This is a genomic window from Paenibacillus lupini, assembly GCF_011761355.1.
GTDB lineage: Bacteria > Bacillota > Bacilli > Paenibacillales > Paenibacillaceae > Pristimantibacillus > Pristimantibacillus lupini.
This window is the reverse complement of record NZ_JAASRW010000007.1, coordinates 173,015-369,311: the sequence shown is the minus strand read 5'-3', so window position 1 is coordinate 369,311 and position 196,297 is coordinate 173,015. Positions and strand designations below refer to the sequence as shown.

The window sequence follows — 196,297 nt, the reverse complement described above, 5'->3', positions numbered from 1 at the left end:
ACCCCTTGAAGACGACGAGGTTGATAGGTTCGGGGTGGAAGCACAGCAATGTGTGGAGCTGACGAATACTAATCGGTCGAGGGCTTATCCTAAAACAACCCCAAAAAGTGAAGTTAAGCGTTGTAGCTTATGCCGATTACTTTTCGGGGACCCCGGTGTGAAGACCGGAAAATCGCTTAAAGATGAAACAAAAACTTTCGCATTCAGTTTTCAAGGCGCAAAACCTTGAATAATACATACGGAGCTGTGGTGTAGAGGCCTAACATGCCTGCCTGTCACGCAGGAGACCGCGGGTTCGAATCCCGTCAGCTCCGCCATTTTTACCAAGTTTTATGCCGGTGTAGCTCAGTTGGTAGAGCAACTGACTTGTAATCAGTAGGTCGTGGGTTCGACTCCTATCGCCGGCACCATTTCTTTTTAAATCACTAACTCGATCATTTATGATCGGGTTATTTTTTTTTTATTAAATGTGGGTCCATTGTGAGTTTAGTATAATTTCTTATGTGATCTATTGTAAAATAAGCCTAATTGGATTTCTCTGAGGGGGATGAGATATGGAGCTTTTAAGCGTTCCTTATGAACAGAAATTCATCATGAGGAACCTTATGGAACTCTATCAATACGATACGAGTATTTATGAGGAAGAGCATGATAACGATGTTAATGAATATGGCCTTTACGATTATAAGTATATAGATCATTATTGGACGGAAGAGGGGCGTTATCCCATCTTTGTTGTTCATTCAGGAAAACTTGCTGGGTTTGTTTTAGTAAGAGAAATAAAAGGTGAAGATGCCTTTTCAATGGCAGAGTTTTTCATTTTAAGAAAATATCGAGGTCAAGGATTAGGTAAACAAGCGGCAACTACCGTTTTCAAGAGGTTTAAAGGGAAATGGGTAGTAGCTTGGCTGGAAAATAATTTACCTGCACAAGCATTTTGGATAAAGACAATTGCAGAATACTCAGGAGATAACTTTACGGAAACTACTAGTCAGGGCAAGCCTGCGCTGCAGTTTTATTCTTAAAGAACTAGGGGAATATAGGAGGCATGATGAAAGGTTTAAAACTTAGCATATTGGATTTGGTTCCTGTGTTTGAGAACACGAATGACACTTACGCACTTGAACAAGCTGTCTTACTTGCCCGAACTGCCGAACAGCTGGGCTACACTCGTTACTGGGTCGCTGAACATCATGGCATGCCATATTTAGCTTGCCCTTCTCCGGAAGTCTTTTTAGCTCATATCGGAGCTCGGACGGAACGGATTCGTATCGGCTCAGGTGCGCTGCTATTGCCTCATTATAGCCCGCTGAAAGTCGCAGAGTCATTTCGTCTGCTCGCAAGCTTATACCCGGGACGGATTGACCTGGGTCTAGGGCGTGCACCTGGGGGGAATGCACATGCCAGTATGGCTCTTAGCGGTAACTTCTTGGATAATGTAAGGAAAATGCCGGATAAGCATAAGGATGTAGCGGAGTTGCTTCAGGGCAGTTATACCTATGAAGGCGAGCCTGTTGACGCACGACCAAGCCCTCTTGTTCAGCCAGAAGTGTGGCTCTTAGGAACGAACAAGAAAAGCGCTGAATACGCGGCGGAAATGGGTATGGGATATGTTTTTGGCCAATTCATGAGTGATGTGGAAGGCGAAGAAGTGCTGCGGACCTATCGGGAATCGTTTGTCCCTTCTCCGCTATGCTCTGAGCCGAAAGCTATCGTGACGATTGGCGTCATATGTGCCGATACAGAGGACGAGGCTATGCAGCTTGCTAACAGCAGCACTACATTGTTTCAAAAGGATTTGCCAGATGGGAAAGCGGAAGCATACTCGGAACGGAAGCTGCTTGTGGGAACCCCAAGCTCAATCAAAACCCGTCTAGAGCAGATGACAAAAATGTACGAAGTAGATGAATTCATGCTTGTCACCATGGTGCCGCACTATAACAAACGACTTCGTTCTTATGAATTGCTTGCTCAGGAATTATGGAATGCTTAAATCAGATAATACCGCCGCAATAGACCCGATCGTTTATGATCGGGTTATTTTTTTGCGGAAAATACCAAAAGAAGAAAAAAATAATGAGAATTCACGAACAGGCAATAATAGGTAATGCACATATTTAGGATTCGTTATCGATGTTTAGTATTCGTTATATCGTACAAACCCGCTATCCAGTAATGTTAATGGTGCTCAGAAAATTTTTCGACGAGAATCGACGATAGTTAAAACGATTTCGTTTGAAGGAGAGTAAAGTGAGGCATGAAGCTCAAGCTTTTACAGTCCGGAACGACAGGATTACTTATCGTTGCAGCTTTGACCGGATGTGGCTACAGCCAAAAGGCGGAACAGGACAGCTTCGGAAGTTCCGGAGGGGGTTTAGAAGGACGCACGATTACGTTCGTAACCGGCTCCCATCCATGGGTCGATGTGATTAAGCCGTTACTGCCTGAGTTTGAGAAGGAAACGGGCATTAATGTGCGGATTCAAGGTTATTTCGAAGACCAGTTGACTCAGAAGCTGACCGTTCAATTTACAGCCCGCTCAGAGACACCGGATGTATTTATGTACCGGCCATTGCAGGAAGGAAAGCTGTTCTTTCGTAACGGATGGCTTGAACCGCTTGATGCTTACGCCACACATGATGTGGATTACGATCTTGGCGACTTCTTGCCGCAGGCGATCCGTTCTTCAACAGTTGACGGCAAGCTGGCCGGCATTCCGATCGTAACGGAACAACAAATATTGTATTACAGAAAAGATTTATTAAATGAAGCAGGATTAGAGGTTCCCAGCACAATTGAAGAGCTCAAGGAAGCGGCGGCAAAGCTGCATCATCCTGATCAAGGGGTGTACGGCTTTGTAGCAAGAGGACAGAGAAGTCCACTTGTAACGCAAGTCTCGTCGTTCCTTTACTCGGAAGGAGGCGACTTTATCCAGAACGGAAAAGCGGCGATTAATACGCCCGAGGCCATTAAGGCATTCGAGACATATGGTGGTCTGCTAAGAGATTACGGACCTCCAAATGTAATCAACATGTCATGGCCTCAGGCGAGTGCGTTTTTTGCGAACGGGAAGGCTGCGCTCTACACGGATGCGAATTCGATCTACCGAGCGGCGCTTGATCAGGAACAAACTAAGGTGGCTGGTAATGTCGGATTTGCACCGTTCCCAGCAGGGGCTGAAGGGCCGATGCCCTATAACATCACCTCTTGGGGGCTTGCCATTAACCCGAAGTCGGCAGATAAAGAAGCAGCATGGGCATTTATCGAGTGGGCAACAGGTAAGCAAATGATGCTGCTCACGCAGCAAGCGGGTAATCCAGGACCAAGAACATCAGTGTGGAATGATCCGCAAGGAACGATTGGTTTTCCGAAGGAGCTTGCTGCTGTATTCAAGCAAACGATCAACGGCGGTGTTGATCATGATCGTCCACAGACGGTTGATGTAGCTGCAGCACGGGAGCAAGTCGGCAAAATCGTTCAAATGGTTATCACAGGTGAGTCTGATATTCAAGAAACCGCTAATCAGGCAAATGCCGCTTTACAGGACATTCTTGATAAGGAAGCGGAGTAAAATGATGCCACGCCGACTGTCGATTTTCAACAAGATAGCCTTAACCATTGTTCTGCTGCTTGTGCCAGTCTTGTTGCTTTACGGTTACTCCAATCGGATTGCAACTGGAGTAGTAGAGAGTCAAATGCGTTCATCCAATTTGAGCAAACTTATTTTTTTCATGGATCAATTAGATGGAACGATGGAAAATTTATCAATGTTTCCGGTTATTCTAAGCGATGATCCGCATATTCGTGATTTTATGTCCTCTGGCACAAGCGAAACGGAAAGCGGTTTAAAAGCACAGGCGAGAGTGACGGAAAAGCTAAGCCTTCAAAGTGTATCCAGCCCCTGGTCGAATGATCTGACGTTTTCTTTTCCCGGGAAACATCTCGTATTATCGTCGAACATTTATTTGAATGGTAGTAGAGCCTGGTCACCGGATAGAAAGATTCAAATCAATTGGGCCTATGAACAGGACAGTTCTCGTGGCTATCCGATTCGTACGTTTGTCCGTGAGACTGGAGTTCCAGCTGCTGCGGCAAAGGTTGGAGAAGCTGATGCGGTGTTTCAGGTCCGTTTTCCAGTCCAAAATATTAGCGATATGCTCGATGTCTACAAAAAGGAAAATCGAGGGGATCCGTTTCTTTTTCACCCGGATACAGAGCTTGTCCACAACAGCACGTATGTAGAAGTGGCTTCAGCTGATGTGATCCAAGAACTAGGAAACGGAGCTTTAGGCCAAAATGGCCAGCAAAACTTGAAGATGGACGGACAAACGTATCTGGTCAGTTATGTAAAGTCGCGTCAATTAGGCTGGTATCTGGTTGATTACGTACCCGTTGAGCGAATTGTTTCTCCAATTATAAAGGCGCGTAACTGGTTTTATGGCTCGATCGGTTTTCTTATTCTGCTTGGACTGCTTGCATCTGTATTGCTCTATCGTAACGTGCAAATCCCTTTATCTAGTATGATAGCAGGCGTAAAACGGATGAAGAGCGGCGATTTGTCGTGGCGAATTGGATACAAAGCGAATAACGAATTTGACGAGCTGATCCGGCACCACAACGAAATGGCTGGTCAGATTCAGAACTTGATAGAAGATGTATACACGGAAAAACTCAGATCCAGGGAAGCAACTCTGAAGCAATTGCAGTCGCAGATTAATCCTCACTTCCTATATAACTCGCTGTTCTTTATTATTAATTCCGCTGCTATGGACGACCGCGAAGGAGTTATTTCGATGTCTGAGAATTTGGCGGAGTTTTACCGCTACACGACCAAGGTGGATAACCAGCAGTCCACTGTAGGTGAGGAACTCGAATTCGTTCGCCATTATTTGAACATCCATACCCTGCGGATGGGAAGACTAACCTTCGATATGGAAGTACCAGATGCCATGCTGAATGAGCCTCTGCCTCGTCTCACCTTGCAGCCGATTGTCGAAAATGCAATTGTGCATGGTGTTGAGGGACGAGTAGGTGGCGGCCGCATCGTTATTACCGGGCGACAGGAGGGGCCTTATAACTATCTCGAGGTCGCTGATAATGGAGCAGGTATGACAAGTGAAGCACTGCTTCGACTGAAGTCACAGCTGGATGAGAAGATGACCGATGAGATCGGCTGCGGTACTTGGAATGTTCATCAGCGTCTTCGTGGCCGGTTCGGGGAAGGCTCAGGCCTTCATTTCCGGCATGGGGACGGGGAAGGTCTTGTCGTTACCGTAACCTGGTTGAAGCTAGAATATCGGCTGGAGGGTGGTGAAGCGTAGATGGCTCAGCTCTTAATTGTGGATGATGAGGCGCATGTCGTTGACCGTCTGGCAGCGACAGTCGATTGGAAATCAGTTGGCATCGATCAAGTATATAAAGCTTATTCTGGTCAGGAAGCGATTGAGCAGCTTCATCAGTTCTCAGTTGATATCGTCATTACTGATATCCGTATGCCGGGAATGTCCGGGCTTCAGCTCATCGCCGAAATCGACCAGAAGTGGCCGAAGACAAAAAGTATCCTGTTGTCGGGTTACTCGGAGTTTGAATATGCCAAGCAGGCTATGCAGTTCCAGACCGAGGATTATTTGCTTAAGCCGGTAAAAACGGATGATTTGCTGGCAACTGTGGCTCGTGTACTACGCAAGCTGGAGCAGGAGTGGGAGGAAGTCATCTCCGCTCAGCGGATCAATTATACCCTGAAGGAGCATCTGCCGCTGCTGCGAGCTAATTTGCTGCATGAACTGCTTCAGGGACGGGACGGGACGAAATGGCATGAAAAAATGATGCGGCTGGAGCTTGGCGAATTTGCTTGGCAGCGGTTTTCATTAATGGCTGTTCGGCTGGATGACCGGTTCGACGATCCTTCTGGAGAGGACCTCTCCTGGAAGGAGTATGCGATTTCCAACATGGCAGAGGAGCTGTTCGGCGGCAGATATGCCTTATGGCATGCGAAGGACACTCATGATTATCTCATCTTCCTGCTAACCGCGAAGCAAGAAGCGGAAGGGGATGATCCAGGCTGGATTGAGCGTACAGCATCGGTATTGCAGTCTGCTGTAGGTGTTTACCTAAGGGGACAAGTTTCCATTATGGTAAGCGGAACAGGTGTTTTTCCCGATGATGTACCTGCTTGCTACAATCGAGCGATCACTGCTTTCCGCAACCGGATCGGGGATGAACCGGAACAGTTCATGCGGCTGGACGACGAGAAAGATGTTGTGGCGGGGGTACGATCGCTGGAATACTTGTACGAGCCTCCGGCATTAGTTCATTTGTTAGAGGCTGCCCGCTGGGAAGCTGTGGAGGAGAAATATAAACGGATTTTCACAGGGCTGGAGAGCGGAGAAGCGATTTCTGAAGAGCATTTGCTCGAAATTTATTTTACGATTGCTTCTGCTTATACTTTTATCGCCCATAAGAACGGCCGTCTTCTAGCTGACACACTTGGTGCCGATTACGGCAGAATGACGACGGGTATGCCATTCCGAACGATTAATCATCTTCGGGAATGGGCCTTCCGTACGCTTAAGCTGCTGCAAGAGGATATGGCGAAGGAAACGAAGGATTCCCGACATTCACTGATTGAGAGAATAAGGAGCTTTATCGATGACAATGTTACTGGTGACTTGTCACTGCAATCGGTGGCTGATCAAGTGAAGCTCCATCCGGTCTATGTGTCCAAGGTGTACAAGCTGGAAACAGGTGAAAACATAAGTGATTACATTCAGCGTGTGAAGATGGAAGAGGCGGAGTCGCTGCTTAAACATAGTGACGAGAAGGTTTATGTCATTGCTGCTAGGCTCGGTTATCAGAGACCACATTCTTTCATCAGCGCGTTTAAAAAAACGTTCGGTATGACACCTCAGGAGTACCGCGACGGACATACATCATAGGTTTGAACCAAATAAGGAGGAATACATCATGTTGCTATTTATCGTACTTGCAGCGATCGTTGTGCTGCTTCTACTCATTACGGTTGCTAAATTAAATCCATTTGTCGCTCTTATTATTACGGCAATTGGGACGGGGCTGGCGGCGGGGATGCCGATTATGGCCACGGAGGATCAGACAGGTATTATCGATTCCATTAAGACGGGGATGGGTAATACACTTGGATTCTTAGCGATTGTACTTGCTCTGGGCACAATGCTCGGTAAAATGATGGCCGAATCTGGCGGAGCTGAGCGTATCGCCCGTACACTTATTGGCCTGTTCGGGGAGAAGAGAGTCCATTGGGCAATGATGTTCGTGGCGTTCATCGTCGGCATACCGGTCTTTTTCCAAGTTGGCTTCGTATTGCTTGTACCACTCTTGTTTACGATCTCCAAACAAACGGGACTTTCGCTGGTTAAAATCGGTGTACCTCTGGTCGCGGGCTTGTCCGTTGTTCATGGTCTTGTGCCGCCACATCCGGCTGCTATGGCTGCAGTTGGTATTTTTAACGCTGATATTGGTAAGACCATTTTGTATTCGGTTATCGTTGGTCTTCCTACGGCTATCATTGCAGGACCGCTGTATGGCAGCTGGATTGGTAAACGGATTCATAAAGAAGTGCCGAAGGAAATGGGCGATCAGCTTTCTGAGACGGTAGAGAATAAAAAACTGCCTGGTTTTGCTAACACACTTATTACGATTTTGATTCCAGTGTTCCTCATGCTTATCGCAACGTTCGCAGATGTCTTTGTTGAGAGCGGTTCGCTCGCGAAGGATAGCAATCTGTTCCTGGCTGCTAAGTTCGTCGGCGATCCGGTTGTAGCCCTCTTGATCGCAACGGTATATTCGTTCTTTAGCTTAGGGTATGCGCGGGGAATCAGCCGCGAGAAAGTGTTGAAATTTACGAATGACTGCCTTGCGCCAACAGCGACTATTCTGCTTGTTATTGGTGCAGGTGGAGCTTTTAACCGCGTACTGCTTGATTCCGGTATTGGCGACTATATCGCTGACCTGGCTACTTCGTCTAATGTGTCTCCGATCCTGCTTGGTTGGGGTATCGCGGCAATGATCCGTGTCGCTACCGGTTCTGCTACTGTGTCGATGATGACAGCGGCAGGGATTGTTGCACCAATCGCAGCGGCTATGCCGGGAACAAATGTGGAGCTGCTCGTATTGGCAACAGGTGCTGGCTCGCTCATATTGTCCCATGTGAATGACTCTGGCTTCTGGCTGATTAAAGAATATTTCGGCATGACGGTTAAAGAAACACTTCTGACATGGACAGCGCTTGAGACAATTATTTCGGTCGTTGCGCTTGTGCTTATTATGGCTTTGAATACGGTGGTTTGATAGAAAGGAGAGAAACCAATCATGGCTTCCTCTTATGTAATTGGAACGGATATCGGAACAACGAGTACGAAATCCGTGTTATTTGATAAAGGTGGGCGTGTCATTGCGACCCATACGATAGAATACCCGCTATACTCACCGAAGTCGGATGTTGCGGAGCAGGATCCGGATGAGATTTTCCGTGCGGTAGTTGGTACGATCAAGGAGGTCGTAGCGAAGGGCGGTGCTAAGCGGGAAGGCGTGCTGTGTGTGTCGTTCAGCTCAGCAATGCATAGCGTCATCGCTGTTGATGGCGAAGGCCGGCCGCTTACACGGTGCATCACTTGGGCGGACAATCGCAGTGCGATGTGGACGGAACGGATCAAGAACGAGATGAACGGTCATCAAATTTATTTGCGTACGGGTACACCGCTGCATCCTATGTCTCCACTGTCCAAGCTCGTGTGGCTGCGGAATACGGATCCAGAGCTGTTTGGACGCACGCATAAGTTTATTTCCATCAAGGAATACGTGTTCCATCAGCTGTTCAAACGGTATGTTATCGATTATTCGATTGCATCAGCGACAGGTATGTTTAATCTAACCCAGCTTAACTGGGATGCGGAAGCGCTGCAGGTAGCAGGTGTTACACCGGATAGATTGTCCGAGCCTGTGCCAACGACTTACGCTATGGAAGGAATAGAGGAGAATTGGGCAGCCGAAATGGGATTGCCAGCCTCTACGCCATTCATTGTAGGAGCAAGCGATGGTGTATTATCCAATCTTGGCGTTAATGCGATTGAGCCAGGAACGGTTGCTGTGACGATCGGGACAAGCGGAGCGATCCGCGCTGTTACCGATAAGCCGGTGACGGATCCGAAGGGACGGATCTTTTGTTATGCACTTGCCGACGATATGTGGGTAATTGGCGGGCCGGTTAACAATGGCGGAATGATCTTCCGTTGGCTCCGCGACCAATTGTGTTCCGCAGAGACGGAGACAGCAAAGCGGCTTGGCAAAGACCCTTACGATATTTTGACGGAGATTGCCGCACGGGTGCCAGCTGGTGCGGATGGTCTGTTGTTCCATCCTTATTTGGCAGGAGAGAGAGCGCCGCTCTGGGATGCGAATGCAAGAGGCTCGTTCTTCGGACTTGGTCTGCAGCATAAAAAGGAACATATGATTCGGGCAGTCCTGGAAGGTGTTATTTTCAACCTGTTCACAGTATATATGGCGCTTGAAGAGCTGATTGGCCACCCGACAAAAATTCAGGCAACTGGCGGCTTCGCGCGTTCAGAGCTGTGGCGTCAAATGATGGCTGATATTTTTGAGCAGGAAGTCCATGTTCCTGAAAGCTTCGAGAGCTCTTGTCTCGGCGCAGCAATCTTAGGACTGTACAGCATCGGAGAAGTCGATTCTCTGCATGTGGTCTCAAGCATGATGGGGACATCTCATAAGCATCTGCCTGAACAAGGCAATGTGGAGAAGTATAAAGAACTGAGCCGGATTTATGTCCGGATTTCACGGCTACTAACTTCGGAATATAAGGAAATTGCGGCTTATCAGAAAAAGTGGATGTAATGAAGAAGGAGCTTGCCTATGGCAGGCTTCTTTTATTTACCCAGAGAAAAGGGACATCCGCCGATGTCCCTTTTGATTTATTTGATAGCTGTTTCAGACTGATTGGCAAAGAGAATGCGATAAACCTGCTCCATATCCAGATGATTGCGAACATGATCGGCCAATCGATCAAAGGTCTCAATCTGCCTGCTTCGGAATGGCAATATGTCTTCGATTGGAGCTAATTCTTTGTACGCGCGGACCATATTCAGGTACTGTCTTCGGAAGGTGTCGTTATGAAAGAGACCGTGTAAATACGTCCCGAAAATCCGGCCATTCTCTGAGATGACTCCTTCAGATTGACCGTTTATGGAGAGAAGAGGATTCACCTGCGAGAGTGGAGTTGTCTGCCCCATATGAATCTCGTAGCCTACAATGGCTTGTCCTTGCATAGATGGCCAATTGGGATGGGGAGCGGCTATAGTTCCGCTTACTCGTTCCGTTCGTTTGTCCATATAGAAGGTCGTGGCAAGCGGCAAATAACCTAGTCCATCAACTTCATCGTGTACCGATTCGACCTGCAGCGGATCATACAGCTTGCGACCGAGCATTTGATAGCCTCCGCAAATTCCGACGAGGAAGCTGCCTTCCGAGACCCGTTTGGCGATAGCTTTTGCTATGCCGGTCTGCTCGAGGAAGAGCAAATCATCAAGCGTATTTTTTGAGCCTGGAATAATGATGATATCCGGTTTTCCGAGTTGCTCTGCACTCTCTACATAACGAAGCGAGATGTCCGGTTCTGCTGACAGAGGATCAAAGTCGGTGAAATTGGAGATACGAGGCAGTCGGATAACCACAATATCTATCTCTTTATCTTCGTTCCTTTCCTGTTCCTGCAGCTTCTCTAGCACGACAGAATCTTCAGCCTCAATATCAAGCCTTGGCAGATGAGGGATAACACCAAGCACCGGAATACCTGTACGCTCCTCCAGCCAATCCAGACCAGACTGCAGAAGGCTGATGTCGCCGCGGAATTTATTAATAATGAATCCTTTTACCCGGTTGCGTTCGTCTTCTTCCAGAAGCTCTAACGTTCCAACAATAGAAGCAAAGACGCCGCCTTTATCAATATCTGCGACCAGCAGGACAGGGGCATCTGCCCACTCGGCCATGCGCATGTTCACAATATCGCGGTCTTTGAGATTAATCTCGGCCGGACTTCCGGCTCCTTCCAGAACGACGATATCATATTCTGCACGAAGGCGGTCTAGTGCATCTGTCACAATTTCTTCGGCAAGCGGTATATACTCCTCTCTGTAACGCCATGCGCTCATTTCTTCCAGCGGCTTGCCGTGTACAACAATTTGCGCCTTCATTTCTCCAGTTGGTTTGATCAGAATCGGATTCATATCCGTCGTAGCAGCAATTCCGCAGGCTTCTGCCTGGACGCCTTGTGCTCTGCCAATCTCCTTGCCGTCAAGTGTAACGTAGGAGTTCAGCGCCATATTCTGCGATTTGAAAGGTGCGGTCTTCCATTTGTCCTGAACGAAAATACGGCATAGAGCCGTAGTCAAAACGCTTTTTCCTACATCAGAAGCTGTTCCTTGCACCATGATGGTTGCTGCCCGTTTCAAGCTTTTACCTCCTTAAAAATCTTGTATCTTCATATAAACCATGTCTATCGATGGATGTCAAAGTTTAATTGATAGTTGGATGAGATGATGCTGGAAAACTCATACATTAGATATATTGAACATATACAATATGAGTGATATATTATTTTACAAATAAAGCGCTTACATTAATATGGAGTCATTCATTGCGCTTATTGGGCATCAAGACGTCGGCACACTTCAGTTAAGGGTGAAGGCAGGTGGTAGGAGAGAAATGTGAAGAATGTTCTCGGCAACAGGTGAGACTCATCAGTTCTGGCCAGAGATCGACCACTCATGTGGCAATTCTTTATTAGGAGGAAATGGCAATGAAATGGAATAAAAAGCTAGGAGCAGCCTTACTAGCAACGGTTATATTGGCTGCATCTTCTCCATTTACAGGGGGGCTGCCGAAGGCGGAAGCTTCCGGATTGGCATGGCCAACAGGGCAAATTCTTCCGTCTTTTTCAACTCCTGCTTCCACACTCGATGTTATGAATCTTGTAACCGATTATAAATATGAGGCGGAGGGCACACAGGTTGGACACGGTACCGGACATTTGGACGGCAACGGCTGGCTAGCTCAAACGTCAATTGATGCTCCTAATAAGCACATGGTATACGGGCCTTATGCTACCGATATTCCAGTAGGAGCGAATCAGGCATTCTTTGATATGATCATTGATAATAATACGGCCAATAATGATCTCATTGTCACGGTTGATGTCAGAGACAATACAAACGGACAAATATTGGCCACACGAGATATTACTCGTCAGCAATGGACGAAGGTGGGCTCTTATGAGCGATTCACATTAAACTTCAATAATCCGACAGCCGGACACGCAATCGAATTTAGGGTCTATTGGTATGGGCGAGCATATACCAAAGTAGATGCCGTTGGAACAAGTCTGCAGGGCAAATCAGACGAAGCCGTCGTATTCACGACTCTCAAAGGGCTTGTCAACAAAACGCAGCCAAGAATCTACACCTACGATGATAACGTTAAGAATGAGGATGGGAAAGACAAATGGCTGAATGATTTGGGTATCGGTCATACAGATGTGGCAGATAATTGGTCGCTGATCACCAAATACGCCAGCGAAATTAACGGGATTGTCGTCTATGATAATGCCGTTCCTGATACGGTGAACTTGGCTACAACGATTGCATCACAATCCGGCGGCATTGTAGCACCACCAAGTCTGGTAAGTAAGTTGACCTCTGCACCTTACAATCTGCCAATTTTGGATGACTTGCGTGGAGACTTCAGCACAAAGCTTCAGGTTTATCAATATTTGCATGACCATTATTGGTCCTCGCTGTCACATAGACTCCTTATCGGCTTAAATCCGGGAATTAAAGGGGCTTTACGCGATTATGCATTGGCAACCGGGGCGGCTGTCGTATGGCTGGATCCTTCTGTGCCCGCCGAAAAAACGCTGCTGCAAAGTTTCTTCTCCGATATGCCGTATGGCAGCGGAGTTTACATGGGATGGTGGCCGGATGAGGCAATAGGTGTTCAAGCCGCTTCCGAATATGGCATTTCTACAATTGCCAGCGACTGGTCCTCCAATCTGACCGTATTCGGCGGCACTTCTAGAACGGTTAATGTAAAGCCGGTGCCGACTAAACCAACGCTGCAGAACAAGATTTATGTCTCGCTTATATTGAGTGACGGTGATAATTTGCAGTATATGGAGCATCGATTTAAGAAAATATGGGATTCTCCTAACCGTGGAGCTGTGCCGCTGGGCTGGACAGTATCTCCTGCCATGCTTGATGCAATGCCAGGCGTGCTGAATTATTTGTACAATAGCGCTACACCTAACGATGCACTTATAGCAGGGCCATCCGGTATCGGCTATACGTATCCCAATTCTTGGGGGAATCAAACGTATCTGAATAGTTTCGTAGCTTTATCTAATGATTACATGAGTCGTGCGGGGTTAAGGGTCGCAACCATCTGGAATACGATTACCGGCGGCATTAATGCAAACGTTGGGAACAGCTTTGCCCAATACGCTCCGTCGTTATTAGGCTTAACTGGTCAAAACGCTGGCGGCCCGATCACCATCTACGGCAACTCACTGCCAACTCAAGGACTAAGTGCGACATACTGTTACTCTCAAGCAACGATCATCTCCGAGATTAATAATGCGATTGCTGGATGGAACGGAACAGCACCACGTTTTGTAAGTATTCAGTCTAATCCTTGGGATGTTTCATACCAGATGATCGTCAACGCGGTGAATAACTTCAGCAGCAACAGCAATATTGTGTTTGTCAGACCAGATACGTATTTCCAATTAATGCGGGAACAAAACAATCTGCCGATTAATCCTTAACTGATTGGTGAGAAAAAGGGGTGCATGGAGACATGCATCTCTTTTTAATGTGAATTGACGGGTCTCTGTAACATTTTGTGAGTCATTTCCGTCCAATTATTGGAAGTTTATCCGATAGGGGTGGAACATTTGAAATTCAGGAAACGAGTTAGAAAAGGACTGTTAATACTTGCTTTGTCCACAACCATCATGGGATCAACAGCAGGTTGTGGTGAGGAGAGAATTTCCACTTCGGAAACGGTATCAGCAGTGGGGAATGAGAGCGAAGTTCTATCTCCATCGCCAATGCCTGAGGAAGTTATAGAGACGAATAAGTCAGCGGTTGAACCTTTTATTGTCAAGCTGACGGAAGAGGAAATAAAATCATTGGAGCAGATCTCTGCTAGAGACGGAGAAGAATATTTGGAGGCTCTGAAGCAGAGGGATGCAAGGACATTGTCAGGTCTGATGCTGCATGCAGAAAATGAGTATACCCTGGCTGATATGATGAAGGTACTGGAGGGATTTACGCTGTACTTTGACAACTTGAAAAAACTGCAATTACAGTTTGAATCAAATGAGCAAAATGATGAGTACTTTATCGAAAATTACATCATAGTTGGTACAAAAGAAGGCAAGGCGCGATCCATACCTTTTGTAGTGAGGTATACCAAGACGCAAGGGATGGAGCAAATTCAGAATGATGACAGGCGTGAGCCGCTGTATGACTCACCTCTTATTGGAGAGTATCCTTATACAGATTTGGAAGTTAAACGATATGTGCAGGCGCTAAAAGATAATGACAAGGAAAGCTTGGTGTTACATTTAGGTATGTACGATGGCAAAGCTGAGACGAGTACGAACCTTGACAAGACACTGCAAAAGTACAAGAATTCAATTGATCTGAATTCCGTTAAGATCGTCCCTAAGAGTTACGATGAACAGGCAGATCAATTCTTGTTTAACTTAGTTGATAGTCAACAACGGTCCCACGTAATTCGGATAAATGGTGGGCAGATGCGCGTTGTGGACGATTGGTCAATGTTAGCTGTGATTGATGAGTCCGAGTATTCCGGATTGGAACTTGAGCTTGTTAAACTGATTAATCTCTCAACACAGTATCTAAATGCAAGAGATGAGAAAGCATATTTATCTTTGTTTATAGTAGACAGCCCTATTACGCAGTTAAACGCAAAAACAATCTCTAAAATTGAAGTGGAATCGATTAATCAGGAATCTAAAGATTCAGCTACAGCTGCGACAACCCGCTGGATGGATTCTGATTTTGAAGGTAGCCATAAAATGTACTCCTTTGTGAAGCTAAAAGGGACATGGAAAATAGCGGATATTGATTAGTACTGCATCCAGCTAATGGTGTAAGTTCCTCGCAGGATTAAATCGTATTTTAAATACCTGGGCGTTGATCCATCTCAATAGGGACAGAAGTCGTTCATTTAAAGACTGTCGAGCACAAAGTGTCGGCAGTCTTCTTTGTGTTCAATCAGCTCTATGATAGTGTAACTCATCTACATGATCTTGGAATCACATACATTTTCCGTAGGATTACATCTTATTGTCGGATTCGTATTGTTCCTATAATTAGAAGTATTCCATTGGAAGGAGGCTTATAAAGCAGACATCTTGTAACCGCTCTCATAGTTAATGATTATTAGACAAATTATTGAGGAGGAATATAATGCGCAACAAGTATGTCGCATGGTTGCTTATTGCAACGATGCTGATCACTAGCTTGTTTTCGACCAGTGGAGCACTAGTCTCTGCCGCAGGGGGACAGAACTTAACACTTGGGAAGACGATTACGGCAAGCGGCCAATCCCAAACCTATGCACCAAGTAATGTGAAGGACAGTAACCAAGCCACTTATTGGGAAAGTACAAATAATGCTTTTCCACAATGGATACAAGTTGACCTTGGTGCCAATACGAGCATTGATCAGATCGTTCTGAAATTGCCAGCTGGCTGGGGTACACGGACACAGACCTTGGCTGTGCAAGGAAGTACGGATGGATCAACGTTTACGAACATTGTTGGTTCGACTGGTTATGTATTTAATCCATCGGTTGCAAACAATGCGGTTACCATTAATTTTACAGCAACAAGCACGCGTTATGTGCGCTTGAATGTAACGGCAAATACAGAATGGCCGGCAGCACAATTATCCGAGTTCGAGATTTATGGTGCCAGCATCCCAGCAACTCCTGGTACATACCAAGCAGAATCGGCAGTGTTGTCAGGTGGAGCGAAAGTGAATACCGATCACATCGGCTTTTCCGGTACGGGATTTGTAGATGGTTACTGGACACAAGGGGCAGCAACAGCATTCACAGCAAACGTATCCAGTGCAGGAAGCTATGATGTTACATTGAAATATGGTAACGCAAACGGCTTAACACAGACGATTAGTATCTATGTGAATGGAACGAAGATCCGTCAAACTACTTTACCAAATCTGACGAATTGGGATACATGGGGTACCAAAGCAGAGACGCTCACTTTGAGTGCCGGTAACAATACGATTACTTACAAATACGATGCTGGCGATTCCGCGAACATCAACATCGATGAGATCAAAGTAACGGCGTCCAGCACACCAACACCGACACCGACACCGACACCGACACCAACCGATAACATCGCGATTGGCAAGACAATGACTGCGTCCTCCAGCACACAAACCTATGTGGCTTCGAATGCGAATGATAACAATACAAGCACATATTGGGAAGGCGGCAGCAATCCAAGCACACTAACGCTTGATCTGGGTAAAAACTATAATGTTTCTTCCATCGTATTAAAGCTGAATCTTGCAACAGAGTGGGCTACACGTACGCAAACCATTCAAGTACTAGGTCATAATCAAGCAACTACTACCTTCAGCAATCTGGTCTCATCGCAAACGTATACTTTTAACCCAACGTCTGGCAATACCGTGACTATTCCAGTGACAGCAACGGTTAAACGCCTGCAATTAAACATTACTTCAAATTCTGGTGCTCCAGCGGCACAAATCGCAGAGTTCCAAGTATTTGGTACGACTGCAGCCAATCCGGATTTGACGATTACAGGTATGTCATGGTCACCTGTTTCCCCAGATGAGTCTAGCAATATAACCCTTAACGCCACCGTGAAAAATGACGGCAATGCGAGCTCTGCAGCATCTACTGTGAATTTCTACATGAACAATGAACTTGCTGGATCTGCTCCAGTAGGAGCGCTCACAGCGGGTGCAACAGCAGCAGTAACTTTAAATGTTGGAACTAAGACAGCAGCAACGTATTCACTTAGTGCCAAAGTGGATGAGAATAACTCGATCATCGAGCTTAACGATTCCAATAACAGCTATACGAACGCAGCTTCATTAGTTGTTGCACAAGTAGCAAGCGCAGACCTCATCGGCACAACTTCATGGACACCAAACAATCCTGTAGCCGGCAATACGATTGCTTTTACGGTCAATCTGAAAAACCAAGGAACCGTAGCCTCGGCAAGCGGTGCTCATGGAATTACTGTCGTACTTAAAAATTCAGCCGGTGCTACACTCCAAACGTTTAGTGGCTCTTATAGCGGAGCCTTAGCACCTGGAGCCTCTGCTAATGTGAGCATTCCTGGGTCATGGTCAGCGATTAATGGAAACTACTCGGTTACGACAACCATTGCAGCAGACACGAATGAAGTTGCAGCCAAACAAGCTAATAACGTAAGTACAGCTAATCTGGTTGTTTATTCCGTTCGAGGAGCAAGTGTACCATACAGCCGATATGATACCGATGATGCAACTCGCGGCGGCGGAGCAACGCTTCAGTCTGCACCAACCTTTGATCAATCTCTTATCGCCTCAGAAGCATCTGGGCAAAAATATATTGCTCTTCCTTCCAATGGTTCCTATCTGCAATGGACCGTACGACAAGGTGAGGGCGGCGCAGGGGTTACGATGAGATTTACGATGCCTGATTCGACAGATGGTATGGGTCTGAACGGCTCGCTTGACGTCTATGTGAATAATGTCAAAGCAAAGACCATTTCGTTATCTTCGTACTACAACTGGCAATATTTCTCAGGCGATATGCCGACTGATGCTCCTGGTGGAGGACGTCCGTTATTCCGCTTTGATGAAGTGCATTGGAAGCTGGATACACCACTCCAGCCAGGAGATACCATTCGTATTCAAAAAGCAAATGGAGATAGCTTAGAGTATGGCGTAGACTTTATCGAGGTTGAACCTGTCCCAACAGCCATTGCACAGCCGGCTAATTCGGTGTCTGTTACCGATTATGGCGCAATCGCAAATGACGGCCAAGATGATCTGGCAGCCTTCAAATCGGCTGTGACAGCAGCAGTAGCAGCTGGCAAGACCTTATATATTCCAGTAGGTACGTTCCATCTGAGCAGCATGTGGGAGATTGGTTCGGCTAGCAATATGATCAATAACCTAACGATTACTGGCGCTGGTCTCTGGTATACTAATATCCAGTTCACGAATCCAAATGCGGCCGGCGGAGGGATCTCGCTCCGGATAAGCGGCAAGCTCGACTTCAGCAACGTGTATCTCAATTCGAAGCTCAGATCCCGTTATGGACAAAATGCGATTTATAAAGGATTCATGGATAACTTCGGTACCAATTCGAAAATCCATGATGTATGGGTGGAGCATTTTGAATGTGGATTCTGGGTGGGGGATTATGCTCATACACCAGCGATCTATGCGAATGGGCTGACAATTGAGAACAGCCGGATCCGCAATAACCTGGCTGATGGAGTCAACTTTGCACAAGGAACAAGCAATTCCATTGTCCGCAATAGCAGTCTGCGAAATAACGGAGATGATGCTCTGGCAGTCTGGACGAGTAACACAAATGGTGCACCGGCAGGAGTGAATAATACCTTCTCTTACAACACGATCGAAAATAACTGGCGTGCAGCAGGTATTGCCTTCTTTGGCGGCAGTGGACACAAGGCTGATCACAACGTAATTATTGATACAGTAGGCGGGTCAGGCGTTCGACTCAATACCGTTTTCCCAGGCTATCATTTCCAGAACAATACGGGGATTACTGTCTCGGATACTACGATTATTAATAGCGGTACGAGTCAGGATTTATACAATGGGGAACGGGGAGCGATTGATCTTGAGGCTTCCAATGACTCCATCAAGAACGTTACCTTCACGAACATCGATATAATCAATGCGCAGCGTGATGCCATTCAATTTGGTTATGGCGGAGGATTTGAGAATATCGTCTTTAACAATGTGACCATTGATGGAACGGGTAAAGATGGGGTAACTACATCGAGGTTCTCCACCGCTCATCTGGGTGCTGCAATCTACACCTATACCGGTAATGGATCAGCAACCTTTAACAATCTAGTAACCAGAAATATCGCGTATCCTAATGTGAATTTTGTGCAAAGCGGATTTACTTTAACGTTTAATTAATTGAAAAAATAGCGGTGCAGGGTATTTTCCCTGCACCGCTATTTTTTCTTATGGCAAACAAATGAGATCCAAGCTAACGAATCCTGAGATGCTTATTTGGTGAAAATCAGTGTGTTTACCAATCTAACGAACCGTGATATCGCTATATGGCTAGTTTGCGGTTAAATGATCGAGTTGTGCAGAGAATAGCGTTAGGAGGATTCGTTACAAATCCATACCTATCTAAATTTAGCGAATAGCGTGATGTAGATTCGTTAGCAACCGTGCAAAAATAGGGCAATCGTCAAAGTCATCATGACTTTGACGATTGCCCTTATTAATTGAGGGGAGTCCGTTATCCCTTTTTTGTCTGAAGACGAATGACATTCCAGGATGCCTTAGGAAGGAACGCCTGAACGTTGCCTTTATCTACAAAAGTCTGACCTCCGGCATGGGGAACAACATTGCGCGGATTGGATTTGGTGTTGGTGGCTTTCAAATCTTCGCTCTCCAGCACAAGATGTTCAATGATGCTCACGTCATCGAAGCTGCGGAGATCAAGATTGAGCTCCATTTGTTCCTCAAGATGCCGGTTAACTGCGAAGATAGTAACCAATCCTTGTTCCTCGTCGTATACGGTGATCGCTTCGAGATAAGGAACATCGGTGAAGTCCTTGGAATCGTATTTTGGAGAAGAGATGACTGCTTGAAGCACCGTTCCTCTGCCGAAATTCGAGGCGTGCAGGAATGGATAGTAGGTGGTTTGCAGCCAAATATCGCCGTTTGTTTCAGTCATGATTGGTGCAATCACATTAATTAATTGCGCGATACATGCCATTTTTACACGGTCCGCATGCTTGAGAAGTGTGATGAGGAAGCAGCCTACTGCCAAAGCATCCTCATGAGTATACACATCTTCAAACTCTGGCGGAGCAATCTGCCAACGCTCATCCGCGCGGCTCGTACCAATCGTATTCCATACATTCCACTCATCGAGTGAGAGCATCAGTTTTTTCTTACTGCGTTTTTTCGCTTTCACATAGTCGCAGATCGCAGCCACACTATCGATGAATTGATCCATATCAAGTGATTTGGCCAGGAAATTCGCCGTATCGTTATTGTTGTTATTGTAGTAAGTGTGAAGGGACAAGTAATCGACTTGATCATAGGTCAAATCAAGAACAGTTGCTTCCCAATCTGCAAAGGTGCTCATGCCGCTGCTGGAGCTGCCACAAGCAACGAGCTCGATTGATGGATCAACCCATTTCATCACTTTAGCTGTTTCATTAGCAAGACGACCATACTCAACCGCCGTCTTCGCGCCAATCTGCCAAGGACCATCCATTTCATTGCCAAGACACCAGGTTTTGAAGCGGTGAGGCTCCTTGTAACCATGGGAGATTCGTAGGTCGCTCCAGTAAGTACCTGAAGGATGATTACAATATTCGACAAGATTCCTTGCTGCGTCCATACCACGCGTTCCCAGATTTACAGCCATCATGACTTCAGTGCCAACTAGCTTGGCCCAATCTGCAAATTCATTGGTACCTACTTCGTTTGTTTCTGTCGTCCACCATGCGAGCTCTAATAGACGTTTACGTTCGCTCTTAGGACCAACGCCATCCTCCCAATTGTAGCCGGATACGAAGTTTCCTCCAGGGTAGCGGATAATAGGAACTTGAAGAGCTTTTATAGCCTCAATGGCATCTTGCCGGAACCCATTCTCGTCAGCGGTGGGATGTCCTGGATCATAGATACCGCCATAAACAGCGCGTCCCAAATGTTCGATAAAGGATCCATACAGACGTGGATCAACTGGGGAAATCGTAAAGTTTTTGTCAACAAGCATACTGGAGCGAATAGTCATGAAGTGACCTCCTAATTGAATTAGCTAAAAACAAAATTCAAAATACGATTGAAATGATATATTATTAGTAACATAATGGTTAGTAGCAGGCAATGAATAGTTTTAGGATTAGATAAAAACAAAATCCTACGAGGTGATAAGATGCTTTCTACCAATAAAGACTCGTTAATGGTCTATGAAGCGCTGGCTAGTGAAGTGCGGTTGAAAATAATAGATAAATTATTTGAGAGAGAAATGCATGTGAAAGAGCTGGCATCCGAGCTGTTCCTCAGTAATCCGGTCATTAGCGGACATATTCGGAAACTGGAAGAGGCGGGAATTGTCGGCAGCAAAATGAAAAGAATAGATGGAGCTACTTATAAGTTTTGTTTTATAAAAGCAGAATTTATGCAAATTAAGCTGTCTCCTAATGATGCTACTTCTCTTAGCTTTCATGAATTGTCTCTCCCAATCGGACATTATACCGGTTACGAGGCTTGGCCAACTTGCGGGATTGCGACTACTGAGAAAGTTATTGGTCAATATGACAATCCTGTCTGCTTCATGGATCCAAAGAGAGTGAATGCGGGCATTCTATGGTTCGCAAGAGGATGGGTGGAGTATAAGATTCCTAATTATTCGTACAAGGATCAGCAGCTCCACGAGATTGAAATTTCATTTGAGATTGGATCCGAAGCTCCCCGAGTTAATGAGAATTGGCCATCGGATATTCAATTTTTTCTCAATGATAAGTCACTGGGGGTATGGACCAGTCCGGGGGACTTTGGGAAGACAAGAGGGCGGTTTACGCCGGATTGGTGGTCTCATGATGTGAATCAATACGGATTACTGAAGGTGCTTCGGGTTAAAGAACATGGGAGTTACATTGATGGACAGAAAATTTCAGATGTTGGTCTCCGGGATATCGGGACCGATGCGATTAACTGGACATTCCGTATTGAAGCAGAGGATACAGGACGTGGACGAGGTGGTCTTACCCTTTACGGAAAGGGATTTGGCAACTACAATCAAGACATTCTGTTTAGAAGTATTTACGTGTGAGCATTATAAAAATGATGAAAAAATTGTCGGTTCCAATCTAAGATTGGAGCCGTTTTTTTCTTATTCTGCAGCTCCCTGACACTCCGAAATGACGACATAAAACATCCAAATTCCATCCATGTAACGTCCGAAATTTATAATTGACCTTTCAATTGTAAAGCTTTTATAATGACCCTGTGAGCTACATTAACGATAATGTTAACGAAAATGGAGGTGAAATCTTCCTCAAATCATGAAAGGCATCGTTCATCTTGACTTGCATCATTGGTTGAATCATGAATAGGGATCTTTAACCAATTTTGAAGGAGGTAAGTCTATGAGGAAAACAGCAGGCTTAGCATGGACAGGAATGATAGCGCTTTCTGTGATCGTATCGGGATGCAGCAGCAACAGCGGCAATTCCAATACCAATGAAGTTTCCGGCAATACCGTTAATAACACAAGTACCAACACAGCAAATAACACGGTACAGAATGAACCTGAAAAGCATGATCCGGTAACTTTGAAGTATACGTTCTGGGGCAGTCCTAATGAGAAGAAGGTACAGGAAGCCGCTATTAAATCTTTTACAGAAAAGTATCCTTGGATAAAAGTGAATACCTTGCATATCCCGGATGCTTATACAACCAAGTTGACAACGATGGCTTCCTCTAATCAAATGCCCGATATTGGCCTCTTGAATGGTGATGTTGCGCTGGAATGGGCTTCGCAGGGAAGAATCTATAACATCTTGGATTTCCTGAATAATGATCCAGATGTCAGTGTGAATGATATCCTTCCGAACACTATGTATTACTGGGATGAAGGGAAGCTGGCCGGGGTAAACGGCGCGCTTGAAGCTTTCGCCTTATTTTATAATAAGGACGCTTTCACGGATGCCGGTCTGCCGCTGCCTCCAACGAAAGCGGATGAGGCTTACACATGGGACCAATTTGTAGAGACTGCTCAGAAGCTGACGCTGGACCAAAAAGGCCATAATGCATTGGATCCTGATTTTGATCCAAAGGCGATCAAGCAATTCGGAGTTACGATGCCGTTATGGGCTTATATGAATGGTGTTGTGTCAAACGGCGGTCAATTCATTAACGAGGACGGAACCGAGTTCAAGCTGTCTGATCCGGAGGCTGCAGAAGCAATTCAGCAATGGGCCGATCTAATCAACAAATATCATGTGGCGCCATCACCAACCCAATCGAAAAACTTACCTTCAGGTGCAACGGCGCTTCAATCCCGTAAAGTGGCGATGACGATGGACGGCCAGTGGAGTCTGGTTGATCTAGGTGCAGCGTCGAAGAAGCTCAACTTCGGCGTAGGTGTTGCTCCAGTCATGAAGAACAAAGCGACTATGACACTTGGCGAACCAATTGTAATCTTCAAAGATACGAAACATCCAGAGGAGGCTTGGATGCTCTACAAGTGGATGATGAATCCGGAGAACACGCTTGAGCTTCAAACTAGTGGACTTTGGATGCCGGTGCTTAAGAAATGGTACGAGAATGAGGATCTAGTCTCGAAATGGGCTGCAGGTAACCCGGCACATCCGGACGGCTACCAGGATGCTGTAATGCGTAATGCCTTCGATAATGGCTTCCCGAACACATCGTATTACGTGAAAAACTTGTCCAAAATCAACAGCATCATTGACCCGGCACTTGAGCAGGTCTGGCTCGGCAAGGCGACAGCAGAGGAAGCTTTAGCCAAGATTAAGCCTCAAGTGGAAAAAGAGCTGAAAGGGGTTTATACGGAGAGATGATCAGCGGGAGGAAGTTATGGAATAAGGAGGCCAGGGCAGGCGTTCTGTTTGCTTCACCGGTTATTGCCGGATATCTCATCTTCGTCCTTGGACCGATGATTGCCAGCTTCATCTTCAGCTTGTCGGAATACAACGTGATAAGTCCTTTGAAATTTATTGGCTTCAGTAACTATACGAACTTGATTGACGGAACGGACCCGTTATTTTATAAGTCGCTAGGGGTTACGGCCTATTACGTTATTCTAAGTGTACCCTTACAGATTTTGCTGGCATTTATGGTGGCGCTGCTGCTTAATCATCCAATCAAGGGGAAAACGTTTTTCCGCACCATTTTTTATATGCCGACCATCGTACCTGCTGTTGCATCGTCAATGATCTGGTTATGGCTGTTTGATCCGGATCTTGGTCTGTTAAACCAGCTGCTCAAGGTATTTGGGATTTCGGGACTGCAATGGATTTATTCGGAAAATCTGGCGGTGCCATCCTTGGTCTTAATGAGCCTATGGACGATTGGCGGCACGATGGTGATCTTCCTTGCTGGGCTTCAAGGTATACCAAGGCATCTGTATGAATCGGTAGAGGTCGATGGCGGCAATTGGCTGCATAAGCTGTTTTTTATTACCATACCACTGATGACACCAACGATCTTCTTCAATTTGGTGATGGGCTTCATCGGAAGCTTCCAGGTATTCGGGCAAGCCTACATTATGACGCAGGGCGGACCAAATAACGCAACGCTGTTCTATTCCTACTATCTGTACCGGGAAGCGTTCGAGTTCTCTAGTATGGGCAGTGCATCGGCTATCGCTTGGGTGTTGTTCATCGTCATTCTTGGTCTTACCATGATGGTATTCAAAACGTCTGCCTTATGGGTGTACAGCGAAAGTGAGGGGAAAAGATGATCAGCAGCAGGTTTGTTTCCAAGTCGCTCATCTATCTTTTGCTGGCTGCCGGAGCTTGCTTGTGTCTGTTTCCTTTCTACTGGCTGCTGCGCAGCTCGGTGATGGATCAGTCGGATATATTCGTTATCCCACCGATCTGGATGCCACATGATTGGCTGTTCAGTAACTACCGTGAGGCGCTGACCATTCTGCCGTTTAACCGGTATTTCCTGAATACGTTTATTATCGTCGTGCTGGAGGTTTCCGGGGTGGTGTTATCAAGCTCGATCTGTGCGTATTCCTTTGCTAGACTGAGATGGCCGGGACGGAATCTCGTGTTCATGATTATCTTGACCAGCATGATGCTTCCAGGAGCGGTAACCCTTATTCCGCAATATGTCGGATGGGCAAAGCTGGGTGCAACAAACACCTTTATTCCACTGACGCTTCCGGCATGGTTTGGAGGAGGGGCATTTAATGTCTTCCTGCTCAGGCAGTTTTTTATGACGATTCCAAAAGAATTGGACGAAGCTGCACTTGTTGATGGAGCGGGTTATTTCCGGATTTACAGCCGTATTATGCTACCGCTGCTTGTGCCTGCATTGGTGGTTGTCGGCCTGTTCTCCTTCTTGAACGGGTGGAATGATTTCATGGGGCCGCTCATTTATCTAAGTGATGAGAAATTATACACCCTTGCACTAGGTCTTCAGACCTTCAAGGGGATGTATAACGCACAGTGGCATTTGATGATGGCAGCAACAACGGTGGTCTTAATGCCAGCTATGCTCGTCTTTTTCCTTGGGCAGAAATATTTCGTAGAAGGTATTGTGATGACTGGTTTGAAAGGGTGACCAGCTGATCTCCTCTGGACATTTGACTCCTAAATTTTCTAGTGCTAATCTATTAATCAAAATGAGAGAGTCTACTTAAGACACTCCGGTGCTGGGGGAGAAAGCATGGAAGGCAGGAAAGTCACTTTAAAGGATTTGGCAACAAGAGCTGGACTCTCAGCGAACACCATCTCGCGGGCATTAAAGGATAAAGAGGATATCGCCGTAGCAACTCGTCAGATGATTAAGGAACTGGCTAAGGAAATGGGCTATGTGGGTAATGCGCTTGCCGGCTCGCTCCGCTCAGGACTAACCAAGACGATTGCGGTTATTGTCAGTGATGTGGCCAATCCCCATTTCGGCATCATGGTCAAAGAGATTGAGAAGTCAGCTCGCAAGCATAATTACACGATATTTATCATTAATACCGAAGATGATTATGAGATGGAAGAACTCGCGATCTACACGGCAATTGGCAAAAATGTCGATGCCATCATTATCTGTCCTTCCCAGCGGGGCACGGACAATATCCGGTTTCTGCAGAAGAACGGGGTTCCATTCGTACTGATCGGGCGCAGATTCAAGGAAGAGCCGGAATTCGATTATGTCATTTGTGATGATGAAAAAGGCGGCTATCTGGCAACGAAGCATCTGATCGACAGTGGCCACAAGAGAGTTCTGTTCCTCAATGGTCCAATCCGGATATCTAGTGCGCAAGAACGGCTTGAAGGCTATAGAAGGGCACATGAAGAAGCAGGGCTGCCCGTACACGAGGATCTGATTGTTGAAGTTGGAGCATCTGCCGGGGATACAAGGCTAATCGTTAAGCAACTTATCGAGCAAGAAGCACAATTTACCGGCATATTTGCCTTTAATGATGTTATTGCATGGGAAACGGCGTACGTACTGAACAAGTATGGCTATCGAATTCCGGAAGACTATGCGGTGATTGGCTTTGACAACATTCAATCACGGATTTTTATCCCGTTCCAGCTGTCTTCGGTCAGCAATTCCAAAGGTAAAATGTCCAAACGTGCTGTTGATATCGTGCTGCACAAAATTAATCATCCCGAGTCTGAGCAGAAATTCAATGAGATTATTGATACGAAGCTTGTTTTGAGGGAAAGCACCAAGTAAGGGCTAAGGAATGAACTTCTTTTTTTAATAAATTACATGAACGATAATGTTAACGCAAAAGGAGATGGAGAAGATGAGTCAAGTAATCCATGTACCACAAACGATGAACATTCCGCTTTTTGTAGGTCAAGGGAAGGTAGAATACGGAGAAAAGCAGGTGCCAGTGCCGGGGAAAGGCCAGCTGCTTATGCAGGTAAAGGCGAATGCTCTCTGTGGTTCGGACCGCAGCCAATATTATGATGGAAGTACGGTTACCCCTGGTCATGAAGCTGCAGGTATTATTGTTGGTGCAGGAGAAGGCACAACAACAACGGTCGGAACGCCAGGGGTTGTCTTCTTGATGGATTTCTGCGGAGAATGCCGCAGCTGTAAGCTTGGGTTCACCAACCAATGTCTTGCCAAAAGAGCGGACTACGGCTTCACTCATGACGGCGGATTCAGTCCTTATATCGTCTTTAATGAAAATGTCTTTTTCCCGGTGGATCCTTCCATTCCGCTCAGCGATGCGACAATGCTGCTCGATATTATGGGAACTGGCGGCCATGCGATCAAACGTGCAAAGCTGGTGCATCCGGATATTCAATCCGTTCTGATAGCAGGAGCAGGGCCAATTGGTCTTGGCGTGCTCGCGATGGCGAAGCTGCTGCTTGGTGAAGAGACTCCGGTCTTTATTATGGATTTTGTTGATTATCGTCTGGAGCTGGCTGAGCAAATGGGCGCGATTCCCGTTCAATTGGCTAACCGTTCGGTTGTAGATGTGATCCGAGAGGCTGGTCTTGAAGGCGTCGACATTGCGATCGATACTAGCGGTAAAACCTCCGGACGCCGCACTTCCTTGGATGCGCTTAACCAACGTGGTGTTCTGGTCTGCGTTGGCCATGGCCAAGAGCTGAACCTTGATGTATCCAATGATGTTATTGCCCCTGAACGTGCGGTACTCGGAAGTGAGTACTTCCAATATAACGAGCTGGCTGAGAATCATGCTCTTATCCTTAATCATCTTCCTTATTTGCAGCAGATTATTACACACAGGTTTGGTCTGGACCGTATTCAGGAAGCCTATGAGCTCTTCTTCGAGGGCAATACCGGAAAGGTGTTAATCGAACAATGAGTGCAGATAACAAGATAAAAGTCGCCTTGATTGGAGCCGGCGGGACAGTAAGTGCTCGAGGAAGATCCGAGGGCTTCCAATCGGCCGGCAGCTGGGGATTGCAGCATGCGCGTATATGGGAAGCTAGACCCGACGTGGATTTCTGCGCCATAGTTGGCCGTGATGCAACGCGGACGAATGAGAAAGCAGAGCTGTATGGAACTAAAGCATATACACGGATTGCCGATATGCTGGAGCGGGAGACACCTGATCTTGTCAGCATGTGTCTTCCGAATCAGGGACATTTCGAAGCGACGCTCGAGGTCATTCAGGCTGGTTTTCCTTTGCTGGTAGAAAAGCCACTGGTATTTAGTCTAAAGGAAGCCGACATTCTCCTTAATGAAGCGGCCAAGCGGAATGTGTTCTTCGCGATAAACTTTAATCACCGTTTCGCTAAGCCTGTAGAGCTAGCGCATGCAGCCATCCAAGGAGGAAAGCTTGGCGAGCTTTCCTTCGCAACCTGGAGATTTGGTGGAGAAGGCAGCAGTGATCATCCACATGCTAATCTGATCGAGACGCAATGTCATGGCTTCGATATGCTGGAGTATCTCTGTGGTCCAGTAGAATCAGTTATGGCTGAGATGTCTGATAAGACAGGCGGAGGTTATCGTACATTATCACTTGCTCTTCGTTTCGAGAATGGTGCGGTGGGCAGTCTGGTCGGCAGCTATGAATCGTCCTACGCTTATCCGGACACTCATCGGGTCGAGATTAACGGTTCTGCTGGCCGCTGTGTCATTCAAGATACAGTGAAGAAATATACGTTCCATGCTGCTGGCAATGAAATTGGCGAGAGCTGGGAAGCTGGATATTTCAACGATGTAGATCGGGAATTCCACCGAACATTTGATAAACATATGGATGCTGTCATTCATGCGCTCCGTCATGGTCAAGCGCCTCCAGTGGATGCATTAGCCGGTTATCGGGCTCTGCTGATTGCCGAAGCTGCGATCCACTCTTATGAGCAGGGCCGGAGAGTAAAGGTTAATAACCAAGACTAGATTGTAATGAGGTGGATGAACGTTGATGAAGCTTTTTGTTTCAGATATTGATGGTACTTTAATGGACAAAAGCAAGCAGATCCGCAAGGAAGATATCGATGCCATCCGCTTGGCTCATCAGCAAGGAGTACAGATCTGCCTGGCTTCAGGCAGAATGTACGAGGAAATTAAGGTTGTCATCGATATGCTCGCGGTTCCTTGTTATGCGATTTGCCAGAATGGCGCTACCGTTGTTGGATTAGATGGGACAGTTATTGGTGCGAACAAGTTTCAGACTGATCTAGCCCTATCCGTGCAGCAGATTACTGCACCTGCTGATCTGGTTACCGTCATTTGCAGCGCAGAGGGTAATTATGTTGCCGTGCGGACAACCGAAACGGAGCGTGTCGGACAGCGGTTCTTGACACCATTAATAGTGAATAACCAAGTGGTGCTTGATATCTCAAAGGGGATGCCGATCACGAAGTTTTCGATTTATGGTGAAGTTCCTTTGCTAGAGCAGATGCTAGTCACGCTGGATCAACATTTCGGCGGCCGGGTTACAGCATCGTTCTCTGATCCGGACGGCATTGATGTGATGCCTGGTGGAGTAGATAAAGGAGCGGCGGTTGAATCTTTAATGCAATTATTAGGGATCCGCAAGGAAGAGACAGCATGTATCGGAGATTCTTTTAACGATTTGGCCATGTTCCGCAGCTGCTCACGTAGTTTTGCTATGTCCCATGCACATGGCGCAGTTCTTAGGACGGCAACACATCAAGCGGATACCGTTGATCAGGCTCTCAATCATTTGCTGGCTGTATGAATGAACATAATCCAACAATTCAAAGGGGTGTCCTCGTTTGACTACCAAAGCAACCCAAATGAATAAGAAACCAACGACTTACAAGTATCAGTCGGTTTACAATATTCCTGTTCAATCCGTACGTATTCAAGATACGTTCTGGGAGCCAAAGCTTAAGGTGCTTCGCGAAGTTACTGCCTATGATGTACTCAATAAATTTGAAAATGACGGTGCTATGCGGAATTTCGAATTCGTTGCTGAGGAAGAGGGAGGCTTCCATTCCGGCGAGCCCTGGTTCGACGGCCTGATCTATGAAACGATCCGAGGCATTTCAGATATTCTTGCCGCCAATTATGATGAACAACTGGATCAGAGAGTTGATGATATTATTGCATTAATTGCTCGCGCTCAGGCAGCAGGTGGCGACGGATACCTTAATACGTACACACAGCTCGACCGGCCAGGACAACGTTGGGGTGAAAATGGCGGTTTCTTAAGATGGCAGCATGATGTATACAATGCAGGTTGTTTGGTGGAAGCAGCTGTTCATCATTATAAAGCGACAGGCAAAACGTCCCTCTTGCAAGTGGCTGCTCAATTCTCCAATCATATGAGTGGGATTATGGGGCCGCCGCCGAAGCGGAATATTGTCCCGGCACACTCGCTGCCAGAGGAAGCTATGCTTAAGCTGTATCAGCTGGCTCTTGATGAGCCTGAGCTTGCAACGGTGATGAATATTCCATTCGAAGCATCGGATTATCTGGAGCTGGCTACCTTCTGGATTCATAACCGAGGTAATCATGAAGGCAGATACTCGCATGCCGGAGAATATGCACAGGATCATAAGCCGGTGCTTGAGCAAGAGGAAGCGGTTGGTCACGCTGTGCGTGCAACGCTTTTATACACGGGGCTGACTGCATTATATTTAACTACTGGTGAAGAGCGGTATTTAGAGACAGCGAGGAAGCTGTGGGATAATATTTCTTATCAGAAATCCCATATTACTGGCGGTGTCGGTGCGGTACACCATGATGAGAAATTTGGCGCCAACTATGAATTGCCGGATAACGGATATTTGGAGACTTGTGCTGGCGCTGGTATGGGCTTCTTCAGCTGGAATCTGTTCCTCGCAACAGGAGAGAGCCGTTATATCGATAAGCTGGAGACGATTCTCTACAATATCGTACTTGCTGGCCGCTCGCTGGATGGCCATAAATACTTTTATGAGAATCCGCTTGTCAGTCGCGGCAGTCATAACCGCTGGGAATGGCATGGCTGCCCTTGCTGTCCGCCGATGATTATTAAGATATTGCCTGAGCTTGCCTCCTATATTTATGCTTACGATAAGCAAGGAGCTTACGTCAATCTGTACATCGGAAGCGAAAGCGAGTTCATGATTGGGGATGTACAGGTAACCTTAAAGCAGGAAACGAACTATCCGTGGGCGGGATCGGTTGGTATTACGGTTTCGCCTGAGCGGGAGTCGGCATTCCCAATCCGGCTGCGTATACCGGAATGGTGTGAGTCATACACGATTCTAGTGAATGATCAAGCTGTCAGCTTCGAGCTGGAGAACGGTTACGCCGTTCTGAACCAAGTCTGGTCCGCAGGAGACCAAATCCAGCTTGATCTTGATCTGTCCGTTCACTTGGTAGAGGTACATCCGAATGTAACCACACATGCTGATAAAGCAGCAATCCGGCGTGGACCTGTGCTTTATTGTCTGGAGTCTATGGACAATGAGAGATTCGTGAATGGTACCCTTCAATATACTCGCGAAGCCTTAAATGAGAATCACATGGATCGTAAGCTGCCGCAAGAGCCTGAATTTGAAACGGAGTATGACGCTGGATTTTTTGACGGGGCAGTCATTATTCGGACCACAGATGAAGCAGGACAACCGATAACAGCTGTTCCATATCCGTATTGGAATAACCGTTCCCGTGGAACAATGGTTCTATGGCTGCAGCATGATCATCCCGTTCGACAAGAAGTCTGGGAGAATCAACTGTACAGGAGAATTAAGTGAATTCTGCTGGTTGCAAGAAGAGAAGAGCCTTGGATGCTTATCCATCCAAGGCTCTTAATTATGTCGGCTACCTATGATTAGGGTAATGCTTGAACATGTATTCAATATAGGATTCTGCGAAAATCAAATCCTCCAGCGCTTCCTTTGCTTCACATGGAGCAGTGCGATCTCCCCGCACGGCCGCGAGGAAATTCCGAGCCTGACAGCGCATGGCGGAAATGTTCGGAAGGATTGGCTCGTAGGTCATCGCTTCACCTGCAGCGGAATTGTCTTTCTTGATCGTGACTCTGCCTGCGCGCTGGCGGGCAAGCGGGGCAGGCAATTCAATACGGATATATCCATGACGGAAAGCGATTAATACCGTTTCTTCCCATTCATGAGAAGTGTGATAGGGTGCCATTTCTAAAGTGATCGTGATACCGCTCTCACTTTCACCATTTAGAATAATACCACTACGATCACCGAAAGTAAGCTTGTAGTTCTCCTCTAAAAGAAAACGGAACATATTCACTTGATGAATGTAATAGTTAACAAACTCATCAAGCTTTTGTGTCATCACATCTGTATAGCCGTCCGGACCAGCTTCCATTCGGAGAGCAGGGTAAGGCTCATCGCTGCTAAGAGGCTGATCGGCGCCGCTGACCCAATCACCTGGCGGCATTGTGATGCGAATGTACTGCAGATCACCATAGTCACCACTAGTCTTCCATTCCTTAATCACCTGCTTGACGTATTCGACTGCCGGATCCGAGCGCTTGTGATAGCCAATCATATGCAACACGCCATGTTCTTCCCCAAGGGCAACCATTTTGCTGCCTTCCTTGACGGTCAGGCAAAGCGGCTTCTCGGTTAAGACAGGTATGCCCGCCTGCAAAATATCTGGAATCAGATTAGGATGATTGCGGAAGGGTTGAGGGGCTATTATGGCATCAAGGGATGTATTCTCCAGCATGTCTAGATGACTTGTGAATACTTGCGGTACTCCATACCGGCTTGCAACTTGCTGTGCCATGTTAGAGCGGGGCTCGGCCAAGGCTGCAACTTCACATTCATCACGCAGCACAGCATAGTTAGACAGATGTGCCATCTGTCCCATACCTCCAACTCCAGCGAACCCGATCCTTAGTTTTTTACTCATGTCGTCTGCTCCTTTGTTGGTCCCATATTTTCAAATAGATATAAACCTTCTTTGCCGGGTGCAATAATGTCGGGATAGCCGTTACCGGTCAAGTCATGAATCCAGAAGTAGATTCCCGTACCAGAGGCTTCTTCTGCTGGGCCAAAGTCAATGATAATCTTGTCAAATTGTCCGCCATTGATTCGATAATAGTAGAGTCCAACCGGATCATGAGCACCAGGATCACCATCATTATGAGCACGGTAGCGTTTGCCTGTAATAAGCTCTAGTTCACCATCTAGGTCAAGATCAACGAGTTGTAAATCATGGAACTGCGAGCCGCTGTCGTCGATGAGATGCCGAATCCAGTAACGTGAACCGTCATCGGATGTACGTTGTTCATACCAATGCAAACCGTAGCCATGTGCCTGGCCTACAATGAGATCCACAAGTCCATCGCCGTTCACATCATGGCCAATAATCGGTACACTAGCGGAGCCTAGTGACCACTCGGGATGAAATGTCCAAGGCTTCTGATAGGGATCTTCAGGCTGCTCCAGCCATCCTTCAGACAATACGATATCCATACGTCCGTCTCCGTTAATATCAACGAAGCCCATTCCATGTCCGCTTGCTTCTGTGCTGATTGTGGTTTTTCGGAACTGCCCGGTACCACGCCCATCAGCATCACGGACAAGCTTATAGAAAGCCTGCGGTTGAGTAGGTGTATTTGGGAAAATCTCTGGGACCCCGCAACCATCAATATCGTAAAACCGGATCGTTTCGATTGGACCACAATGGTCGATATCCGTAGTTGTCCATTCCTCCGTTGTATTGCCGGGGTTTCGGCGCCACCGCAGCGATTCTGTAAACCAAGAACCTGTAATGAGGTCGGGCAGGCCATCCCCATCAACATCCATCGGATAATCGCAAAAATCATCATGATACTCTCCGATTTCTGCGACGTCGCAAATCTGGTGCCTGCGAGTATAATCGGGGCCTTCATACCAGAATGACCCGCTTACGATGTCCGGAATACCATCCCCATTCACGTCGAATACACTACATGCCTCGTACTTACTGTCTGAGATCAGGCGCTTCTTAAACAAAAGCATGATAGACTCCTCCAAACGATAGTTATTGCTTATTGCAAAATGACGGGAAAAACGCTTATAGTTCAAGTAGCGATAGCAGCACCACATAACTAGAAAATAGCTAAATAATGACATAGTCTCAATACTTGTTCTTGCGATCCGAGTTATTCATTCTTGTGATTGGAGGGGATGGACACGAGAAGCTCCTCAATATTTCTGAATCCGGGTTATTTGATAGCAAGCGGAGAATTTCATTGTCAGGAGACGAAGCCTTTTCAACTGCCGCTTCACAGACATGAGATGTATAGCGAGCTTCTCTTTATCGAGGAGGGAAGAGGGACATTTTTTATTCATGATCAACCTTACGAGGTTGGGCCAGGAACCATACTGTTGTATCATAGGGGAATATGGCATGAAGAAATGTCCACGCATTATCCGTTTAGAGCGATTTATGTTGCTTTTGAAGGACTGCAGGTGAAAGGTCTTCCCCAGGATTATTTTCTTCCACCGGAACAATCACCGGTTATCGAGCTTGGGGAAATGGCTAAAGATATAAGTATATTGCTGAGGGAGTGCCATACAGAGTTTCAATCTGGAGGACTGGAGGCACTTACCGCCGCGAATCATTGGTTTGGACTGCTGCTCGTGCGGTTGGCACGACATGTGCAAGGTCATTTTACCGAGAGCAGAACAATTAAGCCGTCAGAAGCAGCTGTCTGGAAAGCAAGAAGCTATATCGAGGAAAATTATCAGCTGCCGATCACACTCGAACAGCTGGCGAAGGTCACATTCGTCAGTAAGTTTTACCTCGCACATCTATTCCGAGAAGAGATCGGGATGTCTCCTGTTCAATTCCTAATCCGTTGCAGGATGGACGCAGCGAAACGGTACCTAAAGACAACGGAACGTCCAATCAAGGAGATTGGAGAGCTGGTTGGCTACCAGAGCGAGACGACTTTTCATAACATTTTCAAGAAAGTGACTGGGCTTACCCCTGGGCAATATCGCGAAGCGGAATGGCAATAAATGATTACAGACGAGGTGTCAGTAAGATGAAAATTAACTTTGATGAAGGAACCAACCGGAAAAATACGAATAGCTCGAAATGGGATATCGACCAAAGACCAGATATGCTGCCGATGTGGGTGGCCGATATGGATTTCAAAGCACCTGCTGCGGTTATTCGGGCGCTAGAGAAAAGAGTGCAGCATGGCGTATTTGGGTATGCCCGTTTTCCTGATGCGTATTATGAGGCTGAGGTAAGCTGGTGGGAGAAACGACATCAATACCGAATTCAGAAGGAATGGGTTGGGTTCACCTCAGGGGTTATTCCGGCACTAACAGCTATTGTACAAGCTTTCACAAAACCGGGAGATAAAGTGCTAATTCAATCACCTGTGTATAACAACTTCAATACAGCTACTACTAATGGCGGCTGCGAAGTTGTGATTAATGAACTAAAGTTTAATGGTGACAGATACGAAATAGACTTTGATGACTTTGAGCGCAAGGCTGCGGATGAACAGGTGAAGCTGTTTATTTTATGCAATCCTCATAATCCAGTTGGCAGAGTGTGGGGCCGCGATGAATTGGAACGATTAGGTGAGATTTGTCTTGCTCATAATGTCATTGTATTAGCAGACGAAATTCATAGAGATCTAGTGTTCGAAGGTCATCGGCACGTGCCATTTGCTTCGATCAGCGAAAGACTGCTTATGAACTCCATAACCTGTACATCACCAAGTAAAACTTTTAATCTGGCTGGACTCAAAACGGCTAATGTCATTACTGCAAATGAGGAATACCGGGAAAAGCTGAAACGACAGCTGCATATAAACGGGGCACAGGAACCCAATGTGTTCGGAATTGACGGCCTGATCGCGGCATATAACGAAGGAGAAGACTGGCTGAATCAGCTGCTCGTTTACCTGCAAGGGAACCGAGATCACTTCATTTCCTTTGTCGAGCAAAGGCTGCCCAAACTGAAGGTTCTTGTTCCTGAAGCAACCTACTTAATGTGGGTGGATTGCCGTGAGCTTGATATAACTTCGGAAGAACTGAGCAAAAAGCTCGATGAAGAAGAGGGACTTCGACTTATTGATGGTGGAGTCTATGGAGAAGCGGGGAAAGGGTTCATTCGCATGAACATCGCATGTACCCGGGCGTTAATGACAGAGGGATTAGAGAGGCTGGAGAGAGTTGTAAATGCGATAAGCTAAAATAGAATGGGCTGGACGATTCCCACGTGCAAGGGCGGGATTGTCCAGCCCATTTTGTTATTGCTAACGAATCCTCATCACTTGAACACGCTTTGACATGCGATAGCTTCCTCTTCCGTTAAGGGACTTAGCGGCTCGCGACAATGTGAAGCAATGATACCTTGCTTGGCAAAAACATGCCGGATGACCCGGATCCAGCCGATGCTGCCCATCAGCTCCAAATGTGGTTTAAGATGGTTCAACTTGATTTCTGCCTGATCGAGTTGATCTGAGCGCAGATGTTCCATAATCTCGCTCAACTCGACAGGGAACAGATTACCGGCAACGCTTGTCAGGCCGTCATAGCCTTTCTTGAAATAATCAGTTATGGTAAGATCCATTCCCGACAATACTTGAAATTCCGCTCCAAGCTCCGCTTTTATATGCTTCACATTTTCTGGGTTTCCAGCCTCTTTCAGCGCAGTAATCTGCGGATTGTTCTGCACCAAACGTATCAGAGTATCTGGCTCCAAGTTAAACCCCGTTCTTACAGGATTGTTATATAGCATAATCGGAAGTGAGATTGCGGAAGTTACGGCTTCAACGTAAGCAGCAGCTTCTCGCTGATTCGGGCGGATATAGGGAGGGAATCCGAGCATAATAGCGGACATCCCCGTGCGTTCTGCTTCTTCCGCGAGGCGGACGGCATCACGGTTTCTTATGGCAGCAACACCGGAATATAAGGGCATGCTCTCTGATGCGGCGTCTTTGACGGCTTGATAAAGGCGAATTCTTTCTTCAATCGTAAGCGAATGTTGTTCGCCGGTTGAACCACTAACAAGCAGGGCGGGAACCTGATGCTGCTCATAATATTGGACCATGCGATGAATACTTGCTTCATCTACGGTATCTTCTTTGGAATAAGGGGTAATGATCGCGACGCTATAGGGGGTGAAATGAGCCATGCTATAGATCCTCCTTCAATCTTCCTGTCAGTTAGGTTGTGCCGCTATACTAGCATATCTGACAGTTGAATGGAAAGGACGTATTTTTATAGTTGTTGAACCCTTGCAGATGCTATACGATCGAGATAGTAACCAATCCCAATCGATCGATCAGGGGGATTTCTATGATCAATGAGTTAAGCAATGAGGAGTATTTGGAAAGCAAAAGCTTTCCTTTTCATATAGAGCCTTATCAACTGGGGAGCGGTACCGATATCCCTTTGCACCGGCATGAATTTGTGGAGCTGGTCATCATTGGTGAGGGCGCAGGGATTCATGAGTATGATGGACATGCTTTTCCCATCGCAGCAGGTGATGTATTTATTATTGAGCCAGGAATGGAGCATGCTTATACGGTTAATCACGATGAAGGGATGGAAGTGGTGAACGTATTGTTCGTTCCATCCCTTCTCCAGCAGGAGTTGACGGCGCTGTCCAGCTTCACTTCATTTATCGACTTTTACTATATGGAGCCGTTTCTACGCTCAGATGTCTCCTTCCAAGCGAAGCTGACGTTATCACCAAGGCAGATGTTAGAAGTCCGCGGTGTGATCGATCAGCTTATGCAAGAGTATAGACGGAAGGAAAATGGCTACCAATATCTCATCAAATCGAAAATGATTGAACTGTTCATCATCCTCAGCCGCATGTACGTGACGAATCGGAATCACTCTTTAACATTCATGAATGATGATCAGGAAATGATTGCCCGAGTATGCGGGTTTATTAAGCATCATCAGACTCGTCCGTTATCACTTGAGCAGATCAGCCAGATGGCCGGAATGAGCCAGAGCAAATTTACAGTCTTGTTTCGTCAGATAACAGGGATGTCTTTTGTAGAATACCGCAATTCGGAACGTATCCAGCTGGCCAAGCAGTTACTGACGACAACCAGTGATAAAGTTGCCCAGATTGCTCTGGATATCGGTTATGAAGACCTCAGCCATTTCAATCATCTCTTTAAAAAAACAACAGGTGAAACCCCAAGCCAATACAGAAAGCGGATGAGAGGGTAATGGCGAACTTACGCCAGTTTAGGGAATAACCCTCCACTTATTACATCGCCTTTTGAAAAACCAAGTCCGTCCGTGCATACATGGTTTGCACCGCTGTATGTTGTACCGTCAGGCATATAGATAATGGCCAGTGCGCGGCGAGGTTTATTGGTCTGATTGGCATGAGCGTAATGGAAGGTAAGTCCGTCATGGAATGTACAGCTGCCAGCCTTCATACGGACAATGGCCGCCGTATTGCGGTCAACACCCTTTGCTCCTTCGTCCGCGAACAAGTCCTCGGGTTGTACAAGATCGATCGATTTTAAGTTTTTAAGCTTTTGTGATTTAGGAACTAACATCATGCAGCCATTGTTCTCATCCACATCATCGAGTGCGATCCAGATCGTTAACGCACCTGACTCGTTCATTGGCCAATAAGGCAAGTCTTGATGCCAAGGAGTTGGCTTCGAATCCTGCGGCATCTTAAGCAGGGCATGATCATGGAACAGCCGAATGCCGCTTGCTCCAGATAACTGTTTGGCAGCATCAGCGAACCGGCGGGACGTCACATATCTGGCCATTCCGCCATGGTCTCTCCATGTGTTGACCCGTTGATTCAATACTTTATAGTACAAATCTCCGGTTCTCGCCGTTTGAGTCGATCTGCCGCCTTCTACACCCATGGTCTCTTCCAGATAATTGCGAAGCTCTGCTAACTCATCTTCACTCATAATATTGTCTACCTGTACAAACCCGTTTTCCCGATAATAACGTACTTTCTCTTCCGTAAGTTGAATCGTGTTATCCGCCATATTTAGCCACCCTTTCTTCATGTGAGATATCATCGTTATCATAAGGGCTGGAAGACAAACAATCTTGGAGGATTGACCGAAAAATACGGGGAAATCGCCAACAGGCAGAAAAAAAGCCTTAGTTGGGAGTTCAATCCCAGCCAAGGCTTTTTGCAAGGTTATACAGTGTCCGAATGTCTGATGACACGTAGAACACCATAAATTCCGTTTATTTTTTCATTCGGAACGAATTTAACAGTAACAGAGTCTTTACCTGTAGTTAAAGCCTCAGGCAGCTCGAAAATCCGCTCATAGAACATCCGCTTCCATTCCTGTGGGAATTGCTCTGCAGCCAGCAGTTCTCCGTCAACAAAGATGTCAAAGCTGCGATTCGTATGCATACGGTTGAAGGTGGCGGCTAATGCGGCGCCTGGTTGTACCTTCATCTGATAGCTGAACCATCCTCCGGCTTCAACCATTCTTCCGTTTAATCCTTCCCAAGTACCGCCATGAGTAAGCTCACCTTGAACCTGATGCTCCAGTTCATATTGGTCATTGCCAACTTGAACAGCATCAATGGTCGCTTCTCTCAGTCGGCGTTCCTGTTCAGCTTGTTTTACATGCTGTAGCAGCTCCGCTGATCCTTCATCAAGAAGGCTCCAGTATATGCCGTATCTTTCTTGATGCTGCTGATAATGGGGAGTGAAGACCAAGTGATGATCCTCATCCGTGTTTTTCAGAACAAAAGCCAATTCTTCGCCCTTTCGACTAACATGCTCATCGAAACGTTGCAGCCATTCCTCGGAATTCATACCTTGCGGGACGATATAGTCTTTCACGGCCATTCGTCTTGTTGCGACGTTAACAATAACGCCTGTTCTTGACTCAACCATATCTTCAGTACCAAGCGCAGCGCTTAGTACAATCGGACCGTACTGGAGGCCAATGGAATAAGGAGCATCCGGCAGGCGGGAATAGGTTACTTTCATCGGAATTCGTATCGCTATCGTATCGCCGTCCATCCATGTGCGCTCAAGAACGGCATATTGCTTCTCAATGACTGGCGTAACAGCCTCACCGTTCACCGACACTTCAATTGCGCCATCACTCCAATTAGGGATGCGGATATGAAAAGCAAGCGGCTTTGGTGTGTTCGTTTCGATATTGAACTGTACAAGGTCGGTTTGAGGAAGTGAAGTTGTCTGTGTAATTGTCACTTGCTGCTCCTGCCAGTCGAGCTTCGAGCTGAAGAACTGATTGATATAGAGCTTGTTGTCAGTATGGAAATAAATGCTGTCATTCAGCTTCGTGAAGCTTTCCATTCCCGTTCCTGTACAGCACCAGAAATGCTCAAACGGCGAGCTGTAAATTTTGAAATATCCGGTAGCCATCGGCTGGAAGTACATCGTCATACCAGTATCCGGATTTTGGGAGGAAAGGATGGCGTTAATATAGGTTTTCTCATAAAAATCTGCGTATTTGCTATCTTGTGTCAGCTTGAACAGCTCTTTGGACAGCTTCAGCATATTGTAGCTGTTGCAGGTCTCACAGGTCACATCGGAACGTTTGCTGTCTAATAGATCCGGTTCACCAAAATGCTCGCATTCACTGTTGCCGCCTGTAATATAGCTGTGGTGGTAAACGACGGTATCCCAGAAGTTAACGGCCGCCTCCAAATAGCTGCGTTCACTTTCCCCAAGCGTCAGATAGCGGTTCAAGGCACCAATAAACTTCGGTATCATCGTATTGGCATGTTTGCCCTTAAGCACATCTCGTCCTTCGCGAAGAGCATCAAACAAGCTGACCTCATCGAACTTGTGAGCAGCCTCCAGATGGCGGTTGTTTCCGGTCAGCTTGTACAGGTCATACAGGCAATCATTCATGCCGCCATATTCAACGGCAAGAACAGTAGCTTGAAGCTCGTCGGACCATGATAAAGCACGGTCAGCCGTCCAATCGCCTAGACGATGAACAACATCATAAGCCTGCTGCAGCCCGGTCGCCTGATAGACGGAGATAAGGCCGGCAATAATTTTGTGCATCGTATACCACGGCACCCAGGCAGGCTTGCGGTTTTCTACATTGTCGAACAACGTCTCAGGAAAGGCGGATAAGTAGCCGGTGTCATGCTGACATTCGAATAATTCTGCAACGAGATATTCGATCCGTGTAAGCAGATCCTTATCTTTTGTTTGAGCATAAGCTTGGGAGACAGCGGTCAAATAATGGCCCATCGTATGGCCACGGATTTCAGTATCCTCCCAACCGGGATATTTGGCTGCTTTCGGCTGAAGACCATTTGTTTCACGGAAACCAGCAAGCAGACGGTCAACATCATAGCTGATCAAATAGTTTAATTCTTTCTGAAATGCATTGGTCTGATAGTCATTTAATAGTAGCACTTGATCGAGTCCAAAATGCTGCAGGGTAGTATTACTGGTCAGGGCTTTCATCATAATCATCCTCTCGAGAATATGAGTAAAGCTTATTACTTGGCGCAGGTCAGGTAAATGGCGGAAGGTTTGATTATGTGTCAAAAAGGAAGTTTTTTATAAGGAATCTTCCAGTTTTACTGATTATGTTCTAGAATAAAGTGTGAAAAAGGCAGAAAGGGTGACGGTTAGTGACTCATTACAGCTTCCGTGTCGATACACCGGTCTCCCTTGTGATGACCGGCAAATTTATAGCTCCCTCACCGGAGTGGCAGCATATGCAGCGGGTGTTACTTGAGTTTGAGCTGTTTGTCCAAACTCGGGGCACGTTGTATATCGCAAGGGACAAGGAACGGTATGTACTAAATGAAGGAGACTTTCTGCTTATGCCGCCTGGAGCTGTGCAATCCGGTTATCGGGAATCAGACTGCAGTTTTTATTGGCTTCATTTTGCTGTTCAAGACGGATATAGGTCCGTGGATGGTGATTCGGGGTATGAGCCTGGCGTTTTAACGATTCCCGAAAAGGGGACTTTACGCAGTCCGGACAAGCTCATCGTGATGATGAAGCAGCTGCAGGACTCTGTCCGCAGCTACAGGGAGCAGACGCTTAACAATTATTTGACGACCGGCATTTTATGCGAATTATACAACCAGCTCTTTTTTGTCCAGAATCAATCTGGGAAGAAGCTTAAGCAGCAGCAGCTCTACAATGATATCGTGGATTATATTAAATGGAATAGGCAGGAGAATATGAAGGTGAGTCAGCTGGCGGAGCATTTTGGTTATAATGCCAAGCATCTATCTTTCTTGTTCTCAGAGATTGCAGGGATCACCCTTAAACAATTCATGCTGCAGGAAAAGATGGATGCCGCAAAATCTTTACTTACTGATTCGAATCAGAGCATCAAGGAAATAGCAGAGCAGCTGGGCTATTCCGACAGTCATCAATTTATGCATAGCTTTAAGAAAATGACTGGCTTAACACCAACCGATTATCGAAATGCATATGCCAATCGGCTGTTATTTTATAGGTGAAAACAAAAATGCATCCGGTATATCGGTAGTGGATTATAACTTTTCCAAACAAAAAAACCATCCAGCAGGATGGTTTTTTGTTTGGATATTATCGAGAGATCAAAGAAATAGTAAACGCTAAGCTATATGACCGATTGGTCAACAGCTTATATTCCAGATGAGTTGGAGCACCCCAGCTGTCGTCGCCCCCAACGCCCATTTGCTTGTCATTCACACGAAGGACGGTTTTGTTTGAAACAGGCAGCTTATATGGATGGTCGTTTGCTTCAAGCTCTTCTGGTGTCCATGGAAGTGCATTGATCTCCATTACTGCTGCGCTGTCGAAGTTCAAGCCAACGTCACCGGAAGCATTCGTAATCCGAGCATAACGGACATCGGTCTTATTGCCGCATTCTTGTGGACGAAGGTAAGGGACAAATTGATCTTGTATTTTACCGCTGTACAGTCCTAATTTGGCACCGGATTTACGATCCCAATAATTCTCGTGAGGACCAAGACCGTACCAAGAGATCGTATCGAGGCTTCCGTCAAGTACGAATAATAGACCAAACTCCGGAATCTCAGGCAGCTTATCATTGCCTGGGAGCAACTGCTCTTGAATGTCAATGGAGCCATCATAATGTACGCAATAGTTGATCGTCAGCGTGGACACTGGATTAGTCGCTAGCTGATAAACGGCAGTGATGTGACAACGATCTGAAGCAGCAGTCCAATCGAATTGAACAAGCTTTTTCGTGCTTGCTGCATCCTTCCATACGGAGCAACGCTCCGGCATCTTGTTTCCACGGTCATTATCAGTGACAGCCCGCCAGAAGTTAGGACGAACGGGTTCAAGTAAATGCTCTCTAATTCCTGAGCGATACGAGACCAATTCACCAGATAACCTTCTAAAAGTAACCGTCATCAGAGGATTAGTAATGGTTATAGCCTCATTCGACTCCACGATCTGCAGGGAAAGAGCAGTTGGTTCGATACTGCGCTTAGTCCGTGTCAAACGTGGGGATAACACGAATTGCTCCCATGCAATCTCATGACCAGCATCAGACCAAATCGTTGCTTCAGGAATGACAAAGGAAACGGTAAGCACAGCTTCTTGTTCAGTGAATGAAGGTGTATAAGGCAGGGTGACTTCAGTTGTCTCGCCTGGAGCCAGGGATACCTTCAGGAAGTCCTTTTGTACAACGTTCCCTTCAAGCTGAACTTCCCATTTCAAATCAAATGCATTTAGATCGGTAAACAAATGCTTGTTGGTCACACTAATCGTTTGATTAGCGAGATCAATCGGAGAGATAGCGATATTCTGGTAGCATTTCTTAACTTCATATAACTTCGGCGTTACCGTCCTGTCAGCAAAGAGTAATCCATTCCCGCTGAAGTTGCCATCATGAGGCGATTCGCCGAAATCTCCTCCGTAAGCGAGATATTCGACTCCATCTGCAGTCGTTGTGCGGATCGCCTGATCCACCCAATCCCAAATAAATCCGCCTTGCAGGATATCATATTTGTCGAACAGCTCCGTGTATTTATGAAGTCCGCCGCAAGAATTGCCCATGGCATGGGAATATTCGCAAAGAATATAAGGTTTCTTCGGATTGCTCAGTGCGTATACTTCAATTTCACGCGGCTTGATGTACATCGTCGATTCGATATCGGAAGCTGCTTCAGAAGGGCGGTAATGGAATACTCCTTCATAATGTACGAGCCTCGTAGGATCTGCTTCTTTCAAGAAATCATGCATCGCAATAAAGTTATCGCCGCCAAATGATTCATTGCCAAGCGACCAAATGACGATGGACGGGTGATTCTTGTCCCGCTGGAACATGGAGTTGCAGCGATCAAGTACATTCGCGCGCCACTCCGGATGGCTGGCAGGTACGGTATGGGCCGGCAAATCCTGTTGCGCATATTGCCAGGAACCGTGAGTTTCAAGATTCGTCTCATCGATAACATACAGGCCATATTCGTTACAGAACTCATACCAGACCGATTGATTCGGGTAATGGGAGGTACGAACGGCGTTAATGTTATGGCTCTTCATCAGTATAATATCGCGGATCATATCTTCTTTGGACAACGCGCGTCCGGTTTCACAGGAAAACTCATGACGGTTTGCGCCTTTGAAAATGATCCGTTTGCCATTGATCAGCATCAGGCCATCTTTTATTTCAAATGTACGGAAGCCAACTTTAGAGCTGATTGTCTCAAGAAGATTACCCACTTTATCGAACAGGGATAGAACAAGAGTGTACAAATGAGGAGCCTCGGCACTCCATTTCAGCGGATTCAGAGCTTGCCCCGACAACGTAAGCTGACGCTCTCCATCGCGCTCGAAGGAAGTTGTCGCAGCAAGTGATTCCTGCCAGATCGCAAGCTGTTTGGAGTCATATAGCTGAGCTTCAATACGGATGCCCTCAGCGGCATCGTTGTAATAATTGTCGAGTTTCACATCAATCGTTACTTCTGCATCTTGGTATGCTCCATCCAATTGCGTCCTTACGAAGTAATCCGCAATGCTCTGTTTTGGTTTCGTGTACAAATAGACATCCCGGAAAATACCGCTAAGACGCCAGAAGTCCTGATCCTCCAGCCAACTGGCGTCACACCAACGATAGACTTCAACGGCCAGCTTGTTCTCGCCATTCGTTAAGTAGGCTGTAATATCAAATTCAGCCGGAGTGAACGTATCCTCGCTATAACCAACAAGCTCTCCATTTACCCAAACATAAAAGGCGGATTCTACACCTTGAAAGCTCAGATAAACAGGTTGACCATCCCAGGCTTCAGGAACTTCGAAGGAACGGATATAAGAACCAACTGGATTGTATTTTGTTGGGGCAAAAGGTGGTTTTAAATCAGGTTCTGATTCAACCCAAGGATAACGGATATTCGTATATTGCGGATAGTCGAAGCCCTGGAACTGCCAATGGGAAGGGACAGGCATGTCACTCCAGCTGCTAGCATCATAATCCGATTGATAGAAAGTCTGAATACGCTTATCCGGCGTTTCTGCAAAAGCAAATTTCCAGATTCCGTTTAATGAATAATAACGTGTTGAAGCACTTTTATCTCCAACCAGTGCTTCCTCCAGTGAGTGGTAAGACATCATGGAAGCGTGTGCAGGAATACGGTTGACCTGGAAAGTTTCCGGGTTATTATTCCATTCGGGAAAACCATTTTTCGGAGGCTGATAATCAAGTTTCGAACGCAAAAGTGTCATCTCCTATCAATCTGTATGAGTATATTCATATTATAGGATTGAAGGTATACTTATAAAATATAAGGATATTACACTCTTATCTCAAAATATGAAACGAAGGCGATAAAATGAAGAGTACCTATATCTTTTGCTCGCTGGATGAGACCTCGGGTCTTCCGATATATGCAACAACAGTTGGCTATTGGGAGCATCAGCCGGAAACGGAACGTTTGGATGGATTTCCGGATTATCAGTTTCATCAAGTGTTAGAGGGATGGGGAGAGCTTACAATAAATGGGGATGTACATCGAGTAGGGCCTGGCGATTGCTTCTTCCTGTTCCCGAATAAGGTGCATTCCTATAGACCGGTTAGTCAACAATGGAAGTTGTCATGGGTATCCTTTAATGGCCGTGAAGCTGGGCAAATGATGCTGTTTGCCGGAATTGGTGAATCAGGAATCGGCAGATTAAGAGAGAATAAGCTGATCATGCCTTTGGAGGAAATGCTAACGACAACGATAGACAATGAGCAGGAGGCCAGTCTGGAACGGTCCAAGCTGCTCTATGCTTTATTGATTGATTTGAAGTATCAATTAATAACCCCAACGGATCAAGAATTTGATCGGATTAAGCCTGTTTTGCAATATATCGAGAATAATTTACAAAGACCAATTACATTAACGGAGCTAGCGGATATCGTAGCTGTAACTCCTCAATATTTATGCCGGATTTTTCAACTCACGATGAATATCAGACCAATCGAATATATGAATCAACAACGTATTCAGCGCAGCAAGCAGCTTATGTTTCAATTTCCGAAGATGAAAATGTATGAGATAGCGGGGAAGGTTGGATTTGAAAGCTCCAGTTACTATGGCTATGTCTTCCGCAAGCTAAATGGCATGAACCCAGAAGCTTTTAAGAAGCTGCATGGTTTGTTGTAGTGATAGATGAAGCCTATGAAGTGAAAATTGTCTTCCAATTATATAAGGATGGTGACTATCGTGGAGACTACGTTAACTCAAAAACTAAACATTCAATATCCGATCATCCAAGCACCAATGGCAGGTGGACCTACAATCCCGGAATTAATTGCTGCAGTTTCAAATGCAGGTGGATTAGGCAGCTTGGGGGCTGGTTACTTAACGCCAGAACAGATCCGAGATACAATCAGGGAAATCAGGAAGCGCACAGACCGGCCATTTGGTGTCAATTTATTCGTGCCTGAGCAGACGGAAGTATCTGAAGACATCATTGAGAAAATGAACAATTACCTTAATGAAACTCGTACTGAGCTTGGCATCTCGTTAAATTCATCGACATCGGAATTAAAAGAAACATTCAATGAGCAGGTGCAAGTATTGCTGGAGGAGAACGTTCCGGTATTTAGTTTCACCTTCGGAATTCCTTCGCAAAATATCATCGAAGAAATGAAACAGTGTGGAATTGTCGTAATTGGCACAGCAACAACAGTTGAAGAAGGCATCCAGTTAGAAGCAGCCGGAGTAGATGCTATCGTTGCCCAGGGAAGTGAAGCAGGAGGACATCGAGGTACGTTTGTGGGGGAGGCTAGAGACGCTCTTATCGGTACAATGGCTCTATTACCTCAACTTGTAGATCATGTTGCCGTTCCAGTTATCGCGGCGGGAGGAATTATGGACGGTCGGGGACTCGTTGCAAGTCTTGCATTAGGAGCATCCGCGGTGCAGATGGGGACTGCGTTCTTGGTAAGTCTCGAGAGTGGCGCTCATGCCGCTTACAAAGAGAAAATTTTGACGTCAAACGAAGATTCCACAGTAGTTACATATGCCTATTCGGGCAAAGCCGCTCGTGGCATTCGTAATGATTTTATAAACAAAATGAGATTGTACTCAGGAACCATTCCTGCCTATCCGATTCAGAACACGTTGACGAGAGATATTCGCCAAGCAGCCGCCAAAGCAAACAACCCAGAGTACATGTCACTATGGACTGGACAAGGCGTTAGGTTAGCTAAGGAGCTTACTGCTTCTGATATCGTAAAACAAACCATGGAGCAGGCTGCGGCGCTTATTGAAAGGTTAAATAAAAATAAGGACAATTGATTCAGAGATTTGAGACGCCATGCAAAAAGTTTGCAGGCGTTTTTGATTTGGGAACAGATGTAAGAGGAGTTTTCCTTTAATGTAGCGAATATATCAACCGACCCTGGTCCGAAGATGTGATTTGCAGAGAAGGAGACTATTGAACATGTTAGATCAAACAGCAGTCAGTCAGCTAAAGGCAACACTTAGAAAAGGTATCGAAAACAACGAAGTAGCAGGCGCTAATTTCATGGTGATAAAGGACGGAAGAGAAATCTTCTATCACGAAGACGGATTATCCGATCTGGAAACGGGACGTCCTATTACAAGAGATTCCGTTTTCCGTCTATATTCCATGACAAAGCCGGTTACGGCCACTGCCGTTATGATTCTGGTAGAACGTGGGGAAATTGATCTATTTGATCCGGTAAGCCGTTATTTACCTGGTTTCAAGAACCAGCTGGCGGAGAAAGACGGCGAATTGGTGCCCGTAGAGCGGGAAGTGAATATCCATGACCTGCTTGATATGACATGTGGATTGGTTTACGGTGGAGCAAATGCAGCTGGACAAGCAACAGAAGCATTGTTCAGAGAAATTGATGAACGTTTGCTTGGTGAATCGCCTGTAAGTACGGTGGAAGCAATGAACCGATTGGGTGAATGCCCGCTTGCATTCCAACCGGGATCTTCTTGGGCATATGGAACTTCTGCTGATGTGCTGGGAGCGGTAGTAGAAGTTATAAGTGGTAAACGGTTTGGCGAGTTTTTGCAGCAAGAATTGTTTGGCCCTCTTGGTATGAAGGATACCGGCTTCTGGCTGCCTGAGGAGAAGCAAGAACGTCTTGTCAAAACGTACGCGGACAATAGCGAAGGCGGATTGACGCTGTATGAGGGTAATCATCTTGGCATTATTAATCAAATGGACCGCAATCCGGCGTTCGAATCAGGAGGAGCGGGACTCGTATCTACGATTGATGATGCTGCCAAATTCACAACGATGCTTATAAACAATGGAAATCTGAATGGTGTTCAAATTCTGCGGCCAAGAACGGTCGAGTATTTGACTTCAGGGACGTTGAATGCCCGCCAGCAGCCGGCTTTTGAATCGTGGCATACAATGGCAGGACATAGCTACGGCAACCTGATGCGTATTGTAACGGATACGAAGATAACAGGAATTCTAGCAAGTCAAGGAGAATATGGCTGGGATGGCTGGCTTGGTGCCTACTTTGGTAATTTCCCTCAAGAGGGAATGACCATTTTGTTTATGATACAGAAAAAAGATGCGGGTACAACGCCGCTTACTCGTAAGCTTCGTAATATTGTATTAAGCTCATTGTAAAAGCATAAAGATCCATAAAATAGGAGCAGTGAGGGGCATTCCCTGCACTGCTCCTTTTATTTCGTCAATTTCGTCAAATTTCTGCATTTTTTTCACGAGGAATTAACTAAAGTTAATTGGCTGTTAACTGTATCTTTGCTAAGCTGTTCCTGCTCATTCAGTTAGAGGAGGATGAAGATTTTGCTGCGTAAATTAAGTTACGGCCTGTTATTGGCTGCAATTGCTTTGGTATTCTGGCCTACGGGAGGCGGAAAGGCGGCTTTTGCTGCCGTCTCGATGGAACAATGGTCCAATCTTCCAGAACCGATTCCAGGAGCTTCGGCAAGCGCTGTACTCTCTGGGAACAAAATTCTGGTGACAGGGGGACAGAACGGATCGAATTCCAAGTCTAAGAATTCGTACGTGTTCGATACGATTAGTAAAACCTGGACTACGAATGCTCCTACTTTGCCAGTAGCCTATCATAAACAATCCATGCTGCAGGACGGCAGAGTATTGGTAACCGGAGGAAATGCATTCGAGAACAATATCGGGTATGTATACAACGATCTGGCCCGAATCTATAATCCGCAAACAAATGCATGGACAAATGCCGCTAACGTCCCCCATACCGTGCTCGGACAAACGCAGAGTACGCTGGCAGATGGCCGTGTCATGATTGTTGGGGGATCTAATGAAGTTTATTATCCCGGGAAAAGCATAACGTATAACAATTCGTATATTTACGATCCATCAATGGATCGTTGGGATGAAGTAGCTCCTCTGCCGGTTACCTTGTATGAAGCAGCTCAAAGCACCTTGAAGGACGGTCGGGTGCTGTTAACTGGTGGTTTAAACGGTTATGCATACTCCTATTCTTCGTTCATATATGATCCTGTTGCTAACACATGGACGAAAGCAGCCTCGTTACCGTATGCCTATGATGATATTTTTTTCAGGCATTCGCAAGTAACGCTTGAGAACGGGAAAGTGCTGGTCATGGGCAATTATAATTTTTTTATTTACGATCCAGCGACGAATAACTGGACGAAGGACAGTGAGAACACGGGTCATTTAACGGATGCCAGCCTGGTTTCAGTTGGTTCCGATGTGTATGTTGTAAGCGGGTATAATTATTTGGACTATTCAACCAACACCAAGCTTTATAAGCTTACATTTGACTTTAATCCACCGACAGCACCGACGATTACAGGTGTGGGAAGCGGATGGAACGGTACCGATGTGGATGTGACGATTACACCGGGAACAGATGCTGGAACGGGGGTGGACCGAACAGAGTACAGTCTCACTGGCGCGACGACCTTGGCCTGGACAACCTATTCTGTTGGGGAATCCATTCCTATCTCCCAATCGGGGCAGACAACCATAACCGCCCGAACAATAGATAAGGCAGGGAACTTCAGCACTACAGCTTCGGCTGTTATTAAGATTGATAAGACAGCGCCGTCTACGCCATCAGTCAATCTATCTACGAGCGGATGGGCCGCGAATAATGTTACTGCTACTCTGTCAGCGTCTTCTGATCCTGGCGGCTCTGGTGTGAGTCGCAGAGAGTATAGTCTAACAGGCGCCACTACGCTAGGGTGGACTACCTATTCTGGTACTGTAACTTTAGCAGCAACAGGAGAAACGACTTTCCATGCACGAGATATTGATGAAGTGGGCAACGTCAGCGCTGAGGGAACTGCGGTCATTAAAATAGACAAAGCACCGCCACTCGCTCCTAGTATTACACCATCATCAACGGCTTGGAATCAAACAGATGTCACGGTCACCATTGCTCCCGGTACGGACACAGGAGGCTCCGGCGTAAGCAGGACGGAATATAAGCTGTCTGGCGCTAAGACCTTGAACTGGACAACCTATTCCATTTCGTTCGTTATTGGGGTTGACGGTCAGACGACCGTGGAGGCTAGAACAATTGATAATGCAGGTAATATTAGTACAATCAAAACAGTTACTGTGAAGCTGGATAAAACAGTGCCAACAGCACCAACTGTTACTCCTGCCACGGCAGCCTGGACGAATGCTGCTTCAGTCAAAGTAGCCGTTACTCCGGGGACAGATGGCGGTTCAGGAGTCAGTAGGACCGAGTATAGTTTAAGTGGTGCAACAACACTTGGCTGGACGACATACACAGGACAAGTGACGGTTAGCGCAGAAGGACAGACTACGCTCAGCGCCAGAACCGTAGACACGGCAGGCAACATTAGTGCTGTCTCGAATGGCATTGTTAAAATTGACCGTACTACTCCTGGGGTGCCAGACATCAAGGAGTCTACCATAGCATGGACGGCAGCTGATGCTACATTCACATTGGCGCCAGGGACCGATACTGGTTCTGGAGCAGCCCGTACGGAGTACATGCTGAGCGGAGGTACAACGCTTAGCTGGACTACTTATACGGGAGCTGTGACAATTACGGCCGAAGGCCAGACAACCATTAACGCTAGAACTGTTGATCAGGCAGGCAACACTAGTGGTCCACGCTTAGGCGCGATATTAATCGACAAGACGAAACCAACTACACCAGTAATTACACCTTCTGCTACGGGTTGGAGTGTATCGGATGTGAGCGTATCGATCGTGTCCGGAACGGACAAGACCGGCTCTGGTGTGAGTAAAACCGAATACAAACTGTCAGGTGCGACAACGAAGGATTGGACAACATATACCGCAGCACTTTCTATCAGCGCTGAGGGTCAGACAATGGTGGAAGCAAGAACTATCGACAGAGCAGGCAACATAAGTACTGTTGCGACAGTTACAGTGAAGCTCGATAAAACAAAACCAACTGCTCCAACCATAACGCAAGATGCATCTGGTTGGACGAAAGCCTCTTCTGTTACAGCGACGATTACGGCAGGGACGGATAACAGTTCAGGTGTCAGCAGAACGGAATATAGCTTAAGTGGAGCAACAACGCTTGGTTGGACAACATACTCGGGCCAAGTATCTGTCAGCGCCGAGGGGCAGACAACGGTTAGCGTAAGAAGTGTGGATAATGCCGGTAATGTAGGTTCAGTGTCGACGAGCGTGATAAAAATTGACCGGACTGCTCCAACTATTCCTGCAATAAGCCCGGATGATGGAGGATGGTCGGCTGCTTCCATTTCCGTGACGCTGATTGCGGGAGAAGACAGCGCTTCGACGGTAGATCGCGTTGAATATAAGCTGACCGGTGCAACGACGCTTGATTGGACGGCTTACACAGGACCAATTAATATCACCAAAGAAGGAATAACTACAGTATCTGCACGGACTATTGATAAAGCTGGAAATGTTAGTGCGGAGTCCGAGGCAACTCAGTCTCTCGATCTATCAGCACCGGGAGCAGCGATATTAAGCTCGGACGCGCCGGATTGGACTTCGGAAGAAAATGTAACCGTAACGGCTGAGGCAGGAACGGATAGTGGTGGATCAGGTGTCAATCGGGTCGAATACAGCTTGTCTGGTGCTGTAATTTCAGCATGGAAGCCTTATACAGGGCCGATTCTCGTGACAGCCGAGGGGCAAACGGAAGTATCTGTTAGAACGATAGACAATGCTGGTAACTTGGGTACTGAATCTAAAAAGACGGTTAAAATCGATCAAACGGCACCATCCAAGCCTGATATCCAAGCTGATGCAACGGGATGGACGTCAGCGGATGTCAAGGTGACGGTAACGCCTGGAACGGATGGGTTATCCGGAACTAACCGTACGGAATATCGCTTATTAGGTGCAACAACACTTGACTGGGCGACTTATTCTGGAACGATTACGGTAACAGCGGCGGGTGAGACATCGGTTCAAGCACGAACGATGGATCAGGCAGGCAACATCAGTGATACATCTGTCTTAAAAGTACACATTGATAAAACTGCGCCAATTGCACCACAAGTATTGATTGAAAAAGAAGGTTGGATATCGGCTGGTAAGGTTACCTTCTCCATAACAAAGGGCACAGATCAAGGCGGTTCTGGAGTAGACCGGACAGAATACAAGTTGTCTGGTGCTTTAACGAAAGACTGGTCGACTTATGTAGGAACTGTCGATATAGAAGTTGAAGGCGTAACGACAATCAGCGCGAGAACAATTGACGCTGCTGGGAATGTTGGACCAGTAATAGAGGCTGTTGTCCGTATCGACAGATCATCGCCTACTATTCCTTCTATTAAACCTGAGACATCGGACTGGACTTCAGCTGATTCTGTGAAGGTGTCTATTACGGCAGGCAAGGACATCGGCGAATCGGGCATCATGAAAACAGAATACCGGATCACGGGAGAGGGTGCTAAGGATTGGGCCGTATATGATGGAGAGATTAGCATTACAGCGGAAGGTGTTTCGACAATTTACGCTAGATCCGTTGACCAAGCTGGTAATATTGGTCCGACAGCTGAGGTGTTGGTGCATATTGACCGGACTGCTCCGGCTAAGCCTGCAATCAGCCCGGCGGATGGAGTCTGGTCATCATCTTCTATTTCTGTGACCCTGACTGCCGGAGCAGACAATGCTTTGTCAGTAGATCGGATTGAATATAAGCTGTCTGGTGCAACGACGCTTGATTGGACGACTTATACAGTACCATTTGATGTAACTAAAGAAGGCCAGACAGTTGTATCTGCACGGACTGTCGATAAGGCTGGTAATGTTAGTGTGGTGACCGAGGCAACGCAATCTATCGATCTATCAGCACCGGGAGCAGCGAAATTAAGTTCTGATGCGCTTGACTGGACTTCGGCAGAAAGCGTGACAGTAACGGCTGAGTCTGGAAGTGACAGTGGCGGATCGGGTGTCAATAGAGTCGAATATAGTTTGTCTGGTGCTGTAACATCAGCATGGAAGACTTATATAACCCCAATCATCCTGACAGCCGAAGGGCAAACGGAAGTAACTGTAAGAACGGTAGATAATGCTGGCAACATGGGCACAGAGTCCATCAAGACGGTTAAGATCGATCATACTGCACCAACCAAGCCGAATATCCAAGCTGATGCTACGGGATGGACATCAGCTGATATCAAGGTTATCGTGACGCCTGGAATGGACGAGTTATCCGGAGCAAGCCGAACAGAATATCGTTTATCAGGTGCAGCAACACTTGATTGGACGACTTATACGGGAACGATTACGGTAACAGCGACGGGGGAGACGTCGATTCTAGTACGAACGATGGATCAGGCAGGAAATGTTAGCGATACATCTGTCTTAAAAGTGTATATTGATAAAACAGCACCAACTGAGCCGCAAGTATTGGTTGAAAAGGAAGGCTGGATATCGGCTGCTAAGACTGCCTTCTCCATTACGGAGGGTACAGATCAAGGCGGCTCAGCATTAGACCGGACAGAGTACAAGTTGTCTGGTGCAATATCAAAAGAATGGACGACTTATGCAGGTACAGTGGACATCGAAACGGAAGGTGTAACGACAATCAGCGCAAGAACAATCGACGCTGCTGGTAATGTTGGACCAGTAACAGAGGCTGTTGTCCGTATCGATAGAACATCGCCTACTATTCCTTCTATTAAACCAGATACAACGGACTGGACTTCCGCTGATTCTGTGAAAGTGTCTATTACGGAAGGTAAGGATATCGGCGAATCGGGCATCATGAAAACAGAATACCGAATCACGGGAGCAGGCGCTAAGAATTGGGCCGAATATGACGGAGAGACTAGCATTACAGCGGAAGGCGTTTCGACTATTTACGCGAGATCCATTGACCAAGCTGGCAACGTTGGTCCAACTGCTGAGGTAAATGTGAGAATCGATCGTACTCCACCTTCAGCGCCTGTTACGAAATCACCAGTTAATGGTGAAGTGCTGGGGGACAACCTTCCAACAATAGCAGGCACGGCAGAAGAAAATTCGATTATTACAATAACGATTGATGGTGAGGAGCTCCCGGCAGTTACTACTGATAATCAGGGCAGCTGGACATATATTCCGGTTTCTCCACTAAAGGATGGTAAGCATCAGGTTCGTGTGTCCGTTAAAGATGCTGTCGGCAATACTGCCGCAGAGGAGGGCATATTTACTTTTACGGTTGATACCACGGCACCAGAAGCACCTGTTATCGAAGAACCGGTAAATGATACTATTTCGGGAATCTCAAAGCCTGTACTTAAAGGGCATGCTGAAGCGGGATCAAATGTCACGCTATATATCGGAGATTCACAGATTAAATCACTAACAGCTGATGAAGATGGAAACTGGTCATACACGCTAGTAACGCCGTTGGAAGACGGTGTATATGTGTTAAAAGCTAGAGCTGCAGATGCGGCCGGTAATGTGGGTCCTGAATCTGGGCTTGTCTCGTGGACGGTAGATACAAAAGCGCCTGCGGCGCCGATCGTACTAGTACCGGTTAACGGGGATGTTACGAATGAGGATAAGTTAACCATTTTCGGGACCGCCGAAGCCGGTTCCATAGTCACTATTAAGATCGATAACAAGAAAATGGCTGAGAAAAAAGCAAGCAACCTGGGTGCGTGGTCGTTCACACTTAATGAAGCACTTGGTGATGGTAAGCACATTATTACTGCGGAAGCCGCGGATTCAGCCGGTAATATCGGTCCATCTTCTGAAACGGTTGAAATCACGATCGATACTGAAGCACCAGAGCTGGCCATGATTTCAGCTCCAACTGAGGGAGAGCAATTGAATAAAACGAAACCACAGCTGAGCGGATCTGCTGAAGCTGGTGCGTGGATTCATCTGACGCTCGATGGTACTACAGTTGATCCCTTCAAAGTCGGAGAAGGCGGCATTTGGTCCTACTCCCCATCTGTAGGATTAAGTGAAGGCATTCATCGAGTCAAAATTAAAGTTGCAGATGAGGCTGGCAATGTGAAAGAGGATGCTGTGGAACTCAGTTTTGTGATTGATACGACAGCACCAGCAATCCCGGTTATTACTCTGCCAACAGACGGATCGCAAACCAATGTTACAAAGCCAATAATTGTTGGAACAGCTGAAAAACAGTCTAAGGTAATTATCGTACTGGATGGTGAAGCGGCTGTTGCAGTAGAAGCTGATGAGGATGGTAACTGGCAATATACACCGATTGTAGATCTTGCAATTGGAAGACATGTCATACAGGTTCAATCTGAGGATAACGCTGGCAATGAAAGCGGTCTGTCGGCTGAACATGATTTCGAGATTGTCTCCAGCAATGCTGAACTCAGCAAACTTACGTTGAGTAGCATCAAACTGAACGAGTTATTCCAAAGCACATTGCTTGATTATACGGCTATAGTGAATTACTCGGTATCGAGCACGGAGATTACTGCAGTCCCAAGTGATTCAAATGCAACTGTAGAAATTTTACTTGAGGACGGCCAACCAACTGACAAGCCAGTCAAGCTAAAGGTTGGAGAACAAACGGTAACCATTCGTGTAACTGCTCAGGATGGGACTACCATCCAGACTTATACAGTGGCGATTTCAAGAAATCAGTATGTCGCGCCGAAGCCAGAAGAGCCGGAAATACCGGAAACTCCTGAGCCGGTCAAACTGATTACCTGTAAACCAGATGGAGATAGCAATATCCAATTTAAGGATATGGCAGGGCATTGGGCCAATCAAGCTGTACAAAATGCATACGGATGTGGTGTAGTGAAAGGCTTTATTGATGGCACGTTCCATCCGGACGCGCAAGTAACACGCGCAGAATTTGTTACGATGCTCATGAACACAGTGCTTGATAGCTCGGAGCCAGTTGGAAGCGGGGAAGGCTTCTCCGATAATGGTAATATTCCAGCTTGGGCATCAAATGCTGTGGCAGAAGCCCAAGGATATGGCTTCGTTAACGGCTTCTCAGATGGCTCATTCCGGCCTAATGAGCAGGTAACTCGTGCTGAACTGGTTACGATGCTGGCCAAAGCAGCTGGGATTAAGCCGCTGGAGGCAGATCAAGTTACTGGTATGTTCGCTGATACGGATACTATTCCAGCTTGGGCTGCCGGCTACGTGGCGGCGTTGCAAGAGAAAGGTCTCCTGCAAGGAAGAGGCGACGGCAAATTTGAGCCGACAGGACATGCAACAAGAGCAGAAGCAGCCGTGTTGCTGCTGCGGATCATCGAATTCAGGCAGAACTGACGAAATAGTGGTGCAGGAGTTAATCCTGCACCACTATTTTTTTGCTAACGAATCGTAAGATGCTTATTTGGCGAAAAACGGAGTCTTCACGAATCTAACGAATCGTGGTATCGCTATTTGGTTAGATAGTGGGGAAATGAGAGGTTTATGCTGTGATTAGCGTTATGAGGATTCGTTAGAATTTCAAACCGATCGATTTTGAGTAAATAGCGTGATGTTAGTCATGACGCATATCGTTTTCAGCACAAAACAGGGGATGTTTCCAAAGCCAAAAATGGCTAAGGAGACATCCTCATTTTTTTTGTTTTATATCCTCCCTAAATCTCTGCAAAAAATGTCGAAGTTTCTGTCTGAATTTCAGTATAATAGAGGTACTAGAACCGACTTGAGGGAGATCGTATGTTATTCTCTGAACCTATCCTATTAAAGACAAAAATTAGGCTTCCTGTTGTAAAAGAAAATTTGGTCCATCGTGAGAGACTGCTTGGGTCGCTGGAGCACGGCATGAAGGGACGTTTGATTACGATTTGCGCTCCCGCAGGTTCCGGCAAATCAACGTTAATTGCACAGTGGGCACATCTTGCAAGTATACGAACCGCGTGGGTATCGCTTGACGAAAGAGATAACGATACCGTCCGATTCTGGCGTTATGTTGTGAATGCCTACATCGAATCGGGGCCGCCATCCTTGGTTGAATCGCTTTCCGTTGTTGCTGCTCTAGTGGCAGGAACAACCCTGAACGCGGTTATTGACACTTTATTAAATGAGCTTACAGCTGTGCAAGAGCCGATTACTCTTGTGCTGGATGACTATCATCATCTTCAGCTTGAAGATATACATAGCAGCTTAACTTACTTTATCGAGTACTTGCCGGCTCATCATCGGATTATTATTGCAAGTCGTGGAGAAATCTCTTTCGACGCAGCCAAATGGCTGGCAAGAGGAGAGCGGACTGATATCGGCATGCAGCAGCTGCAATTTACGCAAGAAGAGACACATCAATTCTGTAAAGCAGCGGGAATTGTACTTGAGCAAAGGCATGCAAATAAGCTGTTTGAAAAGACAGAAGGATGGATAGTTGGCCTTCAACTGGCCTCGATCTCGCTTCAAGCACAGCAGGATATAGACCGCATAATCGTAGGCTTTGATGGCAGCAATGATAAAGTCTCCTCGTATTTGTTCCAGGAAGTGCTCGATAAGCTGCCGTCAGAGCTAACGGACTTTTTGCTGCAAACCTGTGTATTTGATCGAATGGATGCAGAAGTTTGCGACCAAGCCTTTAGCCGTTCTGACAGCAGGGACATGCTGGAGAAGCTGCGTGCTTTGAATTTATTCGTGATTCGGCTTGATGACCGTAATGGTTGGGTACGATATCATTCGTTGTTTGCCGAATTTCTGAGGAACCGTCTGCGTTCACGAAGCCGCAAGCTATGGCTGGACTATCATCATGCGGCAAGCCAGGCTTTTGCTGAACGAGGTATGCTGGATAAAGCGATTGACCATGCCATTACAAGTGAAAGATACAACGAAGCAGCAGAGAGGCTGGAGGCGTATATTCCGGATGCACTTAAGCAAGGAGAACTTACTTCTTTGCTTGAACGTATTCAATTAGTTGCCGCTCATGTTCCTTTAACAGCGAGATTATTGATGTATCAGGCTTTTGCGTTTATGTTGATGGGGCAAATGCATTTTTCCGCAGAAACCGTTGAGAAGCTGGAACTAAAATATGAGCAATCGGAGCTCGCTGAAGAGCTTGAGCCGCTCAAAGGTGGAATGCTGTTCCTTCAATCGAACCTGCTCTTTTATACCGGCCGTTATGAGCAGTGGGATTCGTTTGTTGGATATCGTCTTCATGGTGTGCTGCCGGAGGATCCCATCTTCTACAATTTTAACTACAATATGATTGAGCCTCTTGTGAGACGAACCGCTTTTGGTTTAAAAGGAGTCCTATCTGCAGACACGGAGAGAATTGGGCAGCGTTTTGTATCCGTACTGGAACGGCATGGCTGGGGTCATTCCCTAATCAATCTGTACGTTGTACAGGCGTTATGCGAAGGTTATTACGAATGGAACAGACTAAGTGATAGTTTACAATTAGTTAGGAAAATAGAACAGTCCGATCGTGCTAGACAAACAGCAGGATTGTTTGTGCCAAACCGGATTACGCTTGCGCGCATTCATGCTGCTTCAGGACATTTTCTACAGGCTCATGAAGCGATCGACGAGGCCGTACAGTTGGCTGAGCAACTAGGAGAATACCATTGGCTCTATCCACTTCGGGCGAATCGTGCTCATCTCTATCTGAAAGAAGATAATTTGGCTGAAGCAAAAGCAGAGATTTCACAGCTGCGTCTATCCGACAGGATCCAACCGGCATCAAACCGTTGGTCTGAATATACGGTATATGCACGGATTCTGACCGCTCAAGGCAAAATGGGGGAAGCCATGCGGCAGCTTGACTGGATCAAGGCAGCTACTGAGCAGGAGCATTGTTTTCTCGTTCTGGCGGAGATCAGCATCGTGCAAGCACTGGCAGAATTTCAACGAGGCAATCGTGGAGCAGCAATTCAGCAATTACATGAAGCGCTGGTTATTGGCGAGTCAAACGGCTATATTCGAAGCTTTGTTGATGAAGGGCCGCTGATGAAAAAACTGCTGCTATCCTATGTGGACCAGCGTCATCGCGATTCCGGACACGACACCTTGCAATACGTTACGCTTGATTATTTGGCCAAGCTGCTAGACTGCTTCCCTGAACAAGAGATATCTGCTCCTCAAGCAATGACCCCTTTGGTTGAGTCGTTGACCGAGCAGGAGAGTTATATTTTACAATTGCTTGCACAAGGTGCTCCTAATCGGCAAATTGCCGCTAAGCTGGCTTTGACCGAGGGTACCGTTAAAGTGTATTTATCCCGGGTCTACGCGAAGCTTGGGGTTTCATCAAGGACTCAAGCATTAGCTGCGGCGCGTCAACTAAATTGGATGGATTAAGTGAGTGGAGGATAGGTGATGAACAACGAGACTGGAACGTTTGGATTTCGCTTCACAACACCTGACCAATTAGCACTTTGCAATTTGTTTGCGCTCGGCAGGGATATTATAAAAGATCCACTATACCGTTGGGACGGATTAACCCGGACAGATGGTCCGCTGCTATTGTTCCAATATACATTGGATGGAGAAGGAATCTTTGAGACGGACAAAGAGATTTATCGCATTAAGGCGGGACAAGCCTTTATGACCGAAATTCCGGGTAATCACCGTTATTATTTTCCGAAAGGCGGGTCTCATTGGGCCTTCGTGTATGTGCTTATTCGACCGTCCTTAATTCTGCCAAACTGGGAGGAAGCGAAGAAGCATCTCGGGGAGACACCTACTTTACCGCCTTCGAGCAGACCGATCCGCTTACTGCAAAGAATGTGGGAGGAAGCGCAGGCAGGGCGGATTAAGGAGCCTTATTCGGCATCCTCTTATGTTTATCAATTCATCTCTGAGCTTTGCCGGTTTGCGCTCACATCAGAGGATGACCGTAACGAATGGCCGCAGAAGGTGAATGAAGCGGTAGAATATATGGACACTCACTACGAAAATATGATTAGTCTCGATCAATTAGCTGATAAGCTGGACCTGTCCAAATATCATCTGCTGCGAGTATTTTCGAAGACCGTTGGCATGTCGCCTAACCATTATTTGAATCAGGTTCGGATTAAGGCAGCTATGCGTTTACTGCGTGAGACGGAGTGGAGTATAGAGCGGATTGCTGAACAGGTTGGTTATTCCGGCGGGAGTTATTTTATAAAATGGTTTCGGAAGATCACAGGTGAGACTCCAGGAAATTTCCGTATTGGCGTCAATTATAATCATGTCTACTTAGATTAGAAAATTAAGCTTAAAAAACCGCAATATATTACTATGATTGATGCTAGATTACTGTAGAAACCACATTCTTCTTGGACGTAATATAGAAGTATAAGAGCAATTCATTTCTATTACGTATACAGGAGGATTTCATCTATATGAAGCATCATACTTTTGCACAGACACCACCGATGGGTTGGAATAGTTGGGATTGTTACGGAGCAACCGTAAGGGAAGAGGAAGTTCGCGGCAATGCTGACTATATGGCGGACAATCTTAAAGCCTACGGATGGGAATATGTCGTTGTTGATATTCAATGGTATGAGCCTGGAGCAGTATCGGATTTGTACCGTCCTTTCGTTAGACTGGAAATGGATAATTACTCACGGCTTATTCCAGCTGTAAATCGTTTTCCGTCTTCGGAAGGTGGTCAAGGCTTTAAGCCCCTATCGGATTATGTGCATAGCCTTGGATTAAAGTTTGGCATTCATATTATGCGAGGTATTCCACGTCAGGCCGTACATGATAATACACCAATCAAAGGGACCAATGTGACGGCTCGCGACATCGCTCATACCTGCTCCTTCTGCGGCTGGAATACGGACATGTATGGTGTAGATGCATCCAAGGAAGGCGCACAAGAGTATTATAATTCGCTCTTCGAGATGTACGCGGAGTGGGGTGTTGACTATATTAAAGTGGATGACATTGCCGATTCCTGGCTGCATGGCGGGGCGCATCTTGGAGAAATCGAACTGATTCGTAAAGCAATTGATCATGTCGGACGTCCTATGGTCCTCAGCCTCTCTCCAGGTCCAGCTCCAGTGAAGCATGCTGATTTCTTAGAAGACAATGCGAATTTATGGCGGATGACTGATGATTTCTGGGATCGTTGGCCGCTTCTTCTAGATATGTTCGATCGCTGCAAAACGTGGGAGGGCCGTCCCAAGCCAGGCAATTGGCCGGACTGCGATATGCTCCCGCTTGGACGAATTGGTGTTCGATGCTCGCATCCTGACCGGATGACGAACTTTACGCGTGATGAGCAGCTGACCATGATGACTCTCTGGTCGATATTCCGTTCTCCTCTTATGATGGGCGGGGAGATGCGTGATAATGATGAATGGACGTTATCGTTGTTAACGAATAAAGATGTTCTGCATCTGCATCGCAACAGCTTTGGGGCACATCAAGTAATGCGGGCTGGAGATCATGTTGTTTGGGCGGCTGAAGGTAGTGATGGGGAACGATATGCGGCTTTGTTCAATACAGGTGAAGAAACGGCGGAAGTTTCTGTGGCCTTCAGTGACTTAGGTCTTAATGAAGCAGCGAGTGTTAAAAATTTGTGGAGTGGTGAAAATATCGGAATTGTATCCGATACTTTATCGGCTAACATTCCAGCACATGGAGCGGCATTGTATAGACTTACAAGAGATTAAATAAAACGGCGGGTTCCTTCAGGAACCCGCCGTTTCCTATTATTCCAGATGTGCTTTGTTTACTTCCTTTATACCCGTATCGATAAACGAATCAACCTGCTCCCCATTGCTTGCTTGGAGCAAGGTTTCCAGAATCATTTTGCCCCAATCCGCTTCGTTCTGCGATATAACAGCAGCAAGTTGGCCATTGATTAAAGCGTCATTACCGGTTGTAGTGACTCCCATCGATATGGCGAGCCGATTTAACCCTTTGGCTTTCCATATAAGCGTTGAAGCTGATGCTGAAATATAATCTAGTCCCACCATCGCATCAAATTGAGGATGAGCGTCAATCATGCTCTCAATATCATTCATCGCTTGATCTTCACTGCCTTTGTTATGATGGACCTCTAGAACATCAATAGAAGACTCACGATTCAGATAATCTAGGAAGCCTTGTAGACGTTGTTTCATCCCCAGCATTTCCTCCATGCCATTCTCTACGATAATCATCCCTTTGTTGCCAAGCAGGTGACTGATGGTCATCGCACTTTGCCTGCCTGTCAGAAAGTTATCCGCCCCAATATAAGCAGTTCGATTACTGTCTGGAGCATCCGATTCAAAGGTAACAACGGGTATTCCTGCAGCCAATGCTTTATTAATAACCGGAGTTAAGGCTTCTGAATCTACAGGCGAGATCGCGATCCCATCGATCTCCTGTTTGATCATGGATTCCATAATGCGGATCTGTTGTTCCGTATTTGCTTCATCCGGCGCATTTACGATAAGTGCTACATTATTGTTATCTGCTGTCTCGCTTGCTGTAAGGGTAATCATTTCATAAGTCGGATAGGTCATGGGATAAATAATGCCAAAGGTTTTTGTTTTGGAATGGCTGGCATTAGGAGGAGAAGGTGAGTTCTCAGCTTGAGATTGCAGGCGATCATCACTCCCGCTGCTGAAACAACCACTTAATACAGCGATCATGATAGCAGCGAGGCTAATCATCGTCAGCTTGCGGTTACGAATCATGCCGTTTCATCCTTTTCTAATTCCTGCAGCCTGCCTTTGCGATCATCGGCTCCTTGATTCCGGTATTCTTTTGGGGTCATGCCCGTCATTTTCTTGAACAGATTGGAGAAATAATGTGGATCATTGTAGCCGACTTCGAATGCAATCTCAAATGATTTGCTGCGAGTTGTCTTGAGCAGCTCCATTGCTTTGCCAATTCTAATCTGTGTCAAATATTCGGTAAGCGTCTGTCCCGTTTCCTGGCTGAACACTTTACTTAGATGGCTAGGGCTGATCCGGACATGATTGGCTATGACCTTCAAGGATAACTGTTCATTGTTATATTGACTCATGACGTACTCTTTAACCTGATTGATGACATCCCCATATTTATCGGATGATTCTGCCCGCCATTGCCACAGCTCCTGATACAGATTACAAAGATATTCGCAGCAATCTTCCCAAGCAGCAATTTTCTTAATCTCCTGCTGCAGACAGCCTATGCTGCCACTAGGATCTACTCCTGTTCGGAATGACTGCTTGGCAACACGATACGCTTCTAAGGTAAGATCATTTAACAGGTAGAAGCCGTAAGGGGAGGCCTTCCAATTCAATTGCTTTAATTCCACCGCAAATTCACGGACGAATGAATCTCTTTGGGCAGGAACACCAATCTTCAGGAACTCAAGAAATAGATGGCGGTCGAGTACAATATCGACGGATACATGGAACTCACTTAATGTTGCTTTGTTGAGCTCCGTTAATCGGTTAATATATTTATCCTCCTCAGCTTCGAGATAGGAGAAATGAATACCTTGAATACGTTCCTGCAAGCTGCCGATACCGGTGTAAATCTCAACACCAAATTGGTGTTCGAGCTCTGTACGGATCTTTCCGCTGACAGCTTTTAGTTCGCTCGCAATGTCATCTGCCGTATTGCCCTTTAAGATACAGACGAGTTCCGTTCGGCTGCGGAAGAAGGATAAGCATTCTACCAGCGGTGCCAACTGTCGTTCAAGTTCATTTCGCAAGCTTGTAATCGTCATGGAATCTGCCGAATCTTTACACCTAATATCCAGAATCGCCACTGCATAGAAGCGGGAAGACAATGAAACGTTCAGCGCCTTGGCAGATTCAATGGCCTCCGAGGTGCCAATTAATCCTCCGCATAAGTCGGCTAATAATCGTTCCTTTGTTATAGATTGACTCTTTTGCCGCTTCTGCTCCTCGTCAATTTTGGCGCTCACCTTCTGAAGGATCTGAATAAGCTCTGATGCGCTGATTGGTTTCAGGCAGTAGTCCTCAACGCCAAGCCGAATCGCATCCTGTGCGTAACGAAATTCATCATGACCGCTCATTATGATTACTTTCATATTAGGCATCTGTTTACGAACAATTGCGGTTAATTCCAGTCCGTCCATAAAAGGCATCTTGATATCGGTAATGAGAATATCCGGTTGATATTCCTCAATCAGAGGGAGGGCAACTTCTCCATCAGATGCGTCACCGCAGTAAATGAATCCCTCCTTCGTCCAGTCCACACAATTCCGGATATTTTCCCGGATCAAAATCTCATCATCAACGATCATCACTTTTTTCATCGTTATGACCATCCTTATTTTTTTGGAATGCGAATCGATATTTTACTGCCTTCTTTATGAATACTTTCCATTTCAATGCCGTAAGGCAGGCCGAAATATAAGCGTATACGATGATGGACATTTAGCAGACCAAATCCGCCTTCATCGTCGTCCTGCTTGGGAGTAAGAGAATCAATCGGCATCTCCAGTTCCTCCTGCAGCTGTGCGAGCCTCTCTGGAGTCATCCCGATCCCATTGTCTTCAATGGTCAGAATAATATCCCGATCCTGGGCGTAACCAACAATCCGAATCAAGCCTTGGCCGCGTTTGTTTTTGATGCCGTGGTAGATCGCATTTTCAATCAACGGCTGAAGGGTCATTTTCATAATCGGATACACTTGCAGCTCAGGATCAACGTCCATCTCATATTGCAAAATATCATGATATCTCATTTGCTGAATGACCAAATAATTATGTGCATGCTCGAGTTCCGTCTTAATCGATACCCAATCACGGCCTTTGTTCAAACTAAGTCGGAAGAACCGAGATAACGCCTTAACCAGCTTGATAACGCTTTCTTTTTTCTCCGCTTCAGCCATCCAAATAATCGAATCTAAGGTGTTGTACAAAAAATGAGGGTTAATTTGAGCTTGGAGGGTTCGAAGCTCTGCCATCTGCTTTTGTTCCTGTTCACGCCTGTTTTTGTCGATTAAGCTCTTAATCTCTTCGATCATAATATTGAAGCTGTTGCCAAGATCAGCAATCTCATCGGTCCCTGTTGGTGTAACCTTCGCATCGAGGTAGCCATTAGCAGCTTTCCGCATCTTGTTCATTAGAATCTGAATCGGCAGGGTAAGGCGGTTGGTCAGGAAGAAGTAAAGCGTCAGAGCAAAGATTGCACTAAGCACTACACTTACGATAATAAGCTGGCGGATCCCATTGGCTTCCGCAATAATCTCCTGAAACGGAACAACGCCAACAATTTTCCAACCTGTAATCTCAGAAGTGCTGTAAACGATAAATTGAGGCTTTGATTTGGTTGACAGAACAAAGCTGTCATTCTGCGCGGTCATGGGCTCCTCTGCAATTTGTTCCAGGATAGTACGAGAAGCACTGGAAGATTGGGGTTGGAAGACTGTTTCGCCATAATGATCATTAATATAAAAGAAGCCTGTTTTGCCGATAACGGTATTCGCTAGAAAATCATCAATCATGGCTTCATTCAGATCAATGATGATAAAACCAATAACTTCATGAGTGATACGCTGCTTAACCGCGGCAATAATGGATAGAGCATTCTGGCCTGGATAAGTAAAGCCGTCCAATCGATTAAGGTCGGAGTAAGCAGATTCCGGAATTCTTAATATGGCATCAGGATATTGGGTTAAATATTGAAAGTACGGATTCCGAAGCGGGTTACGGTCAAGCTGAAATACACCTTTCCGTTCACTGATGCCTTTGCCATAGAAGTTCACCATCGATATATTGAGGACCTTGTCATACTTGTAGGTTTCACGGTAGAACTTGAAGGTTTGAAGGATTGATTTGGCATCCTCATACGTCTCAGATTGGGAGTACAGAAACTGGAGCACCTGCGGGTTTTTCCCCATTTCCAATATTCTCTCGGTATCCCCAAATAAATTGTCCATATTGCGGGCTAGTTGGTCAGCAACCAACTGGGTTGATGCTTTACTATGATCGGATACGGTGTTGTAGGATTTCTGATAGGAGATAAGTCCAACCACAAGTAAGGGGACTGCGGTAAGAATAATAAACATGCTCAGCAATTTGGCCCTAAGGCTTGAAGTGATCCACTTGATGAGCTTCATGAGTTGTTCCTCTCCATATAGATAATGAGATTGTTCCCCCACATAACAATTTATAAATTTTTTTCATTATAGCATGTTTCTGTACGAATTTAAGAGATTCACGGAATAGTACACCTTTCGCGAAAAAAATTACACTTTACTCTCTTGATGTCCAAGCACATGCCAAAAATTCTAAACCAAACTCGAAACGGACTCCATATTAGGTGAGTGAAGAGACGGTCTATACTAAAAGCACGCCAAACATGGTGAACGAAAGGGAGGATTAACCAGATGAAAGTAAAGAAAAGATGGGGACTTGCAATCACACTCGCTGTAATGGTATCTATTGTAACCGCTTGCGGTGGGAACAATGGCGGTAACAATGCAAACAACACGGCCAATGCAACGAATAAGCCGGCTGAGACAACAGCGGTGAAAGAAGAGACCAGCGGCGATACGACAGGTACCAAGAAAATTACACTTGGATTCTCTCAAGTTGGTGCAGAGAGCGGCTGGCGTACGGCTAACACAATCTCGATTCAAGATTCGGCCAAAGAAGTTGGCTTCGATCTGAAATTCTCCGATGCTCAGCAGAAGCAAGAGAATCAAATTAAAGCGATTCGTTCCTTTATTCAGCAAAAAGTGGATGCCATCGCATTCTCGCCGGTTGTTGAATCGGGCTGGGATACGGTATTGAAAGAAGCAAAGGATGCGGGAATTCCGGTTATCCTGACGGACCGTGCAGTTGATTCAGCGGATACTTCGCTGTACAAAACGTTTATCGGTTCTGACTTTATTGAAGAAGGCAAGAAAGCCGGCCAATGGCTGGCTGATCAATATAAAGATACACAAGAAGACGTGAATATCGTTGAGCTTCAAGGTACTACGGGTTCTGCTCCGGCGAATGACCGTAAAGCAGGCTTCCAGGAAATCATCGCTTCGAATCCGAAGCTGAAAGTCATTGCTTCCCAAACAGGCGACTTCACGCGTGCAAAAGGGAAAGAAGTTATGCAGGCGTTCCTGAAAGCACATAAAGACATCGATGTGCTCTATGCTCACAACGATGATATGGCTCTTGGTGCTATTCAAGCGATTGAAGCTGCTGGTCTTGTTCCAGGCAAAGACATCATTATTATCTCGGTTGATGCAGTGAAAGACGGTATGCAAGCTGCTGCTGACGGCAAAATCAACTTTATCGTAGAATGTAACCCGCTGCTTGGACCACAGCTGATGGAAGCGGTTCAAGCGGTGGTAGATGGTAAAGAGATTGATGCTCGTATTGTTACGAAAGAATCAACTTTCACATCAGAGCAGGCGAAAGAAGCTTTGCCATCACGTCAGTACTAATTGAGTAAAGAAAGAAGCCACCTATCGGCCAGTTTCGTCGCTGGGTGGCTTTTTCTTCTGGAGAAGGAGAGGAATCCATGCTTGTACCAATATTAGAAATGACAGGAATCACGAAGCGATTCCCAGGAGTTAAGGCGTTATCTAACGTTGATTTCCGGTTGTTTCCGGGAGAAGTTCATGCCTTGATGGGCGAAAATGGAGCGGGCAAATCAACTCTGATTAAAGTGTTGACCGGTGTTTACTCCATTGATGAAGGCTCGGTTATGATCGAGGATCAGTCAGTTTCCATCTCCGGTCCACTTGAGGCACAGAAGGCTGGGATTAGTACGGTTTATCAGGAAGTGAATCTATGTCCCAATTTGACCGTGGCGGAAAATATTTTCATTGGAAGAGAGCCTTTGAAATTCGGCAAAATTCAATGGAAGAAGATGAATAAAGATGCGGACCAGCTGCTAAGAGAGCGATTAAATCTGTCGATTGATGTGACGTTGCCGCTTCATGCTTATTCGGTTGCGATCCAACAGCTAATTGCAATTGCGCGTGCATTAAGTATCTCTGCGAAAGTACTTATTCTGGACGAACCAACCTCCAGTCTAGATCAGAACGAAGTTCAGCAGCTTTTTAGCATTATGCGGAAGTTGAAGAGTGAAGGTCTCGCCATCTTGTTCGTTACCCATTTCCTTGATCAAGTCTATGAGATGTCGGATCGAATTACGGTGCTTCGTAATGGGGAATTGGAAGGGGAATATCTGGCTGCCGAACTTCCGAAGATCGAGCTGGTGCTGAAGATGATAGGCAAGGAGCTTAAGCTGCTGGAAGAACTGCCAAAGCTGTCTGAAGAATCTAAATCGAGCGTTGGTAACACGATGATTACCGCCTCTGAGCTCGGACGAAAAGGCGCAATTAAGCCATTTAATCTGGAGATTCGCAAAGGTGAAGTGGTAGGACTAGCGGGTCTTCTAGGATCCGGACGAACAGAGATCGCAAGATTGCTCTTTGGTGTTGATCGGCCTGATGAAGGTAAGCTGGTTGTTGCCGAATCTGGAAGCACGGTGAAGTCACCAAGACAAGCGATTGATCAAGGAATTGCCTTTTGCTCAGAGAACCGTAAGACAGAAGGTATCATTGATGACCTGACCGTACGCGAAAATATTATTCTAGCCCTTCAAGCGACACGAGGCTGGTCTAGACCCTTATCTCGCAAGAAGCAGGATGAGATTGCTGATCAATATATTAAAATGCTGAATATTAATCCGCCTAACCCTGAGCATTTAATCAAAAATTTAAGCGGAGGCAATCAGCAAAAGGTATTACTTGCTCGCTGGCTTTTAACAGAACCGGATTTGCTTATTCTTGATGAACCTACAAGAGGTATTGATATCGGGGCAAAGGCCGAAATTCAGAAGCTGGTCCTTTCCTTAGCGAAGCAAGGAATGTCTGTCTTGTTTATTTCATCGGAGATGGAAGAGGTTATTCGGGTGAGCGACCGTGTTGCCATCCTGCGTGACCGCACGAAAGTGAAAGAATTAGGCAGCGGCGAGATCAATCAACAGCAAATCATGCAAGCGATGGCAGGAGGATAACACTATGCGAGGCAAGCTGTACCAACATTATTTGTTCTGGCCGTTAGTTGTGCTGGGTACCTTACTACTATTTAATTTGATCTATTCCCCGGATTTCTTCTCGATTGTTGTTCGGCAGGGGAACTTGTATGGCAGTCTCATTGATATTCTTAATTTTGGAGCACCTCTTATCCTTGTTTCTATTGGGATGACCCTAGTAATTGCAACTGGCGGTATCGATTTATCCGTGGGATCCATTGTCGCTATCTCAGGTGCGATGGCGTGTCTATCCATTAGTAAAGGAACCGATCAAAACTCGCTCCTTCTTGTACTTGGTGCAGTTGGTGCGTCCATCGTTCTTTCAATCATACTTGGAGTATGGAATGGTGTACTCGTTACGGTTACCCGAATACAACCGATTATCGCAACTCTTATTCTCATGGTTGCCGGACGAGGTATCGCACAATTGATTACTAGCGGACAGATTATTACGGTGTCCAATTCTAATTATGAATATATCGGCGCAGGATCGCTTGCAGCCTTGCCGTTTTCTATTTTTATCGTTGCAGCTGTTCTGCTTATCGCATCCCTCTTGACGCGGCGAACTGCTCTTGGATTATTTATCGAATCGGTAGGCAGCAATTCTAATGCAAGCCGTCTGGCAGGTCTTCGTTCCAAGACAGTAATCTTAACCGTGTACATCTTTTGTGGACTATGTGCGGGGATTGCGGGATTAATTCTAAGCTCGAATGTATCCAGTGCAGATGGCAATAACGCCGGTCTATGGTATGAGCTTGATGCGATTTTGGCTGTTGTTATCGGCGGCACTTCGCTTAATGGCGGTCGATTCTATTTGATGGGAACGGTAGTTGGAGCGCTAATCATTCAAACTCTAACGACGACCATCTATATGATTGGAGTTCCACCCGAAATTACGCTTGTTGTAAAAGCCTTTGTTGTCCTAGCCGTTTGTCTGATTCAATCCGAATCATTCCGCAAGACGCTAATGACTCGCTGGAAGAAACGAAATTACCCTGCTGAACAGGAGGTTACCCGCCATGCTTAATCGAAAATTCGTTCCCATTCTAGTGACATTTGGCTTGCTTGCAGCTATGTTCGCTGCAGGTTCCTTCCGTTACACTGGATTTTTCTCCGCGCAGGTGCTGTATAATCTGCTGATCGATAATTCCTTTCTTATTATTACAGCAGTAGGGATGACCTTTGTTATTATTTCCGGCGGCATTGACTTGTCGGTAGGCTCCGTTATTGCACTGACTACGATGTTAAGTGCAAGCTTGGTCGAGCAGCAAGGCTGGTCGCCTGGTGTTGTTATACCGCTGGTGCTCATTATTGGAGCATTGTTTGGTACTGTAATGGGGGCCATCATTCATTATTTCAAGATTCAGCCGTTTATTGTTACTCTAGCTGGAATGTTCCTAGCACGCGGTATTTGTTATATCATCAGCATCAATACAATTACGGTGACAAATTCCTTCTTTACGAAAGTCGCTCAGACGAAGATCTCGCTTCCTGGCGGCAGTTTTATCTCCATTAATGTCATTATCGCGCTTGCAGTTGTTCTAGCAGCAATCTTCTTAGCACATTATACGAGATTTGGACGTAACGTCTATGCGATCGGTGGAAGCGAACAATCGGCTTTGCTTATGGGCTTGCCGGTTGCTAGAACTAAAATTCTAGTGTACACGTTCAGCGGCTTCTGTTCGGCACTTGCTGGAGTAGTCTTCACCTTCTATATGCTGTCCGGTTATGGCCTGCATGCTATGGGACTTGAGTTGGATACAATCGCTGCCGTTGTTATTGGTGGAACACTCCTCACTGGTGGTGTCGGATACGTCGCAGGTACATTCATCGGTGTATTGATACAGGGGGTTATCCAAACTATAATTAGCTTTGAAGGAACACTAAGCTCTTGGTGGACCAAAATCGTAATTGGTTTATTATTGTTTGTATTTATACTCTTCCAGAGACTATTAAGTGATCGACGGGTAACGCTAAAATCGTGACAATTTAGTAGAAATAAAGGGGGCGGAGCATGAAGCAGCTTGTTTATCTGGTGCTAGGTGTATTCTTACTATTCATGCTGCAAGGCTGCACTTCCGGCGGCGAAGCTCCAGCCCCCGTACAATCCATAGACAGCGAGGAGCCTCCTGCCATCAGTGATTGGCTCAAAACATCCGCCTCTAAGGTGAAGCAGGAAAAGCCTATTACGCTGGGATTCTCTCAACTGGGAAGCGAGAGTGCATGGCGACTGGCCAATACTGCATCCGTCCAGGATGCAGCAGCTGAATCTGGCATTCATTTGGTTATAAAAAATGCAGATCAGTCTCAAACGAAACAATTCGAAGCGATCCGTTCTTTTATCCAGATGAAGGTTGATGTCATTGCAATCGCTCCGGTTGTTGAATCCGGCTGGGAAGACATTCTGAAGGAAATCAAACAAGCAGGTATTCCTGTAGTTATCCTTGACCGATCTGTTAATGTGAAGGATACCTCTCTATTCGTGACAACGATCGGTTCGAACTTGTATGAAGAGGGAGTAAAAGCCGGGAAATATTTGATCGACCGGATGCGTAACGAAACTGGCCTAATCCGGATTGCCGAGCTGCAGGGAACCAAAGGCTCAACTCCTTCTATACAGAGGGGAGAAGGGTTCCGCAGCATTATTGCGGCTAGAGAAGATATGGTCATTACGCAAAGTGTCCCTGCAGACTTTACGGAAGAAAAGGGCAGGGAGGTTATGCGCAGCTTCCTGAACGTTCCTCCAGATGAGCGGCCACAGGTGTTATTCGCCCATAATGATGATATGGCTCTTGGTGCAATTGAATCGATTGAGGAAGCAGGTCTTAAGCCGGGCATCGACATTGTTGTCATCTCCGTTGATGGTTCCAGGAAAGCACTTGAAGAGCTTGCATCTGGTAAACTAAACGCTGTTGTAGAGTGTAATCCTCTCTTAGGTCCTCAGCTTATGCAGGCTGCTAAGGAGATTATGGCTGGCCGGACTCTTCCGAAACGAATGGTTCCACCGGAAGATATCTTTACTCAGGAGAGAGCTGCGGAAGTCGTAAGTCAGCGTAAATTTTAATCTATAATAGTGAAGAAATCCGTGATACTAAGCGGATTTCTTCTTTTTTTATAGCGCTATTGTCGCATATAATAGATTGTAAACATATGGAATTTGAGGGAGATGTGTAAAGAATGCAGGAAGAACTGGTTAAGGCAAATAAAATCGCTTGGGAAACGAAAGCCTATCAAGCTTGGGTTCGGCATTATGGCACTCCTGAACAATTAGCAGAGACGTTAAAACAGACCGGCAGTCATCATTTACGTTATTGGCTAAAATATATCGGAGATCCAGCAGGGAAACGGATTCTTAATCTATTAGGCTCGCATGGGAGGAAAGCAATCTCACTAGCCATGCGTGGTGCAGAAGTTACCGTTGTTGATCTATCGGAAGAAAATCAGCGATATGCCCTTGATGTTGCAGCAGCAGTTGAGGTGAAACTGGATTATATTTGCTCCGATGTACTGAGCATTCCCGATGAAGATACGCTAGGCGAATATGATTTCGTACTGATGGAATTCGGGATATTGCATTATTTCATGGATCTTGGAGACATCTTTGAAGTTGTTCGCCGTCGGTTACGTCCTCATGGACGATTGCTGCTGACGGACTTCCATCCCTTCGCCAGAGCTTGGGCTAGTACATATAACTTGAATGAGCCAAGCGGGAATTATTTTGATGATTCTGTTAGAGAAGGTGACGTAGCGTTCGCGAAGCTATTGCCTGAGGAAGAACAGTCTGGACTCGGGAAGGTGCTTGGCCGTGGTTGGACGGTGGGGGACATTCTAAGCGCAATTGGTTCCGCGGGGCTAATGATACGAACCTTTGAAGAGATTCCAAGCCCATCGGATCCACGTTTTCCTGAGTTCTATACCTTAGTGGCGGATAAGCTGGATGTGACATTGGAGCCGCTTTTTCCAAATAAAAGTGAGGAGGAAAGAGTCTAATGTCTAGTGATCAGCAGGTTGTACAGGTTGAGATTGTTACGCTAAGTGAGAAGCATTTTATTGGAGTAGCTGTAACTAATGCTTTCAAGCGAGTAGACCCTGAAGCTATTCAGAAAACTTTTCAAGTATTTCTGTCCAGGCTAGATGAGATTGAGGGAATGGTTGATTCGAAGGCCTATGTCTGTCCTCATTTCGCCAATGACTATCTCTTTACCTATATTTATTGCATGGAAGTAACCAGCATCGGCGAAGTTCCGGAAAGAATGATCGGTTTTTCAATGCCAAGCCAGCGTTATGCGAAAGTGCGATCTGCTGATCAAAATCCATATGAGTTAATTAACTCATCACTGGAATCTATGAATCTTACTAACAATGCTAGATCACTAGCTCTCGAAGTGTACCGCTTTGGTGAAGAGCAGAATATGAACAACGCGGATATCTATATTCCTATCTTGTAAGTTGGTAGATTTCAAGAAGATTATTAGTTAGCGGATTTTCGAAAGTGTATGCAACATTTCTCCTACAAGAGCCGTAATCAATAATATAAGCAGCTCGGGACTATACATCAAAGGGGCGAGTAACATGCAATTATACTTTCGCGATAATTTTTGGAATGCCGGCTTAACGGAGATTCTGGATGAACAGGAAGGGAAAGTTGGACATCTTGATCTTAGAAGTTCATTTGGATCTGCAATTGATATTTATGGGCCAAATGACGAGCTGCTGTATAACGGGAAATTTCCTTTCTTTTCAGGCAAATGGGAAATTAATGGAGCCGATGGCGAGCAAATAGGTATACTGAGAAGCAGGCTTACGTTTTTCTCTAAGAAGTACACCTATGAGACGATTGGACGGGGCAGCTACGAGATTATTTCTCCTGCATTTTCGAAGGAATATGAGATTATAGATGATTCTGAAAACGTTGTCGCCCAGTTTAAACAGGTTAACGGGTGGTTATCGTCAGGCGCTTTTCTATTGGATAATCAATGTGAATTTCTCGACTCTTATGAGCTCGTAGCAGTCATTATTGGGATGCACGCCATACAGAAGGCTGCTAATAATGCGGGGAATTAGAACAAAAAAATGACGCTTGGACAATTTGTCCAGGCGTCATTCTTTTTTGATATGACTACCTTCTCTTTATTTATGGTACATTGAAGTAGAAAGAAGTGTTAGCGATTACATTTACGGAGTGATGTGGATTGCAGAGGATTTCAGAAGAGGAAGCCATTTCGAAAGGCATTGAACCGAGACATGACAGGATGGATAATGGCGAACGAAGGTATAGGCTGAATTGTTTGACAGACGGCAGCTCCTATTGTCGAACCGAAGCTTCTGATGTAGGCGGCTGGCAAAATAGTCATTATCATCAATCCTCCTCCGAGCTCTATGTCGTCCAAGCAGGTTGGATGGTTTATGCAGAAATACATAATGGCCAATTGAAAATAACCGTTTTAAAAGAAGGGGAGAGCGTAATGGTCACCCCCTACATTCATCACAACATTTATCTGTCTTCTAACTCGGTCATTCATACAATCAAATATGGCTCCCATATTGAACAGAATGATTGGTATTCTTCCCCGCAGTTGGATGAACAGACGAAGTTTCTTGATCCTCGCGGGCTTGTAAGTACTTAGCTATCCACCGTTTGTCATATTCTTAGTCCTACCAATCGAAAGGGGCTAGACCGGAATGAGCAGAAGTGTCTTGAACGAGGAAGAGTTTTACCAGAAAGTATACGGCGGCTGGATGGGAAAAAATATCGGGGGGACGTTAGGCGGCCCTGTTGAAGGTAAAATGGAGGTTTTGGAGCTTGATTTTTATCCGGAGCTTAAAAATCTGCCATTGGCAAATGATGACCTCGACCTGCAATTAGTCGCGCTGCATGCCATTGAGCGACATGGCGCTCGAATGACGGCCAAAGAACTAGCTCAGGAATGGCTGGAGCATGTGTTTTTCCCATATGACGAATATGGCTATGCTCTGACCAATCTTCGCAGAGGTCTTATTCCTCCGGTAGCAGGCTCGTTCAACAATCCGTTTGTAGACTGTATGGGCTCGCCAATCCGTTCGGAGCTGTGGGCGATGGTTGCTCCTTGTGCACCTAATATTGCGGCCCATTATGCTTATCAGGATGCGATTCTGGATCACGCGGGTGGAGAGGGCGTTTATGGTGAAATGTTCTTCGCTGCAATTGAAAGCGCTGCCTTTGCTGAAAGTGACCGTGATACTCTGATTCAGATTGGACTAAGTTATATTCCTATTGACTGCCGTACGGCACTTGCTGTGAAGGATTTAATCGATTGGCACCGGGAAGGCAAGGATTGGCTGGAGGCTCGTGCCTTGGTTCTAGAGCATCATGGCAGCGATAACTTTACAGATGCTCCGCAAAATATCGCATTCACCATTCTAGGCTGGCTGTATGGAGAGGACTTTGGAGACGCGATATTGAAAGCGGTTAACTGCGGCTATGATACGGATTGCACAGCTGCAACGCTGGGAGCGATCTTAGGCATCATCGGCGGTGCTGATTCACTTCCGGCTAATTGGATTGAGCCAATTGGAGATAAAGTAGTCGTGAGTCCACCCATTAAAGGTTTCCCAGTCCCGGCAGATCTTGACGAGCTTACTCGACGTACAATTCGAGCAGCAAAAGAGGTATTGGCGGTATGGGATTCTCCTGTAGATATCCGTAAAGATCAGAAGACTTCGATTGAATCGAGTTTGCTGAAGCCAACAGCCTCGACTTTGAAGGTACAGAGTCAGGATTTTAAAAAGAATTGTTATATCGTACCGCAGGGAACGATGGCCGATCATGGCATTGAAGTAGAAATCCAATATCAAGACCAGTTACCTGTAATTGGACTTTTTGATACACATTATCTTCGTTTTCAATTAACGAATCGTACGGGTGAAGAATGGACAGGCCGATTATCGCTGAGCACACCTGAAGGCTGGACGAAGACGGAACAAAGTGCCTTTAAGCTGCCTGCGGGAGAATCATTCTTATGGGAGGCGCAGGCTACTTCAGATGCTGAGCTGCGATCATCCTATGAGCTTGCACTTGTGATCGAACGTGATCATGACGGACATATTTGGAATACGGAAAAAGTTATCTTCTCACTGGTGGCGACGGCTTCTTGGAAGCTCTATTCACCTTTGTCCAATGATGGCGTTGATGTAAATGTAGCAGGCAATCTCGTAGATTTTGGGAAGCTGTTAAATACAAAGGCTAAAGGAGTCTATCGTGCAGAAACACTTCTGTATTCTCCGGATGACCGCGAGATTCTGCTTCTAGCAAGTACCATATCACCTGTTCGGGCAACGCTTAATGGCCAGCTAGTTATTGACGCTCAGGAAGCAACGGTATTTATGCCAGCCTATCACCGGGCTCCTAAGTCGAAAGGTGCAGTTGTTCAGCTGAAAAAAGGCGATAATCCACTCATTATTGAGATCGAGAAGACGGATGATCAGCTGCAATTGTATGTGCTGCCAGTTGCTTCCGAAGAAACACGAACACCAGGTTCGCATTATTACCATACGGATATTTTGTTCAAATCAATTAATCAATAACATGGTGAGAAAAGCTTTCCCGAATGGTTGACCACTCTGGAAAGCTTTTTTTTTTTTACGCGTTCAAGTAAGTATGAATGTCAAATAAACAACTGATTTTACATATAAATCCAAGGGTGTTATTGGGGGTGGGATCCATTGTACGATAACAACGGCACTTTAAGAAAGCGTTTACATTTAATGTGCTAAATGAATCCAAATACAGAGGAGAAGGTGTAATGAGGAAAAAGGTTGTAGGGTTTATCGCTATTATCGCGCTAGTGATTAGTCTGGGTGGCAATGCGGTTATGGCTTCGTCAGGCACAAGAATGCAAAGCTATGATTGGGGTAGAGTAGAAACAGTTGGAGGAGGCTTTATCCCCGGTATTATTTACAACCCTTCCGAGAAAGACCTCGTCTACGTCAGAACGGACATGGGCGGCGCATACCGCTGGAACAAACAGACGAATTCCTGGAAGCAGCTGCTCGATTGGGTAGGATTTGATGAGTGGAATATGGCTGGTGTAGAGAGTCTCGCGACTGACCCGGTTGATCCAAACCGAGTTTATATCGCTGCAGGCACATACTCGAATGATTTTACAGATCAGAACGGTGTCATGCTGCGCTCCACAGATAAAGGAGAGACTTGGAAAAAGACTATACTGCCTTTTAAATTCGGCGGCAACATGCCGGGTCGCTCGATGGGCGAACGCCTTGTAATTGATCCAAATAATAATAGCGTTCTGTACTTTGGAGCACGTAACGGCAACGGGTTATGGAGAAGCACCGATTATGGCGCCACCTGGCGTAAGGTGACAAGCTTCACAGCCGGGCAAAATGTAAAAGAATATTACGGCGGCCAAGTAGGGCCTGTGTGGGTTACATTTGATCCAAGTACAGGGAAGAAGGCGGATAAAAAGAATAAGAAAAATGCGCAAACGACTCAAACGATTTATGTTGGTGTAGCAGATACGGAGAAAAGCATCTATAAAAGTACGGACGGCGGGGTCACCTGGGCGCCGATGGAAGGACAGCCTAATGAAGGCTTCGTACCGCATCATGGTGTATTAGCTTCAGATGGGAAGCTGTATATCACCTACAACAGTGCGATTGGTCCTTATGATGGTGCAGCAGGGAATGGGACAAAAGCAGGCTCCGTCTGGAAGTACGATACGATAAGCGGGGAATGGACGAATATCAGCCCTGCCGTTATTGCTCCTGCAGATGCTAATGCGGTTCCGTCCTATCCATTTGGCGGACTAGCAGTAGAACCTTCTAACCCCAACACCATTATGGTTGCGACTATGAATATGTGGTGGCCGGATGAGCATATTTTCCGCAGTACGGATGGCGGTGCTACATGGACATCTTTGTGGACGATGGGCGAAGGATGGTCAAGAGTTAACAAATATGATCTGGATTATTCCAAAGCACCGTGGCTGGATTGGGGTAAAACGTTTAATCCGACAGATGTGGAGCAAAATCCAAAAATGGGCTGGATGATTGGTGATCTGGAGATTGATCCATTTAACCCTGATCGCCTGCTGTATGGAACAGGAGCTACTCTGTTTGCTGCTGACAATCTGACAGCATTGGATCGGGATAATGGTGACAAGGTTAAACTCTCCGTTTACGCTCAAGGGATTGAGGAAACCGCAGTACTTGGACTTATTAGTCCACCAGAAGGTGCTCATCTGATGAGCTCAATGGGTGATATCGGCGGATTCCGGCATGAGGATCTGGATACTGCACCAACGATGATTACGAATCCGTATATTGGCACCAGCACGGATTTGGATTATGCAGAGCTTAATCCAAAGCTGGTTGTACGGGTAGGCAACGCGGAAAATAAAGATGCCCGCATGGGTGTTTCTGTGGATAACGGTGTAACGTGGACACCTGCTGCAAATGCATGGATGGATGCGGATGGAGATAAAACACAAGGCGGTACGGTTGCTGTTGGTGCCAACGGAAGTACAATCGTATGGGCACCAAAAAGTGCTTCTGCGGATATCAGCAGACCAGTAAGTTATTCAAGGAATAACGGTCAAACATGGTCCGTATCAACAGGTGTTCCGGAAGGTGCGATGGTATCATCTGATCGAGTGAATCCATCCAAGTTCTACGCGTATGCGAATAGCGCGTTCTACGTCAGCATGGATGGCGGCGCAACATTCGTGAAGTCGGCTAAAGCAGTTGGACTTCCATCAAAACTGAATAGTAAGTTCAAAGCGGTGCCAGGTGGTGAAGGTGATATATGGCTAGTAGCCGCAAAAGACAACACGAATACAGAAAGCGCATATGGAGTATTCCATTCTACCGATTCGGGTGCAACCTTCACGAAGCTGAAAAATGTACAGGAAGCCGCGATGATCGGCTTTGGTAAAGCGGCTCCAGGTAAAAAATACATGGCGATCTATATGAATGGCCGAATCAATGGGAAATTCGGCTTCTATCGTTCCGATGATTCTGGCCGCAGCTGGATCCGGATTAACGACGACCTGCATCAGTATGCTAATGCTACTCAAGCCATAACAGGTGATCCACGTGTTTTCGGTCGAGTCTATATTGGTACGAACGGCTTTGGCATTGTACGTGGGGATATTGCAGATAGCAAGAATAAGCCTGAGCATGGAGATCCAAAAGGGAATAAATAGGTTTTAGTAACACCTGATGTGCAGATGCGCATCAGGTGTTTTGCTTAAATGGGTGTAATAAAGCTTGAAAAAGGTTGTTTTTGGGCTATTTGTGAAATCGATTTCAGTAATTAAGGGTGATGTGTTAGAACAGCGATGAGGTATTTAATGCTATAAACAAGCCACTTAACTTATAAAAACGGTTAAATTTTCTTTTAAAAGTTATTGAAATCGATTTCATTTGATGTTATTATCCATTTCAGGTAAGGAACTTATATGAATGAGGGGGCACAAGCATGGGGGAAAACATGTGGAAACGGATGGCCGCGCAGACATTAGTTGCAGGTCTTATCGTATCTAGCTTCACTGGCATAACGGTACCACAGGTATCGGCAGCCACAGATCCGGTAAATGTATGGATGACGACAGGGGATAAGAGCAATTTGCTTAGTCGGCAGAAGGATGTGTCGTTTGATACGGATGGAGCACCGTCTGAGCTGACGATTGATGTAGATGAGAATACGGCCTACCAGACGATTGATGGTTTTGGAGGCGCTCTCACAGATTCATCGGCCTATGTGATTTCGAAGATGGAGCCAACGGCTAAAGATCAATTGATGAAGAAGCTTTTCAGCCGTGAAGGTGATGGCGCAGGTTTCAGTTATTTGCGTCTGCCAATGGGTGCAAGCGATTTCGCAACAAGCAAATATACATACGATGATATGCCTAAGGGCGAGACTGACCCTGAACTTCATAATTTCTCCATCGAGCATGATGAGGAGTATATCATTCCTCTTCTCCAGCAAGCGCTAGAGATTAACCCGGATCTGAAAATCATGGGTACGCCTTGGACCGCACCGGGCTGGATGAAAACAACGGATGCGATGGAAAAAGGTAAGCTGCTGCCAGAGTATTATGGTGTATACGCGCAATATTTCGTTAAATTTATTGAGGATTATGAAGAAGCCGGTATTCCAATCGACGCTGTGACGATCCAAAATGAACCGCAGTTTGAGCCAAGCGACTACTCCGGTATGCGCATGGAACCGGAAGATGAGGCTCTATTTGTTAAAGATTATTTAGGTCCTGCTTTTGAGGAAGCTGGCATCGATACGAAAATCATTGTGTTTGACCATAACTGGTCTACTCCTCAATACCCGATTGACGTGCTGAATGATAAAGATGCAAATAAATATATCGCAGGTTCAGCCTTCCATGGATATGCCGGTTCGGTAGATGCACAATCGCTTGTGCATGACCAGCATCCAGACAAGGATATTTATTTCACCGAAAGCTCGGGAGGCGAATTCGCTTCTGATTTCGGCGGCAACATTGCTTGGGATTATCAAAATCTCATCATTGGTGCAACTCGCAACTGGGCGCGGACATCGCTCAAATGGAATATTGCACTGGATGAAAACAACGGTCCATTCGTAGGTGGCTGCTCGGATTGCCGAGGGATCGTGACAGTTGTTAACCATGAAGAAAATAACGTAGTAACCAGTTCAGATGTAACTTACAACGAAGAGTTTTACGCATTTGGTCAAGCAAGTAAATTCGTTCTGCCTGGCGCGAAGCGGATTCAATCGAATACGTTTGGAGCAGGAAGCATTGAAGATGCAGCGTTCTTAAACCCGGATGGTACTAAGGTGCTTCTAGCACTAAACTCCTCCAAACAATCAAAAACCTTCAAAATAAGATGGGGTGCGAAGAGCTTTTCGTACACTCTTCCAGCAGGAGCTATAGCGTCCTATGTTTGGAGCGGAACGCAGGTTGGCACGGTATCGATTAGTCCATATGCGGTTATGCAAGCAGAAGATTTCGTGGACAACGTAGGTGTGACAACTGATATTGCTGGAGATACTGGCGGCGGAAAATATGTTGGCTCGGCTGCCAACGGCAACTATATTGCTTTCGATAATGTGGAGTTCCAAAGCGGAACATCCAGCATCAAAGTAAGAGCGGCAGCTGAGGGTGATGCTAGTATTCAATTCCGTCTTGATAGTCCAACTGGCGCTTTGCTTGGAACAGCAGATCTTACCTCAACGGGTGGAGCACAGTCCTGGATTACTAAAGCTGTTCAGTCCGAAGCCGTTAGCGGCAAGCATAAGCTGTATGTGATGTTCTCCGGTAAAGTAAACTTGAACTGGTTCCAATTCTCCTTCGATTCCGTGCAGAGCAGCTTTAACTACTTAGCTCTAGGCGGCGGCTTCGAGGAAGGAAATACAGGCTGGAATGGGTGGAACCCAGAAGGACAGGGATATGCTCAGAACGTAGACAATAACAGTCCAAGAACAGGTTCGATGAAGCTATCCCACTATCTTGGTGGTACTGAGTCGTACCAGCAAACGACTTATCGTACGGTGAAGGTGCCAAACGGAACCTACAAAGCATCTGTATGGTATCAGAAGGGCGGCGATACCAACGTTAGCCTGGAAGCGAAAAGATATGGTGGACCTGATCTTAGTGTGTCGGCAGGGACAACAGCATATGTTGGATCCTGGACACAGATCGTTATTCCAGTCATTGAGGTGACAGACGGACAAGTCGAAATCGGGATTCACTCCGCTAATAAGGGCGGCGAATGGGCATCTTTTGACGATGTGGAATTGATCCCGGTTATTTCGAAAGCTTCTGTAGAAGAACAAGGTGACGATGCACCTGCTACTCCTCAAGATGTAACCGCAGACCTTCAAAATGGTCAAAATATCCATCTTCAATGGACAAAAGCTGCTGATGCGATTGGTTACAAAATCTATCGTTCGGTAGTAAATTCGGACACAAAGAAAGACGGAGTTTACCCGGATTATCGCTTAATCGGATCTGCTGGTGACGTAACAAGCTATGTGGATCAAGGCCTGCTAGGCAGCACTACGTACTCATATCGTGTATCTGCCTTCAACGCTTCTGGTGAATCGGCAGCTAGTGGATCTGTTACTGCGACAACTGCTGCAGGTAAGGACTCTGTGGCTCCGGCAGCACCAGTTGGTCTGAAAGCTGTACCTGGTATCCAACAAGTGAAGCTCACTTGGGAGCCTAATTTGGAGAACGATTTCTTTAAATACAACATTTATGTGAATGGCTTCAAACGGGCATCCGTTGATCCAGCAACAGAATCTCGCTATACGCTAGCAAATCTGGTAGCAGGCACACAATATACATTTACCGTTAAGGCTGTTGACCAAGCGGGAAATGAATCGGCAGCAAGTGAAGCGGTAGTAGCTGCTCCAACAGTAGCAAGTGAACGAGTTAAAATTCCAGCTTCGAACAATTTGGATTTTGAGACACTTGACCAAGCTAACAAGCCTACGCTTTCGCCATGGCAGGAATGGCATCCGGGTGAGCAATCCGCAGCTCCCTCCATTGACAATGATACACCACGAAGCGGCAAGTATAAGCTGACTCATTGGAATGGCTCTGCTTACAAGCAATCTAACTTCCAGACGATTAATGTACCAGTCGGCAAGTACAAAGTTCAGGTATGGGTTCGGACAGGCGGCGGACAAAATACGTTCCAGCTTGAGGTTTCCAATTATGGCGGAGATAAGCTGACTAAAGATTTGAAGAGTGCAAGCGGTGGTACGTATACACCATTTGCAATTGATAATATTGAAGTGGTTGAAAAGGAAGCTGGTACTGGTCTAGGTACTATGCAAATCGGAGTATACTCCGATGCGAAAGCCGGTAACTGGGCGGCGATCGATGACTTCGAGATCTATAAATACCCAGAAGCGACAGTAGCGGTAGAAGGCGTAACCTTAGATAAATCAGCGTTGTCGCTTAATTTGAACGGTATGAATACCGGCAATTTGACAGCAACAATTAATCCAAGCAATGCAGAGAATCATAATCTTTATTGGAGCAGCAGTGACACTTCAGTTGCTGTAGTTGCAGACGGTGTTGTAACAGCCAAAGGAGTTGGTACTGCGCAAATTACGGTAACAACAGAAGACGGCGGTTACAAGGCTGAAACTGCTGTTGTTGTAAAAAGCGGTAATGTGGTTACACCACCCTCAACAACTCCTACAGATGGAACGGGTCATGTGACAACAAACGGTAATGTTTCTGTCATTAGCGGCTTAATGGCCAAGACAGAGACAAATTCGAATGGCAAGGCAACTTCAATAGTTGAAGTTAACGCAGCGCTTCTTGCACAAGCTGCACAAGATGCTAAAGTTGATTCTATCACCGTTGATTTGCGTGATCTGAGCGATGTAAGTGAAGTACAAGCACAGTTCCCAGTTGATGCATTAAAAGAACTTTTGGATAAAAACAGCAAACTGAGCATTCTTGTCATAACCGATCAAGGCAGCTACGAGCTTCCGCTGCAAGCTATTCTGAGTGGTACAGCAGCAAGCGGCCAGCAGCTTCGCATTGGAGTTGGGACTATATCGGAAGAAGCGAACAACGCAGCTATCCAAGCAGTAAACAAAAAGAATGGTACATTGCTTGGTACTCCAATTGAATTTACAGTATGGACTGGCACCGCGAACAATTGGACAGAGGTTAAAGGTTTTGGCAAACATTATGTCACTCGTACGATCCAACTCGGCAAGACTTCCGTGCCGCCAACTACGGGTATTGTGATCGAATCGGATGGGACAATTGTTCCAGTACCAACCACGTTCAATACAGATGCAAACGGTAATGTAACAGCAGTTATTCGTACGAATCATAACAGTGTCTATGCTGTAGTGGCGTCGAGCAAAACCTTTACGGATACAAAAGGTCATTGGGCGGAGAAAGAGATTAATACTCTGGCATCAAGCTTTATTTTGAATGGTGAAACCGCAGATACTTTCGCTCCAGAGCAGCAGTTGACTCGCGCTGAGTGGGTAGCGATGCTGACAAGAGCGCTTGGTCTGACATCAGGTTCCACAGCAAGTAACTTTAAGGATGTATCCAGCAACGCTTGGTATGCTGATGCAGTAGCAGCGGCAACTGAAGCAGGAATTATTCAAGGCTTTACAGATGGAACATTCCGTCCAAATGATAAAATCACAAAGCAGCAGCTTGCAGTAACCGCTGCAAATGTTCTTGCCTTTGTTGGTGGAAATCAATCTGCAGACGTTGATCAACTCGCAGCTTTGAAAGACAGCAGTGAGATCGCAGCTTGGGCAGCAGATGCCGTCGCGCAGTCTTTGAAATCCGGACTGATTAAAGGAACGCCGGAAGGCAAGTTCTATCCAAACAAGACAGCAACACGTGCTGAAGCGGCTACTATTTTGTACAGATTGATTACCAGTATTCAGGAATAATAAGTAGCAAGAAGTCCGGCTATCCTCGCGATAGCCGGATTTTTTTCTAGTGGTTGGTGTGGTTGATCAAGTTGCAGATGTAAACAAAAGGAAATAGTCGCATCACAAGCGAATAAGTTGGTGAGAGGTGCAAGGGGGAATTCGATGGGAATTAGGAGAGTGACTAAGTATCTGTTTGCGGCTGTGATCGTCATGTTGTTGATGTCTGGCTGCTCGATGACTGATGATGTAACGGAAAAGCAAATACCAGTTATTGATCAGCCTGGTCCTGAATTAACTCATGTGAAAGTGAATACGGATGGCATGCTTTCCGAAGTAGGCTACGGCTATCCTCATCCATTTGGAGTCAATCAGGAGGTGTTAGTAGATTTCCATTACTACAAGCAACATGATATTTCCAGAGGGGATATTGTTGTTTTCCGAACAAAGGATACCAGTTACCAGACTACCGACCTAGCAAGAGTTGTTGGTTTACCTGGAGAAAAGATAGGTTTAAAGAAAGGGCAAGTCTATATAAACGGACATAAGCTTAAAGCTTTTTATGGTAATGATGCTGCATCGAAAAATAATATTTCATTAGAAAAGCCTTTGGTACTGCAGCATGACCAATTTTTCATCCTGGCAGATGTACGCTGGAGAGGCTTTAATGACAGTCAAACCGCCGGTCCATATAGTCGTGATGACATTCTGGGAAAAGTAGTCGGCTATGAGCCTCACAAGTAACACTTGTAAGGATTTGTAACTTTATTTGCTTCTGTGACGTCTATAACAATTAGATGAATTTGATTATACCTAGAACGGAGTTTCCCGATGCCCTATACGTTAGCTCATCCGCTGTACGCTTTTCCAATAAAATATTTTAATCGCAAGGTCTTCAGCATGACGGGCCTGGTGCTGGGAAGTATGGGGCCGGATATCGAATATTTTATTTTTTTGGCTCCTCATCAGACGATTGGTCATACGATTCAGGGATTGTTTATGCAGGTGATTCCGCTTTGTGTGCTGCTCGGCCTATTATTTCATTATGTTGTAAAGAAGCCTTTAACGATGCATCTGCCATCGTTATTCCAATTGGATAAACGAGCTTATAATCTATTAAACAGATGGGATGTGACAACCTTCAGGGCTTGGCTCATCTACTTGCTCTCGGTTGTGATTGGATTTTATACGCATATTCTGGTTGACGCTTTTACGCATGAGAGAGGTTATTTTGTTCAACATTTAGACGTCTTGAGCCACCAGACTGGCCTTCTCCATTTGCCGGTATATAAACTACTGCAATACAGCTTTTCTCTGCTAGGTATGTTCATCATATTTATTAATATCATGATTTGCTTATATAAAAGCCAGCGGAGATCATCCGTCATGCCTGTCATCCCCGTCCACCAGAAATGGGTGTTCTGGAGTGTTGTAGGCTTATGGGCTGTTCTTTTGCCCGTTCTGAAGTTGTATGTCAGCAGCTATCCATTGATTAGTGTTGCAGCCGTCGCGCCAATATCGGGTGTGTGTGTTGGACTAGTTGTATCATCTATCATTTACAAGAGGTAGTCGTTTTCTATAAAATGGGACAGAAAGCGTTATCATACCTTCATGCGTGAAAGGAAGATTTTTAATGGGCAAAATCATTTTATTCCAAGGTGATTCCATCACCGATTGCTTGCGTGGACGTGAAGGGGCAGATCCGAATCATGCTCTGGGAGTAGGCTATGTTAATAAAATAGCAGGAGAACTGAGCTATCAACTGCCTGAAGCGGGACATCAATTTATTAATAGGGGAATTAGCGGGGACAGAGTTTCTGATCTGTTCGCACGTTGGAATGAAGATGCCATCGCGCTTAAGCCGGATATTTTAAGTATTCTTATAGGAGTAAACGATACGTGGCGGATTATGAACAAGCTTCCTAGCGGTGTAACGGATCGGTTCGAACGTGCCTACCGTCTTCTGTTAGAAGAGACGAAGGAAGTTTTACCAAGTACGAAGCTTGTGTTATGCGAACCTTTTGTTCTACGTACTGGGGTTACGGTAGCAGAATGGGAAGGCTGGCGCGGTAAAGTGGATGCACAAAGAACCATTGTAAAGCAGCTGGCGGAAGAGTTCGACGCCGTATTTGTGCCTTTCCAGCAAGCTTTTGATCAAGCTGCGGAACAAGCTGCTCCTGATTATTGGTTATTCGACGGCGTTCATCCAACAGCTGCAGGCCATCATCTTATGGCAGTGGAGTGGTTGAAGGCCGTACAGAACAGTCGTCTAGCATTAGGTTGAAAAATAATAGACTTCTGACAGAGGTGGTCAGGAGTCTTTTTTTATAGAGGAGGATGTTAATGGCTTACCAATACGATGGAATTGATCATGTTCAATTAGCCGCCCCAGAAGGATGTGAGGAGAAAGCTCGCGGCTTCTACAATCACCTGCTAGGCTGGCCTGAAATTCCAAAGCCTGAGAACTTAAGGCAGCGAGGCGGCGTATGGTTTGAATGCGGAAAACATCAGGTACATATTGGGGTTCAAAAAGATTTTGTTCCTGCAACAAAGGCTCATCCTGCCTTTCAAGTACAGAATTTGGAGGGACTGCGGAGCTATCTCCTCGAGCAGAAAATCCAGGTGATTGATATGAAGCAAGAGCAGAAGAAGGTGTGAAACGCTTCTACTTAAATGATCCGTTTGGCAATCGTCTCGAATTTCTAGAGTGGTTATAATTCATCGATTTCCCACTATGTGAGAAGTGATCATCGCAGCCTACTATATTCCTGCTTTACAATACTGACATAGAGACATGACGCTGGTATTGGAGGAAACGGGAGATGAACATTTGCTTTTAGACATTTCGATTTTGATGATATACGTGCATTTGCCGAGTGGGCAGAATTAGGCGGACATCGGTTGACGATTGTTAATCCAGCAGATGGATTACAAGAAGAATGGTTGGATACGATGGAGCTGCTACTCATTCTTGGTGGTCCAATGAGTGTATATGAAGAAGAAGCTTATCCTTGGCTGATCGAGGAGAAACGTTTTGTGAAGGCAGCTTTGAATAAGAGGATCAAAACGATAGGGATCTGTCTTGGAGCTCCTCGAAAGCGATACATATATTGGATTATCTTGTGCCGCAGGGGATTGAGAAGGAAGTAAGTGTGACGGAAATTAGCCGTGAGCTGGATATGCCAGTGCAAAGTGTTCATCGGATCCTGGCTTCGTTATCCGAGCATGGGTTTGTCTCTCAAAATAACAAAACAAAAAAGTATAAGCTAGGTTTATCGATTATGAAATACGGCTTCTTGATGTGGGACAGCCTGCGTTTCCGCTCTATTGCCCGTCCGTTCATGGAGGAATTATCACGGCAAACGAAGGAAACCGTCTATCTAGCTTCCCGTGAAAATACCGAAGGTGTCTATATCGATAATATCGATTCGCCTCAGCTGCTCAAAATTTCTGAGCCGATCGGTCTTAGGCTGCCTCTAGTTATTGGCGCATCTAATCGGGTTATCTTAGCTTATATGGCGCCAAGCGCAAGGGAGTCAATCCTGAATCAGATCGAATGGGAGGTTCTTCCCTCTTTGCGACCATTAACGAGGGAGTATATCGGGAATGATCTGGAGCAAATCCGTAAGCGAGGATATGCAATCACATCTGGTGAAGCAACAGAGGGGACAACCGGAATTGCTGCACCAATCTTCTCCTAAGAGAATACCGTCATTGGTTCACTAAATTGTGCGGGACCAAGCCTGCGTTTTACTGCCGAGAATATAGAGAAATACAGCTATTACGTGAAAAAATATGCGGATCTGATCTCTCAAGAGCTTGGGTATCGGCATTTGTAACGAGTAAGCGAGTGAGTAGCTGCTTGCAGCAAGAAAAGAAATCCCCTTAGGCGAAGGATTCGCTTAAGGGGATTTTTGTCGTTGGAAGCTTGTTCTTCCTTAGCTGTGAGGGGGCAACCCCTTTATATTTCTTGTACATCTTCGTGAAATAATTGGAGTTATCACAGCCAACTTGACCTGCAATTTCTGTAATGGAGAGATCGCCTTCCAGGAGTAAGCGCTCTGCTTCATTGACCCGGCATACATTCACATAATCGATAAAAGTGCGCCCGGTCAGCTTTTTAAACATTTTGCAGAAATGATGAATGTTAAGGTTCATTTGCTTTGCCGCATCAGCAACGGTTTGTTTTTCTGCAAAATTCACTTCAATATATTCGATCAACGTCTTGAACCGTTCCCGATTCTGTACATATTGATTTGTGGCTTGCTCCGGGAGCTGCTGAGGCAGGAACTTCCGAGACAACAAGGTAAACAGCATGTGAAGCTGTGATTTTACCATTAATTGATAAGCGGGCTGCTTGGCTGAAAATTCTGCTGCCGCCTGCTCCAGCAAGTGATAATGGTCCACACAGGTTGGATCAAGAAGAGCAGGTTTAACCGGAAGCTGTACACGCCCTTCCAAATAAGGCAGGACGTATTTAGTATGAAGGGCATCATGCACCCAGTTTTGAAATAGGGAGCTGTTAAAGACGATCGCAAGATAGGAAGTATCTCCTTCGCTTGTGCTGTAGCCAACATGAAGTGCTCCTGCTGGGACAAATAAGACGTCACCGGGTTGTGCCTCATAAGGTTGACTATCAATATGGAAGATACCGCTGCCATGCTGCATAACGATAATCTCGAAATGCTCATGCCAATGCAGGTACATAATCATGTCGCCAGGCTTCACTTGATGGGCGTGGTTAGAGAATATCTGCACAGGATGCGTCTTTTCATCTATTCTTGTATCCTCACGAAGTTCCTTCGGATAGCTCATGCTTTTCTCAACTCCACAATATTGGACTAGTAATGCACAAGAATGGTAGAGAATCAACCATTTGCAAGCGCTATACTGAGGGTGCAATCAAATTTGTCAACCAAAATAGGAGTGGTATTCATAATGGAAAATTTGCTTCGTATTGGAACCTTAGTAGGCGGAGGAGATGCTGTTCGTGTCATTCCTCAAATTGCGCCACATGGCTTTGAATCATATAGTCTGACTTTCTGGCAAACGACAGGTACTACAGATTTGGTTGAAACGGCAAAACGAGTTCGTGAGCTTTCAGATGAATTCGGTTTCATTATATCGACGGTTGGCATCTTTGGCAATCCACTGACAGGCACAGGTGATAATGCGGATACCCTTGCAAGCTGGGAAAGACTGATCGATCATGCCCATTTGTTCGGCACAGATATCGTATCGGGCTTCACAGGCCGGTTAACCGGAGAGTCCATCGATAGTTCGATTCCACGATACGCAGAAGTATTTGGCGAGCTTGGCCGCAGAGCAGCAGATAAAGGGGTTCGTATCGCTTTCGAGAACTGTGATATGGGAGGCACCTGGCAATCCGGCGACTGGAACATTGCTCATAATCCGACAGCATGGGAATTGATGTTTAATGCGATCCCATCTGAGAATATCGGTCTGCAATGGGAGCCATGTCACCAGATGGTATCGTTGATTGATCCGATTCCACAGCTTCGCAAATGGATAGATAAGGTGTTCCATGTTCATGGCAAAGACGCGACAATCGCTTGGGATATTGTGAAGGAATACGGCATTCATGGACCAAAAGAATTCGTATGGCACCGGACACCTGGTTTTGGCGATACGAATTGGACGGATATTATTACGATACTTAGACAAGGCGGTTATAAAGGAACGATTGATATTGAAGGCTGGCATGATCCGGTTTATCGTGATGAACTTGAGATGACTGGCCAAGTCCATGGCTTAAATTATTTGAAGCAATGCCGCGGCGGACAATTCGTACCAAATCCGAAATAAGGAGAGTATGCAGATGAGTGAGAGCTATAAAGTTGTAGTTGCAGGCTGCGGGGGCATGTCTAATGTTTGGATCGATTATGCAATTGAACGTGCAGATACGGAGATCGTAGCACTAGTCGATATCAAGCAGGAATTTGCCGAGAGCATGAGGGAGAGGAAGGGACTAAACTGCCGGACCTTTACCGATATTGCGGAAGCGATTGAACAGACAGGAGCTAATCTTGTCTTTGATGTAACGATTCCGGCGAGTCACTTCAACATCGCAAGTACAGCAATGAAGAACGGCTGTCATGTTTTCGGTGAGAAGCCGCTTGCGGAAACGCCTGAGGAATGTAAATCGCTTATTCAAATTACAGAGGAGACTGGTCAGTCTCATGCGGTCATGCAAAACCGCAGATTTGATCCTCGTATCCGTGCACTGCGAAAGATCATTGATACCGGTACGATAGGCAAGCCGGGATTCGTAAATGCTGACTTTTTTATAGGGCCTCATTTCGGCGGTTTCCGCGATACAATGGCGAGTCCGCTTCTGCTAGATATGGCGATTCATACTTTTGACCAAGCACGGCTTATTCTGGGAGCAGATCCGGTATCGGTCTATTGCCATGAATTTAATCCTGCTGGTTCGTGGTATGCGGGAAGTGCGGCAGCAATATGTATCTTCGAAATGTCAGATGGCTCAGTGTTTAACTACCGTGGATCGTGGTGTGCAGAGGGTGCTCATACTTCATGGGAGTCTGATTGGCGAATTACCGGTGAGAAGGGGACTGCGATCTGGAATGGTCATGAAGCGCCATATGCAGAAGTCGTAGCACCAGGGGAACAGGATGGGAAATTCATTAAATCCTTTATCCGAGTTGAGGCGGACCAAGAAGTGATTGATGCCCACTCGGAAAGAACCGGACATACTGGCTGCTTGGATGAAATGTTCCTGTCCTTGCAAGAGAACCGCAGGGCGGAGACAGACAGCCGCGACAATCAATACAGTATGGCAATGGTGAATGCGGCGCTAGAGAGTGCGAAGACAGGGCGAAAAGTGGATATTGCCGGCTTTATCGGGCAATAGTTGAGAGATTAAAGAAGGAGCAGGAGTAATCCTGCTCCTTTTTGCTGTTTTCAATTCCGATTATATTTGTTTATGCCCGAAATATTTTTGTTTTCAAACAAAAACAAACATGATATTATCTAGACATAAAGATAAAACAAAGTAATCGGAGGTAAACAAAATGGTACAAAGCTTATGGCAATCATCCCTAGCATCTGAATTTACAAACGGTCTGGATCAACTGGTCTACCGTTCTAACCTGATTGGTGCAGACCGCCAAGTCTGCAATATTTTCGGCGGCAATACGTCTACGAAAACAACGGTGAAAGACTTCCGCGGCCGTGATATTGAAGTGATGTATGTAAAAGGAAGCGGTTCGGATCTTGGCTCGATGAAAGCTTCTAACTTTACCGGTCTTCGTTTGGAAGACATTCGCCCATTGTTCGAGCGTGGTGAAATGTCTGATGAAGAAATGGTTGCTTACCTTGGCAACTGTATGATTGATGCGAAGCATCCACGTGCATCCATTGAAACACTGCTGCATGCATTCCTTCCATTCAAGCATGTTGACCACACGCATCCGGATGCGATTATCAGCCTTTGCTGTGCAGATAACGGCCGTCATCTGGCGGAAGAGATTTTCGGCAACCGCTTCGTATGGGTACCTTATGTTCGCCCTGGCTTTACCCTTTCCAAAATGATTGCAGAAGGCGTACTCGCTAACCCGAACGCAGAGCTTGTCCTTATGGAGAAACACGGCCTTGTAACTTGGGGTGAAACTTCGGAAGAATGTTATGCACAGACAATCAAGATTATTAATGAAGCAGAAGCTTTCATCGAAGCACGAGTTAATGAAGCTAAGCTGTTCGGTGGCGTGAAACATGAAGCTCTTCCATCTGACGTTCGCCGTCAAATCGTTTCGCAAGTTATGCCTACCATTCGTGGTGCAGTATCCGATGTGAAGAAAGCGATCCTTTCCTACGATGATCAAGACGATGTGCTTGCTTTTGTTGGCGGTGTTGATGCTGCGCAATTGTCACAAGTAGGCGCGGCATGCCCTGACCATCTTGTACACACGAAGGTTGTTCCGCTCTTTATCGACTGGACACCTAATGTAGAGGATATTGAAGGTTTGAAATCGAAATTAATTGAAGGCGTAGCTGCCTACAAAGAACAATACAAAGCTTATTTCGAAGAAAATAAAAACGAAGGCGACGTCATGTTCGAAGCCGCTCCGCGTGTTATCTTGATTCCTGGTCTTGGTATGATTAACACAGGCAAAAGCTGGGCGTTGTCGCAAGTAAGTGGTGCTTTGTACCATCGTGCAATCTCCGTTATGCGCGGTGCTACAGCACTTGGCAACTTCGTATCGCTTAGCGAGAACGAATCGTACAACGTGGAATACTGGCCGCTTGAGCTTTACAAGCTGTCGCTTGCTCCTGCTGAAGCTGAGTTCTCCCGTAAGGTAGCCTTTATTACTGGTGGTGCAGGCGGCATCGGCAGCGAGACAGCACGCCGTCTGGTATCGGAAGGTGCACATGTCGTGCTTGCCGACCTTAACCTGGAAGGTGCGCAAAAGGTTGCTCAAGAAATTAATGATAAATTCGGCGAGAACCGTGCATTTGCCGTGAAAATGGATGTTACGGATGAGCAGGCTGTTCAAGCGGCTTACGCTGAAGTAGCGATCATGTATGGCGGCGTGGACATTATCGTCAACAATGCAGGCCTGGCAACTTCCAGTCCATTTGATGAGACTTCCTTGAAAGAATGGAACCTGAATATCAACGTGCTTGGCACTGGTTATTTCCTTGTAGCTCGTGAAGCGTTCAAGCTGATGAAGCAACAAGGCATCGGCGGCAACATGGTATTCATCGGCTCTAAGAACTCGATCTTCGCAGGTAAAAGTGTTACAGCTTATAGCTCTGCTAAAGCGCTGGAAGCACACCTTGCACGCTGTATTGCTGCAGAGGGTGGAGAGTTCGGTATTCGCGTAAATACGATCTTGCCGGATGCAATTCTGCAAGGCTCCGCGATCTGGAATGGTGCATGGCGTAATGAACGTGCGGCTGCTTACGGCATCGAGCCGGATCAACTGGAAGAGCATTACCGTAAACGGACAACATTGCTCGTAAATATTTACCCACGAGATATTGCAGAAGGTATCGCCTTCTTCGCATCCTCGAAATCAGATAAAACAACAGGCTGTATGTTGACGATTGACGGCGGTGTACCGGCTGCATTCACACGTTAATCGAAGTAACAATTCTTTTAAGGTAATTTCTTACGAAGCAAGAATTGCTGCCAAAAGCAGCATCAATTCTTTTAAGGTACATGCTTACGAAGTAAGAATTGCTGCCAAAAGCAGCAACAATTCTTTTGAGGAGGCTTACAAATAGATGGAATCTAATGTAAAGCAAGCATATGAAGCGGCAAAAGCCTTATATGCTCAGCATGGAATTGATACAGATGAAGTGTTGAGAAAGCTGGAGGAAGTTAAAATCTCCATGCACTGCTGGCAAGGCGATGATGTGAAAGGCTTCTTGAACGCTGATCAGGAATTAACCGGCGGTATTTCCGTTACTGGTCAATATCCTGGCGCGGCAAGAAATCCGGAGGAGCTCCGCTCTGATCTGGAGAAGGCTTTCGCCCTCATTCCAGGTAAACATAAAGTCAATCTTCATGCGATCTATACCGATACAGACGAGAAGGTAGAGCTGGATCAGCTGGAGCCACGTCACTATGAACGTTGGGTGGATTGGGCGAAGGAGCAAGGTCTGGGATTGGATTTCAACCCAACTTGCTTCTCGCATGAGAAATCGAGTGATGGATTTACACTAAGTCATCCGGATGCAGAAATTCGTCAATTCTGGATTGATCACTGTAAAGCTTCCCGCCGGATCGGCGCGTACTTTGGCGAGCAGCTTGGCCAAACCTGCGTAACAAACGTCTGGGTACCTGACGGCTTCAAGGATAATCCGGTTGACCGGATGACACCACGCAAACGTCTGAAGGCTTCCCTTGATGAAGTGTTTGCAGAGCCGCTTGATCCGAAGTACAACCTGGATGCGGTTGAGAGCAAGCTGTTTGGACTTGGCTCTGAAGCGTATGTAGTAGGTTCGCATGAATTCTATATGGGTTATGGGATTCAGAATGATAAATTGATTTGCCTCGATGCGGGTCATTTCCACCCGACGGAGGTTATTTCGAATAAATTGTCTTCCATTGCGCTCTTTACAAGCGGCATTCTTCTTCATGTCAGCCGTCCAATGAGATGGGACAGTGATCATGTTGTCATTATGGATGATGAACTGCTCGAGATCGGCAGAGAATTGGTACGTCATGACTTGCTTGGCATTACTCATATCGGCCTAGATTTCTTTGATGCAAGCATTAACCGTGTAGCAGCGTGGGTTGTTGGAACACGCAATACAATCAAAGCACTTCTTCGTGCGATGCTTGAGCCCGTTGATGCACTTAAGAAATTTGAGCTGGAAGGCGATTACACAACACGTCTTGCGTTAACAGAAGAGTTCAAGTCGTATCCATTTGGCGCGATTTGGGATTACTATTGTGCTTCGAAGGGTGTACCTGTTCGTGAGCAGTGGATTGCTGAAGTGAAAGAGTACGAACAAAACGTATTGCTGCAGCGCGGTTAAGGGGGACAACCAGTTGTCGAACATACTTGCATTTGACATTGGTGCGAGCAGCGGAAGAGCTATTCTCGGCAAGCTGATTGACGGCCGTATCATAACAGAAGAGCTGCACCGGTTCCCTAATGATCCGGTACAGACGGGAGATCGTCTGCAATGGGATATTCTCCGGCTGTACCATGAGATCAAACAAGGCTTGCTCAAGGCTAAGCATAGTGGTGCAGAACCAGTCAGTATTGGTATTGATTCATGGGCTGTCGATTATGGCTTTATTGGCAGAGATGGCAGCCTGCTTGGCAATCCACTGCATTATCGGGATCAATCGAGCGCAGGGATGATGGAAAAGCTGCAGGATGAGCTGACGCCAGACGAGATCTTCAAACGGACGGGGATTCAATTTCTTCCGTTTAATACGATCTACCAACTTTATGCTGCTAAGAGCAGTCAGTCACCGCTGCTGGATATCGCTGAGCATTTCCTGATGATTCCGGATTTGCTGCGTTATTTCCTGACAGGTGAGAAGTATAACGAATTCTCAAATGCCACTACTACGCAGTTGTTTAACCCGTTCACTCAAGAGTGGGATGAGGTTTTGCTGCAGCATCTTGGTCTGCCGCAATCCTTGTTTAGTCAAGTCTTGCAGCCGGGTTCACCAGCTGGATATCTGCAGCAATCGGTGCAAGAGGAGCTGGGGCTTGGCCCAATCGCCGTCCATGCAGTGGCCGAACATGACACAGCATCTGCCGTTGTCGCTGTTCCGGCACTCGATCGCTCCTTTGCATACCTGAGCTGTGGCACATGGTCGCTGCTGGGTACTGAAATCTCGGAGCCAATTATTTCTGAAGAAGCGCAGCAGCTGAATTTCACGAATGAAGGCGGCTTTGGCGGGACTTATCGTCTGCTTAAGAACATTATGGGTCTATGGATATTGCAGGAATGTCGGAGAGAATGGGAGCGCGCTGGTCAGAACTATAGCTTCCCTGAGCTGGTGAAGCTTGCTGGTGAAGCACCGGCCTTCTCCGCTTTTATCGAACCCGATGACCCGATGTTTATGGCACCTGGCGATATGCCCGCTCGAGTAAAGGAATATTGCCGGAAGACGAATCAGCCGATTCCGAACGACGTTGGTTCACTTGTACGCTGCATTCTCGAAAGCCTCGCCTTCAAGTATCGCTTTGTGCTTGAGATGACGGAGCGTTTGTCCGGTCAGCAGTTTAACGGACTTCATATGGTAGGCGGCGGTATTCATAACACGCTTCTCTGCCAATGGACCGCGAACGCTATTGGCAAGCCAGTATGGGCAGGACCGGCAGAAGGCAGTGCAATTGGCAATTTGGCTGTGCAATGGATCGCAAGAGGAGAGTTCTCAGATATATGGGAAGCACGCCGTGTTATTCGGGAATCGTTCCCAATGACAAATTATGACCCTGAGCAAGGTGAAGCGTGGTATGATGGATATGGACAATTCTTACATGTAACAGGACTCCATTGAGATTATCCATCAGAAGATGCCTTATGAAATGAGCGTTTTTACGGGCAGCGGTACTGCGGGATAATCCCGTCGTACCGCTGTTTTTTATGTCTACTATAAAGAGAGAAGGGGATGACCTTGAGGCAGGGAATGTTGGCGTTCTACTATAATTTGCGGATCAAGTACAAAATTATCGTCCTTCTAGCTCTGATGATGTCCGTTATTGGCGTTGCAACCTTTGTCGTTATGCATTATGCTTTCCGCGCTTATGACAAAGAGATTTATAAGCAATCCGCCAGCGCGCTTAATAGTGCCTCCCTAGGAATTGAGAAAGAACTGCGGAATATGGAGAAGATCTCATTCCAGATTGCAACAGACAGCTATATCCAGGGATATTTAAGTGAAATTAAGGCTGGGGGCTCGGATTACAGCAACTATTTGACGGCGGTTAATCTACGGTCACGTCTGCTTACGTTTACAAGTAATGAGAAGTATATCCTTTCCTTTCATGTGATGGATGTTTTTGCGAAGCAATATGGAAACGGATACAAAATGATTACGTTATCCAAAGATAGAACCGATCAAGTCATTTATGCATCAAATAAGACGTTTGGCGGCGTCAAATTTGTATCTCCGGATCATGGTGACAATGCCCTCATAGCAGGCAGGGAAATCCGTAGGGTGGATGGGCTGGAGCTTGATCATCTTGGCAACATGGCGGTCCGGATCGATATCGATCGTCTCTACAGTGATCTAGTCACCTCAACAGACAGTAAGAAAGCGAATTTCGCGATTATGGAAAAGGGCGGTAATCTGGTCTATCCGTTAGACCATCCCAATGCAATCAATCTTGCTTCCATAAGGCTGCCGGGCCAGCAAGGCTTCAAGATTGTCACCATCTCCGGTAAAAAATATTTCATTACGTATTTCTCATCCAGCACGTTGGACTGGGTGTATGTGAACATGATTTCGTATGAAGATATTTTCCACAGAACAGAGAAAGCAAAGAACACTGTCATTATCGTTTATATTCTGCTCTTTCTTCTTATTCTTACAGCTGCGCTTGGTTTCTCAAGATCTATTACCGGTCCTATTGAACGGCTGAATCAGAAGATGAAACGTATTCAGCTTGGTCACTTCGAATTTGTGGAAGAGCAGGAAGAACGGATGCTTTCGAAGGATGAGGCTGGCCAATTGCAGCGCAACTTCAGGATGATGGTAGGACGTATTGACGAGTTAATTAACGAAAATTATGTAAAGCAGCTTACAATCAAGGATACCGAATTTAAGGCGCTTCAGGCACAGATCAACCCGCATTTTCTGTACAACACGCTGGAATCGATCAACTGGTCTGCCAAAATCGCCGGTCACAAGCAAATTTCGATCATGGTGGAATCGCTTGGTTACTTGCTGCGCAGTACCATCAGCCATAAGCAGCCGATGGTCACACTGGAAGATGAGATGAGGCTGGTGGGTCACTATGTGGCTATCCAGCATATCCGGTTCGAAGAGCGTCTGGTATTTGAGAATCGGGTTCCAGACCGTCTGCTTGGTTTTCAAGTGCCTAAGCTTAGTCTGCAGCCTCTTGTTGAGAACGCGATCAATCATGCATTAGAGCAGATGATTGAACCATGTATCATCTCGATTACAGCTGAAGAATGTGAAGGTGGCATCACGATTTCGGTGGAAGACAACGGTCCCGGCATGGCACCTGATGTGATTGAACAACTGCGGAATGGCTTGATTACCCCAAGGGGAACCGGAATAGGGCTTCGCAACATTGAAGACCGCATCAAGATGTTATTTGGAGAAGCGTATGGGATCCGGGTAGAAAGTGTACCGTTAGCTTACACACGCTTAACCTTGTATTTACCGATTGAAATGGGGGAGAGAGCATGAAGTATAAGGTGCTGCTAATTGATGATGAACGGATTATTCTTGAGGGCATTGCTTCACTGATGGATTGGGACAAGTATGGTACGCAGCTTGCGGGAACAGCGCGTAATGGACTGGAAGCGCTTCAGTTCATAGAAACACAGCCACCGGATATTATTATCAGCGATATTCGTATGCCGGGGATGGATGGGCTAAGTCTAGTTAAGCAAGTGAAGGAGAAGTATCCACACATTGCCTGCATTATGCTGAGCGGCTTTGGTGACTTCGATTACGCTCGCCAGGCGATGCAGCACGGGGTGAAGCATTATTTGCTGAAGCCATGTAATGAGAATACGATCGCTGAAGCGCTCGTCTCAGTTGTAGAGCAGTTGAATGAGGAGCGGCATACGGATGCCTTTATGCAGCGCATGCAGGAAGAATTGAAGAAGGTTCTTCCAAGTGCAAAGGAGCAATTTCTGAAGGAATATGTGACGAATAAGCGATATGGACGTCGTGAATGGGACGAATACGGCAGACTATTTGGCATTCAGCTAGAGAACCTGCAGGCTAGATTGCTGTTGTTCCAATTGGAAGGACCATACGAGTTCGATCATCTGTTTGCGATTAAGAACATTGCAGAGGATATTTTAGGCAAATCCATTATTCTATTAAGCACCACAATCGGCAGTCAGCTTCTTATCCTTGTTCGTGATCAACATGCTGAGGCAGAGCTGTTAACCATCCTGTCTGAAGTGAGACGTACCTTTTTTGGTTACTTCCGGATTGACACGACAATTGCGATTAGTGATGCTGGGGAGCTTGCCGATGCACGGAAAATGTACATGGATACGTTAGGCTGTCTGAACCATCGATTTTATCTAGGTGGGGGCAGTTTAATTACAGTCCGAGATATTCAGATGCAAAATGAGCAGGAGGAGCAAGTCTTCCTGTTTGATGATTCACAGCTTTGTCTGGCGGCCAAATCAGGCAACTGGGAAGAGACAAGCCGAGAGCTCGATGAAGCGTTCCGGATTCTGGCTGAGCTTCGGCTTGATGATCTGACTGCAAAATCTAATGTCATTACTTTGTATGTCGCACTATTCCGGCAAGCTGAGCCAAGACGTATGAATGAATATTTGCAGCTTCTCGCGAGGTTTGAGGGGCTAAGTACACTTCAGGCTCTAAGAGCTTTTGTTGAAGAGGCAGCCAAGCGGATTTGTCAGGAAAACTATGAATTACAAGCCGGCAGGCATTCTAGTATTATTCATAAAATGATGAACATCGTTACGGAGCATTTGGGTAATCCCGCGCTCTCTCTGCAATGGGCGGCAAGTGAGATTTTATATATGAATGCAGATTATTTAGGTAAGCTCTTCAAGAAAGAGACAGGCGATAAATTCTCGAATTATGTCATGAAAACTCGAATGGATAAGGCCCTGGAATTGATTGAAGAAAGCAATGATGTCAAGGTGTTTGAGCTTGCCGAGCGGCTTGGATTCGGCGACAATCCTCACTATTTCAGCCAGGTGTTCAAGAAATATACGGGCAAATCACCGTCAGATTTCAAGAAAACATCGTAATCAAGATGTCTGTTTTTTGACGAAAAATCACTGGTTATTCGATTCCGGGCTCTCCTAATTGAATGTAATATAGGGAATGTAAACACTTACATGGTTTGAGGAAGGGGCGCTAGAAACATGGGAAAGAAGCTATCAGCAGCAATTGCACTCATCTTAGCTACGACTCTTACAGCATGCGGCAGTGGAGGCAACAATAACAACACAAATCAAGCAGCCAACACTAACGCCAATGCAAGCACTTCAGCGAATGCAGGGAAAACGGATACGGGGGAAAATGTTACACTCCGAATTGCTTGGTGGGGCTCCCAGCCTCGTCACGATTACACCCTCGAAGTAATCAAAATGTATGAGGCAGCTCATCCAAACGTTAAGATTGAGGCCGAATACGCTAACTTTGATGATTACTGGAAGAAGCTCGCTCCTCAAGCAGCAGCAAGTGAACTTCCTGATATTGTGCAAATGGATATTTCCTACTTGTCGCAATACGGTTCGAAAGGACAGCTTGCTGATCTTACACCTTACTTAAACAACCAGATTAACGTTGCAGATATTTCAGAAAATGCGATCTCCGGCGGTAAAGTCGGCGACAAGCTGTACGGCTTTAACCTTGGTGTAAACGCAGTTAACTTCCAGTATGATCCAGAGCTTCTGAAGAAGCTTGGTGTGGACAAACCGGATGACAACTGGACTTGGGATGACTACTTCGCACTTGCATCAAAGGCGAAGGAAGCAGGATTGTACTTCGATAACGGCTTCCGTCCGGAAGTATTCTTCGGTTACTACCTGCGTACGAAGGGCCAGCATCTCTACAATGCAGAAGGCACGGCACTTGGCTATGAGGATGACCAGCTGTTCGTTGACTTCTTCAAGCCGCTGTCGCAGCTTGTGAAGGATGGAGATACTCCTCCACCAGATGTGAAGGCACAAATTAAAGGTCTGGAAGATGACTTGCTCGTTAAAGGTCAGCAAGTTGGTATTTTCCAATGGACAAACCAATTCGTAGGCATTCAGCAAGTAGCGAATCGTCCACTTGAGATGGCTCATATGCCAGGTCCAGATCGTGAAAAAGGCCTATATCTCAAACCTAGTATGTATTTCTCTGTCGCACAGAACTCCAAGCATAAAGAATCCGCTGCTGACTTCATCAACTTCTTCGTAAATGATGTTGAAGCGAACAAGCTGATCAAAGGCGACCGCGGTGTACCTGTCAGCAGTAAAGTAATTGAAGCGATCAAAGGTACGTTGGAACCGGCTCAACAGCAAGTATTTGATTATGTTGCTTGGGCACAAGAGAACAGCTCCCAAATGGATCCTCCAGATCCAATCGGTGCAGCGGAAATTATTACCTTGTTTGCTTCGATTGCCGAACAAATGGACTTCCAGCAAATATCGGCTGAGGATGCTGCTAAGCAATTCCGTGAGGAAGCCAACGCGATATTAGCGAAGAACAAATAACGAATGACAGGCAGGAGATGGCTGGCCATAACGGCCAGCCATCCTTTATACAAGGCGTATATTGCACCGCGATACGTATGCTGCTCCTACTCTAGGACGGCGCAGCCTTGAGGCAGAGAATCTTGTGCAGGAGATGGTAGGAATGAGAGCGGTTTTTAAGAAGGATTTAGCTGGTTATGCTTTTATCAGTCCATTTGTTGTTGGTTTTCTTGTATTTACCTTTATTCCGATTCTAGCTTCTCTCTATTTATCATTTACGGATTATGATCTGTTCACCACACCATCATGGGTTGGTTTCGACAATTATAATGACTTGTTCACGCATGACAAGAAATTCTGGCAGTCTTTGAAAGTAACATTCCTGTATGTATTTATCGGAGTTCCACTACGTCTGTTTTTCGCGCTTATGGTCGCGATGCTTCTGAATACCGCTTCGAAGGCGGTTGGTCTTTATCGTACGTTGTTCTATCTTCCTTCTATTATTGGCGGCAGTGTGGCTGTCTCCATCATGTGGCGTAACCTGTATGGCGATAAAGGGATTATCAATGGCCTATTAGAAGCTGTTGGCCTTGACGCTGTAAGATGGTTCGCTGATCCAATTGCAGCGCTATGGATGCTAATTACGTTATCGGCTTGGCAGTTTGGCTCATCCATGCTTATTTTCCTAGCCGGACTTAAGAATATCCCGGTCAGCCTATATGAGGCGGCAGGTGTAGACGGCGCAAATGGGATACACCGATTCTTTAAAATAACGGTGCCAATGCTGACACCGATCATATTGTTTAATGCGATTATGCAAACAATCGGAGCTTTCATGACGTTTGTTCCGGCTTATATTATTTCCAAGGGAACAGGTGGTCCACTGGACGGCACCTTGCTCTATTCGCTTTATTTATTCCGTCAAGGCTTCCAGTTCTTCGATATGGGAACCGCGTCGGCAATGGCATGGATCATGCTCATTATCGTAGCTATTCTGACAACCGTCTTGTTCTTGTCGTCGAAATACTGGGTTCACTACGAGTCGAAGGAGGGGTAAGCACATGATAGCAAAAAAATGGAGATGGTCGATTTATCATATCGTTGCAGCAGGCGGCGCTATCGTGATGATCTATCCTGTTATTTGGCTTCTGATGAGCTCATTCAAGAAAAGCGAGACAATCTTTACTACTTCCACCCAGCTAATTCCTGCTCATTGGATTTGGACGAATTACTCAGAGGGCTGGCAGGGCATTGGTGGACATACGTTTGGCACCTATATTTATAACACTCTGGTACTTGTTGTTTTAGCTACAATCGGGGCGGTATTGTCTTCGGCACTTGTCGCCTTTGGCTTCGGCCGACTGAACTTCAGAGGGAAGTCCTTCTGGTTCGCGATTATGATGGTTACCCTCATGCTGCCGCATGACGTAACGCTGGTTCCACAATACATTTTATTCTCGAAGATTCATTGGCTGAATTCGATTAAACCGATTGTTATTCCGGCATACTTCGGAGCTCCATTCTTTATCTTCCTGATGGTGCAATTTATTCGAACGATTCCAGGTGAGCTTGATGAGGCGGCGACGATTGATGGCTGCGGTAAATTCCGTTTGTTCTATCGCATTATTCTGCCACTGATCATTCCTGCAATGGCAACAGCAGCGATCTTTTCCTTCTACTGGCGTTGGGAGGATCTGATGGGTCCATTGCTTTACCTGAACAAGCCATCCATGTACACGGTTTCCATGGCACTTAAGATGTATCTTGATGCTGAGACATTATCGAACTGGGGCGCTATGTTCGCCATGTCCATTGTAAGTTTGCTTCCTGTATTTGCAATCTTCTTCTTCTTCCAGAAGCATATTGTTGAGGGGATTAGCACAAGTGGTTTGAAATAGTAGGGTAGTTTAAGCTGTCGAGATAATCTCGGCAGCTTTTTTTATATATTTACTTCACTTGACAAGAGAGGTTTACTCCAATAAACTCTTCGTATGAGGTTTACTGCGTTAAACCTTACGGAGGGGGCGAACGGAATGGAATCTTACAAATTATTTGATGCAGAATATAAATTTGCAAGTCTAATTTGGGACAATGAACCCATCAATTCAACAGAGCTTGTAAAGCTTAGCAAAACAAAACTTGGCTGGAGCAAGTCTACAACCTATACCGTTCTTAGAAAGCTGTGCGAGCGGGGGATTCTTCAGAATGAGGAAGCGATGGTCACTGCTCTTGTGAAGAAATCGGATGCTCAGAAATACGAGAGCGAGACCGTTGTTGAGAAAGCATTCGATGGGTCTTTGCCGCAGTTTCTAACAGCTTTCCTGGGGGGCAAGAGATTGTCTGAGAAGGAGGCTGAGGAGCTGAAGCGGATTATAGAGGAGGCATCGCAATGACGAGCTTGTTCATTACGATTGTTAATATGAGTATAACAGCAAGCTATGTGGCATTGGCGGTTATGCTGACGAGATTATTGCTGAAGCGGGCTCCTAAAATATTCTCGTATATCCTTTGGCTTGCTGTCGCTGTAAGAATGGTTATCCCTAATAGCTTCACATCTGGTTTTAGCCTATTGGCATTTGTACAGCCTCAGGGTAAATCAGGTACAAACGTTATGGAATACATTCCTTCGGATGTTGAGATGTTGAAAAATCCTGTTTTGGATATCGGCATAAATCGATTGGTAGCCTTGCCGTCTGCAACTTCGGGGTCAAGTGTTAATCCCATGCAGGTCATCATGGCGGTTATATGCTTGATCTGGTTAACAGGTGCAGCTGTTCTGCTTCTTTACAGCATTATCATGTATATGAAATGTTGGGCTAAGCTGCGAACGGCTACTCTGGTTAAAGGTACGATTTTTGAAACAGACCAGATCTCCACGCCTGTTGTATTTGGTTTTCTAAGGCCGAGAATTTATATCCCCATCGGGATCAGCAAGCAGGAACTGCCTTTTATTATAGAGCATGAGCTTACACATATTAGACGACGGGATCACTTAATCAAGCCTTTTGCGTTTCTGCTGCTGATCATTCATTGGTTTAATCCGGTGATGTGGCTGTCGTATAGATTGATGAACAAAGACATGGAAATGTCCTGTGATGAGCGTGTTGTGCGTTCGATGGGGGAGGGAACTAAAGGAAGCTATGCAACAACCTTGCTGTCCCTTGCGGTTAGTCGGGGGAGACTGAAAGTTGCAGGACCGCTTGCTTTTGGAGAGAGCGATGTGAAGGCGAGAATTAAAAACATCGTCGCTTATCGGAAGCCCTCGTCCCGAGTAGTTGCTATATCTGTTCTCGTATTTGCTGCTTTGATTACCGGTTTTACAGCTAATCCTAAACCATTTGAACAATCGCCGTTTCCTTCGCAATCAGCGGGAGACGATAGTGATCTGATCTATGATCTAGGTAAGTTAATGGATAACAAAACGCAGTATGTAGGCAATGCTTCCAAAGTTGGAGGGCTGATCAGCGCATTGCCTAAACCGGCAGGCCTTGTAGGAAAAGGGATGGAGCTTCAGACCAAAACGCAGCCTTACGGTGTGACAATTGTATATAAAATAGATGATGAAGCAAAAAAACCTTTTGCGGACCTTGATATTTTTTATAAGAATTCCATCGTGCTGCTCAGTCTAGTTGATAATGTGGATCTTATCACTTATAAGGTAGACCATACCATTAACAGGACGACAAGGAGCTCCATGTCAGTTAAGATGTCGCGGGCCGAAGCAGATCAACTGCTCGGAGAAGATGTCCGTCATTTTGCCACAGATGAGCAAAGCGTCAGAGAGTTAATTGATCGTGTAGAAAGCATGTCAATTAATGATCTAGATAAATCACAAACGTAAGAACATGTTACAAAATAAAGAGGGTGTCCCATAAGTCATTAATATTACGATGGGGCACCCTCTTTTATTTGAATTAAAAAGCAAACTGCGAATTTAAATATTCTTCCGATCGCAATACTTACCACAAAGACAACACCAAAGCATGGCAACAAGACATTAGCAAATTCGAGATTTGGTTGTACGACGAGCAGGAAGGCACGTGGACATGTGCAGCAGGACAGAAACTCCTATTCCGTTATGAAAGCAGAAGTACCACGGAAAGTGGATATGAAATCACAACTCGTCACTATCGTAGCTTTTCATCATTGAAAGAACGATGTACGAAGGCACAAGGAGATCGTGAAATAAAGGTCAGCATGGAAAATCTTCGCCTTAAACGACAAGCTCGGGATCCTGTCGGTTCTTGCTTCGAGGCTTGCCGAAAGTCTGCCTAGAGGTCGGGTGGCTTTCACTTGCCCACAATTTGCTGAAGAAAGCAGCAAGAGATCTAAAAACAAAAATAGCAGTGCAGGGATAGCCCTTGCACTGCTATTTTTATAGAAATTACACTGATGCGAGCCGTTTCTCCAGCGAGCGAGCCCCTTTTGAAACAGCCCTTGTCTTTCACAATCTGAATTCATTTTACTCCCCATGAAATCATCCCTCAGCTTCGCGTCATTGAACAATTTGATATTACATTATATGTAAGTGCATTGGGTATTCATTTCCCGAAATTTAGTATGATTTTTCCGGCGGCAGTTATTAAGTACTGCCGCTGGAAAATAATCGCTTCTCGATTTTTTTAAGTGGTTAAAACTGCAGCGGTAAGGCCAGCAAAGTTAATAATGATGGATTGCCCACCAGCTATCATATTCCCTGTAACTCGCAGAGAATAGGTATGAGTGCCGGTCAACGGCGCTTCATCACAGGTTGTGAGAGCAAGCGTAAACGGACTCATAGCCATCGATCCAGTATCGATTGCAGTAGCAATGACAGCTCCATCATCACGAACGATTTCTGCAGTTAAAGTTAAATTGTTAGAATTCGGTGTCCATGTGACGTAGCCGGTCAACCAAACGGTGTTACTAGGTGCAGCCACAGTTGCTGCAACAGTTAAAACTGTAGCAGTTGGCGCTGCCAGGGTCAAAGTAATTGGCGGTGCGCCGGCATACTGTGCACAATCAAATCCAGTTAATAGCCCTGGTACTCCAGCTGGCCCTTGAGCACCTTGAGCACCTTGAGCGCCTTGAGCACCTTGTGCTCCAGCCGCACCTTGTGCTCCAGCCGGCCCTTGTGCTCCAGCTGGCCCTTGCGGTCCTGCTGGCCCTTGTGGTCCTGCCGGCCCTTGGGGCCCTGGAGGTCCCGGAGGACCTGGTAATCTACCCATCTTTGTATGCACACTCCTTATTAACTATTTGGCGAGCATGAAGACTATGAAGCCCGATGGTACGAGATTAACACAATGCTTCCTTCCATTGCGGCCACAAAACAAGATATTCCCGCAGATAAAATTAATTGCAAGTACACAAAAAAAATTTTTCTCTTCGATTGTATTGTTGTCCATGCATTATCAGCTTCTTCACATACATTGTTTATATGATTTTCTATATGAGATTTGTGGAGGAGAATAATGAGTTTCGTAGGCATTTTGGTTGCAAACCGTAAGCAGCGGAAGAATGTTCTTAAGCAATATCTTCAGTCCAATACCATGAATCTGAAATTATTTTGTTTTACTCCGTCCTCTATCAACTGGAAGCGAAAGCGTATAATAGGGCTTCATCAATCCAACGGCAGATGGGTGATAGGTGATTTTCCATTCCCCAAAGTAGTCTACAACCGTTGTTATAATACCGATCAACTACTGATCGAACGTTTGGGGAAAGTAATCGGCATCAATAAATGCTTCAATCATATTAATCAATTCAATAAACAAGAGATTTATACGAATTTAAACAAATGGCTTTCCGATTATTTGCCGGCAACCGTTCCCTTCGACAAGGAGAACGCCGTTCATTTGCTAAAGGTTCATCAAGAATTATACTTTAAACCTTGTTATGGCCATCAAGGAAAAGGCGTAATTCGAGCAGAAATGCAAGCTACGGGTGAAATCCACTTGGGACATCACTATTTTTCGCCTGAAATCATCTTTCAAGACACGCAGCAATTTCAAGAGAGCATAGAATCGATACTCGGTTCCACCCCCTATATCATGCAAGAAGGTATCCCCATACAACAAGTAGATAACCGGGTTTTCGATATCCGGGCACTTGTACAAAAAAACGAAAATGGATTATGGTCGGTCACGAATCTTGTCAGCCGAATCGCAACGAAAGACAGCTTTAATACAAGCATCTTCGATGAAGTCTGTATATCTCAAGAAATACTCGATCGTCTGTATCCATCCGATAAAGCAGCTCGTATTATTCGCTCGATTTACGACATCAGTTTAAGAAGCGCGGAAATCATGGACGAAAACACCGCCTATCATTTAGGAGAATTCAGCGTAGATTTTGCGTTGGACAACAATGATCACGCATGGATCATTGAACTAAACGGAAAGCCTCAAAAATCGCTTTATGCCGGCATTCGCAACCAAAGCGCAGTCTATACGCGACCGATGCAATATGCGAAATATTTGTGCAAGCGCTGATCCTGACCTTTGGTTTAATATATGGGGCGGGGCTTGGCAGGGTTACTCGCCTTTAAGTGACGGAACACGAAAGGAATCCAAGATGAGACCACTGCAAAGTCTACTTTTAATAAACGAGAAATTAACTACAGAAAAACGAGCCTAAGAATCGCTTCTTAGGCTCGTTTCGCATTCAGGAGGTCTTTTTTGTTATTATCTTCCCATCCAGCCGCCGTCTACGTTGAGGACATGACCGCTCAAGTAGTCGGAGGCAGCGGAGGCCAGGAATACAACCGGACCTTTCAGATCATCCGGCGTACCCCAGCGGCCGGCTGGAATGCGTTCGGTGATGGCGTTCGTACGCGCTTCATCCTTCAGGATGGGAGCCGTATTGTTAGTCGTCATGTAGCCTGGAGCAATAGCGTTCACATTAACGCCTCGGCCGGCCCACTCGTTAGCAAGAGCCTTCGTTACGCCGGCAACCGCATGTTTACTTGCTGTATAGCCTGGTACATTAATGCCGCCTTGGTAGCTAAGCATTGATGCAACATTGATGATTTTACCACTGCCGCGTTCCAGCATATGACGGCCAGCTAACTGGCATAAGAAGAAGACCGAGTTAAGATTAAGATCAATTACATCATACCAATCTTTTGCGGAATGATCAGCGGCAGGAGTACGGCGGATGATTCCCGCATTGTTCACGAGAATATCTACTTTTCCAAAAAAACCGCGTGCCTCATTAAATACATCCTCAAGAATATCCGCATTGCTTAGATCAGCAGAAATTTCTTCCGCTTGACCGCCAATTGCACGAATAGCTTCAACAGTTGAGTTACTGTTAGAAGAAGAAATAGCTACGATTGATGCGCCTGCTTCTGCGAGTCCAATTGCCATCGCTTGTCCAAGTCCGCCCGAAGTGCCGGTGACAACGGCTGTTTTGCCAGTAAGATCAAATAACATCGTTTATTTCATCCTTTCATAGATCGCTAGATTAGCACCAGCTTGCCGATACTGCTCTGCGGTATCAGCGGCAATGCCGGCGTCCGTTATGATCGTCGTAATGTCTTGAAAGTCAGCGAAAGTGAACAATGCACCTTGCCCAAATTTATGATGATCAACGACAACGTAAGAGGATTGAGACGTTTCGAGCAATGCTCGTTTGAACGCTGTTAAATCCCCCGTATAGATCGTAAAACCAAATTCGGGATGAACGCCAGTCGCAGACAAGAAAGCTTTCTTGATATTCAGCTTGCGGATATACGCTTCTGCTTCAGCACCTGCCAGCATATTACGAACACGGTAGCCCCCGGGCACAACCAACTGGATTGCATCCTTCCGGGAAAGCTCAGCAATAATATGCACATCATTCGTAATGACCGTAAGAGACTGGTTAGGAAGCTTCTTCGCGATTTCAAGTGTTGTACTGCCGCCATCTAAGGCAATAATATCACCGAGTTCGATATATTGAAGCGCCAGCTCAGCAATCTCTGTTTTCTCTGGGGCATGCCGCACTAGCGGTTCTTGCTGAGAAAGGATGCCAAGTTGATCGCTTTGTGCAAGGACTGCTCCCCCGTGAATACGGAGGAGCAGTCCTTTTTCCTCAAGCTTTGCCAGATCCTCGCGAATGGTCTTGCCTGTCACGTTCAGACGCTCACTAAGCTCTTGAACGGTAACTTCGCGGCTTGCCAGCAGAGCCATAATAAGCTCATGCCTTCGAATAACGTTCATTGGATTATTTCAGATCTTGAGGCGCTACAGGATCCATATCTTCGAAGATTTGGTTCTCGCCAGCCATACCCCAGATGAATGTATATGCGCTAGTGCCTACACCGCTGTGAATTGACCAGCTAGGGGATAGGATAGCTTGCTCGTTGCGTACGACAAGATGGCGTGTTTCTTGCGGCTCGCCCATGAAGTGGAAGACATTGCCGTCTTCTGGCATATCGAAGTACAGGTATACTTCCGAGCGGCGGTTATGTGTATGACAAGGCATCGTGTTCCAGTTGCTGCCTGGTTTGAGCATAGTAAGACCCATAACCAGCTGACAGCTTTGAATACCGCCTGTATGGATGTAACGGAAAATCGTACGTTCGTTGTTTGTCGTCAGCGCACCAAGATGGTTAGGGGAAGCTTCGCTGATCGATGCTTTAACGGTTGGATAGTTTTTATGAGCAGGAGAAGAGTTCAAATAGAATTTAGCTGGATTAGCCGAATCAGTACTTGTGAATACGACTTCAGCTGCGCCAAGCCCAATATAGAGGCAGTCTTTGTTTTCCATATCGTAAGCAGTGCCGTCAACAGTTATTGTACCGCGGCCACCTACGTTAATAATGCCAACCTCACGGCGTTCGAGGAAGGTTGCAGCACCCATTGTTTTTGTATCAGCTTCCAGTTTAACCGGCTGGTTAACGGGTACAGCGCCGCCAATGATAAAGCGGTCAACGTGAGAATAAGTAAGGGTCAGAACGTCTGGATTGAAGAGCGACTCGAGCAGAAACTCTTGACGAAGACGGGAAGTGTCAAATGCTTTAACCTCTTGAGGATGTGATGCGTAACGGATTTCCATGAATAAAAACCTCCATTGAACGTTTAGTTTGTTTGATTAAGTTTATTTGAGTGCGTATATGTTCATTTTAAATCTGAAAGTGCCTATTTGCAAGACTTAAATAGAGCAGGAAAGTTTATTTTTAATGAATTGTGGTGGTGCTGCTGTCTCTGGAGCTTTGTTATAGTGGAGGGAATGAAGCTTTTTATGAAGGAGAAAAGAAAATGAGCCTGATTTATATCGACTGTAATGAGGTTTATTTAAGAGAGTATGCTTCGCAAGATCTAGAGAGCTTGCACGCGTTAACCTGGCAGCCAGAAATCTATGAATTTCTGCCAGGATGGAATGAATCCAGGGAACAGAGGGAAGAGTGGTTTATCCGCTATGAGCTGGAAGAGAACCGGAGCTTTATCAAGGCCATAGTAGATGGCGGGGAGATAGGGGACCTGCGTTTAAGACTTGCAATTATTGAAAAGTCTAGCGGAGATTTCATCGGCTGGTGCTGTACAGGGATGAAAGACGAATTACCTGTACCGGAGCGGGAAGTAATGTACGCGATATCAAGCGGGCATCGGAACAAGGGCTATACAACGCAAGCAGTGAAAGGCATGGTTCAATACCTCTTTCTGCACACAAACATCGATAGCCTGATTGCCCTCGCTCTTGAACACAATACACCGTCTATTCGTGTGATCGAAAAATGCGGTTTTACGTTTGAGAATAGCATCGAGTTGGAAGGCGAGTCGTATCGTTATTACAAGCTAATGAAATGAACAAGCATTAAAAGTGTTTGTCCTCAAATTCTTTATTTTTCGTTTTTATCGTTTCGATTTGTTTTTGAAGGAAGCCGCCATTTTTATAAACGAGTAAGAGAACCCCAATGATAAGAATGACAATACCAAATACAAATGTATTTCGTGTTACATTCCAAATTATACTCGGAGTCATGCTCTTTAAGGTGAGATTGTCATGGAAGTCCGGAGTTGCCAAGTAAATAAGAATCTTCTCAAGTCCACTTAGAACAATAACGAAGATCCCTGTAATAAATAGTTTCGTTCCTAGATTTTTCAATTGAATCACTCCTGTTTCTCTAATTCCTAATATATCCATTTTAGGTATTCGAGATAGGTTTGCTCATTCCTGCGTTTGCTTAACAGAAAAAGCACAAGAAAAGCAAAACCCGCTAAACACCTAGTGTCTAGCGGGTTTCCTGTTATACCGTTTCCGGATAGGGGTACATATCTACAACGCGATCCGTATGCCCGTTGTCGGTCATAAAGACAACATGCTCTCGCCGGAATTCACGCGGACTATTCAGGCCGCATGCTGCTGCGAGGGAGAAGAGGCCTTCACGCATCTGGAGAATGTAGTTCATGACACGCCATTGTTTTTCCTCCGGAGCGAGTGCTTCCTGATACTTGTCATCGGTAGTCGTAACACCAGCCGGGCATTTGCCGGTGTGGCATTGAAGAGCCATTATACAGCCATTTGCCATCATAAAGCCGCGTGCTGAGTTGACTGCATCTGCGCCAAGGGCTAGAGCAATTGCGACTTTATCTGGCGTAATCAGCTTGCCGGAAGCGAAGATCTTAAACCGGTCACGAATACCGAATTTACGTGCCATGTCATCCAGTATAAGTAAGGCAGCGAACAACGGAAGTCCCATACCATCTGCCATCGCTTTAAAGGTCGCGCCAGACCCGCCTTCTGAACCATCCACAGTAATAAAGTCAGGGTAGATGTTCATGTCAATCATCGCTTGGAAGAATGGCTCAAGCCGCTTCGGGTCGCCAACAACAATTTTCACGCCAATCGGCTTGCCGCCTTCCAGCTGCAGCATATGGATAAATTCCAGTGCTTCCTCCGGCCGCGTAAGAAATTCGAAGCGGTTCGGAGAATTTACCGTTTTGCCGACGGGAACGAGACGGGCTGCAGCGACTTTTTCATTCACCTTGGAGCCTTCGAGATGACCGCCGCGTATTTTTGCACCTTGATGGAATTTTAACTCAAACGCTTTAATGTTCGAGTGACTGGCCTTCCGTTTAAATGCTTCAATCGAAAATTTACCAACTTCATCACGGAAGCCATAGAGGCCAGGTCCGATCTGGGATACAACATCAACGCCTGTAGACAGATGCACATCCGTAACACCGCCTTCTCCCGTATTAATCCAGGAGCCGCTTGCCATGAATGCACCACTTCCGGTTGATTGGATGTAATTCTCGCCAACGGCACCGAAGGAGGTTGCTGAAGCACCAAACAATCCCTTCAGCTTCCAAGGCTGCTCACGGTTATCTCCGACAATCAGGGCATCCTCATCATGAAGAAGCCAAGGCTTCACATCTTCACTAACAAATTTTTCTTGCCGCGTAAATAAACCTTCATCGATAATCACATATTTTTTGCCCGGCCGAAGTATTTCATTGTCGATCTTCAGCTCACTCGTTAATTTAGGAAACATCGCATTGGATAGATAAAAACCAGGCTTCTCATAATCTCGCCGGCCACCAAAGGATATCAGATCTGTCCGGTATTTCGCCGCATACACAACACCAACAAAATCCGCTCTCGAGAACGGTTTCCCTTCTGTATCGTTATCGAACCAATATTGGCGGAACTCGGGTCCAAGCTTCTCAAGCAAATAGCGAAGCCAGCCAAGGAACGGGTGCGAACGGATGATGGAATGCTTCGGTTTCTTCGATAAAGCATACATGTAGCTGAAGAAGATAACCGGAGGCAGCACGATAATGGCGAGCAGTACAAACAGAATAGTAAGAACCATAAACAGTAAACCCTCCCGATCTGGAGAAAAATAAACGTGAATGCTTACCATTATATCACAGCGGAGGAGGTGGATGCTTCCGGGCAGCTATTCCTCCTTTTAAACACGTACAAAAAATAACAGCCGTACAATCTCAGCTAATGTCCCGCCCGCATATAATGAAAGCGTAGATGATGCTAAAGGGGACGATGCTATGAATAGACGGACGACTATGCTTATATCCCTGATCTTGTATGTGGTGCTGGCAATAGTACTTATATTAAGTGCGGTCTTTCATTTTGGATGAAAATGGTTCTTTGTCCGATGCCGAGGATGTTTGTCCTGTCATAACATATTGGAGATAGCAGGGTACTGACCTGCTCAATATGACATGACGGAGGGAACCATGAATAAGGTCGCCTTCATTACAGGGATTACCGGGCAGGACGGCATGTATCTGGCAGAGCTTCTGCTTGCAAAAGGGTACACCGTACATGGACTTAGACGTCGGAGCTCGCTTGCCAATACCGGACGGATCGACCGTATAGCCGATGAAGCGAATCAAAAGGGGCGCAAGCTTGTGCTTCATTACGGCGACTTGACGGATTCCACAAACTTGGTGCGTTTAGTCCAGCTTATTCAGCCGGACGAGATTTATAATCTGGCAGCTATGAGCCATGTGCATGTCAGCTTTGATTCGCCGGAATATACGGCCAATGCTGACGGTATCGGGACGCTAAGGCTGTTGGAAGCCATTCGTATTCTTGGGTTAACCGAGAAGACAAAGATTTATCAGGCTTCGACTTCAGAGCTTTATGGCTTGGTGCAAGCCGTGCCGCAAAGTGAGACAACACCGTTTTACCCACGGAGCCCTTATGCGGTAGCTAAGCTGTACGGCTATTGGATCACCGTGAACTACCGGGAAGCATACGGCATGTATGCCTGCAACGGCATCCTGTTTAATCATGAGAGCCCGGTTCGTGGTGAGACTTTCGTGACGCGGAAAATAACCCGTGCCGTTGCCCGGATTGCTTACGGTTTACAGGATACGTTAGCACTTGGCAACCTGTCGGCGAAACGCGACTGGGGTCATGCGCGTGATTATGTAGACGCGATGTGGAGGATTCTTCAGCAGGATGAGCCAGAGGATTATGTGATCGCAACCGGACAAACGACGGAAGTCCGTGAGTTCGTACGGCTTGCTTTTGCTGAAGCGGGAATAGAGGTCGCTTTTGCAGGGCAAGGAGCGGAAGAATACGGCTACGTTGTATCCTGCAGCAATCCGACATTTCAGCTTGCTGAAGGAACGAAGGTTGTACAAGTGGACCCGCGTTTTTACAGGCCGTCTGAGGTGGAGCTGTTAATTGGTGATCCAACCAAAGCGAATACCAAGCTGGGTTGGCAGCCGGTCAGCAGTCTGCAGGATCTCGTTGGCGAGATGGTTGCCGGTGACCTTGCGGAAGCTCACCGCGTAGTCGACTTGCGCAAGCTGGGTTATGATGTAAGTTTGGATATGGAATAGCTGGTGGATGAGGCTGTCTCGCAGAGGCAGCTTTTTTCATGTAAACTTGCGGGTTTAATGAAGGAGCCTCACTAATTAATGAGGACAAATGTATCCAGAAGGCGTAAAACCTCACTATTTACTAATTTGCTGCTCCAAAAACAAATTATTCAGCGAAAAACCTCACTAATAGTGAGCTTTTTCGCCGATGAATCCAATTAAGTTGAAAAGCCCATTTCCTCTCCCTTAAAGGGAAAAGAAATGGGCTTTATTTATTAACGTTTCATTATGGTGACAATTTCATCAAGCAAACGGTCCAGTGTAATGGGATCATCATAGTTGAATTTGCTGTCCAGCGTGTATACATGATTTTCTTTTACAGCCGGAATTGATTTCCAGAGACCGCTGTTCGTTAATGACGCTTGTCTAGCAGTGGTTTCATCCCATCGTTCGATACGACTATTTTTCACTTCCCTCTTGCCGAATAGATGAACTTTCTCTATAATTTGGTATGTGATAATGATTATCATTATTAAATAACAAATGCCATTCGGCGAACAGGAGTTTACTTATGCGCTGTAATGGCAGGAGGGAGTGGGACTTGGGCAAGGAAGGGGATTGTGGATAGTTTGATGAGGAGGGTTTGTGAGTACACTATTCATTAATTTGCAGCTCCAATAACGAATTATACGGCGAAAAGCCTCACTAATAGTGAGCTTTCCCGCCAATACTTCACTAAATATGCTAGAGTAGCAACTATCCATCTCACTACAAGACTAGAAGAGTTGCTATTTTTTCTAAACCCCAAAAAGCCCATCTCCTGACCTCATGGACAGGAAATGGGCTTTCTTCATTTTCATCTATAACTAACCGCGTACCCGCGCTTTAATCCGATCACAAATATGCTCGATATCCTGCTCTGTCAGTCCTCCGTAGGTCGGAACGTTAAAGCCTTGTGCAGCGATGCGATTCGCGACAGGGAACTGCTCATGCGGCTGCATGCCAAGATAAGGGGGAAGAACATGCATCGGGTAAAAGAATGGCCGAGTCTCAATGCCGTCGTCCTTGAGCTGCGCCATTACTTCATTGCGCCGTTCTTCGTCGGCATCATTAAGGAGAACACTGAACATCCAATAAACGTTCTTCGCCCATAGCTTCTCAACGGGCAATGTGATGGATGGTTCATCCTTCAGATACTTGTGGTAGAGTGCAGCGACTCTCTTACGTTCGCCGACATGCCAATCTACCATCTCCAGTTGAGCGCAGCCAACAGCTGCCTGCAGATTCGTCAGACGGTAGTTGTAACCTACCACCGGGAACCAATATTTACGAACTGGATCAATACCTTGGCCGCGTAGAGTGCGCATCTTGTTTGCCAGTTGTTCATCGTCTGTCGTAATCATGCCGCCTTCTCCGGTTGTAATGATTTTGTTGCCGAAGAGGCTGAAGGTCGCGATATCTCCAAGTGAGCCGGTTCGTTTCCCTTTATACTCTGCACCAAGTGCCTCAGCGGCATCCTCCAGAACAAACAAGCCATGCTTGCGAGCGATGCTTGTGACCACATCCATATCGGCTGGGTGACCATAGAGATGAACGGGAATTATTCCTTTCGTGCGCGGCGTAATGAGACCTTCCAGCTTCTCCGGATCCAGGTTCCAGGTCTCCGGCTCGCAATCGATGAAGACAGGTGTTGCCCCGCAGTATACAACCGCATTAGCGGTAGCGATGAAGGTGACGGTTGGAACAATCACTTCATCACCTGGTCCAACACCAAACGCCAGCAGCGCAAGATGAAGTGCGGTTGTTCCGTTACTGCAGGAAATGGCATATTTGGTACCGCAATAGGCGGCGAAATTTTCTTCGAACGCATTAATATATTTTCCGGCTGAAGAAATCCAAGTAGAATCGATACAATCCATCACATATTTTTTCTCATTTCCGTTAAACACGGGAACGGCAACAGGATAAAACTTGTTGTCCATCAATTATGCCTCCCTCCACGTTCCTTTTCAATAAGTAAAGTCCGTTTGACAGTTGCCGGCACTCCTACGGCCAGTGAATAGGATGGAATCGGACGAATGACCGTTGCTCCAGCCCCGATCATACAACCTTCACCAATGTGCATGCCGTCAATAACAGAAACTCCTGTGCCAAGAAATGATTCGTCGCCGACGGTGACGTTTCCTGACAGATGACAGCCAGGTGCGATATGGCAGGCTATGCCGATATTGCCATCATGATCGACGGTCGCTCCCGTATTAATGATGGTATAAGAGCCAATCCGGGTATCCGGCTCGATAACACTGCCTGGCATGACAGCGACCCCTTTGCCAAGCGTGACATGGGAAGCCAAATAAGCACGCGGGCTTATGGCGTTAATAAGCTCAAATCCGAGGTTCTCTAGATGCAGTGAAAGGGCATGTCGTTTGGCATTGTCCCCAATCGCAACAAAAGCATGGTGAATTCCTTGTTCAAGCAGTTCCGGGAGAATATCGTCACCACCAATGACAGGCAAGCCAAGGACTTTGGCATGAGGATCACGGCCGATGCATCCAATCAATTCAACATGGGGATCACTGCGCAGGATATCTACAATGACTTTGGCGTGTCCGCCTGCACCAATAATTACAGTTTTGTTCGGCAAGGCATGGTGAAACAAAACAATCGACTCCTTTACGCACTACTCACATCATATTCAAACGGTATGAAAATGCCTCAATTCCGGCTAGACAGGCGTCTAATTCAGCAAATATGGTTGAAATCCCTAGAGGGCTAGGGCTGATGCCGTTTCTTTTTCTAACCGTGACAATACTCTATCTAAAGAAGTAGAGTGATGGGAGGCCAGGCCAATGAAGCGCAAAAAGAAACGGAAATCGTTAAAACGCAGCACACGAAGCCGACTGGCACGAAGTAAACGACGGAAAAGTGGAAAGCCCAAAAAGCTGTCCAGAAGAAAAGGGAAAAGACGACTACGCGGCAAGAAAACAGGCAGAAGGAAGAAAAAGTCGGGAGCGGCCTTAGAAGCCCAGACACCAGATCCTCATGTCGTCACTATACCGGCGGAAGATATAGCGCGGTTACGAGCAAATAACACGAGAGTACGGGGAAGTCTGCTGGAAGGAAGCCGTATTATCGAGTGGTTCCATTTTATATTCAGACTGGATAACGAAGACTTCATCTGGGAGATGTATCGTCAGATCTTACAGCGTGAACCGGATGCCAATGGTTTTTATGATCATAAACAGAGGCTTGAATCCGGCATGCCAAGAGTATCCATGGCAGCTTCCTTGGTTCAAAGCAGCGAAGCAGAACAAATCTTTATGAGGCAGCCTTCCGGAGATCGGAATACTGCGGCCTTTATCATTCAATCTTTGTACCCAGCTCATACACTTGATTACATTCATGGTATTTATGCGCAGCTGCTATATCGGGAGCCGGATGCAGCACGAGTAAATTATGAGCTCATGGCCGTTAATCAAGGTATGCCAAGACACGGATTACTCGCAAGATTATTGGTAACGGAGGAAGTACAAAGCTTACTGAGAGCAGCAAACATGCCAATGCCAAGGACTGCTGCAGGAGGAAAAAATGGCAATAAGAATATCGGTATCTTCCTATGCTTCGGATCACAAATCGCCATGGATGGCGAAGGAATTGGCCGATTTATTGTACGATTGACTGAAGGGCTTTTAGCGCTGGAGAATAGCTATACACTGCATGTCGCAACAACGGAAGCCAATTATCGGGAGACAGAAACGATCTTCTCTGGCTTGAGAGCAGTATATTCCGATCGTATTCGCCTTTACCATTCGGATAGTATGGAGACTATTAATCAGACTGTTCCTGCTGATGTGTGGATCGTACCGTATGTCGGAATGGGGCTAGCCCAATATTTGCAAAGGCCTTATATCGTTTGTCTGCATGATCTGGTGTACTTGCATTTCCCGAATCTGTATGCGAAAGATATGGACCATTATCAATACATCCATTCCTTAGCCGAAAAGATTACGAAGAATGCAGCAATTGTTGTATTTGATTCTGAATATATCCGCAATCATGAAGGACTGTCGTTCCTCAGCCTTCCCGTTCATCAGACGGAAGTGGTCCGTTTTGCTGCACCTCATGAGGAATATACGTCCTTCGGAAGCAGGACGGAACTCGAATTCAGATCCAAATATAATCTGTTTGGCCCGTATCTTACCTTTCCTTCGGTTATTCGCCTTCATAAAAATCATGAGCGCTTAATCGATGCCTTCCACCGGTTCCGTCTGACTGATCTTGGCAGAGCATCCGGATTAAAGCTTGTATTTACCGATGATTTGAACAATCGTCCTAGGCAGCAGGAAATAACGGCTGCACTTAACGTTATTGGAGATGCTCAAACACGGTCATCCATCATCTTTATGGGACGTATCCCATCAGCGGATTTACCGTCTTTGTACAAATATGCAAATGGTGTCATTGTTCCAACCTTGTTCGAAGGCAGCTGTCCGTTCCCGATCGTAGAATCACTGCTCATGGATACGCCAGTCTCCTTCGGAAGGCTGTCAGTCGTTCAAGAGGTTATTCCGGATATGAGCAGCTTTGCAACGTTTGATCCGCTGAATCCGATCGAGATGTCTGGTGCAATCGCCAGATTATATATGGAAGGGAAGTCGGTTGTTCCTCAGCAGAAGGCCGCTTCCGGCGGTCTTCTGCAAAGGAGCTGGGCGGATGTTGCTGCTGATTACGCAGCTATTATTGGACGTATCAGCTAACGATTAGTACAAAATCTTACCGTAGTAGCGCCAGAAGGTGATACGGAATACTTCGATATATTGTTTGGCGATATCGTCCCAGGTTTGTGTAGCATCATGGACCCCATGGAGGGCGGAAAATTTATAGCTGTCATAGTCATCAAACAAACGGTCGAGGGCATCAGCAATGGAATCCGGGTTATGCGGATCGAACCAAGCGATCTTGGCGCTGTGTCTGGACAGATGCTCCCGCATGACGGGAATATCCGAGCATAGCACTGGCGTGCCTAGACGTAATGCCTCTTCAACCGGATAGCTTCCTCCGCCTTCTGAAAGACTTGGCATAATAAGTGCTTTTGCATTTTTAATCAATGCCGGGATGTCGTGATCACCAACAAAACCTAGAGGATACACTTGCCGGTCCAGCCTAAGCCCTGTCCGTTTCATTGTAGATACAAGCGTAGGGATCCAGTTCACTTCTGAAGTGCTGTCAGGGAATGGAATACGCATTTTGTCTGTCAAGTACCCGGTTAAGACTAACGGGTATTTTCTTTTGGCCTTTGACTTGGCGAATCCCATTAATAGATTATTGTGGTTTTTATGCGGTGAAGTGTTCGACGGATAGATGATATAGTCGGAAGGAATTCTCGAAGCAAGTTCTGGAGAGACCCTCCGACTATACGTGTTAGCGATTGGGGTTATCGCATGCGGAATCACATAAGCAAGCTCAGAACGATTGCCGAAATGTGCAATCAACCTGTTTTTGACATGCTCCGACGATACGACAACCGATGAAGTATGATCAATCCATTTCTTAGACAGTCTCCAGTGAAACGATAACTCATCGCCTTTCATGAAGGGTGGTACGAAGTCAAAGATCGTTGTGTCGTGAAAGGTACAGACCGTTGGCCGGTCGATGGCTTGAAATTGCTCCGTATGAGGCCAGAAAAAGTAAACTACGTTCATATTTGCAAGTAAGTGACTGCACTCGGGATGGTTGATAGGGAAAATATTGTAGCAAATCTCAATATTACCGATTTTTTGGAGCTCCACATAATTACGAAGCTGCGAATTAGGAGCGACTACCAGTCTAACTCGTTCTACCCCAGGCTGGCGGGCAATAGCTGCCGTCAAGTTGAATAGCAGTCTCATTCCGCCGCCAATGGAGAATTGATTAGACCAAATCAGGATATTCATTCTGTATCCTCCTGTATTTTAGGGTCTCAATTGGCATCAATAATGCCATTAAGCCGCATGTAATGATCCAGCTTCCCAAGATCGACAATGATGTTGTCAGCACCAACATGAGCTTTGGGTTCGACTTTGCATATAAGCTCGTAATAATCCATCCCGGCGTGACAGCATAGTTTCCAGAAATAGTTGTCAACAAAAGATACGGGTGAAAGCTCGATTAAGGATGCGCCTGGTTCACAAAAGGCAACGTTGATGCTGCCGCTCCCAAAGGGGGCGACAATCACTTTGGCGGAGGAGAAAACTTCAATTTTTTCCTCTGTGGACATCGGAGTAAGCACTATTTTCCTGAAACCTTTCGTTTTCAAATAACGAAGGACTTCTTCTTCATTAACCACATAGCGTGCTGAAGCATCCTCACGGGTAATATAAATCCGTTCATAACCTTTTTGTTTGTTTATCTTTCGGCTATATTTCATCTTTTCAGCGATAAAATAAGAGGCCCATGGGGGACATTTGCCGATGATTAAAGGTACGGCAGATACGATAAGCTTCTTCGCGGTCAGGTGGAAATCCGGTTTATTAACTTGAATAATCTTGCGGAGCGGAATTCCCAAGAGCTTCAACGATTCGAATTGAAAGTCATAGGTCAATTTGGGGAGCACATATTTATCAACGGCAATACCGCTGTTCTCCAGCAGATGGATGCGCGGGAGAATATCAAAGAACCAATGACCGAACACCGTATGTGTCCCATGACTGACCGGATTCGGGAAATTCCAACCCCAAAATAACGAAGCGACCGTTTCCCGATAATACTCAGGTTCCGGCAAAGTCATCTTCTCGTAACCGGGATCCGTAAGCTCCAGATCAGAGAGCCTTATGTTGTCTGGAGTAACCACATAACAATGACTTGTCATTAGACGGCCTTCCGGAATACAGACGACAAACGCTTCATCGTAGTGGCAGGCTGTCACCCATCGATGTTGGTCCACGCTTTTTGGTGCTGGTAAAGTAATGCTTTGTGCAGGATAAATCACTTTATACATGTCGTTATATACGTCTTCTGACAGCGAGAGGCTCTTCACCCAATCTATCGTCTTCTTCTTCTCGGTTGGTATGGTATATGTCATTGTTTACCCTCTTGAATAACGGAGTATGAGCTTATGCTGCTGGGCTAGAACATCCTGGAATTCCGCCGTTACGCCTTTCGGGAAAAGTACACCTAAGCCATTCGAGTGCTGAAAACGCATGCTCGGATAAATGGCACTGAGCTGATCCCATAAAAGATGAACACCAAAATTCATCACTTTCACTGATGTATCATGGAACAATACAATCCCATTTGGCGCAAGCTTGGGCAGCCAACTCGTATAATCGTGGAGCACCGACTCGTAAGCATGATAGCCGTCGATATGCAAGATATCGATTGTTTGGTTAGGGAAGAGCGGGAGCGCTTCATCGAAGGTTTTGCGCAGCAGTGTACCCGTATTTGGGAACTCTCTGTTTTTAAAAGACTGGATTGCAGAATAGATTCCATCATTTATTTGACCATACATGCCGGTATGAGGATCGCCCTGCCACGTATCGACTGCAAAACATGCTGTTGACAATCCGCCGTCTTGAATCGCCTGACAAAAACTGAAGAATGAGGTCCCGTACAAGGTTCCGAGCTCTACCATTACTTTAGGTTTGGCAAATCGAACAAGGTCATAAGCGAAGCGGCGATGGCCCGACCATGCACCTTCTGTCATCATCCCTGCCGGCATTTCCGGTGCTTTGTCCGCAACGAACGCAGGCCTATAAAACTTCCAATCCATATGTCAACTCCCCATCTATCGTTATAGAAGCACAAGAATTGAAATATTTTATGTGAGAATGTTGAGAGAGGTCAGGGACAAACGTGCAAGTTGAAAAACACATTTATGGAGCGGGTTGCCGTACATAAGCCGTTACGAACCTATTGTCCGTACATACAATGTCAGAAGTAGATGTAATATACCTAGTGGCTCGTAATCATAGAATGACTACATTATGGATAACGAGGTGTAAGCTGTGAGAAGCCTCGCGAGGAACAAGAAAGTAACAAAAACAAAAAGGGTAACCAGTCCGAGGCGCAAGCGCTCATCGAGGCAGGGTGCCAAGAGATCCCAGTCGATTCAGGGAGCTAAGCATCCTGGCACCACGATAGCCTGGACGCTTGGAAGAAGAGCTGCACGTGACTTTCCACTGGCAGACGGGGTAGATCTACAGCAGCATGTTCAACAACTGTGGTTGAGAGAAGCCAAAAAAATAGGTTCAGGAATGAAGTATCTTGCGTCGATGAAAGCTTTCATAGATGGTTATTTTTCAACAAAGCCTGATGATTGGAAGCCAGATTGGGTACTGCTTCCCTCTAATAAGAAGGTTGCAGCAGTCGTGATGGCGATGAATGAGGAGCAATCCATTGCTTCGGCTATTCAGGAGCTGGAACGGATGCCGCTTCACGAAATTATAGTTGTTGTGAACGGGTCAACGGATTCGAGCTTTCAGATGGCAAGATCAAGTGAAAAGGCAATTATTCTCCATTTCAACGAAGCGCTGGGTCATGATGTGGGAAGAGCAATTGGAGCAAAGGTAACAACCGCAGATATTGTACTCTTCGTAGATGCGGATATACCGGTATCAGCTGATCAGCTTGTTTCCTTTGTTATGGCAGCAAATCGTGGTGTCGATGTTGCCCTGAATGATCTCTCTCGTTATGTGGGCAAGTTCTCGGATTGGGATGAGGTGACGATTCTGAAGAATTTCCTGAATCGTTCAAATCATCGTCATGATCTATTCATGAACTCAATGACAGCCGTTCCTCATGCCTTGACCCGTAGAGCAATTGAGACGATTGGCTCCGCCAATCTGGCCGTTCCTCCTAAAGCTCAAGCGATTGCCTTGAAGAAGGGACTACGTGTAGGTACAGGCGGCAGTGTGAATGTCTTCCGGGCAAATCGGCATAGGAGAGAGAATATTGGCATTAGTAATCCAATCTCTAAGCTGATTATGGGCGATCATCTGGAAGCGCTTGGCTGGGCGATGCAGGAGGGGAACCCTCGACTGAAGTATGTCGATTATTTGCGTAGAAGGGATCGTGTGACAGGTGCTGACAAGTATAATCATCCCCACCTATAATTCACTTTCTCTTCTCCGTCGGACAGTCGAATCTATTCGGAAGCATACGCAGGAAGATTATGAGCTTATTGTTATTGATAATGGTTCAACCGATGGGACGCTCGAATTCTTAAAGCAGCAGCACATTATAACCATCTCCCTGCCACTCAATACGGGCTTTCCAACCGCTTGTAATTGGGGGTTAAGGCTGGCACGAGGGGAATGGTTGCTGCTTCTTAATAATGATGTTCTTGTTACTCCAGAGTGGCTGACAAGAATGCATAGGACGTATAAAGCTGATCCTCATATCGGGATTATTGGACCTATGACGAATTATGCTAGCGGCAAACAGCAGATTAAGATGGAAGGCCGATATGACGAATTTGCTGCAGGGCTGCGTAAAGAGCAGGATATGAAATGGGAACCAGTGAACCGGATTATCGGTTTTTGCATGATGTTCTCCCGAGAGATGTTAAAGCGGATCGGCATGCTCGATGAACGGTTCTCGCCAGGACATTTTGAAGATGATGATTATTGCCTGCGGGTCCGGCATGCTGGATATGAGGTTGTTATGGCTAAGGATGTATTCGTCTACCATCATGGGAGCGCATCCTTTAAGCAGTATGATCAGGAAGTGCTCGAGACGCTGCTGGCACGAAACCGGCAATTGTTCATAGACAAATGGGGAGCAGATCCTGTCGAATTAGCAGGAGAGGACATCAAGGGGGAACATCATGCGAATACGGACGTCTCGTAAGCGGCAAATAGCAGGCAGACTACGGAAGCCGAAAAAACGGCGTACAAGAAAGCGCCGAATTAAAAAAAGCGTACCTCTGTTACCGGCTCCCGTGATTCCTATTGAAGCAGTCCCCGTTACTCCGGATCTCGTAAAGGAAGTCGAGACGGATCAATTGCAGCTGGATACCAGCCATGATTTCCAGGCAGGCTTCGCAAAAGGTTATCAAGAGGGGAGATATGCAGGCGGGGAGGCGATTATTGATCAGATGCTTCCCCCGGATCAGATGCTTCCAGAAGTAACGGTGGAACAAATCATTGCCGCTGGTATAAGCATGTATCGGGAACATTCACTTCCGTTGTTAACCGTGGAGCAGGTTGGAGATCAGATCATCCATGCACTCGATGAACAGCAGCCTCTATCCCTTGTTCGATTAGGGGATGGAGAGCTGCTTACATTAGCTCAAGAGATCGTTATGCCGGTAGAGACAGTAAGGCGTGAAGGCAAATTTCTAGATTACGCCGGTGTGAAGGTGCCGGATCTGGACATTAGAGACCGCTTGGCTGAAGCTGTCTTAAGGGCAGATATTGTTGGGATTCCAAGAACAAGAATGCCGAATTATCAGCCGCTTGTTTCCCCTGTCTTTCGGGCTTATGGTATTCCATTTGCAGAGCGACAATGGACCGACTCTCTTATTAATTATGGCTTATGCCAAGCCGGATACTTAATGCGTATTTTACGAAACAGGCGTGTTCTGGTCATTGGGAATATGGCAGAACCGCTTTCCGCTGTGCTTACCGGGTATGGTATAGCTATTGCAGGGATGATAACACCTGTGAATGGCGCGCGGGATGCTGCGAGAATCGTTGAACTAGCAAGGCATTATGATTTCGATATGGCCCTTGTCTCTGCGGGAATTGCTGCGGTGCTTATTACTGAAGAACTGGCTAGGCTGACAGGGAAGGTTGCGATTGATTTCGGCCATATGGCGAATGCGATCGTGAAGGGTGAAGCACCGATTACAGAATAGCAGATATGTAGGAGGAACAGCCTTCCCTTTTGCAAGGGTAAGGCTGTTTGGGTTAGTTAGACGCCGATCGAAGCTGTAAGCGAGGAGTATTCAACCGATGCAAGAACACCAGTGAGTGCGACCGATAACGAGTTAACTGCTACTTCAAGCGTGTATTCATGTGCTCCAACTGTAAGTGTATCGAAGTAAGTGATCGGAATCACTACCTCGAGGTCAAGAGCTGTTGCCAATGCTACAGTAGCGAAAGTCGTGCTTGTAACCGATGCTACTACAATACCATCACGAAGCAGATCAACTGTAATCGTAGGGTTGATCAAAATAGCAAGAATTGTACCCGAAATCAAGACATCAACAACGCCGTCAATTTTCACTTTGTTGGCTGCAGCTGAAGTGATTGTAACTGGTGTTGCAACAACCTCCACTGGTGGAATTACTGTACCAATAATTCCTATTGGACCAAGTGGAACTACTGCACCGTTAGTACCAAAAACCGCAGCTCCTGGACCAGCAGGACCTGTCAGACCTGTCAAACCTGTAGCACCTGTAGCACCTGTAGGGCCAGTAGGGCCAGTAGGGCCTGTTTGGCCAGTAAGACCTGTTAGACCAGTCAGACCAGTAAGACCTGTCAAACCTGTTTCTCCCATATTTAATCCTCTCCTTTCAATTGATATACCACATCTTATGTAGAGAGATTCATAGAGAAGACGGTATACGCCGTGAACAAACGCCCGTTTTTGAGATTTGCTTTTCATTCCAATAGTTGGGCGGAGTCAAATGCCTTATTTCTGTAGGGTTTGGCTATTCGTCCATTAGGATTACTCTATTAAAGCATAGGTTATAGATATGTAACTTACCAATCCGGCACCGGTTATGAAAGGAGCTCCGGCTTGAATACGCGAGAATATTCAATAGAAGGAGATTTACCGTTTCGAGGTGAACAACGATGATTGCAGTCATAATGGCGGGTGGAAAAGGGACTCGCTTCTGGCCCAGAAGTACAGTAACGAAACCGAAGCAGTTTCTAACATTAGCCTCAGAAGAGGCTACCATGCTTCAACAGACCTATGCGCGCTTCCGTACCTGCTTGCCTGAAGAGGATGTTTATGTTGCCGTAAGTGAGAATTATTTGCCAATCGTAAAGGAACAGCTGCCTGAGCTTGCAGACAATCGTATTATTATAGAACCGGATCAACGAGATACGGCCCCGTGTATTGCGCTCACAGCCAGCTTTTTCTTACGTCTGGAGCGGGATGATGTACTAGTAACAGCTCCATCTGATCAGTATATTCCAGAGACAGAGGAATTAATGGAAGCACTGAGGGCAGCGGAACATGCAGCCAAGACGGACGGAGTCGTAGTGACGCTTGGCATCGTCCCAACACGCGCGGAAACAGGGTATGGCTATATTGAAACGATAGAAAGCGATGAATATTCCAGTAAATATGGGGAACGCGTGAAAGCAGTAAAAGCTTTTATTGAGAAACCAACGAAAGAAAAAGCAGAGAAACTAATCGAGCTGCCAAATATGTATTGGAACAGCGGTATATTTATATGGAAGCCTTCAACAATCGCTTCCTATATGATGAAGTTTCAACCGCAGATGTGGTCTATCTTTGATCTTAAGGAAGAGGAATTCCGATTATCTTATTCTAAGCTGCCGAAGCTCTCTATTGATTATGCCTTGGTAGAAAAGCTGGATCGTTTGTATACGATTCCGATTGAATTCATTTGGGATGATGTTGGCACATGGACATCATTGGAACGAATCTTTAGCACAGATGGAGACGGAAATTTGATGCTTGGTCAGATTTATCCATTCGCCACCCGCAACAGTATTATCTATACAGAGCAGCAGCGAATTGTCACGATTGGCGTAGAGGATTTAATTATTGTATCAACAGCGGAAGGCTTGCTTATTTGCCGCAAATCAGATGAACAAAGTGTTAAGAATGCCATTGCTGCCCTCGATACGGATCAAGAAGGCCGGCAAACATGAAAGCACTTATTACAGGAATAAACGGCTTTGTAGGAAGTCATCTTGCAGAACATCTGCTTGAGCAGCAGATTGAAGTGGCGGGTACGATACGGAATCATAGTACGCTGCAACATATTCGCCATCTGCTGCCGGATATACACCTGTATGAGTGCGAGTTAAGAGATCCGCAGGCGGTAGAACAGATGATGATAGAGGTTCGGCCGGATTTGATCTATCATTTAGCCGCTCAAAGCTTTGTACCTGTATCCTGGGACTCTCCGGCAGAGACGATGATCAATAATATATTAGGACAGATTCATCTGCTGGAAGCGGTTAGAAAGCTGGGTTTATCCTCGAAAGTGCTGATTGCCTGCTCGAGTGAAGAGTACGGGCAGGTAGAAGAGGATGAAGTACCGGTTAAGGAGACAAATCCGCTGCGTCCCATAAGCCCTTATGCGGTGAGCAAAATTGCTCAAAACTATTTGGGCTATCAATATTACAAAACCTTCGGCCAGCATATTATCCGGACTCGAACCTTCAACCATACAGGACCAAGAAGAGGGGAGCAGTTCGTAACTTCTAATTTTGCTAAGCAGATTGTAGAAATCGAGATGGGTTTAAAGCCGCCTGTTCTCTATGTGGGTAATTTGGATGCTCAGCGGGATTTCACTGATGTCAGAGATGTGGTCAGAGCCTATCGTATGGCGCTTCAATACTGTGAGGCCGGAGAAATTTATAATATCGCATCTGGTCAATGCCATGAGATTCGTGAAGTGCTGCAGACGCTGCTTGGGTATAGTACAGCGACAATTACGATTGAAGAAGACAAATCCAGACTTAGACCATCTGATGTAAAGGTGTTGGTTGGCGACTACTCCAAGTTTCACAAGCAAACCGGATGGAAGCCTGAAATTTCTTTCGAGCAGTCGCTGGAGGACTTATTGCGTTATTGGCGGACAGAACTGGCTTAATAGAGGCTTAGTCCCAGTATGAGGCGTAATGCCGCGACCGGGCCTAAGCCTCGTTTTGCGTCAGATTAAATGCAGCTCTTTGAGCCTGTTTTTAATTCTTTGTCCGATAACCGCCGGCGAAAATTCATTATGGATCGTCCGCATTCCGCTTGCTGCAATGCTCTCGCGCCAGCGTGTATCGGTAACAAGCCGCTGCATATAATCCGCTGCATGCCGAATATTAGGTTCTGCCCAGATTTGATGGCTTTTGTATGGTCCCCAGTCCTGACCGATATTGGTGAGCTGGAAGGAGACAGGACAGGAATTATTGGAGTTCATAAATTCCGTATTTCCTGACCAGTTTGTTGCAATAACCGGTTTACCTAAATACATAGCTTCAGCGAGGCCAAGGCCAAAGCCTTCGGCTCGATGCAGGGAGACGTAACAGTCGGTGCATTGCAGCAACGCATTGACCTCATACCTCGACAACCCTTTGTCGATCAAATACATATTGCTTCGTTCCGCGAGTGATTTCCTCAGCTCGACAAGCTCGTTTGGCCGGAAATCCGCGTTATTTACTTTTAGCACAAGGCCGACCCGCGAATCGTTCTTCTCAAAGGCCAGTTTAAAAGCTTCAATGACAGCCTCGGGATTTTTACGGAGCGTTGAGCTTTGTACATCGTACATCATGAGAAACAGGAAACGGTTCTCCGGCAGACCAAAGGTGGAACGATTAACATGCGGCGCTACTTGCACCTGGATACAATGAGGAATCGTAATGACGGGTACACTCGACCGTTTGGAAATTGAGGTTGCAACGAACTTGCTGCAAACCCATACCTCATTGACATGATTGAACCCTTCCATATGTTCATCCGGAAACTCTGGAAGCTCCCAGTGCCAATAGCCGATGTTATATCGATTTCTGAATAATTCGTCGCCAAAATGCTCAAAGGCTGGACGCATGAAGTCGGCATTCATATGGAATATATTCGTATTATAGCGGGCTTTCTCCAGCAGCTTATGCGACCAGCTGTAGTCGGACATTCTTGAAGCAACCGCTAGTGGGAAATTAATGACGCCAAACGGAATTGAGGCTGTGTCCACCGCTTTTGCTGCAAGCCGGGAGGATTCACCGATTCCCATCTCAGCATGAATGAACCCTACGATATTCACACCAGGTTCTCGGAGCGGAGGTTCAACAGCAGGTGTTATTGGCAGGTTCTTTGCTGGGACTTTGCGATTAGAGCGGCGTGAACGCCGAGATTTCCTGCTTGCTTGCCGCTTAGCTGAACGTCGGCTTGCTGCTTTTGACCGACCATTTGTTTTCCGTTTCCTGGGCTTCGCTTTATTCGTGCGTTTTAGCTTTTTATTAGACTTATGTCGTCTTTTCACCCCGGTTCAATCCTCTCGCTAATAGCGGATATGCACTCGACTATATTCTATTCATTACAATCTAATGGTTATAAGGACAACAACCTACTAGCTGTAAAAGCGGCTTTTGTCTAAATCGAAGCTGGCTTTTTCGGGGAGAAGGGGTATAATGAGATTTACTGACGTAATTGAATAGCTCCGGGGAGCTGGTTGAGGCTTGCTGAGAGGGAATTCCGACGAAAATTCCGACCCTTATACCTGATCTGGATAATGCCAGCGTAGGAATTTGTCATATAGGACTGTTTTCCATTGCAAGTGGAATGGAGCAAACCTGTAATAAAGCTGACGAAATGTATGTCCTCCGGATTCGGGGGACTTTTTTTTATTGTTCAGAGAGTGGTCAGGCCATTGCAAACGTCAAAGCAAACAAGAGAGAGGGAGAGCAAGATGGAAACAAGTAATCGCAGTAAAAAGTCGAGGGGGATCGTTGCCTTATCTTCCATGCTGGCTGTTGTTATTATGCTGGCAGGCTGTGGATCCAACAAGAACAATAATGAAACGGATAAGGCAGCAAGTGAGCAGCCATTGACGAAAGTGAAGGTCGTTCTGGATTGGACACCTAACACGAATCATACTGGCCTCTATGTAGCACGGGATAAGGGTTATTTCAAAGAACAAGGACTTGATGTTGAGATCATTCAACCAGGCCAAGATGGTGCGGATAAAATGGTCGCAGCAGGTGGAGCGGAATTTGGCGTCGGCTATCAGGAATCGTTAACGATGGCGCGGATTGCCGGGCTGCCGCTTGTATCGGTTGCAGCGGTTATCCAGCATAATACATCCGGCTTTGCTTCGCCGCAAGCGAAGGGCATCGACTCGCCGAAGAAGTTCGAAGGTAAAACGTACGGCGGCTGGGGAGCACCGGTAGAAGAAGCCGTTATTGGCTCGCTTATGCAGGAAGAGAATGCGGATGTGTCCAAGGTTAAGATGTTAAGCATTGGCGATACTGATTTCTTCACGGCGGTGAAGCGGGATATTGATTTCGCATGGATTTATTATGCTTGGACAGGCGTGGAGGCAGAACTTCGCGGCGAGAAGCTGAACATGGTTTATTTGACCGATTACAGTGACAAGCTGGATTACTATACACCATTGCTTGAGACAAGCGAGAAGATGATTGCAGAGAAACCGGAAATTGTAAAAGCATTTGTTGCAGGTGCTGCTCAAGGTTATCAATATGCTATTGATCATCCTGAAGATGCTGCTGAAGTTCTCATTAAAGCAGAGCCGGATTTGAACGCAGACTTAGTTCGTGCCAGCCAGAAGTGGCTGAGCCCGAAATATACGGATGATGCATCGCAATGGGGAATTCAGAAGAAGGAAGTATGGGTTAATTACTCACAATGGATGTTCGACCATAAGCTGCTCGAGCAGGAGCTTGATGCAGATAAAGCATTCACGAACGACTTTTTGCCGAAGGCTTAAGGTTAGTGCAGGAGAAATCAGGACGATAATAGGGAAAAGGGGAGCTATTCATGGCTAATGCGCTTGTAAGCATTCAAATCTTACCAACTACACCTAACGGGGAAAGTGTCATTCCTTTTGTTGATCGTGCAATTGAAATTATTAAAGCTTCCGGCGTTCCCTATCGCGTTGCACCACTAGAGACGACGATGGAAGGGGAACTGTCAAATTTGCTTCAGGTTGTAGAAAAGATGAATGAAGCAATGACAGAGATGGGCTGCCCTTCGGTAATCTCGCAGGTGAAAATTTATTTCAACCCGGCAAACGGGGCTTCCATGGGAAGATTGTTGGAGAAATATCCAGATGGGCAATAAAGGCTGGAGCAGCTTGAAAGCGATTTGGCCTTCTGCTGCATTAGTCATCATCCTGCTTGCAGTTTGGCAATTATCAGTGAATGGTGGACTTGTGCCGGAATGGCAGCTGCCTTCACCACTATCGATATGGAAAGAAATAATAGACAGCTGGCCGCGTCTAATAGATAACGCTTCGGCAACCGTACAGCTTGCTTTGATTGGATTTGCCGGCGGTGCGCTGGCCGGCTTTATACTTGCTGCTGTCCTACATCTTATTCCGTTCGTACGAAGAGCCGTTTATCCTCTGCTAGTTGTATCACAGAATGTGCCGGTCATTGCGATCGGCCCGATTCTGACAATCTGGCTTGGTTACGGTGTGCTGCCAAAGCTTATTCTGGTCTGGATTGTCTGTTTCTTCCCTGTCTCCGTTGCTATGCTGAACGGCTTTAAGGATACGGATCTTGGGCTGCGTAATTATTTGCGTATGATAGGAGCGGGTAATTGGACAGTATTCCTGCGGTTAGAGCTGCCAAATGCGGTTACTCATTTATTTTCCGGACTCAAAATCGCTGCGTCGTATGCTGTTCTTAGCGCTATTGTAGCCGAATGGCTTGGGGCAGATAAAGGACTTGGTCATTATATGATCCTATCCTCAAAAGGCTATGAGCCGGCAAGAGTATTTGCTGCAGTATTGCTGATCGTGCTGCTCAGTCTTGTTCTATATGGTGCTGTGGCTGCGGTGGAGAAGCTTGTTATCAGGTGGCGGCCGGTGAAAGGAGAGAGGAAGGGATGACAATTCCAGCTTTGGAGCTGAAGGGGATTCGAAAGGCATTTGATTCTGGTAAGAAAACCGTATTGGATGGAATATCTTTAACGGTTGGAGAGAATGAGTTCGTCTCCCTTATTGGCCCTTCCGGCAGTGGAAAGACAACACTGTTCCAATTGATTGGCGGTCTTGAGAAGCCTACAGCCGGTGAAGTATGGATCGGTGGCAAAGAGACGACAGGCAGCCGCGGGCATATCTCGTATATGCCACAGCAAGCATCCTTAATGCCTTGGCGATCGGTAAGTGCCAATATTGAGCTTGCTGTTCAAGTTGCTGGTATAGAGAAGAAGCAATCAGTCAAAATGGCACGGGAGTGGCTGGAGCGTATTGGCCTGCAGGAGTATACGGATGCTTACCCGCATGTATTGTCTGGAGGCATGCAGCAGCGTGTATCTTTTCTGCGGGCTCTGCTCTCTCCACAGCCTCTGATGCTGCTCGATGAGCCGTTTGGCGCGCTGGATGCCCTGACCAGACAGCAGATGCAGCAGTGGCTGATGGCGATGTGGGAGGAGAACAGAAGATCGGTTCTATTCGTGACACATAGCATTGAAGAAGCCCTGTTGTTATCGGATCGTATTCTAGTATTGTCTGCTGCACCAGCAACGATTGTAGAAGAAATAAAAGTTCCTTTTGCCAGACCACGACCGGCGCAGCTATGGAAAGAACCGCAGTTTAATGAGCTGAAGGAGCGGATTCAGGAGCTGCTACATCAGGGGGAGGCGGTAGTGAAATGAGGAATCATTATCGGGCGATAGATGCCCATATTCATCTTGATCACTACGAAGAAGTGGACAGGGCTCCGATGTTACAACGGGCATTTGAAGCGGGGATTGAAGCTGTCATTGCGGTGTCGATGAATTTGACCTCATGTAAGGAGAACGAAAGGCTTGCGAAGCAATTTCCCGGCAAGGTACATCCTGCGTATGGTTTTCACCCAGAGCAGCCCATTCTATCAGAAGATGAAGTGCATAAGCTGGTTGCCTGGATTCGGGAGATGCATGCTGAAGGAGAATCTTTTGCAATCGGTGAAGTAGGCCTGCCGTATTATTCCCGTACTACTGCTGAAGCAGATGAAGTGGCTTTCGACGAAGAGCCTTATCTGGTATTGCTGGATCGCTTTGCGGCACTTGCGGCTGAGCTGGATCGGCCAATTGTTTTGCATGCGGTATATGAGGATGGAGCAAAAGCTTGTGACATCATGGAACGTCATCAGGTGAAGCGGGTCCATTTCCATTGGTTTAAGGGAGATACGGCAACGGTTGAGCGGATGATTCGTTCCGGTTATTATATCTCCATTACACCTGATGTCGCGTATGAGGATGAGATTAGAGAGCTGGTAGAGCGTTATCCGTTAGAACAAATGATGGTGGAGACAGATGGCCCTTGGCCGTTCGAAGGTCCTTATGAAGGAAGAGCTACAACGCCAGAATTTGTTCATGATGTATGTGCTCAGATTGCAGCAATCAAACAGCTTCCGGAACAAATTGTCCGTGAGCAGCTGTTACATAATACGCGAGAATTTTATAAGCTGTAATATTCGCTCCGTTAGGCCAACCCTAGGCTTAACGGAGTTTTTTGCATCAAGTTGGTGGCAGGCCGTTACACGCTGGAATGTGCTTCCATAAACTAGTATATTCCGTATTTTGTTTGCTAGGAGAGGAGGAGAAAGGAATGACACCATTAACAAGATCGCAATTTATAGCGGCAATTGTCCCGACGGTATGGCAGGTAAGGCGCGAGGGTTCTACGATTTTCCCATCTCTTCGGATTGCGCAATGTATTCTGGAGACAGGCGGTGTAGTTCATCCTTGGTATAACCTAGGGGGAATTAAAGTAGGCAGCGGCAAACCCAATGCTTACTGGCATGGAGATGCGGTTGTGAGAGGAACCTGGGAGGTTGTTGATGGCAGGAATGTAAGCATGAATGCAGCTTTCCGAGCTTATAGCAGCGTGTATCATTTTATGAAAGATCAAGATCTGCTCTTCGCAACCTCCCGTTATCTCCGTGTCCGGGCAGCTGTTACCCCAGAGCAGCAAGCCAATATGCTTTATGTAAGCCAGTATGCGACAGATCCATCTTACCCGAATAAATTAATTGCTCTGATCAACCAATATTCACTGAAGCAATACGACAATGCTTTTGCCTCAGCTGCCTCTACCACGATGTTTAAAGCTTCGACAACAATTCCTATTCTTATGGACGGACTTGTCATCGCTGTTGGTTATTATGATGCAGGGACAACCTGGGTTGCTGCTCGGGCGCTAGGTGAATCATTAGGTGACGTTATTGACTGGCAGAAAGGAAAGGTAACGGTCAACGGACAGGAGCTTGATTCGCGATTGGATATCTCGACAGGATATGTAGCGGTGAGGGATCTTGCTGCAGTATTGAATAAAAAGGCCGTTTGGGAGCAGGCCACCCAGACTGTCACGTTAAAAGCGGCAGATCTCCCGTAAGAGGAGATTGCCGCTTTTTTTCATGGCCGGATCGTGACTCTTGTTCCAACGGGCGTTAGAGGGGATAAGGCGAGAACATCTTCGTTATACATCCTTATACAGCCATGGGAGACGTATCCTCCGATTGAGGAAGGATCATTGGTTCCATGAATGCCGTAATGCGGCTTGGACAGTCCCATCCATAACACGCCAAATGGTCCGCCCGGATTCTCTTGTTTATTAATAATCTTATATTCGCCGGTTGGTGTTTGAGTAACCATTCGTCCAATCCCAACAGGGTAGGAGTGTACAACGATATTTCCATCCAGTAAATGAAGCATTCGGTCCGACAAATCGACAATAATACGATACACAGGCATGCCCAAGCTCACCCCTTGCTGAGGTTTGTACGTCCCTGAGTATCATATGTCACACAACGTAGGTGAGGTGTGGGTTGATGGCTGACTGACGGAATCAAGCAATTACTTGCTGCTCGCTCCGACGAATAATAAAAGTATAATACCCTATGTAGTAGGCAACCAAGAGGAAGAAAGTGATCGCTGTCAGTGGATCATTCGTGTAATGCTGAAGCTCGGCAGTATCACTGGTCATGGCAGGATTGACAGCAACTGGACCGCCATTTCCGACCATGTCGACAATCCTGAATGCAACCCGTCCGATGAATAATAGGACCACTAACGTCTCAATGCCGATATGTGTCCGATAAAATAGCGAGTTGTCACGAAGCTCGAATCGACTGTGTTTAATAGCAAAATAGGCAATGACAGCACCGCAGGCGATGCCTAACGCATCGGATAGGTAAATGGCTGGATGAGAATACCCGGTAGCAAGCAAAAGAACTCCAATTACACTAAAAAGACCAATTCGAAATCTCAACCTGCGAGGCTGGAAAGGCTGAAAGCCAATTGTCCGTTTGAAGCGTCTGTACATCACGAACAGGATGATAAGCAGGGGGATTAAATAGCTTCCGATGTTATCCATAACCGTATATGAACCTCCTAACTAATAATTGGTAATGTAACTATATACCAAAACTAGTGTAATTTGCAGTGGGGAAATAGAGTAACATTACAGGATTTTAGTAGCAAAAATAGAATAGTTAAATTTGGAAAACAAGATTTATCTAATCGGGGGTATTAAGGTGAGGAAGATAGTTAGTTTATTTCTTGTTTTATGTTTAGCTTTTACAGGTACAACGACTTATGCCGCTGACAGTTATATGAAAGCTACGGGTTTGATTAGTTCGATCAAGTTAAATGGAGAGCCTATCCAGTTGGATGGCCTTACGATTCAAGGGAGCAATTATTTCAAGCTTCGTGATCTAGCCGCTGCTTTCTCAGGTACACCTAGTCAGTTCGATGTTAGCTGGAGCAGCGAGCACAATGCGGTGGAAATACATACGGGCAAATCATATTCCGTTACAAAAGTTGATGACGATCCATTTTTCCAATCTAATATGAACTACATGGTCAAGCCGACAGACTCCACGCTGTTTGTAGACGGGAAAGCCGTACCTATTCAGGCTTACAATAAGGAAGGAAGCAATTATTTCAAATTAAGAGATTTAGGTAAGTTAATCCCTTTTGAAGTCAGCTTCAACGGAGTGGAGAACGAGATACAGCTGTTTTCGAATCTAGCAGACAACTCCTATCGAGTAACAACGGCATTTGCTTTCTCTGACAATACCGTTTCATCTAGGTATCCGAGATGGAAAGAAACGATAAAATCTTACCTTACTCCTAATGATGACGGTACAGTCAGCGTTATTGAAGAGAAAGAAAATAAAGTCACCGTTGAAACGTATGACAGTCAATATCGTCTTGTTGCTCAAAAAAGGTTCGATAACGAGCTTCCGTTATTCGGTGGATTTTATAGCGGTGCAAAAGGTTATTATATCGCCTATGGTCAAGAAAACCATGAAGAAAACGATAATAAGGAAGTTATCCGTATCGTTCGTTATGATAAGAGCTTTAATCGGATAGATAGTGTATCTGTAAAAGGTGGAGAGAGCTTTACCACGGTTCCGTTCAATGCTGCCGCTGGAAGAATGGCCGAAAACGGTGATACGCTAGTGTTTCACACTTCCCGCGAAAGGTATACGACAGAGGATGGGTTAAATCATCAATCCCAGCTGACCATTATTGTTGATACATCTAAGATGCAGGTAATCAATAATCTTGGACGCTTCCAAAGCAATCACGTTAGTCATTCATTTGATCAATATGTACTTTTTGATGGTAATGAACAAGTTCTTCTGGACCATGGGGACGCCTACCCGCGCTCGATTGTCTTACATAAAGGGAACGGGACATCTTATGAAGAAACGGATTTGTTTAAAATTCCTGGTGCCATAGGTGCTAATACGACAGGGGTTTCGATTGGCGGATTTGAGATGTCTGCCTCCAATTATATTACCGCTATGAACACGATCGATCATTCTAAGGTGATTGAATACACGTCATACGAAATGAAAGGTTTACCTGTGGATCGCAGAGATATCATTCTGACACTTCTTCCCCGGAACAATATGCAAGCCAGCGCTGTAAAAACAGTAAAGCTCGCCTCTTATACTGCTAGTGAGTTGTTCGCATCCATACCAAAGCTGGTCAAGATTAATGATGACAAATTGATGGTCATGTGGCAGGAGTTTACTAAAGAAGGCAATCCATCCGGATTGAAATATGTATATATAGACGGGAAAGGCAATGTGATGGGGGAAATTCAGAGTCTTGATCATTTTCTGTTGTCTGATAGTCAGCCTATTGTTATTAAGAATCAAGTCGTGTGGTATGTGAACGCAAATGGGTTGAGAGCTTTTTATACGATTCCAAGTGTGGCTAAGCTTCCACACTATCGCATGTGATACGGGATCAAAGTCCCAACCAGCCTAACCATGGTTGAACAAGTAGGGGGGGATGAACTTAATAGCTCTCGGGATCCAAGTCCCACGGGCAGAAACGTTGGACCCCCGGCTACCGCTATCTTACGACCATACAAAAAAGAGGTCGACCAGAAAGATCTGGTGACCTCATAATACGAACGGGCAGTTTTCGATAACTGGAGATGAATGTAATAACCCACGTGGTTTTTATTGAAGGAAAGGAAGTGACCATGTCATGATTAACGTGGTTAGAGCAGATCAAGCTGAATTTGATGTGAGGCGAGGAATATCTGAAATATTCGCTGAGGGATTCACACAGTGGCTTGGGTACTTCTCGAAGGATCCGAAAAGAATTGCTGCAGCGTTCGTTCATATATTCGTTTTGGACCAATTTTATATGGCTTTATATAAGGGACAAGTGGTCGGAATGGCTGCTTGTACGGATGGAACTTCACTTTCGGTTAAACTGAATATAAAGGAACTTCGCAAACACCCAAATTACTAGCTTATTTCGCACCAATTAGACCTTTTAGACAGGATTAACTTGTTGAACTATCGGGAAGCGTTAGTTGAGAACAACAAAAATGGCAGCTGATCCAGATGGTCAGTTGCCATTTTTGTTGAAGTAACGGACAGGTTACTTACAAATGAACCTCCCTATCATTAACCCATTTTTCTATAAATAGTTTCTAGTCTAGCCAATAGTTAGCTATTAGTCCATGCTGAAGAAAAACAACTCACGTACACTGTACAATCTTTATAGGAGGTGTCATGGTTGAGTTGTCCCGATACAAAAAAACGGTGCAAAAGGAAACCCATTATTGTATGCCATCCAAAAGGAAAGAAAAAGAAACGTCATCCGCATAAAAAGCATATTTGTATAAAGTGTCCCCCGCTTAGCGGACAGCAATTTTTAAGTGGACTTGCTGAAGCAATTGTAGAGGCGGGGCCTCAAGGACTTGCTGGAGCACTTGGACCCCAAGGATTAACAGGACTTGTGGGAGCAATCGGCGCACTTGGACCTGAAGGATTAGCAGGAGCACTTGGACCCCAAGGAGTAGCAGGCCTTGTAGGAGCGATCGGTTCACTAGGACCTGAAGGATTAGCAGGAGCACTTGGACCCCAAGGAGTAGCAGGCCTTGTAGGAGCGATCGGTTCACTAGGACCTGAAGGACTTGCAGGAGCACTTGGACCCCAAGGAGCAGCAGGCCTTGCAGGAGCGATTGGCGCGCTTGGACCCCAAGGATTGGCGGGCCTTGCAGGAGCAATTGGCGCAGCTGGAGTGACGGGTCTAACAGGAGCAACTGGACCAGCTGGTCCAGCGGGACCTGTAGGGCCGGCAGGTGGAGTAATAGGCTTTGCAGATTTCTTTGCCTTGATGCCTCCTGATAATGCAGCAACTGTTGCTCCCAATACGGACGTAAGTTTTCCGCAAGATGGTCCAATTAGTGGGACTGCGATAACCCGTATAAATGCGAGCTCATTTAACCTGGCTGCAATTGGCACATATCAGGTTTTGTTTCAGGTAAATGCAAATGAAGCAGGTCAATTACTCTTAACACTAAATGGCGCTGACTTAGCTTATACGGTTGTCGGACGTGCAACAGGAACTTCTCAGATAGTAGGAATGGCGCTTGTACAAACAACAGTCATTAATTCAGTACTCACAGTTCGAAATCCTGCAGGTAATTCCACGGCACTTACAATCACTCCATTAGCTGGAGGAACCAGGTCTGATTCCGCACATCTTGTTATTATGCAGATCGCATAGAGAGTAAAAACTTTATACGGGATTTTTTGCTCCTACGATACAAGCTGGTGCGCTTTTTGAAATTTGGTGGACAATCGGTGGACAACTAATTTGAAATCGCTTGTTTGGTTTGTAAGAAGCCTTATAAATAAAGGTTTATACAAAAAAATCGGACGCTCATTTCTGAGCGTCCTTTCATGGGAGAGGAGAAACCGGACGAAGAGCTTATGGGGAAACGTAAGTCTTCTCCGCGGTTGTCTACGGCATCTTCCGACGCCGATGATTTTATTTTGTCCGCTTTGTGGGGGATTATACATTTTGCGGTAAAAAATAATTATTGCCCCTTCACAAGCAGCTTTCAGGTGCCTTTATAATCCAAGGGAAAGTGTGGTACGATAGGCATCGACAGTAGAGGAAGGGAGCAATATGCAGTGAGAGTCATTGCGGGAGCGGCAAAAGGCCGCACGCTAAAGGCGGTACCAGGTATGAATACGCGACCTACGACCGATAAGGTGAAGGAAGCGATATTTAGTATGATTGGACCGTTTTTCGACGGTGGACTAGCGCTTGATTTATTCGCAGGCACCGGCGGACTCGGTATAGAAGCTTGGAGCAGAGGCATCGAGCGGACGATCTTTATCGACCGAGAAAAAATAAGTATCGATATTATCAAATTAAATACCGAAGCGGCAGGAATGGGAAGACATGCGGAGATTTATCGTAACGATGCGGAGCGGGCTATTAAGCTGTTGGAAAAGCGCGGCATTGCCTTTTCGATCGTATTTCTCGACCCGCCTTACCGCTTAATACATATGGACGAGCTTATCGTAGATATGGCGCAGCGATCTTTGCTGGAAGATGGGGCAACGATTGTTGTAGAACATGATGCTGGTCATGAATATCCGGATCATATTGAACATTTTACCTTACTGAGAAAACAAAAATATGGCGATACGGCTGTGACTCTATACCGTTATTCGCCTAGCAGCGCAGATGGAGGAATTACCGATGCAAATGAATGAGCATAGCAGCCGTGTAGCTGTATATCCAGGGAGCTTTGATCCGCCAACATTAGGTCATCTTGATATCATCCGCCGTTCGGCGAAGCAGTTCGATCACTTAATTGTCGCGGTGCTAAACAACACGAGTAAAAGTCCAATGTTCACTGTAGATGAGCGTAAAGAGATGCTGCAGGAGATAACAAGCGATATTCCGAATGTGTCGATCGACAGCTTCCGTGATCTGCTGGTTCGGTTCATGAAATCTCGCAAGGCGAATACGATCGTACGTGGGATCCGTTCGGTTACGGACTTTGAATATGAGCTAACGCTTGCGTCGACTAATCAATTGCTGGATGACGAGATTGAAACAATCTTCATGATGACGAATCCAAAATTCTCATATCTTAGCTCCAGTATCGTGAAGGAAATCGCAATGTTTGGCGGATCGATATCTGTGCTTGTTCCTCCTCCAATCGAGCATCGTCTGGTTGAAAAATATAAAGAGAAGCAAGCAAAGAACTAGCGTTTACCTCGAGGCGAGATAACTCGTATTGCAGCGAACATAATAGCAAGTACGGCCGCGGCCGTCAGCGTATACGGCCAGATCGATGGGAGGCCAAGTGCGGTGACGGCCTCGTATGCGTTGGACGGGCGACTCCAGGTGACACCATCCTGCAGCATAGCTTCTGTTGCATCTGTTAACTGACTAGGCAGCAATGTTATTACAGTCTGGACTGGTTTCCACAAAAGGAGGGCTAATACGGCAGCGTGTATGGTGTGAAGGAGCTTGACCCAAATAAGCGGCATCAGCTTTAAGTCGGTGCCTGTAATGGCATAACCAGCTTGAAGCAGAGCGCTTATACCGCTCCAAGCAAGCACGGCAGCAATGGCGGCGGCACTTACTGCGGTGCTTACGCCTGGACCTTGCCATACAGCAGCTGCGTATGCGCCGATATGGCTTTCTAGTAAAGCAGGCAATAACAGCTCTGCGATCCCATTTGGCAAAGCATGAACGATAAGCGGCAGGGCCAATCTGGCTACCACGGCGGCGAAGATCATGAAGCCGCCAACGATAAGAAGCTTCTGTACACCAAATGACACTGCGTCTCCAAGAGCCTTGCCGAAGCTGCGTCCATCACGGTCACGGCTTGTCACAATTGCGTCAGCTGCAATGTCGAGCATGCTTGTCTTTTGATCCTTACTCAAGCTTTTAGCTCGGCGTTCACCAAATAGGGAAATCCATAATGCTGTGCATAGGGCAGACAACCATACGATAATGGCGATAAACAGGCCAAGTTCGGGGCGATGCAGGAAGCCTGCTCCAATGACAACCAGCATAAAGAGTGGGTTCGGCATATGAGAAAGGGCAAGCAGTCTTTGCCCTTCGCTTCTTGTTATAAGATTATCGCGACGTAAAGCTGCCGTTGCTTCTGCACCGGCTTGATGCCCGGACAACCACCCTAGCAAGAGAGGCAGTGCGGCTTCTCCCGGCAGTTTGAACAGCCCTCGCATGATTGGTTTAAGGAGTACACCAAAGCCATGAATGAGACCAAAGGCCGCGATAAGCTCGAATAGCACTAGGAACGGCAAAAGGCCTGGGAAAACAATGTTCCACCAAATGGTCAGCCCTTGCAGAGAAGCTTGAAAGGCCTCATCCGGCTGACGAATGATTGCAGCGACTAGCAGAATGGAGATCGCCGCATAAAGAATTGTGCGTGCCATTTATTTATCAACTCCATTAAGGCGGATTTTTCATTAAGTGAGGGGATTATTCGGACAAACTGGGGTCTTTTTCATTGTACGCGCTTAGTGAAATGGATAGACCATTGTCCATCAAGGAGGGGATATGCCATTAAGGGGTTTCGATTGAGCGGAAGGACAAGGCAAGCACTTGGTGTTGTTCTCATTGCAGTGATGTTATGGGTTGTTATTTATGCGCCAACTCCACTAGTTATCTATGAACCTGGCCTTGCTTTCGAGACAGAGCCGCTTGTGCAGCTTGGCACGGGTGAGGCATCAGCATCACATTCGACTGAAGCGAGGGAGCGTGGAGCCTTTTTATTAACCACGATCAAGCTGACGGATGCAAAGTATTGGCAGGTCATTGAAGCAGCATGGAAGAAAGATTTTGTTGTTTACAGCAAAGATTCGGTGATGAAAGGGAAGTCGGAGAAAGACTATCTTGATCTAATGGCTCTCGATATGCTTGCTTCACAGAACTCTGCGATCGAAGCGGCTTATATTTATGCAGGGATACCTTATACAACTAGTACGGAGTTAGTTCACCCAACCAATCCATCCAATCAAATTACAATAAAAGCCGAAGATATCGGTGGTCCTTCAGCCGGTCTGATGTTTACGCTGCAATCTCTTAATCTATTATTAGATAAAGATTTGACGGATGGGCTTCGAATTGCAGGGACCGGTACGATTACTGCCGATGGAAGAGTAGGGGGAATTGGGGGGATTACATATAAAGTCGTAGCGGCTCACGAAGCTGGTGCGCAACTGTTCCTGGCACCGGAAGCAAATTACGCAGAAGCAGCGGCTAAAGCGAAAGAACTTCACAGCGAGATGAAGGTTGTACCTGTCACCTCGCTGGAAACCGCAATAACCGCGATTGAAGAAGCTGCAAACTAGCTATTATTAATCAATTATAATCGGCTTGTCCGTAAAATCTCGAAACATCGCAGCTGCGGATGTGTGACCAGGCTGTGCCAGCATATAAGCTGCTGTAGCCTGTGTATCAAGCTCGAGGTACCGTGACTGCACAGGAGACCTTGCAGCGCTTAAGAGGACAGGCAGTGTGGCCTCAGACCGCATCCGGCGCAGCAGCTGTTGTCCTTTCGCTGTAAAGCCCAGCACCCGAATATATTCAACCCCGGCTGCCAGCTTCTCAGCTGTAAAATCTTCTTTCTTATGATGGAGCAGAATAGAAAGAAGAGCTCGCTGCAGCTTGGTTCTGGTATAACGTTTGGTCTTTAAAGCTTCTAGAAGAGGTTCGAAGCCAATCTGATCGAGCTTTGGCAGTGTATTAAGAAAACGATGCTCCAGCCCTTCCATGATCTCGCGATAACCTGAGAGCTGTTCAGGTGTCTGCGTAACGGCAGTATGAATGAGCGGCTGAACAAAGTTCGCCCAGCTTACAGGACTTCTTCCTGCTGCCCATTCCCGTTCCATCACTTCATAAGTCGTAGCGGGAACAAGAGAGCGGCAGCCGCCAAGCTCGCCGCCTTCAAGCAGTAGTTTACGAATTGCTGTTGCACTGGCAATGGCATGATCTGTGACTGTTGTTTGGCCGTATTCCGATTTCTCTCGGCGAATGGTGTGCGGCTCCATCGTGCCTTTGATCCGTTCCAGTGCAATAAGGTAATGGAGTCCTAATGTATGGTTGGGCTGCGCATAAGGGAAGGCTGCTGCTTCATGATTGCCGATAGAAGTTAGATAGGATGCAACTGCCGTGCTGTATGCGCTCGGATAACTGATGCCGCCCTCCAAGGCCTCACGCAGCAGTTGTTGGAATTCTGGAGGCTCATGGGCGATTAACCGCGCAGCCTGTTGCAGAGCTTCGATCTCGCCGCTCTCTGTACCGAAGCAGAACGCGTCCACGACGCCTGTAGCTTCAAGTAGTGAGACAGCGCCATAGGCGAACCATTCTGCTGCTTGAGTAGCATAGGCAGTGGGCAGTTCAATGACAAGATCGCAGCCGCCGCGTAGTGCGGCTTCCGTCCGTGCCCATTTATCCATAACAGCCGGTTCGCCTCGCTGCAGAAAATGCCCGCTCATGACGGCAACAACGGTGTCGGCTTGTGCTATTTTGACCGATTCTCGTAAATGATATTGATGACCGTTGTGAAATGGGTTATACTCAACAATTAGTCCTACTGTGCGCACTGAGACATCTCCTTGCTTTTCGTTGGATATATGTTCCATCATAGCACAGGGCCGCTGTTTTATTCATGACGATACGGGAGAAAAGATGAAAAACAGCGTGAAAATGTTGACAAAACCTCTCGTTAATAGATATAATAATTTTTGTTTGTTTGGGGTGATCTCATGCAGTTTCATGTACAAGAAACGATGTCCAAAGGTATCAAGGCAAACATTGATGAGAATCTGGATGTGTCCGATTTATTTAAGGACAGATTAGATGTCGTCAGTACCGGTCCGCTTCATGTGTCGCTTCAGGTGACAGGCAATGAAGGCTCGATTACTGTCGAAGGCGAATTGACCATTGATTGGGAGCTCGCTTGCTCGCGTTGTCTTGACCCAGTGAAGCTTCATTCGAAAATTCCTGTCTATGATCAGTTTAAGCCAGCGGCCGTTGAGGACGGGGAAGAAATTGAACAGGACGAGGATGACGACATTATTGCGGTATCAGGGGACAGGCTGGATTTGAAGTCTTATGTGGAAGAAGTGCTTCAGTTGTTCATGCCGTTCGCTCCGTTATGCAGTAATGATTGTAAAGGGCTGTGCCAGAATTGTGGACAGAACTTAAATGAACAAAAATGCAGCTGCAATACAGATCGAATTGATCCACGTATGGCAGTGCTCAAGGATTTATTCAAAGACGAACAATAATGAAATGTCCGATTGATTTTATGAAGGAGGTGGGAAACAATGGCAGTACCACAAAGAAGAACGTCCAAAACTCGCCGCGACAAACGTCGTACGCATTTCAAACTGGCAGTACCAGGTATGGTAAAATGCGAGCAATGTGGAGAGCTTAAACTGGGCCACCACGTATGCAAAGTGTGCGGATATTACAAAACAAAAGAGGTTATCTCCCAATAATCTCAGGTTTTCCCACAATAGCACTTCATTACGATGAGGTGCTATTTTTTTATGTCCATTGCCTGTATAAGCTTTTTTTTATATACTTAATTAGTACCAGGTTATAATATCAGCCATCATTCGAGTAAAATCAGACATGGGTTACAATACTGTTAAGGTGGTGCCGGAGATCGAACGAATGCCTAAGCGACAGCGGCATCAGCTGCTCGCTCAATTGATAGATGAAAACCCGTTCATGACGGATCGTGAGCTAACAAGACATTTGAAAGTCAGCATACAGACGATACGGCTAGACCGGATGGAACTGGGTATTCCAGAGCTGCGTGAGCGAATGAAGCTGATGGCTGAGCGTTCGTATGATTCCGTTCAGTCTTTGCCGTTGCATGAAGTAATTGGTGACATTGTAGATTTACAGCTGGACAAAAGCGGAATATCGATATTCGAAATTCGTGAAGAGCATGTCTTCTCACGTACGGGTATTGCCCGGGGCCATCATGTGTTTGCCCAAGCAAACTCGCTGGCGGTTGCTGTTATTGAAGATAAAATCGCCTTGACGGTTACAGCGGATATTCGCTTCATAAGACCGGTCAAGCTTGGTGAGAAGTGTATTGCTAAGGCTTATGTACGTTCAATATCCGGTGAGCGCCACAAGTCTAAGGTGGAGCTCTTCACTTATGTAGGGGATGAAATGGTGTTCCAAGGGAACTTCGTCATTTACCGTTCCACAGGTGATGGAGAGAACGAAGCATAGGCTTTTATGAAAATATAAGACGGTAGTATACGTTTTTCTCTATACTATGCTTATATTTCACCCGCGAAACGACTGCTGCTCCTCCTAAGGACGACGCAGCCGTTTACGCTGAAGTTAAGCTTTACCTGTTATGAGGGTAGAGTTTTTGGGAGGAAAAAGACATGCGGATCGCCATAGATGCGATGGGAGGCGACCACGCTCCGAGCCTCATTGTGCAGGGAGCGATGGATGCTGCGGCGGAGTGGCCGGATACGGAATTGGTTCTTGTTGGAGATAAGGCGGCTATTGAGCCGCTGCTCAACGGAAAGAAACCGGCCAACGTGACGTTATGCCATACGGATGAAGTGATCGGTCCGGATGAAGAGCCGGTCAAAGCGGTTCGTCGAAAAAAAGGTTCGTCGATGGTAGTTGCCGGGCAGCTTGTACGTGAGAAGCATGCGGACGCGATGATCTCTGCTGGTAATACAGGAGCCCTTATGACAACGGGGCTGCTCGTAGTAGGCCGGCTTGAAGGCATCGAACGTCCTGCGCTGGCACCTATGCTGCCTACAATGGATGATATCGGTGTCCTTGCGCTTGATCTTGGGGCTAACATGGATGCGAAGCCTGAGCATTTGCTGCAATATGCAATTATGGGCAGCATTTACCGTACGAAGGTGCATGGTTTGGATAATCCGCGTGTAGGGTTGCTGAACGTAGGTACTGAAGAACGGAAAGGTAATGAATTGACCAAAGCTGCTTATGATCTGCTTGAACAGGCACCGATTAACTTTATCGGCAATGTGGAAGCACGTGACTTGCTTAATCGCAGCTGCGACATTCTTATTTGTGACGGCTTTGCGGGGAATATTATGCTTAAGGCGATTGAAGGTACAGCAGGTACACTGATGACTTACCTGAAAGAAGCCTTTGGCGAGTCGTTTATGACGAAGATTGCGGCAGCCATTATGATGCCAAAGCTTCGGAGTCTGCGTAAAAAAATGGATTACAAGGAACATGGGAGTGCTCCGCTGCTTGGATTGAATGGACTAGTGATGAAATGTCATGGTTCATCCGATGCATTAGCTGTAAAAAGTGCTATTCGACAAGCGCGAGTGGCTATAAAAGCACAGCTGACTGAATCGATTGCAGTGGAAATAGGCGGGAGGTCATGATGAATTTACATCCTGTAGGCATTATTGGTACGGGCAAATACGTTCCCGACCGGATTTTATCGAATCAAGAACTTGAACAAATGGTGGAAACAAACGACGAGTGGATCGTGACGCGCACAGGTATTCGTGAACGCCGTATGGCAGCCCCGGAGCAGGCAACATCAGATCTGGCTTACCAAGCATCGCTCAAAGCAATTGAAGCAGCAGGGATAACGATTGAAGATATTGACCTCATCATCGTGTCGACAATTACACCAGATATGTTCTTCCCATCCACAGCATGTCTCCTGCAGGAGAAGCTTGGAGCGAAGAAAGCGGCAGCCTTTGATCTGTCCGCAGCATGTTCTGGATTTATCTATGGTCTTGCGACCGCTTCGAATATGATTGCAACTGGCATGTATAAGCATGTGCTTGTCGTTGGTGCTGAAACCTTATCTCGTATTACCGATTACACAGACCGCAATACATGCATCCTGTTTGGTGACGGAGCTGGAGCAGTCGTGCTTGGCCAAGTGCCGGAAGGCCGTGGCTTCAAGTCGTTCGAGCTTGGCGCTGATGGCGGCGGCGGCGAACTGTTGAAAGTAAGCGGCGGCGGATCGCGTTTGCCTGCTTCTGCAGACAGTGTGAGTTCGAAGCAGCATTACATTCACATGGCAGGCAATGATGTATTTAAATTCGCAGTACGGATTATGGGCGGAGCAGCTGATGAAGCCCTTCGCAAAGCAGGCATGAGCAAAGAGGATATCGACCTGCTGGTGCCGCACCAAGCTAATGTCCGCATTATTCAATCTGCACTTAACCGACTCGATCTTCCTGAAGAGAAGTGTATGATTAACCTGGACAAATACGGCAACATGTCGGCTGCTTCTATCCCGGTTGCACTTGCTGAGGCTTTCGAGCAAGGGCGAATCAACGAAGGCGACTGTCTTGTATTTGTTGGTTTCGGAGGCGGTCTTACTTGGGGCGCATCCGTATTGATCTGGTAACGGAGGGAACTTAAGTTGAGTAAAATAGCATTTGTATTCCCAGGCCAAGGCGCTCAGGCGGTTGGCATGGGTAAAGATGTATACGAGGCATTCGAAAGCTCGCGTGCCATTTTTAATCAAGCAGACGAAGCACTTGGCTTCAAAATTAGCGAGATTATTTTTGACGGACCAGATGATCAGTTGAAGCAAACGGCTAATACTCAGCCTGCTCTGCTAACTGTCAGTGTTGCCTTGCTGCAAGCGTTGGAAGGCCGCGGCCTCAAACCTGATTTCGTAGCTGGTCACAGTCTAGGGGAGTACAGCGCTTTGGTAGCTGCAGGCGTTCTGTCATTTGCAGATGCAGTTCGTACGGTTCGTGCACGCGGCGAGTTTATGGAACAAGCCGTTCCAGGCGGTCAAGGTGCTATGGCTGCTGTACTTGGTGCAGAGCGTGGCGTTCTGGCTGAGCTTTGTGCCAAGATTACAGAAGAAGGAAATACGGTTGAACTGGCGAATGTAAACTGTCCGGGTCAAATTGTTGTTTCTGGTTCTGCAGCAGGTGTTCAAGCGGTTGTTGAGCGCGGTAAAGAAGAGGCCGGTGCGAAACGTGTTATTCCGCTGGAAGTAAGCGGCCCGTTCCATTCGTCTCTGATGAAGCCTGCGGCAGATAAACTGTCTGGCGTTCTTTCGGAAGTGTCGATGAATGATGCGATTGTACCTGTCGTTGCGAATGTAACGGCTGCTCCGGTAACAGAGGCAGCTTCAATTCGTAACCTCCTTGTAGAACAGGTTTATTCCCCTGTTCTTTGGGAAGACAGCGTCCGTTATTTAGTCGAACAAGGCGTAGATACTTTTGTTGAGATCGGATCAGGTACGGTTCTGGCTGGCTTGATCAAGAAAATCGACAAGAATCTTCGCGTTATCTCGGTTAACAGCCTTGCAGCTTTAGAAGCACTGTAGGGCACCGTTTCACGCAAAGCTTGGAGGAGGTATACCATGTTTGCTAGTCTTGAAGGCAAAAAAGCGCTTGTAACAGGTGCATCCCGCGGCATTGGCCGTGCGATTGCCCTTGCACTTGCGGAAGCCGGTGCGGATGTAGCTATTAACTACTCCGGCAGCGAAGCTGCTGCTGCGGAGACAGCTGAAGCTGTTGAAGCGCTTGGACGCCGTGCGATTGTACTGAAAGCCAACGTCGGAAAAACCGACGAATTCGATGCTATGGTCAAGGAAGTTGTTAATCAATTTGGCTCGATTGATATTTTGGTGAATAACGCTGGCATTACAAGAGATAATTTAATTATGCGTATGAAAGAAGAGGAATTTGACCAAGTTATTGAGACGAACTTGAAGGGTGTCTTTAACGGAATCAAAGCGGCAACGCGGCCTATGATGAAGCAGCGTTCCGGACGCATTATTAACATCTCTTCTGTTGTTGGCGTGCTCGGAAATCCGGGTCAAGCAAACTATGTTGCGGCGAAAGCAGGCGTCATTGGTTTGACCAAATCAAGCGCACGTGAACTTGCTTCCCGTGGAATTACTGTTAACTGTATCGCACCAGGCTTTATTCAAACGGATATGACAGACAAGCTTTCTTCTGAAATGAAGGATTCCTTGTCCGCGCAAATTCCGCTTGCTCGTCTTGGTTCGGCAGAAGACATTGCTGCGGCAGTACGCTTCCTAGCATCTGATGCTGCGTCTTATATGACGGGACAAACCGTTCATATAGACGGTGGTATGTACATGTAAGGATTGTCAATAAGCATGCTCGCTGGATTTAGCGCGGTTATGTATGGCATTTTGTCTTGAATTCTCGTATAATACCCTAGGAGGAGGTGAATCGGATGTCCGAAGTAGTAGAACGTGTAAAACGTATCGTCGTCGACAGACTTGGCGTAGACGAAGCGGAAGTCACGCTGGAAGCTTCCTTCAAAGATGACCTCGGCGCTGACTCTCTTGATGTCGTTGAGTTGGTCATGGAATTGGAAGATGAGTTTGACCTGGAGATCTCTGATGAAGATGCAGAGACGATCACCACGGTGGGAGAAGTAGTAAATTACATACAATCTCATACGTAAGGAAAAGAAGTGGTCCCGTTGTAATAAACGGGACTTCTCTCCTTCTGAGGCACTTAAATTATTATGATATTATGAATGAACGAGCTTGTACGCTTTTTTATATATAGAAGATGTGATGTACGCATCTAAATTGCAGTCCACTAGAGGTGAATCTTAAATGAAGCAAAGAGTTGTTGTTACCGGCATGGGGGTCATTACCTCGCTAGGTGCAGACCTGGAGCAGTTCTGGGGGAATTTAATGGAAGGGAAATCAGGCGTATCGCATATCGAAGCGTTTGATGTCTCCGAATATCCAACCCAAATTGCAGCCGAAGTGAAGAACTTTAATCCCGAAGATTATAATCTTGATAGAAAAGAAGCTCGCCGTATGGACCGTTTCGTTCAATTCGCGTCTGTAGCGAGCATGAGTGCAGTAAAAGATGCTGGACTAGAGATCGGTACTAACGTTGATCCGGAGCGTGTAGGCGTTATCGTCGGCTCTGGTATCGGCGGACTTGGTACATGGGAAGATCAGCATAACATTTTGCTGGAGAAAGGTCCTAAGCGCGTTAGTCCGTTCTTCATTCCGATGATGATCGCGAATATGGCTTCCGGACAAGTATCAATGCTGACTGGTGCGAAGGGTCCGAACAGCACAGCGGTTACCGCTTGTGCAACAGGTACTCACTCGATTGGTGATTCCTACAAAATGATTCAACGCGGCGATGCAGACGTGATGATCTGTGGTGGCGCTGAAGCAACCATCCGGCCTACAGGTCTTGCAGGCTTCTGCTCGATGCGTGCGATGTCCGTTCGCAACGACGAGCCTGAAAAGGCAAGTCGTCCGTTCGACATCGACCGTGATGGTTTCATTATGGGCGAAGGTGCAGGCGTAATGATTCTGGAATCACTTGAACATGCTCAGCAGCGTGGTGCTCGTATCTATGCCGAGGTAATCGGCTACGGCATGAGCGGTGATGCTCATCATATGACAGAGCCGGATCCAGACGGTGCTGCTCGTTGTATGGTTAAAGCTTTAAAAGATGCTGGAATTGAGCCTGAAGCGATTGATTATATCAATGCACATGGCACTTCGACTCCAGTGGGCGACCGTTCCGAAACAACTGCAATTAAGAAAGCATTCGGTGACCATGCTTATAAACTAGCCGTTAGCTCCACGAAATCGATGACAGGCCATTTGCTTGGTGCTGCAGGCGGTGTGGAAGCGGTCATCCTTGGCCTTACGCTTCAGAACGGCATTATTGCTCCAACCATTAACTTGGAGAATCAAGATCCTGAGCTTGACCTCGATTATGTGCCAAACAAGCCTCGTAAAGCAGATGTCAAAACGGCACTGTCCAACTCGTTTGGCTTCGGCGGTCATAACGCGACGATTGTGATGAAAGTCTATGAAGCGTGATTCCATTAACGAGCTGCAGACACGTCTGCAGCTTCGCTTCAAACAGCTGAAGCTGCTGAAGCAGGCATTTACTCATACTTCCTATGTGAATGAACATAAGCATGGTACGATCGAGCATAATGAACGTCTGGAGTTTCTAGGCGATGCTGTTTTGCAGCTGCTCGTATCAGAATATCTGTTCTCTGCTTATCCGAATCGTCCGGAAGGTGAGCTAACGCGCATGCGTGCTTCTGTCGTATGTGAGCCTTCGCTTGCACAGTTCGCAGAGCGGCTGGAGCTTGGTGCTCATATACAGCTCGGAAGAGGCGAAGAGCAGCTCGGAGGAAGACAACGCCCTGCCTTGCTCGCCGATTTGTTCGAAGCGTTTGTTGGTGCGATTTTCCTAGATGCCGGTATTGAACGGACAAGAGCTTTTCTGGAGACGCATATGTTCCCGTATATTGAGTCTAATGACTACGGCCTGCTGGTGAAAGACTTCAAGTCTAAGCTGCAGGAGCGTGCTCAGCACAAAGGGCTTGGGGCGGTTGAATATCGGATTATGGAAGAGCGTGGACCAGCTCATGACCGTGAGTTTGTCGTTGAAGTATGTATTGGAGAAATTCCATACGGAAACGGAAGCGGCAGAACGAAGAAGGAAGCGGAGCAGCGGGCTGCATCTGTAGCCTGGCAGTCGCTGACGGAATAGTATAGCAAGGCCTTAGGAATGGCAGTACAAGATTACTCTTGTATTGCCATTTTTGATTGTTAAAAGGGTGAATTTCCGCATGAGTAAAGGGATTACGAGCCCTCTCTAGTTGTGTTACAATAGGCGGTGAGGTGAAAGCCAGTATATGTTTCTGAAACGAATAGAATTAGCAGGATTTAAATCATTTGCCGATAAGACGGAGATGGAGTTCGTTACCGGCATTACGGCTGTTGTTGGACCTAATGGCAGCGGTAAAAGTAATATTTCGGACGGCATCCGCTGGGTGCTGGGCGAACAAAGTGCAAAAAGCCTTCGCGGCGGCAAGATGGAAGATATTATTTTTGCCGGAAGTGATGCACGTAAGGCAGTTAACTATGGTGAAGTATCGCTGACGCTAGATAATGGTGATGGGGCGCTGCCACTTGAATATAACGAAGTGACGGTAACCCGCCGAGTCCATCGGAGCGGCGATAGTGAATATATGATTAACAAGCAGTCGTGCCGATTGAAAGATATTACCGAGCTGTTCATGGATACGGGTATCGGTAAGGAAGCTTATTCGATTATCGGACAAGGCAGGATCGAGGAAATATTGAGTACCCGGTCTGAAGATCGCCGTGGGATATTCGAAGAAGCTTCGGGCATTGTGAAATATAAATCACGTAAACGTGAAGCACAGCGCAAGCTGGAGGACACCGAGAATAATTTGCTGCGTATTCACGACCTTGTAACTGAATTGGAAGACCAGGTCGAGCCTCTTCGTGTGCAATCGGAGAAAGCGATCCATTTCAAACAGTTAAGAGAACAGCTCAAAACGCAAGAGATTTCGATGTACGTACATAATATTGAGAATGTGTACGGTTCATGGTCGGAAGCCAATAACAAGCTTGAACGCTTAAAACGCGAACAGCTTGAACTTTCTACTGTCGTCAGCAAGCATGATGCTCATTTGGAAAAGGACCGCCAGGCGCTTCGCGAGCTGGAGGAAGCACTGGACCAGCTGCATGAGGCTATGCTGCAATATAGTGAAGAGTATGAGAAATGCGAAGGGTTCGGGGAAGTTCTTAAAGAACGGAAGAAGAACTTAGAGCAGAATAAACGGCAGTTGGAAGAAACAATTGCTGCTCATGATGAGCGAATAGCTGCATTAACGAGCGAAGAAGCGGAATTCCGTAATCGTGCTGCTGTATTAGAGCTACAACTGGCGGATTTCAAGCAGAAGCTTTCCGTTGAAGAGGCTAATCTTATTGGCGTTGCTGGCGGGACCGCGGTAGATGCGGAAGAAATGCTGAAGGGCGAGCTGCTTGAGGTGCTTAGCACAATGGCACAGCTGCGTAACGAGATTCGTTATGCCGCTCAGCAGCAGGAAGCTGTTCAGCGCCGAATGGAACGTCTGAGCGATGAAGAAGCCAAGTGGTCGGATCAGCGCAGGAAGCTGACGGCTCGCAAAGCAGAGCTTGAGAAGCAGCTGGAAGCAACGCTGGATGCGATCGCTAAGGCGCGTACGAAGTATATTGATGAAGCGGAGAAGGCTAAAGAGTTTGGTCAAATTTCGGAGGAAGCTACGGCTGCGCTTCGTAAATGGGAGCAAAAGCTGGATGCACAAACCTCGCGCCGCGATACAATGAAAGAAATGCAAGACGCACTAGATGGCTTTATGCATGGTGTTCGTGAGGTGCTTAAATCCTCTCGCCGTTCCTCTGGTTCCGGCGGCATTAGTGGTGTGCATGGTGCAGTTGCCGAGCTTGTGCGTGTGCCGGAAAGAATCGAGACTGCTGTAGAGACCGCATTGGGCGGTGCGTTGCAGCATATCGTTATGGAAGATGAGAAGTCGGCTCGTGCCGCGATCACATTCCTGAAACAGCGTCAACTTGGGCGAGCAACGTTCCTGCCTCTTGATGTCATCCGTGGCAGACAAGTGCCTGAACATGATAAGCGGATGGCCGAATCGGTAGATGGCTTTGTCGGAGTGGCTGCAGAGCTTGTTACTTGCGAGCCGCAATACCAAGCCATTATTAATAACCTGTTAGGCAATGTCCTTCTTGCTGAGACGTTGGAGCAAGCGAACCGTATTGCATCCAAATGCCAATATCGTTACCGGGTCGTTACACTTGAGGGTGATGTGGTAAACGCAGGTGGTTCCATGACAGGCGGCAGCCTTCAGAAGAAGGGAGCAAGTCTGTTAGGACGCCAGCGCCAGATCGAAGCATTGGATCAGGAAATTATAGAAGGCGAGAAAACAATCGCACAACTGCGGGATAAACTTAGCGATCTTCGTAAGGAGCAGTCAATCCGTTCGCAAAATATGGAGGAGCTTCGTTCACAATCCGAACAGTATCGGATCGATGAACAGCAGGTTCGTGCAGAGCTGCAGCAGTTGTCGAATGAAGCGAAGCATCTGAGCGAGCAGGAACAGTTGTTCACTGCAGACCGCAGCAATCACTCAGCCGAGCAGCAATCGATGGTGTCTTTGGCTGAAGCGGCAGAAGTTCGTCTTGAGCAATTGACAGCGGATGAAGCTCGCCTGCAAGAAGCGATCAGGCTTGCTGAGGAGCGCCGGAAAGCAAGTGAGACGGCGAAGGAAGAGCTTCAAGTCCAACTGACGGATTTGAAGATTTCCGTTGCGAAGACCGATCAAGAGAAGCAGTCCTTCGAGGATCAGGCGGCACGTGTTCGAGCAGATATTCAACGCGCCAAGCAGGAGCTTTCGAGCTATCGGTCGCTGCTTAATCAGCAGGATGCGGAGCTAGAACGCCACAGCGAAGAGACCGTAGCACAAATCGAGCAACTGAATCATTTGCGTCTGAAGAAGCAGGAATGTGCGGAACAGACAGATCTGAAGCGCTCGGCCCGTGCAGATCGTGTTCGTGAGCTGGAAAAAGGCGAGAGCGATACGAAAGAACAACGTGGACAGCTTCGTGATGTTGAAGAGCAAATGCGTCAGAATGAGATTGCAGCGAACCGTCTGGATGTTGAGCTGGACAACCTTCTGCGCAAGCTTAGCGAAGAGTATGAACTGAGCTTTGAGCTAGCGAAGGAACAATATCCGGTTCCTGAAGACATCGTTGGAACGCAAAATGCTGTACGCGATATTAAACGTCAAATTACAGCACTTGGCGATGTGAACATGGGTGCAATCGAAGAGTATGAGCGGGTTCGGGAACGGTTCGAATTCTTAACCGAGCAGAAAGATGACCTAGTAGAAGCGAAAACAACGCTGTATCAGGTTATCCGGGAGATGGATGAAGAAATGTCCAAACGGTTCAAAACAACGTTTGAACAGATTAGACGCCATTTCGTCGTCGTCTTCGCGAAGCTGTTTGGCGGAGGACGTGCCGATCTTGTGATGGTGGATCCGGAACGTGTCCTGGATACAGGGATTGATATCGTAGCCCAGCCTCCAGGGAAAAAGCTGCAAAATCTGCAGCTGTTATCCGGCGGAGAGCGGGCGCTTACTGCAATCGCGTTATTGTTCGCGATTTTGCAGGTGAAGCCAGTTCCGTTCTGTGTACTTGACGAGGTTGAAGCGGCACTTGATGAAGCAAACGTTGCCCGTTTTGCCCAATACCTTCGTGAATTCTCCGAACTTACCCAGTTTATCGTGGTTACCCATCGGAAAGGTACGATGGAAGAAGCAGATGTGCTGTATGGGGTAACGATGGAGGAAGGCGGCGTATCGAAGCTCGTATCGGTCCGTCTAGAGGAGGATGCGGAGGAGCAGGAATCCGCGTAATATGCTGATATAGGATGGGGGACTTGAAACAGTATGAGTTTTTTCAAAAAGCTGAAGGAAAGTATTGCTTCGAAGACAGAAGCAGTAACAACGATATTTAAGGAAGGCCTGACAAAGACGCGTGTTGCGCTCGTTGAGAAGGTCGAAGAGCTAATTACTCGACGCAAGAAGATCGATGAAGAGTTCTATGAAGAGCTTGAGGAAATTCTCATCGGTGCTGATGTAGGCGTCAATACAGTTATGACACTGATTGACGAATTACGTACTGAAGTGAAGAAACGTAAAATTGAACAACCATCTGAACTGCAGCCTGTTTTGTCTGAAAAGCTGGTAGGATTGCTTAAAGGTGAGTCGAATCCAGGGATCCAAATGGCGAAAAGCGGCATTACCGTTATTTTGTTCGTTGGTGTTAACGGTGTGGGCAAGACGACCACAATCGGCAAGCTGGCCCACAAATTCAAGAGCGAAGGCAAAAGCGTTCTGCTTGCTGCCGGTGATACGTTCCGCGCTGGCGCGATTGAACAGCTTGAAGTATGGGGACAACGTGTTGGGGTTGATGTGATTAAGCAGCAATCCGGTTCGGATCCTGCTGCCGTTATGTTCGATGCTGTTCAAGCGGCAAAGCAGCGCGGAGTTGATGTATTGCTATGCGATACAGCTGGCCGTCTGCAGAACAAAACGAATCTGATGGAAGAGCTGAACAAAATTTTCCGTGTTATTCAACGTGAAATTCCGGATGCTCCACATGAAGTATTGCTTGTGCTTGATGCAACAACGGGCCAAAATGCGCTCAGTCAAGCGAAGCTGTTCGGTGAGAAGAGCGGCGTAACTGGCCTCGTATTAACGAAGCTGGATGGTACAGCGAAAGGCGGTATCGTTATTGCGATTCGCAATGAATTGAACCTTCCGGTGAAGCTTGTGGGACTTGGGGAGAAAATGACTGATCTGCAGGAATTCGACTCCGAGCAGTTCGTTCATGCCTTGTTCGCAGGGCTGATTCAGCGGGAAGATGGAGAGTCAGAATCGAATTAAACAAGTGACAAGGACAAATGCTTGACAGTGCTATCTGACTTCGTGTAAGATAAGAGTCGTTGTAACACTGTCAAGGCTATTTACTTGACGGACAATTCGAAAGGGGCGGATGCTAATGACTATTCATGAACCGGATGCCCTTGCGAAGACAACACGAATCAACTCGTTATTTGATTTCTACGAACCGCTTCTTACTGAGAAGCAGCGGACTTTCTTGAAATACTACTTCCACGATGATTACTCGCTCGGCGAGATCGCCGCTGAATCTGGCATAAGCAGACAAGCGGTGTATGAACATGTGAAACGTGCAGAGCAAGTGCTTGAAAGCTATGAAGGTAAACTTATGCTTCTAGCCAAGTATGAAGCGATGCAAAAGCTGGCTGAAGAGCTGGAACGTAAAGTAGCTGCATTGCCGATCGACAACGTATTTAAGCAAAAGCTGCTTGATGATATTGAACAATTAACGAAGACGGAATATATAGATGTGACGGAGGTGACGAATCATGGCGGCATTTGAGAGTTTAACGAACCGATTACAAAACGTGTTCAGCAAGCTGAGAGGCAAAGGTAAAGTATCGGAAGAAGATTTGAACGAAGCAATGCGCGAAGTGCGGCTTGCCTTGCTCGAAGCGGACGTTAACTTTAAAGTTGTCAAAGATTTTATTGCCAAAGTGAAAGAGAAGGCGCTTGGCCTCGATGTTTCGAAGAGCTTCACGCCTGGCATGGTCGTCATCGACATCGTTAATAAAGAGTTAACGGAATTGATGGGCGGTACACAAAGTAAACTTGCAAAAGCGAACAAGCCTCCGACAGTTATTATGATGGTTGGTTTGCAAGGTGCCGGTAAGACAACGACAACAGGCAAGCTGGCAAAATTGCTTCAAAAGAGCAATCACAAGCCGCTCCTGGTTGCATGTGACATTTACCGTCCTGCTGCGATTAAGCAGCTGCAAGTGCTCGGAGAACAGATCAATGCTCCAGTATTCTCCTTGGGAGATCAAACTTCTCCAGTGGAAATTGCAAAAGCTGGTCTGGCGCATGCCAAAGAAAATCACAATGATTATGTAATCTTCGATACTGCCGGCAGGCTGCATATTGATGAAATTTTGATGGAAGAGCTTAAGCAAATTCATCAAAATGTTAATCCTGACGAAGTATTGCTCGTTGTTGATGCAATGACTGGTCAAGATGCGGTCAACGTAGCACAAAGCTTCCATGAGCAGCTTGAGCTCACAGGTGTTGTACTGACGAAGCTTGACGGCGATACACGCGGCGGTGCTGCGTTGTCTGTCAAAGCAGTAACCGGCAAGCCGATCAAATTCGCTGCAATGGGCGAGAAGATTGATGCACTCGAGCCGTTCCATCCAGACCGGATGGCATCCCGTATCCTTGGGATGGGTGATATGCTGTCTCTGATCGAGAAGGCGCAAATGAATATTGATGCCGATAAAGCGGCAGAGATGGAACGCAAAATGCGTACGGCCGAATTTACATTCGACGACTTCCTCGAACAGATGGCTCAGATCCGGAAGCTTGGACCACTTGATCAACTGATGGATATGCTGCCCGGCATGAACAAGATGAAGGGCAACATGAAGGATATGAAAGTGGACGAGAAGCAAATCAACCGTGTTGAAGCGATTGTCCGCTCGATGACCAAAGCAGAGAAGCAAAAGCCGGAACTGCTTAATCACAGCCGCCGCAAGCGTGTTGCAGCAGGTAGTGGTACATCCATAACGGAAGTAAATCGTCTTATCAAGCAGTTCGAAGATATGCGCAAGATGATGAAGCAATTCTCATCGATGATGGGTCCGAAAGGTCCTAAAGGCGGCATGAAAGGCTTGAAGGGTATGCTTGGCAAAGGCGGCAAAGGGATGAAGTTTCCTTTCTAAGCCATACAAAACATACATTTGATTAAATGAAGGAGGTGAATTTCCATGGCAGTACGTATTCGTCTGAAACGTATGGGTGCTCATAAAGCCCCATTCTACCGCGTTGTCGTTTCTAACTCCCGTTCCCCACGTGACGGTCGCTTTATCGAAGAAATCGGTACTTACAACCCGGTTACACAACCGGCTCAAGTAACGATTGATGAAGAGAAAGCATTGAAATGGCTGCAAACAGGAGCTCAAGCTTCTGATACAGTTCGCGACTTGCTTTCCAAAGCAGGTGTGATGAAAAAGTTCCATGAGCTTAAACAACAGAAATAACTGTTGAATAGCGGAGGGCCTTGAAATGAAAGAATTGATTCTTGTCATCGCAAAGGCATTAGTGGATCATCCAGAGGACGTACGCGTTAATGAGAGAGATGATGATCGTGGTACGGTGTACGAGCTGTCGGTCCATGCCGATGATATCGGTAAGGTAATTGGCAAGCAGGGGCGAATTGCGAAAGCCATTCGTGCCGTCGTTACATCCGCGGCCATCAAATCTCAGAAACGCGTTATCGTAGACATCATATCGTAAACACATACGATGCAGGGTTAGGATAATTATCCTAGCCCTTTTTCGTACAAATATAGACAGGTGGGTACATACTATGAGCAACAACAAATGGTTTACTGTCGGCAAGCTGGTCAATACTCATGGTCTTCGTGGCGAAGTGAAAGTATTGTCGCAGACTGATTTTGCCGATGTACGTTTTGCGCCAGGCAATAAATTATCGCTTCAAAACATGGATAACGGACAGAAGCTGGAGGTTGAAGTCGTTAGTTCCCGTGAACAAAAGGGCATGTTTGTGTTGAAGCTTAAAGGTTTCAATGATATCAATGAAGTTGAGAAATATAAAGGCTGGCTGTTAAAGATTGAAGAAACTGATCTCGAGAAGCTGGATGAAGGCGAGTACTACTATCATGAGATCATTGGCTGCCGCGTTGTAACCGAGGAAGGCGAAGAGCTTGGCACAATCACTGAAATATTGCGCCCAGGTGCGAATGATGTGTGGGTTGTCGAGCAGCCAAAGCGTAAGGAACTACTCTTACCGGTTATTGATGATGTCCTACTGAATGTCGATGTAGCAAACAAAACGGTTACTGTGCGTTTATTGGAAGGGCTGATCTAATCATGCGTATTGATGTGCTGACGCTGTTCCCGGAAATGTTCGATGGCGTATTTGGCGCGAGCATCCTAGGTAAAGCACGAGATAAAGGAATCGTATCACTTGAAGCGATTAACTTCCGTGATTATTCTAATAATAAGCATAACACCGTTGATGATTATCCTTACGGAGGCGGCGGCGGGATGGTGCTTAAAGCTGAGCCGGTCTTTGGAGCAGTAGAGGATCTAATGGCCAAGAAGGAAGGCGGAGCCCGCCCCCGTGTCATTCTGATGTGCCCACAAGGCGAATCCTTCACGCAGAAGAAAGCGGAGGAGCTGTCGAAGGAAGAGCATCTCGTGCTGATCTGCGGCCATTATGAGGGGTATGATGAACGTATCCGCGAGTTTTTGGTGACAGATGAGTTATCCATTGGTGATTATGTATTAACGGGCGGCGAAATTCCTGCTATGACAGTTATAGACAGCGTTGTCCGGCTGCTCCCTGGTGTTCTAGGGAATGAGTCATCGGCTGTAACAGATTCATACAGCACAGGCCTGCTGGAGTATCCTCATTACACCCGTCCAGCGGTCTTCAGAGACTGGGAAGTACCAGAGGTGCTCATATCCGGCAATCATGCGAAGATTGACGCCTGGAGACGTGAGCAATCGCTCCTGCGGACGCTGAAGCGCCGCCCTGACCTGTTGGAAACGGCAGAGCTTACAGATAAGGAACGCAAATGGCTGGCTGCACAGAAACAGAAGCTGAATGAAGAACCTTCCACATAAAAAAGAACCGTCGCACAGCCATTTGGCCGAGCAGGCGGTTCTTTCTCTTGTTGCTTGTCCAATTACTTGGAAACGGCGTTAGTGGGGAAGCTTCACTGGAATCGGCCAAATTACTCATTAACGAATTCTTTTCCCTTTAAATCGAGTTGAACATCCTTTAAGGATTAAGCCGCCGGATACATGAGAGGAAGCGGATAATTGAACCTTGTCACCCTTACGAAGTCGTCTAACAGCTGCTGCAGTAATAAACTCACGATCCGAGTTGATAACTTTACCGCCAGCAAAAATTACAATATCATTGACTGTAAGCAGAAAAATGATTTCATCAGGCTCCTGTGATCCTCTTTTGTAAAGGATGCTTCCAAATAGGGAGTAAACACCATCATGTTTGGGAGTAAAGGTAGAAGTGGCAGCATTATATTCATTGCCAAGATCAAAGATTTTTTTGCCATATTTTACGGTTACACCAAATTCAGGTCTGCCAATAGATTGATTTTGATCAGAAATAGCTTTAAAAGCAGATTTGAATTTACGAGGTGTGCATTTTGATTTACGGATTGTCATAAGATCATAACCTCCTTTCCTATACAAAATCTATTGCTAAACCTGCAATACATTAATGTATGGGGGAGACCATTTAATAGAAACGGCTATAGTGGGGAAACTATTAAATAGGCGTTACGCTATATAACGAAGAATCAGCTGATTAACGGACCCGGTAGCCTTCGAATCGTGTACCAGTACCAGAGGAGATAAACCCGTCAGCAGATACTCGAATAACGACTTGAACGGTATCTCCTTTTCTCAGCTTGACAACACCTGTTGTGAGCACAATTCCCCTTCCTGAGCTTAACGTTTCTATAACGGGGATCTGTACTTCATCGTTTACTAACACAACAAGAGTTACTGTCACAGGAGTTACTGGTTCTGTAACATAGTTGACAGTTGCGAAGAAAGTATAAACCCCATTTTGTTTGGCAGTGAAAGTTGATGTAGCCGGATTGTACTCCTTTCCTAGGTCGAACACCTCTTGACCATAAATAACCTGTGGTACAGTGGTGGAAATAATGGTTTGGAATTGGCTCGAGACAGCTCGGAAAGCAGATTTTTGAAAACTTCTAGCTCCTTTACTTGTGACTCTCTTTTTGCGGCTAAGGCTTGTCGCTGCTCGTTTGATCCTTTTCTCCGTAATGCTGCTAGTTACTGTGGCCTTTGATTTGCTTTTGACATTACTCTTGCTTATCTTTTTTATAGTCATCATATTACCCCATTTCGTTCAGTTTCCATGCGATACTATATGAAAGAAATCATTTCATAGAGACGGCGATAGCGGGTAGTCTATGAAATAGGCGGTTAATGGAATTGTGATCGCTGTATAGAGTGGAGTTTGAAAGATATCGCTTTTGGATATACTGATTAGTACTATGGAAATTCGTGTTTTGGAATAAAAGAGGTTGAAAAAAGTTGTACGCTGTGTTAAGATTTCAAATGTTGTACGTATTAATCGGGCGGTCCGCTAATAGTGATGACGCTGTTCACTAGGAACAGTAAGAGCTGTTAAGAACGTCTATGGTGGAAGGAGTGAAACAAAGATGAATCTTTTACAAACGATTGCTCAAGAACAGCTTCGTCAAGATCTTCCTAATTTTCGTCCAGGTGACACGTTGAAAGTACACGTTAAAGTTATCGAGGGCTCGCGTGAGCGGATTCAGTTGTTCGAAGGCGTTGTAATTAAACGTCGCGGCGGCGGTATCAGCGAAACGTTTACGGTTCGTAAAATCTCGTACGGTGTTGGTGTGGAAAGAACTTTCCCACTGCATTCGCCTAAACTCGAGAAAATCGAAGTGGCTCGTCGTGGTAAAGTACGTCGCGCGAAACTGTACTACCTTCGCGAACTGCGCGGTAAAGCTGCAAGAATTAAAGAAATTCGTTAAGATCAAACGACAAGAGGGGCTTGCTCAAACAAGCTCCTTTTCGTTATTTTGGTATGACTTGCTATGTACGAATAGGGACACTATAGATAGAAAGAAGGCGTACTGGTGAATTCACAACAGCATAATGAAGACTCGAATCAGCAATCGGAAGTAATCGATGGAACTGTACTGAATACATCAGGACCGACTGACGCAAAAAAGGGCGGACGTGCCTACAAGGAAATTGTAGACTGGATTAAGGCGCTCGCTATTGCGGTTATTCTTGTGTTTATTATCCGTACGTTTCTGTTCTCGCCTTTTATTGTGGAAGGACCATCTATGGAGCCTAACTTCTATACGGGTGAACGTCTCATCGTGAATAAACTCATATTCAATTTACGCGAACCACATCATGGAGAAGTTGTTGTCTTCCATGTGCCGGATCAAGGCAGAGACTTCATTAAACGGGTCATCGGTGTACCTGGTGATACGCTTAAAGTAGTTGGAGACGATGTCTTCGTCAATGATCAAAAAGTGGATGAGCCTTACATTAAAGAAGCAATTGAAGCTGCTCATGCAAGTGGAGAACTCTATAACACAGGACCTGACTTCCCGAATTCAAATGTTTCGGAATCGGTTGTACCTGACGGGAAAATCTTCGCAATGGGTGATCATCGCGGTAACAGCCAAGACAGCCGTGATATTGGCTTCGTGTCTGAAAAAGAAATTATCGGCAGAGCAGATGCTATGTTCTGGCCATTAAATAAAATTAGCATCATTAAGCACTATAAAGTGCACTGGTAATGCTGCAATGAGGTGAGGAAATGACCATTCAATGGTTTCCCGGTCATATGACCCGGGCAAAACGGCAAATACAAGCGAAGTTAAAACTTATCGATATTGCCATTGAGCTATTGGATGCGCGTGTTCCGCTTTCCAGCCGTAATCCTATGGTTGATGAGATTTTGAGCGGCAAGCCGCGGCTGATTGTACTTAATAAGTCGGATTTAGCTGACCCGAAGGTCACAGAGCAATGGATCGAATATTTCAAATACGAAGGTCATGAAACGGTAGCGGTTGATTCTTCGACAGGAACGCGTATTGGAGATATTCCAATGAAGGCGAAAGAAATCCTGAAGGAGAAAATCGATCGCCAGTTGTCAAAAGGGATGAACCCTCGCGCAATGCGTGGATTGATTGTTGGTATTCCGAATGTTGGTAAATCTACGCTGATTAATCGTCTGGCTGGACGTAATATTGCTATTACAGGCGATCGGCCGGGGGTAACAAAAGGCCAGCAGTGGATTAAAACGAACTATGAGATGGACTTGCTAGATACACCGGGTATATTGTGGCCGAAATTCGAAGACGATCTAGTTGGCTTCCGCCTTGCCATGACGGGTGCAATAAGAGAGCAAATCCTGAACGTGGAAGACATTGCTTTCTTTGCGGTTCGTGAGCTTGCGGAACGATATTGGCCGGCTTTGAAGGAACGATTCGATCTCGATACACCACCTACTGATCCGACAGATTCGGATGAGGTCGTTCGAATTATGGAAGATATCGGACGCCGTAGAGGCTGTCTGATTAGCGGAGGACATGTTGACCTGGAGAAAGCATCCGGCATTATTTTGCGGGAGCTTCGTGCAGGTAAGCTAGGACGTATTACGCTGGAAGCGCCTTTCCCGGCAGCAGTGGGAAGACCGGGGGAATAGAGGACGTGCTGGAATATGAACAGAGGTTATGGGAAGAGGGATACTCTGCGATTGCCGGCGTTGATGAGGTAGGAAGAGGCTGCTTGTTCGGTGATGTTGTTGCAGCTGCGGTTATTTTACCGCCTCATCTCGTACTTGAGGGTGTCAATGACTCCAAGAAGCTGTCCGAGAAAAAGCGGAATCAGCTGTATGATGTCATAGTCGATCAAAGTATTGCTTGGGCTGCGGCTCGAGTAGATGCGGAGACGATTGACCGGATTAATATCAAGCAAGCGGCAAGACTTGCGATGAAAATCGCGCTGGAATCGCTGAAGGCAGAGCCGGATTATTTGCTGGTTGATGCGGAGAAGGTAGATTTGCCTAAACCGCAGCTTGCGATCATTAAAGGCGATGCGACAAGCCAGACGATTGCTGCCGCTTCGATTATTGCGAAGGTGACAAGAGATCGGCTTTGCGAGAGCGAGTGGGAGCATTTATATCCGGAGTACGGTATTGCGATACATAAAGGGTATGCGACAAAGCTGCATCGGGAGCGGCTGCTTGAATACGGAGCAAGTCCGCTTCACCGCAAGTCTTTCTTGGGTAAAATTTTTGTAGAACAACAACAGCTATTTTAAATTCTTTATAACCATATATGAACAGCGTACTGCTTGAATTTAAGCTATACGCTGTTTTTTTGTGCAAATAACAGGTTGTAGAGTGACTTATTCAAATAATGATGGTTGACCGTTCTTCAATGGATGTAGTAAAAAGCCGATATAGGGAGTAGTGGAATAATCGTGCGTAAGCATCATGCGACAGCGAAAGAGGTGACCGGATGAACATTGGTCAATTGGTAAGGGGCTTGCTTGGCGAGTCGACAGGAAGCGGAGATAATCGTAAGCTGGAGCTAAAGCCTGGACAGGTTGTTCGTGGTGTTGTCTTACAGCTGTTAGAAAATAATGAAGCAACCGTACAAATTAATGGCGTACAGGTAAGAGCGTTCTTGGAGCTGCCTTTGGAACCGGGGAAGTTTGCGATGCTTCAAGTGCAGCCACAATCAACAGGCGGTCTGCTTGTGCTGAAACAGGTTGAAAACCAATCGGGGCTTGAAGATGCTATTAAAGAATGGGTAAAGCAAAGCGGAATGCCTGATGTGAAATGGGCGGCCGATGTTATAAAGGATTTACGCAAAGATGGAGTAACCATGAATAAGGATACATTCATGGCTTTGCGTGCGGCGGCAGAGGCTATGCCGCCGGAAGCAGATGCTGAGCAGTGGATGCAGGCGGCAGCTGCGGGGGTGAAGCGTGGGCTGCCGATATCCGGCGGCACCGTTAGTGCGCTGCAGCAGGTCATGTTCGGGCGCCCTGCGCACGAACTGCTGGATGCGCTGCAGCAGCAGCTTGTTGGCATCGCCGGCGAAGCATCCGGCGATGATGCGGGCGCAGCCGCTGTGCCGCGTGCGGGCGGCAGCAGCGTGCCGCAAGCGCTGCCGCAGCTGGCAGCGCGGCTTGCGGCGCTGCTCGCCGAAGGCGCAACGCTGCAAAGCGCCGCCGCGGAGCAGCACGCGGCGCCCGCGCTGCAGGCGCCAGCAGAGGCTGGCGCAGGCGCAGCTGCGCAGCGCGCCGAAGGCACAGGCGCGGGCAGCACTGCCGCGCTTGCAGCGCCAGCGGCCGCGGGGGCGGAGCCCGCGGAGCAAAGCGCGGTGCAGCAAGGCGCGCGCCCTGGTGCAACCGCTGGCGGTACTTCATCTAACTGGCTTGGCCAGATGATGAAATGGATGGGCGTCGACTATGAGAACCAATTGTCGAAGCAGTTACCAGCTCCTGCCGCACCAAACGTGTCTGGGCAATCGGAGTTGGCGGCGAATAATGCTGCTCCTAATCCTCCTCAGAATCAGGCTGTTGAAGAACCAACCGCTGGCCGCGGCCAGCATGCGGGTGAAGTATCTCGTCAACCGTCTACGGAGGGACAGCGTCCGAGCACTCCTGCACCGCAGGCAGGAGCCGGGCAGGAACAACAGGATGCAGCCATGCAGGGAGATAAAGAACCGAAGTTGTTAAATGTTGACCGGCAACGTGAACTCCCACAATCAGCTGCGCTCCAGCAGCTCACACCTGACGGCGTCAAGAATGAAGACGGTAAGCTAACAATACAGGAATCCCTTAAAAGTACATTGCTTGCCATTGCCTCTTCGAATGATGCTCCACCTGCTCTTCGTGAGACAGTGCAGCAGCTTGTTCAGCAGATCACTGGTCAGCAGCTATTATTAACACCTGAACGTAACGGTGCTGTTTTCTCTCACTTGACGATGTTTGTGCCACTGAACAGCCCTGATGGGAATCAGACTGCTTCGGTTCATATTCAGACAAGAAGAGGGCGGCAAGGTGAGCTTGATGCGGCGAATTGCCGATTATTGTTCGATTTGTCGATGAAAAACTTAGGACAGACATTAGTGGATGTGAATGTGACGGACAAAATCGTCAGCCTTACGTTATGGAATGATCATCCCGCGATTTCAGCTCTCGTTGATTCTTCCCGTTCCGAAATTGCAGCAAGCTTAAATGAAGCCGGCTATCAATTATTGTCTCTTCGCACAACACCTACAAGAAGCGAGAGTGAAGATGGGGAAGGAACCAAACGGAAGCTGCCGCCTGATCCTGATCAATTCGTAAGCACGCGTTACAAAGGGGTAGACTTTCGGATATGAGTTCGGATAAGAAAGAAAGCAAGGTTAATAAATCTGTACGCAAGGCAGTTGCGTTAAAATACGAACCTGGTGTAAACAAAGCTCCAATTGTGGTTGCAAAGGGTAGAGGGCATTTGGCTGAACAGATCCTAGAAAAGGCAGCAGAACATGATGTTCCAGTACAGCAGGACAAATCTTTGGTTGAAGTGCTGTCCAAGCTGGATGTTGATCAGTCGATTCCTCCTGAACTCTATACCTTAGTAGCCGAGATATTAAGCTTTGTTTATCGTTCGGACCAAAGAGCGAGGGATTTGGATGAGTGAGGATCGCAGAAGGCAGACGGGGTTGGCTGGTGAAGAGGCAGCGACTACCTTCCTTGAGGAGTCAGGTTATATGATCATCGAACGGAACTGGCGTTGCCGTTCCGGCGAGATCGACATCATTGCCTCAATGGACAACCTGCTTGTCTTCGTGGAAGTAAGAACCCGCCGAGCGGGAGGTCGCTTTGGCACTGCTGCGGAATCGGTAGACCGCCGCAAACAGCAGCAGGTAGCTGCAATTGCTCAAGTCTATTTGCGGATGCGTCAGGCGGCATATCCGCCAATGCGGTTTGATGTCATCGCTGTAACAATGGAACGTGACGACTCAATTAGCGAAATAAAACATATAAAAGCGGCCTTCTAACGAATAGAAAGCCGCTTTTATCCTTTTATATGTCCAATCTACGATATTGAATGGCTTCGGCTACATGAACATCCTCGACATATTCACAGCCTTCTACATCCGCAATAGTCCTGGAAAGCCTTAAGATTCTGTCATAAGCCCGCATACTTATATTTAGCACGGTAAGAGCATTGTCCAGCAGGCTGAATGCGGCTTCCTTCATTAGAATAGATCGCCGGAGTGCGGCACCGGATAATCGCTTATCCGTCTTAAGGCCTAACTCCGTGTTTCGTTGTTCCCTTCGATTTCTCGCATGAAGGACTTGTGTTCGTATTTCCGCAGAACTCATAGCTGCTGCCTGGTTAACAGGAGATTCGAGTTCGATTGGTCTAGGAACTTCAAGCTGAATATCAATTCGGTCAAGCAGCGGACCAGACATCTTGCTTCTATATTTGGCGATAGAGGAGTCGCTGCAGGTACATCTTTTCTCTGTTGTTTCATGGCCAGCATAACCACAAGGGCAGGGGTTGAAAGAAACAGCAAGCATCAGTTTGGCTGGAAAATGAAAGACCGCTCTTGAACGGGCAATCGTGACGATACCGTCCTCCAGTGGCTGGCGTAATACTTCAAGCACCTGCCTTGAGAATTCAGGCAATTCATCCAAGTAGAGAACGCCATGATGGGCAAGAGTCACTTCACCCGGTTTTGGCACTGAACCTCCGCCAATCAACCCTCCGGCGGATATTGTATGGTGAGGCGAGCGGAAAGGTGCGGTACGGATCAAGCCTTGTGCATCGGTGGATAGTTTGCCGGCTGCACTGTATATTTTCGTTACTTCAAGAGCTTCCTCTTCCGTAAGTGGAGGCAGTATACCTGGCAATCGGCGGATCATCATCGTTTTACCGGTGCCAGGCGGCCCTGCAAACATAATATTGTGTTTACCTGCTGCAGCTATTACCAGTGCGCGCTTCGCCTGCTGCTGACCGTATACATCGCTATAATCCCCATACACTTCGGAATGCTCTGCAGCATCAACAGCGGAGGTGTTCTCTCTGCTGCTTACGGCGTCGAACCGGATAGCTGTCCAGGCTTCCTCCCCTTTGCTCTCCAGAACTAGATCTTTCAATTGTGTTATTGCGTACAATTCCATATCCGTAATCCAAGCTGCTTCCTTGGCATTTGCAAGTGGAAGAAGCACTTTCCGGATGCCTGATCGTTTCGCTTGTTCAATCATGGCGAGAACGCCCGGAACGGGCTTAACTTCGCCATTAAGCGACAATTCACCGATAAGCATCGTGTTGTTGAAAGGCCGTGCTTCCAACTGTCCGCTAGCTGTTAGTATCCCAGCGGCAATTGCTAGGTCGAAAGCAGTACCTTCTTTTCGAAGGTCAGCAGGGGCAAGGTTGACGGTAATACGGTCAAGAGGGAAGGTGAAGCCGCTGTTCTTGATTGCAGCTCTAACCCGCTCAACGGATTCTCTCACGGCTGGATCCGGCAGGCCAACAACACTAACTTGCGGAAGGCCGCTAGCAATATCCACCTCTACGGCAATTCCCTTTCCTTCAACACCTAATACACTGCTGCTATGTATGAAACTGAACAAAACAAAAAGCACCCCCAAGAGAATGGATGAAGGTGCTTCCTCACGTCCGATTTTTAAAGTATTGTTAACAGCATCATAGTAGATGAAGTGTATGGTTGTCAATAATGGAAAAACAAGTATGAATTCTTCTAAAAAATAGGGCATACTACAGGAGTCCGCCTGCCATTTGATCGTATTTAATCTCATTTTGAGATGAAATCCATATCAAAAAACCGAAACCCGAAGGGTCGAAATATGGCATAAATAATGCTACAATAATTAAGGTTTGTGTACATATGACTGAAGTCGAGTCTGTGAAATGGAGGATTTCAAACAATGAATATCCATGAGTATCAAGGCAAAGAGGTCCTGAAACAGTACGGTGTTGCTGTTCCAGAAGGCAAGGTAGCATTCTCCGTTGATGAAGCGGTAGAGGCGGCGCAAGCACTGGGTACCCCAGTTGTAGTTGTTAAAGCGCAAATTCACGCAGGCGGGCGCGGTAAAGCCGGCGGCGTTAAAGTAGCAAAAAACATTGATGAAGTTCGTGCATATGCTAGCGAGATTCTTGGCAAAGTGCTCGTTACTCATCAAACTGGCCCTGAAGGTAAAGAAGTTAAACGTCTTCTTATCGAGCAAGGCTGCGACATCAAGAAAGAATACTATGTAGGTGTTGTTATTGACCGTGGTACAGGTCGCGTAACAATGATGGCTTCTGAAGAGGGCGGCACAGAGATTGAAGAAGTAGCAGCTCATTCGCCAGAGAAAATCATCAAAGAAGTTATTGACCCTGCAATTGGTCTGCAAGTGTTCCAAGCGCGTAAATTGGCTTATGCAATCAACATTCCTAACGAGCTTGTTAACAAAGCGGTTAAATTCATGATCGCACTTTATACAGCATTCGTTGATAAAGATTGTTCGATCGCTGAGATCAACCCGCTTGTTGTTACTGGCGACGGTAATGTTATGGCACTTGACGCTAAGCTGAACTTCGATTCCAACGCTCTGTACCGTCACAAAGATATCGTAGCGCTTCGTGACCTGGAAGAAGAAGATGCCAAAGAAATCGAAGCATCGAAATATGACCTGAGCTATATCGCCCTTGAAGGCAATATCGGCTGTATGGTTAACGGCGCAGGCCTTGCTATGGCAACTATGGATATTATCAAATACTACGGCGGCGACCCTGCCAACTTCTTGGACGTAGGGGGCGGCGCTACAAAAGAGAAAGTTACTGAAGCGTTCAAAATCATTCTGTCCGACGAGAACGTAAAAGGTATTTTCGTTAATATCTTCGGCGGCATTATGCGTTGTGACGTTATCGCAGACGGCGTAATTGCAGCTGCGAAAGAGCTTGGTCTGGACCGTCCACTGGTTGTAAGACTGGAAGGTACTAACGTTGAGCTTGGTAAAAAAATGTTGAACGAATCGGGATTGAACATTGTTGCAGCTGACTCGATGGCAGACGGCGCGCAAAAAATCGTAAATCTCGTGAAATAATTACGCGTACGAATTCATTAACGGGGATGTGAAATTCGATGAGCATTTTGGTCAATAAAGATACAAAAGTAATCACTCAAGGGATTACAGGCGCAACAGGCTTGTTCCATGCGAAAGGCGCATTGGAATACGGTACTCAAATGGTAGGCGGCGTAACTCCTGGTAAAGGCGGCACAAACGTCGATATTACGCTTGAGAACGGCAAGGTTGTATCTCTTCCTGTATTCAATACAGTAGAGCAAGCGGTAGCAGCAACTGGTGCTACAGCATCTGTAATCTATGTACCGCCAGCATTCGCAGCTGACTCGATTTTGGAAGCGGTTGACGCTGGTCTTGATCTGGTTATCTGTATTACTGAAGGTATTCCAGTACTTGATATGGTTAAAGTAAAACGTTACATGGAAGGCAGCAAAACGACTCTAATTGGTCCTAACTGCCCAGGCGTTATTACTCCTGACGAGTGCAAAATCGGCATTATGCCGGGCTACATTCATACAAAAGGTCATGTAGGCGTTGTTTCCCGTTCGGGAACTCTGACTTACGAAGCAGTTCATCAGCTTTCGACTCGCGGCATTGGCCAATCGTCGGCAGTTGGTATCGGCGGCGACCCTGTAAAAGGTTCCGAGTTTATCGATATCTTGAACCGTTTCAACGAAGATCCAGATACTTATGCAGTAATTATGATCGGTGAGATCGGCGGTACAGCAGAAGAAGAAGCTGCTGAGTGGATCAAAGCGAACATGACTAAACCAGTAGTTGGCTTCATTGGCGGCGCTACAGCGCCTCCAGGCAAACGTATGGGACATGCAGGCGCAATTATTTCCGGTGGTAAAGGTACTGCAGCGGAAAAAATCGCGACTTTGGAAGCATGCGGTATTAAAGTCGCTCCTACTCCATCCGACATGGGCTCTACGCTTGTATCGGTTCTTGAAGAGCAAGGCTTGCTTGAAAAATGTACAACTGGCGTAGCTCAAGCCTAGTCGTACTAAGCATCTAACAAATATTTTAAAGGTAAGCAACCTTTCAATGCCCAATAGGGTTTGGAAGGTTGCTTTTTTTTGTGAAAATAACGGGTCGACTTGCATTCTTTTGCCATGTAACGCACAATAGGAAAGAATGCAGGCTGACCTCCTATAAGGAGAGATCAGCTAATATGACGCTTAATGTTGATAAATGTAAGCAGATGGTTATCATGCTGCATGAATGTTCGGGCATTGGCTGGCATACCGTTCAGAAAGCGGTTGCTCATAAAGCTTGGGAGTTTTCAGACGGCACAAGTGCAGCAGAATGGCTTGCTATCGGTTTTGGGCGGGCACAAGCAGAGACGGCGGCAAGAAGGTGGAGCGAGCCTTTTGATCAGGCAGACATGCCATATATTCGCGCGATGGAGCTTGGAGCGTCTGTACTAACTCCTTTTGATAATGAGTATCCGGAATACTTACGCCGAATTCCTCAGCCTCCATGGGTGCTGTATGCACTCGGCAGGCTGGAATTACTCGAAAGACCGTCCATTGCTATGGTCGGAACGAGAAATCCCAGCGCCTATGGCCGCCATACCGCGTTCTCGCTGTCTGAGCAGCTATCTGTGCAAGGTTTAACGGTTGTAAGCGGTTTGGCCCGCGGGATAGACAGTAAGGCACATGAAGCGGCATTACGAGGCATAGGAAGCACAATTGCTGTAATGGCGAGTTCTGTCGACAACTGTTATCCGGCTGAGAATCGGTCACTCTATCAGCAAATTATCGAGCAAGGGCTCGTCTTATCGGAGACACCGATTGGTTCACCACTGCATCCGGGCATGTTTCCGCTGCGGAATCGGATCATTGCCGGCTTGTCACTAGGAACCATTGTTGTGGAGGCGGCTAAAGGCAGCGGATCGCTCATTACAGCGGACCAGGCGCTCGAGATGGGGCGTGATGTATTCGCAATTCCCGGTCCAATCTCGTCGCCCAAGAGCGAGGGGCCAAACAGTCTGATTCGGGAAGGTGCCAAGCTTGTCAGCAGTGCGGCTCATATTCTAGAAGAATACAGCTGGCTGCAAGAGGAACTGCAGAACCTGACAACCGCCAAAAAAACGTTTTCGGAGATAGCAAGCATGACTCCCGAGGAGCAGAAAATCATCGATCTGCTGCGGGATCGTCCGCTTACAATTAACGGATTGCACCAGCTCACGATGATCCCTTTTGGACATTTAAGCGCACTTCTGATAAATTTATGTATAAAACGGACAATCGAACAACAGCCAGGGGCAGTTTATATAGCGTTGTAACTTGTAGTGAGAGGGGGCGCCTAACGTGGCAGATTCATTAGTAATCGTCGAATCACCGGCCAAAGCCAAGACGATCGGTAAATATTTGGGAAGCAAATATATCGTTAAAGCATCGATGGGCCATATTCGCGATTTGCCCAAAAGTCAGACTGGCGTCGAAGTAGAAAATGGTTTTCAACCAAAATATATTACGATTCGCGGTAAGGGCAGTGTATTAAAAGAATTAAAAGACGCAAGCAAAAAAGTCAAACATGTCTTTCTTGCAGCCGACCCCGATAGAGAAGGGGAAGCTATCGCATGGCATTTGGCCCATTACTTGGAGCTGGATGAGACAGACACATGTCGCGTCGTATTTAATGAAATAACAAAGCAGGCGGTTAAGGATGCTTTCAAAACGCCGCGCAAAATCAATATGGATCTGGTTAATGCCCAACAGGCTAGACGGATTCTTGACCGTCTCGTAGGTTATAAGATCAGTCCTTTATTATGGAAGAAAGTCAAAAAAGGACTATCCGCAGGCCGGGTTCAATCCGTTTGTGTGAAGCTGATTATTGACCGTGAGAATGAGATCGAAGCATTTAATCCCGAAGAGTACTGGTCTATTACAGCTCAATTAACCCAGCAAGGTGTTCCATTTGAAGCGAAGTATCACTCTATTAGCGGTGAAAAGCGGGAGCTTGGCAACGAGCAGGAGATGCAGACTATACTTGCAGCTCTGTCCGGTAATGAATTTAAAGTAGCCGAAGTGAAAGAGAAGGAACGTCTTCGTAATCCAGCTCCTCCGTTTATTACAAGTTCGCTGCAGCAGGAAGCTGCTCGTAAGCTGGGCTTCCGTGCATCCAAAACGATGTCAGTTGCACAGCAGCTGTATGAGGGCGTAGAGCTTGGCAAGGAAGGTACGGTTGGTCTCATTACCTATATGAGAACGGACTCCACTAGGATCTCTCCTGTTGCGCAGGAAGAGGCAAAGGAATATATCACAGGCAAATATGGAGCGCCATTTTCTCCTGAACAGCCTCGTGTCTATACGAAGAAGAACAGCAATGCTCAGGATGCCCATGAAGCTATTCGGCCAACTTCGATACTTCGTGATCCGGAAACAATGAAGCCATTTTTGAGCCGTGACCAATTCCGCTTGTATAAGCTGGTCTGGGAACGTTTCGTATCTAGCCAAATGTCCTCTGCTGTACTCGATACGATGACAGTGGACATGAAATCGGGAGAAGTAACCTTCCGGGCGAACGGTTCCAAAATCAAATTCGCCGGCTTCATGAAAGTGTATGTGGAGGGTAATGACGACGGGACAGTGGAAGAGCATAAATTCCTTCCTCCGTTTGCTGTTGGTGATGTGGTTTATTCCGATTCCATTGAACCGAAACAGCATTTCACCCAACCACCGCCGCGTTTTTCAGAGGCAAGGCTAGTTAGGACGCTGGAGGAACTTGGCATCGGACGTCCAAGCACGTACGCACCAACCCTTGAAACGATTCAAAAGCGCGGTTACGTGGCGATTGAGGAGAAGAAGTTTATTCCAACCGAGCTTGGTGATTTGGTCAATCAATTAATGGAGGAGTTCTTCCCTGAAATTCTGGATTCAGAGTTTACGGCGAAGATGGAATCCGACCTTGACCATGTGGAAGACGGTATGGAAGATTGGGTTAAAGTGCTTTCTTCCTTCTATGAATCCTTTGAGAAGCGGCTTGAGGTTGCCGAAGAGGAAATGAAGGAGATCGAGATCCAGGACGAGGTTTCGGATGAGCTCTGTGAGAAATGTGGCCGCCATTTGGTTTATAAAATGGGACGATTCGGTAAATTTCTTGCCTGCTCAGGGTTCCCGGATTGCCGGAATACGAAGCCAATCGTGAAGGATATCGGTGTCACTTGTCCGAAATGCGCGAAAGGCAAAATCATTGAACGCCGCAGTAAAAAGGGAAGGATCTTCTACGGCTGTGATACATATCCAACCTGCGACTATGTATCTTGGGATAAACCAACGAATAAGCCTTGCCCGAATTGCGAATCAATGCTCGTCGAGAAGAGGAACCGCAGTGGTGCAAAGCTGCTGTGTCCGTCCTGTGATTATTCAGAAGAGATTCTGGAAGACGAGAACGAGCTAGAGCATGAGAATGAGAATGAACAGGTAAAAGAGCAGGAACAAGAACAAGCTTAAATTTAGTACAGATGCGGCCACAACTAGAGTCCTCCCTTACATAGGGGGGACAACTGTGTTTTGTTACCGTGTTAGCATATATTGGAGGTCTTTACATTGTCACAACAACAATCCGTTATCGTAATTGGCGCAGGACTTGCAGGAAGCGAAGCAGCTTGGCAAATAGCATCCCAAGGGGTGCCAGTCATTTTGTATGAAATGCGTCCTGAGACGAAAACACCTGCCCATCACACTAATAACTTCGCTGAACTTGTATGCAGCAACAGCTTGCGTGCGAACGGCCTTGCTAACGCAGTTGGCGTACTGAAGGAAGAGATGCGCCGTCTGGATTCCTTGATTCTTGGAAGTGCTGACCGTCATGCCGTACCAGCTGGCGGAGCTCTAGCCGTAGACCGGGATGGCTTCTCTGGCGAAGTAACTCGACTCTTGCATGAGCATCCACTTGTGGAGGTTCGTACGGAGGAAGTAACAGACATTCCTGAAGACAGCATTGTTGTTATTGCAACTGGACCTCTGACGGCTCCGGCTTTGTCCGAGAAAATTCGCAACCTGCTGAGTGAAGAATATTTCTACTTCTACGATGCGGCTGCTCCAATCATCGAGAAAGATTCGATTGATATGAGTAAAGTGTACCTCGCATCCCGTTATGACAAAGGTGAGGCGGCATACCTCAACTGTCCGATGACGGAAGAAGAGTTCGAGATCTTCCATGATGCTCTTGTTACGGCTGAGACGGCAGCACTGAAGGATTTCGAGAAAGAAGTTTATTTCGAAGGCTGTATGCCGATTGAAGTTATGGCAAGCCGTGGCAAGCAGACGGTACTGTTTGGACCAATGAAGCCTGTTGGCCTTGTGAATCCGCATACTGGCAAACTTCCTCATGCAGTCATTCAACTGCGCCAGGATAATGCAGCGGGCACGCTTTATAACATGGTAGGTTTCCAGACACATCTGAAATGGGGAGAACAGAAACGTGTATTCTCGCTTATTCCAGGTCTTGAGAATGCAGAGTTTGTACGCTTCGGTGTCATGCATCGTAATACATTCATTAACTCTCCGCGCATGCTTGAGCCGACTTATCAGCTTAAGAACCGCAAGAATTTGTTCTTTGCAGGCCAGATGACGGGTGTAGAAGGATATGTTGAATCTGCCGCTTCTGGTTTGATTGCAGGTTTTAATGCAGCGAGATTGGCAAAAGGTCTTGATCCGCTTGTTCTGCCTGTTGATACAACCTTGGGCAGTATGGCGAACTATATTACAACGGCTGACTTCAAGCATTTCCAACCGATGAACGCGAACTTTGGCTTGTTCCCGCCGCTTGAGAATCGCATCCGGAACAAGAAAGAAAAGAATGAAGCGATTGCCAATCGTGCACTGGACAGCATCGAGAGATTCAAGAAGGAACATTTCGAACATATAAACGTATAAGCAGCTATTATTTGCATGAATGAGGAGGGCGAAGAGATGGACATGGAATTTCACGCCACTACAATATGTGCGGTTCGTCACGAAGGCAAAGGGGCTATTGCTGGCGATGGTCAAGTTACTTTTGGAAACAGCGTCGTGATGAAGAATAAAGCGAAGAAGGTTCGCAGATTGTATCGCGGGCAAGTTATTGCCGGTTTTGCTGGTTCTGTAGCCGATGCTATTACTTTGTTTGAGAAATTTGAAGGGAAGCTGGAGGAGCATCATGGCAATCTTCAACGGGCTGCAGTAGAGCTTGCTAAAGACTGGCGTTCCGATCGAATCCTTCGCAAACTTGAAGCACTGATGCTGGTTATGGATCAGTCAGGTTTGCTGCTTATTTCGGGTAATGGTGAGATTATTGAGCCGGATGATGGGATCCTGGCCATCGGCTCAGGAGGTAATTACGCACTCTCAGCAGCAAGAGCCTTGCAGAAATATGCTCCACAAATGGAAGCAAAAGAAATTGCTAGAGCAGCGCTCGAAACAGCAGCCGACATATGCGTTTATACAAATCATAATATTATAGTAGAAGAAATTGGCTAAAAACGGAGGAGAATAAAATATGGTAAATCAAGCTTTTACCCCTCGTCAAATTGTGGCCGAGCTCGATAAATATATTGTAGGACAAAAGCCTGCAAAACGATCTGTCGCCATAGCTCTCCGTAATCGTTATCGCAGAAGTATGCTCGACGAGGCGCTTCGTGATGAGATTGTTCCAAAAAATATACTGATGATTGGTCCTACTGGTGTGGGCAAGACCGAAATTGCGCGGCGGCTTGCCAAATTAGTAAAGGCACCATTTATTAAAGTAGAAGCGACCAAATTTACTGAGGTTGGTTATGTCGGCCGAGATGTAGAATCGATGGTCCGCGACTTGGTTGAGACGGCTATACGAATAGTTAAAGCAGAAAAGACTGAGCGGGTTCAGGATAAAGCTGAGAAGCTAGCGAATGAACGTCTCGTGTCACTATTCGTGCCATCGAAGGTGAAAGAAAAATCTTCAAAAAATCCGTTTGAAATGCTGTTTGGAAATCAACAAGGCAGCAAGGAAACCGTTGAAGAGCCCGAGCAGGACTCAAATATTATACTGAAACGTTCTCAAGCACGTGATGATCTTGCTGCAGGCAAGCTGGAGAATGAAACAGTAGAAATTGAGATCGAGGATAATTCACCTACGATGCTGGATATGCTTGGAGGTCAAGGGCCAGAAGGCATGGGCGGCATGAATATGCAGGAGATGCTTGGTCAATTCATGCCGAAGAAGACGAAGAAGCGTAGGCTTCCCGTCAAAGAAGCACGGGTTGTCTTGATCCAGGAAGAAGCTAACAAGCTGATTAATATGGATGATGTTATCGCGGAATCGGTAGCTCGTGCAGAACAGACCGGTATTATTTTCATTGATGAGATCGATAAGATTGCAAGTCCGTCAAGAGGTAATGGTCCTGATGTATCGCGTGAAGGCGTACAGCGTGACATTCTTCCTATTGTGGAAGGCTCGACGGTAATGACGAAATACGGCCCCGTTAAGACAGACTATGTCCTATTCATTGCAGCGGGTGCTTTCCATGTTGCGAAGCCGTCTGATTTGATTCCAGAGCTTCAGGGACGTTTCCCGATCCGGGTAGAGCTAACCTCACTTAGCTTGGAAGATTTCGTCAGTATTTTAACAGAGCCTAAAAATGCTTTAACTAAGCAGTATGCAGCTCTGCTTCAAACAGAAGGTATTTCGATGGAATTTTCTGATGATGCGATTAAAGAAATTGCATCAATCGCAGCAGATTTAAACCGCAATACAGAAAATATCGGTGCACGCAGACTCCATACGATTTTGGAGAAGCTGCTTGAGGATTTATCCTTCGAAGCACCGGATATTACGCTGGATCATATGGTCATCACTCCTGAATATGTAAGGGAAAAAGTGGGGGCCATTGCGAAAAATCGCGATTTGAGTCAATATATATTGTAGTTCAAATGTAGTTGGGATGAGTTTTGGGAGGCTTTAGCATGACTTTACTTACAAAAACAAGAACGCTGAACCGGTTGCTGCAACGAGCAGCCGGCAAAGCGCTCAATTTCAGAGAAATGGCTGAGGTACTATGCAGTACGATTCAGACGAACGTATTTGTAGTCAGCCGTAAAGGGAAGGTTCTAGGCTGTGCAGCCGTGAATCCTTATGATCACGATACGCTCCGGTCGATGTCTGTTGAAGAATTACGGTTTCCGCAAGGGAGTAACAGCCTATTTCTGGACATGCTGGAACCGATGACTAATGTAGCGCCGGATTCAGGTGTATATGCAACATTCCCTGCGCTTGGCGAGCAAGAAATTATGACAGTGGTGCCTATTACAGGTGGTGGAGATCGTCTAGGAACGTTAGTCCTAACCCGGACGAACGGCTCGTTTGATGATGATGACCTGATTCTCGCGGAATACGGTTCGACAATTGTCGGCATGGAAATTTTGCGTGAACGTGCGGAAGAGGTTGAGCAGGAAGCCCGCAGCCGCGCAGTTGTGTCGGTTGCAATTGGTTCTCTTTCTTTCAGTGAGCTGGAAGCGGTAGAGCATATCTTCGAGCAATTGGAAGGAAAAGAAGGCTTGCTTGTTGCATCCAAAATCGCTGATCGAGTAGGTATTACGAGATCCGTTATCGTTAATGCTCTTCGCAAGCTTGAAAGTGCAGGCGTTATCGAAACAAGGTCTTTAGGCATGAAGGGTACCTATATTAAAATCTTAAATCACCAATTGCTTCAGGAATTAGAGAAAATAAAAAATTAACACTGGGAAATATATCCTATGTGCAATTCATCGTAAAGTCCTATCTTTTTTATAAAGATAGGGCTTTTTTCTTATTGTAATAAATTGGACAATTGTTGAATATTAACATGTCGGCAAAACTCGACAGTTTAGTCTCATAATTTTCATAATTTAATGTCGAAGAAAGAAGGAATGGTTCAGAATCTGTTGAATACGTTACTTATGATCTTCTAACTGAAAGTGGTGACACACAACGTGAATGTACTTAATGGCACATCATTTGCGCGACTGGAAAGTGCGGTGAAATCGGCGGAAATGCGCCAAGGCGTAATCTCCAATAACATCGCAAATGTCGATACTCCTAACTTCAAACGTTCGGAAGTATTGTTTGAAGAGCTTCTCACTCAAGAAATGGGAGGCAATACGGGACTTCAGGGCAAACGAACAAATGAACGACATATTCCGATTGGCAAGTCGGGTGGGACCGTCCCAACTGCACAGGTTCAAACGGATAGCTTATCCCAAATGAATAACAATGAGAACAATGTCGATATTGATCGTGAAATGTCGTTGCTTGCTAAAAACCAACTTAGTTATAACTTCTATATTCAACAAATCAACCATGATGTGAAAATGATGACTACGGCTATTGAAGGGAGGTAATAAAAATGAGAATTTCCAGTAGTTTTGACGCCAGTGCTTCCGCACTAACTGCACAGCGTTTACGGATGGACGTTATCTCCTCGAACATCGCGAATGCCGAGACAACTCGGGCCTCTTATGTAGATGGTCAATTTGTACCATATAAGAGGAAAATGGTCGTACTTGAGCCAACAAACCAAACCTCTTCCTTCTCCGATTTGTTAAATAAGCAGCTTGGAGGGACTTCCGAAGCACAAGGCGTGAAGGCAACCAGAATTATTGAGGATCAGTCGCCAACCAAGCTTGTCTATAATCCAACCCACCCTGACGCGGATGCAAACGGCTATGTCAATATGCCTAACGTTGATGTGGCTAAGGAAATGGTCGATATGATTTCAGCCTCCCGTTCATATGAGGCGAACGTAACAGCTCTTAATGCTTCAAAAGCCATGTTCGTGAAGGCTTTAGAGATTGGAAAATAAATTGAATAAGACGGAGGGACGGACATGATTCAACCGTTGCAAATGAATCCCGCACAAGCCGTTACCAAGCTTCTCGAAACAGCGAAACCTCAACAGCAGGCCACTCCTGCAGAGATGACGAATTCTTTCGGCCAATACTTGGAACAAGCACTCAATAGCGTGGATGCCCAGGAAAAAGAAGTACATAAGCTAAACAATCAATACATGATCGGCGAGGTTGATGTTTCACAAGTTCTCATCGCTTCTGAGAAAGCAGAACTTAGCTTGCAGCTGACTTCACAAATTCGCAATAAAGTCATCGATGCCTATCAAGAAATTATGCGAATGCAAGTATAATAGTGCTTTCGAACTAGACAGAAGTTGGGTGAGGTGACGACGTGAACGAAAGAATCGCCCAATACCGACAGAGACTCACACAGTTTTGGGGTCAAATGGGCAAAAAACAAAAAATAGGGCTGGGGGCATCGATTGGTGCATTGTTGTTGACGATTGTGATTTTGACTTATATTTTCACACGAACAGATTATGAAGTAGCCTTTCAAAGTCTAGATACGACGGATGCAGCAGCAATTATGACTTACTTGGATGGGAACGGTATCCCTTATCAACTTAGCGCGGACGGCAAGAGTATTTCGGTACCTAGTGCTGTAGCGACAAGAACCCGGGTAGACGTTGGGTCGCAAGGCCTTGTACAGAATGGTTCAATTGGTTTCGAAGCCTTTGATGGCGGAAGTGCCTTTGGACAAACGGAAAATGAATTTAACGTCAAATACATCAATGCGCTTAACGGCGAAGTTCAACAATTGCTTAATCGGATGCAAGGGGTTCAAAGTTCTAAAGTACTTATCAACCTTCCGGAAGAATCAGTATTCCTGTCGGCTGAAGAAAAAGAACAGGCTTCTGCTTCGATTATGATGAATTTCACAGCTGGATATCGTCCAAGCCAACAAGAAGTTGACGGGTATTACAACCTGGTGAAAACGGCGGTACCAAAGCTAGCGGTTCAAGATATCACGATTTCTAGTCCGCAAGGTGAGCTTGTGTCTTCTGAAGTTGATGGTAACAAAGTAGGCGCTGCAACAGATGTTGCTGAGACTCAGTTCCTAATTCAACGGAAATACGAAGCGGAAGTGAAAAAGAACATTCAGCAATTTTTGTCTCCTATGATCGGCGACAATCTGGTGATTAGTGTGGCAAGCAGCTTTAACTTCGACAAGAAAGTATCAGAAGAAAAGCTTGTGAGGCCGCTTGCTGAGAACAATAACAACGGAATTATCGTAAGTGAACAGCAGGATAATAGCACATCAACGAATGGTTCCACACCGGCAGGTGGTGTAGCAGGCACTGGAGAAACAGATGTTCCTGGCTATACAGCAACGGACAGCACAAACGGTTCGTCCGAGCAAAGCTCACGCGTAACAAATTATGATTATGACCGCATTAACAATCAGATCGAATCGGCACCATATCAACTGAAAGATTTATCGATCAGCATTGGTGTTGAGGAAAGCAAACTTACTGAAACATCCCGTAAGGAACTAACTGATTTCCTAAGTTCTGTTGTTCGTGCACAGCTTGCTGATTCTGGTCAGGATTTAACTGATGACGCATTAATCGCGAAAAAAGTTACAATTCTCGGTCAAAACTTTGCAGCTAATGATGCTGGAACATCAACTAGCGGTTTATCTACCCAATGGGCGATTGGTCTTGGTGCAGCAGCACTTGCTTTGATTGGCGGCCTTTCCGTTATGCTCGTACGCAGACGTAGAAAGCGGGCTGAAGAAGAAGCTGCAGCAGAAGCAGCAGCAATGCTCGAGACTACGGCTAAACCGGAATTCCCTACGATTGATTTTGAAAGTGTAAACAATGACAGTCAGGCTCGTAAAAATCTAGAAACACTCGCCAAACGCAAGCCAGATGAATTTGTCAACTTGCTACGCACCTGGCTTGTGGATGAATAGAGGTGGTTCCTATGGTTAGACCGCTCAATGGATTAACCGGCCGGCAAAAGGCGGCGATTCTGCTTATTACTCTGGGACCAGAAGTTTCAGCCCAAATCTTTAAGCATTTGAGAGAAGAAGAAATTGAACAGCTCACTCTTGAAATTGCTAACGTCCGGAAAGTGGACAGCGCAGAGAGAGAACAGATTTTGAGCGATTTCCATCAAATCTGCTTAGCTCAAGAATATATCTCGCAAGGCGGTATCTCATATGCGAAAGAGATTTTAGAGAAAGCGCTTGGTGAGCAAAAGGCAGTTGAAGTGATTAATCGCTTAACGGCAACGCTACAGGTTAGGCCGTTTGATTTTGCACGTAAAGCTGAACCGACTCAAATCTTAAACTTTATCCAAAATGAAAATTCGCAGACAATCGCACTAGTGCTTTCTTATCTGCAGTCCGAGCAATCCTCACATATCCTGTCTTCGCTTCCGCAAGAGAAGCAAGCTGATGTTGCCCGCAGAATTGCCTTGATGGACAGTACTTCTCCTGAAGTTATTAGTCAGGTAGAACGTGTACTGGAACAAAAGCTTTCGGCTACAGTAACTCAGGATTACACAAATGCAGGTGGTATTGATTCGATCGTACAAATTTTGAATGGTGTCGACCGTGGTACGGAACGTACCATCCTGGATGCTCTCGAGATTGAAGATCCAGAACTGGCGGAAGAAATCAAGAAGCGTATGTTTGTCTTCGAAGATATTGTCAACATCGACAACCGCTCCATTCAGCGTATTATCCGCGATGTCGAGAATGCCGATCTTCAACTCGCCCTCAAAGTGGCAAGCGAAGAAGTACGGGAATCTATTTTCCGCAACATGTCGAAACGAATGGCCGATACATTCAAGGAAGAAATGGAGTTTATGGGCCCTGTCCGGCTGCGTGATGTTGAAGAAGCTCAATCCCGTATCGTCGCTACGATTCGTAGGCTAGAAGAAGCCGGCGAAATAATCATCGCCCGTGGTGGAGGAGATGATATCATTGTCTAATTTGATAAAGTCTTCAAGCGTCATCGCACTGGACCAGCTGAAACAGCTTTATTGGCTCAACAAACATGCAGCTGCAGAGCAGCAAGAAACGATTGAAGAGATTATTGAAGAGACAGGTCCGGATGAAGAGACAATCTCCATACGAGACCAAATCATCGCAGATGCACAAATATTCGCAGAAGAACGTATACGTGAAGCTGGTGAACAATGCGATCAAATGATAGCCGCAACGGAAGCCAAGATTGATGCTTGGTGGCTGGAGAAACGGCTCGAAGACGAGACGGTTTCTGAAGCCTCACGTGCAGCGGGATTTGAACAAGGATTTGCAGAAGGCCGCGATCAAGCAGAACTGGCTGTTCAGCAAGAGTGGGAAAGCCGGCTAGCGGAAGCAAGTGCAATTCTGAAATCCGCTTACGAAATGCGTGAGCAAATCATTCAAGAAGCAGAGCCATTCTTGGTCGAGCTGAGCGTCTCCATTTCGGAGAAAGTAATTGGCAGGCAGCTGACTGAAGCACCAGAAATGGCACTTGAACTTATACGTAAATCTTTATCCCGAAGAAGAGAGCAAGGCGTCATTGCCCTTTGTGTCTCACCGGGCCAGCTCGCTTTTGTTCAAGCGGCTAGGGAAGAGCTTAATCTTGTTATCGATTCGCAAGCAGAGCTTCAGATCATTCCAGATGCTACGGTAAAAGATTTCGGTTGTGTAATTCGCTCTGCATTCGGAAGTATCGATGCAAGAATTGATACCCAATTATCCGAAATTAAACGCGAGCTTGTACAGCTTGCCAACCAAAGTCAAGAAGAACGGAGTATACCAGATGAGCAGTATTAAACTGGAAAGCTCCAAGTACGTAGATCAGCTTCGGCATCTTGATCCCATTCGAGTGAACGGCAAGGTTACTCAGGTAATTGGTTTAACCGTTGAATCCGAAGGTCCCGATGCAAGTATCGGAGATGTATGTTTGATCTACCCCGCAAAAGGTGCGAAGCCAATTAAAGCGGAGGTAGTAGGGTTTCGTCAGAACAAAGTTATTCTTATGCCTCTAGGTGAGCTGCATGCTATCTCACCAGGCTGTGATGTTGTAGGTACCGGAAAACCTTTATCCGTTCAAGTTGGTTCAGAACTACTAGGTAAAGTACTTGATGGTTTAGGTCAACCGCTGGATGGTTCATTCCTTCCAAGCCGAATGCAAAATTATTCAACGCATAACGAACCTAGCAATCCTCTTACCCGTCCGCGTGTCACGGAGACACTTAGTATCGGTGTGCGTGCTATTGATGGACTTCTTACGGTAGGCAGAGGTCAACGTGTTGGTATTTTCGCAGGTTCCGGTGTTGGTAAAAGTACGCTGCTTGGTATGATCGCACGGAACACTTCTGCTGACGTGAATGTCATTGCCCTAATAGGGGAGCGGGGCCGTGAAGTGCTAGAGTTCATCGAGAAGGATTTGGGCCCTGAAGGACTTGCCCGCTCGGTAGTTATCGTTGCAACTTCGGATCAGCCGGCATTAATTCGGATCAAAGGTGCACTTATTGCCACTTCAATTGCGGAATATTTCCGTGACCGCGGATTAAATGTCATGCTGATGATGGACTCCGTTACCCGATATGCGATGGCACAACGTGAAGTAGGACTTGCGATTGGTGAACCTCCTGCAACAAGAGGGTATACCCCTTCTGTATTTGCTACGCTGCCAAAGCTGTTGGAACGTGCAGGTACAGGACCAACTGGTTCGATTACTGCTTTTTACACCGTACTTGTTGATGGTGATGATATGAACGAACCAATAGCTGACGCAGTACGCGGAATATTGGATGGTCACATTGTGCTAAATCGGCAACTGGCGAACAAAGGTCATTTTCCTGCTATTGATGTTCTGGCTTCGGTTAGCCGTGTCATGAAGGAAATCGTGACGGAAGAACAACAGGATGCTGCCAATTTTCTTAAGCGACTACTATCTCTATATAGAGATTCGGAAGACTTAATCAATATTGGGGCGTACCAACGAGGAACAAATGAAGAAATTGATATGGCAATAGAAAATATTGATGCAATCTATCAATTTACAAAGCAAAAAACGAATGAAAAGGTCACTTTGGCCGACTCACAAGAAAGATTAATGATGGAATTCCACAGGAGATGACGACAGGTAAATGGCATCCTTTCGATACGCATATCAGAAAATCGTAGATTTGAAGTCAAGCGAGAAAACACAAGCAGAGTGGCAGCTGTCATCGGCAATAGGAGTATTGCAAGCGGAGGAATTAAGCCTTGCTGAACTTCGTACGAAACGGACAGAGTGGGAAAGCAAACAGCATGAATGCTCGAATGAGGCAGTTACCTTGTCCGAACTACAGCTGATGCAGCATTACTTGGAATACTTGGATTCTTGCATTGCCAACAAGTTAACCGAGGTTAAGCATGCGGAACGTAAGGTCGAACATAACCGGTCGAACCTGGCAGAGAGAATGAAGGATGAGAAGGTTTGGCTGAAGGCGAAGGAGCATGCGGGAGACCGATTCCGGCATGTAATGCAGATCAAGGAACAAAATGAACTGGATGAGATGGCTACCGTTCGATTCAAGGTGTCCATCCCATCATGATCTGCGGCGCAAGGTAAAGGGAGTGAATGAATATGGCGGATATGGATATAGAGAAACAAGGTTATAGCGGCTTCGAGCGGTTAATGTTTTTTATGACGCCGATCTTGTTTACGATTGTCCTGCTTGGCGCGTTATATGTTCTATTTAATACAGAAACTCGTAATCAAATGCTCGAAATTGGCAATTCGGTGCCGTTCTTGAAGGACGTGCTTCCTGACGCTAAGACAGCTGATGGACAGCCAAACGACAATGAACTGAAATCTGCGAATTTGAACCGTAAGATCGACGAGCTTCAAGCACAGCTGCAAGAGAAAGAAGCGGCACTTGCAGAGACGACCCAGCTTAAGAGTACGCAAGAAGAAGAATTAAAAAGCATGCAGGAGAAGATCGACAAGCTGACAGCTTCTAATGAAGAAAAAACAGCAGACGATCAAGCCTATCAGGCCAAAATTCAAGAACTCGCGGGCATGTACAGCAAAATTACACCAAGTAAAGCAGCGCCAATTTTGCAAAGCATGACCATGGATGAAATGGTCCTCGTTCTGGATTCCATGAGACCAGATGACCGTGTTCGGATTTTGGAGAAGATGAACCCACAGACTGCAGCAGAAGCGACGATGATGCTGAAGGATACGGTAACAGCGAAGGACAGACAGATTGCAGCACTGCAAGCGGAACTGAAGAAAGCAAAACCGGCTGAAATAAAGCAGCCATCCTCCCAGCTTAGCAGTGACCAGCTGAGTGCAACATTTGCAGCTATGGATGCGAAGAGTGCGGGCGAGCTGCTTTTGAAAATGGCGAACATTAGTCCTAGTAAAGTAATCCGAATCTTAAATACGGTTGATGATAATACGCGTTCTGCTATTCTCGCAGAAATGTCTGGCATTAATCAGAACATCACCGCACAACTGGTGTCCAAGCTTATGGCTGGCAGCTAAGAGAGGAGGTGAATGAATAATGGAAATGACCATTCCGCAAGCAGCACCAATTGCACCAGCAGCTCCTTCTTCCGGTAAAACTTCCAGTCAAGCTAAAACAGGAGGCAGTGACAAATTCCAGAAAACACTCTCTAACCAAATGAAGAGTGATAAAGGGGCAACGGAAAAAAGTGATACGGCTGCTTCTACGACAGTAAAAGCGGAGAATCCAGAAGATATATCGGCAACATCTGCGGCAGCAACGACTGATGCTTCTGTCGATCAGACAAACGCAGCAGGCACTGTGTCAGCAGCAGGTACCGTTACGACGGATCCTACTGTTATCTCCGATCCAGCGGCAGAATTAATGGACATCATTGATCAATTGCTTGCTGACCTGCAAGACATCAAGAGTGAATCGAAAGATACGGATCAAGACCAGGCTTCGAAAGAGCTTGAAGCCATGTTAGATCAATTGAATGCTTTGCTTGCCTTGCTAGGTATTCCGGTACCCGTACAGCAGCAGAATCAGTCCTCTACCACAGTTCCAACTGACGCCGTTGAACAAGATGGGCAGCAGCTGACGGCAATTACAAGTAAGATCCAAGACTCTTTATTACAGCTTCAGACGGCGATGCAAGAAGGTACGATGAAACAGGCTGCACTGCAAGAGCCAGTAACCGTAATCGGACAGCAGCTAAGTGCCATTCAGCAATTTGTACAGAAGCAAAAGGATTCTCTTGTACGTCCTGAGAAACAGGCAAACTCTGCTGACCAAGTGACGGTGGCAACGGTAACAACGAATGCACCAACTGTATCTGTACATTTGCAGCGGTTAAGTCAACAAGCTGTTCATCCAGTAGCTCTAGCAGCATCAGCCAATCAGCAAGCTGCTGAGGAAGAGCCAGAAGCTTCTTCTCAGTCAAGTGAACAAGCACCGGTATCTGCAGGATCAACGTTTACGGATGTTTTCCGGCAGACAGCACCACTTACAGTGAAGCTCGCACCGGTGGTTCAAGCTTATGTTCCGGTTGATCAGTTTGCTGATAATATGAAAGATTTTATTCAGAAACTGGATATCAAACATGGTAACGGAATGTCTGAGGCGATCATTCAGCTGTTCCCGGAAGAGCTTGGGCAGGTTGATGTCAGAATTACGATGCATAACGGACAGCTGACAGCCTTATTCCATGCGGATAACGCTAATGCGAAGGATGCTCTCGATAATCAAATGGCTCAATTAAGATTGGCGCTGCAGGCACAAGGTTTGTCAGTAGACAAGCTTGAAGTCACGTCAAGTCAATCGGCAGCTCAGTTAACGAACGGTCAACATGGCCAAAGTACAGGGCAGCAGGCTTTCTCTAATCAAAATAAATCCAAAGGCGACTCTTTGCAGGAGGATAGCGGATTCGAAGCAGATGTTGCCCAGCAGCAGGCGATACAAGATTTAGGCTACGGACGCGCTGTCAATGTGACAGCTTAAGCGAAGGCTCCTTAAACGGTACGCGTGTAGGATGGAGGTGAGTGAAATGGCGACTGTAAACTCGAAAGTGACGTGGCCCAATTACAGCACTTCGAACGTAAAGGCAGCGGGGGCCGATACGGATAAAACAGCACTTGGCAAAGATGCTTTTCTTCAATTGCTCGTAACACAGCTGAAAAACCAGGATCCTCTGCAGCCACAGGACAATGCAGCATTTATTACACAGATGGCGCAGTTTACTTCTGTCGAGCAGCTCATGAATATGTCAGACCAACTTACTACCTTGAATCAAAATTTAGGAACAGCCTCTTCGATTATTGGGAAGACCATTTCCTGGTATGAGATGGATGAAAGCGGCGATACGAAGCTGCTTTATGATAAGGTGACTTCCATAGTCAACCAAGATGGCACACTGTATGCCAAATTCGACAATGATACGATGATCGAATTGAGTGATATTGTAACCGTTTCGGATGCTGCTCCTGCTTCGAACGCGACAGAAGACAGTGGAGATACGCAAGAATCCGATGATTCTACCGAGGAATCGACTGAATCAACAGATTCGGGTTCAAGCGAGCAGGAAGATGGTTCCGTATGAGTGACGGTGTGAAAATCAATCATCTGTTTCCTGTCGGAGCACCACCTCTTACTGGTGCGAAAAATGCAACTCAGCGTCCGCAGCAAGCTGGCGGTTTCCGGGATATGCTCGACGCAAAGGTACTCAAGTTCAGTCAGCATGCAGAAGTGAGAATGAAACAGCGGGGCATTCAACTGCAGCCTGAAGCTCTTACAAAGATTATGAATGCGGTTGAAGAAGCAGAGTCCAAAGGTGCAAAGGATTCCTTAATCGTGATGAAGGATATTGCGATGATTGTAAATGTGCCAAGCAGAACGGTTGTTACTGCGATGGACGGCAAGCAAATGCAAAGCAATGTGTTTACGAATATAGACAGTGCGGTGATTTTAAGCTAGGGCTGGACCGAGAAGGAGGCCCTTTGGCTGCCGACCGACTGAAGCAGCCAATCTCACCACAACATTAGGAGGATTTAGTCATATGTTAAGATCCATGTATTCCGGTGTATCAGGTATGCGCGGTTTTCAAACGAAGCTTGACGTAATTGGTAACAACATCGCTAACGTAAACACAGTTGGTTTTAAGGGCGGGCGTGTTATGTTTAGTGACATTTTGAGCCAGACAACTTCTGGTGTTACCGCATCGGCTGAAGGTGAACAAGGTGGGGTAAATGCGAAGCAAATAGGTCTTGGTGTAACAATAGCTTCCATTGATACGCTGCATACGCCAGGCAGTGCAATGACTACAAACGTTCCAACGGATCTTCGTATTGATGGCGATGGATTCTTCGCAGTATCGGCTGGAGACGGTGCGCCAACTTACCTGACTCGCGCAGGGAACTTTACACTGGATGCCAATAGACAACTTGTAAATGCAGACGGTATGTTCGTTCTTTCTTCGGACGGTGAGCCAATCCAGCTTGGTGAAGAAGTAACCTCGTACTCGATTGGTCAAGATGGATCTATTCTTGCGGTAACGGCAGATGGTACGGAAGCAGTCGCTCAACTCGGTATCGTAAAGGTTGTTAACCCAAGCGGTCTTGAAAAAGTAGGCGGCAATCTGTATCAGGTGACAGCAAATGCTAATCCTGACGGAGAGTTCGAGATTGTAACAGCTGACGATCCGGAGCTTGGCACTGGCGCTATTATCGCTGGCCAGCTGGAGATGTCGAACGTTGACCTGACGAATGAATTTACCGAGATGATCGTTGCTCAACGTGGTTTCCAAGCAAATTCCCGAATCATCACTACATCCGATGAGATTTTGCAAGAGGTTGTTAACCTGAAACGTTAATAGCAGCATGCATTAGGTAACGGAAATGATCGGCGGGGGCTCTTCGCAGCCCCCGAATCAGCGAGGGGGGAGCTTATGATTACTGTAACTCGATTGAATGGCTCGAAACTGATGATTAATGCTCTTCTTATTGAAATCATAGAAGAAACTCCAGATACGATTGTTACGCTCACAACGGGCAAGAAAATTATCGTAACGGAAAGTGCATCAGAGCTACAACTCCTTATACAGGGTTACATTCGTACAATCGGCGTTCTAGCAGCGACCCAGAAGATCGAACAAACGGAGGGTCCATAGAGATGAAAAAAATGTTGCCATGGTTAGTCACTACATTGCTAGCCATTACGCTGATCGCAATCGTATCAATTATTTTGTATAAATCTTTCTTTAATGACTCAGATACGACGGATCCGGCTGAAAAGCCTGTAGTTGTTAAGCAGTTAAGTGCTGATGAGCTTGTATCAGTCACATCAGAACTGAAAGATTTCAAACGCAACTTGAAAGATTCGGATTATGTTGTTGTTCTGAGCTTTGCTTTCCAATTGGACAGCAAGAAGACGAAAACAGAGTTTGACAAGCTGCTTGAGATTGAAGTGAGACCTATTATTAACCGCACTGTGGCTGATTTGACAGCAGCGGAACTAAACGGCTCGCAAGGCGAGGATATGCTCGAATCGAAGCTTCTGAATTTGATTAATCCTATCCTGCCGGAAGATGAGAAGTTGGTAAAAGTAGAAATTACGAATTTTATCATGCAGCAATTATAAGCATGTTGCCGACATTCCTTGAAGGGGGTGAGAGAATTGGTTGATGTATTATCGCAGAATGAGATAGACGCGCTGCTGGCTGCTTTATCATCTGGTGAGATGGATGCGGACGAGCTGAAGAAAGAGGAAGTAACGCGAAAAGTTCGAATCTATGATTTCAAGCGTGCTACTCGATTCTCGAAGGATCACATACGAAGCTTAACACGCATACACGAAAACTTCGCGCGATATTTGACAACCTATTTCTCAGCGCAGCTTCGCACATTCGTTCAAATCAATGTCGTACAAGTCGAGCAGCTTCCGTACGATGAGTTTATCCGCTCGATTCCGAAGATGACGATTCTGAACATATTTGAAGCGGAGCCGCTGGAAGGACGTATGGTGCTCGAGGTTAATCCCAACGTCGCGTATGCCATGCTAGATCGGATGTTAGGCGGACATGGTGTTGCTCCATCTAAGATTAACAACTTAACGGAGATCGAAACGATCATCATGGAGCGAATTTTCGCAAGAGCATTCGAAAGCCTGCAGGAAGCTTGGAAAACGATTATTGACATTTCACCTCGTCTGGAGGCATTGGAGACGAATCCGCAGTTCATGCAGATTGTATCGCCTAACGAAACGATTGCCTTGATCTCGCTAAGCACGAAGATCGGCGATACGACGGGGATGATCAACTTATGTATTCCACATGTTGTAATTGAGCCTGTTATGCCGCGATTATCTGCACATCACTGGTTTGTATCCCAGAAGAAAGAGCGGATTCCAGCGGAAGTCGAAATGCTTGAGCAGCGCGTAAGCAAAGCTAAGCTTCCAATCGTAGCCGAGCTTGGCGAGTCGGTCATTACGATTAAAGAGTTTTTAGGATTAGCGATTGGAGACGTTATTTCGCTAAATAAGCCGATAGATGACGGCCTTCATATTAAGGTAGGCGAAAAGCTGAAGTTCATCGGAAGCCCAGGCTCCGTCAAAGATCGGATAGCCGTGCAAGTGGATCTAGTTGTCAGCGAAGGAGCGGAAGAAGAAAATGACGAGTAAAGATTATTTATCGCAAGAAGAAATTGATGCGTTGCTTAATCAAACAGCAAACGATTTCGCTGCATCACAGTCGCCGGATCCCGTGTATCAACTGTCAGACTTCCTGTCTTCGATCGAGCAGGACGCATTAGGAGAAATCGGAAATATTACTTTCGGAAGTGCGGCAACCGCATTGTCCACCTTGCTGGGTAAGAAAGTTGATATTACGACTCCACAAGTCACGTTTATTAAACGTGAAGATTTAGCGAATGAGTTTCCTAAGCCGCATGTTGCAGTAAGTGTTCAATATGTAGACGGCTTCCAAGGAATTAATTCGCTTGTGATTAAGACGAAGGATGCCCAAGTTATTGCCGACTTAATGTTAGGCGGAGAAGGCGATATCACCCTTGAGGAATTGAATGAGATTCATATCAGCGCCGTTCAGGAAGCGATGAATCAAATGATGGGTTCATCTGCAACTTCGATGTCGACCATTTTTAATCGCTTTGTCAATATCTCGCCTCCAGGCATTGACATCCTGGATGTGGATAGCGGTGATGGAATGGGACAATTACCGCCAGAAGATGTCTTTATCAAAATCTCATTTCGTTTAATGATTGGGGATCTGATTGATTCGACTATCATGCAGTTGCTTCCAGTACCATTCGCGAAGCAAATGGTAGCCATTTTGATGGGGGATGTAGAAAGCGAAATCGCTGCACCTGCGCCAGCTCCTACACCTGCTCCTGTGGCAACACCAGCACCAGCAGCAGCAGTTGCACCAACGCCAGCTCCGCAGCAGGCTTACCAGGATCCATATCAGCCTGCACCTGCAGCAGCGGCATCGCAGTATAATCAGCCTTATAATCCTTATCAGCAAAGCGCAGGATTTGATCTTCCGCTTCAGCCGCAAGGACCACAAACCTACGGACATACAGCAAGTCGGAATGTAAATGTACAGCCTGTGCAATTCGCTAACTTTAATCAAGCGCCATATGTGCATACGGATGAAACAAACCTCAATTTACTTCTCGACATACCGCTTAAAGTTACCGTAGAATTAGGTAGGACCCAAAAGCAAATTAAGGATATTCTGGAATTGTCCCAAGGTTCGATTATTGAGCTGGACAAGCTCGCTGGCGAGCCTGTTGATATCTTAGTGAATAACAAGCTTATTGCTAAGGGAGAGGTTGTCGTTATTGATGAGAACTTCGGGGTACGTGTAACAGATATCGTAAGCCAATGGGACCGCATTCAAAAATTGCAATAATACTCTAGGAGGAAAAAAAGATGGCAAACCGCATTCTAATCGTAGACGACGCAGCATTCATGCGCATGATGATCCGAGACATTCTAACTAAAAATGGCTACGAGGTCGTCGGAGAAGCGCAAGACGGCGCACAGGCGGTAGAAAAGTACAAGGAACTTAAACCTGACCTGATTACAATGGATATTACGATGCCTGAGATGGACGGAATTTCCGCACTCAAAGAAGTGAAGAAGCTTGACCCTAATGCAAAAGTAATCATGTGTTCCGCTATGGGCCAACAAGCGATGGTTATCGATGCAATCCAAGCCGGCGCGAAAGACTTTATCGTAAAACCATTCCAAGCCGATCGTGTTATTGAAGCGATCAAGAAAACGCTTGGCTAAGAAATGCTTACATATGTTTCGAGATTAACTTCTATGATCGCGGTTGGCGTTGCTGTACAGCCCGCCTTCGCCGCGGCAGCCGGTAATGAGAATGATCAGGGGCCAATGGCCGGATCTGACAGCTACGCCGGTAGTATCATCTGGGTCATTATCTCTCTTATCATTGTTATCGGTTTAATTATCTTACTTATTAAGTGGTTGTCTCAGCGTAACCGCGTATGGGGAACTAACCGAGCGGTTCGATCGCTCGGAGGGGTTGCGCTGGGTCAAAACAATTCGCTTCAGGTTATTGAACTCACCGGCAGGCTATATGTCGTTGGCGTTGGTGAGAACGTAACCCTGCTCGACAAGATTGAAGATGTAGAGCAGGTACAAGCAATTCTCGCTTCACTCGATCGGCAGTCTAATGGAACTGTATGGTCAACAAACACCATTACAGACTTCCTTAAGCGGTTCCGCAAGCAAGAGCCGAGCTCGGGAGAGGATCTGACTAATGAGCAGTGGAATATGCAGTCGTCCTCGTTCCAAAGCTTGCTGAATCAAAATTTAAGCAAGCAAGCCGATCGCAAGCAACAGTTGGAGTCGCTTCTGAAGGAATCCAGACACGATGGGGATGACAATGAAAAATAAAAGGTGGATTTCGATCGTCACCGTACTGCTGGGAGTTATGCTGCTGCAATCGCATGCGTTTGCGGCTGATCCTCTGCCGGACATCAGTCTAAACGTTGGTGACGGAAGCGAAGAGCCGGGAACAAGCGCATTGTCGCTCCTGCTTCTTATTACTGTATTAAGTATTGCACCAGCCATACTTGTGCTCATGACGAGTTTTACCCGAATTGTAATCGTGCTTGGTTTCGTTCGGACATCGCTAGGAACGCAGCAAATGCCGCCTAACCAAGTTCTTATCGGGCTGGCCATGTTCCTAACCTTCTTCATTATGGCTCCGACATTCTCGCAAGTGAATGAAGTAGCTCTGCAGCCTTATTTAAAAGGTGAGATTACGCAGACGGTAGCATTCGAGAAAGCCGCGGATCCTATGAAGAAGTTTATGGTCTCGCATACAAGGGAGAAAGACCTGCTGCTGTTTCTGAACTATACGAAGACGGACAAGCCGGCAAATTATCAAGACATTCCAATTACGGTTCTAGTACCAGCTTATGCAATTAGTGAACTCAAGACGGCTTTTCAGATGGGCTTTATGATATTCATCCCATTCCTCGTCATAGATATGATCGTATCTAGTACGCTAATGGCGATGGGGATGATGATGCTGCCGCCGGTCATGATATCTCTACCATTCAAACTGCTATTATTCGTACTTGTAGATGGCTGGTATCTGATCGTCAAATCATTACTATTAAGTTTTAACACGTAATTAAAGACAGGGAGGAACGTTCAATGAGTGCTGATTTCATCATCGGATTGGCTAGTCAAGCCATCAGTACCGTATTGAAAGCCAGCGCGCCGATGCTCGTTCTCGCTCTAGTCGTCGGATTAATCGTTAGTATTTTTCAAGCGACTACCCAAATTCAAGAGCAGACGTTAGCTTTTGTGCCTAAAATCGTAGCGGTCTTTGTATCCCTTATTATATTTGGACCTTGGATTCTGAATGTAATAGTCG

Annotated in this window: 167 protein-coding genes, 2 tRNA genes, 1 rRNA gene, 2 pseudogenes and 1 riboswitch (1 of these 173 only partly in view); of the genes and pseudogenes, 139 read left to right on the top strand and 33 right to left on the bottom strand. The window is 46.3% G+C overall.

The genetic code is table 11. The annotated features are described in order from the left end of the window. The 10 genes from FHS17_RS23495 to gntK form a co-directional block, all read left to right on the top strand. A 23S ribosomal RNA gene (locus FHS17_RS23495) occupies nt 1–92 on the top strand; the annotation flags it as partial. A 148-nt stretch (nt 93–240) separates the two neighbouring features. Then, nucleotides 241–317: transfer RNA gene (locus FHS17_RS23490), tRNA-Asp, on the top strand. Nucleotides 318–334: 17 nt separating this feature from the next. Beyond that, nucleotides 335–410, top strand: a tRNA-Thr gene (locus tag FHS17_RS23485). Between the two features lie 144 nt (nt 411–554). After that, nucleotides 555–1,025 (top strand): GNAT family N-acetyltransferase, encoded by a 471-nt coding sequence (locus tag FHS17_RS23480; protein WP_167280887.1) that lies wholly within the window; start codon nt 555–557, stop codon nt 1,023–1,025. Nucleotides 1,026–1,048: 23 nt separating this feature from the next. Next, nucleotides 1,049–1,993, top strand: coding sequence for an LLM class flavin-dependent oxidoreductase (locus tag FHS17_RS23475; RefSeq protein ID WP_415639835.1), 945 nt, complete (start codon nt 1,049–1,051; stop codon nt 1,991–1,993). A 264-nt stretch (nt 1,994–2,257) separates the two neighbouring features. Next, nucleotides 2,258–3,571: an ABC transporter substrate-binding protein gene (locus tag FHS17_RS23470; RefSeq protein WP_167280886.1), complete on the top strand. Its 1,314-nt coding sequence runs from the start codon at nt 2,258–2,260 to the stop codon at nt 3,569–3,571. Nucleotide 3,572: 1 nt separating this feature from the next. Further along, entirely contained in the window at nt 3,573–5,321 is a 1,749-nt protein-coding gene (locus tag FHS17_RS23465; RefSeq protein ID WP_243865506.1) for a sensor histidine kinase, read from the top strand. Further along, complete coding sequence (locus tag FHS17_RS23460; protein WP_167280885.1) at nt 5,322–6,935, top strand: response regulator; 1,614 nt, start codon at nt 5,322–5,324, stop codon at nt 6,933–6,935. Between the two features lie 28 nt (nt 6,936–6,963). Then, nucleotides 6,964–8,325: a GntP family permease gene (locus FHS17_RS23455; protein WP_167280884.1), complete on the top strand. Its 1,362-nt coding sequence runs from the start codon at nt 6,964–6,966 to the stop codon at nt 8,323–8,325. 18 nt (nt 8,326–8,343) lie between these two features. Then, on the top strand, nt 8,344–9,885 hold the full coding sequence (gntK, locus tag FHS17_RS23450) for a gluconokinase (protein ID WP_341805905.1): 1,542 nt from the start codon (nt 8,344–8,346) through the stop codon (nt 9,883–9,885). 77 nt (nt 9,886–9,962) lie between these two features. Here the strand turns inward: gntK and FHS17_RS23445 are convergent, their stop codons facing one another. Continuing rightward, on the bottom strand, nt 9,963–11,498 hold the full coding sequence (locus tag FHS17_RS23445) for a cobyric acid synthase (protein ID WP_279590388.1): 1,536 nt from the start codon (nt 11,496–11,498) through the stop codon (nt 9,963–9,965). 347 nt (nt 11,499–11,845) lie between these two features. Here FHS17_RS23445 and FHS17_RS23440 point away from each other — a divergent pair, with 347 nt between their 5' ends. The 3 genes from FHS17_RS23440 (at nt 11,846) to FHS17_RS23430 (ending at nt 19,298) form a co-directional block, all read left to right on the top strand. After that, on the top strand, nt 11,846–13,864 hold the full coding sequence (locus FHS17_RS23440; protein ID WP_243865505.1) for a GxGYxYP domain-containing protein: 2,019 nt from the start codon (nt 11,846–11,848) through the stop codon (nt 13,862–13,864). 129 nt (nt 13,865–13,993) lie between these two features. Next, nucleotides 13,994–15,199: a hypothetical protein gene (locus FHS17_RS23435; protein ID WP_167280882.1), complete on the top strand. Its 1,206-nt coding sequence runs from the start codon at nt 13,994–13,996 to the stop codon at nt 15,197–15,199. 340 nt (nt 15,200–15,539) lie between these two features. Beyond that, nucleotides 15,540–19,298, top strand: a complete 3,759-nt coding sequence (locus tag FHS17_RS23430) for a discoidin domain-containing protein (protein WP_167280881.1) — start codon at nt 15,540–15,542, stop codon at nt 19,296–19,298. Nucleotides 19,299–19,632: 334 nt separating this feature from the next. Here FHS17_RS23430 and arfA read toward each other — a convergent pair whose 3' ends face one another. After that, nucleotides 19,633–21,144 carry an arabinosylfuranosidase ArfA gene (gene arfA / locus FHS17_RS23425; protein ID WP_167280880.1) on the bottom strand — a complete coding sequence of 504 codons (1,512 nt, stop codon included), beginning with the start codon at nt 21,142–21,144 and terminating at the stop codon, nt 19,633–19,635. Nucleotides 21,145–21,285: 141 nt separating this feature from the next. On the opposite strand from arfA, the gene FHS17_RS23420 reads away from it, so the two are divergent. From FHS17_RS23420 to FHS17_RS23380, 9 genes are all read left to right on the top strand, one after another. Continuing rightward, a complete protein-coding gene (locus tag FHS17_RS23420; RefSeq protein ID WP_167280879.1) occupies nt 21,286–22,185 on the top strand; it encodes an ArsR/SmtB family transcription factor in 900 nt (299 codons plus the stop codon). 316 nt (nt 22,186–22,501) lie between these two features. Further along, a complete protein-coding gene (locus FHS17_RS23415; RefSeq protein WP_167280878.1) occupies nt 22,502–23,938 on the top strand; it encodes an ABC transporter substrate-binding protein in 1,437 nt (478 codons plus the stop codon). Continuing rightward, the gene (locus FHS17_RS23410) at nt 23,935–24,840 is read left to right on the top strand and encodes a carbohydrate ABC transporter permease (protein ID WP_167280877.1); all 906 of its coding nucleotides are present in this window, start codon (nt 23,935–23,937) and stop codon (nt 24,838–24,840) included. Before FHS17_RS23415 ends, FHS17_RS23410 begins: the two co-directional genes overlap by 4 nt. Next, entirely contained in the window at nt 24,837–25,670 is an 834-nt protein-coding gene (locus FHS17_RS23405; RefSeq protein WP_167280876.1) for a carbohydrate ABC transporter permease, read from the top strand. The genes FHS17_RS23410 and FHS17_RS23405 overlap by 4 nt, the downstream gene beginning before the upstream one ends. Nucleotides 25,671–25,775: 105 nt before the next feature. After that, nucleotides 25,776–26,786, top strand: a complete 1,011-nt coding sequence (locus FHS17_RS23400; RefSeq protein WP_167280875.1) for a LacI family DNA-binding transcriptional regulator — start codon at nt 25,776–25,778, stop codon at nt 26,784–26,786. 73 nt (nt 26,787–26,859) lie between these two features. After that, a complete protein-coding gene (locus tag FHS17_RS23395; protein WP_167280874.1) occupies nt 26,860–27,897 on the top strand; it encodes a zinc-dependent alcohol dehydrogenase family protein in 1,038 nt (345 codons plus the stop codon). After that, nucleotides 27,894–28,937, top strand: coding sequence for a Gfo/Idh/MocA family protein (locus FHS17_RS23390; RefSeq protein WP_167280873.1), 1,044 nt, complete (start codon nt 27,894–27,896; stop codon nt 28,935–28,937). Before FHS17_RS23395 ends, FHS17_RS23390 begins: the two co-directional genes overlap by 4 nt. Nucleotides 28,938–28,962: 25 nt before the next feature. After that, on the top strand, nt 28,963–29,742 hold the full coding sequence (locus FHS17_RS23385) for an HAD family hydrolase (protein ID WP_167280872.1): 780 nt from the start codon (nt 28,963–28,965) through the stop codon (nt 29,740–29,742). A 37-nt stretch (nt 29,743–29,779) separates the two neighbouring features. Beyond that, entirely contained in the window at nt 29,780–31,750 is a 1,971-nt protein-coding gene (locus FHS17_RS23380) for a glycoside hydrolase family 127 protein (protein WP_167280871.1), read from the top strand. A gap of 67 nt (nt 31,751–31,817) precedes the next feature. Here the strand turns inward: FHS17_RS23380 and FHS17_RS23375 are convergent, their stop codons facing one another. Next, nucleotides 31,818–32,888: a Gfo/Idh/MocA family protein gene (locus tag FHS17_RS23375; RefSeq protein ID WP_167280870.1), complete on the bottom strand. Its 1,071-nt coding sequence runs from the start codon at nt 32,886–32,888 to the stop codon at nt 31,818–31,820. Then, a complete protein-coding gene (locus FHS17_RS23370; protein WP_167280869.1) occupies nt 32,885–33,982 on the bottom strand; it encodes an FG-GAP repeat domain-containing protein in 1,098 nt (365 codons plus the stop codon). The genes FHS17_RS23375 and FHS17_RS23370 overlap by 4 nt, the downstream gene beginning before the upstream one ends. A 168-nt stretch (nt 33,983–34,150) precedes the next feature. Here FHS17_RS23370 and FHS17_RS23365 point away from each other — a divergent pair, with 168 nt between their 5' ends. After that, on the top strand, nt 34,151–34,987 hold the full coding sequence (locus tag FHS17_RS23365) for a helix-turn-helix transcriptional regulator (RefSeq protein WP_167280868.1): 837 nt from the start codon (nt 34,151–34,153) through the stop codon (nt 34,985–34,987). A 26-nt stretch (nt 34,988–35,013) separates the two neighbouring features. Continuing rightward, nucleotides 35,014–36,180, top strand: a complete 1,167-nt coding sequence (locus tag FHS17_RS23360) for a MalY/PatB family protein (protein ID WP_167280867.1) — start codon at nt 35,014–35,016, stop codon at nt 36,178–36,180. Between the two features lie 77 nt (nt 36,181–36,257). Here FHS17_RS23360 and FHS17_RS23355 read toward each other — a convergent pair whose 3' ends face one another. Beyond that, complete coding sequence (locus FHS17_RS23355; RefSeq protein WP_167280866.1) at nt 36,258–37,124, bottom strand: dihydrodipicolinate synthase family protein; 867 nt, start codon at nt 37,122–37,124, stop codon at nt 36,258–36,260. A gap of 164 nt (nt 37,125–37,288) precedes the next feature. Between FHS17_RS23355 and FHS17_RS23350 the strand changes: the two genes are divergently transcribed. Next, nucleotides 37,289–38,179, top strand: a complete 891-nt coding sequence (locus FHS17_RS23350; protein ID WP_167280865.1) for a helix-turn-helix domain-containing protein — start codon at nt 37,289–37,291, stop codon at nt 38,177–38,179. Between the two features lie 8 nt (nt 38,180–38,187). Here the strand turns inward: FHS17_RS23350 and FHS17_RS23345 are convergent, their stop codons facing one another. Next, nucleotides 38,188–38,970, bottom strand: coding sequence for a phytanoyl-CoA dioxygenase family protein (locus tag FHS17_RS23345; protein WP_167280864.1), 783 nt, complete (start codon nt 38,968–38,970; stop codon nt 38,188–38,190). A gap of 158 nt (nt 38,971–39,128) precedes the next feature. After that, nucleotides 39,129–41,405 (bottom strand): glycoside hydrolase family 127 protein, encoded by a 2,277-nt coding sequence (locus FHS17_RS23340; RefSeq protein ID WP_243865504.1) that lies wholly within the window; start codon nt 41,403–41,405, stop codon nt 39,129–39,131. 167 nt (nt 41,406–41,572) lie between these two features. Here FHS17_RS23340 and FHS17_RS23335 point away from each other — a divergent pair, with 167 nt between their 5' ends. Next, nucleotides 41,573–42,418 carry a helix-turn-helix domain-containing protein gene (locus tag FHS17_RS23335; protein ID WP_167280863.1) on the top strand — a complete coding sequence of 282 codons (846 nt, stop codon included), beginning with the start codon at nt 41,573–41,575 and terminating at the stop codon, nt 42,416–42,418. Between the two features lie 88 nt (nt 42,419–42,506). On the opposite strand, the gene lacZ is transcribed toward FHS17_RS23335, so the two are convergent. Beyond that, a complete protein-coding gene (gene lacZ / locus FHS17_RS23330; protein WP_167280862.1) occupies nt 42,507–45,626 on the bottom strand; it encodes a beta-galactosidase, LacZ type in 3,120 nt (1,039 codons plus the stop codon). A gap of 116 nt (nt 45,627–45,742) precedes the next feature. Between lacZ and FHS17_RS23325 the strand changes: the two genes are divergently transcribed. The 7 genes from FHS17_RS23325 (at nt 45,743) to FHS17_RS23295 (ending at nt 62,401) form a co-directional block, all read left to right on the top strand. Further along, complete coding sequence (locus tag FHS17_RS23325; protein WP_167280861.1) at nt 45,743–46,558, top strand: helix-turn-helix transcriptional regulator; 816 nt, start codon at nt 45,743–45,745, stop codon at nt 46,556–46,558. A 57-nt stretch (nt 46,559–46,615) separates the two neighbouring features. Then, a complete protein-coding gene (locus tag FHS17_RS23320) occupies nt 46,616–47,698 on the top strand; it encodes a nitronate monooxygenase (protein WP_167280903.1) in 1,083 nt (360 codons plus the stop codon). 145 nt (nt 47,699–47,843) lie between these two features. After that, nucleotides 47,844–49,019 carry a serine hydrolase domain-containing protein gene (locus FHS17_RS23315; RefSeq protein WP_167280860.1) on the top strand — a complete coding sequence of 392 codons (1,176 nt, stop codon included), beginning with the start codon at nt 47,844–47,846 and terminating at the stop codon, nt 49,017–49,019. Nucleotides 49,020–49,199: 180 nt separating this feature from the next. Next, nucleotides 49,200–57,104, top strand: coding sequence for an OmpL47-type beta-barrel domain-containing protein (locus FHS17_RS23310; RefSeq protein WP_167280859.1), 7,905 nt, complete (start codon nt 49,200–49,202; stop codon nt 57,102–57,104). A gap of 399 nt (nt 57,105–57,503) precedes the next feature. After that, a complete protein-coding gene (locus tag FHS17_RS23305) occupies nt 57,504–60,095 on the top strand; it encodes a winged helix-turn-helix domain-containing protein (RefSeq protein WP_167280858.1) in 2,592 nt (863 codons plus the stop codon). An 18-nt stretch (nt 60,096–60,113) separates the two neighbouring features. After that, nucleotides 60,114–60,983: an AraC family transcriptional regulator gene (locus FHS17_RS23300; RefSeq protein ID WP_167280857.1), complete on the top strand. Its 870-nt coding sequence runs from the start codon at nt 60,114–60,116 to the stop codon at nt 60,981–60,983. Between the two features lie 137 nt (nt 60,984–61,120). Beyond that, entirely contained in the window at nt 61,121–62,401 is a 1,281-nt protein-coding gene (locus FHS17_RS23295) for a glycoside hydrolase family 27 protein (protein WP_167280856.1), read from the top strand. A 39-nt stretch (nt 62,402–62,440) separates the two neighbouring features. Here FHS17_RS23295 and FHS17_RS23290 read toward each other — a convergent pair whose 3' ends face one another. Genes FHS17_RS23290 through FHS17_RS23280 form a run of 3 tightly spaced genes read right to left on the bottom strand, consistent with a single transcriptional unit; the run spans nt 62,441 to nt 66,800 of the window. Further along, nucleotides 62,441–63,412 (bottom strand): sugar ABC transporter substrate-binding protein, encoded by a 972-nt coding sequence (locus FHS17_RS23290; RefSeq protein ID WP_167280855.1) that lies wholly within the window; start codon nt 63,410–63,412, stop codon nt 62,441–62,443. Continuing rightward, entirely contained in the window at nt 63,409–64,992 is a 1,584-nt protein-coding gene (locus tag FHS17_RS23285) for a response regulator (protein WP_167280854.1), read from the bottom strand. The genes FHS17_RS23290 and FHS17_RS23285 overlap by 4 nt, the downstream gene beginning before the upstream one ends. A 14-nt stretch (nt 64,993–65,006) precedes the next feature. After that, nucleotides 65,007–66,800 (bottom strand): sensor histidine kinase, encoded by a 1,794-nt coding sequence (locus tag FHS17_RS23280; protein ID WP_167280853.1) that lies wholly within the window; start codon nt 66,798–66,800, stop codon nt 65,007–65,009. A 270-nt stretch (nt 66,801–67,070) separates the two neighbouring features. On the opposite strand from FHS17_RS23280, the gene FHS17_RS23275 reads away from it, so the two are divergent. The 18 genes and pseudogenes from FHS17_RS23275 (at nt 67,071) to FHS17_RS23190 (ending at nt 88,843) form a co-directional block, all read left to right on the top strand. Further along, complete coding sequence (locus FHS17_RS23275; protein ID WP_167280852.1) at nt 67,071–68,126, top strand: ABC transporter substrate-binding protein; 1,056 nt, start codon at nt 67,071–67,073, stop codon at nt 68,124–68,126. 77 nt (nt 68,127–68,203) lie between these two features. After that, a complete protein-coding gene (locus FHS17_RS23270; RefSeq protein WP_167280851.1) occupies nt 68,204–69,709 on the top strand; it encodes a sugar ABC transporter ATP-binding protein in 1,506 nt (501 codons plus the stop codon). Nucleotides 69,710–69,713: 4 nt separating this feature from the next. Further along, nucleotides 69,714–70,754 carry an ABC transporter permease gene (locus tag FHS17_RS23265; RefSeq protein WP_167280850.1) on the top strand — a complete coding sequence of 347 codons (1,041 nt, stop codon included), beginning with the start codon at nt 69,714–69,716 and terminating at the stop codon, nt 70,752–70,754. Further along, entirely contained in the window at nt 70,747–71,712 is a 966-nt protein-coding gene (gene yjfF / locus FHS17_RS23260) for a galactofuranose ABC transporter, permease protein YjfF (RefSeq protein ID WP_167280849.1), read from the top strand. Before FHS17_RS23265 ends, yjfF begins: the two co-directional genes overlap by 8 nt. 29 nt (nt 71,713–71,741) lie before the next feature. After that, entirely contained in the window at nt 71,742–72,791 is a 1,050-nt protein-coding gene (locus FHS17_RS23255; protein WP_167280848.1) for an ABC transporter substrate-binding protein, read from the top strand. A gap of 113 nt (nt 72,792–72,904) precedes the next feature. Beyond that, complete coding sequence (locus FHS17_RS23250) at nt 72,905–73,717, top strand: class I SAM-dependent methyltransferase (protein WP_167280847.1); 813 nt, start codon at nt 72,905–72,907, stop codon at nt 73,715–73,717. Beyond that, on the top strand, nt 73,717–74,175 hold the full coding sequence (locus tag FHS17_RS23245) for a GyrI-like domain-containing protein (RefSeq protein WP_167280846.1): 459 nt from the start codon (nt 73,717–73,719) through the stop codon (nt 74,173–74,175). Before FHS17_RS23250 ends, FHS17_RS23245 begins: the two co-directional genes overlap by 1 nt. Before the next feature lie 124 nt (nt 74,176–74,299). Beyond that, nucleotides 74,300–74,791, top strand: a complete 492-nt coding sequence (locus FHS17_RS23240; protein WP_167280845.1) for an LURP-one-related family protein — start codon at nt 74,300–74,302, stop codon at nt 74,789–74,791. A 128-nt stretch (nt 74,792–74,919) separates the two neighbouring features. Next, complete coding sequence (locus tag FHS17_RS23235) at nt 74,920–75,354, top strand: hypothetical protein (RefSeq protein WP_167280844.1); 435 nt, start codon at nt 74,920–74,922, stop codon at nt 75,352–75,354. Nucleotides 75,355–75,409: 55 nt separating this feature from the next. Further along, nucleotides 75,410–77,290 carry an ADP-ribosylglycohydrolase family protein gene (locus tag FHS17_RS23230; RefSeq protein ID WP_167280843.1) on the top strand — a complete coding sequence of 627 codons (1,881 nt, stop codon included), beginning with the start codon at nt 75,410–75,412 and terminating at the stop codon, nt 77,288–77,290. Nucleotides 77,291–77,508: 218 nt separating this feature from the next. After that, the gene (locus FHS17_RS23225; protein WP_167280842.1) at nt 77,509–79,926 is read left to right on the top strand and encodes a beta propeller repeat protein; all 2,418 of its coding nucleotides are present in this window, start codon (nt 77,509–77,511) and stop codon (nt 79,924–79,926) included. 275 nt (nt 79,927–80,201) lie between these two features. Further along, entirely contained in the window at nt 80,202–85,163 is a 4,962-nt protein-coding gene (locus tag FHS17_RS23220; RefSeq protein ID WP_243865503.1) for an S-layer homology domain-containing protein, read from the top strand. Between the two features lie 144 nt (nt 85,164–85,307). Beyond that, nucleotides 85,308–85,886, top strand: a complete 579-nt coding sequence (lepB, locus tag FHS17_RS23215) for a signal peptidase I (RefSeq protein ID WP_167280841.1) — start codon at nt 85,308–85,310, stop codon at nt 85,884–85,886. Nucleotides 85,887–85,973: 87 nt separating this feature from the next. Then, entirely contained in the window at nt 85,974–86,711 is a 738-nt protein-coding gene (locus tag FHS17_RS23210; RefSeq protein WP_167280840.1) for a DUF4184 family protein, read from the top strand. Between the two features lie 64 nt (nt 86,712–86,775). After that, nucleotides 86,776–87,426 (top strand): SGNH/GDSL hydrolase family protein, encoded by a 651-nt coding sequence (locus FHS17_RS23205; RefSeq protein WP_167280839.1) that lies wholly within the window; start codon nt 86,776–86,778, stop codon nt 87,424–87,426. Nucleotides 87,427–87,485: 59 nt separating this feature from the next. Continuing rightward, nucleotides 87,486–87,859, top strand: a pseudogene (locus FHS17_RS23200) (VOC family protein). 184 nt (nt 87,860–88,043) lie between these two features. Continuing rightward, nucleotides 88,044–88,292, top strand: a complete 249-nt coding sequence (locus FHS17_RS23195; protein WP_208420515.1) for a type 1 glutamine amidotransferase family protein — start codon at nt 88,044–88,046, stop codon at nt 88,290–88,292. Between the two features lie 2 nt (nt 88,293–88,294). Further along, the gene (locus FHS17_RS23190; protein WP_341805901.1) at nt 88,295–88,843 is read left to right on the top strand and encodes an IclR family transcriptional regulator; all 549 of its coding nucleotides are present in this window, start codon (nt 88,295–88,297) and stop codon (nt 88,841–88,843) included. 184 nt (nt 88,844–89,027) lie between these two features. Here the strand turns inward: FHS17_RS23190 and FHS17_RS23185 are convergent, their stop codons facing one another. Beyond that, entirely contained in the window at nt 89,028–89,957 is a 930-nt protein-coding gene (locus tag FHS17_RS23185; RefSeq protein WP_167280838.1) for a helix-turn-helix domain-containing protein, read from the bottom strand. Nucleotides 89,958–90,080: 123 nt separating this feature from the next. Between FHS17_RS23185 and FHS17_RS23180 the strand changes: the two genes are divergently transcribed. The 13 genes and pseudogenes from FHS17_RS23180 to FHS17_RS31275 form a co-directional block, all read left to right on the top strand. Then, nucleotides 90,081–90,968 (top strand): sugar phosphate isomerase/epimerase family protein, encoded by an 888-nt coding sequence (locus FHS17_RS23180; RefSeq protein ID WP_167280837.1) that lies wholly within the window; start codon nt 90,081–90,083, stop codon nt 90,966–90,968. A gap of 13 nt (nt 90,969–90,981) precedes the next feature. Continuing rightward, nucleotides 90,982–92,034 carry a Gfo/Idh/MocA family protein gene (locus FHS17_RS23175; RefSeq protein WP_167280836.1) on the top strand — a complete coding sequence of 351 codons (1,053 nt, stop codon included), beginning with the start codon at nt 90,982–90,984 and terminating at the stop codon, nt 92,032–92,034. A 160-nt stretch (nt 92,035–92,194) separates the two neighbouring features. Next, the gene (locus tag FHS17_RS23170; RefSeq protein WP_167280835.1) at nt 92,195–94,264 is read left to right on the top strand and encodes a bifunctional aldolase/short-chain dehydrogenase; all 2,070 of its coding nucleotides are present in this window, start codon (nt 92,195–92,197) and stop codon (nt 94,262–94,264) included. Nucleotides 94,265–94,409: 145 nt separating this feature from the next. Then, the gene (gene rhaA / locus FHS17_RS23165) at nt 94,410–95,669 is read left to right on the top strand and encodes an L-rhamnose isomerase (protein ID WP_167280834.1); all 1,260 of its coding nucleotides are present in this window, start codon (nt 94,410–94,412) and stop codon (nt 95,667–95,669) included. 13 nt (nt 95,670–95,682) lie between these two features. After that, nucleotides 95,683–97,155 carry a rhamnulokinase gene (locus FHS17_RS23160; RefSeq protein ID WP_167280833.1) on the top strand — a complete coding sequence of 491 codons (1,473 nt, stop codon included), beginning with the start codon at nt 95,683–95,685 and terminating at the stop codon, nt 97,153–97,155. 111 nt (nt 97,156–97,266) lie between these two features. Next, nucleotides 97,267–99,033, top strand: coding sequence for a cache domain-containing sensor histidine kinase (locus tag FHS17_RS23155; protein WP_167280832.1), 1,767 nt, complete (start codon nt 97,267–97,269; stop codon nt 99,031–99,033). Then, the gene (locus tag FHS17_RS23150) at nt 99,030–100,589 is read left to right on the top strand and encodes a response regulator transcription factor (RefSeq protein WP_167280831.1); all 1,560 of its coding nucleotides are present in this window, start codon (nt 99,030–99,032) and stop codon (nt 100,587–100,589) included. Before FHS17_RS23155 ends, FHS17_RS23150 begins: the two co-directional genes overlap by 4 nt. A gap of 117 nt (nt 100,590–100,706) precedes the next feature. After that, nucleotides 100,707–102,044: an ABC transporter substrate-binding protein gene (locus FHS17_RS23145; RefSeq protein WP_167280830.1), complete on the top strand. Its 1,338-nt coding sequence runs from the start codon at nt 100,707–100,709 to the stop codon at nt 102,042–102,044. A gap of 142 nt (nt 102,045–102,186) precedes the next feature. After that, nucleotides 102,187–103,080: a carbohydrate ABC transporter permease gene (locus FHS17_RS23140; RefSeq protein ID WP_415639836.1), complete on the top strand. Its 894-nt coding sequence runs from the start codon at nt 102,187–102,189 to the stop codon at nt 103,078–103,080. A 4-nt stretch (nt 103,081–103,084) separates the two neighbouring features. Beyond that, nucleotides 103,085–103,921 (top strand): carbohydrate ABC transporter permease, encoded by an 837-nt coding sequence (locus tag FHS17_RS23135; protein WP_167280829.1) that lies wholly within the window; start codon nt 103,085–103,087, stop codon nt 103,919–103,921. 135 nt (nt 103,922–104,056) lie between these two features. Next, the gene (locus FHS17_RS23130) at nt 104,057–104,416 is read left to right on the top strand and encodes a BlaI/MecI/CopY family transcriptional regulator (RefSeq protein WP_167280828.1); all 360 of its coding nucleotides are present in this window, start codon (nt 104,057–104,059) and stop codon (nt 104,414–104,416) included. After that, nucleotides 104,413–105,864, top strand: a complete 1,452-nt coding sequence (locus FHS17_RS23125; protein ID WP_167280827.1) for a M56 family metallopeptidase — start codon at nt 104,413–104,415, stop codon at nt 105,862–105,864. The genes FHS17_RS23130 and FHS17_RS23125 overlap by 4 nt, the downstream gene beginning before the upstream one ends. Nucleotides 105,865–105,977: 113 nt before the next feature. Beyond that, nucleotides 105,978–106,381 (top strand): annotated as a pseudogene (locus FHS17_RS31275) (IS1182 family transposase); the annotation flags it as partial. 264 nt (nt 106,382–106,645) lie between these two features. Here FHS17_RS31275 and FHS17_RS23120 read toward each other — a convergent pair. Then, nucleotides 106,646–107,230 (bottom strand): hypothetical protein, encoded by a 585-nt coding sequence (locus FHS17_RS23120; RefSeq protein ID WP_167280826.1) that lies wholly within the window; start codon nt 107,228–107,230, stop codon nt 106,646–106,648. Nucleotides 107,231–107,473: 243 nt separating this feature from the next. On the opposite strand from FHS17_RS23120, the gene FHS17_RS23115 reads away from it, so the two are divergent. Continuing rightward, a complete protein-coding gene (locus FHS17_RS23115; protein ID WP_167280825.1) occupies nt 107,474–108,493 on the top strand; it encodes a YheC/YheD family endospore coat-associated protein in 1,020 nt (339 codons plus the stop codon). Nucleotides 108,494–108,685: 192 nt separating this feature from the next. Here FHS17_RS23115 and kduD read toward each other — a convergent pair whose 3' ends face one another. Genes kduD through kduI form a run of 3 tightly spaced genes read right to left on the bottom strand, consistent with a single transcriptional unit; the run spans nt 108,686 to nt 111,041 of the window. Then, the gene (gene kduD, locus FHS17_RS23110; protein WP_167280824.1) at nt 108,686–109,435 is read right to left on the bottom strand and encodes a 2-dehydro-3-deoxy-D-gluconate 5-dehydrogenase KduD; all 750 of its coding nucleotides are present in this window, start codon (nt 109,433–109,435) and stop codon (nt 108,686–108,688) included. Nucleotides 109,436–109,438: 3 nt separating this feature from the next. Further along, nucleotides 109,439–110,203: a DeoR/GlpR family DNA-binding transcription regulator gene (locus FHS17_RS23105; RefSeq protein ID WP_167280823.1), complete on the bottom strand. Its 765-nt coding sequence runs from the start codon at nt 110,201–110,203 to the stop codon at nt 109,439–109,441. Nucleotides 110,204–110,207: 4 nt separating this feature from the next. Beyond that, entirely contained in the window at nt 110,208–111,041 is an 834-nt protein-coding gene (kduI, locus tag FHS17_RS23100; protein ID WP_167280822.1) for a 5-dehydro-4-deoxy-D-glucuronate isomerase, read from the bottom strand. Nucleotides 111,042–111,244: 203 nt separating this feature from the next. On the opposite strand from kduI, the gene FHS17_RS23095 reads away from it, so the two are divergent. Continuing rightward, nucleotides 111,245–111,793 carry a GNAT family N-acetyltransferase gene (locus FHS17_RS23095; RefSeq protein ID WP_167280821.1) on the top strand — a complete coding sequence of 183 codons (549 nt, stop codon included), beginning with the start codon at nt 111,245–111,247 and terminating at the stop codon, nt 111,791–111,793. A 7-nt stretch (nt 111,794–111,800) separates the two neighbouring features. Here the strand turns inward: FHS17_RS23095 and FHS17_RS23090 are convergent, their stop codons facing one another. Both FHS17_RS23090 and FHS17_RS23085 read right to left on the bottom strand, forming a co-directional pair. Next, a complete protein-coding gene (locus FHS17_RS23090) occupies nt 111,801–112,091 on the bottom strand; it encodes a hypothetical protein (protein ID WP_167280820.1) in 291 nt (96 codons plus the stop codon). Nucleotides 112,092–112,233: 142 nt separating this feature from the next. Continuing rightward, entirely contained in the window at nt 112,234–113,802 is a 1,569-nt protein-coding gene (locus tag FHS17_RS23085; protein WP_167280819.1) for an FMN-binding glutamate synthase family protein, read from the bottom strand. A 385-nt stretch (nt 113,803–114,187) separates the two neighbouring features. Here FHS17_RS23085 and gmd point away from each other — a divergent pair, with 385 nt between their 5' ends. Next, the gene (gmd, locus tag FHS17_RS23080) at nt 114,188–115,303 is read left to right on the top strand and encodes a GDP-mannose 4,6-dehydratase (protein ID WP_167280818.1); all 1,116 of its coding nucleotides are present in this window, start codon (nt 114,188–114,190) and stop codon (nt 115,301–115,303) included. Between the two features lie 254 nt (nt 115,304–115,557). On the opposite strand, the gene FHS17_RS23075 is transcribed toward gmd, so the two are convergent. From FHS17_RS23075 to FHS17_RS23065, 3 genes are all read right to left on the bottom strand, one after another. Next, nucleotides 115,558–115,752 carry an AraC family transcriptional regulator gene (locus FHS17_RS23075; RefSeq protein ID WP_167280817.1) on the bottom strand — a complete coding sequence of 65 codons (195 nt, stop codon included), beginning with the start codon at nt 115,750–115,752 and terminating at the stop codon, nt 115,558–115,560. Between the two features lie 396 nt (nt 115,753–116,148). After that, nucleotides 116,149–117,264, bottom strand: coding sequence for a DegT/DnrJ/EryC1/StrS family aminotransferase (locus FHS17_RS23070; protein WP_167280816.1), 1,116 nt, complete (start codon nt 117,262–117,264; stop codon nt 116,149–116,151). After that, nucleotides 117,264–117,941: an acetyltransferase gene (locus tag FHS17_RS23065; protein ID WP_167280815.1), complete on the bottom strand. Its 678-nt coding sequence runs from the start codon at nt 117,939–117,941 to the stop codon at nt 117,264–117,266. The genes FHS17_RS23070 and FHS17_RS23065 overlap by 1 nt, the downstream gene beginning before the upstream one ends. A gap of 190 nt (nt 117,942–118,131) precedes the next feature. Here FHS17_RS23065 and FHS17_RS23060 point away from each other — a divergent pair, with 190 nt between their 5' ends. Then, nucleotides 118,132–120,039 (top strand): DUF4214 domain-containing protein, encoded by a 1,908-nt coding sequence (locus FHS17_RS23060; protein ID WP_167280814.1) that lies wholly within the window; start codon nt 118,132–118,134, stop codon nt 120,037–120,039. A gap of 3 nt (nt 120,040–120,042) precedes the next feature. Here FHS17_RS23060 and FHS17_RS23055 read toward each other — a convergent pair whose 3' ends face one another. Genes FHS17_RS23055 through FHS17_RS23045 form a run of 3 tightly spaced genes read right to left on the bottom strand, consistent with a single transcriptional unit; the run spans nt 120,043 to nt 123,029 of the window. Continuing rightward, nucleotides 120,043–121,215, bottom strand: a complete 1,173-nt coding sequence (locus tag FHS17_RS23055; protein WP_167280813.1) for a glycosyltransferase — start codon at nt 121,213–121,215, stop codon at nt 120,043–120,045. Nucleotides 121,216–121,241: 26 nt separating this feature from the next. Then, nucleotides 121,242–122,342, bottom strand: coding sequence for a glycosyltransferase family 61 protein (locus tag FHS17_RS23050; RefSeq protein ID WP_167280812.1), 1,101 nt, complete (start codon nt 122,340–122,342; stop codon nt 121,242–121,244). Between the two features lie 3 nt (nt 122,343–122,345). After that, the gene (locus tag FHS17_RS23045; RefSeq protein ID WP_167280811.1) at nt 122,346–123,029 is read right to left on the bottom strand and encodes a class I SAM-dependent methyltransferase; all 684 of its coding nucleotides are present in this window, start codon (nt 123,027–123,029) and stop codon (nt 122,346–122,348) included. 235 nt (nt 123,030–123,264) lie between these two features. Between FHS17_RS23045 and FHS17_RS23040 the strand changes: the two genes are divergently transcribed. The 3 genes from FHS17_RS23040 to FHS17_RS23030 are packed head-to-tail and all read left to right on the top strand — an operon-like array spanning nt 123,265 to nt 126,116. After that, nucleotides 123,265–124,371 (top strand): glycosyltransferase, encoded by a 1,107-nt coding sequence (locus FHS17_RS23040; RefSeq protein ID WP_167280810.1) that lies wholly within the window; start codon nt 123,265–123,267, stop codon nt 124,369–124,371. Further along, nucleotides 124,340–125,107, top strand: coding sequence for a glycosyltransferase (locus FHS17_RS23035; RefSeq protein ID WP_167280809.1), 768 nt, complete (start codon nt 124,340–124,342; stop codon nt 125,105–125,107). The genes FHS17_RS23040 and FHS17_RS23035 overlap by 32 nt, the downstream gene beginning before the upstream one ends. Then, a complete protein-coding gene (locus FHS17_RS23030) occupies nt 125,085–126,116 on the top strand; it encodes a GT-D fold domain-containing protein (protein ID WP_243865501.1) in 1,032 nt (343 codons plus the stop codon). Before FHS17_RS23035 ends, FHS17_RS23030 begins: the two co-directional genes overlap by 23 nt. Nucleotides 126,117–126,172: 56 nt before the next feature. On the opposite strand, the gene FHS17_RS23025 is transcribed toward FHS17_RS23030, so the two are convergent. Next, nucleotides 126,173–126,760 (bottom strand): hypothetical protein, encoded by a 588-nt coding sequence (locus FHS17_RS23025; protein WP_243865500.1) that lies wholly within the window; start codon nt 126,758–126,760, stop codon nt 126,173–126,175. A gap of 299 nt (nt 126,761–127,059) precedes the next feature. Here FHS17_RS23025 and FHS17_RS23020 point away from each other — a divergent pair, with 299 nt between their 5' ends. Both FHS17_RS23020 and FHS17_RS23015 read left to right on the top strand, forming a co-directional pair. Further along, a complete protein-coding gene (locus FHS17_RS23020; RefSeq protein WP_167280807.1) occupies nt 127,060–128,112 on the top strand; it encodes a mannose-1-phosphate guanylyltransferase in 1,053 nt (350 codons plus the stop codon). After that, entirely contained in the window at nt 128,109–129,062 is a 954-nt protein-coding gene (locus FHS17_RS23015; RefSeq protein ID WP_167280806.1) for a GDP-mannose 4,6-dehydratase, read from the top strand. Before FHS17_RS23020 ends, FHS17_RS23015 begins: the two co-directional genes overlap by 4 nt. Nucleotides 129,063–129,122: 60 nt before the next feature. Here the strand turns inward: FHS17_RS23015 and FHS17_RS23010 are convergent, their stop codons facing one another. Further along, nucleotides 129,123–130,217, bottom strand: a complete 1,095-nt coding sequence (locus tag FHS17_RS23010; protein WP_341805900.1) for a glycosyltransferase — start codon at nt 130,215–130,217, stop codon at nt 129,123–129,125. A gap of 387 nt (nt 130,218–130,604) precedes the next feature. Next, nucleotides 130,605–130,718: riboswitch (TPP riboswitch) on the top strand. Between the two features lie 144 nt (nt 130,719–130,862). Here FHS17_RS23010 and FHS17_RS23005 point away from each other — a divergent pair. The 6 genes from FHS17_RS23005 (at nt 130,863) to FHS17_RS22980 (ending at nt 135,515) form a co-directional block, all read left to right on the top strand. Beyond that, the gene (locus FHS17_RS23005; protein WP_167280805.1) at nt 130,863–131,900 is read left to right on the top strand and encodes an ABC transporter substrate-binding protein; all 1,038 of its coding nucleotides are present in this window, start codon (nt 130,863–130,865) and stop codon (nt 131,898–131,900) included. A gap of 50 nt (nt 131,901–131,950) precedes the next feature. Beyond that, nucleotides 131,951–132,253, top strand: coding sequence for a thiamine-binding protein (locus tag FHS17_RS23000; protein ID WP_167280804.1), 303 nt, complete (start codon nt 131,951–131,953; stop codon nt 132,251–132,253). After that, nucleotides 132,243–133,025, top strand: a complete 783-nt coding sequence (locus tag FHS17_RS22995) for an ABC transporter permease (RefSeq protein WP_167280803.1) — start codon at nt 132,243–132,245, stop codon at nt 133,023–133,025. Before FHS17_RS23000 ends, FHS17_RS22995 begins: the two co-directional genes overlap by 11 nt. Then, entirely contained in the window at nt 133,022–133,792 is a 771-nt protein-coding gene (locus FHS17_RS22990) for an ABC transporter ATP-binding protein (RefSeq protein ID WP_208420514.1), read from the top strand. The genes FHS17_RS22995 and FHS17_RS22990 overlap by 4 nt, the downstream gene beginning before the upstream one ends. After that, entirely contained in the window at nt 133,789–134,592 is an 804-nt protein-coding gene (locus FHS17_RS22985) for a TatD family hydrolase (RefSeq protein WP_167280802.1), read from the top strand. The genes FHS17_RS22990 and FHS17_RS22985 overlap by 4 nt, the downstream gene beginning before the upstream one ends. Before the next feature lie 137 nt (nt 134,593–134,729). Then, the gene (locus FHS17_RS22980; protein ID WP_167280801.1) at nt 134,730–135,515 is read left to right on the top strand and encodes a glucosaminidase domain-containing protein; all 786 of its coding nucleotides are present in this window, start codon (nt 134,730–134,732) and stop codon (nt 135,513–135,515) included. Between the two features lie 20 nt (nt 135,516–135,535). Here FHS17_RS22980 and FHS17_RS22975 read toward each other — a convergent pair whose 3' ends face one another. Beyond that, nucleotides 135,536–135,874, bottom strand: coding sequence for a L,D-transpeptidase (locus tag FHS17_RS22975; RefSeq protein ID WP_167280800.1), 339 nt, complete (start codon nt 135,872–135,874; stop codon nt 135,536–135,538). A 94-nt stretch (nt 135,875–135,968) separates the two neighbouring features. Continuing rightward, on the bottom strand, nt 135,969–136,496 hold the full coding sequence (locus FHS17_RS22970; protein ID WP_167280799.1) for a CcdC protein domain-containing protein: 528 nt from the start codon (nt 136,494–136,496) through the stop codon (nt 135,969–135,971). A gap of 160 nt (nt 136,497–136,656) precedes the next feature. On the opposite strand from FHS17_RS22970, the gene FHS17_RS22965 reads away from it, so the two are divergent. The 5 genes from FHS17_RS22965 (at nt 136,657) to coaD (ending at nt 141,670) form a co-directional block, all read left to right on the top strand. Continuing rightward, a complete protein-coding gene (locus FHS17_RS22965) occupies nt 136,657–138,378 on the top strand; it encodes a hypothetical protein (RefSeq protein WP_167280798.1) in 1,722 nt (573 codons plus the stop codon). 253 nt (nt 138,379–138,631) lie between these two features. Then, a complete protein-coding gene (locus FHS17_RS22960) occupies nt 138,632–138,901 on the top strand; it encodes a hypothetical protein (protein ID WP_243865499.1) in 270 nt (89 codons plus the stop codon). A gap of 261 nt (nt 138,902–139,162) precedes the next feature. Continuing rightward, a complete protein-coding gene (locus tag FHS17_RS22955) occupies nt 139,163–140,167 on the top strand; it encodes a collagen-like protein (RefSeq protein WP_424992016.1) in 1,005 nt (334 codons plus the stop codon). Between the two features lie 410 nt (nt 140,168–140,577). Next, the gene (gene rsmD / locus FHS17_RS22950; protein WP_167280796.1) at nt 140,578–141,168 is read left to right on the top strand and encodes a 16S rRNA (guanine(966)-N(2))-methyltransferase RsmD; all 591 of its coding nucleotides are present in this window, start codon (nt 140,578–140,580) and stop codon (nt 141,166–141,168) included. Further along, nucleotides 141,155–141,670 (top strand): pantetheine-phosphate adenylyltransferase, encoded by a 516-nt coding sequence (gene coaD, locus FHS17_RS22945; RefSeq protein WP_167280795.1) that lies wholly within the window; start codon nt 141,155–141,157, stop codon nt 141,668–141,670. The genes rsmD and coaD overlap by 14 nt, the downstream gene beginning before the upstream one ends. On the opposite strand, the gene FHS17_RS22940 is transcribed toward coaD, so the two are convergent. After that, nucleotides 141,667–142,869, bottom strand: coding sequence for a nucleoside recognition domain-containing protein (locus FHS17_RS22940; RefSeq protein ID WP_167280794.1), 1,203 nt, complete (start codon nt 142,867–142,869; stop codon nt 141,667–141,669). The genes coaD and FHS17_RS22940 overlap by 4 nt on opposite strands. Before the next feature lie 144 nt (nt 142,870–143,013). Between FHS17_RS22940 and FHS17_RS22935 the strand changes: the two genes are divergently transcribed. Next, entirely contained in the window at nt 143,014–143,787 is a 774-nt protein-coding gene (locus tag FHS17_RS22935; protein WP_167280793.1) for a S16 family serine protease, read from the top strand. Nucleotides 143,788–143,793: 6 nt separating this feature from the next. Here the strand turns inward: FHS17_RS22935 and FHS17_RS22930 are convergent, their stop codons facing one another. Beyond that, nucleotides 143,794–145,041 (bottom strand): nucleotidyltransferase, encoded by a 1,248-nt coding sequence (locus tag FHS17_RS22930; protein ID WP_167280792.1) that lies wholly within the window; start codon nt 145,039–145,041, stop codon nt 143,794–143,796. 162 nt (nt 145,042–145,203) lie between these two features. Between FHS17_RS22930 and FHS17_RS22925 the strand changes: the two genes are divergently transcribed. The 18 genes from FHS17_RS22925 to trmD all read left to right on the top strand — a co-directional run bounded on the left by FHS17_RS22925 (nt 145,204) and on the right by trmD (nt 161,557). Continuing rightward, nucleotides 145,204–145,728, top strand: a complete 525-nt coding sequence (locus FHS17_RS22925) for a YceD family protein (protein ID WP_167280791.1) — start codon at nt 145,204–145,206, stop codon at nt 145,726–145,728. 39 nt (nt 145,729–145,767) lie between these two features. Beyond that, on the top strand, nt 145,768–145,941 hold the full coding sequence (gene rpmF / locus FHS17_RS22920) for a 50S ribosomal protein L32 (protein WP_167280790.1): 174 nt from the start codon (nt 145,768–145,770) through the stop codon (nt 145,939–145,941). Between the two features lie 178 nt (nt 145,942–146,119). Next, a complete protein-coding gene (gene fapR / locus FHS17_RS22915; protein ID WP_167280789.1) occupies nt 146,120–146,692 on the top strand; it encodes a transcription factor FapR in 573 nt (190 codons plus the stop codon). A gap of 161 nt (nt 146,693–146,853) precedes the next feature. Next, nucleotides 146,854–147,846, top strand: a complete 993-nt coding sequence (gene plsX / locus FHS17_RS22910) for a phosphate acyltransferase PlsX (RefSeq protein WP_167280788.1) — start codon at nt 146,854–146,856, stop codon at nt 147,844–147,846. Further along, nucleotides 147,846–148,832, top strand: a complete 987-nt coding sequence (locus FHS17_RS22905) for a beta-ketoacyl-ACP synthase III (RefSeq protein WP_167280897.1) — start codon at nt 147,846–147,848, stop codon at nt 148,830–148,832. The genes plsX and FHS17_RS22905 overlap by 1 nt, the downstream gene beginning before the upstream one ends. Before the next feature lie 15 nt (nt 148,833–148,847). Next, nucleotides 148,848–149,771, top strand: a complete 924-nt coding sequence (gene fabD, locus FHS17_RS22900; protein WP_167280787.1) for an ACP S-malonyltransferase — start codon at nt 148,848–148,850, stop codon at nt 149,769–149,771. 36 nt (nt 149,772–149,807) lie between these two features. Further along, complete coding sequence (gene fabG / locus FHS17_RS22895; protein ID WP_167280786.1) at nt 149,808–150,557, top strand: 3-oxoacyl-[acyl-carrier-protein] reductase; 750 nt, start codon at nt 149,808–149,810, stop codon at nt 150,555–150,557. A gap of 95 nt (nt 150,558–150,652) precedes the next feature. Next, nucleotides 150,653–150,886, top strand: coding sequence for an acyl carrier protein (locus FHS17_RS22890; RefSeq protein ID WP_015845065.1), 234 nt, complete (start codon nt 150,653–150,655; stop codon nt 150,884–150,886). A 157-nt stretch (nt 150,887–151,043) separates the two neighbouring features. Beyond that, nucleotides 151,044–152,285 (top strand): beta-ketoacyl-ACP synthase II, encoded by a 1,242-nt coding sequence (gene fabF / locus FHS17_RS22885; protein WP_167280785.1) that lies wholly within the window; start codon nt 151,044–151,046, stop codon nt 152,283–152,285. Then, nucleotides 152,275–152,970, top strand: coding sequence for a ribonuclease III (gene rnc, locus FHS17_RS22880; RefSeq protein WP_167280784.1), 696 nt, complete (start codon nt 152,275–152,277; stop codon nt 152,968–152,970). Before fabF ends, rnc begins: the two co-directional genes overlap by 11 nt. A gap of 145 nt (nt 152,971–153,115) precedes the next feature. Then, a complete protein-coding gene (gene smc, locus FHS17_RS22875; RefSeq protein ID WP_167280783.1) occupies nt 153,116–156,703 on the top strand; it encodes a chromosome segregation protein SMC in 3,588 nt (1,195 codons plus the stop codon). A 33-nt stretch (nt 156,704–156,736) separates the two neighbouring features. Continuing rightward, nucleotides 156,737–157,735 carry a signal recognition particle-docking protein FtsY gene (gene ftsY, locus FHS17_RS22870; RefSeq protein ID WP_167280782.1) on the top strand — a complete coding sequence of 333 codons (999 nt, stop codon included), beginning with the start codon at nt 156,737–156,739 and terminating at the stop codon, nt 157,733–157,735. A gap of 115 nt (nt 157,736–157,850) precedes the next feature. Beyond that, nucleotides 157,851–158,252, top strand: a complete 402-nt coding sequence (gene ylxM / locus FHS17_RS22865; RefSeq protein ID WP_208420513.1) for a YlxM family DNA-binding protein — start codon at nt 157,851–157,853, stop codon at nt 158,250–158,252. Next, nucleotides 158,239–159,627 carry a signal recognition particle protein gene (ffh, locus tag FHS17_RS22860; protein ID WP_167280781.1) on the top strand — a complete coding sequence of 463 codons (1,389 nt, stop codon included), beginning with the start codon at nt 158,239–158,241 and terminating at the stop codon, nt 159,625–159,627. The genes ylxM and ffh overlap by 14 nt, the downstream gene beginning before the upstream one ends. A gap of 45 nt (nt 159,628–159,672) precedes the next feature. Then, the gene (gene rpsP, locus FHS17_RS22855) at nt 159,673–159,945 is read left to right on the top strand and encodes a 30S ribosomal protein S16 (protein WP_167280780.1); all 273 of its coding nucleotides are present in this window, start codon (nt 159,673–159,675) and stop codon (nt 159,943–159,945) included. 25 nt (nt 159,946–159,970) lie between these two features. Beyond that, the gene (locus tag FHS17_RS22850; RefSeq protein ID WP_091181527.1) at nt 159,971–160,201 is read left to right on the top strand and encodes a KH domain-containing protein; all 231 of its coding nucleotides are present in this window, start codon (nt 159,971–159,973) and stop codon (nt 160,199–160,201) included. 73 nt (nt 160,202–160,274) lie between these two features. Beyond that, nucleotides 160,275–160,796 (top strand): ribosome maturation factor RimM, encoded by a 522-nt coding sequence (gene rimM / locus FHS17_RS22845; RefSeq protein WP_167280779.1) that lies wholly within the window; start codon nt 160,275–160,277, stop codon nt 160,794–160,796. 2 nt (nt 160,797–160,798) lie between these two features. Continuing rightward, complete coding sequence (trmD, locus tag FHS17_RS22840) at nt 160,799–161,557, top strand: tRNA (guanosine(37)-N1)-methyltransferase TrmD (RefSeq protein WP_167280778.1); 759 nt, start codon at nt 160,799–160,801, stop codon at nt 161,555–161,557. A gap of 117 nt (nt 161,558–161,674) precedes the next feature. On the opposite strand, the gene FHS17_RS22835 is transcribed toward trmD, so the two are convergent. Both FHS17_RS22835 and FHS17_RS22830 read right to left on the bottom strand, forming a co-directional pair. Next, nucleotides 161,675–162,121 (bottom strand): C1q-like domain-containing protein, encoded by a 447-nt coding sequence (locus FHS17_RS22835; RefSeq protein WP_167280777.1) that lies wholly within the window; start codon nt 162,119–162,121, stop codon nt 161,675–161,677. A 142-nt stretch (nt 162,122–162,263) separates the two neighbouring features. Further along, the gene (locus FHS17_RS22830) at nt 162,264–162,818 is read right to left on the bottom strand and encodes a C1q-like domain-containing protein (protein WP_167280776.1); all 555 of its coding nucleotides are present in this window, start codon (nt 162,816–162,818) and stop codon (nt 162,264–162,266) included. Between the two features lie 331 nt (nt 162,819–163,149). Between FHS17_RS22830 and rplS the strand changes: the two genes are divergently transcribed. From rplS to FHS17_RS22795, 7 genes are all read left to right on the top strand, one after another. Continuing rightward, entirely contained in the window at nt 163,150–163,491 is a 342-nt protein-coding gene (rplS, locus tag FHS17_RS22825) for a 50S ribosomal protein L19 (RefSeq protein WP_167280775.1), read from the top strand. Between the two features lie 105 nt (nt 163,492–163,596). Then, on the top strand, nt 163,597–164,274 hold the full coding sequence (gene lepB / locus FHS17_RS22820) for a signal peptidase I (RefSeq protein WP_167280774.1): 678 nt from the start codon (nt 163,597–163,599) through the stop codon (nt 164,272–164,274). A gap of 20 nt (nt 164,275–164,294) precedes the next feature. Then, nucleotides 164,295–165,185, top strand: a complete 891-nt coding sequence (gene ylqF / locus FHS17_RS22815; RefSeq protein ID WP_167280773.1) for a ribosome biogenesis GTPase YlqF — start codon at nt 164,295–164,297, stop codon at nt 165,183–165,185. A gap of 5 nt (nt 165,186–165,190) precedes the next feature. Then, the gene (locus FHS17_RS22810; RefSeq protein ID WP_167280772.1) at nt 165,191–165,802 is read left to right on the top strand and encodes a ribonuclease HII; all 612 of its coding nucleotides are present in this window, start codon (nt 165,191–165,193) and stop codon (nt 165,800–165,802) included. Between the two features lie 200 nt (nt 165,803–166,002). Beyond that, complete coding sequence (locus FHS17_RS22805) at nt 166,003–167,877, top strand: flagellar hook-length control protein FliK (RefSeq protein ID WP_167280771.1); 1,875 nt, start codon at nt 166,003–166,005, stop codon at nt 167,875–167,877. Further along, a complete protein-coding gene (locus FHS17_RS22800; protein WP_167280770.1) occupies nt 167,874–168,179 on the top strand; it encodes an EscU/YscU/HrcU family type III secretion system export apparatus switch protein in 306 nt (101 codons plus the stop codon). The genes FHS17_RS22805 and FHS17_RS22800 overlap by 4 nt, the downstream gene beginning before the upstream one ends. Continuing rightward, a complete protein-coding gene (locus FHS17_RS22795) occupies nt 168,172–168,540 on the top strand; it encodes a YraN family protein (protein WP_167280769.1) in 369 nt (122 codons plus the stop codon). The genes FHS17_RS22800 and FHS17_RS22795 overlap by 8 nt, the downstream gene beginning before the upstream one ends. Nucleotides 168,541–168,565: 25 nt before the next feature. Here FHS17_RS22795 and FHS17_RS22790 read toward each other — a convergent pair whose 3' ends face one another. After that, nucleotides 168,566–170,122, bottom strand: a complete 1,557-nt coding sequence (locus tag FHS17_RS22790) for a YifB family Mg chelatase-like AAA ATPase (protein WP_167280768.1) — start codon at nt 170,120–170,122, stop codon at nt 168,566–168,568. A gap of 315 nt (nt 170,123–170,437) precedes the next feature. On the opposite strand from FHS17_RS22790, the gene sucC reads away from it, so the two are divergent. The 29 genes from sucC to fliQ all read left to right on the top strand — a co-directional run. Then, nucleotides 170,438–171,598: an ADP-forming succinate--CoA ligase subunit beta gene (gene sucC, locus FHS17_RS22785; RefSeq protein WP_167280767.1), complete on the top strand. Its 1,161-nt coding sequence runs from the start codon at nt 170,438–170,440 to the stop codon at nt 171,596–171,598. A gap of 38 nt (nt 171,599–171,636) precedes the next feature. Beyond that, nucleotides 171,637–172,578: a succinate--CoA ligase subunit alpha gene (gene sucD, locus FHS17_RS22780; protein WP_167280766.1), complete on the top strand. Its 942-nt coding sequence runs from the start codon at nt 171,637–171,639 to the stop codon at nt 172,576–172,578. A 173-nt stretch (nt 172,579–172,751) separates the two neighbouring features. Next, nucleotides 172,752–173,867 (top strand): DNA-processing protein DprA, encoded by a 1,116-nt coding sequence (gene dprA / locus FHS17_RS22775; protein WP_167280765.1) that lies wholly within the window; start codon nt 172,752–172,754, stop codon nt 173,865–173,867. A 25-nt stretch (nt 173,868–173,892) separates the two neighbouring features. Next, a complete protein-coding gene (topA, locus tag FHS17_RS22770; protein WP_167280764.1) occupies nt 173,893–176,037 on the top strand; it encodes a type I DNA topoisomerase in 2,145 nt (714 codons plus the stop codon). A 96-nt stretch (nt 176,038–176,133) separates the two neighbouring features. Continuing rightward, nucleotides 176,134–177,465 (top strand): FADH(2)-oxidizing methylenetetrahydrofolate--tRNA-(uracil(54)-C(5))-methyltransferase TrmFO, encoded by a 1,332-nt coding sequence (gene trmFO / locus FHS17_RS22765; RefSeq protein ID WP_167280763.1) that lies wholly within the window; start codon nt 176,134–176,136, stop codon nt 177,463–177,465. 36 nt (nt 177,466–177,501) lie between these two features. Further along, nucleotides 177,502–178,047, top strand: a complete 546-nt coding sequence (gene hslV / locus FHS17_RS22760) for an ATP-dependent protease subunit HslV (RefSeq protein ID WP_167280762.1) — start codon at nt 177,502–177,504, stop codon at nt 178,045–178,047. A 19-nt stretch (nt 178,048–178,066) separates the two neighbouring features. Then, nucleotides 178,067–179,470, top strand: a complete 1,404-nt coding sequence (gene hslU / locus FHS17_RS22755) for an ATP-dependent protease ATPase subunit HslU (protein ID WP_167280761.1) — start codon at nt 178,067–178,069, stop codon at nt 179,468–179,470. 38 nt (nt 179,471–179,508) lie between these two features. Then, the gene (gene codY, locus FHS17_RS22750) at nt 179,509–180,279 is read left to right on the top strand and encodes a GTP-sensing pleiotropic transcriptional regulator CodY (RefSeq protein WP_167280760.1); all 771 of its coding nucleotides are present in this window, start codon (nt 179,509–179,511) and stop codon (nt 180,277–180,279) included. Between the two features lie 234 nt (nt 180,280–180,513). Further along, on the top strand, nt 180,514–180,921 hold the full coding sequence (gene flgB, locus FHS17_RS22745; RefSeq protein ID WP_167280759.1) for a flagellar basal body rod protein FlgB: 408 nt from the start codon (nt 180,514–180,516) through the stop codon (nt 180,919–180,921). A 5-nt stretch (nt 180,922–180,926) separates the two neighbouring features. After that, nucleotides 180,927–181,382 carry a flagellar basal body rod protein FlgC gene (flgC, locus tag FHS17_RS22740; RefSeq protein ID WP_167280758.1) on the top strand — a complete coding sequence of 152 codons (456 nt, stop codon included), beginning with the start codon at nt 180,927–180,929 and terminating at the stop codon, nt 181,380–181,382. Nucleotides 181,383–181,406: 24 nt separating this feature from the next. Continuing rightward, nucleotides 181,407–181,718, top strand: a complete 312-nt coding sequence (gene fliE, locus FHS17_RS22735) for a flagellar hook-basal body complex protein FliE (RefSeq protein ID WP_167280757.1) — start codon at nt 181,407–181,409, stop codon at nt 181,716–181,718. 41 nt (nt 181,719–181,759) lie between these two features. Further along, the gene (gene fliF / locus FHS17_RS22730) at nt 181,760–183,343 is read left to right on the top strand and encodes a flagellar basal-body MS-ring/collar protein FliF (RefSeq protein WP_167280756.1); all 1,584 of its coding nucleotides are present in this window, start codon (nt 181,760–181,762) and stop codon (nt 183,341–183,343) included. Nucleotides 183,344–183,354: 11 nt separating this feature from the next. Beyond that, a complete protein-coding gene (gene fliG / locus FHS17_RS22725; RefSeq protein ID WP_167280755.1) occupies nt 183,355–184,368 on the top strand; it encodes a flagellar motor switch protein FliG in 1,014 nt (337 codons plus the stop codon). Further along, a complete protein-coding gene (locus FHS17_RS22720; RefSeq protein WP_167280754.1) occupies nt 184,361–185,200 on the top strand; it encodes a FliH/SctL family protein in 840 nt (279 codons plus the stop codon). Before fliG ends, FHS17_RS22720 begins: the two co-directional genes overlap by 8 nt. Then, nucleotides 185,187–186,512, top strand: coding sequence for a flagellar protein export ATPase FliI (fliI, locus tag FHS17_RS22715; protein WP_167280753.1), 1,326 nt, complete (start codon nt 185,187–185,189; stop codon nt 186,510–186,512). Before FHS17_RS22720 ends, fliI begins: the two co-directional genes overlap by 14 nt. A 10-nt stretch (nt 186,513–186,522) precedes the next feature. Then, nucleotides 186,523–186,972, top strand: a complete 450-nt coding sequence (gene fliJ, locus FHS17_RS22710; protein WP_167280752.1) for a flagellar export protein FliJ — start codon at nt 186,523–186,525, stop codon at nt 186,970–186,972. 32 nt (nt 186,973–187,004) lie between these two features. Further along, nucleotides 187,005–187,910 carry a MotE family protein gene (locus FHS17_RS22705; RefSeq protein ID WP_167280751.1) on the top strand — a complete coding sequence of 302 codons (906 nt, stop codon included), beginning with the start codon at nt 187,005–187,007 and terminating at the stop codon, nt 187,908–187,910. A gap of 19 nt (nt 187,911–187,929) precedes the next feature. Further along, nucleotides 187,930–189,372, top strand: a complete 1,443-nt coding sequence (locus FHS17_RS22700; protein WP_167280750.1) for a flagellar hook-length control protein FliK — start codon at nt 187,930–187,932, stop codon at nt 189,370–189,372. A gap of 46 nt (nt 189,373–189,418) precedes the next feature. Then, entirely contained in the window at nt 189,419–189,970 is a 552-nt protein-coding gene (locus FHS17_RS22695; protein WP_167280749.1) for a flagellar hook capping FlgD N-terminal domain-containing protein, read from the top strand. Beyond that, nucleotides 189,967–190,344: a TIGR02530 family flagellar biosynthesis protein gene (locus FHS17_RS22690; protein WP_167280748.1), complete on the top strand. Its 378-nt coding sequence runs from the start codon at nt 189,967–189,969 to the stop codon at nt 190,342–190,344. The genes FHS17_RS22695 and FHS17_RS22690 overlap by 4 nt, the downstream gene beginning before the upstream one ends. 82 nt (nt 190,345–190,426) lie before the next feature. Beyond that, on the top strand, nt 190,427–191,239 hold the full coding sequence (flgG, locus tag FHS17_RS22685) for a flagellar basal body rod protein FlgG (protein ID WP_167280747.1): 813 nt from the start codon (nt 190,427–190,429) through the stop codon (nt 191,237–191,239). Between the two features lie 75 nt (nt 191,240–191,314). Beyond that, on the top strand, nt 191,315–191,536 hold the full coding sequence (locus tag FHS17_RS22680; protein WP_167280746.1) for a flagellar FlbD family protein: 222 nt from the start codon (nt 191,315–191,317) through the stop codon (nt 191,534–191,536). Nucleotides 191,537–191,538: 2 nt separating this feature from the next. Beyond that, on the top strand, nt 191,539–192,006 hold the full coding sequence (locus tag FHS17_RS22675; RefSeq protein WP_167280745.1) for a flagellar basal body-associated FliL family protein: 468 nt from the start codon (nt 191,539–191,541) through the stop codon (nt 192,004–192,006). Nucleotides 192,007–192,042: 36 nt separating this feature from the next. After that, nucleotides 192,043–193,044, top strand: a complete 1,002-nt coding sequence (gene fliM / locus FHS17_RS22670) for a flagellar motor switch protein FliM (RefSeq protein WP_167280744.1) — start codon at nt 192,043–192,045, stop codon at nt 193,042–193,044. Then, complete coding sequence (fliY, locus tag FHS17_RS22665) at nt 193,034–194,293, top strand: flagellar motor switch phosphatase FliY (protein ID WP_167280743.1); 1,260 nt, start codon at nt 193,034–193,036, stop codon at nt 194,291–194,293. The genes fliM and fliY overlap by 11 nt, the downstream gene beginning before the upstream one ends. Before the next feature lie 20 nt (nt 194,294–194,313). Continuing rightward, nucleotides 194,314–194,676, top strand: a complete 363-nt coding sequence (locus FHS17_RS22660; protein WP_167280742.1) for a response regulator — start codon at nt 194,314–194,316, stop codon at nt 194,674–194,676. 33 nt (nt 194,677–194,709) lie between these two features. After that, nucleotides 194,710–195,306: a flagellar biosynthetic protein FliO gene (locus FHS17_RS22655; RefSeq protein ID WP_167280741.1), complete on the top strand. Its 597-nt coding sequence runs from the start codon at nt 194,710–194,712 to the stop codon at nt 195,304–195,306. Further along, nucleotides 195,296–196,051 carry a flagellar type III secretion system pore protein FliP gene (fliP, locus tag FHS17_RS22650; RefSeq protein WP_167280740.1) on the top strand — a complete coding sequence of 252 codons (756 nt, stop codon included), beginning with the start codon at nt 195,296–195,298 and terminating at the stop codon, nt 196,049–196,051. Before FHS17_RS22655 ends, fliP begins: the two co-directional genes overlap by 11 nt. A gap of 23 nt (nt 196,052–196,074) precedes the next feature. Continuing rightward, on the top strand, nt 196,075–196,297 hold the 5' portion of the coding sequence (fliQ, locus tag FHS17_RS22645) for a flagellar biosynthesis protein FliQ (RefSeq protein WP_167280739.1). The gene runs 47 nt beyond the window's last position; 223 of the gene's 270 nt are visible here — the first part of the coding sequence; the start codon lies at nt 196,075–196,077; the stop codon falls past the right edge of the window.

Bases quoted from the DNA above. Each gene is read 5' to 3' on its own strand.
- FHS17_RS23480 (WP_167280887.1), top strand. From the start codon at position 555: ATGGAGCTTTTAAGCGTTCCTTATGAACAGAAATTCATCATGAGGAAC.
- FHS17_RS23475 (WP_415639835.1), top strand. From the start codon at position 1,049: ATGATGAAAGGTTTAAAACTTAGCATATTGGATTTGGTTCCTGTGTTT.
- FHS17_RS23470 (WP_167280886.1), top strand. From the start codon at position 2,258: ATGAAGCTCAAGCTTTTACAGTCCGGAACGACAGGATTACTTATCGTT.
- FHS17_RS23465 (WP_243865506.1), top strand. From the start codon at position 3,573: ATGATGCCACGCCGACTGTCGATTTTCAACAAGATAGCCTTAACCATT.
- FHS17_RS23460 (WP_167280885.1), top strand. From the start codon at position 5,322: ATGGCTCAGCTCTTAATTGTGGATGATGAGGCGCATGTCGTTGACCGT.
- FHS17_RS23455 (WP_167280884.1), top strand. From the start codon at position 6,964: ATGTTGCTATTTATCGTACTTGCAGCGATCGTTGTGCTGCTTCTACTC.
- FHS17_RS23440 (WP_243865505.1), top strand. From the start codon at position 11,846: ATGAAATGGAATAAAAAGCTAGGAGCAGCCTTACTAGCAACGGTTATA.
- FHS17_RS23430 (WP_167280881.1), top strand. From the start codon at position 15,540: ATGCGCAACAAGTATGTCGCATGGTTGCTTATTGCAACGATGCTGATC.
- arfA (WP_167280880.1), bottom strand. From the start codon at position 21,144: ATGACTATTCGCTCCAGTATGCTTGTTGACAAAAACTTTACGATTTCC.
- FHS17_RS23420 (WP_167280879.1), top strand. From the start codon at position 21,286: ATGCTTTCTACCAATAAAGACTCGTTAATGGTCTATGAAGCGCTGGCT.
- FHS17_RS23415 (WP_167280878.1), top strand. From the start codon at position 22,502: ATGAGGAAAACAGCAGGCTTAGCATGGACAGGAATGATAGCGCTTTCT.
- FHS17_RS23410 (WP_167280877.1), top strand. From the start codon at position 23,935: ATGATCAGCGGGAGGAAGTTATGGAATAAGGAGGCCAGGGCAGGCGTT.
- FHS17_RS23405 (WP_167280876.1), top strand. From the start codon at position 24,837: ATGATCAGCAGCAGGTTTGTTTCCAAGTCGCTCATCTATCTTTTGCTG.
- FHS17_RS23400 (WP_167280875.1), top strand. From the start codon at position 25,776: ATGGAAGGCAGGAAAGTCACTTTAAAGGATTTGGCAACAAGAGCTGGA.
- FHS17_RS23395 (WP_167280874.1), top strand. From the start codon at position 26,860: ATGAGTCAAGTAATCCATGTACCACAAACGATGAACATTCCGCTTTTT.
- FHS17_RS23390 (WP_167280873.1), top strand. From the start codon at position 27,894: ATGAGTGCAGATAACAAGATAAAAGTCGCCTTGATTGGAGCCGGCGGG.
- FHS17_RS23385 (WP_167280872.1), top strand. From the start codon at position 28,963: ATGAAGCTTTTTGTTTCAGATATTGATGGTACTTTAATGGACAAAAGC.
- FHS17_RS23375 (WP_167280870.1), bottom strand. From the start codon at position 32,888: ATGAGTAAAAAACTAAGGATCGGGTTCGCTGGAGTTGGAGGTATGGGA.
- FHS17_RS23370 (WP_167280869.1), bottom strand. From the start codon at position 33,982: ATGCTTTTGTTTAAGAAGCGCCTGATCTCAGACAGTAAGTACGAGGCA.
- FHS17_RS23365 (WP_167280868.1), top strand. From the start codon at position 34,151: ATGGACACGAGAAGCTCCTCAATATTTCTGAATCCGGGTTATTTGATA.
- FHS17_RS23360 (WP_167280867.1), top strand. From the start codon at position 35,014: ATGAAAATTAACTTTGATGAAGGAACCAACCGGAAAAATACGAATAGC.
- FHS17_RS23355 (WP_167280866.1), bottom strand. From the start codon at position 37,124: ATGGCTCATTTCACCCCCTATAGCGTCGCGATCATTACCCCTTATTCC.
- FHS17_RS23350 (WP_167280865.1), top strand. From the start codon at position 37,289: ATGATCAATGAGTTAAGCAATGAGGAGTATTTGGAAAGCAAAAGCTTT.
- FHS17_RS23345 (WP_167280864.1), bottom strand. From the start codon at position 38,970: ATGGCGGATAACACGATTCAACTTACGGAAGAGAAAGTACGTTATTAT.
- FHS17_RS23340 (WP_243865504.1), bottom strand. From the start codon at position 41,405: ATGATGAAAGCCCTGACCAGTAATACTACCCTGCAGCATTTTGGACTC.
- FHS17_RS23325 (WP_167280861.1), top strand. From the start codon at position 45,743: ATGAAGAGTACCTATATCTTTTGCTCGCTGGATGAGACCTCGGGTCTT.
- FHS17_RS23315 (WP_167280860.1), top strand. From the start codon at position 47,844: ATGTTAGATCAAACAGCAGTCAGTCAGCTAAAGGCAACACTTAGAAAA.
- FHS17_RS23305 (WP_167280858.1), top strand. From the start codon at position 57,504: ATGTTATTCTCTGAACCTATCCTATTAAAGACAAAAATTAGGCTTCCT.
- FHS17_RS23300 (WP_167280857.1), top strand. From the start codon at position 60,114: ATGAACAACGAGACTGGAACGTTTGGATTTCGCTTCACAACACCTGAC.
- FHS17_RS23295 (WP_167280856.1), top strand. From the start codon at position 61,121: ATGAAGCATCATACTTTTGCACAGACACCACCGATGGGTTGGAATAGT.
- FHS17_RS23290 (WP_167280855.1), bottom strand. From the start codon at position 63,412: ATGATTCGTAACCGCAAGCTGACGATGATTAGCCTCGCTGCTATCATG.
- FHS17_RS23285 (WP_167280854.1), bottom strand. From the start codon at position 64,992: ATGAAAAAAGTGATGATCGTTGATGATGAGATTTTGATCCGGGAAAAT.
- FHS17_RS23280 (WP_167280853.1), bottom strand. From the start codon at position 66,800: ATGAAGCTCATCAAGTGGATCACTTCAAGCCTTAGGGCCAAATTGCTG.
- FHS17_RS23275 (WP_167280852.1), top strand. From the start codon at position 67,071: ATGAAAGTAAAGAAAAGATGGGGACTTGCAATCACACTCGCTGTAATG.
- FHS17_RS23270 (WP_167280851.1), top strand. From the start codon at position 68,204: ATGCTTGTACCAATATTAGAAATGACAGGAATCACGAAGCGATTCCCA.
- FHS17_RS23265 (WP_167280850.1), top strand. From the start codon at position 69,714: ATGCGAGGCAAGCTGTACCAACATTATTTGTTCTGGCCGTTAGTTGTG.
- yjfF (WP_167280849.1), top strand. From the start codon at position 70,747: ATGCTTAATCGAAAATTCGTTCCCATTCTAGTGACATTTGGCTTGCTT.
- FHS17_RS23255 (WP_167280848.1), top strand. From the start codon at position 71,742: ATGAAGCAGCTTGTTTATCTGGTGCTAGGTGTATTCTTACTATTCATG.
- FHS17_RS23250 (WP_167280847.1), top strand. From the start codon at position 72,905: ATGCAGGAAGAACTGGTTAAGGCAAATAAAATCGCTTGGGAAACGAAA.
- FHS17_RS23245 (WP_167280846.1), top strand. From the start codon at position 73,717: ATGTCTAGTGATCAGCAGGTTGTACAGGTTGAGATTGTTACGCTAAGT.
- FHS17_RS23240 (WP_167280845.1), top strand. From the start codon at position 74,300: ATGCAATTATACTTTCGCGATAATTTTTGGAATGCCGGCTTAACGGAG.
- FHS17_RS23230 (WP_167280843.1), top strand. From the start codon at position 75,410: ATGAGCAGAAGTGTCTTGAACGAGGAAGAGTTTTACCAGAAAGTATAC.
- FHS17_RS23225 (WP_167280842.1), top strand. From the start codon at position 77,509: ATGAGGAAAAAGGTTGTAGGGTTTATCGCTATTATCGCGCTAGTGATT.
- FHS17_RS23220 (WP_243865503.1), top strand. From the start codon at position 80,202: ATGGGGGAAAACATGTGGAAACGGATGGCCGCGCAGACATTAGTTGCA.
- lepB (WP_167280841.1), top strand. From the start codon at position 85,308: ATGGGAATTAGGAGAGTGACTAAGTATCTGTTTGCGGCTGTGATCGTC.
- FHS17_RS23210 (WP_167280840.1), top strand. From the start codon at position 85,974: ATGCCCTATACGTTAGCTCATCCGCTGTACGCTTTTCCAATAAAATAT.
- FHS17_RS23205 (WP_167280839.1), top strand. From the start codon at position 86,776: ATGGGCAAAATCATTTTATTCCAAGGTGATTCCATCACCGATTGCTTG.
- FHS17_RS23185 (WP_167280838.1), bottom strand. From the start codon at position 89,957: ATGAGCTATCCGAAGGAACTTCGTGAGGATACAAGAATAGATGAAAAG.
- FHS17_RS23180 (WP_167280837.1), top strand. From the start codon at position 90,081: ATGGAAAATTTGCTTCGTATTGGAACCTTAGTAGGCGGAGGAGATGCT.
- FHS17_RS23175 (WP_167280836.1), top strand. From the start codon at position 90,982: ATGAGTGAGAGCTATAAAGTTGTAGTTGCAGGCTGCGGGGGCATGTCT.
- FHS17_RS23170 (WP_167280835.1), top strand. From the start codon at position 92,195: ATGGTACAAAGCTTATGGCAATCATCCCTAGCATCTGAATTTACAAAC.
- rhaA (WP_167280834.1), top strand. From the start codon at position 94,410: ATGGAATCTAATGTAAAGCAAGCATATGAAGCGGCAAAAGCCTTATAT.
- FHS17_RS23155 (WP_167280832.1), top strand. From the start codon at position 97,267: ATGACCTTGAGGCAGGGAATGTTGGCGTTCTACTATAATTTGCGGATC.
- FHS17_RS23150 (WP_167280831.1), top strand. From the start codon at position 99,030: ATGAAGTATAAGGTGCTGCTAATTGATGATGAACGGATTATTCTTGAG.
- FHS17_RS23145 (WP_167280830.1), top strand. From the start codon at position 100,707: ATGGGAAAGAAGCTATCAGCAGCAATTGCACTCATCTTAGCTACGACT.
- FHS17_RS23140 (WP_415639836.1), top strand. From the start codon at position 102,187: ATGAGAGCGGTTTTTAAGAAGGATTTAGCTGGTTATGCTTTTATCAGT.
- FHS17_RS23135 (WP_167280829.1), top strand. From the start codon at position 103,085: ATGATAGCAAAAAAATGGAGATGGTCGATTTATCATATCGTTGCAGCA.
- FHS17_RS23130 (WP_167280828.1), top strand. From the start codon at position 104,057: ATGGAATCTTACAAATTATTTGATGCAGAATATAAATTTGCAAGTCTA.
- FHS17_RS23125 (WP_167280827.1), top strand. From the start codon at position 104,413: ATGACGAGCTTGTTCATTACGATTGTTAATATGAGTATAACAGCAAGC.
- FHS17_RS23120 (WP_167280826.1), bottom strand. From the start codon at position 107,230: ATGGGTAGATTACCAGGTCCTCCGGGACCTCCAGGGCCCCAAGGGCCG.
- FHS17_RS23115 (WP_167280825.1), top strand. From the start codon at position 107,474: ATGAGTTTCGTAGGCATTTTGGTTGCAAACCGTAAGCAGCGGAAGAAT.
- kduD (WP_167280824.1), bottom strand. From the start codon at position 109,435: ATGTTATTTGATCTTACTGGCAAAACAGCCGTTGTCACCGGCACTTCG.
- FHS17_RS23105 (WP_167280823.1), bottom strand. From the start codon at position 110,203: ATGAACGTTATTCGAAGGCATGAGCTTATTATGGCTCTGCTGGCAAGC.
- kduI (WP_167280822.1), bottom strand. From the start codon at position 111,041: ATGGAAATCCGTTACGCATCACATCCTCAAGAGGTTAAAGCATTTGAC.
- FHS17_RS23095 (WP_167280821.1), top strand. From the start codon at position 111,245: ATGAGCCTGATTTATATCGACTGTAATGAGGTTTATTTAAGAGAGTAT.
- FHS17_RS23085 (WP_167280819.1), bottom strand. From the start codon at position 113,802: ATGGTTCTTACTATTCTGTTTGTACTGCTCGCCATTATCGTGCTGCCT.
- gmd (WP_167280818.1), top strand. From the start codon at position 114,188: ATGAATAAGGTCGCCTTCATTACAGGGATTACCGGGCAGGACGGCATG.
- FHS17_RS23070 (WP_167280816.1), bottom strand. From the start codon at position 117,264: ATGGACAACAAGTTTTATCCTGTTGCCGTTCCCGTGTTTAACGGAAAT.
- FHS17_RS23060 (WP_167280814.1), top strand. From the start codon at position 118,132: ATGAAGCGCAAAAAGAAACGGAAATCGTTAAAACGCAGCACACGAAGC.
- FHS17_RS23055 (WP_167280813.1), bottom strand. From the start codon at position 121,215: ATGAATATCCTGATTTGGTCTAATCAATTCTCCATTGGCGGCGGAATG.
- FHS17_RS23050 (WP_167280812.1), bottom strand. From the start codon at position 122,342: ATGACATATACCATACCAACCGAGAAGAAGAAGACGATAGATTGGGTG.
- FHS17_RS23045 (WP_167280811.1), bottom strand. From the start codon at position 123,029: ATGGATTGGAAGTTTTATAGGCCTGCGTTCGTTGCGGACAAAGCACCG.
- FHS17_RS23030 (WP_243865501.1), top strand. From the start codon at position 125,085: ATGCGAATACGGACGTCTCGTAAGCGGCAAATAGCAGGCAGACTACGG.
- FHS17_RS23025 (WP_243865500.1), bottom strand. From the start codon at position 126,760: ATGGGAGAAACAGGTTTGACAGGTCTTACTGGTCTGACTGGTCTAACA.
- FHS17_RS23020 (WP_167280807.1), top strand. From the start codon at position 127,060: ATGATTGCAGTCATAATGGCGGGTGGAAAAGGGACTCGCTTCTGGCCC.
- FHS17_RS23015 (WP_167280806.1), top strand. From the start codon at position 128,109: ATGAAAGCACTTATTACAGGAATAAACGGCTTTGTAGGAAGTCATCTT.
- FHS17_RS23005 (WP_167280805.1), top strand. From the start codon at position 130,863: ATGGAAACAAGTAATCGCAGTAAAAAGTCGAGGGGGATCGTTGCCTTA.
- FHS17_RS23000 (WP_167280804.1), top strand. From the start codon at position 131,951: ATGGCTAATGCGCTTGTAAGCATTCAAATCTTACCAACTACACCTAAC.
- FHS17_RS22995 (WP_167280803.1), top strand. From the start codon at position 132,243: ATGGGCAATAAAGGCTGGAGCAGCTTGAAAGCGATTTGGCCTTCTGCT.
- FHS17_RS22990 (WP_208420514.1), top strand. From the start codon at position 133,022: ATGACAATTCCAGCTTTGGAGCTGAAGGGGATTCGAAAGGCATTTGAT.
- FHS17_RS22985 (WP_167280802.1), top strand. From the start codon at position 133,789: ATGAGGAATCATTATCGGGCGATAGATGCCCATATTCATCTTGATCAC.
- FHS17_RS22980 (WP_167280801.1), top strand. From the start codon at position 134,730: ATGACACCATTAACAAGATCGCAATTTATAGCGGCAATTGTCCCGACG.
- FHS17_RS22975 (WP_167280800.1), bottom strand. From the start codon at position 135,874: ATGCCTGTGTATCGTATTATTGTCGATTTGTCGGACCGAATGCTTCAT.
- FHS17_RS22970 (WP_167280799.1), bottom strand. From the start codon at position 136,496: ATGGATAACATCGGAAGCTATTTAATCCCCCTGCTTATCATCCTGTTC.
- FHS17_RS22960 (WP_243865499.1), top strand. From the start codon at position 138,632: ATGATTAACGTGGTTAGAGCAGATCAAGCTGAATTTGATGTGAGGCGA.
- coaD (WP_167280795.1), top strand. From the start codon at position 141,155: ATGCAAATGAATGAGCATAGCAGCCGTGTAGCTGTATATCCAGGGAGC.
- FHS17_RS22940 (WP_167280794.1), bottom strand. From the start codon at position 142,869: ATGGCACGCACAATTCTTTATGCGGCGATCTCCATTCTGCTAGTCGCT.
- FHS17_RS22925 (WP_167280791.1), top strand. From the start codon at position 145,204: ATGCAGTTTCATGTACAAGAAACGATGTCCAAAGGTATCAAGGCAAAC.
- rpmF (WP_167280790.1), top strand. From the start codon at position 145,768: ATGGCAGTACCACAAAGAAGAACGTCCAAAACTCGCCGCGACAAACGT.
- fapR (WP_167280789.1), top strand. From the start codon at position 146,120: ATGCCTAAGCGACAGCGGCATCAGCTGCTCGCTCAATTGATAGATGAA.
- plsX (WP_167280788.1), top strand. From the start codon at position 146,854: ATGCGGATCGCCATAGATGCGATGGGAGGCGACCACGCTCCGAGCCTC.
- FHS17_RS22905 (WP_167280897.1), top strand. From the start codon at position 147,846: ATGAATTTACATCCTGTAGGCATTATTGGTACGGGCAAATACGTTCCC.
- fabG (WP_167280786.1), top strand. From the start codon at position 149,808: ATGTTTGCTAGTCTTGAAGGCAAAAAAGCGCTTGTAACAGGTGCATCC.
- FHS17_RS22890 (WP_015845065.1), top strand. From the start codon at position 150,653: ATGTCCGAAGTAGTAGAACGTGTAAAACGTATCGTCGTCGACAGACTT.
- fabF (WP_167280785.1), top strand. From the start codon at position 151,044: ATGAAGCAAAGAGTTGTTGTTACCGGCATGGGGGTCATTACCTCGCTA.
- rnc (WP_167280784.1), top strand. From the start codon at position 152,275: ATGAAGCGTGATTCCATTAACGAGCTGCAGACACGTCTGCAGCTTCGC.
- smc (WP_167280783.1), top strand. From the start codon at position 153,116: ATGTTTCTGAAACGAATAGAATTAGCAGGATTTAAATCATTTGCCGAT.
- ftsY (WP_167280782.1), top strand. From the start codon at position 156,737: ATGAGTTTTTTCAAAAAGCTGAAGGAAAGTATTGCTTCGAAGACAGAA.
- ylxM (WP_208420513.1), top strand. From the start codon at position 157,851: ATGACTATTCATGAACCGGATGCCCTTGCGAAGACAACACGAATCAAC.
- ffh (WP_167280781.1), top strand. From the start codon at position 158,239: ATGGCGGCATTTGAGAGTTTAACGAACCGATTACAAAACGTGTTCAGC.
- rpsP (WP_167280780.1), top strand. From the start codon at position 159,673: ATGGCAGTACGTATTCGTCTGAAACGTATGGGTGCTCATAAAGCCCCA.
- FHS17_RS22850 (WP_091181527.1), top strand. From the start codon at position 159,971: ATGAAAGAATTGATTCTTGTCATCGCAAAGGCATTAGTGGATCATCCA.
- rimM (WP_167280779.1), top strand. From the start codon at position 160,275: ATGAGCAACAACAAATGGTTTACTGTCGGCAAGCTGGTCAATACTCAT.
- trmD (WP_167280778.1), top strand. From the start codon at position 160,799: ATGCGTATTGATGTGCTGACGCTGTTCCCGGAAATGTTCGATGGCGTA.
- FHS17_RS22835 (WP_167280777.1), bottom strand. From the start codon at position 162,121: ATGACAATCCGTAAATCAAAATGCACACCTCGTAAATTCAAATCTGCT.
- FHS17_RS22830 (WP_167280776.1), bottom strand. From the start codon at position 162,818: ATGATGACTATAAAAAAGATAAGCAAGAGTAATGTCAAAAGCAAATCA.
- rplS (WP_167280775.1), top strand. From the start codon at position 163,150: ATGAATCTTTTACAAACGATTGCTCAAGAACAGCTTCGTCAAGATCTT.
- ylqF (WP_167280773.1), top strand. From the start codon at position 164,295: ATGACCATTCAATGGTTTCCCGGTCATATGACCCGGGCAAAACGGCAA.
- FHS17_RS22805 (WP_167280771.1), top strand. From the start codon at position 166,003: ATGAACATTGGTCAATTGGTAAGGGGCTTGCTTGGCGAGTCGACAGGA.
- FHS17_RS22800 (WP_167280770.1), top strand. From the start codon at position 167,874: ATGAGTTCGGATAAGAAAGAAAGCAAGGTTAATAAATCTGTACGCAAG.
- FHS17_RS22795 (WP_167280769.1), top strand. From the start codon at position 168,172: ATGAGTGAGGATCGCAGAAGGCAGACGGGGTTGGCTGGTGAAGAGGCA.
- sucC (WP_167280767.1), top strand. From the start codon at position 170,438: ATGAATATCCATGAGTATCAAGGCAAAGAGGTCCTGAAACAGTACGGT.
- sucD (WP_167280766.1), top strand. From the start codon at position 171,637: ATGAGCATTTTGGTCAATAAAGATACAAAAGTAATCACTCAAGGGATT.
- dprA (WP_167280765.1), top strand. From the start codon at position 172,752: ATGACGCTTAATGTTGATAAATGTAAGCAGATGGTTATCATGCTGCAT.
- hslV (WP_167280762.1), top strand. From the start codon at position 177,502: ATGGACATGGAATTTCACGCCACTACAATATGTGCGGTTCGTCACGAA.
- hslU (WP_167280761.1), top strand. From the start codon at position 178,067: ATGGTAAATCAAGCTTTTACCCCTCGTCAAATTGTGGCCGAGCTCGAT.
- codY (WP_167280760.1), top strand. From the start codon at position 179,509: ATGACTTTACTTACAAAAACAAGAACGCTGAACCGGTTGCTGCAACGA.
- flgC (WP_167280758.1), top strand. From the start codon at position 180,927: ATGAGAATTTCCAGTAGTTTTGACGCCAGTGCTTCCGCACTAACTGCA.
- fliE (WP_167280757.1), top strand. From the start codon at position 181,407: ATGATTCAACCGTTGCAAATGAATCCCGCACAAGCCGTTACCAAGCTT.
- fliG (WP_167280755.1), top strand. From the start codon at position 183,355: ATGGTTAGACCGCTCAATGGATTAACCGGCCGGCAAAAGGCGGCGATT.
- fliI (WP_167280753.1), top strand. From the start codon at position 185,187: ATGAGCAGTATTAAACTGGAAAGCTCCAAGTACGTAGATCAGCTTCGG.
- fliJ (WP_167280752.1), top strand. From the start codon at position 186,523: ATGGCATCCTTTCGATACGCATATCAGAAAATCGTAGATTTGAAGTCA.
- FHS17_RS22705 (WP_167280751.1), top strand. From the start codon at position 187,005: ATGGCGGATATGGATATAGAGAAACAAGGTTATAGCGGCTTCGAGCGG.
- FHS17_RS22700 (WP_167280750.1), top strand. From the start codon at position 187,930: ATGGAAATGACCATTCCGCAAGCAGCACCAATTGCACCAGCAGCTCCT.
- FHS17_RS22695 (WP_167280749.1), top strand. From the start codon at position 189,419: ATGGCGACTGTAAACTCGAAAGTGACGTGGCCCAATTACAGCACTTCG.
- FHS17_RS22690 (WP_167280748.1), top strand. From the start codon at position 189,967: ATGAGTGACGGTGTGAAAATCAATCATCTGTTTCCTGTCGGAGCACCA.
- flgG (WP_167280747.1), top strand. From the start codon at position 190,427: ATGTTAAGATCCATGTATTCCGGTGTATCAGGTATGCGCGGTTTTCAA.
- FHS17_RS22680 (WP_167280746.1), top strand. From the start codon at position 191,315: ATGATTACTGTAACTCGATTGAATGGCTCGAAACTGATGATTAATGCT.
- FHS17_RS22675 (WP_167280745.1), top strand. From the start codon at position 191,539: ATGAAAAAAATGTTGCCATGGTTAGTCACTACATTGCTAGCCATTACG.
- fliY (WP_167280743.1), top strand. From the start codon at position 193,034: ATGACGAGTAAAGATTATTTATCGCAAGAAGAAATTGATGCGTTGCTT.
- FHS17_RS22660 (WP_167280742.1), top strand. From the start codon at position 194,314: ATGGCAAACCGCATTCTAATCGTAGACGACGCAGCATTCATGCGCATG.
- FHS17_RS22655 (WP_167280741.1), top strand. From the start codon at position 194,710: ATGATCGCGGTTGGCGTTGCTGTACAGCCCGCCTTCGCCGCGGCAGCC.
- fliP (WP_167280740.1), top strand. From the start codon at position 195,296: ATGAAAAATAAAAGGTGGATTTCGATCGTCACCGTACTGCTGGGAGTT.